The organism is Longispora fulva, assembly GCF_015751905.1.
In the GTDB taxonomy this organism is placed as follows: domain Bacteria; phylum Actinomycetota; class Actinomycetes; order Mycobacteriales; family Micromonosporaceae; genus Longispora; species Longispora fulva.
The window spans coordinates 6,216,679-6,444,986 of record NZ_JADOUF010000001.1; the positions used below are offsets into that span (position 1 = coordinate 6,216,679).

Sequence of the window (228,308 nt, forward strand, 5' to 3'; positions counted from 1 at the left end):
CAGGACCCGGGTACCCGTTGTCTGGCCGAATTCCTCTCCCACCAGTTCACCCAACATCGTGAGTCACCCCCCGCTCGTGGAGTCCACTGACCCTTCGACCGTAGGCCGATCCACGGAAAACATGAGGAAAATCCACAAAATCCATGACGGGTACGCGTGGGCCAGCCACGAGAGCGGGCGAGGCCTCGAACGGCCCCGCCCGACGCCGAGTCATGACGACGTCGGCGTAACCCCCACTCCTGGGTGGGGTTCCGGTGCTCTAGGCACCGGACATCTACTTGTCCTTGTTGCCCATCTTGTTGATGGCGTCCTTGGCGGTCTCGGCACCCTTGTTGATCTGGTCCGAGTACTTCCCACCAGTCTTCTCGTCCGCCATGTTGGCGCCCTTGTCGATCATCTCGCCAGCTTTGCCGGCCATGTTGCCCATGGCGCCACCGGCCTTGTCCTTCATGTCGCCGGTCTGGTCCTGGGCGTTGTCCGTAGCTTCGGCAGCCTTGTCCTTGGCGCCGCCCACCACGTCCTCGACCTTCTTCTTGATGTCGTCAAAGATGCCCATCTGCTACCCCCCTGATACCGGCTTCAGGCCGTATTGCCCGATTTGCCAGCACTCATGAGTATAACTCTGAATAGCCGGGCGCTACCGTGATTCCGGGGACCGTCTCGGCCGCCAGACGACCAGCGCCGTCTCGTGGCTGGGCACCACCGCCCGGCGCGCGAACCCAGGATGCAACGCCGCGAACTCCGCCGCGCGCCGCTCCGACTCGGCCAGCGCGGCCTCGGTCGCCGCCAGCCGGTGCCGCAGCTCGTCGACCAGGTTCTCCAGGTCGATGATCCGCTTGATGCCGGCGAGATTCACGCCCTCTTCCTGGCTGAGCCGCTGGACCTCGCGGAGCACGTCCACGTCCCGCGCGCTGTACCGCCGGCCACCGCCGGGCGCGCGCCCTGCCTCGACCAGCCCCAGCCGGTCGTACTGCCGGAGGGTCTGGGGGTGCATCCCCGCCAGCCGCGCCGCGACGGAGATGATCAGGATTTTCGCATGGGCGTTCATGACCGCTCCCGCCGTCGCACCTCAGCATCCACCTTGCTCCGGTCCGCCGACGGTGTGGCCGCCGCGAACTCCGCGAGTGCCTTGCGCGCCTCCTCGGAGACGTCCTTCGGCACATCGACCTCGACGGTGACCAGCAGGTCGCCCGCCGAGCCGTCCCTGCGCCGGATGCCCTTGCCGCGCACCCGCAGGGTCCGGCCGCTCCGGGTGCCCGGTGCCAGGCGCACGGTCACCCCGCCGTCCAGGGTCGGCACCCGCAACTCGGTGCCCAGGGCCGCCTCCGGGAAGGTCACCGGCACGGTCAGCAGCAGATCGTCGCCCATCCGGCCGAACACGTCGTGCGGACGGACCCGGATCAGCACATACAGGTCGCCGGGCGCGCCGCCCCGTTCGCCGGGCTCGCCGCGCTCCTTCAGTCGGATCTTCTGCCCGTCGGCCACCCCGGCCGGGATCCGGACGTTGAGCGTGCGGGCCTTCGTCACGCCGCCGGTGCCGCCGCACTCGGTGCACCGGTCCTTCTCGTCCACGATCGAACCGACGCCCTGACAGTCCCGGCAGGGCTCGCTCATGCTGAACGCGCCCTCCGCCCGGGTCACCAGGCCGCGCCCGCCGCACGTGGGGCAGGTCCGCGGGGTGGTGCCGGGCTTCGCGCCGCTGCCGTGGCAGACGTCGCACGTCCCCGGCGAGCGCAGGGTCAGTGGCAGGGTCGCGCCGAGCGCCGCGCTGTCGAAGTCCAACATCAGCTCGGCCTCGACGTCGCGGCCCCGGGCCGGGCCGGTCCGCCGCCGGGCGGCCCCGCCGCCGAACAGGTTGCCGAACAGGTCGCCGAAGCCGCTGTTGCCGCCGCCGGTGAAGTTGCCGAAGTCCTGCGGGCCGCGCGGGCCGGGCCCGCCGCCCCGGAACGCCCCGCTGCCGAACAGGGAGCGCAGCTCGTCGTACTCCTTGCGCTTGGCGTCGTCGGAGAGCACGTCATACGCCTCCGACACGGACTTGAATCGGTCCTCGGCCTCCGCGTTGCCCGGGTTGTGGTCCGGGTGCAGTGACCGGGCCAGCGTCCGGTACGCCTTCTTGATCTCGTCGGCGGAGGCGCTCTTTGACACCCCGAGTACTGCGTAGAAGTCCTTCTCCAGCCAGTCCTTCGAACTCATCGAGCGCCTCCCTCCGTCACTATTCCGCGGTGTCTTCTTCGGCGGCGGGCTCCCCGACGGCCACCATCGCCGGCCGTAGGAGCTTCTCGCCGAGCAGGTAGCCCCGGCGCATCACGTCCACACAGGTCGCTTCGGTGACGTCCGGCGAGGTGAAGTGCGCGACGGCCTCGTGCAGCTTCGGGTCGAACGGGTCGCCCTTCTCGCCGAAGCCGACCAGCCCGAACTTCGCCACCGCCTGGGCCAGCTGCTCCGACATCGTGCCGAACGGCCCGACGAGGTCGCCGTGCTCGCGCGCCCGGTCGAGGTCGTCGAGGATCGGCAACAGGGCGGCGAGCACCGCACCGGTGGCCTGCTCAGCGACGACGCCGCGGTCGCGGTCGACGCGCTTGCGGTAGTTCGCGTACTCGGCGGTGACCCGCTGGAGATCCCGGGTGAGCTCGTCGAGGGCGTCCTGCGTGGAGTCCTCCTCCACGATCTCGACGGCGGGGGCCTCCGCGGCCGGCGCCGGAGCGCCGTCCGCGGAGATCCTGCGCTTGTCGCGGATCACGACCGGCTCATCCTCCTGGCGGTCCCCGCCGGTGGGCGAGGCCGCCATCACTTCTTCTTCTCGTCGTCGATGACCTCGGCGTCGACGACGTCCTCACCCTGCGCGTTGGCGTTCGGCGCGTCGTTCGGCGCGCCCGCGCCGGGGCCGGCCTCGCCGGCGGCCTGGCTCGCCGCGTACATCGCGGAGCCGGCCTCCTGGGAGACCTTCGACAGCTTCTCGGTCGCCGCCTTGATGGCGTCGATGTCCGTGCCGCCGAGGACGCCCTTGAGCTCGCCGAGCGCGTCGTTGATCTCGGTCTTCTTGTCCTCCGGGATCTTGTCGCCGTTCTCGGCGACGAACTTCTCGGTCTGGAAGACGAGCGAGTCGGCCAGGTTGCGGCTCTCCGCGTCGTCGCGGAGCTTCTTGTCCTGGTCGGCGTGCTCCTGCGCGTCGCGCATCATCCGCTCGATGTCGTCCTTCGGCAGCGCGGAGCCGCCGGAGATCGTCATCTTCTGCTCCTTGCCGGTGCCCAGGTCCTTCGCGTGCACGTTCACGATGCCGTTGGCGTCGATGTCGAACGTGACCTCGACCTGCGGCACGCCGCGCGGGGCCGGCGGCAGACCGGTGAGCTCGAAGGTGCCCAGCGCCTTGTTGTACGCCGCGATCTCGCGCTCGCCCTGGAACACCTGGATCAGCACGGACGGCTGGTTGTCGGCGGCCGTCGTGAAGATCTCCGAGCGCTTGGTCGGGATCGTGGTGTTGCGCTCGATGAGCTTGGTGAAGATGCCGCCCTTGGTCTCGATGCCCAGCGACAGCGGGGTCACGTCGAGCAGGAGGACGTCCTTGACCTCGCCCTTGAGCACGCCGGCCTGCAGCGCGGCGCCGACGGCGACGACCTCGTCCGGGTTGACGCCCTTGTTGGGCTCCTTGCCGCCGGTCAGCTCCTTGACGAGCTCGGTGACGGCGGGCATCCGGGTCGAGCCGCCCACGAGGATCACGTGGTCGATCTTCGCCAGCGGGATGCCGGCGTCCTTGATCGCGGCCTGGAACGGGGCCTTGCACCGGTCGAGCAGGTCCTGCGTCATGCGCTGGAACTCGGCCCGGGTCAGGGTCACGTCGAGGTGCAGCGGGCCGTCGGGGCCGGCCGTGATGTACGGCAGGTTGATCCCGGTCTGCGGGGTCGCCGACAGCTCGATCTTGGCTTTCTCCGCGGCTTCCTGCAGCCGCTGGCGGGCCATCTTGTCCTTGCCCAGGTCGATGCCGTGCTGACCCTGGAAGGTCTTGATCAGGTGCGCGATGATCCGCTCGTCCCAGTCGTCGCCGCCGAGGTGGTTGTCACCGGCGGTCGACTTGACCTCGACCACGCCGTCGCCGACCTCGAGGAGGGACACGTCGAAGGTGCCGCCGCCGAGGTCGAAGACGAGGATGATCTCGTCGTGCTTGTCCATGCCGTACGCGAGCGCCGCCGCGGTGGGCTCGTTGACGATCCGCAGGACGTTGAAGCCCGCGATCTCACCGGCCTCCTTGGTGGCCTGGCGCTGGGCGTCGTTGAAGTAGGCCGGGACGGTGATGACCGCGTCCGTGACCGGCTCCCCGAGGTACGCCTCGGCGTCGCGCTTGAGCTTCATCAGCACCCGGGCGGAGATCTCCTGGGCGGTGTAGGGCTTGCCGTCGATGTCGACTTTCCAGTCCGTACCGACGTGCCGCTTGACGGAGCGGATCGTCCGGTCCGGGTTGGTGACGGCCTGACGCTTAGCTACCTCGCCGACGAGAACTTCACCGTTCTTCGCGAACGCCACGATGGACGGGGTCGTCCTCGACCCTTCAGCGTTGGCGATCACTGTGGGCTCGCCGCCCTCCAGAACGCTCATGCATGAGTTCGTCGTTCCGAGGTCGATTCCGACCGCACGTGCCATGTTGATGTGCCTCCCGAGTTGAGTGAACCGGACTCAATATTGCCAGACGATCGCCCACTGTCAAACCAGAGTTGAGTCACACCGACGCAACTTGGCAAGATCGGATACCGTGATTTCGGTGAAACAGGGTATGAACGAGGCACATCGACGCGGAAGATGAGGCTGTGACGGGCGCAGACCAGCTCGGGGCCACGCTGACAGAGCTGCGGGGCGCGGTCCGTGGTGCCCGCTTTCCCCTCCAGACTCCCGGTGCCGGCCACGCCCGCACCGTCGCGCACGACCTGTCCGAACAGCTCGACGACTACCTGCTGCCCCGGCTCGCCCGGCTCGACGCCCCGGTCCTGGTGGTGGTCGGCGGCTCGACCGGCGCCGGCAAGTCGACCCTGATCAACAGCCTGGTCCGGGCCCCGGTGAGCGCCGCGGGGGTGCTGCGCCCGACCACCCGTTCCCCGGTGCTCGTGAGCCACCCCGCCGACAGCCAGTGGTTCCGGGGCTTCCATATCCTGCCGAGGATGTCCCGGGCGACGGGGATGGACACCGGGATGTTCCGGGCGATCCGGGACGAGGACGAACGGCCCAACCCTGCGGCCAACATCCACCTGGTCACGGCCACCGGGCTCACCCCGGGGCTGGCGTTCATCGACGCGCCCGACATCGACTCGCTGGTCGCCTCCAACCGCGAACTGGCCTCGCAGCTGTTCGCCGCCGCCGACCTGTGGCTGTTCGTGACGACCGCCGCGCGGTACTCCGACGCGGTGCCCTGGGAGTTCCTGCACGCGGCGAAGGAGCGCGACGTCGCACTCGCCCTGGTGATGGACCGGGTGCCGCCCGGCGCGGAGGCCGAGGTGACCGCGCATTTCGAGGAGCTGCTCGCCGAGCACGGCCTGGACGAGGAGCAGCTGTTCACGATCTCCGAGACGACGCTGGACTCCCACGGCCTGCTGCCCGAGGCGGTGATCCGGCCACTGTCGGAGTGGTTCGCGAAGCTGGCCGGCGACGCGGTCAGCCGGGCCGAGGTGGTCCGCCGGACCCTGGACGGCGCGGTGAGGTCGGTCCCCGACCGGGTCCGGACGCTGGCCGACGCCTCCGGGGAACAGGCGGCCGAGCGGGACCGGGTCAACGACGCGGTCGACGCCGCGTACGCCGACGCGCTCGACACCGTGCGCAAGGACCTGTCCGACGGCGCGTTGCTCAAGGGCGAGGTGCTGGCCCGCTGGCAGGAACTCGTCGGCACGGGTGAGCTGCTCCGCGCGCTCCAGGCCAGGGTGGGCCGCTGGCGGGACCGGCTCGCCGCGGCCGTCACCGGCCGCCAGGTGGCCGGTGAGCCGCTCCGCGAGGCCCTGACCAGCGGGGTGGCCGCCGTGATCACGGCCGCCGGGGTGGAGGCGGAGGACCGGGCCCGCGCGGCGGTGCCCGATCCCCCCGAGCCCGATCCGGTCACGTCCGCGCAGGCCGAGCGGCTGGTCAGGGACTGGCAGGCCGGGGTGCTGGAGCTGGTCCGAGTGGAGGGGGCGAGTAAGCGTGGGATGGCGCGGGTGGCCGCGTACACGGTGAACGCCACGGGTTTGTTGGTCATGATCGCGGTGTTCACGGCGACCAGCTTCATCCCGACCGGCGCCGAGGTCGGCGTGGCCGCCGGGACCACGGTCGTCGGTCAGAAGATCCTGGAGGCCATCTTCGGCGACCAGGCGGTCCGGACGCTGGCCGCGAAGGCCCGCAAGGACCTGCTGGCCAGGGTCGAGGCGCTCTACGCCGAGGACAGGGCCCGGTTCGTGCTCGACCCGCCGCTGGCCGTCCCCGGCGACCTGCGCGCGCTGGCCGACGACATCGACCGGGCCCGCGAGGCGTGGGGGACGCTCCGGTGAGGCCCCGTCCGCGCCCGGTGGCCCTGCCGTCGCGGCTCAAGGCGCTGCACCGGTTCGTCGAGGTGGTCGCCGACCGCCTGCCGGCGGCCGAGCTGGCTCCCGCCCGGGCGGTGCTCGAACGCGCCGGCCAGCGCCTGGACATGTCCCGGGAGCACACGGTGGTGACGCTCGCCGGGGCGACCGGCAGCGGCAAGTCCAGCATGTTCAACGCCCTCGCCGGCCTGGAGCTGTCCGACGTCGGGGTGCGCCGGCCGACCACTGCCAGGACCCAGGCCTGCGTGTGGGGCCCGGCCGGCTCCGGCGAGCTGCTGGAGTGGCTGCGGCTGCCGAGCTGGCACGCCAGGGAGACGGTGCTCGACGCCGACGAGCAGGCCGCGCTGCGCGGGCTGATCCTGCTGGACCTGCCGGACTTCGACTCCACGGCCGCCGCGCACCGCGAGGAGGCCGAGCGGCTGTTGGACCTCGTCGACCTGGTCGTCTGGGTGCTGGATCCGCAGAAGTACGCGGACAACCTGGTGCACGAGCGGTACCTGAGCAGGTTCCGCCGGCACCGCGACGTCACGGTCGTGGTGCTGAACAAGGTCGACACTCTGCCGCCCGACGGGGCCCGGACCTGCCTGGAGGACCTGCGCGGGCTGCTCAAGGAGCACGGGCTCGGCGCGGTGCCGGTGCTCGGCGCCTCGACCGTCACCGGCGAGGGGGTGGCGGAGCTGCGCGCCCAGATCGAGAAGGCCGTCACCGGCAAGCGGGCGGCGACCAGCCGGCTCGGGGCCGACGTGGACACCGTCGCCGGCAGGTTGAGCGCCTTCGTGGGGCCGCCTGCGGCGGAGATCACCCCTCATCTGGTACGCCGGGCCAGCGCCGCCCTGGCCGCCACCGCCGGGGTGGACGCCGTCGCCGGGGCGGCCGGGGCCTCGTACCGGAAAAGGGGGGTCGCCGCGACCGGCTGGCCGCTCACCCGATGGTGGGGCAGGTTCCGCCGCGATCCGCTGAAGCGCCTGCACCTGGACCCGGTGGCCCGCACATCGGTGCCGCCGCCGACCCCGGCCCGGCGCGCGGCGGCGACCCTCGCCGTCCGGGACCTCGCCGACCAGGCCAGTCAGGGCCTGCCCGAGCCGTGGCCGACGAGCGTGCGCGCGGCGGCCAGGGCCGACGAGGCCGACCTGTCCGACGCGCTCGACCGGGCCGTGGGCTCGACGGCCATCACGGCGCGCGACCCCCGGTGGTGGCGGTTCGTCGGGGCTCTGCAGTGGCTGCTGGCGTTGTGCGCGCTGGCCGGGGCGCTGTGGCTGCTGGCCCGGCTGGGGCTCGGCGCGCTCGGCATCGACCTGCCACTGCCGAAGCAGGGCATCGTGCCGGTGCCTACTGTGCTGCTCGGCGCCGGGTTGCTCGCGGGCGTTCTGCTCACGGTCGTCACCCGGCCGTTGCTGGGGATCGGGGCGGCGCGTACCGAGCGCAGGGCCACGTCCGCGCTGCTCACGGCCGTGGACCTCGTCACGGAGGAGCACGTGGTGGCACCGGTTCGCGCCGAGCTGCGGTCCTACGAGGACGCGCGTAAGGCGCTGGAACTGCTCTGACCGCGTCGGCCTCGTAGACGTTGTGCTTGCCGGAGGTCCACTGCAAAGGGTCGCATCCTATGAGGACTGAGCGGGATCCAGCAGCCCCGTTAGGCTGGCCCCATGGCTGACATCTCCAGGTTCGGGTTCCTGAGACACCTGCGCGCCGCGCCCACCAGCTGGGTGCGGCAGCACTCGCGGGGCAGGGTCCGGCACGAGGGCGTGTCCCAGTCGTTCTACTTCCGCGCGCTGACCTCGGCGTTGTCGGAGGTGCCGGTCGACGACCGCGAGCTGCCCCTGCTGTTCCATGCGCGGACCAGCGACTTCGCCGACGTGACGGTGCAGGCCACGGTCACCTACCGGATCAAGGACCCGGCGCTGGCCGCCAACCGCCTGGACTTCTCCATCGACCCGGTGACCGGCGCGTGGCGGGCCCAACCGCTCGACCAGCTGGCCACGGTGCTCGCCGAGCTGGCCCAGCAGCCGGCGCTGGACCTGCTGATCGGCATGACCCTGACCGAGGCACTCAGCGGCGTCGGCCGGGTCCGCGGGATCATCTCTGCCGCGCTGGCCGACGACGCCCGGCTCGCCGAGCTGGGCGTGAGCGTGGCCAGCGCCCGGGTGGTGGCCATCCGGCCCGAGCCGGAGCTGGAGCGGGCGTTGCAGACCCCGACCCGCGAGGCGGTGCAGGGCGAGGCCGACCGCGCGACGTACGAGCGCCGGGCGACCGCGGTGGAGCGCGAACGGGCCATCGCGGAGAACGAACTGCAGAGCAAGATCGAGCTGGCCCGCCGCGAGCAGCAGCTCATCGAGCAGAAGGGCGCCAACACCCGCCGCCGCGCGGAGACCGACGCCGCGGCCGAGCTGGTCACGGTGCAGGCCAGGCTCGAGCGGGAGAAGGCAGTGGCGCTCGCCGCCGCCGACACCAGCCGGGTGACCACCGCCGCGGAGGCCGAGCGGGGCCGGCTGATCGCCGACGCCAACGCGGACGCGACCCGGGTGGTCGGGCTGGCCCAGGCGGAGGTCGAGGCGGCGAAGCTCGCGGCGTACCGGGACATGGACCCGGAGATCCTGCACGCCCTGGCCGTCCGCGAACTGGCCGGCCAGCTTCCCGAGATCGGGCAGCTCACGATCACCCCGGACCTGGTCTCGAAGTTCCTCGGCCGATGACCCGGAGCGCCACGCGCACGGACAACCGCTGGTCCCGGAGCGGGCCCGGGGCCCGGAGCGCTGCGCGCTCGGACCGCCGCTCCCCGACGGGCCTCGGGCGATGAACCCCCGGGTCGTGGTCGTATCCCGGCGCAGCGAGCTGGACGAGTTGCTCGGCCGGCACGGCACCCGAGGCGCCGCCGCCTACTTCCTGAAGCAGCGCGGCCGGGACCTGGTCGAGGTCGAGGCCCGGCACGCAGCGCTCCAGAAGGCGCTGACCAAGGTCGGGTCGGCGATCCCGGTGGACTGGCGGCGCGGCCGGGTGGTCCGCGAGGACCTGTCCCGGTTCCTGTTCGGGCCGGAGGACGTGGTGGTGGCGGTCGGGCCCGACGGCCTGGTCGCGAATGTCGCCAAGTACCTCGACGGCCAGCCCGTGATCGGCGTGAACCCGGAGCCTGACCGCAATCCGGGGGTCCTGGTCCGGCACCCGGCCGGCGCGCTGCGGGCGCTGCTCCGGGACGGGCCGCGCACCGAGGACCGGGCGATGGTCAGCGCGACCCTGGACGACGGCGAGACCCTGATCGGCCTCAACGAGGTGTACGTCGGCCACGCCACCCACCAGTCGGCCCGCTACGCGCTGCGCACCCCCGACGGCGGTACGGAACGCCAGTCGTCCTCAGGCATCGTGGTCAGCACCGGCACCGGGGCCACCGGCTGGTGCGCCTCGATCGTCGGCGACCGCTGGGCGGCCCCGGACCTGCCGGCCCCGGTCGACCCGGAGCTGGTGTGGTTCGTCCGCGAGGCGTGGCCGTCTCCGGGGACCGGGACGGAGCTGACCATGGGACTGGTGAGCGGGTCCGGGGTCCTCGAGGTCACCGGCGAGTCGGAGCGCCTGGTGGCGTTCGCCGACGGCCTCGAGGACGATCACCTCACCGTGGGGTGGGGGCAGCGGCTCACGATCGGGGTCGCGACCCGCCGGTTACGGCTCGTAGTGGGCTGAGCAGCCCGCCGCCGGCGGCCCTCCCGATGCGCGGGGCCCCGGCTGGTGGTTCGCCAGGCCCCACCCGCCAGGTCGGCGTCACCGGCCCGCAGGTCCGACGCGCCACCCGCGGACCACCTGGTGGGTGGCTGGCGGGCTGACGTGGTGCGCATCCACCGCGCCGACCCCGGTGCCGCCGCCCCGGTAGGTGGCACCGCCGGCCCGGTGGGTCACCGGCGCAAGCTGGTCCCAGGTCGGCGGCGGACTGACCTGCCGCCCGTGCTCAGGGCACAACGGGGCCCGGCTCGACTCCAGACCGAGGTGGGTGCCACCAGCGCCCAGGTGAGGGCGGCCTGAATGAGCGCCGAGGCGCAGGTGGGTGCGCCCCGGAACGACGCCGACGCCCTGGGTGCCCGGCGTGACGCCCACGCCCAGGATGCTCACCGGAGCGACGCCAACACCCGGAGCAGCCCCCAGGCCCAAGCGCCCGGTCACCCCCTCGACCAGCGTCGGCGCGCCGAACCCGATCGGCGACAGCGACCCCGGACCGAGCGGATCCACCCGCACCGGCTGCCGGACCGGCGGCGACTGGACCGGCACCGCGCCCTCCGGCAGCTGCACGACCGGCACGCTGACGACCGGCGGCACCTTCGCCGGGGGCCGCGCGCGCGACTTGGCCCCGTCGACCCGGGGCGGCACCGGCACGGTGACGGCCGGCGGCCGCTCGACGGCCACCGGCGGCTTCGGCACGGCGACCTGCGGCGGCCCGACCGTGATCACCATCGGACCGGGCGCCTCTGCGGCCAGGTACGGAGTGGTTGTGGAGTTTGTCCTGGTCTCATCGATACTCGATGCGCCGGCAGATATCACGACCGCGGTCGCCAGAGTGGCCACCGCGACGAGTCCCCCGACCGCGCGGATATTCATCCCCGTGCCTCCCTCGTGTCCTCCCTGGTACAGGATGACGTAATTGCAGGCTGTGCGCGATCCCTTACTTGACCGTTTTCTGATGTGGAGTTATCACACGTTCCACCGGATATGTTTGATTTATGGCGGCGCGGCGGACACGGAGAGCCATCCGCGAGTGTGGTCGCGCTCACCGACGTGCGATGCTTGCTCCTGACGGCACCGAGGCCCGAGGCGCACTACCGTGCGTAAACGGGCCTTTCGTGCCGGCGCTCCCGCCTCGTGTGCCCACCCGGTCTCACGCGGCAGACGTTCACGCTCCGGCGCGCCACCCCTGCGTCGGCGCACCTCGCGAGGGAGAAGGGAAAACCGTATGGCCGAGAGGGCCAACGCCAAGGCGAAAGCCGGACGCCGCAAGAGCGGCGAGCCGGAGTTCGTCCAGCTGCTCACCCCTGAGGGTGACCGCGTCGACCACCCCGACTACACGGTCGACTTCACAGACGACGAGCTCCGCGGCCTGTACCGCGACCTCGTCACCGTCCGTCGACTGGACGCCGAGGCGACCGCACTCCAGCGCCAGGGCGAGCTGGGCCTGTGGGCCGGGCTGCTCGGCCAGGAGGCAGCGCAGGTGGGAGCTGGGCGCGCGATGCGCCCGCAGGACATGGCATTCCCGACGTACCGGGAGCACGGCGTCCTGTACACCCGGGGGATCGACCCGATCATGCCGTTCGGCTTGTTCCGGGGCGTTGACCAGGGTGGCTGGGACCCGAACGAGTACAAGTTCAACATGTACACGATCGTGATCGGCGCGCAGACCCTGCACGCGGCCGGTTACGCGATGGGCATCAAGTACGACGGCAAGGTCGGCGACGACAACGGCGAGGCGGTGATCGCCTTCTTCGGCGACGGCGCGAGCAGCCAGGGCGACGTGAACGAGTCGTTCGTCTTCGCGGCGGCGTACAACGCCCCGATCGTGTTCTTCTGCCAGAACAACCAGTACGCGATCTCCGAGCCCGTCGTCCGCCAGACCCGCGTGCCGCTCTACCAGCGCGCGCAGGGCTTCGGTTTCCCGGGCATCCGGGTCGACGGCAACGACGTGCTCGCGGTGCACGCCGTCACCAAGGCTGCGATGGACAACGCCCGGCGCGGCAACGGCCCGACGATGATCGAGGCGTACACGTACCGGATGGGCGCGCACACCACCTCCGACGACCCGACCCGCTACCGCCAGGGCGCCGAGGTCGAGGAGTGGAAGGCGAAGGACCCGATCCTGCGCCTCGGCCTCTACCTCAACAAGCGCGGCCTGACCGACGACGCGTTCCTCGCGGACGTCGAGAAGGAGGCCGGCAAGGTCGCCGTGCACCTGCGCGAGCGGGTGCTGGCTCTGCCGGACCCGGCCCCGGTGAGCATGTTCGACAACGTGTACGCGGGTGGCTCCCCGCTCCTCGACGCCCAGCGCGCCGAGTTCGTCGCCTACGAGGCCTCGTTCGAGGGGGGTAACCACTGATGGCCACCGAGACCCTGACCCTGGCGAAGGCCCTCAACACCGGGCTCCGCAAGGCCATGGAGGACGACCCGAAGGTCGTGCTCATGGGCGAGGACATCGGCAAGCTCGGCGGTGTCTTCCGGATCACCGACGCGCTGCAGAAGGACTTCGGCGAGGACCGCGTCATCGACACGCCGCTGGCGGAGTCGGGCATCGTCGGTACCGCGATCGGCCTGGCCATCCGGGGTTACCGCCCCGTGGTGGAGATCCAGTTCGACGGCTTCGTGTACCCGGCGTACGACCAGATCGTCTCGCAGCTCGCCAAGATGCACTACCGGTCCAACGGCAAGCTGAAGATGCCGGTCGTCATCCGGATCCCGTTCGGTGGCGGCATCGGCGCGGTCGAGCACCACTCGGAGTCCCCGGAGGCGTACTTCGCGCACACCGCCGGCCTCAAGGTCGTCGCGTGCAGCAACCCGGCGGACGCGTACTGGATGATCCAGCAGGCGATCCAGAGCGACGACCCGATCGTGTTCATGGAGCCCAAGCGGCGCTACTACGAGAAGGCCGCCGTCGACCTGTCGGTGCAGCCCGGCCCGCTGTTCGCCTCGAAGGTGCTCCGCGAGGGCTCGGACGCGACGATCGTGGCGTACGGCCCGATGGTGAAGGTCGCCCTCGACGCGGCCACCGCCGCCGCCGAGGACGGCCGGTCGCTGGAGGTCATCGACCTGCGCAGCCTGTCCCCGCTGGACCTGGGCCCGGTGTTCGCGTCGGTCCGCAAGACCGGCCGGCTCGTCGTCGTGCACGAGGCGTCGCGCAATCTGGGCATCGGCTCCGAGGTGTCGGCCCGGGTCACCGAGGAGTGCTTCTACTCCCTGGAGGCCCCGGTGCAGCGCGTGACCGGCTACGACATCCCGTACCCGGCGTCGCGGGTCGAGGAGGAGTTCCTCCCGGACCTCGACCGGGTGCTGGACGCCGTCGACAAGTCGTTCGGGTGGTGAGCATGTCGCGGATCAAGCAGTTCAAGCTGCCGGACCTGGGCGAGGGCCTCACCGAGGGCGAGATCCTGACCTGGCTGGTCAAGGTCGGCGACACGGTCGAGCTGAACCAGCCGATCGTCGAGGTCGAGACGGCCAAGGCCGCCGTCGAGATCCCGTCGCCGTACGTCGGGGTCGTCACGCAGCTGTTCTTCGGCGAGGGCGTCACGGTCGAGGTCGGCGCGCCGATCATCGAGTACGACACCGACCCGGGTGCCGGCGCGCTCCCCGAGGCCCCGGCCGCTCCGGCCGCCGCTGCCCCGGCCGCTGGTGCCAAGCCTGAGCGTGAGGCGAACCTGGTCGGCTACGGTCCCCGGACCGGCGCGGCGACGCGGCGGGCCCGGAAGGGTGGTGCCCCGGCCCACGCCCCGGCTCCGGCCCCGGTCGCGGTTCCCGTGGCGGCGGCGCCCGTGGCTCCGGCCCCAGCTCCCGTGGCCGTTGCTCCCGTGGTCGTCACCCAGCCAGCCGCCCTCAACGGCGCCGCGCTGCACGTCCTGGCCAAGCCTCCGGTCCGCAAGCTCGCCAAGGACCTCGGCGTGCCGCTCGCCGGGATCGTCGGCACCGGTCCGCAGGGCTCGATCACCCGGGACGACGTGCAGGCCGCCCTCAGCGCGCCCGCGACAACGGCCGCCCCGGTGCGCGTGACCACCACCGGCGGCGAGACCCGGATCCCGATCAAGGGCGTCCGCAAGCTCACCGCCGAGAACATGGTCCGGTCGGCGTTCACCGCGCCGCACGTGACCGAGTTCCTCACCCTGGACGTGACCCGCGGGGTCAACGCCCTGGAGCGGCTGAAGAAGCAGCGCGAGTGGCGCGACGTGCGGATCTCCCCGCTGTTGCTCGTCATGCGCGCGGTGACGACGGCGCTCAAGCGGTACCCGATGGTGAACTCCTCATGGGACGAGGCCGCTCAGGAGATCGTGGTCAAGGACTACGTGAACCTGGGCATCGCCGCCGCCACCCCGCGCGGGCTGATCGTGCCGAACATCAAGGACGCCGGTTCGCTGTCGTTCCTGGAGCTGGCCGCAGCCCTCACCGGGCTGGTCGGCACGGCCCGGGACGGCAAGACGTCCCCGGCGGACATGTCCGGCGGCACGTTCACGATCACCAACGTCGGCGTGTACGGCGTGGACACCGGTACCCCGATCCTGCCCCCGGGCGAGTCGGCGATCCTGGCGTTCGGCGCGATCCGTGAGATGCCGTGGGTGCACAAGGGCAAGGTGAAGCCGCGTCAGGTGACGACGCTGGGCCTGTCCTTCGACCACCGGATCATCGACGGCGAGCTGGGCTCGAAGTTCCTCGCGGACATCGGCGCGTTCCTCGCCGACCCGGAGGCCGCCCTGCTGGGCTGGAGCTAGTAGTCAAGGTTGGGCCCCGGTGAGCGATCACCGGGGCCCAAACCTTTTTGACGGTTACGCCGCGTCTCTGCCCCGCCAACGACGGCACTTCTGTGGCGAGGTCCCAGGGGCACGGCCCAGCACGGCGCAGTCCCCCGGAGGTCACCGCACCGGCGGCAGGATCACCGTCACGGTCCCGTGCGTCTCGTACGACCACCCCTCCGGCCGGTAGAACCCGCACTTGTCCACCGGCACGATCGTGCACACCACAGCGTCGGTCTCCCCGGCGGGAGTCGCCGGCCGGCTGTCCACCAGGCTCTGCAACGCCCGCATGTCCCGCCCCGGCAGCAGGAACCACCACGGGTACTCCCACGAGTCGTTGTCCTCGGCGATCCCGATCACCCGCGCCCCGCCAACCCGTTCTGCCGCCCACTCGAAATCGGCCTGCCACAGTGGCCGGCGGGCGAACCGGCGCTGGCCCTCGTCGAGGGTGAGGAGTGAGTTCGCGCCGACGAGCCGGCGGGGCCAGCCGTATCCGACGGAGGCCAGGCCGAGCAGAAGCGCGAACGCCACGACGGGCGCGGCGAGGACCGCCCGGCGCCTCCAGAGCGCCGCGAGGAGCAGCCCGGCGAGCGGAGCGCCGAGCACCAGCAGATACGCCGTCAGCCGGTTCCCCCACATCTGCCACTTGATCATGGACACGTGCAGCAGGGCCGCCGCGAGGAAGCAGCACGCGTAGATCCGGGCCGGGGCGCGCCGGACGAGCGCGGCGACGACTCCGGCGAGCACCAGAAGGGCCTGGAGGGGGTAGGAGGACCTGTCCTCGTCGGGGTACCAGGTGATCTGCGGGAAGGCCGGGCCGAAGTTCGTGGCCGGGTCGTGGGGGTCGACGCCGAACCACCGGGCGAGGGTGAGGATGCCCTGGGCGAAGCCGACGGTCAACGGGTTGTCGAACAGGCTCTGCACGACCTTCAGCGCGTTGATCCCGATCGCCCCGGGGGTGTGCTTCCCCATGGTCACCGAGTCGCTCAGGTACGCGGGCCCGAGCACGTTCCCGAACTCCGCGTACGTCCGGGCGAGGAACGGTCCGACGAGCACCCCGGCGAGCGCGAGCACCCCGACCCCGGCGAGCACCGCGCGCACCGGTACCCGGCGCACCGCCACGATCCCCCAGACCAGCAGCACGGGAGCCGCCCCGAACAGCCCTGTCATCTTCGTGACCGCGACGAGCCCGGTGGCCAGCCCGAGCGGCACGACCGTGGCCAGGTCCCGACCCCGGTCGAGGGCGACGGTGACGATCGCCGCGACCCACAACGCGGTGACCAGGTCGTTCTGGGTACTGCTCGCCTCCAGGGCCACGAGCGGCGCGCTCCCCACCACGACGGCGGCGAGGACCTGGGCGAGCCGCGCGCCGCCGAGCTGGGCCGCGATCCGGCTGGCCGCGACGGCACAGCCGACCGCGGCACCCCACTGCACGAGGTTGTGCAGCCGGTCGCCGCCGGTGAGCACCCGCAGGTGCAGCATCAGGTACTCGGCCCCCGGCGGGTACGTCACCTGGCGGTGGATCCGGACCGCGAACACCTCGACGCTGTGCTGCTGGACCCAGTGTTCGATCCGGGGCAGGTGGTAGGTCATCGAGTCGAAGTTGTTCGGCGGATACGTCAGCGCGAGCACGAGCGCGCCGAGGTAGACCGCGCCCAGCCCGGCGCAGGCCAGCGTCGTCGCCCGGTCGAGTCTGGGCAGCTCAGGCCGCCGGAAGGTCCGCCGGCGAGCCCAGGCGGCCACCCCGGCGAGCACCCCGCCGACTCCCCACAACCAGACGAAACCGCGTAACTCGAGGGCCTGGTACCTCGACAGCACCTCCACGCCCACCACCGCGAACGCCCCCACCAGCACCGCCGCCCGGATCAGCGCGAGCCGGAACGGGGCGGTGACCTGCCCCTTCGACGGGTACGTCGCGACGACCGCGCCCGCGTACGCGACAGCGGGCAGCAGAGCCAGGAGACAGCGCATAGCCGAAGACGCTAGCCCCTTTCGATAACCCTCCTGTCACCCAGCCGACACAATCGATTCGTAGGTCAAGTGAGGGAGGACACCTAAGAATCGGTGGCGTGGAGGCCTCTCTACAAGCTTTAATAGACAAGACGAAGAGACGCGCTACAGGGCGAGGCGACTTAAGATGAACAAGCTGATGGACAACTTCCGCAACCGCCGGGCCGCTCACCGCCGCGCTCGTGCCATCGAGCGCGCACTGCAGAACTGCCCCTCGCAGTCGCTGCGCGACGAGCTGCTGACGATCGCGAACCGCTACTAAACACGACTCCCTCTCGACCAAGTCCCGGCCAGGCCCACGCCTGCCGGGGCTTCGGTGTATAAACCGTGGGTATCCGGTGCATGATCTCGCCGGGCCGGCACGGAGTCTCCTGGGACACCGCAGCGGCCCCGGGCTACGGTGGCTCCGGATCAACTGACCTGAGGGAGACACCATGACGTCCGAGGACCCGACCTCGGCCAACCGGCCGGCCGCGGACGACAGCGCCCGCGCGTCGGACGCCACCGCCTCGCTGCCGGCGGACGGCGGGCAGGCCCCGGCTGACGCACCGGCCGCTCCGGAGGCTCAGGCACCGACTCAGGCCGCTTCGGACGCCCAGGAATCTTCGACCACCCCGGCCGCTTCAGCCACGCAGCCTTCCTCGGCCGACCAGGCCGCGTCGGGCGCTGAGGTGTCCGCTGTCGCGGAGGTTCCCGAGGAGCCCACACAGGTCCAGCCCGCAGCCCCCACCGCCGCCCCGGCCGCCGAATCCCCGACCGTGAGCACCCCGGTCGCCGGAGTGCCCGCCACCGAGGCCTCCGACGTCACCGAGGTGCAGGCCACGGCCGCGTCGGTCGAGGCCGCCGCCGAGCCGCCCGTCACCGACGAGCCCACCGCTGTGGTCGCGACCCCGTCTCCCGCAGCGCCGGCGCCTGCCGAGAGTGCCGCTTCCCCGGTAGCCCCCGCGGCCCCCCACACGGCGGCAGAGGCCCCGACCACCGCCATGCCGGCCGCCCGCGTCGAGGAGGAGACGGTCAGCGTTCCGGCGTCCTCCTGGCCCGCCACCACCCCGGCCGAGGCCGCGCCGCCCACCGAGACCTGGGCTGCCACGGAGGCCACGACCTCCACGGAGCCCCTGGCCACCACGGAGCCCTTGCCTTCCACGGCGCCTCTGGCCACCGCAGGGGCTTCCATCCCTGCGGCCGATGAGGTCACCGCCGAGCAGGACGTGTGGACTCCGACCGCCGCGGCCCAGCCCACCGGGACCCCGGCGGCACCGGCCGACGAGCAGACCGCGTGGCTGCCCGCGACCGACGCCACCGCAGCCATCGTCGACGCCGCCCCGGTCACCGCCGAGCAGCCCACCGCGCCGCCGGCCCCGACCCCGACCACCTACGGCACCTCGGTCACCCAGGAGCAGGACGCCCAGTCGCACAGCCCGGCCCCGGTCGAGCCGGCGACGGCGGTCTTCGGCCTCCCGGACGCGCCGACGGCTCCGGGGATGCCCCCGGCGGCCATCCCCGCCGCGTACGGCACCCCGACGATCCCGCCGCCGAGCACCGCGACGTACGGCACCCCGGTGCAGCCGGCCGCGTACCCGCCCGTCGCCGTGCCGGAGCAGTACCAGCAGGCCGCGCCGGTCGTGAAGAAGCGCAAGGGGCTGAAGATCGCGGCCCTGGTCCTCGGGCTGGTGCTGCTGGCCGTCGGCGCCGCCGGCATCACGTACTGGGCGTTCGGCGGCACCGACTACTCGGTCGGCTCGTGCGTGGCCCGCAACGGCGACGAGGCCAAGCCGGCCAAGTGCGGGGCCAAGGACGCCTACAAGATCACGAAGTCGGTGAGCTCGCAGGAGCAGTGCGACTCGACCCAGCCCGTGGTCATCCTGACGAACAAGGACAAGAGCGAGAAGGTGCTCTGCCTCAAGCCGGCGAAGTAACGATTCAGCGCCCCACTGTTCCTTACCTCACAGTGGGGCGCTAAACCTCTGGCTTCTTGTCACACCCTGCGCGCAGACTGCGGGCATGTTCCGTGCGTCGCTCCCCTCCCGCCCGGAGGCCCGCCGACTGCTGCTCGGCACCCTGTTGTCCACCGTCGCCCGCGGGCTGACCCTGCCGTTCCTGTTCGTCTACCTGCACGAGGTGCGTGGTCTGTCCGCCACGACGGTCAGCTTCGCCGTCGGCTGGATGGGCGTGCTCACCCTGGTCCTGGCCCCGCTGGGCGGTTCGCTGATCGACCGGTTCGGCGCGCGTCGCGTGCTGCTGCCGGGCTTCCTGATCGAGGCGGTCGGCGTGGGCTCGATCGCGCTGGTGCACGAGCCGTGGCACGCGTACCTGTCGATGACCGGGGTCGCGCTCGGCGGCGCCGTGCTGTGGGCGGGCATGAACACCGTGATGACGAGCGTGACGAGCGAGTCGGAGCGGCAGAAGACGTTCGGGCTGAACTTCACGCTGGTCAACCTGGGCATCGGCATCGGCGGCCTGATCTCCGGCGTGATCGTCGACGTGGCGCACCCGTCGTCGTTCGAGCTGGTCTACGTGCTCAGCGGCATCGGCAACCTCATCCCGGCGATCATCCTGCTGACCATGCCGCACATCGGTCACCGGTTCGTGAAGCCCAAGGACCAGGGCGAGACCGCCCAGGGCGGCTACCTCACGGTGCTGGGGGACAAGCCGTTCCGCCGCCTGATCGCCCTGAGCCTGGTCCTCGCTATCTGCGGCTACGCGCAGATGGAGATCGGCTTCACGGCCTTCTCGAGTACGGTGGCGCACGTCTCCCCCAAGGTGATCGGCGCGGCGTTCGCGTGCAACGCGCTGACGATCGTGTCGGTGCAGCTGCTCGTGCTCCGCTGGCTCGAGGGTCGCAGCCGGGCGATGGGCCTGGCCGGCACCGGGCTGCTGTTCGCGGCCTCCTGGGCGGTGCTCGGCTTCTCCGGGCTGGTGCCCGGCACCGTCGCGGCGGCCGGCGGGGTGCTCACCTGCGCGGTCATCTTCTCGCTGGGCGAGACCATGATGTCCCCGGTGATGCCGGCGATCACGAACGCGTTGGCGAAGCCGGAGCTGCGGGGCCGGTACAACGCGATGGGTTCGATGGTCTTCGGGGTCAGCGGCGTGATCGGCCCGGTCAGCGCCGGACCACTGATCGGCGGCGGGCACGCCGCGGTGTGGGTGGGGCTGGTCGTCGGCGGGTCGCTCGTGGCGTCGGGGTTGGCCGTGTCGCTGCGCCCGCTGCTCACTGCGGCGCAGGACGGCCGTGAGCTGGCCCCGGCCGAACCGGAACTGGCTACAGTCGAGGCATGACACGACGTGAGGCCCGGGTCCGGGCGCCCCAGTTGCGTGGCCGGGGCTGGCTGAACACCGGCGGCGACGCCCTGACCCTCGCGGACCTCCGCGGCAAGATCGTGCTGCTGGACTTCTGGACGTTCTGCTGCGTGAACTGCCTGCACGTCCTCGACGAGCTGCGCCCGCTGGAGGAGAAGTTCTCCGACGTGCTGGTCGTGATCGGCGTGCACTCGCCGAAGTTCGAGCACGAGAAGGACGCGGCGGCGGTCGCGGCGGCCGTCGAGCGGTACGGCGTGGCCCACCCGGTCCTCGACGACCCCGAGCTGATCACGTGGCAGAACTACGCCGCGCGGGCGTGGCCGACCCTAGCCGTCGTCGACCCCGAGGGTTACCTCGTGGCCTCGATGGCCGGCGAGGGCCACGCCGAGGGGCTCGACCGGCTGCTGACGCAGCTCGTGGTCGAGCATGAGCGGAAGGGGACCCTGCACCGGGGCGACGGGCCGTATGTCGCGCCGCCGCCGCCGGAGACCGCGCTGCGGTTCCCGGGCAAGGCGATCGTGATCCCGGCCGCCCGCCGCGCCGGTGGGGCCGCCCCGACCACGACCGCCGTGGCCACATCCGCGCACGCCGCGCCGTCGCCGGGCCAGGGGGCGGACACCCTGCTCGTCTCCGACTCGGCCAACCACTCACTTGTCGAGCTCGCCGCCGACGGCGAGACCGTGCTCCGCCGGATCGGCGTCGGCCAGCGCGGCCGGCTGGACGAGCCGGCGCAGTTCAACGAGCCCCAGGGCCTGTGCCTCCTCCCGCAGCAGGTCGCGGCGATCGCCGGGTACGACGTCGTGGTCGCCGACACCGTCAACCACCTGCTCCGGGGAGTGAGACTCTCCGACGGCCACGTCACCACGGTCGCCGGAACGGGCCGGCAGTGGCGCGGCTCCCTCGACCACCTGGCCCACGACGCGCGGGCGGTGGACCTGTCCTCCCCGTGGGACGTCGCCTGGTTCGACGGCCGGGTCGTCATCGCCATGGCCGGCACCCACACGCTGTGGTGGTACGACCCGGTGAAGCGCACCGCCGGGCTGTACGCCGGCACGACGGTGGAGGCCCTGCGCGACGGCGCCCTCGCCGACACCTGGCTCGCCCAGCCGTCGGGCCTGTCCACCAGCGCGGACGGTCACCGGCTGTGGCTGGCGGACGCGGAGACGTCGGCCCTGCGGTACGTCGAGGACGGCGTCCTGCACACCGCCGTCGGTCAGGGGCTGTTCGACTTCGGCCACGTGGACGGGCCGGCCGCCACCGCGTTGTTCCAGCATCCGCTCGGGGTGGCGGCACTGGCCGACGGGACGGTGGCGGTCGCGGACACGTACAACGGCGCGCTCCGGCTCTATGACCCGGTGTCCGGGACCGTGAGCACCCTGGCGACGGACCTGGCCGAGCCGAGCGACGTGCTCGTGGTCGACGACGAGCTCGTGGTCGTGGAGTCCGCGGCGCACCGGCTGACCCGGCCGGTCGTCGGCGGGCTGAACGTCGCCGGCTCACGGCTCCGGGTCGAGCGCCCGGTGACCGACCTGGCCCCGGGCCCGGTCGAGTTGCGGATCGTCTTCGAACCGGCGCCCGGTCAGAAGCTGGACGAGACGTACGGTCCCTCGACCCGCCTGGACGTGTCGGCGTCCCCCGCCTCGCTGCTGGTCGACGGTGCGGGGGTCACGACGGACCTGACCCGGAAGCTGCTGCTGGCCGAGGGCGACGGGGTGTTGCAGGTGGTGGCGCAGGCCGCGACGTGCGACGCCGAGGCGGAGAACCCGGCCTGTCACCTGACCCGGCAGGACTGGGGCGTCCCGATCAGGGTGGTCGAGGGCGGCGCGACCCACCTGGCCCTGGTGCTGCGCGGCCTGGACTGATCGGAAGGTGTGCCGAGCGGCCCGCGCCACGGCGGGCCGCCGCCAGGACCCGCGCTATCGCGGGCCGCCGCCCGATCAGCCCCGCGAGACGTGTGTCGCGGTCACCGGGGCGGTCCGGGCTCCCAGATCCGCCCACGGCCCCGCCTGCGCGTGCACGCTGAACGACGCCGTCCGCATCCTGTCCCCGCCCTCCGGGTCCAGCAGCGCCGCCAACAGCTCCAGCGTCGGGTTGTGCCCGATCACCAGCACCGTCGCGACGGTCACGGTCCGCAACAGCTCCAGCAGCTCCCACGGCCCGCCGGAGTACAGCTCCTCGACGTAGGCCACCTCGGGAGCCTCGGTCAGCGCCCCGGCGACCTGGTGCCAGGTCTCCTTGGTCCGGCGCGCGGGCGAGCACAGCACGAGCTGCGGGGCGATGCCCTGCTCGGCGAGCCAGGCTCCGGCGGCGGCCGCGTCGACCAGGCCACGTTTGGTGAGGGAACGCTGCTGGTCGGGCAGAGCACCCGGGTCCTCGGCCTTGGCATGCCGCAACAGGACGAGTGTGCGTTCCGATGTGGAGGTGGACACGCGTTCAGGTTACCGGGCAGAGGCGGCGGTTAGGCGTAGAGCGCGAAGTACACCGCGATGTGGTGGCAGAGGGCCGCGACCAGGGTGCACGCGTGGAAGAACTCGTGGTGGCCGAACGTGTCGGGCCACGGATTCGGACGTTTGAGGGCGTAGAGGATGCCCCCGACGGTGTACGCCGCCCCGCCGACCGCCAGCAGCACCAGCACGGTGACGCCCCCGGTGCTCAGGAACGTCGGCAGCGCGAAAACCGCGACCCAGCCGAGGGCGAGGTAGAGCGGGACGGCGAGCCAGCGCGGCGAGTCCGGCCAGGCCATCTTGAGCGCGACGCCGAGCAGGGCCCCGCCCCAGACCACGGACAGGATGACGGTGGCGGTGCTTCTGGGGAGCAGGAGCACGCTGAACGGCGTGTACGTGCCCGCGATGAAGACGAAGATCATGGAGTGGTCGAGCCGGCGCATCATCTTGTAGCCCCGGTGGGTCCACCAGCGCCGGTGGTAGAGCGCGCTGACCCCGAAGAGGCCGCAGATCGTCAGGCAGTAGATGACGGTGGCCACGAAGGGCGCCCAGCCGGGTCGGGCGGCGGCGAGCGAGGACAGCACGATGCCGCACACGATGGCCGTGAAGAAGGCGTAGACATGCAACCAGCCCCGGGCTCGGGGCTTGTGGAAGATGAACCGCTCGGCAGGCGGGCTGACCTGAGTCGTCACCTCTCCAGGCTACGGCTCCGTAGGTTAACGACAAACGTGCGTTCTCTAACAACCTTCCGGGCACACCGGTCACCCCGGCGTGCCCGGATCCGGGTCAGCGGGTCGGCGAGGGGGTGCCGGCACGGTGCGTCGGGCTCGCGCCGCCGTGGGTCGGCAGCGGGGCGCGGGTCGACGTGGGAGCGTGGGTGGCCGGGTAGGTCCGGCTGGGCGTGCGGCTCGGCGTCGGGGACGGGTCGGTGTGGTTGGTACGGGTGCGGACCCGCGACCGCCCCTTGCAGCCCGTCAGCGTGGCGGTGCCGACCGCCGCGAGGCCGAGCGTCTGGAGGAGGTGACGACGATTCATGATGCGGTTCGTGCCTTTCACAGAGGGTTGTGCGCGCGGAGTACTGATGCGCCGCGATCAGCCTGCCAAACGCCACTTGCACCCCACTGACATCCCGCTGTACGCCGGTCAAACCCCCCAAAACCAAGATCAATATTTGATTACGCCGCGTCACCGGGCCGGCGCGCGGCGGCCGGACCGCGTCAGCGGTGGAACGCAGCCAGGTCGAGCCCGGCCAGCCGCTCGGGGTCGACCAGCACGTCGATGTTGACGATCCGTCCGTCCAGCACGGTGAACGCCATGACGGACAACGTCCGCCCCTCGGTGGCCACCACGACCCCGGCGGCTCCGTTCACCAGCGCCGGCCGCACGAACGGCACGAGCCGGCTGAACGTGACCGCCTGCGAGGCCACGGTGCGTGCCCCGGCGTAGACCACCGTGTGCTGGGCCCGCGCCGCGCCGCCGTCGGACCGCAGCACGACGTCGGGGTCCAGGACGGCGACGAGCGCCTCGAAGTCGCCGTTGCGGGCCGCGCCGAAGAACGCGTCGACGACCACGCGCTGCCGGCTGAGGTCCGGGTCGGGGGCCGGGGCCTGGCCCTGCACCCGGCGGCGGGCCCGGCTGGCGAGCTGCCGGGTCGCGGCCGGGGTCTTCTCGATCATCGTCGCGATGTCCTCGAACGGGACGGCGAACATGTCGTGCAGCACGAAGGCGAGGCGCTCGGCCGGCGCCAGCGTCTCCAGCACGACCAGGAGCGCCAACCCGACCGCGTCGGCCAGCAGCGCCTCCTGTTCCGGGTCGACTCCGTCCTCGCGGCTGATGATCGGGTCGGGCATGTGCACCTCGAGCGGGTCCTCGCGGCGCTGCTCACGGGAGCGCAGCACGTTCAGGCACACCCGGGCCACGACCGTGGTCAGCCAGCCGGCGAGGTTCTCGACGTCGCTGGTGTCGGCGCGATTGAGGCGCAGCCAGGCCTCCTGGACCGCGTCCTCGGCCTCGCTCACCGAGCCGAGCATCCGGTACGCGACCGCCCGCAACCTGGTCCGGTGCTCCTCGAACCGCTCCGTGAGCCACGCCTGCTGGTCCACCGTGTCACATTCCTTCACCGCGAGGGGTCACCGCTGTTGATCAACTAGAACCTAGCTGATCCGACCGGGAGCGGCAGCCCCCGTCCGAGGAACGCTGAGAAGGACGGGCTGGCCACGGTGGCCGGCGCGTGCCGGGCGGGGCGCGCGGCGTACCCGGAAAAGAGTCGGCCCCCGCACGGGGTCTGTGCGGGGGCCGACTCGGATTTCGGGGTCCTAGAACGCGTCCTCGGACAGGTCCATCAGGTCGCCGTTGGCGTTCTCGAGGATCTTCCGGTCCGAGGTCAGACGCGGGAGCACCTCGCGGGCGAAGAAGCGCGCGGCGGCGACCTTGCCCTGGTAGAACGGGTCGGTCGGGTCCTCGTTGAGCTTGCCCAGGGCGATCTCTGCCTGGCGCTGGAGCAGCCACGCGACGATCAGGTCGCCGACGGCGAGCAGCAGGCGGCGGGAGTGCAGGCCGACCTTGTACAGCTCGGTCGGGGTCTGCTGCGCCTCGCCCAGGAAGCCGCCGAGCACGGCGACCATGCCCTGCACGTCACCGGCCGCCTTGGCGAGCGCGGCGCGCTCCTCCTTGAGCTGGCCGTTGCCCGCGCCGGACTCCAGGAACGCCTGGATCTCGCCGGCGACCGTGGCCAGGGCGACGCCGCCGTCCTTGACGACCTTGCGGAAGATCAGGTCGAGGCTCTGGATGGCCGTGGTGCCCTCGTAGAGCGTGTCGATCTTCGAGTCGCGGACGTACTGCTCCAGCGGGTAGTCCTGCAGGAAGCCCGAGCCGCCGAAGATCTGCAGGGACTCGTGCCCGAGCAGCTCGTACGCGCGCTCGGAGCCGCAGCCCTTGACCAGCGGGAGCAGCAGGTCGTTGACCCGGGTGGCCAGCTCGGCCGCGTCGGCGTCGCCGTCGGCCTCGGCCAGCTTGACCTTGTCCTGCCACTGCGCGGTGTAGAAGACCAGGGCGCGCAGGCCCTCGGAGTAGGACTTCTGCAGCATCAGGGAGCGGCGGACGTCCGGGTGGTGGGTGATCGTGACCCGGGGAGCGGCCTGGCCGGGGTTGGTCAGGTCGGCACCCTGTACGCGCTGCTTGGCGTAGTCCAGCGCGTTGAGGTAGCCGGTCGACAGGGTCGCGATGGCCTTGGTGCCGACCATCATCCGGGCGTACTCGATGATGAGGAACATCTGGCGGATGCCGTCGTGGATGTCGCCCATCAGCCAGCCCTTGGCCGGCTCGTTCTCGCCCAGGGTCAGCTCGCACGTGGTGGAGACCTTGAGGCCCATCTTGTGCTCGACGTTGGTGACGTACGCGCCGTTGCGGCCGGTCAGCTCACCGGTCTCGGCGTCGAAGAAGTGCTTCGGAACGACGAAGAGCGACAGGCCCTTGGTACCGGGGCCACCGACGCCCTCGACGCCCACCGGGCGCGCGAGCACGTAGTGGATGATGTTGTCGCTCAGGTCGTGCTCGCCGGAGGTGATGAAACGCTTCACGCCCTCCAGGTGCCACGAGCCGTCGGGCTGCAGGTACGCCTTCGTCCGGCCGGCGCCCACGTCGGAACCCGCGTCGGGCTCGGTGAGGACCATCGTGGCGCCCCACTGCTTCTCGACGAAGAGCTTGGCCCACTCCTTCTGCTCCGGGGTGCCCTCGCGGAAGAGGGTGTGCGCGAAGCTCGGGCCGGCCGCGTACATCCAGATGGCCGGGTTCGAGCCCAGGACCATCTCGGCGATCGCCCACCACAGGGTGCGCGGCGCGTTGGTGCCGCCGAGGCCCTCGGGCAGGTCGAGCCGCCAGAACTCGGAGTCCATCATCGCCTTGAACGACTTCTTGAAGGACTCGGGCAGCAGCGCGGTGTTGGTGGCCGGGTCGAAGACCGGCGGGTTGCGGTCACCGTCGAGGAAGCTGGCGGCGAGATCCTCGCGCGCGAGCCGCTCGACTTCGGCGAGGATGCTGTGGGCGGTGTCGCGGTCCAGCTCCGAGTACGGTCCGGTGCCGAGCACATCGCCCAGGCCGAACACCTCGAACAGGTTGAACTCAAGGTCCCGCAGATTGCTCTTGTAATGCGTCATCGGTACCGCTCCCCGGTGGCCTCAGAGTCATGTTACTTCCCGGTAACTTAAGTATATTACCTGGGAGTAGCCTCATCCCGGGGAGTATTCGTGTGATGCGCATCACAGTTATTCGAGGGTGACGGCAACCCGACAGAGCGTCACCCATTGACGGGAGTGCTCGTTTCCTACTCAAACACGGTGACATGAGTCGATCGGGAGGCGAGCGAGATGCTGAAGAGAATGAAGCGCATCTTCACTGGGCGCTACCGCGGCCGCCACCGCGCATAGCGCGCTGGGGGGAAACAGAGGGGTCCGGGCTACGCCACCCGGGCCCCTTTTCCACATCGCGAGCGGGCCACCAGCACCGGCACGGCAGGTCCCGGCACCGCCCGCCCCGGGTGCCGCACGCTCTCGCGCGTGACGCCTAGTTCTCCCCGACCGCCCAGCTCGGCGTCGCGGGCTCCACCGGCGGCCGGGTCGCCGTGTACTCCAGCAGCACCATCGCGATGTCGTCGTCCAGCACCCCGTGCACCCAGTCGAGCAGCGCCGTCTCCAGCGAGGCCAGCCCGTCGGCGACCGTGCCGTGCCCGAGCAGGCCCCACGCGCGCTCCTGGATCGGGAAGAACTCCCCGGCCCGGCGCGCCTCGGTCAGGCCGTCGGTGTACAGCAGCAGCCGGTCGCCCGGCTCCAGCCGCTCGACCCGGGGCGGCGGGGCCGGCATGAAGCCCAGCGGCGGCGCGGGGGCCGGCGGGTCCAGTGAGATGACCTGGCCCCGGCGGAGCAGCAGCGGCGGCGGGTGGCCGCAGTTGACCACCGTCAGGGTGCCGCCGCGCTCCTCGATGACGGCGGCGGTGACGAAGTCCTCGTAGCCGACGGAACGGGAGACGGCGCGGTCCAGGTCGGAGACGATGGCGCGCAGGTCGGAGCGCTCGTACGCGACGTGGCGGTAGGAGCCGAGCACGCCGCTGGCCAGTCGGACGGCCTCCAGGCCCTTGCCCCGGACGTCGCCGATCAGCAGCCGGGTGCCGTACGGGGTGTCGAGGGCCTCGTACAGGTCGCCGCCGATGTCGGCCTCGGCGCTCGCGGAGACGTACCGGCCGGAGATCGCCAGGTTGCCGGACTGGGGGCCGATCGGGCGCAGGATCGCCTGCTGGGCGACCGAGGCCAGGTGGGTCAGCGTCGCGAGCTGTTCGAGCTGCCGGCCGCGGAACCGGGCGACCCCGATCCCGATCCCGGTGCTCAGGCACACCGCGAACAGCTGGATCATGACCGCGGCGTGCCACTGGTCCGGCGTCGGCGCGACGGCGAAGGCGACGCCGACCCCGACGCAGGCCGCCCCGGTGATCAGGACGGAGCGCCAGCCGGCGAACGCCGCGGCGAGGAGCGGCGGCAGGGAGAGCAGGCCGAGATAGTCCGGCCTCGGGCCGTCGGCGATCTCGATGATGATGATCAAGGCAAGCAGCACAAATGCCGCACCCAGACCGGCGCGTGCCTCCGGTCTGGGTGTGCGACGGGTCTGCTGCAGTGACATAGCCTCTCCGCGGCGAGGAACGTGGTCTCAGCATGCCTCGCTGAAGCGGGCACCAGAAGAGCTTTCTGGTCAGACCCGCCGGACGTTCAGCCCAATATTTCCCACTTGGCTGATTTCAGTACACCCTGGGACTTCGGTGCGATCGCTCCGAATGCCCCGGCGGAGAGGTCAATGCACCGATCTCCGGAGTACGGACCCCGGTCGGTGATCCGCACGATGACCGACTTGCCGTTGGCCGGATTGGTGATCCGGACCTTCGTGTTGAACGGCAGCGACCGGTGGGCCGCGGTCATCGCGTTCGGGTCGAACTTCTCGCCGTTGGCCGTGGTGCCGCCGTCGAAACCGTCGCCGTCGCCGTAGTACGACATGGCGCAGCTGCCGGAGCTCGTCACGCCCGCCGGCGGAACGGCCTTCGTGGTCTTCGGCGCCACCGGCTTCGGGGTCGGACTGGCGGAGGGCGAGGGGCTGGCCGACGGGGAGGCCGAGGGGGACGGCGAAGGCGAGGCCGACTCGCTCGGCCGCTGGGCGCGGTCGGCGCGCTCGGCGATCTCGCGGGACGAGGAGGCGTTCGTGGTGGCCGGGGAGGATGTCAACTGGACGGTGGCGAAGCCGACGCCGACCAGGATTCCCAGGACCGCCGTGCCGGTGATGATCTGCAACCGGCGCGACTGGAAGAGCGGGTTCTTAGGAGCTGGGTCTTCTTTTACGGCTTGGTGGCCGGTCAAGAGGTGAACCTTCCCTAGACGACAGGACCTGGCGACCGTAGACACACAGTCACCAGTAGCTCAACTGGACGGACCCCAATTTGGTAACCTTGTCCGGTTAAATAGCTGGTCGGGCCGGGGGTGGGGTCGGCTGATCGGCCCAGTGATTACTACCCTTAGTCGTATTTGGTGCACAATTTGCTACGTGCACTTCAGACACCTCGCGGCCGCTGCCGGCCTGCTGCTCGTCGCCCTGAGCTCGGGTTCCGCCGTGGCCGAGGGGGATTCCTGGGTGCCGATCGCGGAGTACCGGATCAATGTGGCCACCGCCGACACCGACGGTGACGGGCTGACCCTCAAGGACGCCAGCGGGCACGGCCACGACCTGTCGACGCACACCGCCAGGGGCGGTGCGATCACGCTGCTCCGCGACGGCGACCGGCCCCGGCTGCGGTTCCCCGCGCCGTGCACCGGCTCGTGCCCGCACGCGATCCTGGAGGGCGGGACCGTGGCCGAGGACCTCAACCCCGGAGCGCGTCGAATCAGGTTCGGCGCGACGTTGCGGATGTCGCCCGACGAGACGACCGAGGGTTCCAACGTCCTGCAGAAGGGGTACTCCCTGGAAGGCAGCCAGTACAAGCTGCAGGTGGACGGCTTCGAGGGCCACCCGAGTTGCGTACTCGTCGGATCGGGTCCGATCTGGCTCGTCTACTCCCGGGTCGGCGTCGCGGACAGCCGCTGGCACGACGTGCTGTGCGAGCGGGACGGCGGGGAGCTGACCATCTCGGTGGACGGCGCGGTCACCGGCCGGATCGACGTGCCGGAGCACCTGAGCGTCACGAACGACGAGCCGCTCCGGCTGGGCGGCAAGGGGACCAGCGCGAACAACGACCAGTTCTCCGGGGAACTGGCCGCGGCGTTCGTGTCGGTGGCGGACTAGCCGGTCAGCTCGTCGACCAGGTGCGCCAGTTCTTCCACGACCGGCTCGGGGTCGGGCCGCGCTGGCCCTGGTAGCGCGAGCCGTAGATCTCCGAGCCGTACGGGTGCTCCGACGGGCTGGACAGCTTGAAGATGCACAGCTGGCCGATCTTCATCCCCGGCCACAGCTTGATCGGCAGGTTGGCCACGTTGGACAGCTCCAGCGTGACGTGCCCGGAGAAGCCCGGGTCGATGAACCCGGCCGTGGAGTGGGTGAGCAGCCCCAGCCGGCCGAGGCTCGACTTGCCCTCCAGCCGCCCGGCCAGGTCGTCGGGCAGTGTGACGGCCTCCAGGGTGCTGCCGAGGACGAACTCCCCCGGGTGCAGCACGAACGGCTTGCCGTCCTCCACCTCGACCAGCTCGGTCAGCTCGTCCTGCTGGATCGCCGGGTCGATATGGGTGTACTTGTGGTTGTTGAACACCCGGAACATCCGGTCCAGGCGCACGTCGATGCTGGACGGCTGGACGAGGGCCGGCTCGAACGGCTCCAGGCCCATGCGGCCGGACTTGAGCTCGGACACCAGGTCGCGGTCGGAGAGCAGCATGAGGTCGAGGGTAGTCGGGCCGGCCGTGCCGCCGGCATCCACCCATTGGCACGAGTGGCCGGCGGCACGGGCGCGAGCAGGGTGTCGCTGTGCGCGTAGAACACATGTTCGATAGAATGTGCCCATGACCACGTGGTCCCAGTTCTCCGCGTCCGATCCCGCGCTCGCCGCCTCGATCGCCGCCCTGCTGCACCAGTACGGGCCAGGAATGGCCTACCTCGCCACCGTCCGCCCCGACGGCGGCCCCCGCCTGCACCCGGTCTCCCCCGTCATCACCGACGAAGGGCTCTACTGCTTCCTGGTCGACTCCCCGAAACGCCGCGACCTCGAGCGCGACGGCCGCTACGCCCTGCACTCCTACCCGTCCGAGGAGGTCGACGACGAGGCGTATCTGACCGGCGTGGCCACTCCGGTGCTCGACGTGCCGCTGATGCGTCGGCTGGCGTCCACGTACGACGCCGCGCCGCACGGCAACTGGAAGCTCTTCGAGTTCACGGTGGAGGTGGCGATGCTGGCGACGTACCGGAGCCGGGGCGGTTGGCCTCCGGAGTACCGGTCGTGGCGGGCCCAGGAAAGCGGAAGAGTGGCGGATCGGGTACAGTAGCTCCGCTGGCGGGTGTAGCTCAATGGCAGAGTTTCTGCTTCCCAAGCAGACGGCGCGGGTTCGATTCCCGTCACCCGCTCCACGTGAAAGGCCCCGACCAGTTGGTCGGGGCCTTTACCCGTCGGACCGGCGGCCTCGTCAGGCCCGGGTCGCATCGCAGGTCGCAGCGCCTTGGGGGGAATCCGCTGTGACCGGCCGGGCGATTACTTCTTGCGCTTCTTCGCGGAGGACTGCGACGCACCGGCCGACACGGACTCGCGTAAGGCGTGCCTGCCCGGCTTCGTGTTCAGGTCTTCGTACTCGGGGCCGTATGCCGAGCTGTCGGAGTCGGCGAACGCGTCGCCTCCCGGACCGATGTAGCTGTGCTTGCCCATCGTGACCTCCGCGGGGTTCGGAACGGAATCTCCTAGAGAGTGCCAGAGCCGGCGACTCCAGGTAACCCCCAAATTCCTTTGCGTGACAACTACCGACGAAAGTCGGAGCGGGGGTTGACTTATCTGCCGAGGAGCTCTCGGGCCCATCGGGGCAGAACGCCCTTCTTCTCCAGGCCGGCGCTGCGCACCTTCACGTCGCCCATGACCACGGTCAGGTGGATCCGGATGGTCGGCGTGCCGGGCAGCTTCGGCACCGGGGCCAGCTTGAGGCTGCGCTCGCCCATGATGACCGAGCCGTACAGCTCGACGTCGACGCCCTCGGGCACCGTGATGGTCAGCTCGCCCATCACACAGGTGCCCTTGATGTCCACGACCCCGTCGGACAGCGCCTCCTGGCTCAGCGCCACCTCGCACAGGTCGAGCTTCATGTCGCCCATCAGGACGAAGATCTTCAGGTACCGCGAGAGGTTCCACCGGCCGGACCTGTGGTTCTCGCCCATGATGGTGCGGATGTTGGTCTCGGCGACCGAGCGGGACTCCCCGACGATGGGCTGGCGCATGGCCACCACACCGTCGAGCGCCTTGACCAGCTCCTCGTGCTCGTCGGCAGCCCACACCGCGCCCACCCGGACGCTGAACTCCTCGAGACTGATCCGGCCTTCGCCGCAGGCTCGCTGCAGCGCCTCCGCCGCCGGTGCGCGTTCGAGATCAGTGATGCCCATGCGGGGAACGGTACGCACGGTGGCATCGTGACGTCAACATGATGTCAGCGATCCGCTACGCGGAGATCGTGGGGTGGGTGCCGACCACGGCGTTCAGGACGTCGTCCAGCGTCACTATGCCCAGCGGCCGGCCACCGTCGGCGACGAGCACGATGTGCCGGTGCTCGCGGCGCATCTGCAGGAGCAGCTCCGCGAGCGTGACGCCCGGGGCGACCAGGGGCAGCGGGCGCAGCATCGGCGGGCTGGACACTCCCAGCACGTCCTTGACGTGCACGAACCCGAGCACCTCGCCGGCATCGTCCACCACCGGGAACCGGGACCGGCGGGTCCTGGTGGCCAGCGGCTCCAGCTCGGCCGCCGTGATCGACGGCTCGACGGAGACCACCTGTGACCAGGTCCGCATCGCGTCGGCGGCGGTGCGCTGGTGCAGCGCGAGCGCGCCGGTGATCCTGGCATGCTCCTCGGCGTCGAGCAGGCCCTCGGTCCGCGACTCGGCGACGAGGCCCGCGAGCTCCTCGGCGGTGTAGATGGTCTTCACGGCGTCGGCGGCCTCGATCCGCCAGATCCGCAGCACCTGACGCGCCGCCCACTTCAGCGCCACCAGCAGCGGCTTGAGAGCCAGGCAGAACACCAGCATCGGCGGGCCGAGCCACATCACGGCCTGCTCGGGGCCGGCGAGCGTGATGTTCTTCGGCACCATCTCGCCGAGGATCGTGTGCAGGAAGACCACGACGACCAGAGCCAGAACGAAAGCCGTCGGGTGTACGGCGTTGTCCGGCAGCCCCACCGCGTCGAACGGCGACTCCAGCAGATGGGCCAGGGCCGGCTCGGCGACGGCGCCCAGGCCGAGCGAGCAGATCGTCACGCCCAGCTGCGCGCCGGCGATCATCAGCGGGAGCTGCCGCATGGCCGACAGCGCCCACCTGGCCACCCGGGACTTCTCCGCCATCGGTTCGAGCATCGTGCTCCGCGAGGCGATCAGCGCGAACTCCGCAGCGACGAAGAACGCGTTGCCCACCAGCAGGATCACGGTCAGCAGGAGGTTCACGCTTCCTCGCCGTCCTCGTCCTCGGAGGCCGGTGGGTGCACCTTGACCTGTTCGATGCGGTGCTTGTCCATCTCGGTGACCGTGAACTCCCAGCCCTCGTACTCGACGCGCTCGCCGACCTGGGGGAGGTGGCCGAGTTGGGCGAGGAGGAAGCCGGCCAGCGTCTCGTACGGGCCGTCGGGGAGGGTGAAACCGGTCTGCTCCTGGACCTCGTCCTCGCGGAGCACGCCGGAGACGGTCTCGGAGACCACCGGGGCGGCCAGCTCGCGCCGGTCGTGCTCGTCGACGATCTCGCCGACCAGCTCCTCGACCAGGTCCTCGATGGTGACGACGCCGTCGGTGCCGCCGTACTCGTCGACGACGATCGCGAGGTCGGAGTCGCCGCGCCGCAGCTCGTCGAGGACGGCGTCGAGGTCGAGGGACTCGGGGACGAAGACCGGCTCGCGGGCGACGTTGCGGACCCGGACGAAGGCGCGGTGTGCCGGGTCGATCGCCAGGGCGTCGGCGATGGTGGCGACACCGACGACCTGGTCGAGGGTGTCCACGTACACCGGGAATCTGCTTCTGCCCGTCTCCCGGACCCGGTTGATCATGTCGGCGACCGTGGCGTCTGCGGCCAGGGCCACGACGTCGACCCGGGGGGTCATCGCCTCGGCTGCCCGCTTGTCCCCGAACCGGATCGTCCGGCGGAGCAACGCCGCCGTCTCCGAGTCCATCGCGCCGGCTTTGGCCGACATGGCCACCAGCAGACCCAGCTCCTCGGGTGAGCGGGCGCTGGCCAGCTCCTCCTGGGGTTCGATGCCGAGCCGGCGGACCAGGAAGTTCGCCGAGCCGTTCAGGATCCGGATCAGCCAGCCGAAGACCCGCGAGAACTGCCGCTGGCCGGCGGCGGTGGCCCGGGCGATCGGCATCGGCTTGGCCAGCGCGGCGTTCTTCGGGACCAGCTCGCCGAACAGCATCGAGAACAGGGTCGCGATGCCCAGGGCGACGCCGGTGGCGACCCCGTCGTTGCTGATCACCGGGTGGATCAGGTGGGCGATGGCCGGCTTGGCGAGATACCCGCTGAGCAGCGCGGTGATCGTGATCCCGAGCTGCGCGCCCGACAACTGGAACGAGAGGTTCCGCAGCGCCTTCTGCACGGTCTTCGACTTGCGGTCGCCGGCGGCGGCCTGCTGCTCGATGAGGCCCCGGTCGACCGTCACGAGCGAGAACTCTGCGGCAACGAAGAACGCACTTCCAACCGTGAGCAGCACAAAAGCGACTAACGGCAGTAGATCGCCCACTGAATAATCACCCCTCGGAGGATGATCCTACCGGGAGCCTCAACCCGTGACCTTGAAGTCCTTGCGTGCGACCTCGGTGGCCGTCTGGCTTTCGATCCGGAACAACCGCAGCGTGTGCTCGCCGACCGGTAGCACGGCGTCCACCGAGCCGGACTTCAGACAGCCGACGAGGTCGGTGAGCCCGGCGATCGGCGGGACGTCCGAGTCCGTCTTCGTGACGCTGATCTTCTGGTTCGCGTCGACGGCCAGCTCGGCCGCCCCGACGGTCACGGCGTAGCGACCCTCGGGGCCGGTGGCGGCCCAGTACACCTTAGTGCCCTTGGCGATCTGGTCGCCGAGCGTCGTCAGGGACGGCTTGACGCAGTCGGCGGCCGGCTTCCAGGTGTCGTGCTTGCGCGGCGTCAACAGGATCGCCGCGACGAGCACGAGGAAGACGCCCAGGAAGACGGCGTACTTGGGACGCTTCAGATACTGGGGGATCATGACGTCCTGATCGACCTGAGCAGCACCGTTGCCACGTCCACGACCTCCACCGTCTCGGCGGCGTCGCCGGAGGCCTTCTTTCCGGTCACGCCGTCGCCGAGCATAGTGAAGCAGAACGGGCAACCGACGGCGATGGTCTGCGCCCCGGTGGTCAGGGCCTCCTCGACCCGTTCGATGTTGATCCGCTTGCCGATCGTCTCTTCCATGTACATCCGCGCGCCGCCGGCCCCGCAGCAGAAGGACCGCTCGGTGTTGCGCGGCATCTCGGTCAGCTCGCCGGCCCCGAGCGCCGCACCGAGGACCTCGCGCGGCGGCGAGTAGACCTTGTTGTGCCGGCCCAGGTAGCACGGGTCGTGGTAGGTCAGGCCGCCCTCGATCGGCACCACCGGCTTGAGCTTGCCGGTGGAGACGAGGTGGCTGAGCAGCTCGGTGTGGTGCACGACCTCGAACCGGCCGCCGAACTCCGGGTACTCGTTGCCGATCGTGTTGAAGCAGTGCGGGCAGGTCGCGACGATCTTCTTGACCCCGGCCTCGTTCAGCGTCTCGACGTTCTGCTGGGCGAGCATCTGGAACAGGAACTCGTTGCCGATCCGGCGCGCCGGGTCACCGGTGCAGCCCTCGCCGTTGCCGAGGATCGCGTAGGACACGCCGGCCTCGTGCAGCAGGGTCGCGACGGCCCGGGTGGTCTTCTTGGCCTTGTCCTCCAGGGCGCCGGCGCAACCGACCCAGAACAGGTACTCGAACTCGGTCTCGCCGTCGACCCGGGGCACCTCGAAGTCGAGGCCCTTGGTCCAGTCCTCCCGGGAGTTGGGGTTCGCGCCCCACGGGTTGCCCTTGCTCTCCAGGTTCTTCAGCATGACGCCGGCCTCGCTGGGGAAGCTCGACTCGATCATCACCTGGTAGCGGCGCATGTCCACGATGTGGTCCACGTGCTCGATGTCGACGGGGCACTGCTCGACGCACGCGCCGCACGTGGTGCACGACCACAGCACGTCGGGGTCGATGATGCCGCCCTCCTCCTCGGTGCCGACGAGCGGACGGCCGGCCTCCTTGAGCGAGGCGGCCAGCCCGAGGGCGTCGATCTTCGAGTGGTCGTCGGGGCTGCCGGCGAGCAGGTAGGGCGCCTTGGCGTACGCGTGGTCGCGCAGCGAGGTGATCAGCAGTTTCGGGGACAGCGGCTTACCGGTGTTCCACGCCGGACACTGCGACTGGCAGCGCCCGCACTCGGTGCAGGTGCTGAAGTCGAGCAGGCCCTTCCAGCTGAACTCCTCGATCTTGGAGACGCCGAACAGGTCCTTGTCCGGGTCGGCCTCCTCGAAGTCCAGCGCCTTGCCGTCGGACATGACGGGCTTGAGCGCGCCGAGCGCGGTGCGCCCGTCGGCCTCCCGCTTGAAGAAGATGTTGAAGAACGCCGCGAACCGGTGCCAGGCCACGCCCATCGTGAGCTTCTGCGAGATCACGATGAAGAACACCCAGGAGACAACGATCTTGATCAGGGCGACGATCGTGACGACCGTCAGGGCGCCCTTGGCGGGCAGCAGGTTGCCGATGCCGTGCGAGATCGGGGTGGCCCACACCGGGTAGTCGAAGTGGCCGGCCGCGTGCTTGAAGCCCCGGATCAGGAAGATGCAGACGCCGATCGCGGTGATGGTGAACTCGACGTAGTAAGCCTGGCCCATCGCCGAGCCCCGGAACCGCGACTGCGGCCGACGGCGGTGCACCTGGCGGATCACGATCAGGGTCACGATGCTGATGAGGAGCGCCGTCGCGATGAACTCGATGAACAGCCCGTAGGGCGCCCAGCCGCCGATCAGCGGCAGCTCGAACTTCGGCTGTACCACCTCGCCGAACGCCTCGGCCAGGGTGAGCGCCAGGGTGCCGAAGCCGATGAAGACGAACCAGTGCGCGATGCCGACGGTCGTCCACTTCAGCATCCGGGTGTGCCCGAGGGTCTCCTTCAGCATGTTGGCGAGCCGCTGCGCGAAGGGCTTCGACCGGGTCGGGTCGGGCTGCCCGAGTTTTATGATCTTCACCATCGACCCGACAGAACGGGCAAACAGAGCAATTGCCACCACGGTCACCAGGACCGCGAGGATCGTGGCCACGATCTGCGTGACTCCCATGTGCTGCTCACCCTCCGCGCGACTTATTACCCGCGAGTAATATTAGCCATCCCGGAGTCACCATAGCCGCCAGCGGGCCGGAAATTCCTCGCGACGCCCCCGTTCGGTACCGTCACCCCTGCTGAGCTGGGCCGTTGACCACCACGTGGATCAATTCTCCCGTACGGTGCTCCCCGCGGCAGCCGAGTCCGGCATCCGCAGCATCGTCCTCACCATGCACATGCCTGCCTTCCGGCGCTGCATCGACCACGACGACACGGTTTTCCTCGTCACCGGGTGCCAGCGGCCCGAGGTGTCCCTGACCCGGGAGTACCTGCTGCTCCTGACCCGCCAGCGGCTCGTCGTCACCCGGCAGTCCCGGCTGACCGGCCGGGTCCAGGTGCACCTGGACGCCCCGCTGTCGGACCTCGACGACGTGGTCTGGCGGACCAACGAGCGGGGTTCGGCGGTCGAGTTCGCCGTCACGACGGGCGACACGCGGCACAGGTTCTTCATCAACCGCGGTCGCTCCCGCCAGCTCTGGCGGGTGAATGCCCAGTTCAGCGGGCTTTTCGCTCCGGTGCCAATTACGGTTTAACCCGACTCGCACAGTGGCGTTACAGGATCTGGCTTCTGATCAGGCACGATGTGCCAATGGGTACCGACACGCCTGGAAAAGGACTCGTGCTCGTCGTAGACGACGAGCGACCGATCGCTGACCTGGTGCGGTTGTACCTGACCCGGGAGGGATTCGGCGTCCACACCGAGTACGACGGGGAGGCCGCCCTGGCCGCGGCCCGCCGGATGCGCCCGATCGCCATCGTGCTCGACATCGGCCTGCCCGGCATCGACGGCCTGGAGATCTGCCGTCGACTGCGCGAGGAGGGCGACTGGACCCCCGTCCTGTTCCTCACCGCGCGCGACGACGAGGTCGACCGCGTCGTCGGGCTCGAACTGGGCGGCGACGACTACATCACGAAGCCGTTCAGCCCCCGGGAGCTGGTCGCGCGGATCCGCACCGTGCTGCGCCGCACCGAGGGCCCGCCGAGCGCCGACAAGATCCGCCAGGTCGGCGGGGTCCGGCTCGACAACGAACAGCGCCGGGTCTACTCGGCCGGCGTCGAGATCGCGCTGACCCCCACCGAGTTCGAGTTACTGGCCCGGCTGATGAGCCGGCCCGGCCGGGTGTTCAGCCGGGAGGAGCTGTTGGCCTCCGTCTGGGGGTACGCGGCGCTGGCCGGCACCCGCACCGTCGACGTGCACGTCGCCCAGGTCCGCGGAAAGCTCGGTGACGCGAGCCCGATCCGCACGGTCCGGGGGGTGGGTTACTCGGTCGAGGGTGGCGCGGAGAGCGCCGAGTCGTGACACTCCGCAGTTCCGGACTGACCGCGCGGGCGATGCTCGTCACCTGCACGGTCGCCATCATCGCCGTGGTGGTCACGGCACTGGTGGCGCTCCCGCTCGGCCTGCGGGCCGCGCAGAGTGAGGCCCGGGGCAAGCTGGAGTCCAAGACCGAGATCGCCACGGCCATGCTCGGCACCGCGCCGGGACAGCTGCAACAGCAGAACATCGTCCGCCGGCTGCGGGCGAGCCGGATCGACATCGTGCTGATCCTCGACGGCAAGCCCGACCGGCCGGGCCTGCCGCTGGACGTGATCAGCGACGTCAGCATCGGCAAGATCGTCGACTGCGAGACGGTCGTGTTCCAGGGCCGCCGGGTGATCGCCGACGGCCGGCCGCTGAGCACGCCGGGCGACGCGATCATCCTGATGGAGCCGGCCGTCACCAGCACATCGAACGCCGTGTGGGGCCGGCTGTGGCTCGCGCTCGGCGCCGGGCTGCTCGCCGGCCTGGTCGCAGGCTTCATGCTGGCCCGCCGGCAGGCGAAACCGATCCGGGACGCCGCTTCCGCCGCCCGGCGGATGTCGGCCGGCGACCGGGGCGTGCGGCTGCCCGTCGAGCCGCCCGACGAGGTCGCCGACCTGGCCCGGGCGCTCAACGATCTCGCGGCGGCGCTGGCCACCAGCGAGGGCCGACAACGCGACTTCCTGATGTCGGTCTCGCACGAGCTGCGCACCCCGCTGACCACCATCCGGGGGTACGCGGAAGCGCTCTCCGACGGCGTGATCTCCGACGACGGCACCTTCGGGGCCGGGCGCACGATCCTCGCGGAGGCCGACCGGCTCGACCGGCTGGTGTCCGACCTGCTGTCCCTGGCCCGGCTGGAGGCGGCCGACTTCCCGGTGGAGCTGGTGGCCGTCGAGCTGGGCTCGCTGGTCCAGGCGACGGCGGAGGCGTGGCGGCCCCGATGCGTGGAGGCCGGGCTGGACCTGCGGGTGGAGCTGCCGTCGGAGCCGGTTCTGGTGAGTACAGACCCGGGGCGGTTGCGGCAGGTCGTGGACATCCTGGTGTCCAACGCCGTGCGGGCCCTGCCGACGGGCGCGCCGCTCGTCCTTGCCGCCCGGTACGACGTCGTGGAGGTGCGCGACGGCGGGCCGGGGCTCGCGGACGAGGACCTGGCGGTGGCGTTCCACCAGGGGGTGCTGCACGAGAAGTACCGGGATGTGCGGCCGGTGGGGTCGGGGCTCGGGTTGGCGCTGGCGGCCCGGCTGATCGGGCGGATGGGCGCGAAGATCGAGGCGGGGCACGCCCCCGAGGGTGGCGCGCGCTTCACGATTCGCTTCTAGCGAGGCTGCCCCGGCCTCCAGCGGGGAGGTGCCGCTGGAACCCGGGGCAGGTGTCGCCGTAACCGTCTGATCTTGGTTTAGTAGACCCGGGAACCGATGAAGTCGCTGTGGTTGTAGCCGGCCGGGGTCGGGAAGTTGCGGGACTCCAGCGACCACTTCTGGGTGCCGTTGCAGGTCGCGAGGCGGGCCCATGAGCCGTTGGCGGTGCCGTCGAACGCCGCGCACAGGTCCGACCGGCTGGCCGGGTGGATGCCGTTGGCGTCGATGGTCCACTGCTGGTTGGTTCCGAGGTGGCAGTCCCACAGGATGAGCTTGGTGCCGACGGCGAGGGTGCCGCCGGAGGCGTCGACGCACCGGTCCTGGTTGAGTTCGATGTGCAGGGCCCTGGTGGCGGTGTCGTACCAGAAGCCCTGGTTGCGGCCGCCGTGGCAGGGCCAGGACAGCAGTTGGGTGGCGTAGCGCGAGTTGTAGGCCTCGGCGTCGAGGCACTGGCCGTTGGCGACGAGCTGCCGGAACTCGAACAGGCCCGGGTAGATCGTGCCGTGGTTGGTGTTGCCCGGGTCCACACAGGTCGCCGTCTGCAGGCCGGAGTTGTAGAAGGCGCTCATGCACTCGGCGAACGCGCCGTGCCCGCTGTAGTTCGGGTGCGCGGACTGGCGGGCGGCGTTCTCGTCGAAGATGTTGCCGTTCTCGATGTAGATGCCCCGGGCCCAGGGAGCCTCGGTGCACACCTCGTGGCCGTGGAAGAGCCGGCTGGCGTCGAGGTACATGACGCCGGTGTTCTGAGCGGCCTTGCGCTCGGCGGACTCGAAGATCGGCACGGCCTTGTTCCGGCCGAACGCCGCGTCGGCGAGGTAGATGGTGCAACCGCCGGCGTACCAGCCGGGGAAGTTGGGGTTGTCCTCGACGTCGGGGCTGATCGGGGACGGGTACCCCATCAGGGAGAGCTTGTAGTCACTGGCCAGGTAGCCGGCGTTCGTCATGGTGGTCTTGATGCTGTTGACCGCCATCTCGACCTCCTGGCGGGTGTGCTCGGCCCGGGCGTTCCACGCGTCGGTGTACGTCGGCCAGCACACGCCCTGGAAGAAGATCCGCTTCTTGGCGCAGTCGGTGGCGACGGGGCCGAACTCGATGTTGCCCGAGCCGTTGGCACCGACGACCACCCAGACCAGCTTGATCTTCGTGTTGCGGGCCTTGATGGCGAGGTTGTCGCCCTGGTTGAGTTCCTGCCACTGGTGGGTGCCGCCGTAGACCAGGTCGGAGGGCTGGCCGCCAGAGCAGGCCACGTTGTAGCGCACGTCGACCGGGATGGTCAGCCGCCAGACGGCCTGGTCCACGGACCGGTCGCACCAGTTGCCGTCCTGGTGGGTGCCGGGCTCGTAGTTGCCGACTCCCTCACCCGAGATCTCGCTGTCGCCCATCGTGATCACGCCGGTCTTGCGCGAGTCGATGGGCTTGATGGCCGGGTTGCCGTAGAGGGCGGAGGCCTCGGTGGCGCGCTGCGCCTCGAGATTCGCCGGGAGGGGCTGGATGTCCGGGCGGGTGTCCACTGCGGCCTGACCGGGGGCGGCGAGGGCCGCTGCCGTCAGAAAGCCGACTGCGATCGCAGCCAGGCGGGGCTTGAGGCGCATCGACGAACTCCTCTCGAAACGTGCGTGTTACCGCACGGTAATGCCCGGGAGGATGAATGTGAATACTTCTCAATATCGATGGCATGCGATGTGTCTAAAACTAGCAATAACCCATATCGGGTACGAATGACGGGCGGTACTCGACAACAGTCCATGTCGTCCGTAAGCTGGGGTACAGAGACGCCGCACCGCCTTCTTCCCCCGTGGAAGGCGGTGCGGCGTCCCTTCTTTACGTCAGCTCTTCGGCGGGGTGACCTTCACCGTGTTGTTGGTGAAGTTGGTGTCCCGCCAGATCGAGCCATTGGCGCCACCCTTGCCGACGTTGATCCCTACCTCCGCCTCGGCGGCGGTCGTCGTCCCCGTGACCTTGAGGACCAGGGTGACCGTCGCGCCCGACGCCAACGACGTCGCGGAGCACTCCGCCGGCTGCACGTTCGTCTCCCGCACACATCCCGTCGCCGACACGATGTCCATCCCGCTCAGGTAGACGAAGAACGGCGCGGCCACCGGACCCTTGTTGTGCACCTTGACGGTGAGGGTGCCGTCGGGCGTGGTGCTCGCGGACTCGATCGCGAGATCGGTGAAGTGCGGGTTCAGCGGGAACCGGGTGGGCCCGCCCGTCTGCCGGAACGCACCGTCCTTCCAGGTGTACGTTCGCCACTGCCGCTGCGGAGTCTCCTCGTTGAACCCGCAGCAGCCGGCGGCGTCGGCCACCTCGACCCGGACCGCACCCTCCGGCGTGGCCTCGATCCCGCGGACGGCCGCGACCCGGTCATCGGTCAACCCGACCTGTGTTGTGGACGCGGCGGTCGCGACCACCAGCCCGACCGTTTCGATGGCGCCGTCGGGGTTCTTGTGCACCGCGATCACCTCAAGGTCACCCCCCTGCTGGCCACAGAAGACCGTGACCAGGGTCTCGGTCGAGCCGTCGTGGTCGACGTCGGTGTAGGCGAGCCGGTCGGTGACCAGCCTGAGCCCCGCGCTCTGCGCGCTCGAGAAGCCGACCGGTCCGTTGTAGCCGGCGGTGAACGTGACCGGGCCGGTAGCGCAGTACTTCGCCCAGTTGCCGGCGGGATTCCACGCCTGGATGTCGAGCGTGGCGTTGTCCAGATCCGCCTTGGTCAGCTGAACCCCTGCGGCCTTGCTGGCGCTCGGGGAAGGGGTCGGGGACGGGCTCAGGCTCGGGGACTCGGTCGGGGTGGCCGAAGCCGTGCCGCCCGGGATGGCCGGCGGTGGACCGTGCGGGTCGCCGGTCAGGGTCGCGTACGCCGCCACGGGCGCGGCCATCACTGTCAGCGCCAGCACCCCGAGGGCGATGTTGCGCACCTTGCGCTGGTGGCGCACGGTGGCGCGGACCGCGTCCGTACCGGCCGGGGCGACGTCGTCCATGCTCTCCGCCCGGAACGCGGCGAACGCGCCGTGCAGCCTGGCCTCCTGGTCGAAGTCGGTCATCTAGTTCTCCTGCTCTGTGAGGTGGGCGGCCAGGGCGGTACGGCCCCGGTGCAGCCAGGACTTGACCGTGCCCTCGGCGGCGCCGAGCACGACGGCGATCTCCGTGATCGGCATGTCGGCCAGGTAGTGCAGGACGACCGCGCCGCGCTGCTTCTCCGGCAGCTTGGCCAGCGCGGCGGCCAGGGCCACCCGGTCGGGGCTGGGCGCGGAGACGTGCTGCTCACGGTGCTTGCGGAGGAAGTTCGCCGCCGTGCGGGCTTTCCGCCAGCGGCTGGTGGCCAGGTTCCAGGCGACCTTGCGGACCCAGGCGACCGGGTCCTCGTACGCGGAGATCTGCTTCCACCGGCTGAACGCCCGACAGAAGGCCTCCTGGACGAGTTCCTGCGCCTGGCCCATGTCCCCGGCGTACGCGTACAACTGGACGGTCAGGCTGTGGAAGTGCGCCGCGTACAGCGCCTCGAAGTCGTTGCCGCCCACCGAGGTGGGCGGTGCGGCTCGCACCATCATCGTTCGTGTTCTCCCCGGTCAGGTCCTCGTGACGGCAGCAACACGTCCGACCCGGAGCGAAGGTTGCAGTCGACTACGGTGGCGTCATGGACGACATCGACCGCCGGATCGTACGGGCACTCAGCGAGGACGCGCGGCAGTCGTACTCGGAGGTCGGCGCGCTCGTCGCCCTGTCCGCGCCGGCGGTGAAGCGCCGGGTCGACCGGCTGCGGGCCACCGGGGTCATCAAGGGGTTCACGGCGATCGTCGACCCGGCGGCGCTGGGCTGGACCACCGAGTCGTTCGTGGAGCTGTTCTGCACCGGGCGGACCACGCCGGCGCAGCTCGCCGAGGCGGTGCGCCGGCATCCGGAGGTGGTCGAGGCCTACACGGTCTCCGGCGAGGCGGACGCGCTCGTGCACATCCGGGCCGCGGACATCGCGCACCTGGAGCAGGTGTTGGAACGGCTGCGGGGCGAGCCGTTCGTCACGTCCTCGCGGTCGATGATCGTGCTGACCCGGCTGGTGGATTCGGTCTGAGCCAGGCCGGGCGGCCGGGCCGGACGAGGGGCCGGGCCCGGCGGCTGGCCGCCGGGCGACGGCCACGCGGGCCCGGCTAGAGGTACATCCCCGTGCGCTCCTCGCCACTCGCCGGCTTGTGCGGCACGTCGCCCTCGCCGAAGAACCGCTTCCCGCCGAACTCGCCGTGCAGCCGGTCGTCCAGCTCGTCGGCCAGGCCCATCATCACCTGCACGGCCAGCATGAGGTGCGTGGGCTGGAAGTCGCGGCCGAACACCGGGACGGAGGCCCAGACGGTGTTGTCCGTGCAGTACAACCGGCCGATGGGCATCCGGCGGGTCAGCTGGGCGAGGCGCTCGTAGAGCTTCGCGTCCGGGGAGACCTCGGTGAGCACCGGCGAGTACACGTCCACGACGGCCGGGTTCTCGTGCACCTTGACGAAGACCATGGCAGAGCCGGCGCGCACCCCGATCTCGCCCTCCTCGTCGATCTCCAGCTTGTCGGGCTCCGTCTTGAGCAGGGCCGCGACGACCGTGCGCACCTTGTCGGCCAGCGGCAGCGCGGAGGCCACCTCCATCGCCTGGGACAGCACGGCGTCCTGGCCGGCGGACTCCACCTCAGGCACCGTCGGCGTGGGCCGGGCCGTGGCCAGGGTCGACGGGCCGGCCGGGGCGGCCTCGATGGCCTCGTTCAGCGGGCGGACGGTGTACGTGAGGAACGCCGGGTGCGGCGCGCCGTACACGTCGCGCATGGTGCGGCTGAGCAGGGCCGCGAGCTGTGGGCCCTCGGTGGCCGCAGCGTGCAGGCCGAAGTTGCCGTCGGAGCCGTCGATGACGCCCGGCGGCGACCAGCCCAGCTCGATCATGTGGCCGACGGCGGTGCGGTCCAGCCGGTACCCGTCGGGGAGGTTGGCGTTTCCGACCGCGTAGCCGGTCATCTGCTTGTCGGAGCCGATGACGACGTTGATGTCGTAGATCGCCTCGCCGGTGCCGGAAGCTGTCGGGTCCAGGGTGAGGTCGAGGCGCACGTCAGCCGGCAGGGTCGGCAGCGCCCGGGCCAGTGCCCTGGTGAAGTCCTGCCACGCTGCGGTGACCTTGGCCTTGAGGTCCACGGTGTCGACGTCGTCGTAGAGCATGGGCCCAACCATAACGACTAGTCTCGGGGTCATGGCCAAGAAAGCTCCCCGTGACGATGTCGGCGATCGTGACCTGCGAGTCGGCACGCCGAAACGGGTAGCCGCGGGGATACCCGCCGTGGTCGCGAGCATGAGGGCCGCGGTCGGCGAGATGGGGGTCCGGCGCACGGCGCTGACCCTGCTCAAGGTCAACCAGAAGTCCGGTTTCGACTGCCCCGGGTGCGCGTGGCCGGAATCTGCCGGGCACCGCACGCCGTTCGAGTTCTGCGAGAACGGCGCGAAGGCTGTCGCCGAGGAGGCCACCCTGCGCAGGGTGACGCCCGAGTTCTTCGCCGAGCACCCCGTGGCCGAGCTGGACGGACGCTCCGACTACTGGCTCGGCCAGCAGGGCCGGCTGACCCACCCGATGGTGCTGCGTCCCGGCGACACCCACTACCGGCCGATCTCCTGGCCGGACGCGTTCGCGTTGACCGCCTCGACCCTGCGCGGCCTGGACACCCCGGACGCTGCCGCCTTCTACACCTCGGGCCGGACCAGCAACGAGGCGGCGTTCCTCTACCAGCTGTTCGCGCGCGCCTTCGGGACGAACAACCTGCCCGACTGCTCGAACATGTGCCACGAGTCCTCCGGTACGGCGCTGAACGCGACCATCGGGATCGGCAAGGGCTCGGTGACCCTGGACGACATCCACCGGTCCTCGCTGATCGTCGTCGTCGGGCAGAACCCGGGCACGAACCATCCCCGGATGCTCACCGCGCTGGAGACCGCCAAGCGAAACGGCGCGCGGATCATCGCGGTGAACCCGCTGCCGGAGGCCGGGCTGCTGGCGTTCAAGAACCCGCAGAAGGTGTCCGGGGTGGTGGGGTCGGCGACGACGCTGGCGGACCAGTACCTGCAGATCCGGGTGGGTGGGGACCTCGCGCTGTTCCAGGCGCTCGGCACGCTGCTGCTGCCGCACGCCGACCGGGAGTTCATCGCGGCCCACACCACGGGCTTCGACAGCTACGCGGCCAATGTGGCAGAGGTCGACTGGGCGGTCACCGAGGAGGCCACCGGGCTGACCCGGGCCGAGATCGAGGAGACGGCGGCCATGTTCGCCGCCAGCGACGCGACGATCGTGTGCTGGGCGATGGGCCTCACCCAGCACCGGGACGCCGTCGCCACGATCCAGGAGGTCGTCAACGTCCAGCTGCTGCGCGGCATGATCGGCAAGCCGGGGGCGGGGCTGTGTCCGGTCCGGGGCCACTCGAACGTGCAGGGCGACCGGACGATGGGCGTGTGGGAGCGGGTGCCCGCCTGGGGTCCGGCGCTCGGGAAGGAGTTCGGTTTCCGGGTACCGGCGGAGACCGGCCACGACACCGTCGAGACCATCCGGGCGATGCGCGACGGTCAGGTGAAGGTGTTCGTGGGCATGGGCGGCAACTTCGCGGCTGCCACCCCGGATACCGTGGCCACCGAGGCGGCGCTGCGCACGTGCGAGCTGACCGTGCAGATCTCCACGAAACTCAACCGGTCGCACACGGTCACCGGGAAGACCGCGCTGATCCTGCCCTGCCTCGGGCGCACCGAGGCGGACCCGGCCGGGTTCGTCACCGTCGAGGACTCGATGAGCTGCGTGCACGCGTCCCGGGGCTCGTTGCCGCCCGCCGCGCCGACGCTGCTGTCCGAGGTGGCGATCGTCAGCCGGCTCGGGGCCGCGACCCTGGACGACACGATCCCGTGGGAGTCCTTCGAGCACGACTACGCGGCCGTCCGGGCCCGGATCGCCCGGGTGGTCCCCGGCTTCGCGGACTTCGAGAACCGGCTCGGCGGGGCCGGGTTCACCCTGCCGCACCCGCCGCGCGACTCGCGGTCGTTCGACACTCCGGACGGCCGGGCCCGGTTCACGGTCAGCCCGCTGACCTCGATCGAGGTGCCCGAGGGGCGGCTGCTGATGCAGACGTTGCGGAGTCACGACCAGTACAACACGACGATCTACGGGCTCGACGACCGTTACCGGGGCATCACGGCCGGGCGCCGGGTGGTGTTCGCGCACGCCGAGGACCTGGCCGAACACGGACTGGCCGACGGCTCCATGGTGGACATCGTCAGCGAGTGGCCGGACGGGGAGCGGCGGGCGGAGGGGTTCCGGGCCGTGGCGTACCCGACGGCCCGCGGCTGCGTCGCGACGTACTTCCCGGAGGCGAACGTGCTGGTCCCGCTCGATTCGGTCGCCGTGGGCTCGAACACCCCGACCTCCAAGGCCGTCGTGGTGCGTCTGGAGCCGGCGCATGCTCCTAGCCCGGGGCCATCGGCTTAGGCTAGCCTGGCCTTTTGGGCGATCTGGGAAGGGCTGAGTGGTGAGCACCAACCGGCAACCCGAAAGCCTCGCCACCCTGCTCGGGGGCCGGACGGCGGCGATCGACGCCACGATGCCGCCGGTCGCCTTCGGGATCGGCTGGTTCCTGGCCGACAAGTCGATCGCCGTCGGCGCGGGCGCTGCGCTGGCGGTGTCCGTGCTGATCGGCGCGTGGCGGCTGTTGCGGGGCGCGAAACCCCGGGCCGTCCTGATCGGCGCGCTGGCCGTGTGCGTGTCGGCCCTGATCGCGCTGCGTACCGGCGACGCGGAGGACTTCTTCCTGCCCCGGATCCTGACCAACCTGGTCAGCCTGTTGGGCTGGGCGATCAGCATCGTGGTGCGCTGGCCCTTCCTCGGCGTGATCGTCGGGGCGGTGCTGGGCCAGAAGACCCGGTGGCGGCGGGATCCCGCACTGCTGCGGGCTTACTCGCGGGCGAGCTGGGTCTGGGTCGGCCAGTACCTCTTCCGGCTCGTCGTGTTCATCCCGCTCTGGCTGGCAGGTCAGACCGGGGCGTTGACCGTCGCGCAGATCGTGCTGACCTGGCCGCTGGTCGCCGCGTGTCTCGCAGTGAGCTGGTGGGTGCTGCGTCGCTCGCTCCCCGCCGACCATCCCGGGCTACGACTGGAGAAGGACCGTGACGAATCCGTTCAGCCCTGACGTGGTGGCCGCCGTGGGCCGGCACATGAACGACGACCACTCGGCGGACTCGGTGGTGATCTGCCGGGCGCTCGGTGGGGTGCCCGATGCGCTGGTCGCCCGGATGACGGGGCTCGACGGGGACGGGATCGACTTCGAGGTGACCGAGCCGGTGCTGGTGGCCGTGCGGGTGCCGTGGTCGCGGGCCCTGACCGAGCGGGCCGAGATCCGGGTCGAGGTGACGCGGATGTACCACGAGGCGCGGGAGCTGTTGGGGCTCTGAGTTTCCGACACTCCGTCGGAATTTTTCCTACAAGGGGTCGGGAAACCCTTGACAGGCGACGGCTGCCGCCCAGAGACTTAGGGCACCCTCACCTGCAAGGAGTCCCATGTTCTCCGCAGACCTGCGCGCCGCCACCTGGTCCGAGCACCAGAACGCCGAGAGCACCGCGTACCTCGACGCGTTGATGCGCGGGCAGCTGACCCTGGGGCAGTACGGGGACATGGTCGCCCAGCACTACTTCGCCTACCTCGTGCTCGAGGAGGCCGCCCGGGCGATGCGGACCGACCCGGTCGGGGCAGCCTTCGCTATCCCCGAGCTGGACCGGGTGCCCGCGCTGGAGGCCGACCTGACGTACCTCTACGGGGCCACCTGGGCCGAGCGGATCGCCCCGAACCCGGCGACCGTCCGGTACTGCGCCCGGCTCCGTGAGGTCTGTTTCGACTGGCCGGGCGGGTTCGTGGCCCACCACTACACCCGCTACCTCGGCGACCTGTCCGGCGGCCAGTTCATCCGCCGGTCCGTCGCCCGGATCTACGGGCTCACCGACAACGGGGTCGCCTTCTACGACTTCCCCGAGCTGGGCGACCTGCAGGAGTTCAAGACGCGCTACCGCGAGGCGCTCGACACCGCGCCCTGGTCCGGGGAGGAGCGGGGGCGGATCGTGGCGGAGACGCTGGTCGCGTACCAGTTGAACACCGAGGTTCTGGCGGATCTCGGCGCGGCGGTCGGACCGGTGGCGGACCGCGCCGCCTAGTGCCGGGACGACCGGTGGAAACCGGGGCAGGTGTCGCCGTACCCAAAAAAGATCTAGGCCCGCAACCGACGCTCCGCCTCCGCGAGCTGCTCCGGGGTGTCGCAGTCGAACCACGGCTCGGCCGGGTCGGCCAGCTCCGCGATCCGCAGGCCGGCGACCAGTCGGCGGAGTGGCATGCCGTCCGGGTCGACGCCGGCCAGACGTTCGCGGAGCACTTCGATCCACCACATGCCGCAGAGGAGCTGGTGTCGGCCCTGGCCGTCGATGTACAGCGCGCCGTCGTGATCCGGGAGGGCTCCGGCGAGCGCGTCCAGGGCCCCGGTGGTCAGGAGTGGCAGGTCGGCGGCGAGCAGCGCGACCGCCCCGACGCCGGGGCCCGAGCCTTCCGGGTGGGTGCCGGCCTGGGCGGCGGCGGTGTGACCGGGGTCCTGGCGGGCGGCCTGGGCAGCGGCCTGGGGCTGTGGCGCGGCCGATCCGTCAGCATCCAGCAGCCGGAGCCCCGCCGCCAGCGCCGCCACCGGCCCGCCCTGCCGCTCCGGCCCCACCACGACCACCCGCGCGGCGTGGGCACAGGCCGCCCGGACCCGGTCCACGAGCGGGATCCCGCCGACCGTGATGGCCGGTTTGTCCTGTCCGCCCAGCCGCCGGGCCGACCCACCGGCCAGAATGATCGCTGCGTATAGGGTTCCCATATGGGCAGGGTGACAGATCGGCGGCCGGTGGTCCGCTTCGACGGCGACGCGGCGAGCCGACGGCCGGACACCCTGAGTGTCGAGGAGCCCCTGGAGCTGCGGGTCAACGGCTCCCCGCTGGCCGTCACGATGCGCACCCCCGGCGACGACGTGGACCTCGCGCACGGCTTCCTGCTCACCGAGGGCGTGATCACCGAGGCCGGCGACGTCCTGCTCGCCAAGCACTGCACGGACACGAACCTCAACGTGCTGGAGATCCAGCTCCGTCCCGACCTGCCGCCCCCGGTGACCGACCCGACCCGGCACTTCTACACGTCCAGCTCGTGCGGGACCTGCGGAAAGGCCAGCATCGACGCGGTCAGGGTCACCTCGGCGTTCCCGGTCGACACCGACCCCATGACGATCAGACCCAGCATCGTGTACGGCTTCCCCGACGCCCTCCGCGAGCGCCAGAAGGCCTTCGCCCGCACGGGAGGCCTGCACGCCGCCGGGCTGTTCACGGCAGACGGCGAGCTGGTGTGCGTCCGGGAGGACGTCGGCCGGCACAACGCCGTCGACAAGGTGCTCGGCTGGGCCGTGCGTTCCTCGCTGGTCCCGTTGCGCGGGCACATCCTGATGGTCAGCGGCCGGGCCAGCTTCGAGCTGACCCAGAAGGCCGCGCTGGCCGGGGTGCCGATGTTGGCGGCGGTGTCCGCCCCGAGCACCCTCGCCGTCGACCTGGCGACGGAGCTCGGCCTGACCCTGGTCGGCTTCCTGCGCGGCGAGACCATGAACGTGTACGCCGGGGCCCACCGGATCTGTGGATAACCCGGTCCCGGTCGGGCGAGGCACCGAGGTTATCCACAGGGATTAATAGGACATAGTTCGTTTTTGGCTAGGCTGCCGGCATGCCGAATTTCCGGGTCAACCAACCCGCCGAGCTGCTGGCCGCCGTGCCGTACGTGCTCGGTTTCCATCCCTCCGACAGTCTCGTGGTCGTCGGGGTCCGGGCCAGGAAGCTGCACTTCGCCGTCCGGGTCGACCTCGCCGAGTGCGCCGACGAGCCGGACACAGCAGCCCTGCACCTCGCGGAGGTCCTGCACGACCAGCGGGTCGACGCGGCCGTGGTGATCGGCTACGGGCCGCCGGGCCAGGTCACGCCCCTGGTCGACGCCGCCCGGCGCGCGCTGACCGGCCGGAGCATCCCGCTGATCGACGCGCTGCGGGTGACCGGTGACCGGTTCTTCTCGTACACGTGCGAGAGCCCCGAGTGCTGTCCGCCCGACGGCAACGCGTTCGACCCGGGCAGCACCCTGATCGCCGCCGAGGCCACGCTCGCCGGCAAGGTCGCGCTGCCGGACCGGGCGGCGTTCGCCCGGATGATCGCTCCGGTGTCCGGCCCGCCCCGGGTGGCGATGGAGGAGGCGACGGACCGCGCGGAGACCCGGTTCGTCACGGCGCTGGAGGGGCCCGGCGGCCAGGCCGCGCTGGTGGCCGAGGGGCCGGCGTTCGTCGAGGCCGCGCTGAGCCGGCACTACACCGGCGGCACGCTCACCGATGACGAGGCGGCGTGGCTGTGCGCGTTGCTGCTGCTCGTGCCCGTCCGGGACGCGGCGGCGCACCTCGTCGAGCACCGGCCGGACGACCAGCACCTGCCGTTGTGGACGGACCTGACCCGCCGGGCCCAGCCCGGGCTCGTCGCCCCGGTCGCGACCCTCCTGGCGTACACGGCGTATCTGGACGGGCAGGGCGCGCTGGCGAGCCTGGCGCTGGACCGGGCGCGGGAAGACGACCCGGACTACCCGCTCGCGGGGCTGCTGCACCGGGCGATGGTGGCGGGGATCCCGGCTCGGCGGTTGCGTCGGCGGCCGGGGCCGGGGCTCCGGCGGCGGGCCGTGCTCCGCCGCACCACCCGGCGCCCGTCCCGGAACTGACCGGACCAGCCGGCGCTCCGCGTGCCGGGCCGGACGGCAGGCCTGGCCACGCGACCGGTCCCACTGTCGGCGATCACGTTCGGGCCGGGCCCGGATGGGCGCCGGGAGCCGGCCGCGTGATGCGAGACCGGACTTCGCCGCTGGTGCCACTCTCGGTGATCGCGTCCGAAACCGCCCGGATTGCCGGATGGCTCAGGCGGCGGTGGTCTCCAGGATCACCTGGGTCACCAGGGCCGGGTCGTCGTGCATCGGCAGATGGCCGCAGCCCGGCAGCCGGACATGGCGCGCCCGGGGCAGCAGCGCCTCGGCCCGCTCCGCCTGCCGGGGCAACAGGATCCGGTCCTTCGTGCCCCACGCCACCGTCACGGGTGCCGTCGGCTGCCCGGTGTAGCGGTAGCCGCGGCTCGCCCAGGCCACCGGGTTGAAGCCCCGGCCGCCGCGCAGGCCGCGCAGGTCGTCGTAGGGCACGTCCGGGTCGAGCTGCTCCGGGCGGCCGTAGAGCATGCCGCAGCTGATCCGGCGCAGCTTGGGGGTCTTCAGAAAGGGGGTGACCAGGGGCCTCGGCAGGAAACCGAGCGCGCGGTGGGTGAGCAGGACGCTCAGCGCGTAGCCCTTCTCCGGCGTGGTCCAGAAGCCGGCCGGGGCGAGCGCCGTGGCGCTGGCGACGTGGTCGCCGGCCGCCAACTCCAGGGCCAGCGCCCCGCCGAGGGAGTTGCCGGCGACGTGCGGCCGGGTCACGCCCAGTTCGGCGAAGAAGTCCGTCAGCGCCGTCACGATCTGGGGCATGCCGTAGGTCGCCAACCGGGGCGAGCTGCCGAAGCCGGGCAGGTCCACGGCGATGACGTCATGCGCCTCCGCCAGCCGGTCGAGCACCGGCTCCCAGGCCTGCCACCGGTGACCGATGCCATGCAGCAGTACCAACGGGCTGCCGCTCCCGCGCCGCTCATAGACAATCGTCATGCCCGCAGGGTAGACCCGTTTGTTACTGGACGGTAGCCCCCATCGAGCGGACCGTGCCCATCGTCCGCCGGGCCGAGGCCGCGCACGCCTCGCCGGTCGACCCCGGGCAGTACTCGAGCCGGCCCGGGCCGCCGTCGAGGTGCATCCAGGTGGGCAGCGCCTCGGCCTTCGACACCTTCCACACCCCGGGGGCCGACTCGGTGAACGTGAACCGGGGCATCACCCCGTCCCGGGTGTCCAGCGCCTGGTTCTGCCAGGCGACCTGGTTGCCCATGCCGTACGCGACCCACTTGTCGCCGATCTTCTCGAAGGGCTGCACGACGTGCACGTGCGCGCCGAGGATCAGGTCCACGTCCGGGGAGCCCAGCAGGTCGCGGGCGATCCGCAGCTGGAAGTCGTCCGCCTCGTGCTGGTACTCCGTGCCCCAGTGCACGCTGACGATCACCACCTCCGCGCCGGCCTCCCGCGCCCGGCGCGCCTCGTCGAGCACCGCGCGCACGTCGAGGGCGTTGGCGATCCACTCCTTGCCCTCGGGGCGGACCAGTCCGTTGAAGGAGAAGGTGTACGACAGGTGCGCGACCCGGACGCCCCGCGCGTACAACAGCGTGGGAATGTCGTGTTCGGCCTGGCTGCGGTAGCTGCCGGCGTGCCGGAGCCCGGCGGCGTCCAGCGTGTCCAGGGTCCGGTAGACGCCCCGCTCCCCGACGTCCAGGGTGTGGTTGGACGCCGTGGAGCAGGAGTCGTAGCCGATGTCCTTGAGAGTCACCGCGACCTGCGGCGGCACGTTGAACAGCGGGTAGTTCGAGAACGGCCCGTCCGGCTCGCCGAGCGGCGTCTCCATGTGGCAGATGGCCAGGTCCGCCGCCGACACGGCCGGCTTCACCGACGCGAAGATCGGACCGAAGTCGTACCCGGTGCCGCCGGCGTCCTGTTTGGCCGTGTTCCACAGGCCGTCGTGCAGCAGGACGTCACCGGCTCCGAGCACCGTGAACTCGCGCGGGGTCCACGGCGAGGCCGCCGAGGCGACCACAGTGGGCGCTGGCGCGCTCCACCGGGTGCCCGGGGACGCCGAGCACCCGCCGAGGACGAGAACCACGACCACTGCGAGCACCCGGCGTATCGACACCCGTTCAGACTATTCGAGCGGCCACGTGTGCACGGGGGCATTCGCCTGTGAGTACCGGCGATACCTCGTGAGCATCTCGCGCAGCGCCGCCGGCCGGTCGAGCCCGCCCTTCTCCAGTTTGTTGACCATGGCGGTCTGCCAGGTGGCCCCCGTCCGGCGCAGTGCGCAGCGCCGTTCGATGATGCCGAGCAGCCGGTCGCGGATCCCGGGATCCACCCCGAACCGGTCGAGCCCCTCGTACGCCAGGGGCAGCAGCCGGTTCAGTAGCAGCTCGGAGAAGCGGCCCTCCCCGGCGCCCGGCCACTGGCCGACGGCCTCGATGCCGCGCCGGGCCGCCGAGTAGAAGTTCTGCTCGGCCGCGGTGAAGGGCAGTTTCGTCCAGACCGGACGGTCCTCCTCCGCCAGGGTCCGCACCAGGCCGTAGTAGAGGGCGGCGTTGGCCATCATGTCGACGACCGTCGGGCCGGCCGGGAGCACCCGGTTCTCGACCCGCAGGTGCGGGCGGCCGTCCATCACGTCGTACACGGGGCGGTTCCAGCGGTACACGGTGCCGTTGTGCAGCCGCAGCTCGCCCAGCCTCGGGATGCCGCCCGAGCGGAGCACCTCCAGCGGATCCTCGGCCTCCATCAGGGGCAGCAGCGGCGGGAAGTACCGGACGTTCTCCTCGAACAGGTCGAAGATCGAGGTGACCCAGCGCTCGCCGAACCACACCCGCGGCCGGACGCCCTGGACCCGCAGCTCCTCGGGCCGCACGTCGGTGGCCTGGGTGAACAGGGCGATCCGGGTCTCCGACCAGAGCCGGTGCCCGAACGCGTAGGGGGAGTTGGAGCCCACGGCGAGTTGGATGGCGGTGATGGCCTGTGAGGCGTTCCAGTACGCCGGAAACTGTTCGGGTGAGACCTGGAGGTGGAACTGGATGCTGGTGCAGGCGGCTTCGGGGGCGATCGAGTCCATGGTCGTGGTGAACCGCTCGACCCCCCGGATGTCGATCTCCATGTTCTCGCCGCGCTCGTTCATGATCTGGCTGTTCAGCAGCCGGTAGCGCGGGTTGGCCGACAGGTTCTCCAGCACGGTGTGCTCGGGCTGCAGGGTCGGCAGGATGCCGATCAGTGCCACCGCGGCGTCCGCCTTGGCCGCGCGTTCCTCGAGTTGGGCGAGGGTCGTGCGCAGGCCTTCTTCGTAGAGGGCGAGCCCGTCCTCGGCGATCAGCCGGGGCGGGACGTTGATCTCCAGGTTGAACTGGCCGAGCTCCGTCTGGAGCATCGGACTGGCCATGTACCTCAGGATCTCGGCGTTCTTCATCGCCGGGTTCGACTCTCCGTCCACAAGGTTGAGTTCGATCTCCAGCCCCGTCAGCGGACGGTCGGCGTCGAATCGAAGTTCGTCAAGCATGAGAGCGAACACGTCGAGGCAACGTCGGACCTTCTGTCGATATCTCTGCCGATCGTCATGTGTGAACTCACGCTGCTGGACGTCCCTGCCCATCGAATCTCCTGGATGGTCGCTCGCGGCGGTGAGCTTCCTAGGTTAGGGCGCTTGCCCACCCACGGCTAGTACCCAATCGCATAGCGTATTCACTCATGTCGCTAATCGGACAAAAACAGGGCCCCCGACGGGGGCCCTGTGTCGCCTTGCTGACCTGGAGTTACGCCCGGATCGCCTCGGCCTCGATCTCGATCTTGATTTTCTTGCTGACGAGCACGCCGCCAGTCTCCAGCGTGGCGTTGAACGTCATGCCGAACTCCTCGCGGTCGATCTCGGTCGTCGCGGAGAACCCGATGACCTCGGTGTTCCACGGGCTCTTGGCGATGCCCTCGAACTCGACCTCGAGCTCGACCTGCTTCGTCACGCCGCGGATGGTGAGGTCGCCGACCAGGACGAACTCGTTGCCGTCCACGTCCTTGACAGCGGTGGAGACGAAGGTGATCGTCGGGAAGGTGTCGATCCCGAGGAACTCGTCGGTCTTCACGTGCCCGTCACGCTGCTCGTTGTTGGTGGTGAAGCTCGCGGCCTGGATGGTGACGTTGACCGAGGACTCCAGCGGGTTCTCGGCGACGACGACCTCTCCGGCGAACTCGCCGAACGAACCGCGGACCTTGCTCACCATCATGTGACGGGCGACGAAGCCCACCCGGCTGTGCGCCACATCCAGGGCGAACGTGCCAGCGGTGGGGATGGTCAGGCCGTTGTGCTCGCGGGTGACGATCGCGGCGGCTTCGTTGCTCATTGGATGCCCTCTTCTTCGTTCCGGTGGATCGTTGCTTGAGCAATAGTACACACAGCAATCATTGACTTGTCAACTACTGATAGGCTGGGTCACATGAACGCGTACGAGGACCCCCGCATCACGGCGTTCGGCCTGCTCACTGAGGTGCATAACGGATTAATGATCCGATTGTCCCAGGATCCGACCGGTCGCGGGCTGTCGACACCCGAGGTGAGCGTGCTGATCCGGCTCGCCCGCACCCCCGGCCAGCGCCTCCGCCTCTCCGACCTCGCGACCCAGACCAGCCTGTCGACGAGCGGGGTGACCCGACTCGTGGACAGGCTCGAGACGAAGGGCCTAATCGTCCGCGAGCCGTGCCCGACCGACCGGCGAAGCGCGTACGCCGTGCTCACGCCGGGCGGCGTCGTGCTGGTGAACGAGCTGGCCGCCGAGAACGTCAAGATCATCGACCGGTGGTTCACCGGGCTGCTCGACCCGGACCAGCTGGAAACCTTTCTGGGTACGCTGCGCGTCATCCGTGACGAGGTGCACCCCGGGGCGACAGCGGGCGCGTGAACCTCGACCCGGCCGGCCGGACCCCCGCCCAGTTCAGGCGAACTCGTCGAGGAGCCGGTAGAAGGCGGTCTTCCCCGGGTCGGGCTCGGTGCCGTACCGGGTCAGGAACCGCTCGGCGGCCCACGGCCCGTACTGCGCGTTCAGCCGGCTCGTCATCGACCTGGTGGCGATCGCCAGGTCCACCCACCGGTCGGCGACGCCCATCCGCCCGGCGTCGATCACGCCCGTGACCCGGCAGGTGTCCGGCGCGAACAGGACATTCGGCATGCACAGGTCCCCGTGCGTGACGACCAGGTCCTCGCTCGCCGGCTGGGTCCGGCCCAGCTCCTCGACCAGTTGGTCCCGGGTCCAGCCCCGCCGGGCCTCGTCCAGGTCGTCGAGGTCGGGTTCGGCGCGCAACGCCTCGGGCAGGGTGACGTGCAACGACCGGTCGTACGGGCAGTCCTCCACCGGCAGGGCGTGCAGGGCGATCAGGAGGTCGGCGAGCGCGTCGATCACCCGGGGCCGCAGCTCGACCGGCCACGGGTCGGCCGCCGACCGGCCCGGCACCTCGGCCGTGATCAGGTAGCCGGGGCCGCAGTCGAGCACCTCGGCCGTCGGAATGCCGGCGTCGCGCAGCCAGCGCAGCCGCGCGCCCTCGGCCTCCAGGTCCATTCGGGGGTCGTCGCTGGTCTTGCGGAACATGCCCTCCCGCCACTCGACCACCGCGCCGGACCTGCCGATCTCCACCGGGTGCCAGGTCACCTGTGCCCACCTCTCACGTCGTCGTCCGCCACGTTGTCGGGACACCGGAATTGTCACACCCCGCCGGCGCCGTCGGGGATCCCGAAAGCCGGTCCGCGGTCGCGCGTCTGCTACGAAGAACACATGCGCGCACCTATTCCGTACGAGTTCCTGCCGGCCGTGCCGGAGTTCACCGTGAAGAGCGACGACCTGGTGCACGGCGGCCGGGTCGCCGACCCGCAGGTCTACAACCGGGGCAACGTCTCCCCGCAGCTGTCGTGGTCGGGCTTCCCCGCCGGGACCCGCAGTTTCGCGGTCACCTGCTTCGACCCGGACGCCCCGACGGGTAGCGGCTTCTGGCACTGGCTGCTGTTCGACGTGCCGGCGGACGTGACGTCCCTGGAGTCCGGAGCCGCCGGGCCGGCTGGCTCGGTGACGACGCCGAGCGACTACGGCCAGCCGGGCTACGGCGGCCCGTACCCGCCGCCCGGTCCCGCGCACCGCTACGTCTTCGCCGTGCACGCGCTCGACGTGCCGACGTTGGGTCTGGCGGAGGACACCCGCCCGCCCGGCGTCGGGTTCACGATCACGAAGCACACGATCGCGCGTGCGGTGCTGGTGGCGGAGTTCGGCTTCTAACCGCGGACGCGGCCTGACTCGGTGCCGACGCGGCTGCCGCCCCGCGTGGCGCACGGGCACAGGTAGTGACGCTCCGGTTGGCCTGGAGATGCCCCCAAGACGCCTCCAGGACCAACCGGAGCCCATTCCGAGTGGGGCGGTCCCCCCGTGATGCCCCCAGCAATCCGCCCACTCGGCCCCATGAACGTGCCCTCAGGACGGACACTAGCCGGGAGATATACCCGCTATGCCCGGTGAGATAGCTTCCAAAGATCCACCGGCGGAACTTCTGCCGCTACTTCTGCCGGTCATCCGTACTGCGCGTTTCCCCGCCGTCAGGTAGACGTCACAGCAGGCGGGTCAGGGCCTGCTGCTCACGGGGCACCAGGTTCATCGCCAACACGGTGCGTAGCCGCTCCAGTCGGGTCAGGGCGTCCGACCGCTCCGCCGCGTCGTCGGTGCTCACCGCCAGGCCGACCAGCGCCTCCAGGGCGTCGCGCGCGTCGTGCTGCTCCGTGAGCTGCTCGACGGCCGCAGCGAACCGGAGCGCGGCGAGGACCCGGTCCCCACGGTGCAGGGCCACGTAGCCCTCCACCGAGGTGCACAGTCCCCGGACGGCGCGGTTGGTCTCGTAGCCGGGGCGGGCGCGCAGGTCGGCGAGGACCGCGACCGCGTCGGCGAGCCGGCCGTCCTGGGCGTAGGCGAGCGCCGCCGTGCACAGGAGACGCAGGTGCAGGCCCGGCTCGCCGAGGTCGACGAGCAGCGGCATGGCCTGGCGGGCGATGAGGATCGCGTCCGGGTAGCGCATGTCGAGCCGGGCGACCTCCGCGAGGTTGATCCGGACGATGACGATCAGGCGGGCGTCCTCGATCTGCCGGGCGAGCCGTTCGGCGGCTTCGAGCCGGGACCGGCCGGCCGCGAGGTCCCCGGCCCGGATGTCGTGCCAGAACAGGTTGTTCTGCGCGACGACGGCGTCCCGGGGCCGGCCGGTGCGCTGGGCGACCCCGACGGCGGCGTGCGCGTGGTGGTACGCGCCGGCGTGGTCCCCGAGCGCCTGGCACACCCCGGCGGCCATCCCGTGCGCCTGGAGCTCACCGGCCGGGTCGCCGGCCTCGACGAACACGGCGATCGCCGCTTCGAGGGTGGGGAGTCCCGCGCTGGCCCGGCCCGGTTCGTGGGCGAGCATGACGACGCCGAGGGTCGCCCAGGCCCAGGTGAGCCGGTCGACGTCGGCGACCCTGGGGTCGGCGAGCAGGCCGGTGAGGACCGCCTCGCCCTCCTCGCTGCGGCCGCGGGCCCGCCAGTACCTGGGGAGGCGGGCCGCGATCCGCAGCGCGGCGCACGGGTCCTCGCCGGAGGCCCAGACCAGCGCGTACCGGATCTCGCTGTAGATGTCCGACAGCCGGGTGATGGCCGTCTTCTGCCCGGGGCCGGTGAGCCCGACGGACAGGGCGACGACCTGGTCGGCGATCAGCGCGGCGTGCCGGGCGCGCAGGACGAGCACCTCGTCGGGCGGGGTGCACTCGATCGCGTAGTCGCGGACGACGTCGAGGAGCCGGAACCGCAGGTCGGTACCCGGCAGCAGGATGACGAGGCCGAGCGAGGCGAGCCGGTCGACGGTCGGCACGATGTCGGTCTCGGCGAGCGCCTCGGCCAGCTCCATCGACCACCGGCCGGCGAACGTGGACAGCAGGCGCAGTGCGTGGCGTTCCTGCTCGTCGAGGAGCTGGTAGCTGCTGGCGACGGCCGCGCGGAGGCCGGCGCCGAGGTCGAGGACCCGGGAGCCGTACCGGGCGAGGATCTCCACGACGCTGAGCACCCGGCCGCGGGCTGCGGCGAGTTCGAGCGCGTACGGCAGGCCGCCGAGGCGTTCGACCAGTTCGGCGAGCGCGTCGCGTTCGTCGTCGGACACCTCGTGGGCGCGGACCCGGCGTAGTCGGTCGAGGAACAGGAGCGCGGCGGGCTGGGGTTCCAGGGGCTGGAGAGGGCGCTGGTACTCCCCGGTCACCCCGAGCGGGTGCCGGCCGGTGGCGAGGATGCGGATGCCGGGCACGTACCGGCGCAGGGTCCGCAGGGCCGCGACCACCGCCGCCGGCGAGCGTTCCACGGCGTCGAGCACCAGCAGCGCCGGCCGGCCGCCGAACTGTTCGGGCAGCTCCTCGATCCGGACCACCTGGTACGCGGCGGCGATTGCTGCCAGCACGTCGGCGTCCCCGGCGGCGTCGGTGACCGGCACGCAGGCGACCCCGCCCGGGTACCGGTCGGCGACTCGGTGCGCGGCGGCCAGCGCGAGGCTGCTCTTGCCGACCCCGGCGACCCCGACGAGGGTGACCATGTCGGCGACGACGAGCAGGTCGCCGAGTTCGACGATCGCGGCGTCCCGGCCGATCAGCGGCTGCACCGGCGGCAGGCTGCGGTCGGCGCCCTGCACGACGACCGCCTGGCCCCGGGCCGCCGCGTCGAACTCGACCCGTTCGACGCCTTCGAGCCCGAGCGCGTCGGCGAGGAGTTCGACCGTGGCGCGCTGCGGGCGGGCGACGTGGCCGCGTTCGATGTCGCGGAGGGTGCGGATGCCGACCCGGGCCCGGGTGGCGAGTTCCACCTGGGTCAGGCCGGCCGCGCGGCGCAGCACCTTGAGCCGCTCCGCGAAGGTCATGGCCGACTCCGCGCCGGCCACCAGTTCCACCGGTCCAGCAGCGACATGGACGCCGGGAGTAGCAGGCCGCGCACCACGGTCACGTCGAGGATGACCGCGATCAGCATGCCGACGCCGATCTCGCGCACCGCGGTGAGCTGGCCGACCGCGAATCCGGCGAACACCAGGCAGATGCACAGCGCCGCGGCCGTGACCACCGGTCCGGTGCTGGTCACGCCGGCGAGCACGGCGCGGTCGGTGTCGCCGTCGCGCCGCCACGCCTCGGTGATCCGGGACAGCAGGAACGCCTCGTAGTCGCACGACAGCCCGAAGACGAACACGAACAGCAGCACCGGGGTCGTCAGGTCCAGCCGGCCGAACAGGAGGCTGAGCAGGCCGAAGGTCGCCCCGACGCTGAGCACATTGAAGATCAACGCCTTGACGGGTACGACGAGTGAGCCCGTCAACCAGAACAGCAGGCCGAACGTGGCCACGAACACGACCACGAGCGCCCACGGCAACCGGTGCAGCACGGACGCCTTGTAGTCGACGATCTCCGCGGCCTCCCCGCCCACGAGTACCCGGAAAGGGGTCGGGATCGCGCGCACGGCCGTGACGAGGTCGCGGGCCTGGACCCCGGCGGTGTCGCCCTTCGGGGTGAGCTGGATGATCGCCGAGCCCTCGGGCGCGTCGGAGTCCAGGGCGAGCCGGTGCAGGCCGGGCAGGCGTTGCAGCTGGTTGAGGTACGCGCGCAGCTGCGGCGTCGAGTCGTCGGTCTCCGCGACGATCTCCACCGGCCGCGCCGCCGACCCGGTCAGCTTCTGGTACGCGTCGTAGGACCGCCGCGCCTCCTGGCTCTGCGGCAGCGCCCGCGCGTCGGAGTTCTCCAGGTTCACGGTCGCAAACGGCACCGCCAGCGCGACGAGCACCACCGCCGTCCATAGCGCCACGGGTCCGGGCCGCTTCTGCGCGAACGCCGCGAGCCGGGGCAACAGCGAGTCCCGGACCTTGGCGTCGGAGATCCGGTGCCCCCAGACGCCGAGCAGCGCCGGGACGAGGGTGACGGCGGTGGCCGCCGCGACCAGCACGACCACGCACCCGCCGAGCGCCATCGACACCAGCAGCGGCTCGGCGAACACCAGCAGGCCGACCAGCGCGGCCGCGACCGTCAGCGCGGAGATCACGATGGTCCGACCGGCGCGGGTGCCGGCCTCGGCCACGGCGTCGGCGACGGTGGCACCGGCGGCCCTGGCCTCACGGAACCGGGCCACGATCAGCAGTGAGTAGTCGACGGCCAGGCCCAGCCCGAGCAACGTGACGATATTGACCGTGTACTCGCTGACCGGCGCCACGTTCGCCAGCCCCGCCAGGGCGAGCAGGGTCGCACTGATCGAGGTCACCGCGACCAGCAGCGGGGTCGCGGCCCCGAGGACCCCGCCGAAGATCAGGAACAGCGCGACCACGAGCAGCGCGAACGCCACGCCCTCCCCGACCGCCAGGTCCTTGACCGACTGGTCGGCGAACGCCCGCTCGGCGAGCTCCTTGCCCCCGACGAGCACCTGCGGCGCCGGGATCGTGTGCAGCAGCGCCGTCACCTGGTCCTGGACCCCGTGCAGCTCGTCCTCCGTGAGGTTGGCGCGCAGGGTCACCCGGATCGTCGTTGTCCGGTTGTCGCCACTGACCTGACCACCCGGCGAGGAGTACAGGTCATCGACGTCCACCACGAGGTCGAGCTTCTTGATCTTGCCGTCGACGTCCTGGACCGCGCGACCCAACTGCTCGTCGTACACGTCCCGCCCGCCGACCACCGCGATGATCACCGGGCCGTCGGTGACGAGCTGTTTGAGCCGGTCAGCCGCCCTCTTCGACTCGGCGTGCGGACTCAGCGTCGGGGTCTGACCCAGTTGGTCGAAGACCCCGCCGCCGAGGATGCCACCCAGCGCGGCGACCACCATCCAGAAGGCGATGATCCCGTAGCGGAACTTGTACCCAACTCGACCCAGCACCCCGGCACTAAAACACACCGGGGCGGGGGGTGGAAGGGCCGGTCGGGTATGCGACGGAGCGTGATCCCGAGAATCGGACGACGGTCCAGCAATCGCCGCCCGGGGTTTGGGAGGTGCTGGTCGGGGGCTGGGTTTCGGTGGTGCCGGGGTTGCTGTGCGTGTGCGTGGAGTGGAGCGAGCGGCCTGGGGCTGTGCTCCCCGGCGGAGCGGCTGTCGGGCTGCGCTCCGCCGGCTGTCGTGGAGTCCGTTCCGAGGAGCTGGGCCGTCCAGGCCAGGACCGGGTCGGGCGGAGCCAGGCTGAATGGGGCCAGGCCCGGCCAGGTCGGGGCCGGGCATGGCCGGGCCCGGGGGCCCATGGTCGGATCCGTCCCCGGAGTAGCGGCGGACCCGACCCGGGGCCGCCGCACCCCCATCAGCCCAACAGATCCCGCGCGATCAGCATCCGCTGAACCTCGCTGGTCCCCTCGCCGATCTCCAGGATCTTCGAGTCCCGCCAGAACCGCGCGACCGGGAACTCGTTCATGAACCCGTACCCGCCGTGGATCTGGGTGGCCTCGCGCGCGCTGGTCACGGCCGCCTCGCTGGAGTACAGCTTCGCGATCGCCGCCTGGCGCTTGAACGGCTCACCGGCGAGCATCCGCGCCGCGGCGTCGTAGTAGGCCAGCCGGCCGGTGTGCGCCCGCAGCTCCATGTCCGCGATCTTGAACTGGATCGCCTGGAACTTCGCGATCGGCTGCCCGAACGCGTGCCGCTGCTTGGCGTACTTGATCGACTCGTCCACGCAGCCCTGAGCCAGCCCGACGGCGAGCGCCGAGATCGCGATCCGGCCCTCGTCGAGGATCCGGAGGAACTGCGCGTAGCCCCGGCCGCGCTCGCCGAGCAGGTTGGCCGCCGGCACCCGGACGTTGTCGAAGGTGAGCTCGTGGGTGTCGGAGGCGTTCCAGCCGACCTTCGAGTACGCCGGAGCCACGGTGAACCCGGGCGTCCCCGACGGCACGATGATCGAGGAGATCTCCTTCTTGCCGTTCTCGTCGACGCCGGTGACGGCCGTGACCGTGACCAGGCAGGTGATGTCGGTGCCCGAGTTGGTGATGAAGGCCTTCGAGCCGTTGATCACCCACTCGTCGCCGACCAGCTCCGCCCGGGTGGCCGTGCCGCCGGCGTCGGAGCCGAACCCGGGCTCGGTCAGCCCGAAGCCGGCGAGCTTGCGGCCGGCGAGCAGGTCGGGCAGCCACTGGGCCTTCTGCTCGGGCGTGCCGAACCGGTAGATCGGCATCGCGCCGAGGCCGATCGCGGCCTCCAGGGTGATGGCGACGCTGGAGTCGACCCGGGCCAGCTCCTCCAGGGCCAGGCACAGGGCGAGGTAGTCGCCGCCCATGCCCCCGACCTCCTCGGGGAACGGCAGCCCGAACAGCCCCATCTCGCCCATCTTGGCGATGATCTCGTACGGGAACGCGTGCCGCTCGTAGAAGTCGCCGATGACCGGGGCGATCTCCTTCTCGGCGAAGTCGCGGACGCTCTGCCGAAGGGCCTCGTGCTCGTCACTGAGCTTGAAGTCCATTGTGTACTCCTTGAAGCGCGAAGGATCGGGCGAAGCCCTATACCGGGGTGACGCCGTGGCGACGGCGGGAGAAGCTGCGGTCCTTGGTGCGGGCCGCCGCGTAGCGGCGGATGAGCTCGCTCCTGAGGTCGGCCGGCTCCACGATGGTGTCGATGACGAGCTCACTGGCGAGGCGCACGACGTCGATGTCCTCGTCGTACTCCGCGCGCCGGGCCGCCACGAACGCGTCGCGCTCGTCCTCGGGCAGCGCGGCGATCTTGTTCGCGTACACCGCGTTCACGGCCGCCTCCGCGCCCATCACCGCGATCTTGGCGGTGGGCAGCGCGATGGTCGCCTCGGGCTCGAAGCCGGGGCCGGCCATGGCGTAGAGCCCCGCCCCGTACGCCTTGCGGACGACGACGCAGATCTTCGGCACCGTGGCCTCGCTGATCGCGGTGATCATCTTGGCGCCGTGCCGGATGATGCCCTGCCGCTCGACCACGGAGCCGACCATGAAGCCGGGCACGTCGGACAGGAACAGCAGCGGCACGTTGAACGCGTCGCAGAGCTGCACGAACCGGCTGGCCTTGTCGGCCGAGTCGATGAACAGCACGCCGCCCTTGAACATCGAGTTGTTGGCGACGACGCCGATCACCTCGCCGTTGAGCCGGGCGAAGCCGATGGTCAGCTCCTTGGCCCACAGCGCGTGGATCTCGAAGAAGGAGCCCTCGTCGACGATCCCCTTCACGTACCGCCGCATGTCGAACGCCTGGCGCTCGCTCGGCGGCACCATCGCGGCGAGGTCGACGCCGTTCGCGGCGACCGGCTCGGCCACCGGCGGGGCAAGCTCCCAGTTGCTCGGCAGGTAGGACAGGTAGGTCCGGATCGTCTCGATCGCCTCTGCCTCGGACTTGCACAGGAAGTGCCCGACTCCGGACTCCTTGCAGTGCACGGCCGCGCCGCCCATGGCCTCCAGGGTGGTCTTCTCGCCGGTGACCATCTCGACCATCCGGTCGGAGCCCAGATACATCGAGGCGTTGCCGTCGACCATGGCCACGACGTCGCAGAACGCCGGAATGTACGCCCCGCCGGCGGCCGAGGGGCCGAACAGCGCGCACGCCTGCGGGATCGAGCCCGAGGCCTTGACCTGGTTGTAGAAGATCTTGCCCGCGCCGCGCCGGCCCGGGAACAGGTCCACCTGGTCGGTGATCCGCGCGCCGGCCGAGTCGACGAGATACACCATCGGGACGCCCGTCTGGTACGCCCGCTCGATGACCCGGATGATCTTCTCCACGGTCCGCGCGCCCCAGGAGCCCGCCTTGACCGTCGAGTCGTTGGCCATCAGGCACACCGGCCGGCCGTCCACCGTCGCCGCCCCGGTGATCACGCCGTCGGCTGGCAGGCCCTCGGCCAGCGCGTTGGCGTACATCCCGTCCTCGACGAAGCTGCCCTCGTCGACCAGCAGGGCGACCCGCTCCCGTGCGAAGAGCTTGCCCTTCGCCGCGTTCGCCGCGTGGTACTTCTCCGCGCCGCCCGCCTGGATCCGCTTCCGCAGATGCTCCAGACCTTCCACCGCTGCCGCCCTCCTAAACGATCGTTAGGTCAGCGTACAGCCAAACGCAAAAAAGGTGGGCCTCCGAGGAGACCCACCTTCTCCGTGCGACCGGGGCTGGTTACCCGGCAGTGAGGGACAGAAGTACCTGGATGTGAGGCCAGACTAGCCGGCGTCGACGTTGTTCCAGGCGCCGTTGCTGCAGTTCGCGGCGCCAACGCCAAGGCCGATGACAGCGCCCACGCCGATGCCACAGACGTTGATCGGGACCTGAACCACGGCGTAGATCTGGTTGCCGTTCAGGACGCCGTCGTTGTCGATCGAGACCTGGTGGACGCCAGCGCCCTCGGTCACGTGCGCCGAGGCCTGGGTCGCCCCGCCGGCCACGATGGCGGCGGACAGCATGCCCACGCTGATGCTCTTGGTGATCCACGGCTTCATGAGAGAGATGCCTTTCTCGGAGGACTGACTTGCTGAGGGACCTCGCTTACCAGGGGAACTTTACACACACATGACCTGAAAGTCTGGGATATCCGTACAAAGATAAAAAAAGGTGCAGGGCCCCAATTTGGGGCCCTGCGACCGATTTATCGATACACGTCTACCGTGCTGGCGGCGCGGCTTCGCGAGTCTGCTGTGGGTCGAGCTGAAGGTCGTTCTCACGTGCCGTACGAAGAAGTTTCTGGTTCCCGGCGGGCCGGCGCGGACCGGCCCGCCGGAAACTACGTGCTCAGATGGTGCTTATCGCTTAGAACAGCTCGCGCGTGGCGGTGACGGTCTCGCCGAGGAAGTTGCCCTCGGTCAGGCTCGCCGACTCCTGCGCGTTGTCGACCGCGCCGTTGGAGCAGCCCGCGATGCCGAGGCCGACGCCGACGACGCCGACGCCGTTGCCGCAGACGTTGACCGGGACCTGCACCGGGACGTAGATCTGGTTGCCGTTGGCAACACCGTCGTTGTCGTCCGAGAGCTGCAGGACGCCGGCGTCGCCGTGGTCGCCCATGTCACGGGAGACGGGGGCGATCTGCGGGGCAGCCTTGGGCGCGGCCGCGGGGGCCGGCTGCAGGATGCTCGACATCTGGGCGACCTTGGGGCTCATCTTCGGCGCGGCCGGGGCCTTGGCGGCCTTGTGGGCCTTGGGGGCCTTCTTGTCCTTGGCCGCCTCGGTCGGCGCGACGCTGCTGCCCGCGTTGCTCAGCAGGTTGCCGGCGTCCAGGCCGCCCACGTTCACGGCGTTGCTGCCCGGCGTCAGGTTGCCCAGGGCGCCCGCCAGCGGGAGCTTGCCGAGCATGTTGCCGTCGCCACCCGGCATCGCGAACGGCAGGGCGTCGGTCGCGCCGGCCTCCTTCTTGGCGTGCCACCCGTAGTTGCCGTGGCCGTCGCCGTGGCCGTCGCCGTCACCGTCGGTGCCGTTGTCGACGTTGTCCGCCGCACCGTTGGTGCAGGAACCGATGCCGATGCCGGCCACCAGCAGGACGCTCACGCCGTTGCCGCAGACGTTCACCGGCACCTGGACGGGCACGTAGACCTGGTTGCCGTTGAGGACACCGTCGTTGTCGTGCGAGACCTGCGCGACGCCGGCACCCTCGGTCTTACGGGCGGACTCGGTGTCGACGTTGTCCTGTGCGCCGTTCGAGCAGCCCGCGAGGCCCACGCCCACGCCAACGACACCCACGCCGTTGCCACAGACGTTCACCGGCACCTGCACCGGGATGTAGATCTGGTTGCCGTTGAGGACGCCGTCGTTGTCCGACGAGATCTGCGCGACACCAGCGCCGCCGCGGTGGCCGCCGTGGCCGTCGCCGTGGCCGTAGTCACCGTGCCGGGTGGGCTGGGCGATCGTCGCCGGCTTGGCGAAGTGGTCGCCGGCCACGGGGGCCGCCGACGCCGCGCCAGCGGTCAGCAGGATGGCGCCAGCAGCCAGAACACCAACGTTGATGGTCTTGCGGATCCAAGTCTTCATGACTGAAGTAGAACCTTTCAATAAAGGTACTGAGTAATTGGTTTGCTTTTAATTGGTGCGCAATTCATCCGGCCGCGAACAATCGCGAACAGATTTGCAATTTCTTGAAAAGAAGCCTCGCCCCGACACGCACGGTCTCCTACCGCGGAATGAAGATCCGCGCGGGCCGAATGCCAGTCAACTAGTCAGGCGAGACCATCGGGTCCGCGGCAGAGTCCCGCGAGATCCCGATGAAGGACGTCACAGGCAGCACTCCGAGAACCGGGGCACCGTGTGTGACGGAGGCAGGCGACGGGGCGAAAGAGCCACCGTCCTGCTGGGAACCGGGCAGGCTGCCCATGCTTCCCGTCGAGCCCGTACCCGGTCCGAATGGCGTCGGAGCGGGCAGGGGGCGCGGCGTCACCGGTGCGGTGGCGTCGCCGACAGCTGCGACCAGGTCGCGGTCGGTGCTGCCGTACTCGGGGAGCGTCCGCTCCCACGGGGCGGCCGGGGGGCCGCCACGGACGGCACGAGCACTCGCCTCGAACGGCGAGGGTGCCTGACCGTTTGTCGCCGGGGTGACCAGCCGCGGCTTGTCGTCGGTGACCCTGTCCAGATCCAGTCCCACGGTCCGCGTGACCGGAGCCGCCAGTGGACGAACAATGTCCACCACCGGCGCGGTGAGCGTGGAAAGTGGGGCCAGGAGAGAGGAGTCACCCGTCTCGGCGGGGGTCTCGGTGACGACCGAGACCACAGCCCGCGTGGTCTTCGCGAGGACCGTCACCACCTGGTTGGTGGTGCCGGAGGTTGCCCTGTCCGCTTCGGACCCTGCGCCCAGTAGATCGGGCACAATGCCCAGGATCGGCTTGACCTGGGACTTCGCCGGTGCCAGTCCGGCGTCCTTGGCGGTGTCGGGCGAGGCGCCGAGCGGCGCCGTGACGGTGTCCGTCATCGGCGCGACGGTCAGTGCTTCGGCCTGGACACCCGGGTCCGCCTGGGCGGCGGAACCGGAGAGCAGCCAGGCGGTCGCGGCGAACCCGGCGATGGTGAGCGCCTTCAGAGCATGTGCACGCCAGGACCGCGCTACGCGCTCGGTCTTCGGCGTGATCATCGCTGAATCGTCCCCTTCGTCAGGTCTTTCGCAACTACTGACTCAACGAAGGGGCCAACTCGGGCGTCACGGGTTATTCGGGAAAAAGATATTAGATTCTCGGGCCGGCTTTCAGGACTCCCGAGGGCAACTCACGACCCACGATCTCCTGCGCGAGTTTCGCGGATTCAATCAGCGCCGCGAGATCAATGCCGGTGTCGATTCCCATGTCCTCGAGCATGTGCACGACCTCCTCGGTCGCGACGTTGCCCGTGGCCCCCGGGGCGTACGGACAGCCGCCCAGGCCGCCGATCGCCGCGTCGAACTCTGTGACCCCCAACTGCAGGGCCATCAGGATGTTCGCCAGCGCCGTGCCCCGGGTGTTGTGGAAGTGCAGGAGGACAGGGGTGTCCGCGTGCCGCTGGAGCACCGGGTCCACGACCTCGACCACCCGGCGCGGGGTGGCCATGCCCGTGGTGTCCCCGAAGGAGATCCGGTCCGCGCCGTCGGCGAGCACCCGGTCCACGATCGCGTGCACCCGCTCGGGGTCCACGTTCCCCTCGTACGGGCAGCCGAAGGACGTCGAGATGATCACCTCGGCCGTCGCGCCCGCGCCGTGCAGCAGGTCGATCAGGCCTGCGATGTCGTCGAGCGACTCGTCGGTGCTCCGGTTCACATTGCGCAGGTTGTGGGTGTTGGACGCCGAGACCACGACCTCGATCTCAGTGAAGCCGGCGGCCAACGCCCGCTCGGCGCCCTTCGAGTTGGGCACCAGCGCGGAGTAGCGCACGCCGACGGCCTTGACCGCCGCCGCCCACACCTCGGAGGCGTCCGCCATCTGCGGGATCGCCTTCGGGTGCACGAAGCTGACGGCCTCGATCCGCTTCACCCCGGTGCCCGACAGCGAGTCGAGCAGCCGCACCTTGGCCTCGGTCGGGACGACGTCCTCGTTCTGGAGGCCGTCGCGCGGCCCCACCTCACGGATCGAGACCCGGTCTGGAAGTGTCACCGCATCCTCCCGACGATGCCCGTGTCGTAGTCGCCGCTGACGAACTCGGGGTTGTCCAGCAGCTCCGCGAAGAAGGGCAGGTTGTTCTTCGGCCCGACGATCGTGAAGCCGGCGACCGCGGCCTTGGCCTTCTCGATCGCCTCCTCGCGGGTGTCGGCGTGCACGATGACCTTGGCCATCAGCGAGTCGTAGAACGGCGTGACCGTGGTGTTCGGCCCGTAGCCGGCGTCGACGCGCACGTCGCCGGTCGGCTCGATCCACTCCTTGACCACGCCGGGACCGGGCAGGAACCGCTTCGGGTCCTCGGCGTTGACCCGCAGCTCGATCGCGTGCCCGTGCGGGGTGGTCGGCACCTCGACCGGCAGGCCCGAGGCCACCCGGAGCTGCGCCTCGACGAGGTCGATGCCGAACACCGACTCGGTGACGGGGTGCTCGACCTGCAGCCGGGTGTTCATCTCGAGGAAGTAGAAGTCGCCGGTGGTCGGGTCCAACAGACATTCCACGGTACCGGCGTTGCGGTAGTCCACCGCCTCCCCGGCCTTCACGGCGGCGGCGAGCATCCTGGCCCGGGTGTCGGCGGAGATGCCCGGCGACGGGGACTCCTCGACGAGCTTCTGGTTGCGGCGCTGCACGGAGCACTCCCGCTCGCCGAGCGCGACGACCGTGCCGTCGGCGAGGCCGAGGATCTGCACCTCGACGTGCCGGATCCGGGGGAAGTACTTCTCCACCAGCACGCTGCCGTCGCCGAACATCCGCTCGGCGAACCCGCGCACCTTGTCGTACTCCACGGCGAGCTGGGCCGGGTCGTAGGCCGGGGCCATGCCCATCCCGCCACCGCCGGCCGAAGCCTTGATCATGACCGGGTAGCCGATCTCCTCGGCGGCCGCGAGCGCGAGCTCCACGGTGTCGACCGGGTCCGGAGTACCGGGCGCGACGGGCACGCCGGCCGCCTGCATCAGGTTCCGCGCGTTGATCTTGTCGCCCATGGCGGTGATCGCCTCGCCGGGCGGGCCGACCCAGATCAGGCCGGCTTCGGCGACCTGCTTGGCGAAACCGGCGTTCTCGGACAGGAAGCCGTAACCGGGGTGAATCGCCTGGGCGCCTGTCTTGCGGGCGGCTGTGAGAATCGCCTCCCCGTTGCGGTACGACTCCGCCGGGCTCGCCGGCCCGATCAGCACCGCCTCGTCGGCCTCCAGTACGAACGGCATCTCGGCGTCCGCCTCCGAGTACACCGCGATGGCCCGGATCCCGAGCCGTTTGGCGGTGCGGATGATCCGGCGGGCGATCTCGCCCCGGTTGGCGACCAGCAGCGACTCGATCACGTTTATCCTCCGAAAACCACAGACTGAACGATCGTTAGGTTATCTCAGGGGTCTACAGACCTGCTATACCCGAAGACATGATCTCGCCCTGCCCCGAGTGCGGCGGCCCCCGGGTATCCGCGCCACTCTACGGCGACGCGGCCATCGGTCGTGGAAGCTGGCCCGTTCGGCACGTCACTGACCTGCGCTGTCTCGCCTGTCTGGAGTGCGGATACACAGCACTCTATGCCAAGGACCTCGACAAACTCCAAAGGGCCGCCCGCAGGCACCCGAAACAACTGAGCACGGGAGAAGGTCCGGCGATCCCGCAGCAGCACCGGGGGGACGACGTCGACACGTCGGCGCAGCGGACCGTCCAGACCTGGGACCCGGGGCCCGCCGGCCGGCACGCGCCGAAGCCGCACGGACCGCGACCGAACTAGAACCCCTATCCGCCCAGCGCTGCCAACGCCGAGGCTCGCAGCAACACCGACCGCCGCTCGCGGTCGACCTCCCCGCCCAGGAACGGCGTCGAGTTCATCAGGCCGAACGCCGCGTGCGCGAGCACCCTGGCCTCCGCCGGGTCCAGGTCCGGCCGCAGCTTGATCAGCGCGGCGACCCACTCCTCGACGTACAACCGCTGGAGCCGGCGGATCTCGCGGCGCGGCTCCGGCGGCAGCCGGTCCAGCTCGTGCAGGTGCAGGGCGATGACGGCCGGGTGCTCCAGCGCGAACTCCACGTGGAAGCCGACCAGCGCGGCCAGCACCTCCTCGGCGGTACCCCCGGCGGCCACCCTGTCCCGCCCACCGGCCAGCAGCTGCTCACTCACCGGGGTCAACGCGGCGGCCAGCATGGCCTCCTTGCCCGCGAAGTGGTGGTAGAGCGCCGGACCGGTCACCCCGGCGGCGCCGCCGATGTCGTCCATCGACACGCCGTGGTAGCCCCGGGTCGCGAACAGCTCCACCGCGATCTCCAGGATCTCTTCACGGCGGGTACGGCGACGGGGCAACGCCAGGCGATCAGTCACCCGGACAGGGTAACTCGCGGGTAACCTGCGCGGGAACTCCCGATGGCGCCCCACCGGCGGCGGCCGGCACCAAGATCGCCGGCGGGTGCCCCGTGCGAAGCTAGCCGCATGCGCGTCCTCGAGCTGAACATCCATCCCGTGAAGTCCACCCGACCGGTCCCGGTCGACCGGGCGGAGGTCGCGTTGTGGGGGCTGGTCGGGGACCGGCGCTGGATGCTGGTCGACGGCGACGGCCGGTCGGTCACCGCCCGGGAGGAGCACCGTCTGCTCACTGTGCGTACGGTCCCGGTTCCCGACGGTGTGCTGATCGAGGGCGGGCCTCGGTTGACCGAGCCGGCCGGCGACCCGGTCGCCGTGCGGCACTCCCGGCACGAGCTGCTCGGTGTTCCCGCTGGTCCGGAGGCCGATGACTGGTTCCGGCGACTTCTCGGCCGGTCCGACGTCCGGCTGGTGTGGTGCGGGGACCCGGCCCAGCGGGCGCTCAACCCGGACCACAGCGAGCCGGGCGACCGCACCGGGTTCACCGACGGCTACCCGGTGGTGCTGTCGACGACGGGATCACTCGGCCAACTCAACGACTGGATCGGCGGCGAGCCGCTGCCGATGGTCCGGTTCCGGCCGAATGTGGTCGTGGACAGCGCCGAGCCGTTCGCCGAGGACCACTGGAAGCGGATCCGGATCGGCGCGGTGGACTTCCGGGTGGCCAAGCTCGTCGACCGGTGCGTGATGACGACCGTGGACCCGGAGACGCTGGTCACGGGGAAGGAGCCGATCCGCACCCTGGCCCGGCACCGGCGGTGGGACGGGAAGACCTGGTTCGGGGTGCACCTGATCCCCGACGCGGTGGGCTCGGTCCACGTCGGGGATCGGGTCGAGATCCTGGCCTAGCCGCGCGCCTCCGCGAGCAGGTCCTGGACGTGTTCGCGCTGCGGCGCGTCCTCCGGCAGCGCCCCGAGGACCGCCTCCAGCACCACGACGGCCTCGGCCGGCCGGCCGACCCGGAGCAGCAACCGGCCGCGCATCGTGTCGGCGGTGATCGCCTCGTAGCCGGCGCCAATGCCGACGAGCGCCTCGGCGACCGGGGTGACCCGCTCCAACGCCTCCGCCGGCCGGTCGTTGTTGGCCAGGATCCGGGCGGCGTCGAAGCCGAGCATCGCGTGCTCCCAGATCTGCGGCGGCTCCTCGACCGGCACCTTCGCGGCCACCGCGTCGGCGTCGACCAGCCCGTCGAACGCCCGCTCCGGCTCGCCGGCCCACTGCCAGGACAGCGCGGCCCGCCGCCGGGTGCGAAGTTCGTCCAGATCAGAACCCATTTTCTGGTACGCGGCGGCAGCCGCCCCGAAACTCTCCGCCGCCGCCCCGTCCCGGTCGGCCGCGTCCAGGTGCTCGGCGGACTCCTCCAGCAGCTGGGCCTCGCCGGCCAGGTTGCCCTGGGCCCGGCAGCTGTCGATCAGCTCCGTCAGGAGGACGAGCGCCTGGTCGACCTGCCCGAGCCGCGCGTACGCCTTCGACAGGATGTAGCGCGCCCGCTCGGCCGCGTCCACGTCGCCAGCCCCGGTCAGCAGCGGCACCGCGTCCTCGGCGGCGAGCGCGGCCTCGTCGGGCCGGTCGGTGTTCAGGTAACAGCTGGCCAGCTCCACGCCGGCCGCCCCGGCCATCGGCGTGCCCGGCAGACCGGCCAGCACCGCCCGGAAGTCGGCGACGGCCGCCTCGGCGTCCCCCAGGTGCAGCAGCATGTTGCCGCGCATCAGGCGGGCACCGGCGAGCGGCTCGGGGTTGGTGGTCAGAGCGATGGCCCGGCCGGCGTGTTCGACGCCGGACCGCAGGCCCTCCTCGGTACCCAGATTGGCCTCGGTCTGCGACCAGTACATCGCGATCACGGCCGTCAGTTCGTCCTTGTCCACCTGGCTGGCCAGCTCGTGGGCGAGCGCGAACGCCGCCGAGGCCTCCCCTGGTTGTCCGGAGAACAGCAGGGCGAGCCCGAGCCGGCACTGCGCGTTGGCGGCCTGCTCGGTCGTCCCGTGCCGGGTGATGTACTCCGCCCCGCCCGACAGCTCCACGAGCTGCGCCGCCGCGTCCCCGGACCGGGCCCGGTGCAGGGCGATCCGGCCCAGCACCGACCGGTGCCGCACCTCGTCGCCGGCCGCGGCGAACAGCTCGGCGGCCTGCTGCCAGGTGGCGATGCCCGCCTCGGGGTCGGCGTCGATCAGCTCCACGCCCCGGGCGTTGAGCCGCCGGGCCCGCAGCGCGCCCTCCGGCTCGGGACACACCTCGTCGAACCGGGCCCACAGCGCCGCGGCCCGCGCAAGGTCGTAGGTGTCCTCGGCCTGCCCGACAAGCTCCTGCGGGCCCAGCGCCGGGTCCACGGCCACGGGCGCGGTACGCGCCGGCGCGGCCGCCGGGGTCACCGCCGACAGCGGCAGGTGCTCGACCAGCGGCTCGGCGGCCAGCCGGGCCCGGACCCTGTCGCCCTGGGTCGGCACGCCGTTGCGCGCGTCGAACCGGGCCGCGAGCGCCAGCGCCCGGTCGGTGAGCTCGACCCGCAGCTCCGCCACGGACTTCCCGGCCCGGCCGACGACGGTCGCGCCGTGCCCCGCCTCATCGAGCCTGCGGAGCAGCAGGCCGGCCGCGGCGCTGAACCACATGTCCGCCGACGGGGAGGTCGGGGCGTCCAGCCAGGCCAGGTGCCGTTCGAGGATCTCCAGGCCCCGGGCGTCGTTGCCGGTGCGGGCGCAGAACTCCAGGTGATCGCCGACCGACTCCAGGTCGGACCGGTTGAACTGGATCGCCCGGTACCCCCGCCGGTGCGCGTCGCGCGCCTCCTCCAGCCGTCCGGTGCGCACGTACGCCTCCAGCAGCCCGGTGAGGATCTGCTGCGGCTGTTCGCGGCATGTGAGGGTGCCGGCGAGCACCGGGGTGGCCAGGGCGACGGACTCCTCGTACCGGCCGGTGTGGTTGAGGTGGGTCATCGTCGCGGTCGGGTCGCACCCGGCGCAGTCGGAGAACTCGCCGCGCGGGGCCGCCTGCCACTGCCGGAAGTGCTCGGCCGCCGCCACGTCGTCGCCGAGGTGGTGGGCGAGGACCCAGCGGTAGTGGTACACGGGATGCAGGCTCGTCCCGGCCGCCCGGTAGCGGCGTTCCATGTCGGCGAGCACGCTGCGGGTCCGCTCCAGGTCCACCTCGGGGAACTGGGTCAGGCCCGACACCATGTCCTTCATGTGCCACAGCAGGTTGTGGGTCAGGTCGTCGTCGCCCTCGCCCCGGTCGTGGGCTGCGAGGCACCACGCGAACGACACGAAGGACTTGGCCCGCTCGCCGCCGTAGATGTACGCGCTGGTCGCCAGGATCCGGGCCGCGTACTGCACCTCCTTGAGCCCCTGCGCGTCGGCGTGCCGGACGATCTCCTCGACGGCCGCGATCTGCCCGGTGCCGTACGGCAAGGACCACGCGTCGGCCAGCATGTCGCGCAACTGCGCCTCGTTCGGACTCACGCGACCACCTCGCTGCGCTCGGCGGCCGGCGAGCCGGACGCACAGAGTTTCTGGTTCGCTCGCTGACGCTCGCTCACGGGGTCTCCTCGTCGGTCGGCACGGCCTGGTTCAGCAACCCCAGGAAGGAACGGTTCAACAGCGCGGCGTCGGCCGGCCGGATCGGGTGGTAGCCGAGCAGCAGCGCCTGCCCGTACAGCGCCTCCACGGACAGGCCGACCAGCTCGGAGTCGCCGAGGCCCGCGATCCGCCGGACGAGCGGGTTGCGGTGGTTGAGCACGAGCTGCGGCCGGTCGTCGGCCGGCTTGTCGAACGCCGCGAGCACCCCGGCCCACAGCTCGTCGGCCTTGTCCCGGGTGTGGCGCAGCTCGGCGGCGAACGCCGCGGACCGGTCCAGCAGGTACAGCGCCGGCAACGACGCCGGCTCGAACGTCCGGAGCAGCACCTCGCAGCCGAGCCGGTCCATGCTGCGCTGGGCCGCGCCGAGGAACGCGCGCACCGACAGCTCGACCCCCGGCTCCACGGCCTCGAACCGGGTGGCCAGGTCCGTCGGGTCCAGCCGCTCGATCTTCAGACCCGGTTCGAGGCCCGGCAGGCGCTCGATGAGCTGGGCGTCGTAGACGTACCCGCCGTTGACGAGGGCGATGTCCTGGGCGGCGGCCACGGCTGCGAGCTGGCGGAACTCGTCCGGGGTCGCGGTGTAGCGGACCAGGCCGTACCGGGCCCGGAAGTCGGCGAGGGTCATCCGGCCCACGTTGGTCTCCACCGGCCACCACTGGTCGACGAGCCGGAGCATCTCGTCGTCGTGCAGGGCGAGCGCCTTGACCCCGAGGTGGTGGATGTTGAGGAACTCCCCCAGCCGGTCCGGGTCCTTCTGCGCCAGGCCGACGAGCCAGCCGCGCAGCTGGTCGCCGAGCGCCTCGCGGGTCTCCTCCAGCTGTCCGTCCTGGTAGAGCGCCTCACGACTGGCCGTGGGCCGCAGCTCGCCCGCGTCGATCACGCACCGGGCGAAGAAGCCCCAGTCGGGCAGCAGGCCCTCGATGGCCTCGCCGAGCAGCATCCGCTTGAGGTAGACCCGGTGGCCGGCCTTCTCCGCCGGGTTCGCCGGGAACGGCAGCACGTAGGCCACGCCGGTCAGACCGGAGCCGGGCACCTTCAGCTCGATCGCGTCGAAGGGGGTGAAGCCGAGGATGTCCTGGGCGTAGCCGACCAGGTCCGCGCGGCGCATCGCCGGGTCGGCCGCCGACCACGGCAGGCCGTCCCCGGTGGCCGGCAGCCCGTTGACCAGCACCCGGAACGGCAGCATCGAGCCGTACAGCTTCGCCAGCTCCAGCACCGTCGGCGCGGCGAACCACTGCTCGCTGCCCGCGCGCGCGACCAGGGTCACCGTGGTGCCGGGCTCCGGGCGGGGATCACCGGCGACCGTCACCTGGTACGTGCCGTCGGAGCGCCCGAGCCACTCCACAGTGGGGGCGTCCCCGCACCGGGTCAGCACCCGCACCTCGTCGGCGACAAGGAAGGCCGACAGCAGGCCGATCCCGAACTGCCCGAGGAACTCGTGCCGGGCGAAGCCCAGCTCGTCGCGCTTGGAGCTGCGGCCGATCGTGGCCAGCAGCTCGTGCACCTGGGCCTCGGTGAGCCCGATCCCGGGGTCGGCGATCGTCAGCCGCGCGCCATCCGTGGCCACCTCAATGGTGGCGGTGGTCACCCCACACGCACTGACCGCGTCCACGGCGTTCTGGAGCAGCTCCCGGACGTAGACCCGGGGACTGGAATAGAGGTGATGGCTGAGCAGATCGACGATGCCGCGCAGGTCTACCTGGAATGTTCGCTCCACGGGCGACCACGGTACCCACCCGGTGCGACGTTCGCCGACCTGGTTTGCCACCAGCGTCGCGAACACAGCCCGGCGAGCAGCGCTCCGACCCCGTTGACCAGCACGTCGTCGACAGAGGAGTGCCGTCCGATCGACAGCGCGTACTGCAGTGCCTCCACGGTCACCGACCCCGCGACCCCGACCAGCAGGATCCGCCACCACCGGCCGAACCATGCCCAGCGCACCGGCAGGCAGAACCCGAGCGCCGCGAACACGAGGAGGTTGCCGCCGATCTGCTCGACGAGCAGGCTCGTACCCCCGAAGATCTGGTCCGGGATGTCGGTGAACGGCACCAGGGTCAGCGACCGGCCGCTCCCGTTGGGGCTGAGGATCATCCACACCCACGGCACCGTGCCGACCACCATCGCCACGTCGCACAGGGCCGTCCGCCACGAGCCCCGCCACACGGCCAGCGCCCAGGCGGCGAGCGCGGCGAACGGCAGGGCGGTGAGTGCGGGGACGATCACCGGTGCCCAGGTGTCCCATGTGTGGCGCATCCGGCAAGTGTGCCCGGAACCCTTGTCGGAACAAGCGGACGGAGGGAGGCTGATCTCATGGCCTCCCCCAAGCACGCCGACGCCTGGCGGCACACCTACGCCGCATCCCTGCAACTCGCCCACCAGTTCAGCCCGGCCGACTGGGAACGGCGCACGGAGTGCCCCGCCTGGTCGGTCCGGGACATCGTGGCGCACCTGATCGGCGCGGAGCTGTGGACGATGGGCGACCGCCCCGAGTTCGAGCTGCCGGACCTCGACCACGTGCACAAGGACTTCGACCGCTGGTCGGAGGTGCACGTGCAGCAACGCCGCGGTACGTCGACGGGCGACCTGCTGGCGGAGTTCCAGGACGTGTACGACCGTCGCTCCACCCACCTCGACACCCTGGACGGCGCGGAGGAGACCCCCACCCCGTGGGGCTTCGACGCCCCGGTCGACCAGGCCCTCGCGTACCGGGTGCTGGACTGCTGGGTGCACGAGCAGGACCTGCGGCGCGCCGTCGGCCGGCCCGGCAACCTGGACTCCCCGGCCGCCAGGGTGGTTCGCGCCCAGATCCTGCACACCCTGCCGCGGCTGGTGGCCAGGGAGGCGCGCGCCGAGCCCGGTCAGGTCGTCCGGTTCGAAGTGACCGGGCAGTTGCCGTTCGACACGGACGTCGCGGTCGACTCCGACGGGATGGGCGTGGCGCAGGCGTCGACCGGGCACGCCTCGGTGGTGCTGAACACGAGTTGGGAGACGTTCGCCCGGTTGTGCAGCGGGCGGGTGCCTGCGAACCGGGCCCCGGTCACCTACATGGGCAACGTCGAGCTGGGGCTGCGGGTGGCCCAGGCGCTGGTGCTCACGCCCTGACCCGGGCGGCGGCGCGGCGGCCCGCCCGCCGCGCCGGTGGCAGGACCACGCGTCAGTCGAACGGGAGCAGCTCCGGCCGCTTCGCCAGCCGGCCGTCCCCCGACGACCGGCCGGTCAGCCGCCGCCGCACCCACGGCGCGAGGTGCTCGCGCACCCACAACGCGTCGGCCTTCCGCCGGTCCAGCCACGGGGCCGGCACCGCCGGCGGGAGTGCCGCGCGCCAGCCCGGCTCCGGCGGTACCCCCAGAGCCTCCAGTGCGTGGGCGGCGACCCGGCGGTGGCCGGCGGCGTTGAGGTGCAGCCTGTCGATGCTCCACAGCCTGGGGTCGTCGAGCGTCCGGTCGCCGTGCATGTCGACGATGTGCGCGCCATGCCGTTTGGCCGCGGCCCGGACCGCCTCGTTCATGGTCTGGGTCCTGGCCCGCATCAGCGCCTTGCCGGGCAGCCGGGCCCCGAAGTCGGCGAACTGGAACAGCAGCACGTCGGCGCCGCTGGCCCGCAGCATCCGGACGATCTCGTCGAAACGGTCGATCAGTCGGGGCAGGTCGACCTTGCGGCGGAGCACGTCGTTGCCGCCGGCGGCGAAGCTGACCAGGTCGGGGCGCATCCGCAGCGTGGCTGGGACCTGCTCGTCGACCACCGCGTCGAACTTCTTGCCCCGCACGGCGAGGTTGGCGTAGCGCAGCGGCCCCTCCTGGGCGAGCCGGGCGGCGACGAGGTCGGCCCAGCCCCGGTAAGCCCCGCTGGGCAGGGCGTCGTCCATCCCCTCGGTGAAGCTGTCTCCCACCGCGACAAAGCTCGACCAGCGCATGAAGACAGTTGTACAACTCGCCCGGCCCCAACGCCTAACTCGCTGGTAATGACGTGCCTTACAGCGAATACTCAGCGGGCATGGTGATCAGAATGTCGACCTTGTTCCTGCGTACGCTGCGTGAGAACCCCGCCGATGCAGAGGTGCCGAGCCACCGTCTGCTGCTGCGCGCGGGCTACATCCGTCGCGTCGCCCCGGGTTCCTACACGTGGCTGCCGTTGGGTCGGCTGCTGCTCGACCAGGTGTCCCGCGTGATCCGCGAGGAGATGGCCGCGACCGGCGCCCAGGAGGTGTCGTTCCCCGCGATGCTGCCCCGCGACGTCTACGACACGTCGGGCCGCCGGGCTGAGTACGGCGAGGACATGCTCAAGCTGCGGGACCGGCGCGGCACCGAGTACGTCCTCGGCCCCACCCACGAGGAGATGTTCACGCTCCTAGTGAAGGACCTGTACGCCTCCTACCGCGACTACCCCGTCACGCTGTACCAGATCGGCACCAAGTTCCGGGACGAGAAGCGGCCCAGGGGCGGGCTGCTGCGCGGCCGGGAGTTCCTGATGAAGGACGCGTACTCCTTCGACATCTCCTCCGAGGGCCTGGAGGCGTCCTACGCCACCCAGCGGGCCGCCTACCAGCGGGTCTTCGACCGGTTCGGGCTCGACTACACCGTGGTCGACGCGATGTCCGGTCCCATGGGCGGTTCGGGCTCTGAGGAGTTCCTGGCCAGGTCCGCGGTGGGCGAGGACTCGTTCGTGGGGTGCGCGAGCTGCGGTTATGCCGCCAACGTCGAGGCGGTCGTGACCCCCGTGCCCGCCGACGTCGCCTCGGACGCGGGCGCGTCGAGGGTGATCGACACCCCCGACACCCCCACGATCGAGTCCCTGGTCGCGGTCGTGCGGGGCCTCGGCTTCGACGTCACGGCGGCTCAGACCCTGAAGAACGTGGTTCTGGCGGTACGCGCCACCGACGGCACCACCGAGCCCCTCATCATCGGCGTCCCCGGCGACCGCGAGGTCGACATGAAGCGGGTCGAGGCCGCCCTCTTCCCGGCCACGGTCACCATGTTCGAGGACTTCGCCGCGTACCCCCAGCTCGTGCCCGGCTACATCGGCCCCCAGGGCCTGGCCGGCGTCCGCTACCTGGTCGATCCCCGGGTGGTGCCCGGCAGCGCCTGGGTCACCGGGGCCAACGTCGCCGGCCGGCACGCGGTGGACGTGGTCTGTGGCCGCGACTTCACCCCGGACGGCACGATCGAGGCGGCGGCCGTCCTGGCCGGGGATCCCTGCCCCACGTGCGGCGAGGGGCTGGTCATCGAGCGCGGGATCGAGATCGGGCACATCTTCGCGCTGCGCACCCGGTTCTCCGACGACTTCGAGCTCGACGCCCTGGGCCCGGACTCGGAGCGGATCCGGATCCTGATGGGCTCGTACGGCATCGGGGTCTCCCGGGTGGTGGCCGCGATCGCCGAGCAGACCCACGACGACCAGGGCCTGTGCTGGCCCGCCGAGATCGCCCCCGTCCAGGTGCACATCGTGGCACTCGGAAAGGAGCAGACGGCCGCATCGGATGCGCTGGCCGCGTCGTTGGAGTCTGTGGGTCTGCGCGTACTCGTCGACGACCGCCAGGGAGTGTCCGCCGGGGTGAAGTTCACCGACGCGGAGCTGCTGGGCGCGCCGACGTGCGTCGTGCTCGGCCGCCGGTACGCCGAGGGCTACGTCGAGCTCCGCGACCGACGCACGGGCGCCCGCGAGGACGTGTCACTGGAGTCACTGACTGTGAGGCTTCTCTAGTTATCCACAGCGGTAGGTTTTCCACAGGCCCTGGTGTCTCCCGGACACCGGGGCCTGTACCGCACAAGGGGACGATTTCGGACCGTTGACCCCAGGAGACTCGTTGTTTCACGTGAAACGCCCACGGAGCCCGCTCAGATCCCCCTAAAGTGGGGCGTAACGAAGGGGCGGTTGTCCCCAGAAGTTGTCCACAGCCTGTGGATAAACATGTGTGCAGAAGATCGCACCCCGTGGGTTGTCCACAGGGTGCGCATGGTTATCCACAGAGTTATCCACAGCCTGTGTGGATAGCGGGATGACAGATCGTGAGCAGTGGTGACGGCGGAGCGGCAGTGCTGAAGTACCGGTGTACTGGTGGAGACGAGGGGAATCGAACCCCTAACCCCTGCCTTGCAAAGGCAGTGCTCTGCCAATTGAGCTACGTCCCCGCAGCGGCCGTCACGTACTGGCCGCCCGGGTCAACTATCGCAGGTCGGGCGAGGTGGTGGCCTCGTGCCAGAGGGCGCGCTCGTCGTTCGCGTCCTTGACCTTCTTGACGACGAACGCGGCGACCCCGAGGATTCCGGCGATGATGATGATCTTCTTCAGCATCGGGGTAGCTCCCTAGGCGTCAAGCGTTTGTTCAATCCTGGGTGGGGCTAGCTGGAATCGAACCAGCGACCTCAGAGTTATCAGCTCTGCGCTCTAACCGACTGAGCTATAGCCCCGTGACACGCGAGAGCAAACTTTACCCCACGCCTCCCCGACCCCCAAATCGGGACCCCACCCAGCGCGTCGCCCCAGGTCAGAGGGTGTTCCGCGCCGTCACAACACCTTGCCGAAACACCGGCTGGTCTCCGACCCCACGTAGTGCCCGAACAACGGGATCTCCCCGTAGCCGGCCGACGTGTACAGCCCGATCGCCTCCCCCTGCCGGGTCCCCGTCTCCAACCGGATCTCCGTGTGCCCCTCCGCCCGCGCCGCATCCTCCAGTGTGGCCAGCAGCCGCCGCGACAGCCCGCGTCCACGGTGGTCCGGGCGCACGTACATCCGCTTCACCTCGGCCACCCCCGGCTCCAGCGTCTGGATCGCACCGCAGCCGACCGGCACCCCGTCGAGGAACCCCACCAGAAACCGGGCTGTGGGGTCCATGGGGAAGCCACCGGCCTCTTCCTCGGGTGCGTACCTGGCCGCGATCTCCGCCTGCTGTGCGCCCACCAGAACGGCGACATCGGCACTGTCGCCCGCCCGCGCCTCGATCTCCACGCCCCGACGCTAGACAGCACCTGTTTCCCACCCGTTTCGCCAAGGTGACAACCCAAACCCTTCAGACGGTTACGGAGGTCCCTGGGCCGGTCCTGCCGGTAGCCCCACTCAAGCGAGGAGCCCCGGTCATCAGACAGGGGCTCCTCGGGTGGGGCTAGCGACCGACCAGCGCGGCAGTGAAGGCGCGCCAGTCGCTCGGCTCGACCCAGAGCTCGGGCCCACCGGGATCCTTGGAGTCCCGGACACCAACGGCCACCGGCCCGGCGGCCACCTCGACGCAGTTGCCGCTGTTCCCGCTCCTAGTGCTTTTGCGCCAATGGGGAGTGCGGGCGAGGGTGTGAGGCATCCCGCGTCTCCTCTCTATGTCGTTGATCCGATCTGCTCCCGAATCGTATTCAGCTTCCGCTCCGATTCGACCTTCGGCAGAGCAGCCTTCAGCAGCTCCTGCCAGATGGCTTCGTAGACACCGACCTCGTCGGCTTCCCGGTGGTAGACGGATCCGAGCACCGTGTCCTGATACGCCACCACCTCCGGCCCATCTGCGATGAACGCCGGCAGGGGCGGCATCGTGACCAGGACGAACGCGCCGTTCAGTGCGGGGTGCGCGCCAGCCTCGAACGGCAGGACCCGGATGTCGACCGTGCCGGCTCTGGCCGTCGCGATCAGGTGGTCGAGCTGCGCCGTCATCACCTCAGGCCCACCAACGATCTGGAGCAGAGCTCCTTCGGCGATGACGCACGTAACAGCCGGAGAGTTCTCCGACGCGAGGATCCTCTGCCGGCTCATCCGCAGGTCGACCAGCTTGGCGATCTCTCCCTCGGCCACCCGGCGCACACCTGCACCCACAATCCGGTGCGAGTAGTCACGGATCTGGAGTAGTGCGGGGATGACCGTGTCGCCCCACCAGCGGAGCGTCGTCGCGGCGGCCTCCAACCTCAGCAGCGGGTCGAAGTCCGCGTCGATCACGTCGGAGAACTGGCGGTACATCGCCGAGGACCGGTTCGGCCCAGCCTGAGAAGCCAGGTTTCGCATGGTGTCGATGACCTCGGAGTCCGCACCGTAGAGGCCGAGCAGGATCTCGACCTCGCCGGGCGTGATGCGCGAGTGCCCACGCTCGACCTTGGACAGCCAGCCCTCGGTGCGGGACAGACGATCGGCTGCGACGTCCAGCGTGATGTCCGCCGTGTCTCGGATCTTGCGCAGGCCAAGGCCGAGGTGTCGGCGAGCTTCCTTGGGATCGAGCCGCTGGGTCATGCCCTCAGTCTTCCCGATGCCGCGACACCCGATCTATGCACAGTCGAGCCTGGACAGCGCCGGTCGAGACACATCGAGTTGGAATCTTGCCAACTAGCTCCATCCGTGCGAATCTCAGAGTGTGGCCACGGTCACGGACTGCGATCCGCAGCGCGAGAAAGCCGTGCACTCTTCCGCAATAAGGGCACCTCGCGCACCCGACCCGCACGGAGGCACCGATGCATAGCCCCGGCAGATACGTCAGCCCAGACGATTTCCCGCCGCCGTACTCGCGCGGATGGCGGCGGCTCCCCCTCAGTGGCCTGTGATGGCCTGTCGACCCGTGCACCGGTGGATCCGGCGCGGCTGGCGGTTCTGGCTGCCCAGGGTCGACGTGTGGTGCGCCGTGCACGGCGTGCGCTGGGAACACCACCACCCGGACGACACCCCATCCGGTCGGCCGCCGTCGACCGTGCGCCTGTGAAGGACTGACGAGAGGTCAGCGCTATGTCGGAAGTACCCGTCGAGGTCGAGGTTTTGACCGCCCGCCTCGGCATCCTCGACACCACCGAGCCGGACGAGTCGGGACGGTGCGCCATCATCGGGGTCCGGATCGACGGGCCCGGGCGGATCGACGGCCTCGCCCCGGACGAGCGGGTCACCCTCGACTGGGACGGGATCTGGTGGACGCTGTCCGGCACGCCCTGGTCGCGGGTCGGCACGTGGCGGCTCGTCGACCGCAGGACCGGCCACCTGGTCAACACGTTGCCGATGGAGGACGAGACCGTGTCGGTGACCCTCGTGCCGGGGCTGCGCTACGAGCTCCGGCCGATCCGGCGGGCCGCGGACCTCGACAGGGAGGTGCCCCGGTGGGAGCTGACCCGGTGCGCCTGAGAATCCGGCTGATCGAGGGCGCGCCGCACGACCGGGGCGAGGTGATCGCCGAGTACGTGCTGGAGCTGGAAGCCGCCAAGGCCAGGTTCGTCGAGCTTCTCGACGATCCGCGCCGAGCCGGCAGGCGCACGTTCATCGAGGCCGACGTCCCCGGATGGACCTCGAATCCGACCGCGGAGGCCATCCGGCAACACATCCGCCACACGCACCGGCCCTCGATCACCTACACGTAGTTGCACATCTTGGGCCGCGGAAATCTACAACAACGTGTAGTTGATCATTGGGTGGCGTCGGCTCACCTGGGCGGGCTGGACAACGACGAAGGCCCCCGACAACGGCGGGGGCCTTCGCGACGTGCCTGGAACTCATTCCTTCTCGGAAAGAGTCAACTCCACTCCACCGACCAGGTCGGCGCACACGTTGTAGATGAACGACCCCAGCGTGGACAGGGCCGTGAACAGCACCATGTTCACCACGCCGAGCACCGCGGCCGTACCGATCACGCCGAGTGCCGTGATCTTGAAGCTGGCGCCCTTCGTGTCACCGGCGGAGCCGATCAGCGAGGCCAGCGTCTTGTTCAGGGTGTCGAAGACGCCCATGGCGTCCAGCGCCAGGTACAGCACCGCCGTGGCCACGACCATGACGATGAACAGCACCACGGACACCGCGAACGAGAACTTCATGACCGACCACGGGTCGATCCGCTTCAGGTGCAGCCGGGCCCGCCGGGGCCCACGGGAGGCCGCGGCGGACACGGTCGCCCGTGCCGCGCGGACGGCCTCGGCCACCGGCCCCTTGGCGCCTGGGGCCGGCACCGGCGAACCCGCCGGGACCGCGCTGACCGGCCGGGGCGCGGCCACGGAGGCCGCACCCGGCAGGGTGTCCGGCGGCGGGTTCATCCCGGGCGGCCGGGTGAACTTGGCCGTGGAGGGTGCCGCTTCTCCGGGGACTGTGGCGCGCCCTACCGCCGCGCGACCGGCGGCGCCGCCGGTCTCTGACGGCTCCGCCGCCAGCCGCGCTGTTCCGGGGTCCCCCGTAGACCCGGTCGACGCCGAGCTCTTCGCCTGTGTCTCCGTCATCGGCTATTCCTGTTCGTCCGGCTCGTCGGCATTGCGGGCAACAGCCACGATCGTCACACCGTCTGGAAGTTCCATCAACTTGACACCCATTGTGTTCCGATCCCGGGTTCTGCGCACAGGCTTCACCGGAGTCCGGATAACTCCACCGTTCGACGTGATGGCGAACAGCTCGTCCTCCGGCTGGACGGCGAGCGCCCCGACCAGACCACCCCTGCGAGAGGTGATCTTGGCGGTGAGCACGCCCTTTCCACCCCGACCCTGCACAGGGTATTCCTCCACGGGAGTCCGCTTCGCGAAGCCACCGTCGGTAACTACGAGAATGTCCATTCCCTCCCGAGTTACTTCCATCGACAGTAGCTCGTCACCCTCGCCGAAGCGCATACCGATGACGCCCGACGTGGCGCGTCCCATCGGGCGCAGCGCCTCGTCGGTGGCCTCGAACCGGATGGCCTGCGCCTTCTTGCTCACCAGCAGCAGGTCGTCGGTGGGCGAGATCAGCTGGGCGGCGACCAGTTCGTCGTCGTCCTTCAGGTTGATCCCGATGACCCCGCCGGACCGGTTGGAGTCGAAGTCCTCCAGCTTGGTCTTCTTCACGAGGCCGGCCTTGGTCGCCAGCACCAGGTACGGCGAGACCTGGTAGTTCGGGATCTCGATGATCTGGGCGATCTGCTCGTCCGGCTGGAAGGCCAGCAGGTTCGCGACGTGCTGACCCTTCGCGGTCCGCGACGCCTCCGGCAGCTCGTACGCCTTCGCCCGGTACACCCGGCCCTTGTTCGTGAAGAACAGCACCCAGTCGTGGGTGGAGCACACGAAGAAGTGGTTGATGATGTCGTCCTGGCGCAGCGTGGCTCCGGAGACGCCCTTGCCGCCGCGCTTCTGCGAGCGGTAGAGGTCGACCTTGGTCCGCTTGGCGTAGCCCGTGCGGGTGATCGTCACGACCACGTCCTCGCGGGCGATGAGGTCCTCCATGGAGACCTCGCCGTCGAACGGGACGATCCGGGTGCGGCGGTCGTCGCCCCACTTCTCGACGATCTCGGTGAGCTCGTCGCGCACGATCGCGCGCTGGCGCTCCGGCTTGGCCAGGATGTCGAGGTAGTCGGCGATCTCCAGCTCGATCTTGGCGAGCTCGTCGATGATCTTCTGCCGCTCCAGGGCCGCGAGGCGGCGGAGCTGCATGTCGAGGATCGCCGTCGCCTGGATCTCGTCGACGGTGAGCAGCTCCATGAGGCCGTTGCGGGCCTCCTCGGTGCTCATCGACCGGCGGATCAACGCGATGACCTCGTCGAGGGCGTCGAGCGCCTTGACGAGACCGCGCAGGATGTGGGCCCGCTCCTCGGCCTTGCGCAGCCGGTACTTGGTCCGGCGGACGATGACCTCGAGCTGGTGGGCCACGTAGTGCCGGAGGAACTGGGCCAGGTTCAGCGTGCGGGGCACGCCGTCGACCAGGGCCAGCATGTTCGCGCCGAACGTCTCCTGCAGCTGGGTGTGCTTGTACAGGTTGTTCAGCACGACCTTCGCGACCGCGTCCCGCTTGAGGACGATGACGATCCGCATGCCGGTCCGGCCGCTGGACTCGTCGCGGATGTCCGCGATGCCGGTGAGCTTGCCGTCCTTGATCAGGTCGGCGATCCGCTCGGCGAGGTTGTCCGGGTTCACCTGGTACGGCAGCTCGGTGACGACGAGCACCGCCCGGCCCCGGGCGTCCTCCTCGACCTCGACGACGGCGCGCATCCGGATCGAGCCGCGCCCCGTGCGGTACGCGTCCTCGATGGCCTGCCGGCCGACGATCAGCCCGTGGGTCGGGAAGTCCGGCCCCTGGACGATCTTGATCAGCTCGTCGAGGGTCTCGGCCTCGTCGACGTCCGGGTTGTCCAGGCACCAGTGCACGGCCTTGGCGATCTCGCGCAGGTTGTGCGGCGGGATCTTGGTGGCCATACCGACGGCGATGCCCTCGGAGCCGTTGACCAGCAGGTTCGGGATCCGGGCGGGCAGCACCTCGGGCTCGGTCGCGCGACCGTCGTAGTTCGGGCCGAAGTTGACCGTGTCCTCGTCGATGTCCCGGAGCATCTCCATGGCCAGCGGGTCGAGCTTCGCCTCGGTGTACCGCATGGCGGCCGGCGGGTCGTTACCCGGCGAGCCGAAGTTGCCGTGGCTGTCGATCAGCGGGTAGCGCAGTGACCAGGGCTGGGCCATCCGGACCAGGGCGTCGTAGATCGACGAGTCGCCGTGCGGGTGGTACTGACCCATCACGTCGCCGACGACGCGCGAGCACTTCACGAAGCCCCGGTCGGGCCGGTAGCCGCTGTCGTACATGGCGTACAGGATCTTGCGGTGCACCGGCTTGAGGCCGTCGCGGACGTCCGGCAGGGCGCGGGCCACGATCACGCTCATCGCGTAGTCGAGGAACGAGCGCTGCATCTCGACCTCGATGCCGACCAGCTCGACCCGATCGCCTTCCTCCGGCACGGCACCGCCGGCCGGCGGGGTGGTCGTCTCCGTCACAGGTAACCCTTCACTCGTATGTGCTTAGTCGACAGAGCGATCAGATGTCGAGGAACCGGACATCCTTGGCGTTGCGCTGGATGAAGTTCCGGCGCGACTCCACGTCCTCACCCATCAAGACGCTGAACAACTCGTCTGCGGTTGCGGCATCGTCCAGAGTGACCTTCAGGAACGTGCGCGTGGCCGGGTTCATCGTCGTTTCCCACAGCTCGTGGTGGTTCATCTCGCCCAGACCCTTGTTGCGCTGGATCTCGTCCGGCTTGGCGTTGGGCTTGCTCTCCTGCCGCTTCCGGATCAGGGAATCGCGCTCACGGTCGGAGAAGGCGTACTGGATGTCGTCGCCCTTCTTGTTCCACTTGATCTTGTACAGCGGCGGCTGGGCCAGGTAGACGTGCCCCAGCTCGACCAGCGGACGCATGAAGCGGAACAGCAGGGTCAGCAGCAGCGTGTTGATGTGCTGGCCGTCGACGTCGGCGTCGGCCATGAGCACGATCTTGTGGTACCGCAGCTTCTCGGCGTCGAACTCGTCGTGGATCCCGGTGCCGAGCGCGGTGACCAGCGCCTGGACCTCGTTGTTCTTCAGCGCCCGGTCGATCCGCGCCTTCTCGACGTTGAGGATCTTGCCCCGGATCGGGAGGATGGCCTGGATCTTCGGGTCACGGCCCTGCTTGGCGGAGCCACCGGCCGAGTCACCCTCGACGATGAAGATCTCCGAAAGCCGGGGGTCGGTCGACTGGCAGTCGGCGAGCTTGCCGGGCATCGAGCCGGACTCCAGCAGGCTCTTGCGCCGGGCGAGCTTGCGGGCCTGCTGGGCCGCGATCCGGGCCCGGGCCGCCTGCGAGGCCTTCACGATGATGGTCTTGGCCTCGGTCGGGTTCCGCTCGAACCAGTCGACCATCCACTCGTTGCAGGCCTTCTGCACGAAGCTCTTCATCTCGGTGTTGCCGAGCTTCGCCTTCGTCTGGCCCTCGAACTGCGGGTTCGCCAGCTTCACCGAGATGATCGCGGCGAGGCCCTCGCGGATGTCCTCGCCGGAGAGCTTCTCGTCGCTCTTGAGGAACTTCTTCTCCGCGCCGTACTTGTTGACGATGCTGGTCAGCGCCGAGCGGAACCCCTCCTCGTGCGTGCCGCCCTCGTGCGTGTTGATCAGGTTGGCGAACGTGTAGACACTCTCGCCGTACGACTCGTTCCACTGCATCGCGACCTCGAGCGACATGCCCTCGCCCTCGGCACTGAACTCGACCACCGACTTGTGGATCGCGCTCTTGCTCGCGTTGAGGTGCCGGACGAAGTCGGCGATGCCGCCCTTGTAGAGGAAGATGACCTCGCGGACCTCTTCCTCGTCCTCGGGCCGCTCGTCGCGGAGCACGATCGTCAGCCCGCGACACAGGAACGCGGTCTCCTGCAGCCGGCGGTAGATCGTCTCGAAGTTGTAGTCCGTGACCTCGAAGATCGTCGGGTCCGGGTAGAACGTGATCGTGGTGCCGTGCTCGTTGGTCGGCTCGCCCTTGGCGATGTCGGCGACGGACTTGGTGTTCCGGAAGGTCTGCCGCCAGTGGTGGCCGTTCTTCCGCACCTGGACGTCGACCTCGGTCGACAGGGCGTTGACCACCGAGATGCCGACGCCGTGCAGACCGCCGGAGACCTTGTACGCGTCGCCGTCGAACTTGCCGCCGGCGTGCAGGATGGTCAGCGCGACCTCGACGCCCGACTTCTTCAGCTTCGGGTGCAGGTCGACCGGGATACCGCGGCCGTTGTCGATGACCCGGACCCCGCCGCCCGGCAGCAGGGACACCACGATCGTGTCGCAGATGCCGGCGAGGGCCTCGTCGACCGCGTTGTCCACGACCTCCCACACGAGGTGGTGCAGACCCCGCTCACCGGTGGAACCGATGTACATACCGGGCCGCTTGCGGACGGCCTCCAGGCCCTCCAGAACGGTCAGTGAACCGGCGCTGTAGTCGTCCTGTTGTTGCTTCGGCGCTGCCACCCTTGGTCGCTTTCTCCGCCCCCGTAGAGGACGGCAGGTCGGCACGGGCACGGCGTCAAGTCAGGGCGCTGGGCACCCCCGACGCCCGTACGCGCGGATCTGATCGGCTGCTTCGCGGTAATCCTACTGCGCCCCACTGACAGAACATGCACCAGACGCCCTCAAGTCGCCGTAGGGCCCGGAACTGACCCAGGTTGGCATCCCCCCACGCGGACCGTGGTGCTCGGTCCGGAGCCTGCCCACGGGCGGATATTGACACCTACGGCACTCCCGCCGGAGGTTTTTAGTTATTAAAGAACCCTAAATCTGATTTAGCACGCGTAACCGAGAGCGGGCCGTCAGTCACTCGACGAGCTGGACGACGAGCTACCCGAGTCGGACGACGAGGACGAACCGGAGTCCGACGACGAGGAGGACGAGCCCGAGTCCGACCACGAACCGGAGTCCGAGGACGAAGAGGACGACGAGTCCGGGGACGACGACGGCCCGGCGTCCTGCCACGAGCCGATGTCCGAGGACGGCCGGTCCTGCCAGGTGCCGTAGTCGGCCGGGGCCTGCCAGGAGTCGGTCGGGGCCTGCGCGGACCCGGAGTCCTGCGGCCACGGGGTCTGCTGCGGGTAGTACGCGTTGGGGTCGTGGAACGGCGTCGGGTACTGGTCGCCGTGCTGGTAGGGCGCGTGACCCTGCCCGTAACCGCCACCCGTGCGGCCGGCGGTCGACTTCCTGGTGGTCATGACGACGGCGGCGATGGCCCCCGCGACCAACGCGACGACGGCGAGCAGGCAGGTGACCAGCATGAGAAGGACGAGGGCGCTCATGGCATCCAGGATGTGACCGGTGTCAAGCCCGTACTATTCGTACTGGTCACGGGGCCCGGGCCGGTCGCGCACCCAGCGCGGCCCCTGATAGCCCCGCCCGGTGCTCGGGCCGTGGATGTTGAGCTTCTTGACCACGTTGTGGCCGATCTCCTTGGCGATCTTGGCCAGCAGTCGGGCCGTCATCAGCCGCAGCTGGGTGGCCCAGGCGGTGGACTCCGCCTCCAGGGTCAGCTCGCCGTCGTCCAGCTTCACCGGCCGGCAGTGCGCGGCGATGTCCGGACCGACGACCTTCTCCCACGAACCGAAGACCTTGGCCTCGGCGTTGGGCTTCTGCCAGCCCCGATCCTTGATCAACTTACCGAGGAGCGAACCGATCAGCTGCGGGTCACGCGGGTCGGGACCCGGTCCGCTGTACCCGCGCTTGCGCCGCTCCAGGACGCCCGGAGGCTTGCGGCTCGCCTGCCGGGCCGCCGTGCGCTTCTGCGCGGCCTCCAGCGCCGCCCGGGCCAGGTCGGGCCCGCGCAGCGGCTCGGTCGACGGCGGCACCGCGGCCGGCTGGCCCGGGGTCACGGGATGCCGGCGCACCGGCCGGGCCTGGTCGCCCCGGCCCTGATCGGCGGAAGCGTCAGAGGACACGGTGCACCTCGCCGCCCGCCACGTCGTAGCGCGCGCCTTGCAACGCCGGGGGCACGTCGCCGGCGACCGCGCAGGTCACCAGGGTCTGGCCGGCGCCGGCGACCAGCTCGGCGAGCCGGTCGCGCCGGGAGGTGTCCAGCTCGGCGAACACGTCGTCGAGGACCAGCACCGGCTCGATGCCCTCCGAGCGGAGCAGTTCGAAACTCGCCAGCCGCATGCCGAGGGCGAAGGACCAGCACTCGCCGTGGCTCGCGTAGCCCTTCACTGGCAGGTCGCCCAGTTGCAGGCGCAGCTCGTCGCGGTGCGGGCCGACCAGGGTCACCCCGCGCTCGATCTCACTACTCCGCGCCTGGGCCAGCGCCTCCAGCAACCGGGCCGCGAGGAGCGCCCGGTCGGAACCCGGAAGATCATCACCAAGACTCGACTGGTACTCGATGAGCGCCGAGCCCTTGCCCTGGCTCACCGCGTCGTACGCGTCCTCCACCGGTTGCCGCAGAGCCGTGACCAGCTCCAACCGGCCCGCCAGCAGCTCGGCCCCATGCAGCGCGAGGTGGTTGTCCCACACGTCCAGAGTGGACAGGTCCCGGGACCCGGCCCCGGTCTTCCGCGACAGGTACGCCGTCCTGAGCAGGGCGTTGCGCTGCTTGACGACCCGGTCGTAGTCGGCGCGCACCCCCGCGTACCGGGGCTGGCGGGCCACCAGGAGCTCGTCGAGGAAGCCCCGCCGCTCGGCCGGGTCCCCTCGTACCAGGGAAAGGTCCTCCGGGGCGAAGAGCACCATCCGCAGCGCGCCGAGGATGTCGCGCGGTCTGCTGGCCGGCGCGCGGTTGAGCCGGGCCCGGTTGGCCTTGCCCGGCACGATCTCCAGCTCGACCAGCAGTTCCCGGCCGTCGTGCACGATCGCGGTCCGCACGATGGCGCGGTCGGCCCCGGCGCGGACCAGAGGGGCGTCGGTGGCCACCCGGTGGCTGCCGAGGGTCGCGACGTAGCCGAGCGCCTCGATCAGGTTGGTCTTGCCCTGGCCGTTGGGCCCCACGAAGACGCTCGGCCCGGCCTCCAGCTCGATCGACAGCTTCTCGTAGCTGCGGAAGTCGACGAGCTCGAGGTGGCGGGCGTACACGGCTAGTTCGTCTTGACGGCGTGGCCGCCGAACTGGTTGCGCAGCGCGGCGACGGCCTTCATGGCCGGCGAGTCGTCCTGGCGGGAGGCGAACCGGGCGAACAGCGAGGCGGTGATCACGTGCAGCGGCACGCCGAGCCGGATGGCCTCCTCGACCGTCCACCGGCCCTCGCCGGAGTCGGCGGCGTAGCCCTTGATCCCGGCGAGCTGCGGATCCTCGTCGAGGGCGTTGACCAGCAGGTCCAGCAGCCAGGACCGGACGACGGTGCCCTCTTTCCAGGACTTGAAGACCTCCGGCACGTTCGTGACGTGCTCGGAGGCCTCCAGCAACTCGTAGCCCTCGGCGTAGGCGTGCATCAGCCCGTACTCGATGCCGTTGTGCACCATCTTCGCGTAGTGCCCCGCGCCGACCTTGCCGGCGTGCACGAACCCGTACTCGCCCTCGGGCTTGAGCGCCTCGAAGATCGGCATCAGGCGGGCCACGTCCGCCTCGGCCCCGCCGACCATCAGCGCGTAGCCGTTCTGCAGGCCCCAGACGCCGCCGGAGACGCCCGCGTCCACGTACCCGACGCCCTTGGGGGCCAGGTGCGCGGCGTTCGCCTCGTCGTCGGTGAACCGGGAGTTGCCGCCGTCGATGACGATGTCGCCCTCGGCCAGCAGCTCGCCCAGCTCCTCGACGGTGCCCCGGGTCGGGTCACCAGCGGGAACCATGATCCACACGGCGCGGGGGGCGGCCAGCTTCTCGACCATCTCGCGCAGGCTGGCGACGTCGGAGACCTCGGGGTTGCGGTCGTAACCGACCACCTCGTGACCTGCGCGGCGCAACCGCTCGCGCATGTTGCCGCCCATTTTTCCGAGTCCGACGAGCCCGAGCTGCATGTCCGCCCCTTCCGCGTGGCCTACCCCGATGACCCTAGCTGTTCAACCTGATGGGCATCAGCAGGTACCGGTACGCCGCCTTCGCGTCAGCGTCGCCGTTGCTGTCCTCGGTGCCGGCTGACAGCACGGCCGGCTTCATCGCGTTGGTGAACGACAGCACCGCCATCGGCGCGTCGAGCACCGACAGGCCGTCGAGCAGGAACTGGTGGTTGAACGCGATCGTCATCGGCTCGCCCGTGTACTCGCAGTCCAGCGCCTCACTGGCCCGCGCGTCCTCCGTGCCGCCGGCCTCGACGACCAGCCCGTCCTCGCTGAAGCTCAGCCGCACCGGGGTGGACCGCTCGGCGACCAGGGCGACGCGCTTGACGACCTCGACGAGCGAGGACGCCTTGACCCGCGCCTGCGCGTTGTACGAGTCCGGGAACAGCGACCGCAGCTTCGGGTAGTCCCCGTCGAGCAGCCGGCTGGTGGCCCGGCGGCCCTCCCCGGCGAACCCGATCATGCCCTCGCCGACGCCGTCGGCCGCCAGGGCGATCGTGACGTTGCCGCCGAGCGGGCCGAGGGTCTTGGCCGTGTCCGCGAGGGTGCGGGCCGGGACCAGCGCCTGGAAGCTCGCACCGGGCTCGCCCGGGTTCCACGTGAGTTCGCGCAGCGCCAGCCGGAACCGGTCAGTGGTGAGCATCGTGAGCGTCTCGCCCTCGAACTCGAGCCGGACGCCCGTCATCATCGGCAGGGTGTCGTCACGGCCCGCGGCTATGGCCACCTGTGCGACGGCGGCCGCGAAGGCCGCAGCGTCGATCTGACCGGCCGTAGGGGGCATCTCAGGAAGCGTGGGGTAGTCCTCGACCGGCATTGTCGGCAGGGTGAAGCGCGCACTGCCGCACGTGAGCTCCAGGTGCGAACCGACGGCCGCGACGTCGACCGGCTTGTTCGGCAGGGACTTGGTGATCTCGGCGAGCAGACGGCCGGACACGAGTGTCACGCCGTCGGACTCCGCGTTGACGAGGACCCGCACCTGACTGGAGACCTCGTAGTCGAAGCCGGAGACCGTCAGGTGCCCCTCGAGCACGCGCAGCAGCACTCCGGCGAGCACCGGCACCGGCGGTCGGTTCGGCAGGCTCTTGGCCGTCCACGCGACCGCGTCTGCGAGCGCGTCTCGCTCTACCCGGAACTTCATGCTGCCCCCTTCATCGAGCTTTGTAGATTACTTGGCTGCGGTGTCGAGGAGAACGCTTCTCCACAGGTTTCCCCAGCCTGCTATTGATCTTTTCTTTCTTTCTAAGAACTAACAGTCGTAGTAATCGGTCCTGTGGATACTGTGGATAACCGTCGTTTCCGCAGGTGAGACCCATCGATACCCTGTGGACAACCTGTGGACGCAGCTGTGGGTAACTGCCCTAGTTTTCCACAGGCCCAAAGTTGTCCACATCCTGTCCACAGGCAGAGCCTAGTTATCCACAGGATATCCACAGGGTTTTGCACAAACTGTGGATAACCCCGTCCACAGGGATATCCACAGATCTTGGGCGGTTGTCCACAGGAACAGGACGTTATCCACAGGTCGTCCACAGGCATATCCACAGAGTTATCCACAGGCTGTGGAGGCAAGGTCCGGCCTAGATCGGTGATCGTGGATGGATTTGCAGAGTTCGGTGCCCTGCGGAGTGCCGTGGGCATCAGGGAGCCTGGAGCTTGATCCGGTTGGTCAACTCGGCGATCTGGTTGTACAGCGAACGCCGCTCGGCCATCTGCTGGCGGATCTTGCGGTCCGCGTGCATGACCGTGGTGTGGTCGCGACCGCCGAACGCCGCCCCGATCCGGGGCAGGGAGAGGTCGGTCAGCTCGCGGCACAGGTACATGGCGACCTGGCGGGCGCCGACCAGCAGCCGGGAGCGCGAGTGGCCGCGAAGGTCCTCCATCGTGACCCCGAAGTACTCGGCGGTCTCCTGCATGATCTGGTCGGCCGTCAGCTCCGGACCCTCCCCCTCGGGGATCAGGTCGCGGAGCACCTCCTGGGCCAGCGAAAGCTCCACCGACGTCCGGTTCAGGCTCGCGAAGGCCGTCACCCGGATCAGCGCGCCCTCCAGCTCCCGGATCGACGAGGAGATCTGCGAGGCGATGAACTCCAGCACCTCCGGCGGCGCGAACAGCCGCTCCTGGGCGGCCTTCTTCTGCAGGATCGCGATTCGGGTCTCCAGGTCCGGCGGCTGGATGTCGGCCAGCAGGCCCCACTCGAAGCGGGTCCGCAGCCGGTCCTCCAGGGTCGCCAGCTGGCGCGGGGACCGGTCGGAGCTGATCACGATCTGCTTGTTCGCGTTGTGCAGCGTGTTGAACGTGTGGAAGAACTCCTCCTGGGTCCGCTCCCGGTTCTCCAGGAACTGGATGTCGTCGATCAGGAGGATGTCCACGTCGCGGTACCGGCGCTGGAACGCGCTCGTCTTGTCGTCCCGCAGCGAGTTGATGAAGTCGTTGGTGAACTCCTCCGTCGACACGTACCGGACGCTGCGGGCGTTGCCGAGCGTCGTCGCGTAGTGCCCGATGGCGTGCAGGAGGTGCGTCTTGCCCAGCCCGGAGTGCCCGTAGATGAACAGCGGGTTGTACGCCTTCGCCGGCGACTCCGACACGGCCACCGACGCGGCGTGCGCGAACCGGTTGGACGAGCCGATCACGAACGTCTCGAACATGTACTTCGGGTTCAGCCTGGCCAGCCCGCTGTCGGCCTTGGCGTCCCTGCCGGCCGAGCCGCGCCGCACGTAGTCGGCCGGGTGCGGTTGCTCGCCGCGCGCCGGGTCGGTCGCGCGGGCCACGGCGGCCTGGGCGCTGCCGGGGCTGCCGTGCATGTGGGTCGGGGCCGGCGGCGGGGCCACCTCGGCGAGCGCCGCGGTGCCGCCCTTGCGTTCGGCCTCCAGCGCGTCGGCGGTCGCGTGGTTGGCGATCACCTGGTCGTACTCGGTCGGGTTGGACAGCCCCGGCAGCGTGAACGTCTGGTTGGGCGCGGGGTGCTCGGCCGGCGGGTGCTCCGTGCGGCGGGACCGGCGCGGCCGGGCCGGGGGCTGCTCCGGCTGGGCCTCGAACGGCAGCACGCCGGGCGGCGCCTCGGGCATGGGCCGTTCCATCGGCCGTTCCACCGGACGCTCGACCGGCCGCTCCACCTGCTGCGGGGCCTGGACGGGCGGGGCCGGCGGCTGGGCCTCGGCGGGCGTGGCGTCCGGGGCGCGCACGGTGACCGCGACCTGGATCGGCCGGCCGAGGCGGCGGGACAGCGCGTCGGTGATCGCCGGGCGCAGCTTCGTCTCGATGGCGTCCCGGGTGAACGTGTCCGGCACCGAGATCAGCGCCGTGTCCTCCACGAGCGCCCGCAGCCGGGTCATCCGGAGATAGGCACGCTGCTGGGGCGAGATCAGTCCGTCGGAGAGCTCTTCGGTCGCCGACGTCCAAACCTTCGCGAGGTCGACCGGATTCTCGGTCACCGCCGCGCACCCCCCTGGTTGATTGCGTGCTGTGGCGAGTTTTCCACAGGTCCTCAACCGCGCAGGACTCAGGCATGATAGTCACGCCCGTCGCGGCGTGTCCGGCGCTCGTGTGGCCGACGGCACGCGACCCCAGGTCTACCCTGAAGGGTCGGCTTCGCTGCTCTTTGCTAGTGTGTTCTCTGCGGCGTGTCCGCGTACGTGGACCACCACGAAGACTTACGAGTACCACCTGAGAGTACGGAGACCGTGACGTGAGCAAGCGCACCTTCCAGCCGAACAACCGCCGGCGCGCGAAGACCCACGGCTTCCGGCTGCGCATGAGCACCCGGGCCGGCCGTGCCATCCTCTCGGCGCGCCGTACCAAGGGTCGCAAGACTCTGTCGGCCTAAGCCGCACAGGCCCGGTCATACGGAGCCGTTGAACGTGCTGCCTGCCGCTTCGAGGCTGCGCCGCCGCATCGACTTCAGCGTGACCGTCCGCGGAGGCCGACGCGCGAGTCGCGGCGCCCTCGTGGTGCACCTGGCCAGCACCGCCACCGAGCAGTCGACAACCCGCCCGGAGGGGAATAGTCCCCGGGCGGGCTTTGTCGTATCCAAGGCGGTGGGCAACGCAGTGGTACGAAACCGGGTCAAACGACGCCTTCGGCACCTGATGCGCGACCGGCTCGGGCTCCTCGGCCCGGACGACGCGGTCGTGGTGCGGGCGCTGCCGGCCGCCGCTGCCCGCTCGTACACCCAACTGGGTCTGGACCTCGACGAAGCTCTCGCCGCGGCACGGACCCGACGCCACCGCGGCGGTGAGCGTTGACACCCGTGGCCCGTGTGCTCTCGTTTCCTATCGTCGCGTACCGTCGATGGGTGAGTCCGGCGCTGCCGGCGCGCTGTCGGTTCCACCCGTCCTGTAGCGCCTACGCTCTAGAGGCGTTGGCTACGCACGGTGCTCTTCGAGGAGCCTGGCTGACGCTCCGGCGGCTGCTGCGCTGCCAACCATTCCACCCCGGCGGTTATGACCCGGTACCCCCGGCGAACCGCCACCCAGGCGACGTGACTGGAGCCGCGACGTGAGTCTCGACTGGATCTACATTGCCATCTCGTGGCTACTTCTGCGCTGGCACGAACTCTGGGACCTGATCGTTCCCAAGACGGTCGTCCTCGGCACGAACTGGTCGTGGGTGCTCGCGATCGTCTTCCTGGTGATCACTGTCCGGATCCTGCTGTTCCCGCTCTTCGTGAAGCAGATCCGCTCCCAGCGCGCCATGCAGGCCATCCAGCCCAAGGTCAAGGAGCTGCAGGCCAAGCACAAGGGTGACAAGGAGACCCTGCAGCGCGAGATGATGGAGCTGTACCGCACGGAGAAGGCCAACCCGCTGATGGGCTGCCTCCCCCTGGTGCTCCAGATGCCGGTCTTCCTGGGCCTGCTGCACGTCCTGCGCCGCCTGGTGCCGGACGGCAAGCACAACCCGACGCTGTACGGCTGGACTGCCGAGCAGTTCGACCTCGCCTCGCACGCCAAGCTCTTCGGCGCCCCGATCGCCGGCAAGTTCGGCGCGACGGCCGGCGTCGAGGCCCTGGGTTCGACGCCGCTGAACGTGAAGATCGTCGCCGGGGTCCTGATCCTGATGATGATGGCGACCACGTTCATGACGAGCCGCCAGATGATCCTCAAGACCGGCTGGTCCGAGGACCCGCAGCAGAAGATGATCCAGCGCCTGATGCTCTACGGCATCCCGTTCACGCTGTTGATCTCCGGGTACCTGTTCCCGATCGGCGTGATCATCTACTGGGTCACCACGAACCTGTTCTCGCTGGGCCAGCAGTTCTGGGTGCTGAAGAAGTACCCGCCGCCGCCGGCCGCCGCCAAGATCGGCGAGAAGTCCAAGGACGTGGACGCCGCGGCCAAGCTCACCGTTGAGGCCCCGAAGCCCGGTGTGAAGCCCGCCAACCAGAAGAAGCGTGGCGCCCGGCGCTAAGCGCCCCGAAGACCATTGGCGCCTCGACGCCGGATCTAGGAGAGAACAAACAGTGACCGACACGAGCACCCCGCAGGCCGAGACCGACGACGTCGTGGTGGCCGAGAAGCCGGTTCGGGCTCAGGCTGACGCGGAGACCCTGTTCCGGGAGAGCGAGATCGCCGCCGACTACCTGGAGGGTCTGCTCGACATCCTCGACTACGACGGCGACATCGACGAGGTGGTCCAGAACGGCCGCCCGCTGGTCGAGATCGTCGGCGACGACCTCGACGGACTGGTCGGCCCGCGCGGCGCGACCCTGGAGGCGCTCCAGGAGCTGGCCCGCCTCGCGGTGTACGCGCAGACCGGCCACCCCAGCCGACTCCTCGTCGACGTCGGCGGCTTCCGCGACGGCCGGCGCAAGGAGCTGGGCGCGCTGGCCAAGACCGCGGCCGAGCGGGTCCTCGCCGACGGCGAGGCCGTGAAGCTGGAGCCGATGAGCGCGTTCGAGCGCAAGTGCGTGCACGACGTGATCACGGCCATGGACGGGGTCCGCAGCGAGTCCGAGGGCGCCGAGCCGGCCCGCCGCGTCGTCGTCCTGCCGGAGTGACCGCTTCGTCGCCGGACGCTGCGGGCCTGCCGGACTCCGGGGGGCTGTCGGATGCGTCAGGTGCCGAGGCTCCGTCGGGTCCCGGGGGCCCGACGGAGCCCGGCTCCTCGGCGGGTCATGGCGGTCCGGCTTCGCAGGCTTCGGGGTCCGGTTCCCGGTCCGCCTCCAGTGAGGCTGGCTCCGGTGCCTCCGACGAGGCCACGTCGGCGACCTCTCCCGGAGTTGGCTCCGGGACTTCCGACCCGGCGGGGTCCGCGACCGACCCGGCGGGGTCCGCGACGAGCTCGCCCCGGCCGGAGCCGGACGCCGCAGAGCCCGCGCCCGGTCCGCCGCCGGCCGCCGCGCTCGCGGTCTTCGGCGACCAGTTGGACGCCGCGATCGCGTACGCCGAGCTGCTCGCGACCGAGGGCGTCGTCCGGGGACTGATCGGTCCCCGCGAGGCCCCCAGGATCTGGGACCGGCACCTGCTCAACTGCGCCGTCGTCGCCGAGCTGATCCCGTTAGGCGCGTCTGTCGTGGATGTCGGTTCTGGGGCTGGATTGCCCGGTATCGTCCTAGCTGTGGCCCGACCGGATCTGCAGGTGACCCTGGTGGAGCCGCTCGCGCGTCGTACCGCGTTCCTGGACGAGGTCGTCGACCAGCTGGACCTCACCGGGGTCACGGTGGTCCGGGGCCGCGCCGAGGAGCTGGTGGGTCGCCTGGCACCCGCCGACATCGTCACCGCCAGGGCGGTCGCACCGCTCGACCGGCTCGCCGGTTGGTGTCTGCCGCTCGCCGCGGTCGGTGGTCGGATGCTGGCGATGAAGGGTTCGACCGCTGCTGAGGAGATCGCGGAGCACCGCAACGTGATCCTCAGGCTCGGTGGCGGACAGGCGCGGGTGTTGAGCTGTGGGGCCGGACTGATCGACCCGGAGACGACCGTGGTCGAGGTGGTCCGGGAGCGCGTGATCACGCAGGGAGGAAGCCGGCGCAGCCGAGGCCGGTAGCTACGCATAGGGGGGCTGATGGCGGGGGGCCGGAAGCGAGTCAGTGCGTTGGGGTGGCTGCGCAGTGCGGTCACGGGCAGGCTGAGTCAGTCCATCGATAACGCGACCACCGGCGATGCGCAGGTGCGTGCCGGACGGATGACGAAGGGCGTGGCGAGATCGCCACTCGCTGATCTGACGGGTACGCGACCGTTGACGCCAGGGGTGTTCGGGCCCCGGTTGGATCCGGATAAAGTACCCAAAATTGAGCTCCTTTCTTCGGTTGAGCCGGATTCCGTCGAGACCGCCGATGGCGACGACGGCTCTGTCCCCGTAGGCTTGCCGGGCGCCCCCCGATCGGGCGGAGACGCAGTGCCGGCACCGGTCGGCGCGGGCTCCCCCGGACACGCCGGAGATTCGGAGTCCACGGCGGCCCAGGGTGCCGAATCCAGCGGAGTGGACACGGTGCAGGACGACAGCTACGGCGATGTTTCACGTGAAACGAGCGACATCCCCCACCCCCGTCTCGGCGATGTTTCACGTGAAACAGCCGCCGGTGACGTAGACGAAGACCTTCCGCTCGCCCAGGAGGCGAAGCGGGCCGTCCAGGTGCTCAACCCCGGCGGCGGGGCCCAACTCCCCCGCCCGACCCGGCGGCGCATCATGGCTGTCGCGAACCAGAAGGGCGGGGTGGGTAAGACCACCACCACGGTGAACATCGCCGTGTCGCTCGCCCTGCATGGCAACCGGGTGCTGGTCATCGACCTCGACCCCCAGGGCAACGCCTCCACCGGGCTCGGCGTCGACCACCACGCCGGCGTGCCCAGCATCTACGAGTCACTGATCGACAACGTGCCGCTGGACGAGGTGGTCGCTCGGGTCGAGGGCATTCCGAACCTGGTCTGCGCCCCCGCCACGATCGACCTGGCCGGCGCCGAGATCGAGCTGGTCAGTGTGGTCGCCCGGGAGTCGCGGCTGAAGCGGGCGATCGAGGCGTACCCGGAAGAGCTCGATTATGTCCTGATCGACTGCCCGCCATCGCTCGGCCTGCTCACGGTCAACGCCCTCGTCGCGGCCGAGGAGGTCATGATCCCGATCCAGTGTGAGTACTACGCGCTGGAGGGCCTCGGCCAGCTCATCCGCAACATCGATCTGGTCCAGGCGCACCTGAACCCGAAGATCGAGGTCTCCACCATCCTGCTCACCATGTACGACCGCCGCACCCGGCTGGCCGACCAGGTCGAGCAGGAGGTGCGCAGCTACTTCACCGACAAGGTGCTCCAGGCGGTCATCCCCCGGAATGTCCGGGTTTCGGAGGCGCCCAGCTATGGTCAGTCGGTGATGACGTACGACCCGGGCTCCCGTGGAGCCACCAGCTACTTCGAGGCCGCCCAGGAGATCGCGCAGCGCGGCGCGAAGCTCGGAGGAAGCGCATGAAGACCAACCGACGGGGCGGGCTCGGCCGTGGGCTCGGGGCGCTGATCCCGTCGGGGCCAGCCGCCCCGGAGGCCACGCAGGAGGCTCCAGCGGCCCCGGTGGCGACCGTTCCGGCCCAGGCGGCACCTCCGGCAACTCCTGCGCCCGTTGCCGCTCCGGTTGAGGCTCCGGTGGCCCCGGCTCCCACCGCGCCGGTGTCCGTGCCGGGCGATCAGCTCGCGCCCGTGCCCGGCGCCCGGTTCCGGGAACTGCCGATCGACTCGATCGTGCCCAACAGCAAGCAGCCCCGGCAGATCTTCGACGAGGACGCCCTCGAGGAGTTGAAGGCGTCCATCCGCGAGGTCGGGTTCCTCCAGCCGATCGTGGTCCGCGAGACCGCCCCGGGCAAGTACGAGCTGATCATGGGCGAGCGCCGCTGGCGTTCCGCCCAGGCGATCGGGCTCACCGCGATCCCGGCGATCATCCGCGAGACCGCCGACGACGCGATGCTCCGCGACGCCCTCCTGGAGAACATCCACCGGGCGAACCTCAACCCGTTGGAAGAGGGCGCCGCCTACCAGCAGCTGCTGGAGGAGTTCGGCGCCACCCACGAGGAGCTGTCCCGGCGGATCGGCCGCAGCCGACCGCAGATCACCAACACGATCCGACTCCTGAACCTGCCCGCCGGGGTCCAGCGGCGGGTCGCGGCGGGGGTGTTGTCGGCGGGGCACGCGCGGGCGCTGCTCTCCCTCGACAACGCCGAGGCCCAGGAGGCGCTCGCGCTGCGGATCGTGGCCGAGGGGCTGTCTGTGCGGGTGACCGAGGAGCTGGTGTCGCTCGGTGCGCCGGAGACGCGGAAGGCTCCGGCGGCGCGGCGGCCCAAGGCGCATGCTCCGGCGTTGGGTGAGTTGGCGGAGAAGTTGTGCGATCGGTTCGATACCAAGGTTCGGGTTGATCTGGGGAAGCGTAAGGGGAAGATCACTATCGAGTTCGCTACGGTGGATGATCTGGAGCGGATCGTGGGTGTGATCGGGTTGGATCGGCCGGCGGAATAGATCCATTCTTTGGGTACTGAGCCCCGGGCGCCTGTTGGTGCTCGGGGTTTCCTGTGTTCCGGGGCGTGGGGCCCGGGGCCTGGGTTCTCGGCCTCGGGGTCTGGCGCGGGATTGGGGCGTGGGCCTGAGGCTAGGTCTGAGGATCTGGGGCGTGGACCTGGACCTGGACGTGGGGCTCGGGGCTTTGGCCTGGGCCATGGGCTTGGGTCTGAGGGATTGGGTTTGAAGGCTTGGGCTTGAGGGCGTGAGCATGGCATGGGCGTGGACCTTGGCCGCAGGCTCGGGCGTGAGGGCTTTGGGCGGCCGGCTTGCCCTGTGGATGGCGCGGACGAAGTGAGGTTCATAGCCGCGTGGCTCAGTGGCTTGGCTTTGGTGGGGTCTCCCCCGAACGTTGGTTCTGAGGGTCGCGGAGTGCTGGGTCGAGGAAGAACAGGCCGGAGCGGAATCAGCTCTGGGGTGAGCTCGGACTTTCGGCGTAGTCGAGAAGACGGACCAGCCATGCTTCGCGGATGACGTCGTGGGTTGAAAGGCGGTTCGCCGTGGGGTCGATCTCAGGCACGGGGTGCCTTGCGGAACCCGCGTCATGACGGATCATCTGGGTGAGCCGTGAGCCGTGAGCCGTGAGCCGTGAGCCGTGAGCCGTGAGCCGTGAGCCGTGAGCCGTGAGCCGTGAGCCGTGAGCCGTGAGCCGTGAGCCGTGAGCCGTGAGCCGTGAGCCGTGAGCCGGTCGGGTGGTGGGCTGAGATTTTCGGATCTTGGAAATTCAGTTCGTGCTTCCGGGGAGATCCGGGCTCGGGATCGTCGAAAGTCCCCGATGGAATCGACGAATTTCGCTGAGTTTGGATCATCGCTCAGAGTCATGACAATTATGGTCAAACTAGGGCCTATTTTAGGCCTATCCCCTAACCCTCGGGACTCACGTCACGGTGACGATACTGTTCGTCGCACCTGCGGTGTGTCCATCCTGGCGCGACTCGGATAAGGTCCGATTGTGGCCGACGACACCCCAGCTGTGCCCCACGACAGAGAACTTCCGGACTTCGTTTCCTGGCCGACGTTTCCCTTCGAGGGCGAGTTCAAGATTCGCGCCCTCGATCCGCCGGTCGAGCTTGAGCCCGATCGGGAAGGCGAGGATCCCAGTACTTGCACCGCATGCAAACGTACCGACGAGGACTACATCTGGGTCGATGAGCGGTGGCGTCTCCGGGCGCTCGGACCGACCGGCCTCCCCATGGTGCTGATGCTTGAGACCCGTTCGCACCTCGATCTCGGCGACTTGCCGAACCTGCTAGCGACCGAGATGGGCGTCCTCACCGTCCGGCTCGAACGCGCCATTCGCTGCCTGGACGGAGTCGCCCGGGTACACGTGAATCGGTGGGGCGACGGATCCGCTCACCTGCACCTCTGGTTCCTGGCCCGACCGTACGGGCAACTTCAGCTGCGGGGGACGTTCCTCTCCCTGTGGGATGACGTACTTCCCCCGGTGGAGGAACGGCCGTGGTTGGAGAACCTGGCGTTTGTCGCCGCGTACCTTGCCGAGCATGGCGGGCGGGCTGTGATGGCGCCGCCGCCGATTGACTGGGGTGCCGCGGAATAGATCGTCCGTAGTCGGGAAGCCCAATCCGGGAGCCATGTTTCACGTGAAACATGGCTCCTTTTGCATGCGCTCGATCAGTCGGACCCGGCGTGTGTGGCCATGGCTGTCGACACCAAGCGGTCAGCGATCCGGCCACCAACATGCGCGCACCGTCGAGTGGTAGCCGGCAGTCGAGCCCTGCTGGCTCGTCACGGCATCCAGACTGCGGCCCGCTCGTGCAGGCCCGCGCGGCCCGTTCGTGCCCGCCCGCAGTGAGGCGCTCTGGCTACCCGGCCATACCTCGGTCTGTCCTGGTGGGATGTCGAGGACCGGGTGAACTGCTGCCCTGCGAGCAGTCGAGGCTGAGCCAATTCTTGCCGTCCCCGTTGCGCAGATCAGCAGCCGGAACTAGATTTTCGCCGCTGGGCCGCTGGGCCGCTGGGCCGCTGGGCCGCTGGGCCGCTGGGCCGCTGGGCCGCTGGGCCGCTGGGCCGCTGGGCCGCTGGGCCGCTGGGCCGCTGGGCCGCTGGGCCGCTGGGCCGCTGGGCCGCTGGGCCGCTGGGCCGCTGGGCCGCTGGGCCGCTGGGCCGCTGGGCCGCTGGGCCGCTGGGCCGCTGGGCCGCTGGGCCGCTGGGCCGCTGGGCCGCTGGGCCGCTGGGCCGCTGGGCCGCTGGGCCGCTGGGCCGCTGGGCCGCTGGGCCGCTGGGCCGCTGGGCCGCTGGGCCGCTGGGCCGCTGGGCCGGGTGATTCCGTGCGGCATGTTTCACGTGAAACACGAGGGCCTCATCGACTCCACGTCTGTGTGCCAGCGATGTTTCACGTGAAACACCGAGACTCCAGTGGCGCTGGCCTCGACAGCGGTCGACCGCGCCTCCCCTGGGTGCCCGACTCGGCCTAGCCCTTCAACTCCTCATCGTGCGCACCATGGATTCTGCGCCGCCCGCCGCCATCCTTGTTTCACGTGAAACATCGCCCCACCCACAGCAGCCCGCCGCCGATCACCCCAGCCGGGAGACGGCTAGCCAGGCTCAGCCGCGGCAACCGCCACCGGCAGGCCACCCCAGTGCGGGGCGACGGATCCGGCCACGCCCGCCGAAGCCGTCGCCCCGGATGTCGGACGGCGCCGAACACACCACTGCCCACGCCGGCGATGAAAGACCCACCGAAGGCGCCGATGCTTCACGTGAAACACGGCCGGATTCCACATCGCCCGCCGGCCTGCGGAGTGAGCTACAGTCCGGCGCATGATCAACACTCCGCCAACTGTTCCCCCGTGGAACCTGGCGCTCAGGTTGTGCCTGGAACTCGCAGCCCTCGCCGGCTTCGCGTGGGCCGGTTGGCATCTGGCGAGTGGTGTCCTCGCCGTCCTGCTGGCCGTTCTCGGCGTACTGGCGGGAGCCACCCTCTGGGGAGTCTTCGCGGTGCCGGGCGACCCGAGCCGGAACGGCAAGGCGCCGGTCCCAGTGCCGGGTGTCGTCCGGCTCCTCATCGAGTTGCTCGTTCTGTTCGGCGGCCCGGTGGCCTTCGTGGCCTGTGGCGCGCCGGCCGTGGGGTGGGCGCTGGTCGCGCTGAACCTGCTGCACCACGCGTTCGCGACACCGAGACTCCGTTGGTTGGTGCGGCAGCACTAGCCGGATCTCTGAGAACGCATGCCGGCCTGCCCCGGATAGGGACAGGCCAGCATGCGTTCTGGACTAGAGCTTCAGTGCGAATTTGGCCTCGGATGTGGTGCTCCCCCGATAGTCGCCATCGGCCTCGGCGTGTCGCGCGATCCCGAAGACATACGAGTCGGTGTTCGTGGTGTCGATGCTCGAGTAGGGCAGCGTGAACTCCAACGTGAGCGTCCTGGTCTCGCCCGGCTGGAGTTTGCCGAGGGCGCAGTGCGCGCCGAACTTGTCCGGCTGGTTGGCGTCCCGGGTGCACCCGGTCCACCCGGTGCCGGACTGCCGGACGGCTCCGGGGGCCCAGATCGCCACCGAGGTGTTCCACGCCGCTCCCATGCCGTCGTTGTGGACGGTGACGGTCAAGGTGCCGGTCCGCTGTCCGCCGGTGAACGGGCCGAAAGTGAGGTCGGTGGAGGTGACGACGAGTTTGGCGAAGTGCGGGTTCTTCCCGACACTCGTGGGGCCGCCGGTCTGGTGGAACTTCTGTCCGTCCCAGCCGTAGGTTCGGGTCTGGTGCTGGGAGTACTGTGCCGAGTCCGCGTCGCGGAGTCCGGAGAAGTCGCCGACCTCAGCCTGCACCGCGCCCTCGGCGGTGACGGCCACGTCGAAGATGACTGCCAGCTCGTGCGGGTCGCCGTCCGGGGTGGTGTCGGCCACCACCTGTCCGATGGTGTGCACGGTGCCTGTCGCGTCCTGGTCGAACGCGACGATCTGGGTGAGCGGGTTCTGGCCGGTCCGGCACCTGATGATGGCGACGGTGTCCAGTACGTGGTCGTGGTTGACGTCTCCGGTGACCACCTTGCCCAGGACGATGTTGCGTGGGGCTCCCTGGGGGGTGCCTGGTCCGGTGCCGTCGGCCAGGGTCTGCTGGCCCCGGCACTGTGGACTCTTGTCGAACACCCAGGCGGGGATGTCGAGGGTGGCGTTCGCCAGGTCGATCGGCGTGCCGGTCATGGCGGGCTCGGGCGAGGTCGACGGGGTCGGGCTGGCGGACTGGGACACCGAGGGCCCGGGGGTGTCGGCCGGGATGATGGTGGAGCGGGGGGTCGGGGTCAGGGCCATGGCCGAGCCGGCGACCACGCCGACGACGGCCAGGGCCACGCCGCCGGCGAGGGTGCCGCGCTGCCAGGCGAGGCGGCGGGAGCTGGCGAGTACCCGGCTGTGCAGGTCCACAGGGGCGACGTCCTCCGCGAGCGCCGCGAGCTGGGTGTGCAGGTCGTTGTTCATCGGGCGTCTCCGTTGGCGAGGGCGAGCTCGGGGGCGACGGTCCGCAGCCGGGCGAGGGCCTTGGAGGTCTGGGACTTGACGGTGCCGAGCGTGACCCCGAGGAGTTCGGCGGTCTCGGACTCGGTGTGGTCCTCGAAGAAGCGCAGGACGAGGACGGCTCGCTGCTTGTCCGTGAGTTTGAGCAGCGCCTGCCGGAGCGTGATCTTGAGCGTCGTGGCCGTGGTGCCGTCCTCGCCGCCCCGGTCGGGCAGGTCGCCGGGCATCGACTCGGCGATCCGGCGCTTCCGCCACCAGCTCACCTGGAGGTGATACATGATCTTGCGGGTGTACGCCTCGGCGTTCCCCACCTCGTGCAGCTTCTTCCAGGACCGGTGGGTCCTGGCGAGTGCACTCTGGACGAGGTCCTCTGCGAGGTGCTGATCGCCGGTCAGGAGGTACGCCGAGCGCAGTAGCGCAGGGGTGCGAGTTCGAACAAAGCTGTCGAACTCATCGGCGGTGGAAACCACGTGATTGCTCCGGTGGAAGGGGTTCGGCGTCGGACAACGGGCTAGACGTCACCCTCGATTCAAAGGGTTGCCGCCCTACGAAAAAATTTCCAGGACCCCACGCGCCCAACCGCCGCGCCGCCTCGCCGGGCCCCGCCCCGCGCCCCGCCGAGCCGCGCCCTGCCGAGCCGCGCGCCTCGCGCCCCGCACCACGAACCGCCCCACACCCCGGACACGAACGAGCCCGGCCCCTCCGAAGAGGAGACCGGGCCCGGGGCCGTGCAGATCAGGACTTGCGGTCGATCGCCGCCTGGATCAGCTTGCTCAACACCTCGCCGAAGTCCAGCCCCGCCGCCTCGATGGCCATCGGCACCAACGACGTCTCGGTCAACCCCGGCGACACGTTCGCCTCCAGCACGTGCGCGTCCCCGCCCGCGTCGACGATCAGGTCCACCCGGGACAGGTCCCGCAGCCCGAGCGCCTTGTACGTCGCCACCGCGATCTCGGCCACCCTCTCGGTGACCTCCTCGGGGAGCCGGGCCGGCGCGTGCCAGGTGGTGACGCCGGCGGTGTAGCGGGCGGTGTAGTCGTACACCCCGTTGGCGGGGACGATCTCGACGGCGGGCAGGGCCACGGGGCCGTCGCCGAGGTCGAGGACGGTGACCGCGACGTCGACGCCGGTGACGAAGCGCTCGATGAGGGCCGTGCCGCCGTACGCGAAGCAGCCCACCATCGCGGCGGGCAGCTCGGAGGCCTCCCGGACCACGTGCGCGCCGAGCCCGGAGCCGCCCTGGGTGGGCTTGACCATGAGCGGCAGGCCGAGCCGGTCGATGATCTGGGTCATGAGCGCGCCGGCGCCGAGTTCGGAGAAGGTCTCCTGCGGGAGCGTGATCCAGTCGGGCGTCGGCAGGTTGTTGTCCCGGAGGACGGCCTTGGCGGTGGGCTTGTCCCAGGCGAGCCGGGCGGCCCGGGCGTCGGGGCCGACGTACGGGACGCCGGACAGCTCCAGCACCCCGCGCAGCGCGCCGTCCTCCCCCGTCGCCCCGTGCAGCGAGATCAGCACGGCGTCGGGTGGGGTGGCGGTGAGGATGGGAAGCAGGGTCACGTCGGCGTCGCGCTGTTCGGCGTCGAGGCCGGCGAGCCGGAGCGCGTCGAGCACCCGGCGGCCGGACCGCAGCGAGACGTCGCGCTCATAGGACAGGCCCCCGGCGAGGACCAGGACGTGGGCGAAACTCATGCTGTGCTCCTTCGTCGAACGACCAGCGACCGACGGTTGGTCAGTGTGAAGGGAAGAGGACGGTGACGCGCTGCCGGCCACACCCGGCAGCGACGAAACCACCACTCTATGAAGCTACTCCGAAGGTCGCCCGCAGGGCCTGCTCTTCCTCGATGGTGGCGGCGAGCCGGCGCACTCCTTCGCGGATCCGCTCGGGGGGCGGGAAGCAGTACGACAGGCGCAGGTTCTGCCGGCCGGTGCCGTCGGCGTAGAACCCGGTGCCGGGCACGTACGCGACCCGGTTGTTGATGGCGCGCGGCACCATGGCCTTGGAGTCGAGCCCGTCGGGCAGGGTGAGCCAGACGTAGAAGCCACCGGCCGGCCTGGTCCACTGGGTGCCGGCGGGCATGAAGTCGTCGAGGGCGGTGAGGACGGCGTCGCGGCGTTCCGCGTACACCCCCTGGAATTTTTTGAGTTGTTCCTGCCACGGCATGGTCGTGAAGTAGGCGGTGACGGCCGACTGGGACAGCATGCTGGGGCAGAGGATCTGGGCCTCGGACGCCATGACGAGCTTGTCGCGGACGGCGTGCGGGGCGAGGATCCAGCCGACCCGGACCCCGGAGGCGAAGGTCTTGGAGAAGGTGCCGAGGTAGATGATGCCCTCGCGCACCCGGGACCGCAGGGCCGGCAGCGGCTCGGTGTCGAAGCCGAGCAGGCCGTAAGGGTTGTCCTCGAGGATGAGCAGCCCGGCGCGCGCGCAGATCTCGATGATCTCGTCGCGGCGTTCGTTGGGCAGGGTCACACCGCCGGGGTTGTGGTAGGTCGGCACGGTGTAGAGGAACTTGACCCGCCGACCGGCCTTCGCCATGTCCTCCAGCGCCGCGGAAAGCGCCGAAGGGATCAGACCAAGATCATCCATGGGTACGTGCACCACATCCGCCTGCGCGGCCTGGAACACCCCGAGCGCCCCGACGTACGAGGGCCCCTCGGCGAGCACGACGTCGCCCGGGTCGAGGAACACCCTGGCGACCAGGTCCAGAGCCTGCTGGGCTCCGGTGGTGACCACGACGTCGTCGGGGGATGCCCCGCACCGCGCGTCGATGCCCTCGAGCGCCATGATCTCGCAGATGATCTCGCGCAGGGCGAGGTCGCCCTGCCCGATGCAGTACTGCAGGGCCGAGGCCCCGTTCTTGGCGATCAGCTCGCCCATCATCTCGCCGACGGCGTCGAGCGGGAGTGCGGAGACGAATGGCGATCCGCCGGCGAGGCTGACCACCTCCGGCCGACTTGCGACTGCGAAAAGAGCCCGGATCTCCGAGGCCGTCATGCCTCGAACCCGTTGGGCGTACCTATCGGTGTAGTCGTCAAGCGTCGTGCCGGTCACTCAGTCCTCCGAACCGTCGCGCAGGAGGGCGCCTCGGCCGGGGCGTCTGTGACCCAGCGCGGGGCGCGCGGATCGTCTGATTCTACCGGGCCGAAACGTGTCAACTCTCGGCTGTTCGGAGGAGAGGCACCTTAGACTTGTCCTTCTGGGCAATACGCAAGGTTCGCTGACCTGTGCAGACGTGGGCCCGATCGAGGTTTTTGGGGGTGCATGTGTCGCGCCGTCTGGTCAGTTTGACCTTGGACACGCTCGAGGAGCTGCCGAGGAAGTGTCGGTCCTGCGTGCACTGGGAGCTGGATCCGATCGCCGGTGAGCGCTCGTGCGCCAACGGCACGGCCGATCTGGCCAAGGAGTCCTGGGTCTCGCAGACCCTGCTGGAGTGGGGCTCGTGCGGCAAGCTCGCGTACGTGGACGGCCTGCCGGCCGGCTACGTGATGTACGCGCCGCCGGCCTACGTCCCGCGCTCGATGGCCTTCCCGACGAGTCCGGTCTCCCCCGACGCCGTGCTGCTGACGACCGCGCACGTGGTGCCGTCGTTCGCCGGAGCCGGGCTGGGGCGGATGCTCGTGCAGGGCGTGGCCCGGGAGCTGACCAAGCGGGGCGTGAAGGCGATCGAGGCGTTCGGGGACGCGAAGTGGGAGCAGCCGGAGTGCGTCGCGCCTGTCGACTTCTTCCTGTCGGTCGGGTTCAAGACGGTCCGCCCGCACCCGAGGTACCCGCGGCTGCGCCTCGAGCTGCGCACGGCGCTGGGCTGGAAGAGCGACGTGGAGTACGCGCTGGAGAAGCTCCTCGGCACGATGAGCCCGGAGCAGGCGCTGCGGCCGACCCAGTTCACCCGCACCGAGCTGGCGCCCCGACGCTAGTCGGTGACCAGGTCCCGCCCGGCCACCCGGCGCTCGAACCACAGGGTGGCCAGCGGCGGGATCGCGGCGAACAGCCCCAGGAGCACCGTCCGGGCGTCCCAGCGGTAGTTGCGGGCGCAGAGCAGGACGGACACCCCGTACAGGACGAACAGCGCGCCGTGGATCGGGCCGAACACCTTCACGCCGATCTCGTTGTGCACGACGACGTACTTGAAGAACATCCCGACCAGCAGGCCGATCCACGAGCAGGCCTCGGCGAGTGCTGCGAACCGGAAGAGTCTCAAGGGCATGAGACCCATTATTTGGTACGAGCGGAGCCCGACCCGGCACGCGTGCGGTAGATCACGCGTGCACGATCTCCACGGTCCAACGCCCGGTGGCGGTCGCCTCCAGCCCGGCGGCACGGGCGACGTCGACCAGCTCGTCGACCGTCTCGACCGGAGCCTGGGCGAGGGCCCGGGCCAGCAGCCCCTTGGTCGCCTTGTTGAAGTGCGACACGACCTTGCCCTCGGCGGTGACCACCCGGACCGCGACGGCCCCGGGCAGGGGCGCCAGAGCCCCGTACGCGCCCGAACGCAGGTCCACGACCATCCCGTCCAGCCCGCGCAGCACCGGGCCCAGCACGGGCTTCCACAGGGCCGGCAGGCCGCCGACGCCAGGGAGCCGTGACCCGCCCGACAGCCGGTACGCCGGAACCGGGTCCTCCGCGCCCAGCAGCCCGAACAGCGCCGACCCGACCATGAGCCGGGCGCGCGCCCCCGCCGGCAGCGTCGGCGCGTCGAGGGAGTCGAACAGCACCCCGGTGTAGCGGTCCAGGGCCGGCATGGTGGCCGCCTCGCGGAGCACGAGGTTGTGCTTGAGCTCCTGTTCCTGCTTCTCGCTCAGGCCCAGCGCCGCGCGACCCTCCTCCGGCGACAGTCCGGACAGGACCGTCACGAGGCGCTGGCGGACCGGGTTCAGCTCCGGGAACGACAGTGCGGACAGGGCCAGCGGCTCCCCCGTACCCGTCGGATTCTTGGTTTCGCTCGGTGGGAGCAGGACGATCATCGACCGGCCAGCATCGCCCGCAGGCTGGACACGTCGAACGTGCCGGTCGGCACGTCGGCCTCCATCGAGAAGAACATCCGCTGGATCGCGGCGAGCAGCGCGTCGACCACGGTGTCGCGGAACGCCGGGTCGGTGAGCCGGGCCCGGTCCGACGGCGAGGTCAGGTAGCCGACCTCGACCCGGACCGCCGGCATCCGGCTACGGCGGAGCAGCTCCCAGGTCTTGGCGTGCACCCGGCAGTCGATCATCCCGGTCCGGGCGACGATCTCGCGCTGCACCAGGCCGGCGAACCGCTCCCCCGCCGTGGACGTGACCGCGTTGTCGCCGCCGTAGTGGTAGGTGGCCACGCCGGCGGCCAGCGGGTTGTGGTGCCCGTCGGTGTGCAGGGAGATCAGCAGGTCGCCGCCGAGGTTGTTGGCCAGCTCGGCCCGCTCGGCGTCGGTGAACCCGTTGTCCGGGCCCCGGGTCAGGTGCACGGCCACCCCGGCGGCGGCCAGCCGGCCCTCCAGGCGGCTGGCCAGGTCGAACATCAGGCCGGACTCGGTGTGCCCGCCGTCGGTGACGCCGGGGTCGGTGCCGCCGTGCCCGGGGTCGATGATGATCCGCTTGCCGGCGAGGGCCGGGCCGGCGTGGAACAGGTTCGCCGACTCGCGGAGGAACTGCGGCCGGCCGCCGACGACCTTGCGGCCCAGCCGGCGCAGCGCGGCCATCGTCGACGGCCCGAACGAGCCGTCCGGCACCAGGCCGACCTCGCGCTGGAACTGGGCCAGGGCCCGCGCCGTGGCGGGGCCGAAGATGCCGTCGGGGCGGGACGGGTCGTAGCCCATCTCCAGCAGCCGCTCCTGCAACTGGCGCACGTCGTCGCCGACCAGCGGGTCGGGCAGGGTCTGGTAGAGCAGGCGCTCGCCGAGCTGCCACTGGGCGGCGACCAGCGCCCGCCAGGTCTCGTCGCCCACCGCGCCGTCGGCGGTCAGGCCCCTGGACTGCTGGAACGTCCGCACGGCCAGCTCGGTGGCCGCGTCGAAGACCTCGTCGCCGGAGCTCTCGCCGGAGCCGGCGGCCGGGTCGAGCACGCCCAGCTTCCGCAGGGTCGCGCGGATCTCCACGACGGCCGGGCCGGTGGCTCCTCGCCGGAATGAGCGCACGCGTTCTCCTCCTGTCGCGGTGTCCGCAGCCTAGTTGACCGCTGCCACGAGGCTAGCGGCTGTGATCCAGACAAACTTCGCAGCCCACCCCCGGTGCGCCGCGCTCACGGTCCCCTTACCCACAGCGTGCCGTCCCTCACACACAATTCTGGCGGTGACCCCCGATCTTCGAGGGTCACCGCCAGAAAGTGTGAAACTAGATCGCGTCCTCGATGAAGGCCTTGATCTTGCTCTTCGGGTGCGCGCCGATCATCGACGACACCGGCTTGCCACCCTGGAAGATGGTCAGGGTCGGCAGCGACATGACCTTGTAGTCGCGCATGACCTCGGGGTTGGCGTCACCGTCGAGCTTGACGATCTCGATCTTGTCGCCCAGCTCCTCGGCGAGCTCGGCGAGCACCGGGCTGACCTTCCTGCAGGGCGCGCACCATTCGGCCCAGAAGTCCACCAGCACCGGCTTCTTGGACTGGAGGACGTCGGAGACGAAGCTCGCGTCGGTCACTGCCTTCATGTATCTACTCTCCTGTCACGTGGGCGAGGAACCGCTCGGCGTCGAGCGCTGCGGCACAACCGGTGCCCGCGGCGGTGATGGCCTGGCGGTACGTGTGGTCCACCAGGTCACCGGCCGCGAAGACCCCGGTGAGGTTGGTACGGGTACTCGGGGCGTCGACCTTCACGTAGCCCTCGTCGTCGAGGTCCACCTGGCCGACGAACAACTCGTTGCGCGGGTCGTGGCCGATCGCGACGAACAGGCCGGTGATGTCGAGCTTGCGCTCCTCACCGGTGACGGTGTCCCGCAGGACCACGCCGGTGACCTTGTCCTCGCCGAGGATCTCCTGGACGACGCTGTTCCACTCGACCTTGATCTTCGGGTTGGACAGCGCGCGCTCCACCATCACCTTGCTGGCCCGGAACTCGTGCCGGCGGTGCACGATCGTCACGGTCTCGGCGAACTTCGTCAGGAACGTCGCCTCCTCCATCGCGGTGTCGCCACCGCCGACCACCACGATGTGCTGGCCGCGGAAGAAGAAGCCGTCACAGGTGGCGCAGCTCGACACGCCGTGGCCGAGGAGCCGGTCCTCGCCCTCCACGCCCAGGTGCCGCCAGGCGGAACCGGTGGACAGGATCACGGCGTGCGCCTGGTACTCGGTGTCGCCGATCCAGACCTTCTTCACGTCGCCCGACAGGTCCACCCGGGTCGCGTCGTCGGTGATGAACTCCGCGCCGAACCGCTCGGCCTGCGCGCGCATGTTCTCCATCAGCTCCGGGCCCATGATGCCCTCGGGGAAGCCCGGGAAGTTCTCCACCTCGGTGGTCGTCATCAGTGCGCCGCCGGACTGCGCGCCCTCGATGACGAGGGGGTTCAGGCTGGCGCGGCTCGCGTACACGGCGGCGGTGTAACCGGCCGGGCCGGAACCGACGATGATCAGCTTGCGTACGTCCACGGAAAGTCTCCTAGATCGGCGTCCAGTCGGCGCAACGCCATCGTACGGAGCACGATTCCCGCTACCGGGACGGTGTCGGGTAGATCTCGTCCGCGCCGCCGGTCCCGCACGCCGGGCCGACGATGACCGTCGCCGAGTCGCCGCCGTCCAGGGTGATCACCAGGGCAGGTGAGCCCTCGTACCGGGCGTAGTCGGCCTTGGTGGGCTTGCCGCCGTGGATCGCCTGCACGGCCTTCATGCACGCGTCGAACAGCGCACGTTCGCGTAACGGGTCGAGCTTGCGCGGCGGGTGCTGGTAGGTGGCCTGCGCGTCGACGCCCGGGGCGAGCAGGCCCTTGATCTGGCCGGCGGTGTAGTTGCGGCCGCTGGCGAGGGTCTGCACCCCGGTGCCGGGCGGGCCGTAGTCGGACTCCGCGCCCTCCGGCGACGAGGCGGCCGCCGACGGGCCGGTCGGCGAAGCAGGACCCGCCGCGCGCTGGTCGGACTGCGTGGCGGCCTTCCCCGCGGTGACCGACGTGTCGTCAGATGTCTGGTCGAGCAGCAGGCCGACGCCGCCGAGCGCGACGATGGTCACGGCGAACGCGCCACCGGCCAGCGCCCAGCGGGACCGCCTCCGGGCGGCCGGCGGCACCACGGCCGGGACCGGGCCGGACTCAGCGACCAGGGCTGCGGAGATCCTCGCCGCGACGTCGGCGGGCAGCTCCACCGGCTCAGCGGCGAAAGCCGACAGATCCGACCGGACGGCCACATCCGCGACGAGCAGCTCCTCGTACGCCGCGCGCCAGGCCGGATCCGAGGCGATCCGGGCCGCGACAGCCTGCTCCTCCGGGGTGCCGTCGAGGGCGCCACCGAGGTAGTCGGCCAGTGCGTCGTACATGTTCATGAGACGTCATCCAGGAGCGATGGGTTCCGCAGGTGGCCGAGAAGCACAGCCAGCCGGGCGCGACCCCGGGCACACCGGCTCTTGATCGTGCCCTCGGCGACCCCCAGGATCCTGGCGGCCTCGGCCACCGGATAGCCCTGGACATCGACCAGGACCAGCGCCGCCCGCTGTTCGGCCGGCAGCTCGGCCAGCGCGGCGCGGACCAGCATCGGGGTGTCGCGGTCGGTGTCCGTCGACGGCTCGTCCGGGCCCGACTCCGGCAGCGGCACCGTGGGGCGAGCCTGGCGGCGGCGAACCCGGTCCAGGCAGGCGTTGACCACGATCCGGTGCAGCCACGTGGTGACAGCCGACTCGCCCCGGAACCGCGCGGCGCTGCGGTGCGCCGACAGCAACGCGTCCTGGAGGGCGTCGGCGGCCTCCTCCCGATCGCCGAGAGTGCGCAGCGCGACGGCCCACAGCCGGCTCTGGTGCCGCCGGATCAGCTCCTCGAAGGCGCCCCGGTCACCGGCGGCGTGGGCGCTCAACAGCTCCGCATCGTCCCGCACGGCGTCACCCTACCGATCCACACGGCTTCCCGGGGTCACTGGACCCGGACCGTGACCTCCTGAATTCCGACCTGGTACCTGCCCTCACTGACGGCCGGGAGTTTGGTGATCCAGATCAGCAGGTACTGCACCTTGGCCCCCACGTTGAACACCTTGCGGGTGCCCACGTTGTCCACGGGCCCCTCGACCGTCGTGTACGACGAGAGGATCTTCGTGTCGCCCTGGCTCGTGTTGCCCGGATCCTCGGTGCCCGACTTGAGCTCCACCGTCGCGCCCGGCCGGTCGAACTGCACCTCGACGTTGACCACGTTGCTAGACGAGCCCAGGTTGATCAGGAGACCCATGCCCGGCTTGATCTTGCCGAACTCGGGGTGGTCCCAGTACTGCTGGGTCTGCCAGCCCGTGGTCAGACTGCCGTCGAGCACCTTCTCCGCGCCGGTCAGCTCGTCGTCGCGGTCACCGGACGGCGCGACGATCCGCACCTGACCGGCGGTGAGCGCCAGCGGGCTCGGCGCGGCACTCGGGCCGGGGTGGCCGGGCGAGGTGCCCGGGGTGGCCTTGTCGGTGCCCTTGCTGTCGGAGGCCGGCAGGGTGACGGCGACGAGCACGCCGGTCAGCGCCACGATCAGGAAGCCGGCGATGGCCAGCGCCCAGCGGATCCGCATCCGGCGCGAGTGCGCCGCCGCGGGGGTGGCCCGGGGCAGCCGGACCGGCGTGTCGGGGCCGAGCAGCGAGTCGAGCGGGGCCGGCCCGAACCGGCTCAGGTCGGCGGCCACCTCGGCGGCCGTCGGCGCGGTGCCCTCCGGGTCGAGGAGCAGCATGCACAGCTCGTCGAGGTCGGCGGGCACCCCGGCCCGGATCTGCCGCGGGGAGGCGATCTTGCCGCCGTCGACCCGCAGCGCGTTCGGCAGGGCCTTGGAGCCCTCGATCTCGTGCGGCCAGTGGCCGGTCAGCGCCGAGTAGAGCACGGCGCCGATCGCCCGGACGTCGGCCTCCTGGGAGGTGGCGTCGGTGACCCGGGCGTCGGCGAGCACCACCCGGCCCTCGTCGCCGATCAGCACGGTGCCGGGGTGCACGTTGCCGTGCGCCACGCCGGTCTCGTGCACGGCGGCGCAGGCGTCGGCGATCGCGTGCGTCACCAGGGCGGCCCGGCGGGGCTCCAGGGGCGATTCGAGGAGGATCTGGCGGAGCGACTGGCCCTCGACCCACTCGCGGACCACATACGCCCGGTCGCCCTCGTCGACCGCGTCGTAGACGCCGGCCAGGTTGGGGTGCACGACCCGGCTCGCCGTCACGGCGGCCTGGAGCATCTCCAGGGCGGCGTCGCCACCCGGATGCCGCAGGACCATCGCGACCGGACGGCGCAGGATCACGTCCGTGCCGCGCCAGACCTGACGGCCGGCGGGGTCGTCGTTGATGTGTTCCTCGAGCCGGTAGCGGTCGGCCAGCACCTCGCCGACCTCGCTGCCCTGCTTGCTGTGCTCCGTCGGAGCGGGCTGAGACTCGGTCGTCTCTGGATCCACCGTGAGCGCACCCGTGCTGTCGCTGGACGAGCTCTCGTGACCCTCGTCGACCTTGGTCACCCCGTGCTCCTTCCGCTTTTGGCCGTAGGGACAGCCTAGGCGTACGCCCCCAAGAGACCTTACCCGTGTGGTGCCCAGTTCCTGGAGATCAGCGTCTATGTGGCCTAACGCTCATGACATTGCGGACAAAGAACTACGATTTATGCCATGACTTCGGAGTTGGTGGACAAGGTCACGGCCGGATACACGTTCAATTCGCCCACCCTCGACCTTGGCGCGCTCGTCGTGGACGGAGTCGGGGTGCCGACAGCGCAGATCCGCATCCCGTTGGCCGTTCTCAACCGGCACGGGCTGGTGGCCGGCGCGACCGGTACCGGAAAGACGAAGACCCTCCAGGTCATGGCCGAGCAGCTGTCCACGGCCGGCGTGCCGGTCTTCCTCGCCGACATCAAGGGCGACGTCTCGGGGATGGCCGTCCCGGGCGAGTCGAACGACAAACTCGTCGCGCGCGCCGCCGAGATCGGCCAGACCTGGCAGCCGACCGCCTACCCGTGCGAGTTCTACGCGCTGGGCGGCAAGGGGACGGGCATCCCGGTCCGGGCGACGATCACCTCGTTCGGGCCGACGCTGCTGTCGAAGGTGCTGGGCCTGTCGGACGTACAGGAATCCTCGCTGAACCTGATCTTCCACTTCGCGGACAAGAACGGCCTACCGCTTCTCGACCTGAAGGACCTGCGCGCCGTCATCCAGCACTTGACCAGCGACGAGGGCGCCGAGGCGCTCAAGGAACTCGGCGGACTGTCCAAGCAGACGGCCGGCGTGCTGCTCCGCGAGCTGATCGGCTTCGCCGACAAGGGGGCCGACGAGTTCTTCGGCGAGCCGGAGTTCGTGACCACCGACCTGCTGCGCACCGCCCCAGACGGCCGGGGCCTCGTCTCGATCATGGAACTGCCCGGCGTGGTCGCCCAGCCCGCGCTGTTCTCCACGTTCCTGATGTGGCTGCTCGCCGACCTGTTCAACGACCTGCCAGAGGTCGGCGACCTGGACAAGCCCAAGCTGGTGTTCTTCTTCGACGAGGCGCACCTGCTGTTCAAGGACGCCTCGAAGGCGTTCCTGGAGTCGATCACGCAGACCGTCCGGCTGATCCGGTCCAAGGGCGTCGGCATCTTCTTCGTGACCCAGACCCCGAAGGACGTGCCCGGCGACGTGCTCGCCCAGCTCGGCAACCGGGTGCAGCACGCGCTGCGGGCGTACACGCCGGAGGACGCCAAGAACCTCAAGGCCACGGTGTCGACGTATCCGACGTCCGACTACGACCTCGCCCAGGTGCTCACCTCGCTCGGGATCGGCGAGGCCATCGTGACGGTCCTGTCCGACAAGGGCGCGCCGACGCCCGTGGCGTGGACGAAGCTGCGCGCGCCGCAGTCACTGATGGCTCCGGCGCCGGCCGAGGTGCTGGATGCGGCCGTGAAGTCGTCTCCGCTGTACCCAAAATATGCGGAAATGGTGGATCGGGAGTCGGCGTACGAGATCCTGATGGCGAAGGTCGCGGCGCAACCCGAGACGCCGGCCGCGCCCGCGCCCGCTCCGAAGCAGGCCCGGGCGCCGAAGGAGGAACCCGGCATGGTCCAGCAGGTCATGGAGTCCAGCGCCGTGAAGAGTTTCCTGCGCTCGGCGGCCACCTCGATCGGCCGCGAGATCACCAGATCTATTTTTGGTACGGCACGGAAACGGCGCTAGCTCGTTGGAGGGGATATGAACACATACGGACCCGGCGACGGGGACACCTGGGACCCGACGAGCTCCGACGACTGCCTCGGGGCCTAGGGGTGAGGTCGGAGCCCCGGCGGCGTGTGGCCGGGGCCTAGCGGCCGAGCTTGCGCTTGACCATGCCGATCGCCTCGGTGACCTCGGCGATCCGCAGCAGGTGCGCGACGCCGAGGTAGACCAGCCCGATCACGGCCGAGCCGAGCACCAGCACCAGGGCGTTGTAGACCTTGCCCCCGGTCTCCGGGTCGAACGGCAGCGTCACCGCGTACCCGGCGGCCGTGGCCACCAGCGCGGCCCCCGCCACCTTCGCCACCGTGATCCCGATCGCGCGCAGCCCCAGCGGGCCCAGCCGCCGGCGCAGCAGCAGGCCGGACAACCCGACCGCGGCCAGGAACGACAGCGCGTTGCCGAACATCAGGCCGGCAGCCAGGGAGCTGAGGGAGAACAGGAGCCACCAGAGGACGTCCACGCCGATCCGGACCGCGACCACCGGAATGTTGATCAGGGCCGGGGTGCGGGTGTCAGGCAGGGAGTAGAACGCGAAGGTCTGCAGCTGGCTCACCGCGAACGGGATCAGCGCGAACGCCGCGGCCGCCGTCACGATGCCCGTCGACAGCGCGTCGGCCTGCTCGAAGTTGCCGGCCTTGAACAGGGTGACGCCGATCGGCACGTTGAGCACCATGTAGATCACGGAGATCGGGGCCAGCAGCACCACCACGAGCCGGGTGCCCTTCGCCAGGTAGTCGACCACCTCGTGGTTGCGCCCGGCTGCGGCGGCAGCGCTCAGCCGGGGCATCAGCGCGGTCAGGATCGACACCGCCACGATCCCGTGCGCCATCATCATCAGCAGGTACACGTTGTTGTAGATCAGGATGCCGGGCTCATGCTTGTCCGAGGCGTAGCTGGCGAGCTTGGCGATCGCGAACACCGCGACCTGGCTGACCGCCACGTAGCAGACCATCCAGCCGCCGAGCCGGGCGATCTCCCGCAGCCGCAGCGCCCGGAAGTCGAACCGCCAGGCCCACCGGAAGCCGACCTTGCGCAGGGCCGGGATGAGCGAGACCGCCTGGAGCACGATGCCGGAGGCCGTGCCGAGGCCGATGATCCACACGGTGCCGGTCGGGGTGTCGGCGAGGGTGGGCTTGGCGGTCGTCATCACCAGCACCAGACCGGCCGCGCCGCACAGCACCAGGTTGTTGAGGATCGGGGCCCACATCGGGGCCGCGAAGTGCCCCCGGGTGTTCAGGACGGCCGCGAACAGCGCCGCCAGGCCGTAGAAGAAGATCGTGGGCAGCACCATGTACGCCCAGGTGGTGGTGAGGTCCAGCTGTGCGCCGTTGGCCACGATCCGGGCGAGCAGGGGCGCCGCTGCCACCGCCAGCAGCGTCGCCAGGCCCAGGAACAGCACCGCCGCCGTCAGTAACCTCTGGGTGTACTTCTCCCCCCGGTCGTCGTCGGAGTCCCGGGCGCGCACCAGCAGGGGCACCAGCACGCTGGAGAGCACCCCGCCGAGCAGCAGCTCGTAGACCATGCCGGGGAACAGGGTCGCGTTCGTGTACGCGTCCCCGACCGCCGAGCCGAGGGCGGCCGTGACGAGCAGGGTGCGCAGGAAGCCCGTACCCCGGCTGACCAGGCTGCCCAGAGCCATGCCGGCGCTGCTCCGGCCGATGCTCTTCTCCTCGGCGGCTGGTGCGCCCGAACGGGCCGGCTGTGGGGCCTCCGCCGGCACGACCGCGAGCAGCTGGGTGGCGTCCGGGTCGGCCTCGGGCACGATGGGCAGGATCACTGTCGCGTCGGGGTCCGGCTGCCTCATACGGCTGACAGTAGCCGCCCGGAACGCGGAGAACCGCGCCGACTACCCTGGATCAACCATGTCTGAGAACGATCACCGAGCGTTGACGGCCGCCCAGCAGCGGGGCGTCGCCGAGCTGCTGCGCATCTCCCCCGTCGCCGACGAGTTGGGCAAGCGCTTCGCGGCCGCCGGGCACGAGCTGCATCTCGTCGGGGGTTCCGTCCGTGACGCCCTGCTGGGCAGGCTCGGCGACGACCTCGACTTCGCCACCGACGCGCACCCCGAGCAGACCCTCGACCTGTTGAAGAACTGGGCCGAGGCGATATGGGAGACCGGTCGGGAGTTCGGGACGATCGGGGCCACCAAACACGGCTTCCGCGTCGAGATCACGACATACCGTGCTGAAGCGTACGACGGGCTGTCGCGCAACCCGGTCGTGCAGTACGGCACCTCGCTCGCCGACGACCTGGTCCGCCGCGACTTCACGATCAACGCGATGGCCGTCTCGCTGCCCGGGCACGAGTTCACCGACCTGTTCGACGGGCTCGGCGACCTGGCCCGGAAGGTGATCCGGACCCCGGGCGCGCCCCAGGACTCGTTCGGCGACGACCCGCTCCGGATGCTGCGGGCGGCCCGGTTCGCCGCGCAGTTGGAGTTCGCCGTGGCCCCCGAGGTCCGGCAGGCGATGACGGACATGGCCGCCGACCTGGACCGGATCACGGCCGAGCGGATCCGCGACGAGTTCAACAAGCTGCTCTGCGGCGCCGACCCGCTCGCCGGGCTCCGGCTGCTCGTGGACAGCGGGCTGGCCGAGCGGTTCCTGCCCGAGCTGCCGGACCTGCGGATGTCCATCGACGAGCACGCCCAGCACAAGGACGTCTACGAGCACACCCTGACCGTGGTCAGCAACGCCGTGTCCCTGGAGGAGAACGGCGCGGACCTGGTGCTGCGGCTCGCCGCCCTGCTGCACGACATCGGCAAGCCCGAGACCAAGGCCATCGAGGGGGACGGCCGGGTGTCGTTCCACCACCACGAGGTGGTCGGCGCGCGGATGACCCGGGCGCGGCTGAAGGCGATGAAGTACCCGAAGGATGTGATCAACGCCGTCAACCAGCTGGTGTTCCTGCACCTGCGGTTCTACGGCTACGGCCGCGGCGAGTGGACCGACTCGGCCGTGCGGCGCTACGTCACCGACGCCGGCGAGCTGCTCCCCCAGCTGCACAAGCTGGTCCGCTCCGACTGCACCACCCGGAACAAGCGCAAGGCCGCGGCCCTGTCCAGCACGTACGACATGCTGGAGGAGCGGATCGCCCGGATCGCCGCCGCCGAGGACCTGGCCAGGGTGCGGCCGGACCTCGACGGCAACGCGATCATGGAGCTGCTCGGGTTGCCGCCGGGTCCGCTGGTCGGTCAGGCCTGGCGGTTCCTCAAGGAGCTGCGCCTGGAGCGCGGGCCGCTGGAGCACGACGACGCCGTGGCGGCGCTGAGGGACTGGGCCCGCGAACAGGGTCTGACTAGCTGACGGTCACCTTGGTCATGGTCACCGGGATCTTGGGCCGTTCGTTGGTGGTGTCGTGCCCGCCGGCGACGACCTGGTCGACGATCTCCATCCCGTGCGTCACGGTGCCGACCACGGAGTAGTCCGCCGGCAGCTGCGCGTCGGCGCCCACGATGAAGAACTGGCTGCCGTTCGTGCCCGGCATCATCGTCCGCGCCATGGCCAGGGTGCCGCGCGGGTAGGGGTTCGCCTGGCCGACCGGCAGGTTTTCCTCGGCGTACTGGTAGCCGGGTCCTCCGGTGCCCTTCCCCGACGGATCGCCGCACTGGAGCACCACGAGACCGTCGGCGGGCGTGGTGACGCGGTGGCACGTCACATTGTCGTAGTAGCCCTGGCCGGCGAGGCTGCGCAGGGCCGCGACCGAGCAGGGCGCCTTGTCCCCGTACAGGTCGATGGTGATCGTGCCGAGGTTCGTGACGATCGTGCCCGTCATCCTCCGGCGCTCGACGGTCGTCGGCTGGGCGGGTCTGAGGGTCGAGTCCATGGTGCTCGCCGGGGTCCAGACGCAGCCGTCGACGGTGCCCGGGGCCGAGGTGCCGCCCGGCCTCGCCGTGGTGCCCGGGGCCGAGGTGCCGCCCGGCCTCGCCGTGGTGCCCGGGGCCGACGGGACGGGCTCGGCCGGCGCGGCGGAATCGGAGGATGTGTGGCGCAGTGTGATCCAGGCGGCGATCCCGCCGGCGGTCAGACCGCCACAGGCCAACACCGCGCACACGATGACCAGCGCGATCAGCCATCTGGCGCGGGAGGCGGGGCGGTCGGGCGGAGCGGTCGGCATCGTCATGGCCCGATTCTGTCCGACCAGCGCCACCCGACGGAACACGTTCCCGACCGGCGTCGCTTCCGACCGGCGGCCCCGGACGGAACACGCTCCCGACCGGTGCGGCTACGCGCGGATCAGGGTCCCCCGGCGCAGCACCGAGAAATACCAGGTGGCGAGGGTCGCGTACCCGGCGGCGATGCACACCATCGCGAGCACCGACCTGCCGTCGACCGGCAGCAGATACGCCCCGATGAACAGCCCCACCACGTTCAGCGAGTTGAAGGCGGTGTCGTTCACGCTGAACACCCGACCCTGGTACTCGTCATCGCACTCGTGCTGGATCGACGTGTCCACCACGATCTTCATGCCCCCGGAGGCGATGTTCAGCACGAACACCCCGCCGAGCAGCATCCACGGCTTGAAGCTCAGGGTCAGCGCGGCGATCGCCCCGGCGTCGACGGCGAGCAGCGCGAGCAGCCACAGCTGACCGCCCCACTTCCGGGTCGCCGCCGGGGTGACCAGGGCCGCGACCAGCGCGCCGACCGCGCCGAACGCGAAGACCAGCCCGAGGAACTCCTTGCCGTGCCCCATCGTCTTCGCGAACAGCAGGGTGGCGATGGTCAGCAGGCCGTACAGGCCCCGCGCGCCGCCCTGGGCGAGCAGCGCGTAGTAGGCCACCTTGCGCGACCTCAGGTGCCGGGCGCCGTCGACCATGCCCCGGGCCGCGACGGCGAGGGCCTGCGGCACGGACAGGTGGCTGTGCCGCTGCCGGTCGGCCGCGTCGGGGCCGAGGGCCTCCCAGTGGAAGAGGACCTTCGCCAGCAGGGAGGACGCGGCGTAGCCGAGGAGGGCGGTGAGCACGATGATGGCGTACCCGTGGAATTTCGCCCCGACCACCGACAGCAGCCCGACCGCGGTGGCCAGCCCGGCAGTGAACGCGATCGTGCCCAGCGTGTTCGCCACGGCGTTGGCGGTGGCCAGCCGTTCGTCCTCCACCACGTGCCGCAGCGACGCGGACAGGCAGGCCAGGAAGAACCGGTTCACCGCGATGATCACGAGCGCGATCAGGGCGAACGGCAGATCCGCGTGCCCGAACCACAGCAGCGCCGCCGACGGCACGATCAGGAGCGCGCGGGTCAGGTTCGCCATCACCAGGATGTTGCGCCGGCTCCACCGGTCGAGGAAGACCCCGACATAAGGGCCGATCATCGAGTACGGCAGCAGGAGGATCGCGAATCCCGCCGCGATCGACACCGGGCTGCTGTGCATCTGGGGGTTGAACAGGACGCTGCCGCCGATGCCCGCCTGGAACAGCCCGTCGGCGAACTGGCTCGACAGCCGGACGCCCAGCATCCGGCGGAACCCTCGCCGGGACAGCACAGCGCGCAACTCCCGAGTGGCAACCACCGACCGAGTGTACGGCTTCGGTCAGATCATGCGGTTCCAACAAAAAGGGCCCCGGTCATCCCGGGGCCCTTTCCGCGCGTGTCGCGCCGATCACTCCACGTCCGCATCGGGACGCGCCGCGCTATCGCGGGGCTACTCCGCGTCGAGAACCTTCGTGTCGGCCGCGGCCCCGCCGAGCTTGGCCAGCAGGCCGGCGAGGTCGATCCCGGTCAGGTCGGTGCCGAGCTGCAGCCCCTGAGCCACGTTCGACGCGACCGACTTGGTGAGCGACGACGCGCCGTCCGTGGAGATCACGGTCAGCTTGTCGATCGAGGCCATCGGCGCGGACGCCTCCTTGACGACCTGCGGCAGCACCTTGACGAGGAGGTCGAGGATGGCGGCCTCGCCGTACCGGGCGAACGCCTCGGCCTTCTTCTCCATCGCCTCGGCCTCGGCCTGACCCTTGGCGAGAATCGCGGAGGCCTCGGCGGCACCCTCGCGCTCGACGGCGTCGGCGATGGCCTGCCGGCGGAGCTTCTCGGCCTCACCCTCCTTGGCGCCCTCGATCGCGTTGGCCTCCGCCAGCGCCGTACGCCGGGACTTCTCACCCTCACCGTTCAGCCGGGCCGTCTCCGCCTCGGCCTGGGCGCGCGCGACGGCGGCCTGGCGCTGGGCGTCGGCCTGGAACACCGCGGCGTTGCGGGCGGCCTCGGCCTCCTGCTCCAGCTTGTACCGCGCCGCGTCGGCCGGCTTGCGCACCTCGGTGTTGAGCTCGCGCTCCTTGAGCTCCGCGTTGCGCTCGGCGACCTTCTGCTGCTCCATGAGGATGGCCTGCTGGCGCTCGGCCTCGGCCAGCGGACCGGCGGCGGCCGACCGGGCCTTGGCCGCGTCGATCTCGGACTGCACCTCGGCCTGCTTGAGCGCCAGGTTCCGGTTCGCCTCGGCGATCAGCTCCTCGGCGCGCATCCGGGCCTGCTCGGCGGCCTGCCGGGCCTGTGCCTCGGCGATCGCCGCGGTCTGCAGCACCCGGGCGGCCTCGGGCCGACCGAGGTCCTGCAGGTACGACCCGGCGGTGCGGATGTCCTCCAACTGGAAGGCGTCGAGCACCAGCCCCTGGTGGGACAGCGTGTTCTCGACCTCCTCGGCGACCTCGGCCGCGAACGCCGCCCGGTCCCGGATGATCTCCTCGACGGTGAGCCGGCCGACGATGGAGCGCAGCGCGCCAGCGAGCACCTGGGCCGTGAAGGCGGCGATCTTGTCCTGCTGGTGCAGGAACCGCTGGGCGGCTGGCCGGATGGCCTCGGCGGTGCCGCCGACCTTGACGATGGCCACGGCGTCGGCGTCGCAGCGGATGCCCTGCTTGCTGACCGCGCCCGTGATCGACACCGGGATCTCCCGGCTGGACAGGTCGAGGATGTAGAGCCGCTGGACGACCGGCATGACGAACACCGAGGCGCCCATGACGACCTTCTGGCCGGACATGTCCGTCACGACCGTACCGTCGGCGGCTGTGGTCGCCTTGCCCTTGCGACCGGTGACGATGAACGCCTCATTCGGCCCGGCGACCTTGATCCGGGACAGGACGAACAACACGATCAGGAGAAGTAGGAGGGCGCCGCCGATGATGGCGAACAGGATCGAGCTCATTGACCGTCCTTCTGGAAGAACTGGGGAGTGGGCTGGACGAGCACGCAGCTCGGGCTGACGGTGTCGATGACCAGCACCGACGTCCCGACCGCCAGGGGCTCCTCCGACTGCGCGTTGAACTTCATCGACTGGCCGGCCACCGTCAGCCGGACCTCGCCGTACCTCCCTGGCCGGGTCGCGGTGAGGACTACTCCCACGGACCCGACCAGGGCACTCGAGGTCGGGGTGGGGTCAGTGCCCATCCGCTGGGCGGCGCGGGTCAACCGGGCGGCCAGGTAGCCGACCGGCACCGCGGCGAGGACGCCGGCGCCCGAGCCGACCAGACCGTCGAGCGACCGCCCAGGGGTCAACTCCGCGGCGATCGCCCCGGCGAATCCGAATGCGCCGACGAAACCGGACACCGCCGGCAGCGTGAGGGAGCTGCCGATGTCCCCGTGCCCGAGGTGCAGGTGGCTGCCGAGGAACGACAGCGCGAGCACGACCAGGCTGAAGCCACCGATACTCAGGAAGATCAGCGTCGCCAGTCCCACGCCATCACGGTAGGGCACCCCTGCCACCCGCGTCGGCCCATAACCTGTGTGTTCGACGACAGACGCAACGGGCCCGGGCGTGCCGGCCACTAAACGGGTGTGATGACGGGAACGACCACTGACCGCGAGCTGTGGGACGAGGCGCTGGCCGGGAGCCCTGCCGCGTTCGGGCTGCTGTTCGACCGGCACGCCCGGGCGGTGTACAACCACTGCTTCCGGTTGACCGCCTCCTGGTCGGAGGCGGAGGACCTCACCCAGGTGACGTTCCTCACCGCGTGGCGGCGGCGCGCCCAGATCAGGCTGGAGCGCGACTCGGCGCTGCCCTGGTTGCTCACGGTCGCCACGAACGTCGCGCGCACCCACGCCCGCTCGCTGCGCCGCCGGTTCGCGCTGCTGACCCGGGCGACCGGCCGCCACGACGACCTGCGCGCGGCCGACCACGCCGAGGAGGTGGCCGAACGCGTGGACGCCGAACGCCGGATGGCCGCCCTGCTCGGGGACGTCGGTCGGCTGCCGCGCGCCGAGCGGGAGGCGTTCGCGCTGGTGGTGCTCTCCCAGGTCTCTTATGCCGACGCTGCTGGCGCTCTGGGGATCGCCGAGGCCAGCGTCCGGTCGCGGGTCAGCCGGGCTCGGGGCCGGCTGACCCGCCTGACCGTTCCGACCGATGCTTCGAGGGAACAGTGATGTCCGATCTTCTCGACCTGCCCCCGGACCGGGACCTGCCGCCCGCGGCCCACGACCGGATCAGATCCGAGCTGCTCCGGGCTGTCGCCGGCCCCGGGCCCGCGCGATCGGTTCGGTGGTACGCCCCGGCAGCCGTCGCCCTGGCCACCCTCACCGTGCTGGCCGTGGCCATGTCGAGCACCTGGCTGCCCAGTGCCGCCGAGTCCGGCCACCCGGCGGAGGGTGTCCGGCCGAGGGTCGCCCCGGTGTACTCCACGGGCGGGGGACCCGCGGTGTACACCGCCCGCCCGGAGCCGGCCCTCACGGCGATCCCGGGGCTGGACCCCGCCGACGCCGCGCGGATCGAGGAGGAGTGCCGGCAGACACTGCGGATGCGGACCTCGACAGGGAGGTTGCGGCTCTACAACGCGCTCCTGACCCCGGGTGGCTACGTGGCGATCCTGTTCGACGGCCACCATCCGGTGAGCTGCCAGAGCCCGGGGGTCGACGGCGCGGTTGCCCAGACCGACTCGTTCGGGCGCGCTCAACAGCACTTCGGTTGGCTGGTGTCGAAGATGGACGAGGGCGGGTGGCCGTTCACGCCCAGGGACGGGGCCTCGTACGTGCTGGTGGCCGAGGTCCGGCGCGACATTGTCCGGGTCAGGGTGCACGGCCTCACCAGGGACGTCGACGTCCCTGTCGTGAACGGGACGATCCTGTCCACGGCGGTCGGCGCTCCCGGCTTCTCCACTACTCCCTGGAAGAACCTGACCGGCTACGACCAGCAGGGCCGCGTGGTCGCGACGGACAAGGACGGGTCGCGCTACCCGTGCGTGGCGACACCGGACGGCCGGATCATCTCCGGTGACTTCAGTGGAAGGCCCGAGTGGTGCGACGAGGCGTACCCGTGGTGGTGAAGAGCTCGAGGCGACAACCGGTGTTGTCGCCTCGAGGGCGTCAGCCCTGAACTCCCAGCTGGGTCAGCATCTCGCCGATGTTCGGGTGGGAGTGGAACTCCACGATCTTCCCGTTCTTGGTCCGCACGAAGTACGTGCCGTGCGCGTTGACGGACTTGTTCGTCGCCGGCATCTGCTTGTCGCCCATGACCATAGGACCGGTGTTCGTCCCGGTGAACTCCAGCTCGACCCCGACGGAGTCGTCGTTGGCGACCCGGTTGGTGCGCTTCACGTGCATGTCCGGGAACGCCGTGAACCAGCCGTTCATGAACTGGCGCACCTCTTCCCTGGTGCGCATGGGCTCCGGCAGCCCGTCGTCGTGCCACTCGAACTTGTCGGCGAACAACGCCAGGAGCGCGTTGGCGTCGTGGTCGTCCCACGCCTTCAGGCCTGTGTCGTCCAGCTTCTCCATCTCGCGTACCGTCATTGCTGACACCTCCCAAAGTCCACTAAACGGACTTATCGCCCCTGATTCTATCGAAGACTATCGGAGCCGTTCGAGAGTTACCGGGTACAGGGTGCCGAAAGGCTCGGGCACCAGGGTCGATCCACCTGGTCGGCCGTCGATCCCGTAACCGGTGAAGTGGCCCCTGCCGTCCGCCCCCTCGGCCCAGGTCAGGATGCCGCCCGGCCCGGTCCAGTACGTGGTGAGCGACGAGCGCCCCGGCACCGTGAACACCACCCGCCCGGTGGCCGCCTCGAAGACCTGGGGATCCCCGGTCGCCGTGGTGTCCGCGACGACGAACCGCCCGTCCGGCGACCACGCCGTGTACGCGCCCACGAATCCCCTGACCGGCAGCGTCTCCGGCGCGACGGTCACCCCCTCGGCGCCGACCGGCGCGGGATAGACGTTGAGACCGGTCAGCGTGCCGGATTCGTCCGTCGTCGTGAGCACGACGCGCCGCCCGTCCGGGTGCCAGGTGAACGCGCAGAACCTGCCGCAGGCCTGCTCGACGACGCGGATGTTCCTCGTCCGGGCCGACTCCGGGTCCGTGATCGTGAACCCGAGCACCGAACCGTCCCCGTCGATCGTCGACAGGATCCGACTGCCGTCGGGCGACCACTCCGCGTGGTCGAACCGCACGTTGTCCAGCCACGTCACCGCGTCCTTGCCGGTCTTCGCCGGATCGAGGATGCCCGACTGCGCGCCGGGGGAGTTGCGCTCCACGAGAATCCGGGTGCCGGTCGGCGAGCGCCGGGCGCTCATGTAGGGCACGGGGCGGTAGGCGTTGTCGGCGGCCGAGTACACGATCGACGGGACCTCCCAGTCCCCGCTGCGCCACCCGGCGATCCGCCACTCGCCGAGGACGTGGGCGCTGGTCGCCGGAATCAGGTTCGGGCGCGCGGTAGGCGTCGGCGTCGGCGTCGGGGCCGGTTCCGAGGCCTTCGGGGAATCCGCCGGCGTCTCCGCAGGATGAGGGACCTTCAACCCTTCGATGATCTGGTACGGAACCACCGTCACCGCCACAGCGGCCACCACAGCGACCCCCGCCGACAGCCACCGGTTCCGCCGGATCCGGCGCCCCCGCGCCAGCGACAGGGCGGCCAACTCGACCGGCGGCGGCCCCACGGGCAACTCGTCGAGCGCCTCGCGCAGCACGAACTCGACGTCGCGGTTCATCGGTACTCCTCCAGGGTCGCGCGAAGCTTGCGCAGGGCCCGGGAGGCCTGACTGGCCACGGTCCCCGGGGAACAGCCGAGCCGCTGCGCCACCTGATACTCGGTGAGATCCTCCAGATACCGCAGCACCAGCACCGCCCGCTGCCGGGGCGGGAGCCGACGCAACGCGTCCCGGAGCAGCAGCTTCAGAGCCGTCTCCTCCGAACTGTCCGGCAGCGGGGTCTCCGGCAGGCTCGCCATCGACGTCTCCTGACGGTTGCGCCGCCGACGCCACCAGGAGACATGGTCGTTGTACATGACCTGCTTCACATAGGACTCGACTCCCCGCCGGTCGAGCGAACGCCACTTCAGCGCCGTCTTGGCCAGCGCGGTCTGCAACAGGTCCTCGGCGGCGGCCTGGTTGCCGGCCAGGGCGTAGGCGATCCGGAGCAGGGCGGGGCCCCGTTCGGCGACGAAGTCCGTGAACTCCGCCTCTGCTGCTGGCTCCACGGCCACCTCCCTCCCCCATGAGTACGCAGCCGCGCACCGAAACCTTGCCTCGCTGAACTCGGTAAGATTCCCAACTCTTCTGAAGAGTGTGGTGGAGGATGGTCGGGTGACAGAACGACAGCTTCCCGGGTACCGGCGGATCGCCAACGAGGTGCGCGCGGCGATCGCGGCCGGCGAGTTCGCGGAGGGTGACCGGCTGCCGTCCGTCAGCGCGCTCGCCGAGCGGTTCGCCGTGACGACGGGTGTCGTGGTGCGGGCGTTGGAGGTACTGAAGGCTGAGGGACTGGTGATCGCCCGGCACGGGTCCGGCGTTTTCGTCCGTCGGTTCGCGGCCATCCGGCGCAGCTCGCCGGCCCGGCTGTCCCGCGCACGCTGGGGCACAGGCCAGATGATCCAGGACGCGGACACCGAGGTCAGGCCGCGCGTGGTGGACGTGGTGGTGGCGGAGTCTCCCGCACCAGCCTGGGTCGCCGAACCGCTCGGTCTGACCTCCGGCTCCGACGTGCTGTCCAGGTCGAGGCGCTTTCTTGTGGAGGATCGGCCCGTCCAACTCGCGGTCTCCTACTACCCCGCCGACCTCGTCCGCGGCACGCGCATCGCCCTGACGGACACCGGACCGGGCGGCGCGTACGCCCGGCTCGCCGAGCAGGGCCACGCTCCGGCCCACTTCACCGAGTACGTGCGTGGCCGCTTCCCGTCACCTGTCGAGGCCGGGGGGCTGGAGCTCCAGGCGGGCACGTTCGTCCTGGAGATCACGAGGCACGCGTTCACGGCCGCCGGACTATGTGTCGAGGTGAACCGCATGATCCTCGACGCCACCGCCTACATCCTGGACTACACCTTCGACGCATGACTCTTCGTATGAATACTTGACTCTTACGAAGACTTTGGGTCTACTGGAAGGGCGTGAAAGCCCTGCCCAGAGAAGAGGCCGACATGGACTTCGCAGACGAGCCCGACCTGCCCCGCGACCCGACCGGACTGCCGCCGACGTGTGATGAGGAGACGTTCGCCCGGCTCCTCGCCGAGATGGCCGCTTACGAGGCCCCGCGCCGGTTCGCCGTCGCGCAGGAGTGGGGCACCAGGGTCGACGCCCGGATCGCAGGCTGGGGCCTGGCGTTCGAGGACCGTGCCGAGGTGTTCTCTGTCGACTCCTCGGCGCGGATGTGTCTGAAGGCACCGGAGAGCGCGCTGCGTATGTTCGCGCGGGGTGAACACATCTCGGCCAGGATCATCTGGCTCGACCCGGAACCCGAGGAGCCGGAGCCCGAGGAATAGGGGACCGAGGCGACGGAGTCGCCAGGTGGGCGGGGACGGCGAAGGGGCCGCCCCTGCCGGGTGCGGCCCCACTCGTACCAAGAGAAATCAGCTCTTGATCTCGCCCTTGATGAAGTTCTCCACGGCCTGGTGCGCGTCGTGGTCGTTGTACTGCACCGGCGGCGACTTCATGAAGTAGCTCGACGCGGACAGGATCGGACCACCGATGCCCCGGTCCTTGGCGATCTTCGCGGCCCGCAGCGCGTCGATGATGACGCCGGCCGAGTTGGGGGAGTCCCACACCTCGAGCTTGAGCTCAGCGTTCAGCGGGGTGTCGCCGAACGAGCGGCCCTCGAGCCGGATGTAGGCCCACTTGCGGTCGTCGAGCCACGGCACGTAGTCCGACGGGCCGATGTGCACGTCGGAGCCGCGCATCTCGTGCGGGATCTGCGAGGTGACCGACTGGGTCTTGGAGATCTTCTTGGACACGAGGCGCTTGCGCTCCAGCATGTTCATGAAGTCCATGTTGCCGCCGAAGTTGAGCTGGTACGTGCGCAGCAGCTCCACGCCCCGGTCCTCGAACAGCTTCGCCAGGGCGCGGTGCACGATCGTGGCACCGACCTGGGACTTGATGTCGTCGCCGACGATCGGCAGCCCGGCGGCCTCGAACTTCGCGGCCCACTCCGGGTCGGACGCGATGAACACCGGCAGCGCGTTGACGAAGGCGCAGCCCGCGTCGATGGCGGCCTGGGCGTAGAACTTCGCGGCGACCTCGGAACCGACCGGGAGGTACGCGACGACGACGTCGACCCGGGCCTCACGCAGCGCGGCGGCCACGTCGACCGGCGTCTCGTCGGACTCGTCGACCATCTCGGTGTAGTACTCACCGAGGCCGTCGTGGGTCGGGCCACGCTGCACGGTGACGCCGGTCGGCGGCACGTCGCACAACTTGATGGTGTTGTTCTCGCTGGCGACGATGGCCTCGGAAAGGTCGCGGCCGACCTTCTTGGCGTCGACGTCGAATGCCGCGACGAACTCCACATCATTCACGTGGTAGTCGCCGAACTTGACGTGCATCAAGCCCGGTACTCGCTCAGCGGGGTCGGCGTTGCGGTAGTACTCGACGCCCTGGACCAGGGACGACGCGCAGTTGCCGACACCGACGATGGCTACCCGTACGGAACCCATCGCGCTGCCTCCTTCACTCATACTTTTCATCGGTCTGTCGCCGCCTCAGGTGGCGGGGTGGCCTCGGTGGCCTGAGCGGACTCTGTGGCGACCGTCACAGACGGTCCACTGCCTGCCCGCTCGTGGGCGATGAGCTCTTCGAGCCACCGCACCTCGCGCTCGGCCCCCTCGAGGCCGTGGCGCTGCAGCTCCTGCGTGTAGGCGTCGAGCCGCTCCGCGGCCCGGTGCAGGGTCTCCCGCAGCCCCTCGCGTCTCTCCTCCACCCGGCGGCGGCGTCCCTCGAGGATGCGGAGCCGGGTGGCAGGATCGGTGCGCGCGAAGAACGCGAAGTGCACGCCGAAGCCCTCGTCGTCATACGTCTCGGGCCCCGCCGCGACCAGGAGCTCCTGAAAACGCTCCTTGCCCTCTGCGGTGATCTTGTAGACGACCTTGCTGCGACGCCCGACCAGGGTCGGGGTCTCGTTCGGGTCGTTCTCCTCGGTGATCCAGCCGCCTGCCTGGAGCCGGCGTAGCGTCGGGTACAGCGAGCCGTAGCTGATCGCCGCACGGAACGCTCCGACCTTCACCGCGAGCTGTTTGCGCAGCTCATAGCCGTGCATCGGCGCCTCATGCAGCAGACCCAGGATCGCGAGTTCCAGCACCTGGACCCCCTCTGCTGCGGCTCGATGTATCGGCTCGATACATCGTAACGGTATCCCCTCGCCACGGGTGTCGACAAGCGGGCCCTCGCTCCTCCCAGAAACGGCCGTTACCCTCGAAGCCATGCGTACCCAGCGGCAGGTGGTGGATTACTCGCTTCAACGGCGAGCGCTGCTGCGTGACGTCTACGCCGCCCGCGTGGGCACGTACGAGGTGTGCGACGCGTCGCCCTACCTGAGAACGGCCGCCCGCTTCCACGGCGAACAGACGGAGGTGTTGTGCCCGGTATGCCGGCGCGAACACCTGACAAACGTTCACTACATCTATGGTGACGAGTTGAAGCAGTCCGCCGGCCAGGCCCGGCGACTGAAGGAACTGGACATGCTCGCGACGATGTACAAGGAGTTCACGGTGTACGTGGTCGAGGTGTGCCAGTCCTGCGGATGGAATCACCTGGTGGAGCAGTACCTGCTCGGTAGGTCCGAGCTCGAGACTGAATTGGTGCCCAATGTCTGACTATCCCCCGGAGCGTCCCACCGGTCGCGCCTCTGTGCCCGGGCTCACCCCGGCCAGCCCGCACGACCAGCCGGCCCACGGCGGGTACGACGGGCCCGCCGGCGGCTACCGGGAGCCCGAAAGTGGCTACCGCGAGCACGGCAGCGGCTACGACGAGCCCTACCAGGCGCCGGTGTCCGGCCGCGCGACGGTCGGGCGGGCGTCCGTGGGCGCGCCCCCGCCACCGCCGGCACCCGGGGTCGCGGGGCGGGCCTCCGTGGCCGGTGCCGCGCCGGTCGGGCTCGACGAGGTCGCGGCGGTCCGGGGCAAGGGACCGGTCGACCCGAAGAAGCGCAAGAAGCGCAAGCGGCGTAACCGGATCGTGGCGCTGATCGCCGTGGTCCTGATGCTGACGGGTCTCGCCTTCATCGGCGGGACCTACTACTTCACCAGCGTGCCGCTGCCCAACGAGCTGCCGCTGAACCAGATCTCGAAGGTGTACGCGAGCGACGGCACCACGCTGATCGACACGATCGGCGAGGAGAACCGCTCGATCGTCGCGTTCGACAAGATCTCCAAGCCCATGAAGCAGGCCATGGTGGCCGCCGAGGACCGCTCGTTCTACCAGAACTCCGGCGTCGACTTCAAGGGCATGGTCCGGGCACTGTGGAACAACCTCATGGGCGGGTCCCAGCAGGGCGCGTCGACGATCACCCAGCAGTACGCGCGACTGGCGGCCGACCTGAACCAGGACAGCTCGTACATGCGCAAGGCCAAAGAGGCCGTGATCGCGATGAAGCTCGACAAGGAGTACACGAAAGACGAGATCCTGAACTTCTACCTCAACACCGTGGACTTCGGCCGCACCGCCAGCGGCGTGCAGGCCGCGGCCCAGGCCTACTTCGGGGTGGACGCCGACAAGCTCACCTATGAGCAGGCGGCGGTGATCGCCCTCATGGTGAAGAGCCCTGGCGGCTTCTTCGAGCCGACGGAGAAGCTGAAGCCGACGGACAAGTGGAACCAGAACACCGTCGACCGGTGGGGCTACGTGATGGACTCGCTGGTCGCGACCGGCGCGATCACGAAGGAACAGCGCGACGCCGCGAAGTTCCCCGACGTGAAGCCACTGCCGCAGAAGGGCGAGACCGAGCTCGGCAAGCGGCCGGTCGCCCAGGTCGTCAAGTACGTGATCGAGGAGATGGCCGCCCGGAAGATCCCGTACTCGGAACTCGAGCGCGGCGGGTACTCGATCGTGACGTCGATCGACCCGCGGCTGCAGGCCGAGGCCGTCAACGCCGCGAGCAAGACCGACAAGGGCTGGCCGATGGCCGGCCAGGACCCGAAGGTCCAACCGGCCCTGGTCGCCACCGACCCCAAGACCGGCCGGGTGCTCGCCTACTACGGCGGCCCGGACGGTGTCGGCTCCGACTTCGCCGGCTACAAGAAGGACTCCAAGACCGGCAAGATCACCGGCTACGGCTTCCACCCGCCGGGCTCGACCGCCAAGGTCTACGTGCTCGCCGCGGCCCTGGAGAAGGGCTACTCCGTCAGCTCCGTGTGGGACGGCAGCTCCCCCAAGGAGTTCCCGACCAGCGGCCGCGTCAAGGGCAGCGCCGCCGGCCCGGTCACCAACTCCGACGGCCACGGCAGCTGCAACGACCACTGCACGCTGCGCCAGGCCACCGTGGAGTCCCTCAACACGCCGTTCTTCGCCCTGACCGAGGCGCTCCAGCCGGAGACGGTCGTCGGCATGATGCGCAAGACCGGCGTGCAGTACATGCGGCCTGACGGCACGTTCGAGGCCACCGACATCACGGCCGGCCAGCTGAACTCGTTCGGGGACAAGTTCAACGCGCAGGTCGGCATCGGGCAGTACCCGATCACGGTCCTGCAGCAGTCCGCCGGCTTCGCGACCTTCGCCAACGACGGCGTGGCCATGAAGCAGCACTTCATCGTCAAGGCCACCCAGCGGGTGAACTCCGGCGGCAGCGTCACCGAGAAGCTCGTCTTCGACGACAAGGGCAACCAGGGCACCCGGGTCATGGAGGCCAGCCTCGTGCACGCCCTCGACGACGTGCTCAAGGACATCCACGCCTACGACCCCAAGTGGAAGGCCGGCCTCGACGGCGGTAAGCGGATGGCCGCAGCCAAGACCGGCACCTGGCAGTTCAGTGACTCCAACAACGTGGGTAACGCGCACGCCTCGATCGCCGGGTACACGCCACAACTGGCGACAGCGGTGTGGGTCGGGTCCAACGACAAGGAGTTCGCGCTCAAGGTCAAGAACTCCAACGGCTCCGTCGTCGGCGACATGTACGGCGGTAACCTGCCCGGCTCCATCTGGGCCACGTTCATGGAGAACGCCCACAAGGTGATGGACTGGAAGCCGGTCGCCTTCCCGAAGGCCACCCCGGTCGGCAACCCGGAGCTGCTGGGCAACGGCAAGACCGCGCCGCCCACCCCGCCGGCCACCGGCGCGAGCGGCTCCCCGTGCCCGTGGGGTCCGATCTTCTGCGGTGGTGGCGGCGGCGGCACCCCGGGCGGCGGGGCCCCGTCCCCGCACGCGAACGACGCCGCGGTTCCCCCGACGAACACCATTCCGGCCGGTAGACGGGGCAGATAGCTCCAGCGGTGCCCAGGTGGCGGCGTCCTCCCCGTGAGGACGCCGCCACCTTCGCGTGGAGCACGCCAATGCTTCCGTGCTGACCGCTGGCCCGTCCGGTACGGCAAGATATGCACATGCGAGATGACGATCACACCACCGTCAGCCCGGCCAGGACCGACTGGTTCGTCCGCGGGCTGAGCCAGGTCATCGGCGGACCGCGCGGCGGGCACGCCACGGCCAGGCCCGGCAGGTTCTGGACCCCGGTCCGGGTGGTGCTGGCGCTGGCCTGCCTGGTCATCGCACTGAACTGGCTGCAGAAGTCCCCGTGCATGGATGGCGCGTGGGCCGACAACGTGCAGTACAAGAAGGGCTGTTACACCGACGTCCTCGCGCTGTACTACGCCGAGCACCTCAGCGACGGGATGATCCCGTACGTGGACTTCCCGGTCGAGTACCCGGTGCTCACCGGCGCCTTCATGGGCGTGCTCGGCCTGCCCGTGCACGCGCTCGGCGTGAAGAACCCGGCACTCAACCAGGCGATGCTGTTCTACAACGTCAACGCGGTGGTGCTCGGCATCCTCGGCGTCGCCACGGTCGGCATCCTGCTGGCGTTGCGCCGCCGCCGGCCGTGGGACGCCGCCCTGCTGGCCTGCGCCCCGGCGATGCTGGTGACGGCGACCGTCAACTGGGACCTACTGGTGCTGTGCCTGGCCGCGGCGTCGATGCTGTTCTGGGCCCGGCGGAAACCGGTGTGGGCCGGGGTGTTCCTCGGTCTGGCGGTCGCGGCCAAGTTCTATCCACTGTTGATGGTGGGGCCGCTGCTGCTCCTCGTGCTCCGGACGCTGCGGACGCCACCGAAGGCCGACTCCGACGGGCCCGGTGGCGGCAGCCGGCTCGCCGCCTTCTGGGCGCACAACCCGCCCCTCCGGCACGCCCTGACCACGATCTCGGTCGCCCTGCTCACCTGGGCGGCCATCAACGGCCCGGTCTGGCTGTTCTGGCGCGAGTCATGGAACAGGTTCTGGGACCTCAACAGCACCCGGGGCGTCGACTGGGGCACCCTCTGGTACATCGGGGCGCACTTCCCGCTCGGCGGCGACCGGTACGGCATCCCGTTCTTCCAGAACATCGCAGGCAACGTCGACACCCTCAACACCGCCTACCTGCTGCTGTTCGTGATCTGCTGCGGCGGGGTCGCGGTGCTGACGTTCATGGCCCCGCGCCGGCCCCGGCTCGCGGCGCTCGCGTTCCTGGTGCTCGCGGCGTTCCTGCTCACCGGCAAGGTGTGGTCGCAGCAGTACGTGCTGTGGCTGATCCCGCTGGCCGTGCTCGCCCGGCCCCGGTGGGGCGCGTTCCTCGCCTGGCAGGCCGCGGAGATCGGCTACTTTATCGCCTTCTACGGCGAGCTGCTCGGCGCGAGCGGCGGCAAGCAGGCGTTCCCCGAGTGGGTTTTCGTCACGGCCTCCGGGCTGCGGCTGGGCACCCTGGCCGTGCTGTGCGGCTTCGTGGTCCGCGACATCCTCAAGCCCCGCGAGGACATCGTCCGCGACACGTACGCCGACGATCCCGACGGCGGCGTCCTCGACGGAGCGGAGGACGCCACCTGGGTGACCCGGCTGGCCGGGCCCGGCGGGCTACAGCGTGAAGACGATCGTGTTGCCGTCTTCGCGCCGGTCGATCCCGAGCTCGTCGCTCGGAGTGCTGGCGGCGCGCTCCCAGGGGGTGCCGGGAATCCGGTCGCGTAGCACCACGACGGTCTTCACCCCGAGATCACGCAGGTACTGCACGCTCTCCGGGCTCGGGAAGCTCGTCGACATGTTCCGGATCTCGTCCTGCCGGGCGGGGTAGAACGCACTGCCCCCGTTGACCATGGTCGGGAAGCCGTCGGTGGACCACAGCATCGCGGCCTCGTCGGTGAACTGGTCACTCGGCAGGATCATCAGCGGCGCCTTCAGCGTGCTGAACGCCACCGGCGGGGTCGGCACCACCGGGTGAGGGGTGTTGTTCCAGCCCTCGACGCCCACGAGCAGCACGGGCAGGACCATGGCCAGTCGGAGTGGGATGCCGATCTGGCTCAGTGGCCGGTGCCGGGCCACCTCGTACGCCTGCTGGGCGAACGCGCTGACCACGCCGGCCGCGAGCACCGCGAGGAGCAGCGTGACCCACAGGATCAACCTGCCCGGGGTGCGCAGCGCCTCCATGCCCGGCAGATGCCGGTAGACGAGCAGGTAGCCGTACTCGCCGCCGTTCGCCGACTGGGTGCCCAGCGTCAGCCAGACCATCACGAGCGTGGTGCCGCCGAGCCACAGCCGGGTGGACAGCTTCCAGGTCGAGAAGAACAGCCCGGCGATGGCCAGCCCGATCAGGAAGAAGCCGGGCAGTAGCGGCTGCTCCGCCAGGTACGGCAGCGTCGTGCGGGCCTGGGCGTGCGCGGCGCCCCACAGCCAGTTCTCCGAGGGGGCGGTGAGCAGGCCGTGCGGCGGGGGAGAGAACAGGGCCAGGTCGGCCTCTGTGCGCTCGGCGTTCGGGTGCGTCTCGCGGACCTTCAGGTACACCGAGGCGATCGCGAGCGTGACGGTGGCGAACACCGCGCCGCCGGCCAGGTCGGCGATGACGATCCGCCACGGCACGACGGGACGCCGCTTCACGAACCAGCTGATCAGCACGACCAGGCCGATGGTCAGCAGCACCCAGCCGAACGGGATGCCGATCGCGAAGCCGAGGGTCATCTGCCAGGCCGCGACCAGCCAGCCGCCGATCACCCAGCCGGTCCGGGTCCGGTCCGACCGGTAGCCGGTCCGCAGCGAGAAGCCGTGCCCCCTGGCCAGCATGGCCAGCGCCAGGGCGATGCCGCCGACCGAGATGACGTTCATGTGGCCGCCGTGCGCCAGCTTCCACGGCGCGTACGCGAACGCCATGCCGGCCACCGCGGCCCCGGGCCGCCGCGCGCCCAACTGGCGGAGCAGCACGTAGGCGCCGAAGAACGCCAGGGCGTGCAACAGCACGAACACGATGTTGTACCGGACGACCGCCGCCGTGAAGCCCTCGCCAATCATGCCGAACGGCGCGTACCCGGGAATGGCGTCCGTGAAGGCCAGGCTTCCCGACTCGGGGAAGAACGGGTTGGCGTTCCACAGATTCATCGGGTCGGTGACCAGGGCGTGTCCGGCCCACGCGATCTGCCAGGCCTGGAGCAGCGGATCGTAGATGTCCTCGGGGATGGTCCTCGTGATGTCCTTGACCGTCGGCCAGGTCATCAGCACGGCGAGCAGCACGCTGCCGACCGCCGCGAGGGTCCACTCGTGGCCGAGGAACCGGCGGAGCCGGCCGCGCCGGGCCTGGGGGGCGTCCGGCGCGAAGGCGTCCCACTTGTCCGAGGCCTCGTCGGATGTGTCCGACGCGTCGACGGCGTCTGAGTTGTCAGGAATCGGATCCTTGGCGGCCTCCGGCCTGGTTTCGTCCCCGCCCGGCGACTCCTCCGTCCGGTCCTCAGAAGTCGACGTGGGCTGCTTGGGGCTGGACGTCACGGCAGGCGCTCCCGCAGGTAGGCGATATCCGCGGCCTGGTCCTCCGCGCTGCCCGGGGTCTCGCAGACCGCTGGCGCGCCGGAGGAACTGACCACCTCGCTGATGAGTTCGGGGTCGATCTCGCCCCGGAGGAAGTTCTCGTGCCGGTCCTGGCCGGAGTCGAATCCGCCCTTGGAACCGTTGGCGTGGATCAGGTCGATCCGGCCGGTGATGCCCTTGACCCGGTCGACGATCCCGACCAGGTCCTCGCCGCCGGCGAACGCGTGGCACGTGTCCAGGCACAGCCCGACCTCGTACCCGTCGAGGGCTGCCCACAGCCGGGCGAGCATGTCGAAGCGGCGGGCGCACGCGTTGTCCCCGCCGGCGGTGTTCTCGATCAGCACGGGGACCGGGAAGCCGCCCTCAGCCTCCGCGTACGCGAACGCCTTGCGCCAGTTGTCGAAACCCGACTCGATGTCGTCGCCGGCGTTGACGTGCCCGCCGTGCACGATCAGCCCCTTGGCGCCGACCTCCGCCGCGGCGCGCGCGTGGGCGAGTAACAGTTTTCTGCTCGGGATCCGGATCCGGTTGTTTCCGGTCGCCACGTTGATCACGTACGGCGAATGGATGTAGATGTCGACGTCGCTGTCCCGCAGCGCGCCCGCGTCCTCCCGGGGCTTCGGGGCTTTCCACCCCTGGGGATCGGCCAGGAAGAACTGGATGACGTCAGCACCTCGCGCCTTCGCTTCGGCGAGTGGATCTGTGGCGTCGACATGGGCACCGATTCGCATACGGCGAGTCTAGGACGCTGTTGCGTTACTTGGACTCGCGCGCGTCGTTGACTTCGATAGAAAAACTCTGACCGACAGGGGGTAGTGTGCGTCGCCTGCAAGCTCTCGCCACCGCTGGCCTCCTCGGGGCGGCGTGCGCCGTGCTCGGAGCCGGCACTGCGTTCGCGGACTCGCCCACTGTCACGTTCTCCGGCGGGTGCGGCCTGCTGGGCGTCGGAGCACACTCCCGCCCCAGCGTCCCCGAACTCACGGTCACCGAGATGACCTCGGTCCGTTTCATCAACGCGCTGCGGATCAGAGCCGACCTGGTCCTGCCGGGTGGCGCCCGCTACACCCTCAATCCGGGTACGTACCTGGAGCTCCAGATCGCCAGCGGCCCCGCAGAGGCGCTGATGGAGCCGGCGTGCGGTCTCGGGCTGCTCCCGTCGTACGAGAAGGTCACCATCCAGGTGGAGCCGACCCCGTCGCCCGAGGGCGGCCCGGAGGCCCCCGCCCAGACTTCGGCCCCCGCCGCACCTGCGCCCCCCGCGCCCCACAGCGGCCCGAGCCGACCGAACCCGCGTCCCCCGGCCCCCGAGCCGGTCCCGTCGGCCGCCGTCGAGGCTCCCGGCGCCGCCGTCTCGCCGACGCTGGTCGAGCCGACCCCGAGCACGGCGACCTCCTCGGCCTCCGGGCCGATCGAGCAGCCGGCGATCGAGCCCGTCGCGGCCGGTCAGGTGCCGGGACGGGCGTCGAGCCTGCTGGCCATGGTGGCCACCGTGTGCGTGATCGGAGTCTCAGCCGCGGCTGTCCGCGCGATCGGCGCGCAGCGCACGGTACGGACGACTGTCACGTAACAGGTAGGAAAAGGCCCCGCGGGGCGCTCGAAACCCACCTCGTAGGTGTGGTCGTTCCTCCCCAGGTCCCACCCCGGAAGTGGATTGGGCGCCCCGCGGCTGTATCGTTACCGAGTTCACCTGTCAATACCGGGCACCTGCCCGTGTGCTCGCAACGTGAACCACGCAAAGACCCCTGTCGCAGAGAGTCTGCGACCGCCTAGTCCATAGGGGGTGAGTACGTCTTGCGTCACTACGAGATCATGGTAATTCTTGACTCGGAGCTCGAGGAGCGCACCGTTGCTCCGTCGCTCGACACCTACCTGAACGTGATCCGCACTTCTGGCGGATCCGTTGAGAAGGTCGACGTCTGGGGCCGCCGTCGCCTCGCGTACGAGATGAACAAGAAGACCGAAGGCATCTACGCCGTCATCGACGTGCAGGCCGAGCCCGCCGCTGTCGTTGAGCTGGACCGTCAGCTCAGCCTCAACGAGGCCATCCTCCGTACCAAGGTGATCCGGCCGGAGACCCGCTAGGTAGTTCTGTCGCGCGGTCGGTCGACCGCGTGGCGCCCGGTCCTGTCGTACCCAGGTGCGACTCTGGTCTCCACACACAAGGAGTAGCCGTGGCAGGAGAGACCATCATCACGGTCGTCGGCAACATGGTCGACGACCCGGAGCTTCGATTCACCCCGTCGGGCGCAGCGGTCGCGAAATTCCGCATCGCCTCGACACCCCGGGTGATGGATCGTGAGACGAACCAGTGGAAGGACGGCGAAGCGCTGTTCCTCTCCTGCGTGATCTGGCGTCAGGCGGCCGAAAACGTCGCCGAGACGCTGACCCGTGGCACACGGGTGATCGTGCAGGGTCGTCTCAAGCAGCGCTCGTACGAGACCCGTGAGGGCGAAAAGCGCACGGTGTACGAGCTGGACGTCGAGGAAGTCGGACCCTCGCTGAAGTACGCGACAGCGAAGATTCAGAAGATGTCCCGCGGCTCAGGCGGTGGTGGTGGCGGCTTCGGCGCCTCCGGTGGCAACTCGGGCGGCGGTGGCGGTTTCGCCAACGACGACCCGTGGGCCTCCGCGGCTCCGGCCGGCGGCTCCAGCAGTGGCGGTCAGGGATCGGGCTCATCTTCGTTCAGCGACGAGCCCCCGTTCTAAGCCAGCACCGGCTCCGACGTCCGACGTCGGTCCCAGTGCGGCAGCGACGAGCCGAGTTCTAAAAGGAGTTATGGACCATGGCTAAGCCTCCGTCCACCCGCAAGCCGAAGAAGAAGGTGAACCCTCTCGACAAGGAGGGCATCACCTACATCGATTACAAGGACACGGCGCTCCTGCGCAAGTTCATCTCCGACCGGGGCAAGATCCGTGCCCGCCGGGTCACCGGGGTGAGCAGCCAGCAGCAGCGGCAGGTCGCCCGCGCTATCAAGAACGCGCGGGAGATGGCCCTGCTGCCGTACACCGCGCAGTCCCGCTAAGGAGGGCCGACATGAAGATCATCCTGACTCAGGAAGTTTCGAACCTCGGTGCTCCCGGCGACGTCCTCGAGGTGAAGGACGGCTACGGCCGTAACTACCTTCTCCCCCAGGGCCTCGCCATCGGCTGGACCAAGGGTGCCGAGAAGCAGGTCGTCACGATCAAGCGGGCCCGCGCGGCTCGCGAGGTCCGCGACCTCGGGCACGCCAACGAGATCAAGGCCGCCCTCGAGTCGCGCACGTACGGCCTCGCGGCCCGTGCCGGCAACGGTGGCCGGCTGTTCGGCTCGATCACGGCCGCCGAGATCGTCGACGCGGTCAAGGCCGCCGGCGGTCCGATCCTGGACCGTCGTCGCGTCGAGCTGAAGAACGCCATCAAGGCGCTCGGTGACCACCAGGTGCAGGTCAAGCTGCACCCGGAGGTCACGGCCAAGTTCACCGTCAAGGTGGCTGTCGCCAAGTAGTTCCACGCGAAGCGGCGGCTCATCCCTCAGGGGTGGGCCGCCGCTCCGCGTTGTGCGCCCGGGAGTGGCCACGCTGGGCTGGGCCGCGAGAACAGGGTCGGGGACCGCCGTAACCGGATGGTGTTCGTGGTGTTGAGCTGGCGTTTCGGGACCCAGGTGGTGCCGGTCCCGAGCCGGGGCAGGATGCCGCGCCGGGGCTCAGGTCGTGCCGGGCTCTGATCGTGCCGGGCTCAGGTGGTGCCGACGCCCGTGAACAGGATCGTGGTGAGGCCCGCGCTGATCACCGAGGCCGCGAAGCCCACCGTCATCGCCTGCCAGCCCCGGGTCATCATCCGCAGCGGGACCGCGAGGACCAGCCCCAGGCCGACGGCTGTGAGGACCACGGCCGGCTTGAGGTGAATGCCGGCGCCGGTCGACGTCCGGGAGAAGAACAGGAACCACAGCACGAAGAGGAAGGCCGGCACCAGATACCATCCGGCCGTGGCCATCATGGCTGGTAGCACCCTGCGTTCGGCGGAGGCGGGGTCCCGGTGTCGAGGGCCGTCCCAGGTTCCGATGCCTTTGTCCACGTCCGGCATTATTCCTCATTCCGTGACCTGTATCCATCCGCCGTTCGGGCGGTTCTGCGCCGAGTTCCGACACGCCGTAGATCGCGACACGCCGGACTATCTTTCGTCCACAGGCTGTGGGGATTGTTTTCCCAGTTCAGAGGCCTGTGGACAAGTTATCCACAGAAGTTGTGCACAGGCTGTCCACAGGTTATGCACCGCCAGAGGCCACTTATCCACAGGTTATCCACAGAGTTATCCACAGGCAGATTTGGCTGTGGGGCTGCGGGTTCCTAGTGTCAGACGAATGCTCCCGGCGCGTCGGCGCCCATCGGGGGGCGCAGCGGCGAACACTCGTGCATAGCCGCAGGTGAGGGGGACGGTGTGGCCATATCGGACAACGTGAAGCCCATCGACGCACCACCGATGAACACCTACGACGGCGCCGGCTACGACCGCACCCCGCCGCAGGACGTGGCCGCCGAGCAGTGCGTCCTGGGCGGCATGCTGCTGAGCAAGGACGCCATCGCCGACGTCGTCGAGATCCTCCGCCTGCCCGACTTCTACAAGCCGGTCCACGCGACCATCTTCGACACGATCCTCGACCTGTACGGCCGGGGCGAGCCCGCCGACCCGATCACGGTGGCCGCCGCGCTCACCGACGCCGGCGAGATCGGCAGGGTCGGCGGCGTGCCGTACCTGCACACGCTCGTCAACATGGTCCCGACGGCCGCCAACGCCTCCTACTACGCGCGGATCGTCGCCGAGCGCGCCATCCTCCGCCGCCTGGTCGAGGCCGGCACCCGCGTGGTCCAACTCGGGTACGGCGCCGGGGCCGGTGCCGGCCGGGACGTCGACGACGTGGTGGACCTCGCCCAGCAGGCGATCTACGACGTGACGGAGAAGCGGGTCAGCGAGGACTACTCGGTCCTCAGCGATCTGCTCCAGCCGACGTTGGACGAGATCGAGGCGATCGGGGCCGCCGGTGGGGCGATGACGGGGGTGCCGACGGGTTTCACGGATCTCGACCGGCTCCTCGGCGGGCTGCACCCGGGCCAACTGGTCATTGTGGCCGGTAGGCCCGGTTTGGGTAAATCGACCATTGCAATGGATTTCGCCCGATCTGCGTCATTGAAGCACGGGCTGGCCAGTGCGTTGTTCAGCCTGGAAATGAGCAAGATCGAGATCGTGATGCGTCTGTTGTCGGCCGAGGCGCGGGTGCCGTTGCACGTGCTGCGGTCCGGGCAGCTGTCCGACGACGACTGGACGAAGCTGGCCCGCCGGATGGGCGAGATCAGCGAGGCCCCGCTGTTCGTGGACGACACGCCCAACATGACGCTGATGGAGATCCGGGCCAAGGCCCGCCGGTTGAAGCAGCGCAACGACCTCAAGCTGGTCTGCGTCGACTACCTGCAGCTGATGAGCTCGCCGAAGAAGACCGAGAGCCGCCAGCAGGAGGTCGCGGAGATCTCCCGTGGGCTGAAGCTGCTGGCCAAGGAGATCCAGTGCCCGGTGATCGCGGCCTGTCAGCTGAACCGTGGTCCCGAGCAGCGGACGGACAAGCGACCGCAGCTGTCCGACCTGCGTGAGTCCGGCTCGATCGAGCAGGACGCCGACGTCGTGATCCTGTTGCACCGTGACGACTACTACGACAAGGAGTCGCCGCGCGCGGGCGAGGCGGACTTCATCGTGGCGAAGCACCGTAACGGGCCGACGGACACGATCACCGTGGCGGCGCAGCTGCACCTGTCGCAGTTCGTGGACATGGCGATCGTCTAGCCGAACCCGCGCCGTCTACGTCGCCGAGCCCGTGCCCGAGGTGCTGCGCCGCTCCCCGGCGTCGATCTCAGGATCCCTTTTCCGGTACCGGGACCTCGCCGTCGCCCCGCACGGCCCCGGCGGCACGCGAGCGAGGGGGCTCCTGGGAGCCCCCTCGACGACTCTCGGTAACCGTTAGTCGAACAGGTCGTGCAGGAAACCCTTGCGGCGGTAGTGCCCGTGCCGGTAGCCGTGGTGGCCGTGCCGGTACCCGTGGCTCACGTGGCCGTGGCCGTGGCTGACGTGCCCGTGGCCGTAGGCGGGCTGTCCGTAGACCGGGGGCGGGGGCGGGGGCGGGGGCGGCGGGTAGCCGTAGCCGGGCTGCGGCTGGTGCGGCTGGGCCGGGTACGCGGCCGGTGGCGGCGGGGGCGGCGGCGGGGCGTGCGAGCCCTGGGGCTGGGAGCTGCGGCTGCTGGACGCGCCCTCGCCCTGGATGATTTTCTCCAGCTCACCACGGTCGAGGAACACGCCGCGGCACTCGGTGCACTGGTCGATGACGATGCCACTGCGCTCGTACTGACGCATCTCGGCGTGGCACTTCGGACAGGTGATCTGCATCAGGCAACGGTACCTGTTGGGGGTGGCACGAACCCGGGAGCTAAAACTTGTTCCGCTTTCGTATCGTGGTGACACACAGCCACCCCGCAAGGAGCGAAAAATGAGCGAGTTCGACTTCGACCACGACGGCTCGGCCGACAACGGCATCACCGCCGACTACAGCGACGGTCACACCGAGACGGTCGTGGACACCGACCACGACGGATTCGCCAACTACGCGGGCACCGACCTGGACGGCGACGGCAACGACGAGGTCGGCTACACCCACCAGTACGGCGCCGGCCACGACCTCGACACCGCGACGATCGACCGCGACGACGACGGCGACGCCGACCAGCAGCTGGGTGACCGCAACCACGACGGCCGCTTCGACACCAACTCGCTGGACCGCAACGACGACCAGCGCGTCGACGCCGTCTACGCCGACGACAACTACGACGGCGTCGTGGACCACAGCACCCTGGACACCAACTACGACGGCAACGCCGACTTCGACGCGAAGGACTACGACCAGGACGGTCAGGCCAACGTAACGACGACGGACACGAACTTCGATGGCACCTACGACACGGTGCACTACGGTGACGTGGAGACCAACCCGCTCGCCGGTCACTCGCCGAACCCCTTCGCCAACAACTAGTTAGGACTACTCACCATGAGCGACGGCTACGACACCACTGTTGACGCTGACGGCGACGGCACCTGGGATGCACACACCATCGAGTCGGACGGCTCTGGTGGGTACAACATCCTGGTCGACCAGAACCACGATGGGCACACCGACTTCGTGGGTCACGACCACGACGGCGACGGGCTGATCGAGTCGGCGGAGTACGACAACAACTTCGACGGTTCGTTCGAGACGCACACCGGGGACACCAACCACAACGGTTGGCAGGACCACGAGGTGGCCGACCGCAACCACGACGGGAACACCGACCTCGCGGGCGTCGACACCAATGAGGACGGCACGTTCGACCACGTGGTGGCCGATAACAACTACAACGGCCGGGTCGACACCGTCTACGACGACAACAACCTGGACGAGAAGTACGACTCGGTGAAGACGGACTCCGACGAGGACGGTCAGTGGAACACCACCACCGACTCGAACTACGACGGCAACTTCGACACCGTGCACTACGGGGACGCGAACCAGAACCCGTACAACGCCGTCTAACTAGACGGGGTCGGGCTCCCTCACAGGACCGAGGGAGCCCAGGAACGGGATCCACAGCGCGTACGCGGCCGGGTAGAGCAAGTAGCCGAACCGGGTCGCGGGCATCAGCATCATGGCGGTCAGCAGTCCGGTGGCGCACACCGCGGCTGCGGCCGCCGCCGTGCGTGGTGGCCGGCGGAGCAGCCACCAGCCGAGCGCGAGGGCCGCGAGCCCGAGCAGGCCGAGGGCGATGTACCGGCCACCGGGCACGTTCTCAGTGATCAGGTGTCCCGGCAGCGGGCTCGCCGCCGGGCTCTTGACCAGGCCGTGGCCCAGGGGGAACTTCAGCACGTTCTCGACGAAGGCCGCCGGGTTGACGAGCAGCGCCGGGAGCGCGGTCACGACCGGGATGGCGAGCATCGGGACGGCGAGCCGCACGAGGCCACGGCCGGCGTCCGAGCCGCCCATGTCGGTGTCCGCGCCGCCCGTCGGAGTGCTCCGGCCGGTGCCCGGCGCATCGGACCGCAGGGTGAGCAGCCGGGCGATCAGGACGACGGCCGCGACCGGCCAGGCGAAGAGTTTGAGGGACGCCGCGATGCCGAGGGTGACGCCGGTGGCGGTGTCCCGGCCCCGGGCGAGGTAGGCGAGCCCGAGCAGCGTCAACGCGAGCACCGGCAGGTCGTCGCCGCCGGTCGCGAGAGTCAACGCGGCGACGGGCAGCACGGTGAGCGCCTGCAGCGCACGCACCCGCCCGATCACCGCTCCCGTGCGCGGCACCGCAGCGGGCGGGTCGGTCCGGAGCGCCAGATACAGGCACAGCCCTGTGACCAGAGCGAAGAACACCCGCGCATCGGTGTACCAGTGCGTGCCCAGCACCGCTCGCGGCAGCCCGAACACCGCCATCGCCGGCTGGTACGGCGTGTAGCCCAGCAGGGGCTCGGGGAGGGCCGCGATGTCCGCCCGGCTCAGGAACGGGCTGCCGGTCTCCAGCATCCGGATGCCGGAGGTCTCGACGACCAGCACCTCCTCCTGGGCCCGGTCGACGTGCCCGCCGGCCCGCTGGGCGGCCTCGTACAGCAGCGGGAGCAGGCACACCGCGCCCCAGGTGCCGAGGACGACGGCTCCCCGCCCGCCCCGGCTCCGGGTGATCAACTGGACGAGGGCCGCGAGCGCGGCGACGGCGTACCCGATGGCGGCGATCGCCCCCCACGGTCTGTGCGCCGGCAGGTTCGAGCTGGCGGTGAGCCAGGCGAAACCCGCCGACAGCACGTAGAGCCCGAGGTCGACGGCGACGCCGCCACCTGCCCGGTTCGCCCGTCTCATCCAGTGCGCAGCCACGGGCCCAACCTATCCGCTCGATCACGAACGGGCAGAATGGGCGGCATGAGCGCGAGCAGCGAACGAGGGTTGACGCACGTCGACGCCGCCGGGGCCGCCCGGATGGTGGACGTCTCGGCGAAGGACGTGACCGCGCGCAGCGCCACCGCCGTCGGCGCCGTGGTGACGACGACCGAGGTGATCGGCCTGCTCCAGTCGGGCGGGCTGCCGAAGGGCGACGCGCTGGCCGTGGCCCGGTTGGCGGGCATCATGGGCGCGAAGAAGACGCCGGACATCATTCCGCTCTGCCATCCGATCGCGCTGCACGGCGTCACGGTCGACCTGACGCCGGGCGTGGACCGGGTGGAGATCTCGGTGACCACCAGGACCGCCGACCGGACCGGGGTCGAGATGGAGGCCCTGACGGCCGTGGCCGCCGCCGGGCTCGCCCTGATCGACATGATCAAGGCCGTGGACCCGGCGGCCTCTCTTGACGGGGTACGGGTGACCCGCAAGCTGGGCGGCAAGACCGGCGAGTGGGTGCGCTCGTGAGAGCCGTCGTGATCGTCGCGTCCAACCGGGCCGCCGCCGGGGTCTACGAGGACACCTCCGGCCCCATCCTGGTCACCGGCCTGCGCGCGCTCGGCTTCGAGGTCGACGTCCCGGTCGTGGTCCCCGACGGCGCCGCGGTCGGCGAGGCGATCCGCGCCGCGGTGTTCGACCACGCGGACGTGATCCTGACCAGCGGCGGCACGGGTATCACCCCCACCGACCGCACCCCGGACGAGACCCGCCCCCTGCTGGACTACCAGGTGCCGGGGATCGCCGAGGCCATCCGGGCGTACGCGAAGGTGCCCACGGCCGCGCTGTCGAGGGGCCTGGCCGGGGTGGCCGGTCGTACGCTGGTGGTGAACCTGCCCGGCTCGACCGGGGGCGCCCGCGACGGCCTGGCGGTGCTGGGTCCGCTGCTGGCGCACGCGGTGTCGCAGTTGAGCGGAGGCGACCACTGATGTTGACCTGGGCCGAGGCGCGTGCCGCCTGCCACGCCGCCGGGGCGGCCGTCCCGCCGGTGACCGAGACCGTGCCGCTGGGGCTGGCCGACGGTCGTACCCTGGCCGAGCCCCTCGTGACGTTGACGGACCTGCCGGCGTTCCCGACGTCCAGTGTGGACGGATGGGCCGGGCGGGGCGCGCAGCCGTGGCGGGTCGTGGGCCGGGTGCTGGCCGGGGACGACCCGGGGCCGCTGGACGAGGACGGCACGTGCGTCGAGATCGCGACCGGGGCCTCGGTGCCGGGCGGGGTGACGGCGATCGTCCGGATCGAGGAGTCGAGCACCGGTCCGGACGGGGTCCGGGGCGAGGCGCGGGCCATGCGCGACTGGCGGGACGTCGGCGAGGAGGCGGCGCGGGGCGAGGAGTTGCTGTCGGCCGGTACCCCGGTGACGCCCGGCGTGATCGGGCTCGCGGCGTCCTGCGGGTACCACGCGCTCGCCGTCCGCCGTCCGTTGCGCGCCGAGCTGCTGGTCTTCGGCGACGAGCTGCTCACCGAGGGGCTGCCGGGCGCCGGCCGGGTCCGCGACGCGCTGGGGCCGCAGCTGCCGGCGTGGCTCGCGCGGTACGGCTGCGAGGTCGCCCCGGTCGAGCCCCCGGTCAAGGACACCCTGGAGGCGCACATCGCCGCGATCGAGGCGGCCCTGACCAGGGCTGACCTGGTGTGCACGACGGGCGGCACGATGCACGGGCCGGTGGACCACCTGCACCCGGCGCTGGCGGCGCTCGGCGCGGAGTACGTGGTGAACACCGCCAAGGTGCGGCCGGGGTTCCCGATGCTGCTGGCCAGGCTGCCCGGGGGGAAGTTCCTCGGCGGCCTGCCCGGCAATCCGCAGTCGGCGGTCGTCGCGCTGGTCTCGCTCGTCGCCCCGCTGCTCGCCGGGCTGACCGGCCGGCGCGCGGACCTGCCCAGGGTCACCCTCGGATCGGACATTCCGGGGCGGGGCGACTACACGCACCTGGCCCTGGTCCGGCTCGACGCCGACGGGCTGGCGCACGCGCTGCCGCACGCCGGCTCGTCGATGCTGCGCGGGCTGGCCCGGGCCGTCGGTTTCGCCGTGATCCCGCCGGGCGCGCACGGCACGGCGGGTACGGTCGTGGAGCTGGCACCCCTGCCGCTGTACCCGGGAGAGCTCGCATGATCCACACCGAGGTCACCTCTGAGCCGCTGGACGTCGCCGCGCACGAGAAGTTCGTGGCCGACTCCCGGGGCGGGGCCGTCGTGACCTTCCGCGGCGTGGTGCGCGACCACGACCACGGCCGCCAGGTGACGTCCCTGGAGTACGAGGGCCACCCGACCGCCGCCGCGATCCTCGCCGAGGTCGCCGCCGAACTGGCCGCCGACCCGGCCGTGTACGCGGTCGCGGTCAGCCACCGGATCGGTCCGCTGGAGATCGGCGACGTGGCCCTGGTGGCCGCCGTGTGCACCGCGCACCGGGGCGCGGCGTTCGAGGCGTGCGCGCGGCTGGTGGACGAGGTCAAGGCGCGGTTGCCGATCTGGAAGCGGCAGACGTTCACCGACGGTACCGAAGAATGGGTTAATTGCCCTTAAAGGCAAAATAGATGGCGGTCATCCACTGAAGCGTGCGAATGTCCGGCCCATGGAAAAAACCCAGCAGGAGAGCTTCCGCAACCGGCGCGCCAACTTCGCCCGCCGCACCGCCGACACGCACGCCGCGTTCCTCCTCCCGCACCTGCGGCCCGGGATGGCGCTGCTCGACCTGGGCTGCGGCCCCGGCTCGATCACCGTCGGCCTCGCCGCGGCCGTCGCCCCCGGCCCGACAACCGGGATCGATCTGGACCCCGGCCTGCCCGACGGCGAACACGACATCACCCTGGTCACCGGCGACGTGCACGACCTGCCGTTCCCGGACGCCAGCTTCGACGCGATCTTCGCCAGCGCGCTGCTGCAACACGTCCCGGACCCCCTCGCCGTGCTCCGCGAGGCCCGCAGGGTGGCCCGGCCCGGCGCGGTGATCGGGGTGATCGACGCGGACTGGGACGGCGAGCTGCTGTACCCGAAAGGTCCCGTGATCGAGCGCTCCTACGACGTCATGCGCAAGTTGCGCGCCAACAGCGACCCGTATGTGGGCAAGCGACTGCGGTCGTTGCTGGCCGAAGCCGGCTTCGAACGCTGCGAGGGGTACGCGCGGGTCACGCACCACGGCACGGCCGAGGAGGTCGCGGGCATCGGCACGTTCACGGCCTCGACGCTGGGCTATCCGACGGCGGTGGAGAAGGCCGTGGCCGGGGGCTGGGCCACGGCGGCGGAGATGGCGGAGTTCCAGGACGCGTGGCGGGCGTGGGGCGAGGATCCGGGGGCGTTCGTCGCCCGGTTCTGGTGCGAGGCCGTCGGCTGGGCCGTGTGACATCTTCTAGCGGGTTCTACCCCTGTCGCTAGACAGCTGGATACTCTCCGAGGATGGAGCCGATCCGGAATCCGTACGCGCCCGGCGCCGGCCAGCGCCCCCCGGAGCTGGCCGGCCGGGACCGCGAACTCGACGCCTTCGAGATCGTCCTCGAACGGGTCGCCAGGGGCCGGCCGGAACGCAGCCTGATCCTCACCGGCCTGCGCGGCGTCGGCAAGACCGTGCTGCTGAACACCCTGCGCAGCCAGGCGATCGCCGCCCACTGGGGCACGGGCAAGTTGGAGGCCCGCCCCGACCAGTCCCTCCGCCGGCCACTGACCGCCGCCCTGCACATGGCCGTCCGCGAACTCGCGCCCCGGCACCCGTCACCGGCCCGGATCGACGAGTTCCTCGGGGTGCTGAAATCCTTCGCGCTGAAGGTCAACGCCGCCGACACCAAGCTCAAGGACCGCTGGTCCCCGGGCATCGACGTGCCGCACACCCCGGGCCGGGCCGACTCCGGGGACATCGAGATCGACCTGGTCGAACTGTTCACCGCCGCGGCCGGGGTCGCCACGGAGGTGGGCACCGGAATCGCCGTCTTCATCGACGAACTCCAGGACCTGCCGGCCGTGGACGTGTCGGCGCTGTGCGCGGCGTGCCACGAGCTGTCCCAGACCGGCGCGCCCCTGATCGTCGTCGGCGCCGGCCTGCCGCACCTGCCGGCGGTGCTGTCGGCGAGCAAGTCCTACTCGGAGCGGCTGTTCCGGTACCTGCGGATCGACCGGCTCGGGCGCGAGTCCGCCGACCTGGCGCTGACGCTGCCGGCGCGCCGGGAGAACGTGGAGTTCGACGAGAAAGCCCTGATCGAGTTGTACGAACGCTCGGGTGGCTACCCCTACTTCATCCAGGCGTACGGCAAGTCGGTGTGGGACCACGCCCCGCGCAGCCCGATCACGGCCGACGACGTGCGGATGGCCGGCCCGGAGGCGGAGGCGGAACTGGCCGTGGGGTTCTTCGGGTCGAGGTATGACCGGGCGACGCCGGCCGAGCGGGAGTACATGCGCACGATGGCGGAGCTGGGGGACGTCGAGGCGGTGCCGACGGCGGAGATCGCGCGGAGCCTCGGGCGGAAGCCGGCGAGCCTGTCCCCGGCGCGGGACGCCCTGATCAAGAAGGGGTTGATCTATTCGGGCGAACGCGGCACGGTGGCGTTCACGGTTCCCCACTTCGGCCGCTACCTCCGCCAGACCCCGGCCTGACCATCAGGTGGTGGGGTTTCGGCGGGCGAAGATGGTTGCTCCGGCGGATCTGCCTTCGACGCGGTGGAGTTCGGTCACGACCGTGAAGCCGGCCGCTTCGAGCCAGGACGCCACGACGGCAGCGCGGCGGCGGTGGACGTGCACCTTCATCGGGTGGCCGCCGTAGCCCTCCGTCTTCAGCCGGGTCTCGTCGCCGGTGAAGAAGCCCAGCATGAGGACGCCGTCGGGGCGCAGGGCCCGGTGGAAGTGTGCGAAGACCGTCGGGACCTCGGCGTCGGGGACGTGGATGAGCGAGAACCAGGCGAGGATGCCGGCGACGGAGGAGTCGGGGAGGTCGAGGTCCGTCATGGAGCCCACCTCGAACCGGATGCCCGGATGTTCGCGCCGGGCCACCTCGATCATGCCGGGTGACAGGTCGATCCCTGAGGCGTCGAGGCCCAGGTCGCGCAGGTGGCGGGTGAACCGGCCGGGACCGCAGCCGATGTCGGCCACCGGGCCGCCGCCTGCGGCGAGCACCATGTCGGCGAACCGGGCCAGTTCCGCCTGGTCGTCGGGGGCGGTCGCGAGGGCGTCGCGCAGCAGGTCGGCGTAGCTGGTGGCCACGGTGTCGTAGGAGGTGCGGGTGTCGGCCAGCCAGTCGTCGGTGCGCATGCCGGCCACGTTAGCCGGCGCGGAGGTGCCGCGCCGGCCCGCGCGGCGGTGCCGCCTTGGCCCGCGCGGACAGGCCACGTTGGATCGCGCGGACGGGCCGCGTTCTACCGGGCGGACGGGCCGTGTTCGGCCGTGGGCTCGGGCTCGCTACTCCGTGATGTAGCGCTGGAAGGTCGGGCCGAGCCAGGTGACGGCAGCCTCGCGTGTGAGGGCGACGACCGGCGGGAGTTTCAGCACGTACCGGCACAGGGCCAGGCCCAGGGCCTGGGTGGCGACGAGGCCGGCCCGGGTCGGGGCGTCGTCGGGGCACACGGCCGCGACGGCCGAGCCGACCTGGCTGGCGAAGATCTCACGGAGCCGGTCGAGGACCTCGGGGTTGGTGACCCCGGCGCGGAGCATCGCGACCAGGGCGTCGTCGTGCTCCCAGCGGTCGAAGAGGTGGCCGGCGAGGGTCGCGCCGATCTCGGGCCGGTCGAGGGCGCGCAGGTCGGGGAGGCGGAGGTCGAGTTGGGCCGCCGCGGCGAACAGGCCCTCCTTGTTGCCGTAGTAGCGCATCACCATGGCCGGGTCGATGTCGGCGTCGGCGGCGATGGACCGGATGGTGGCCTTCTCGTAGCCGTCGGCCGCGAAGCGTTCCCGGGCCGCGGTGAGGATCGCGGCCCGGGTGCGGTCGGAGCGGCGGGCGGGCTGGTCCGGGCCGGTGTCAGTCATGGCGTCCACCATAGGTCAACATCCGTAGGCCAACAAGCGTTGACAACCTCGACGGGTACGCCTACCTTTCAAGTCAACAGCCGTTGACTTTCCAGGGAGCCCCCGATGCTCAGCACAGACGTACTCGTGGTCGGCGCAGGACCGACCGGCCTCACCCTCGCCGGCATGCTCGCCCAGCGCGGCGTCGACGTCACCGTCATCGACCGGCTGGCCGAGGGCGCCAACACCTCCCGGGCTGGTGTCGTGCACTCCCGCACCCTGGAGGTCCTCGACGAGCTCGGGGTCGCCGAGGAGATCGTCGCCGCCGGGCTGCACTCCGACCGGTTCGTGCTGCGGGACCGCGACACCGTGCTGGTGGAGGTGCGGTTCGGTGGGCTGCCGACGAAGTACCCGCAGATGGTGTTCATTCCGCAGTTCCAGACCGAGGAGATCCTGTTGGCGCGGTTCACGGCGCTCGGCGGGACCGTGCTGCGGCCCAGGGCGCTGGTCACCCTCGACGCGGAGACCGGCGCGGCCACCCTCGACGACGGGACGGAGATCCGGGCGCGTTACATCGTCGGGGCCGACGGGATGCACAGCACGGTCCGCGAGCAGGCGGGGATCGGGTTCACCGGCGGCACGTACGCCGACTCGTTCTCGCTCGCCGACGTGCGGCTGCGGGGCGAGATGCCGGCTGCCGAGGCCGGGCTCTACTTCTCCCGGGACGGCATTCTCGTGACCGCGCCGCTGCCCAACGGCACGGTGCGGGTGGTGGCCACGGTGGACGACGCGCCGGAGCACCCGGACGTGGCCTACATCCAGGGGCTCCTCGACGCGCGGGGGCGGCGCGACCACCGGATGGTCGTGGAGGAGATCGCCTGGGGCTCGCGGTTCCGGGTGCACCACCGGGTCGCCGACAGCTACCGGTCGGGCCGGGTGCTGCTCGCCGGGGACGCCGCGCACGTGCACAGCCCGGCCGGCGGGCAGGGCATGAACACCGGCATCCAGGACGCGGTGCGGCTGGCCGGGGCGCTGGTGGCCGTGCTGGGCGGGGCCCCGGAGTCGGTGCTCGACGGGTACACGGCGAGTCGCCGACCGGTCGCCGAGCAGGTCGTGGCCTTCACCGACCGGATGACCCGGGTGGCCACGGTGCCGCGCGCGCTCCGGCCGCTGCGGAACCTGCTGATCAGGGGGCTGGCCACGATCCCGGCCTTCCGGCGGATGCTGGCGTGGCGGCTGTCGGGCCTGGTCTACCGCTAGGCCGCTCTAAAGGCATCTAGCAAAAACCCTAGATATCGCCACGCACAAAGAAGCGGGTCCGCTGGAGCGGACCCGCTTCTCCGTGGCTACGACGTGCGGGACTTCAGGCAGAGGGTGAAGCTCAGCGACTCGTACACCGTGTTCTTGCTGGTGTAGCTCGTCGTGTAGCCGGCCACCCCGTCACACGCCTTGGCGTCGGCCTTGCCGGGGACGTTCTTCAGCACCTCGTACGTGCCCGCGCCGCAGGTCACGATCGAGATGTCCGGGGAGTCGTCGGTGCCGGCGTTCTTGATGCACTTGCCCGGCGTGATCGCCCGCAGCGCCGTCGTCTTGTCCGGGGTCTTCGACACGGTCGGGGACGGCGAGGGCGACGGGGAGTAGGAACTCGCCGACGGGGTGGGCGTCGGGGTCGGGTCCTTCTTCTTGTCGTTGTTCTTCAGCACGAGGTACCCACCGAGGCCGCAGGCCAGGAGCAGCACGAACACCAGCACGATGATGCCGACGACCAGGCCGGTCCTGCTCTTCTTCGGCGGGGCGGCCTGGGTCCACGGCTGCGGGTCGCTCCAGCCCGGCTGCTGCATGGGCGGACCGGACATCGGCGGACCCGACATCGGTGGACCGGACATGGGCGGACCGGACATCGGCTGGCCGGCGTACGGCTGGGTCGGCTCGTACTGCGGCTGGCCGTAGGGCTGGCCGTAGCTCGGCTGCTGGGGCTGCTGGCCGTAGTTCGGCGGCGGCTGCGGGGCGGCGTAGGGGTCGTTCTGCTGCGGTGGCTGGCGGTACGGGTCCTGCGACGGCTGGCCGTACGGGTCGTTCTGCGGCGGCTGCGGCGGGCCGTACGGGTCGCTCGGCGGGGGCGGGCCGTAGCCGCCCTGCGCGCCGGGGCCGTACGTCGGCGGCTGCTGGGGGGCACCCGGGCCGTACGGCGACGTGGGAGGCGCGGCGTACGGGTCGTTCGGCGGGGGCGGCGGACCGTACGGCTGCTGATGCCCGGGATCCCCGGGCGGCGGCCCGTAGTTCGACATGGTTCTCCTTGAGGGGTCTAGAGCAGCCGCAACTGCTGGTCGCGGGGTTTTCGGCGGGAAACTCCGGCTCCCCGTCGGGCCAGGAGTGACGCATCGATCGCTGACAGGAACGGACTGGGCGGCAGCTCCCGTTCAGCCCCGTGCCGAAACCGCCGGGCCGCATGTGACAGATACAGGCGGTCCTGTGCCCTGGTCAATCCTACGAAGAAGAGCCGTCGCTCCTCGGCCTCGTCGGATTCCTGACCCGGGAACCGCAGCGGGAGCAGGCCGTTCTCGCAGCCGACCATGAACACGACCGGGAATTCCAGGCCCTTCGCCGCGTGCAGGGTGAGCAGCGTCACCTGATCGGCGCGGGGGTCGAGGGCGTCGACCTCCGCCCCGGTCCGCAGCTCGGTGAGCAGTTGGTCCAGATCGTCCCCGCAGCGCCGGGCCAGCGGGGCCAGCAGCTCGACGGCCGTGTGCACGTCGGCGGCCTCCAGCCCGGCCCCGGCGAGGGTGCCGGAGGTGAGCCCCGCGGCGGCGGCCCGGATCCTGGCGGCCACGGTGCCGGTCAGGAACGGCAGCTCGCGGGCGATGGCCCGGACGCCGGCCCGGTCCGTGAGCCGGTTGTGCGAGCGCTTCTGCACCGGGATGCCGGCACGCTCCAAGGCCGCGAGCAGGGGCTTGGCCTGTGCGTCCGTGCGGTAGAGGACGGCGATGTCGGCGAAACCGACCTCCAGCGTGGTGTTCCCCGATGCCCGGCCCGAGTCGATCGCGTGGTGCGAGGACCCGCCGACCAGCTCCTCGATCGTGCGGACCACGTGGTCGGCCTCGTCGGCCTCGCTCGACGCCGAGTAGAGCCCGACCAGCGTCGGGTCCGGGTCGCGGCGGGCCGGCTCCAGGATCCGGCCCTGCACGAGCGAGCCGGGCGCGATGGCCTGCACGGCCGCCGCCAGGATCGGGGCGGCCGAGCGGTAGTTGCGGGTCAGGCGGACCGTGCGGGCCTGGGGGAAGTCCTCGGCGAACCGGAGGAAGTACTTCACGTCCGCGCCCCGGAAGGCGTAGATGGCCTGGTCGGGGTCGCCGATCGCGTACAGGTTGCCGTCGGGCGGGCACAGCAGCGTCAACAGCTTGTACTGCGCCTCGTCCACGTCCTGGTACTCGTCCACGAAGATCCACGGCCAGCGCGCCTGGTATCTGTCCGCCAGCACCGGGTCCGCCGACAGCAGCTGGACCGGCAGGTTGATCAGGTCGTCCATGCTGACGAAGCCGTCGGGCACGTCCTCCTCGGAGGTGACCTGGAAGTCGGCCGGCAGCCCGAACCGGTCGTGGTGCTCGCGGAGGATGCCCATCCCGAGGCTGTGGAACGTGCCGACGTCGAGCTCGGCGGCCCGGTCGGGGAGCAGCGCGTGCAGCCGCTCGGCCAGCTCGCCGGCCGCCCGCCGGGTGAACGTGATCGCCAGGCAGGACGAGGGGGCCACGCCCAGCTCCGCCACCAGATACGCGATCCGGTGGGTCAGGGTGCGGGTCTTGCCGGTGCCCGGCCCGGCCACGATCAGCATCGCCCCGGAGGACGCCGAGGCGGCCACCCGCTGCATCGCGTCGAGCCGGTCGAGCAGCCCGGTGCCGACCTCCTCCATGCCGAGCAGGACGGGCTCCATCGGCTCGTGGGGGGAGGGCGCCGGCAGGTCGCGGGGCTCGGGGCGCGGCTCCAGGTCGTAGTCGAACTCCGGCTCGACGACGACCTTGGGCTTCTTCGGCTTCTTCGGGGCCGGGACCTTCTCGAACAGGCCGTCGAACAGGGTCGCCTCGGCGCGCAGCTCCGCGGGGTCGAAGAGCCGGATCGCGCCGTACTCCCCGTCGTAGCCGGACTCGCGGCGCACGTCGCCGCGCCGCAGCCGGTCGATGGCCTCGCCGAGCAGCTCGCCGCCGACCTTCGCGACATCCTCGATCGGGGTGCCGGTCAGGATCTCGAACTCGGGGCCCAGCTCGTTGACCAGCGCGTCGATCTTCGTGGCGACGGTCTTCGTCTTCGGGCCGACCCCGTTGAGCTCGCCGAGGATCTCCGGCAGCGGGATGATGCTGGTCGCGGCGGGGGACGGGGTCGCCGGCCGGTCGGCGAGCGCCTCGATTCGGCTCAGCACGCCCACGGTCACCGGTTTGCCGCACACCGGGCACTTCCCGCCGAGCTTGATGGTCTCGCTGGGGCTGAGCACCACGTCGCAGTTGCGGTGGCCGTCGGCGTGGTATTTCCCCTCCTCGGGGAAGAACTCCAGCGTGCCCTCGTAGCCCGACCTGGTGCGCAGGGCGTCGCGAATGGCGAAATAGTCGAAAGGAGTGGAGAAGGCCGTCGCCTCGCGGCCGAGCATCGGCGGGGAATGCGCGTCGGAATTGCTCATCATCGTGTACCGGTCCAGCGAAGACACGCGAGAGTTCATCTCGGGGTCGCTGGAGAGGCCGGTTTCCACGGCGAAAATATAGTCCGCGAGGTCAAGATAACAGTCAGCGATCGCGTCGAAACCGGACTTGGAACCCAGCGCCGAGAACCACGGCGTCCAGATGTGCGCGGGGACGAGATAGCCGTCCGGGCTGGCCTGGAGCACGATCTCCAACAGGTCGCGGGAGTCCAGTCCGATGATCGGCCGGCCGTCGGAACCGAGATTGCCGATCCGGCCCAGCGCGGTGTTGAACCGCGCGACGGCATCAAGATCGGGAAGATAAATAAGATGGTGTACTTTGCGAGTCTTGTCGCCTCGCTTGTAGATCGTCGAGATCTCCACGGACAACATGAACCGGGTCTGTCCGCGGAGAATCCTCGGCAGTCTCTGGTTGACCCCGCTCGCGACGTCGGCCCGCAGGACATAGAGCCCGGGCTCGGCTTCGACCAGATTCTCCCGCAGATGCGCGTACCACGCCGGGTGGGTGAAATCTCCGGTGCCGACGAGGCCGATGCCCTTCCTGCGCGCGTACCACGACAGGTTCTCGAGGTCGCAGTCCTTGCTGCAGGCACGGGAGTACTTCGAATGGATATGCAGGTCGGCGTAGAACCGGCCAGCCACTGTCGAGTCTCCCACGGCAACCCATCCTGGCATGCCGGCCGCGACGTTCCGCAGCCGGCACGCCCGGAGTTATAGCGCCAGAACTTCGATCTTGGCGCCGGTGGGGATGGTCGGGGCGTAGAACGCCGTCGTGGTGGTCCGGCCCAGCCAGGTGCGCGCGCCGTGCCGGTCCACGGCCAGCACGTCGTAGGCGCCCGCGCCGCCGGACCAGGTGATCCGGTTGCCGTCGACCCGGACGCCGCGCACCGGGCGGGGCTCGCAGTCGCCGGCCTCCTCCAGGGCCAACCGGCCGATGTGGATGGCGGTGTCGCCCTGGGTGCCGCTGATCCGCAACCCGATCCGGATCAGGGTACGGCCGTGGAAGCGGGACAAACCGGCCTCCCGGGTGGTCCACCGGTCACCGAACTGGCCCAGGGGGACCTCGACGTCGGTGTCGGGGGCGTCGAGGAACCGGACCAACGCGCTGATCCGGACCCCGCCGCGAGCCGCCGCGGCGTCGGCCGCGTCACCCGGGGCCGCGCCGCTGCCCGCCGTGCCGCCCGCAGCCTGGCCGCCGGCCGCCGGGGCCGATGTCGCCGTCAGCGAGATCCGGTTGCCGGCGGTGAGGCGGACCCGGGTCGCGTACAGGTCCACCCGGGTCGGGGCGCCCAGGACGCCGGCCAGTCGGAGGGAGGAACCGCCCTCCCACACCTTCTCGTAGTCGTACCCGGCGGTCAGCGCCGAGCCGGTCACCAGCCAGCGCCAGGTTGGCAGCACGTCCTGGGCCGTCAGGTTGTTCCACTCGCCCCGCTGCCACACCCGGCCGTCCGACGCCCACAGCCGGCCGTGCCCGGTGTTGAACGTCGTCGAGAACGGGGCCCGGGTCACCACCGCCGCCTCCGCCACCTTCGAGGAGACCCCCCTCCAGCCGTCGGCGTCGGCGGTCGACGTCGACGGGTCGCCGTCCGCGCCGACCCAGAACCGCTGCTCGCGGGCCTCGTACGCCGACTTGTCGTCGGTGCTGGTCAGGGTGAAGTCCGGCCGGTACAGCCCGATGGACAGGCCGTTGGGGTCGTCGGCGGGGAACACCGCGTCGAAGTCGAGCTGCACCTTGAACTGCCGCCAGCCGGTGTCCACCCCGCAGAACAGCTGGCCGGGGTCGCGGCCCATGCCCCGCGCGTAGGTCGCCGACGAGGGCAGGTCCGGGTAGTCCCAGCGGAAGTCGACGAACATGGTGTCGGCCGTGGCGAAGTACGGGGCGTTCAGCTCGTCGAGCCGGCCCCGCCAGCCGACGGCGCCGGTGGTGTCCATGGCGTCGTACCAGATGACCGAGGTCTTGGCCTTCAATGCCACGACGAAGAGGCGCATCTCCTCGGCGAGCGCCGGGTCGGCCCCGGTGGTCTCCTGGTTGATGAACCAGCCCTCGAAGCCGAAGTACCTGCTGATCCGCGCGAGCCCGTCGGCGACCGGGAACCTGCCGAGCGCGTCCCGGCGGAGGAACTGCCGGACCCAGTCGAGGTTGCCGCCGTAGACGTTCGGAGGGAAGAAGACGGTGCCGTGCACGGGCACGCCGTTGCGGTGCGCAGCGTCGGTGACGGTCGGGTTCGGGGCGAGGATCAGGCCCTCGCTGGCCGAGCCGCCCCAGAACACCAGGCTGTCGATGTACTGCCAGAACTCGCTCGTGTAGTAGTCGAACTGCGCGCCGCCCTGCGAGGGGTTGCCGTCGGTGTTGGCGAACACCGACAGCGCGAGGATCCGGCGCTTGCGGGCCTCGGCGTTGGCCGTGGTGTGCCGGTCGACGATCCGGCTGGTCAGCGGGGTGGTGCTCCGGTTGAACCGGGCGTCGGTGTCGGTTTCGGGCGACCAGACCGCGACGTCGTCGGGGAACCAGTTCGGGGCGAAGGGCTGGCCGGCCGCCGGGGGCGCCTGGTTCGTCGGGGGTACGGCGGCGATGCCCGGGGCCCGTCCGGGGGCCGCGGCGGCCGGGACGGCTCCCACCGTGGCGCCCGCGGCTCCGACCGCGCCGGCGATGAGCAGGTTGCGACGACTGAGCGATGCCACTTTCGACCTCCGTGTGGGGATGAGTCCGGTGTGGACGCCATCATGACAACGTTGCCATGTCGTGGCAAGGGTTGGGCGGGATCGATATGGCCGGGGATACCAATGTCCCGATGACAACGTTGCCATCCAGGTATCCCGGACCATAGAGTGGCTGGCATGCAGATCATCGCCGCCGAGTCGACCGACCTGTTCGTCGGGACCGAGGAGGCTCCCCGCCAGGTCCTGCGCGTGACGGTCGTCCGGGACGCGACGGCGGCCACGACACTGACCGTGACCGGCGAGGCGACCGGGAGCGGGGAGATTCCGGCCGGGGCGGGCGAGGCGGTCGTCGAGATCGGCCTGGACGTCGGTTCCGGGCCCGGCCCCACAGGCGCGGCGTCCGGCCTGGCCGGCCAGGGCCACCCCAGCCACCCCCGGCCCACCCGCCACATCACCATCACTGCGGGTGATGCCCGCCTCGACGCGGAGTTCGCGGTCGAGGAGCCCGGCTACACCGTGCACCTCGTGTCCCACTTCCACTACGACCCGGTCTGGTGGAACACCCAGGCGGCCTACACCTCCCCCTGGGAGTGGCTGTCCGGCGACGCGAGCACCCGCCCGCGCTGGGAACGCAACAGCTTCCGCCTGGTCGACACGCACATCGACCTCGCGCTGCGGGACCCCGACTACAGGTTCGTCCTCGCCGAGGTCGACTACCTGAAGCCGTACTTCGACGTGTACCCCGAACGCAAGAAGGACCTGCGCGGACTCCTCGAAGAGGGCCGGGTCGAACTGATGGGCGGCACCTACAACGAGCCGAGCACGAACCTCACCTCCGCGGAGACCACGATCCGCAACATCGTCTACGGCATCGGCTACCAGCGCGACATCCTGCACGGCGACCCTCAGACGGCCTGGCAACTCGACGTGTTCGGCCACGACCCGCAGTTCCCCGGCTACCTGGCCGACGCCGGCCTGACCGGCAGCGCCTGGGCGCGCGGCCCGTTCCACCAGTGGGGGCCGATCCAGAAGAACTTCCGCGCGGCCAAGGGCGACGCGACGGTGATGCAGTTCCCCAGCGAGTTCGAGTGGATCTCGCCGAGCGGGCTGGGCGTGCTCACCCACTACATGCCCAACCACTACTCGGCGGGCTGGTGGATGGACTCGTCGGCGACCCTGGAGGAGGCGGAGCAGGCGGTCTACCAGCTCTACCGCAACCTCAAGCCGGTCGCGGCCACGAAGCACATCCTGCTGCCGGTCGGCACGGACTACACCCCGCCGAACAGGTGGGTGACGGCGATCCACCGCGGCTGGGCGCAGAAGTACGTCTGGCCGAGGTTCCGGTGCGCCATCCCCCGCGACTTCCTCGACGGGGTGCGCGCGCAGATCGGCCGGCCCGCGCCGCAGACCAGGGACATGAACCCGGTCTACACGGGCAAGGACGTGTCGTACATCGACACGAAGCAGGCGCAGCGGGCCGGCGAGGTCGCGGTCACCGACGCCGAGAAGCTGGCCACGATCGCCAGCCTGCACGGCCTCGGCCGCTACCCGGACGCGGCGATCGACAAGGTCTGGCGGCAGCTGGCCTACGGCGCGCACCACGACGCGATCACCGGCTCCGAGTCCGACCAGGTCTACATCGACCTGCTGGCGGGCTGGCGGGAGGCGTTCGACCTGGCCACCGACGTGCGGGACCGGGCGCTCGACGCGCTGACCGGCCAGATCGCGCTCGACGGCGACTCGGTCGTGGTCGCCAACACCCTCGGCTTCGACCGCTCCGGCCTGGTGAGGATCACAACCGACAAAACCATCAGAGGATTACGAGTGGTCCGTGACCGGGGGACGTTGGTGTTCCGCGCCGCCGACGTGCCCGCCATGGGCTGGACGACATATCCGCTGGTCGACGGCCCGGCCGGCGGCTGGTCCCCGGCCGGGGGCCACACGATCGGCAACGAGGCGCTCACCGTCACCGCCGACCCGGCCCGAGGCGGCGCGCTGTCGAGCATCCTCGCCGGTGGGCGGGAGCTGCTCCAGGCAGGGGAGGTGGGCAACGAGCTGCGGTTGTACGCCGAGTACGCGCAGCATCCGGACTTCGGCGAGGGGCCGTGGCACCTCGTACCCACAGGTGAGGTTGTCTCTTCCGCGGCCTCGAAGGGGACCGTGCGGCGGGAGACCAGCGACCTCGGGGAGCGGTTGATCTCCACCGGCGTCGTCGACGGGCTGGCCTACGAGCAGACCGTCACCCTCTGGCGCGGCTCCGACCAGCTGGAATGCTCCACCCGGGTCCTCGACCACGCCGGCGTCGACAAGCTGCTGCGGGTCAAGTTCCCGATCGACCTGCCAGGGGCGCTACCGATCTCCGAGGTGGCCTCCGCCGTCGTCGGCCGCGGCTACGCGCTGCCGGACGTGGACGTCGCCGAGGCCCCGTGGACCCTGGACAACCCGGCGAACACGTGGTTCGGCCTGGGCTCCACCGCCAGGATCGCCCTCAGCGACGGGACGTCGCGGGCCCTGGGCGTCGCCGAGGTCGTCGTGCCGACCCTCGACGAGGCTCCCGGAGCCCGCGACCTGGTCGTCGCCCTGGCCAGGGTCGGCGTCACGGCCACCACCTCCAGCGCCGACTGGTCCCGGTACGGCTGGCTCGATGTCGACTCCAACCTCCCCGACTTCCGGATCGTCCTCGGCGGCCCGGACACCAACCCGCTGGCCGCCGAGATCCTCGGCGACACCGACCCGGGCGACCACGCGCACGTCTGGGTGCCGGCGGCCAAGCCACTCACCGAGGTCTGGCAGCCCAACGCCGACCTGCGCGACGCCCGGGCCCTTCCGGCCCTGATCGTGCTCCGCGACTCCGACGCCCTGGTGGCGGACCTCGCCGACGCCACGATCACGGCCCATACTCTCGGCGCGAACACCGAACCGCTCACCGACGGCACGGTCGCGCTGCTCACCTACGGCCTGCCCGGTTTCGCCGTCGACCCGACCGGCGCGCTGCACCTGTCCCTGATGCGGTCCTGCACCGGCTGGCCGTCCGGGGTGTGGATCGACCCGCCGCGCCGCACGGCTCCCGACGGGCTCAGCTTCTCGACCCAGCACTGGACCCACGAGTTCTCCTACGCGCTCGTGGCCGGCGACGGCGACTGGCGGGCCTCGGCCCTGCCCTCGCGGGGCCAGGAACACTCGACGCCCCTCCTCCCGCGCGTCCTGGGCGCACAACCCGGCACGTTCCCCGGCCAGCACTCCTTCCTCCGGGTCGAGCCGCAGCGCGAGGTGCTGCTCAGCGCCCTCAAACCGGCCGGGAACCCGATCGCCGCCGGCTCCGGGGCGCACGCCGATCCGGCGCGGGGCGTGACGGTCCGGCTCGCGGAGAGCACCGGGTTCGGCCGGACGGCTCTCGTGCAGGGGCTCGCGCTCGAGGACCTGCACGTCGCCGACCTGCTGGAACGCCCCTGCCATGTCGCCGGGAGCCTGGAGCTGGCAGGCTCGACAGTCGTGACGTACGTGGGCACGCCGGTCGGGGCCGTCTCGGGCGGCGAACCGCTCGGAGCCGTGGGCGAGACCGCCACCCCGGTGTTCTCGCGGTACTGGCTGCACAACCGGGGGCCGGCCCCGATCGGGTACGCGCCGGTCACGGTCACCGTGTCCCCCGGCATCCTGCGCACCGCCGGGGAACCGTTCGACGTCGAGGTGGTGCTCGCCAACCAGCTCCAGGACACGGCGGTGGACGGGGTGACCGTCCTGCGGGTGCCCGAGGGCTGGTCCGTGTCCCCCGAGCGGCGCGTGCACCGGCTGCCGGCCGACGGGTACACCCGGTTCACGGCCACCGTGACCCCGGCGGCATGCCCCGACGGCCTGTACTTCGTCGCCGCCGGCACGGACGGCACCGAGGACGTCGTCACCGTCGCCATCGGTGACCTGCCGGGCGTCCTGCCGACCCCGGCGGAGGTCCCGGTCGAGGACTGGACGGCGGCCCAGGGCACGAAGGCCGCCACGTCCCGGGACACCGGGCTGGCCGTGTCCGCCCCCTCCTCGCACCTCGTGCTCCGCCCCGGCGGGACCGGCACGCTCGCGGTCACCCTCACCAACACGACCCGCGACGAGATCCACGGCGAGGCGCAGCTCGTGTCGCCGTGGGGTACGTGGGAGCTGTTCCCTGCCGTCGTGACCGGATTCGGCGTGGCCGCGGGGGAGACCCGGGTGGTGGAGTTCCCGGTGGCAGTGCCCAGGGACTTCGAGCCGGGGCACGCGTGGGCGATGGTGAAGGTGATGTGGTTCGGCCGGTGCCAGTACGCGCCGACGGTGAAGGTGGAGGTGCTGCCGTGACGGTGAGAGCAGCGGAGATGACCGAAGTACTCGCCCTCGACATCGGCGGCACCAAGCTCGCCGCCGGCCTCGTCGGACCGGATGGCACAGTGCTCGCGCACCGGGTCGTCCCCACCCCGGTCACCGACGACCCCGAGGTGGTGTTCGGGGCGGTGCTGGACCTGCTCGCCCCGTTCGACGCGCCGGTGATCGGGGTCGGCTCGGCAGGACCCCTGGACCCGTTCGGGGGTACCGTCAGCCCGCTGAACACCCCGGCGTGGCGCGGATTCCCCCTGGTCAAGCGGCTGACTGAGGCCTACGGTCGCCCCGTGGTCCTCGCAGGGGACGGGCACTGCTTCGCGCTCGCCGAGCACTGGCTGGGCGCGGGCCGGGGCAGTGCCGCGCTGCTCGGCATGGTGGTGTCCACCGGCGTCGGCGGCGGACTGATCCTCGCCGACCAGCTGATCCTCGGCCCGTCCGGCAACGCCGGGCACATCGGGCACGCGATCGTCGACCCGGCGGGGCCGGCGTGCGCGTGCGGGAGCAGGGGCTGTGTGGAGGCGTACTCCTCCGGCCCGTCCCTGGTCCGCTGGGCCCTGTCCCAGGGCTGGGTCGTGGCGGCACCCGTCCCCACCGCCCGCGATCTGGCCGCCTCGGCCGCCGCCGGTGACCCGATCGCCCTCGCGGCCTTCGACCGCGGCGCGCGCGCCCTGGCCGCCGGCATCCTCAGCGCCGCGGCGATCGTCGACCTGGACACCGTCGTGATCGGCGGCGGCGTCGCGGCGAGCGGCCCGATCCTCTTCGACCCGCTGCACAGGTGGATCGCCGAGCTGGCCGGCCTGGACTTCCTCCAGGGCCTGCGGGTGCTTCCGGCGCGGCTGACGGAGGCTGGCGTGATCGGAGCCGCGGCACTCGCGTTCCGGCGCTGAAACCCGACAGCAACCTCAAACCCTCCCCAGGTGTGTCTGTACCTGAGTGGGCCGGAGGTGCTGGCCATTTCGGGGGAGGAAGCGCTGTGGAGACACAGGAACACAGGGGATCGCCGAGCTGGGTCCGCGCGGTCGCGGCGGTGGCGACCGTGCTGGGCGTCGGGATCTCGGCGGCGGCGTGCGCGGCGAAGCACACGCCCGACGGTCAGGCGTCGACGCCGGGCATGGTGGCGCACACCGCCGCGCCGTCGGGAGCGCCCGTCGCCCGGCGGGCCGTGTCCAACGGGGTCGACCAGGAACTGGCCAACGCCACGGTTGATATTCCGGGCCGGGGCCCGACCTCGCTCTGCAAGGGCGGTCGGCTCACGTTCACGAACGCCGTGAGCGTCATCGACGGCGAGCTGAACTACACGATCCTCAAGACCGTGGAGTCCGACCTGGACGGCGACGGCACGACCGAGGTGACGGCTCTGCTCACCTGCGCGGTCAGGGACCCGAGTCTGCAGGTGGTCACGTTCAGCCCGACGGGCCAGGGCGGGTTCACGACCGTGGGCACGGTGCTCCAGAACGAGGGGCCCGTGGCGACGATCTACGACCTCCGGCTGGCCGACGGCGGCGCGGTGTCCGCGCAGGTGTCCGACCACCAGGTGTCCAGGGCGACCGACGCCGAGCACCGCACCGAGCCGCAGTGGCGCACGTACGCCCGGCGGGACGGGACGTTCGCGCAGGTCGCGGGCCCGACGACCTTCCCGGCCGACCAGAGGTACGTCGATCTGGACGTCTCCACCGGGAATCTGGTCCTCGAACCCGCCGGAAGCGGACGGCGGCACGGCGTCCTCAAGGTCACGGTGAGGAACAACGGCACCCTGGCGGCCCCGTCCCTGCGCGTCGACCTGCGGGTGCCGGTGGGACTGACGCGGGCCGGCGACGGCTGGGCCGGGTGCGACCCCGAGCAGCCGGAGCCGCCGTCGCGGGCCACGGTGTGTCACTACGGCGAGCTGGCGCCTGGGGCTTCGCGGGTGCTGAGCCTGGAGTTCACCGCGAACGAGGGCGCGGACCTCCTTCAGGGCGGGAGCAGCGTGCATGCCGCGTCGCAGATGCCGTCCGGCGAGTCCCTGGCCGACTCCGACCAGTCGAACAACTCGGAGTCGATCCGGATCAGCCGACGCTAGATCGATCAACACATAGGAATAGTTAAGAGTATTGACAGTGAGCAGGGTGGCTCGCCAGGGTGGTCCTCAACGGACACCTGGAGGAACGCCATGCCACCAGCCAGACGCTGGGCCGCCGCCCTGATCGGCGCCGCCCTGCTCGCACCCCTCGCCACCGCGCCACCGGCCCAGGCCGCACCGGACGACAACGCCCCGGCCAAGGTCGTCACCGCGTACTTCGCGGACTGGGACGTCTACGGCCGGCAGTACTTCGTCAAGGACATCCCGGCCACGAAGCTCAACGTGATCCAGTACGCGTTCGGCTACCCGACGTTCGACGCGGCCACCGGCAAGGTCGGCTGCGCCCCGGTGGACGCCTGGGCCGACTACCAGCAGGTCTACTGGGGTGGCGAGAACACTGTCGACGGCGTCGCCGACAACTACCCCGACCAGCGGCTCTACGGCAACTTCAACCAGATCCGCAAGCTCAAGGCGAAGTACCCCCATCTCAAGGTCGAGATCTCGCTCGGCGGCTGGACCAAGTCGACCTGGTTCTCCACCGTCGCCCGGACGCCCGAACGCCGCGCCGCCTTCGTGAAATCCTGTGTCGACACCTTCATCAAGGGTGACCTGCCCTCGGGCGGCTGGCCGGAGAACGCCGGCGGGCCGGGTGCCGCCGCAGGGGTGTTCGACGGGATCGACATCGACTGGGAGTACCCGACGCAGGCGGCCGGCGGCAATGTCGACCCGAGGCCGGAGGACCGGAAGAACGCCACGGCGCTGTTCCAGGAGTTCCGGACCCAGCTCGACACTGTCGGAAAGTCGACTGGAAAACACTATCTACTGACCGCCGCGCTGCCCGCCACGACGAAGAGCACGAAGTATTTCGAGCTGTCGAAGGTCGCGAGGATCCTCGACTGGGTCAATGTCATGACCTACGACTACACGGTCGGCGGGGACGTCAGAACCGGACCGTCGTCGCCGTTCGGATGGGATCCCAGGGACGCGAACTCCTCCGACCCGACATGGAACACCGTGGGCACTGTCGTGCACTATCTGCAAAACGGCGTACCGGCGAACAAAATCGTGGTCGGCGTTCCGTTCTACGGAATCCAGTACCTGCGCACCGAGGGGCTCTACAGGACGCATGACAGCCACGGGCTGGACGCGAACACATTGCGCTGGGACTCCACGCCCAATCCGACCTATCGTGACGTGCGCGACGTCGCGGGCCTGCAGTTCAGCCGCAATCCCCTCACTGGCGAACCTTCCCTGTACGGGACCGCAACCCACCAGCTGTGCGGGGCGTTTAACCCGGATGGGAGCTGCTCGGCTCCGTACCAGGAAACAGCGTCGACCCTGATCACCTACACGGATCCGACATCGATCGCGTTACGAGTCGCGTTGGTGAAGACCGTGCAGTTGCGTGGGCTGATGGCGTGGGAGTTGAGCCAGGACTCCGACGATCACGCACTGCTCACCGAGATGGCACGTGTTCTGCCCCACTGAATCATGTTGTGTCCGGCAGATCGGCATGATCTGCCGGACACGCCTATGCCCATCGTGGTGACACGGCCTAGGCTGGTGGCGGACTGTGTCGGTGAGGGGCAGGGAGGCGACGTGGCCAAGGCGTTCCGGGTGGATCTGCCGACCCTGCTCAAGCTGCGCTATCCCGACCCGCAGCGTTATCTCGCCGAGTTGATTCGTCATTCGGTGACGAGAAACGCCAAGCGGATCCGGATTGTCCCGGCCGATGTGAACAGGGGCCAGTTCCAGATCAGCGACGACGGCGACATGACCGTGCCCGACGGCCGGTTACCCGGAGAGGACGGTCTGGTCGCCGGCCTCCTGGTCAGCGACTCCGTCACCCTGACCAGCGCCGGCACCAAATGGGTCGGCCGGATCAGCGGCACGCACACGACCACCGCCGTGGACGACGACCTCACTGGGACGACCGTCACACTCCGTCGCCGGCGGGGCGAGACCCTGCTGAACACGTCGAAGGTCGTCGAGCTGGCCCGGCGGTACGCGGAGATGTCGCCGATCCCCGTCGACGTGTCCATGCCCGGTGGCGCCACCCAGACCGTGAACCGCCAGCCCCCGTGGCTGTGCGAGAAGCCGCTGGAGATCGCGGAGTACGGCGCGGAGCTGCTCGACGCCGACCCGCTCGACCTCGTGGCCCTCAAGAAGCCGACCGGCGAGACCTTCGGCGTGGCCTACATCCTGCCCACGTCCCCGGCCCCCCGCGCGGTCCAGAAGCACTCGTTGTACCGGGACGGCCTGCTCCTCGAGGACGAGGGCGCCGACCTGCTCCCCGAGTGGGCGTTCTTCGCCCGGTGCGTGCTCGACGCCGGCGCGCTCCCCGACGACCGCGACGAGGCGCGCGCCCAGCTCGGCCAGTCGCTGCGCAGCTGGCTGCTCCTGCTGTCCGCCCGGCAGCCGCGCCGGCTGACCCAGTTCGTGAACACCCACCACCTGTCGCTGAAGATCCACGCTGCGCAGGACCCTGAGCTGGCCCGGATCATCACCCGCTGGCTGCCGTTCGAGACCAGCGCCGGGCGGCTCACGCTCACCGAGCTGCTGGGCCGGACCCGGCACGTGCGGTACGCGACGACGCGGGACGTCTTCCGCCAGCTCGCCCCGATCGCCGGCCGCAACACGCCCTTCGTGAACGCCGGCCACCTGCACGACGTGAAGCTCCTCGAGCAGCTTCCCGACCTCTACGACGACGTCACCGTCGAGCGGGTCGAGGTCGCCGACATCGTGGCAGACCTCGACGACCCGCCGCTGTCGGACCGGGTCGCCCAGCTCCGGCTGCGCAAGGTCGCCGACTCGGCGCTGGCGGCCACGGGCTGCGCGACCGTGGTGAAGTCCTTCGAGCCGGCCAGTCTGCCGGTGCTGTATCTGGGCGATCCCGCCACACTCTGCCTCAATCACCGCAGCCCGATCATTCAGCATCTGGCGCGACTATCCGATCAGACCGTACTGTCACGTACTGTGCAGCTCCTTCACGCCCAGGCCCGTCTCCACGGCCACCTGCCGCTGCGCGGCGTCGACACCGAACTTCTGAGTGGGGCGTTGCTCGACCTGGTACAGCTCGCGGCACTCGAAGAAGACCTGAGTGGGCTGGACCATGGCTGACTGCCCCCGCTGCGCCGCGTCCGTCGACCTCGACGACGCGCAGCTCCTGGAGAACTACCTCGGCCAGGACGACGAGCACGCCCTGGCGTTGCTGCTCCTGCCGTTCCTGCACGCCGGGCAGTTCGGCGAGGCGCGGCGCGCGCACCTGCGCGGCTACCGCGCGTTGAAGGACCCGGCGGGGCACCCGGCGCTGGTCGCCCAGCACCTGCTGTTCTGCGCGCTGACCGGCAACCTCGACCGGGCTGTCGCGCTCGCCGAGAAGCACATCGCCGACCTGATGGGCGAGCTGGCGGCCCTCAACGTCGTCCTCGGCCGGGCCGTGGACGCCGGGCACGGAGCCGCCCCGCTGCGGATCCCGATCGACGTCGCGTTCACCCTCGGCCTGACCGGCCCGCCGACCATCGCCAGCGTGTCGGCCGCCATCGGCGTGACCCGCAGCGAGCTGCGCGCCGAGCACTACGACGTCGCGCTGTCCACTCTGCCCAGTGCCCGGCTGTCCGCCCCGCCGATGGACTTCGGCCTGCCGGCGACGGCCGAAGGCTGGCTCGACCGGTGCGACGAGCTGGCTGAGCTGCACGAATACGAGTCGGCGTACCACGCTGCCGGTAACGCGCTCGCCCTGGATCCCGAGCCGGAGGTGCGCGCGGAGGTCCTCGGCTACCGGGTCCGGCTGCTGTCCGAGCTGGAGCGCCGCGAGGAGATCCCGCCGATCATCGCCGAGCGGGCGGCCTTGCTGCGCGGGCTCGGCGAGGACGCGCACGCCGGCTGGCTGGAGCGCTCCGCCGAGCTGGCCGTGCAACCGCTGACCGGCGACGAGGTGGCCCTGGCCGAAACTCTCGTTTCCGAGTACGACCGGCCTGAGCTGCCGTTACGGGTCCGCGCCATGCCGCGCCTGCTCCTCGGCCACGTGCTGCTGTACGCGCTGCGCGCCGAGGAGGCCGTCTCCGAACTCCAGACCGGGGTCGAGCACGCCCGGGCCGGCGGGGCGCACCGGATGGCCGACAGCGCCGTCTACGCCCTGGCGCACGCCCTGACCATCACCGGGGAGTACGCGGCGGCGGAGCACGTGCTGCGCGCCACCCTGTCCCGCCCCGAGCTGCGCCCGGCCACCCGGCCCCGCCTGCAGCTGCTGCTCTCCCAGATCCTCGCGGTGTCCGGACAGCTCGCCACGGCGGCCGAGACCGCCGCCGAGGCCACCGAGCACTTCGCCACCCTGCCCGGCTCGTCCGGCTGGGTGGGGCACGCGTCCACGCTGGAGGTCACGTACCTCGCGGAGATGGGTGACCCGGTCGCCGCCGCCGAGCGGCTGCGCTGGACGATCGAGCGCACACAGCACGCCGAGTGGGACGCGACGGCCCGCTGGTCGCTGCGCTGCAAGCTCGGTTCGCTGCTGATCGCCGGGCACCGGATCGACGAGGCCGTCGAGGTGCTCCGCCGGATCACGGAGGAGCTGGACGTCGCGGCCGACGGGGTCGCCGGCTCCGAGGACGACGTCGCCGACCTGGCCGAACTCGCCGGCGAGGTGTGGTACTGGCTGGGGGTCGCCATCCGGCAGCGCGGCGACAAGCGCGGCGCGCTGGCCTGCTGGAACAAGGCACTGGACGTGCTGAAGGACTCGCCGAACTCGCAGGCCGAGCCGGCCCGGATCCACTTCACGATCGCCGAGCTGTGGCACCAGGACGAGAAGTTCCAGCCGGCGATCGCCGCGTACCTGGAGTCGCTCGTGCACATCGAGCAGACCCGGGACCCGATCGCGGTCGCCCAGGTCCGCCGGTCGCTCGGGCTCGCCCGGTGCGAGAGCGGCGACCCGCTGGGGCTCAACGACCTGGCCGAGGCGCGCGAGGAGGCCGAGCGGCTGGGCGAGCCCATGCTGCTCGCCGAGCTGGCCGACGTGACCGCCCGGTCCCTGGCGGTCCTGAAGCGGTACTCCGAGGCGGTGGCGCCCGCGTTGCAGGCCGCCGACGCCTACCGGGAGGCCGGGGACGACGTGCGCGCCGGGCTGGCCGAGCTGATGGCCGCACGGATCGTGGCGAAGCAGGGGCAGACGGTCGAGGCGATCGCGCTGCTCCGGGCGGCGATCGAGGCGACGATCGCGTCGGGGGCCGGGGCGCACACCGTGGACTCGTTCCTGCTGCTCGCCGAGCTGTTGGACTCGCAGGGCAACCATGCGGAAGCGGCCGAGGTGCGGCTCGAGGCCGAGGTGCGCGGTCTTTAGGTCCGTTGGACCGCGGAAGTGCCGACGCGCGGCGGAGCAGTGACGCGGGCGGCGACGATGTGCCGAAGACTGTCGCCACCCGCGTGCGTCCAGGTCACGCGCCCGTGAAGTCCAGCGCGCCGGCAACCCCGGCCGCGTAGGCCTGCTCCGCCGTGTAGCCCAGCGTCGCCGCGGCCTCGTAGTCGCGGCCCAGGTCCGTGTCGAACATCGCCGGGTCGTCGGTGCTGATCGAACACTGGATGCCGGCCGCGACGAGCTGCGGCAACGGGTGCTCCTCAAGGGTCGGCACGACGCGGGTGCGCAGGTTCGACACGGGGCACACGTCGAGCACGATGCCCCGGTCGGCGATCTCCTTGAGAACGGCGGGGTCCTCCACGGCGCGGATGCCGTGCCGGATCCGGTGCGGGTCCAGCGCCAGCGCCTCGATGATCGACTCGGGCCCCGCGCTCTCGCCGGCGTGCGGCACGAAGCCCAGCCCGGCCTCCTGGACGATCTGGGCGGCCCGGCGGAACGGCAGCAGCGACAGGCCCTGCTCCTTGCCGCCGACGCCCATGCCGACGATGCCGTCGTCGGCGTACCGGACGCACTGGCGGGCGCACTCCTCGGCCAGCTCGAAGTCGGTCATGCTCCGGTACAGGTCCGGCGTGAACCTGATCTCCACCCCGTAGCGCTCGCGGGCCTCGACGGCGCCCTCGGTGTACCCGATGAACATCTCCGACCAGCGGATACCGTTCTGGACCCGCTCGGCGGGGGAGAAGATGCCCTCCATGTAGACGACGCCGAAGGACGCGGCCTCCCGGGCGTAGTCCACGACGATCTGGCGGAAGTCCTCCGCGCGGCGCAGGCAGTTCGTGGTCAGGATCCAGGTGCGGATGAAGTGCTCGAAGTCGGTGAACTGGTACAGCGAGGCCAGGCCCTCGACCGTGTCGGCCGGCAGCGGCATGTCGTTGCGGCGGGCGATGTCCAGGAGCGTCTGCGCGCGGACGGTGCCCTCGAGGTGGACGTGCAGTTCGATCTTCGGGGTCGTCATGTCCCTATCTTGTATGACCCCTGGCTGTACAACAGGTCCAGGATCGAGCGCGTCGCCTCGAACCACCGGTCCAGCCACTCGACGCTCGGCGGCTTGCCCCCGCGGGGCGGGAGTTCCTGCAGGAGTCCGCGCAGCAGCGGGTGGTCGCCGAGGGCGTCGGTGCCGAAGTGCAGTTCGGGGTCGAACATGGGCTCGGCGTACACCGGCTCGACCAGGGGCGGCAGGTCCGCGCCGTTGCGGAGCAGGTTCTGCTGGGCGAGTTCGTCGCGCAGGCCGAGGGTGCGGTCGGATTCGGGCGGGCCGGGTTGCGGAACCTGGCCTTGGCGGAGGGGACCCCGGAACTGAGGCGGGTGATCCTCGACAGTCCCGCGCGCGTTACCGAAGCTATCCGTGGGATGATTCATTATATTTAGCCTTACTTGTACGAATAGTTGGCGTCTGGTCTCCCGGGGTTCACCGGTACAACGAATGGCGCCCCCACCGGCGACGCCCATGAGAGGCCACCGTGCTCGAGTTCGGAAACGCGACAGCCCCGCAGCTGACCCTGCTTCCGGGTGGGGCGGAGCCCGCGCCGCCGCCAGCGTCCGGCGCCGGATCCGGCGGGGACGAGCGGCTGCTGTGGCGGCAGGTCGCCACCGGTGAGAGCACCCGGGCCCTCGCGCCGCCGGCACCCGACGCCGACCTGCTCGCCCGGTCCCGGGCCGCAGCCACCGAGGCCGTCGCCGTCGAGGAACGGCTCGCCCGGCACATCGAGTCCGTCACCGACCAGCTCGACTCGGCGTTCAGCTGGCTGCAGCCGGCGCGCCGGCACGCGCTGGCCCGCCAGCTCCGGGTCGACCGGGGGCACCACGCGATCCTGCGGGCCAGGGCCGGCAAGGCCGTCGCGGCGCGCGACGTGCTGGAGGACCAGCTCAGCCGGCACCGGACGTACCTGGACGACCACCGGCCGGCGTTGGAGACGGCGAAGGCCGCGAGCGCGGAACTCGACCGGCGGATCGACGAACTGATCGGGTGGTACGCGGCCCAGCCGACCCAACCGCCGTGGTTCAAGTACGGCCTGGGCTTCCCGCCGGAGGCCTCGAGCTACCCGGTCTGGCTGCGCCGGGCGCGGGCGGCCGTCGGCTACCGGTTGCGGTTCCGGGTCGAGCACCCGTTGGAGCCGTTGGGGGCCGAGCCGGCTGAGCGCAGCCGCCAGTATCAGCACTGGGTAAGGGCCAGAAACGCCTGAAATACCAGTCTCTGTGGACGTACATTGAGATCTGAGCTGAAGCCCGGTGACATCGCCCCATGGAGGGGTCCAGATGGTGGCTGGAAGGTACTCGGGTCGACTGGCGGTCAGCGTCGGAGTAGCCGGCGCGTTTCTCCTCCTCGCCGCACCAGTCGCGGCGCAGCCTCAGCCCTCACCCGGTGCGGTCAGCCCCTCCCCGACCCACTCCGCCGTCCCGATGGTCCAGCCCAGCCCGAGCCCCAGCCTGGTGCCCCCGGTGCCCGCGGTGGTCGCCACCGTCGCGCCAGCGGCACCCTCGCAGCTCCCGGCCATGATCGGCCAGCCGGCGTACGTCCAGCCGGAGCCGGCCCCCGACGACCAGGACGCCCGGGTATACGGCGCGGAGCCTGAGGCGCTCCCCGACCCGGCCCAGGAGCCGGAGCCCGACGGCGTGCCGGTGTCCGCCCAGCGCGACGCCCGGCTCCCCGACCCGAAGCTGCTGATCGTGGCCGGGGCGGCCGGGCTGGCGTTCTCGACGGTGGGCGTCGCCGTGGTCTGGTACCGCCGGAGAAGCTTCTAGGCGCTCTTCTTGCCCCCGCTGGCGGAGACCAGGCCGACGCCGATGATGCCGAGCACGATCTGGATCGCCCACTGCCACCAGTCGATGCCGCTGGTCGAGTCCACCTTGAAGAGCAGGGCGATCACGCCGCCGATGAACGCCGCGGCGATGCCGACCCCGATCGTCTTCATGACCGTGATGTTCTGTTTGCCGGGGAGAATCAGCCGGGCGATCACCCCGATGATCGGCCCAATGATGATCGACGCCAGCAGCATCTCGAGGATTCGTCCCATCGTGTTCTCCTTTTCATGCACGACCGGCCGGGTCGTTGTCCCGGATGGGCCACAGCCTGTACGGGCATCATCACCGATCTCTGCCCCTGAAAGTCCCGTTTAGGAAGATCAACGGAAAAAGCCTGTCGGATACCTACCGCAACCATGGACGAGAGCCGACAGCGAGCACAGGATCTTCTGGTACCAACGACGGAACGGGAGGACTGCGTTGCCCGATCTGGCGCCCGACAGGGAGCGCACCGTCTCGCTCACCCACACGGAAGCCTGTTCGCTCCTGGAGCTGGGCAGGATCTCCGAGGCCGTGGCGATCGGCCGACAGCTGCGGGACTGGGGCTGGCGCAGCCGCTACCCGGCAGGCCGCGGTTACGGCCTGCACATCGAGGCACTCGCCGCCGCCGCCCAGGGCAGGACCCGCCGCGCCGCGGAGCTGCTGGAGGCCGCCGTGGCGCTGACCAGGGGGCAGGACCCGTGCGGGATGCTCCCGTGGCAGCTCGCCGAGCTGGCCGCGGCGAAGGCCACCATGGGCGCGCACTCCGTCGACCGGCTCCTCGCCGAGGCCGAGCACGCCGAGGACCCGGTCCGGCACCCGCGCCGCGCGTCGCGGCTGCTCGCCGAGGCCTACGCGCTGGCGTGCCTCGGCCAGGTCGAGGAGGCCAGGATCCGGCTCGTGGCCCTCGCGGACGAATGTCTCGCCAACGACGCCCCCGCCCGCAGGATCGACGCGCTGACCCTGCTCGCCCGCCTCGGCGTGTGCCACGACGTGACGGGGCACGGTTGGGACTCGCCGGTCACCGCCGTCCGGGTCGCGCACATCCGGGCCCTCGTGGAGCCCGACCCGACGGAGCTGCTGGTCGTCAGCGACGGGTATGCGCAGCTCCAGCACTGGCACCTGGCGGCGGAGCTGGCCGACGCCGCGGTGCAGGCCAGCTTCCGGCGGGGCGACACCGGGGGGCAGCGGGCCACGGCGCGGCGCGACGAGCTGCTGGTGGAGTGCGAGGCCGGCCCGTTGCCGTGGTGGTCGGGCTGAGCCGGAGAGCGGGCCGGCCAGGGGGTCGAAAAATGAGTGGCGCCGGCTGCTAGACAGAACGCATGTCAGCAGAAGTGATCATCCGACCGACCACGATCGAGGACCTCCCCACGATCGCGGCCATCCGCCTCGCCACGTACCCGTATCTGGTGCGCAGCCTGGAGGCGTACCAGCAGCGGTTCCCGATCGTGCCCGAGCGGGCCAGGAAGCTCGACGTGGTCGCCGTCGCCGACGGGCTCGTCGTGGGTCGGGCGACCGCCGAGCTGGACATCTTCACCACGGAGCAGGGCGCGGCGGGGGTGGATGTTCTCGTCGCGGCCGAGCACCGGCGCCAGGGCATCGGTACGGCGCTGTTCGCGCAGGCCGAACTGCACCTGGGCGAGATCGGGGCCCGCCGGGTGCGGGCGTGGGTCCCCGGCGAGCCGGACCTGCTGAACTGGGCCCGCGGCCTGGACTTCGAACCGAGCCGCCCGGTGTCCTACTCGAAGGCCGACCCGACGGCCCTGCCGGCGATGCCGGACCTCCCGCCCGGGGTCACCCTCGTCTCGACGGCGGACCTCGGCCCGGAGGCGACCTACGAACTCGACCGGGTGACCGTCACCGACGAACCCGGCGACGTGGAGATCGAGATGATCCCGTACGAGGAGTGGCTGGCCCTCGAGTGGGACGACGTGGACCGCAGGCACGACCTGAGCGTCGTGGCGCTGGTCGACGGCGTGCCGGCGGCGTACACCGTCGTGCAGGCCGACCAGGAGACCGGTCGGAGCTGGTCGGGCGGCACGGGGGTGCTCCGGGACTTCCGGGGCCGTGGGCTGGCGAAGCTCGTCAAGTCCGACTCGTTGCGCCGGGTGGCGGCTGCCGGGATCACGGCGGCGTACACCGCGAACGACGACCAGAACGCGCCGATGCTGGCGGTCAACAACTGGCTCGGCTACCGGGTCACGGCGACCCAGTGGTCCTGTTTGAGGACCCTGTGATGACGGAATTCACCATTCGTGAGTCCACTGTCGAGGATGTGCCGGAGTTCGCCCGGGTCCGGGCCATCGTGACCCCGTGGCAGGGCGCGAGCGTCGCGACCCAGGTCAACTGGTTCCGCAACGCCTCGCCGGCGGCGAAGGCACTGCGGCTGTGCGCCGAGGTCGACGGCCGGATCGCCGGCTTCGGCAACTGCGGGCTGAACGTGACGACCAGCCAGGTCGGGGCGTGCGACGTGGGCGTCATGGTCGTGCCGGAGTTCCGGGGGCGCGGGATCGGCGGCGCTCTCCTGGACCGGTTCGAGGCGCATCTGCGCTCGGTCGGTGGCCTGCGGGCCCGGGGCGGGGTCGCGGAGGGCCCCGGCCTCGACTGGGTCAAGGCGCGCGGCTACGAGCTCGGCGCGTCCGAGCGTTTCTCGGTGGTCGATCCCCAGGTGCTCCCACCGCTGCCCGCGACCCCGGACGGCGTCACGGTGGTCTCCCTGGCGGAGATCACCCCGGAGGCCGCACACGAGCTCGACACGGCGGCGTTCGCTGACGAGCCGGGCGACGTGCCCTATGACGGGATGTCGTTCACGGACTTCATGACCCGGGTGTGGAACGGGCCCGATCTGGACAAGTACGTCAGCGTCGTGGCTATCGTGGACGGCATGGCTGTCTCATCAGTACTCCTCGATGTGAACCGCGAGACCGGCTGGTCGATGTCCGGCGGCACGGGCACCCTGCCGGCGTACCGGGGGCGGGGAATCGCCAAGCTGCTCAAGTCGGTGTCGCTGCGCCGGGCCGCCGAGGTGGGCGTGACGGCCGCGTACACCAGCAACGACTACTCCAACGCGCCGATGCTCGCGATCAACGACTGGCTCGGCTACCGGGTCACCGACACCCAGTGGGCCTGCCTGAAGGACCTGGCGTGATCCGGGAGGCGCGCGACGCGGACCTGGTGGAGATCACCGCGCTGCGCAACGAGGTGATGCCGTACCTGGTGTCGAGCGTCGAGGGCACCCGCGCGGCCGTGAACGCCATGCCCGAATGGGCGAAGCTGCGCTGGCTGGTCGCCGAGGTCGACGGCCGGCTGGTGGGCTGGGCGCGGGCGGGCCTGAGCCTGTTCACGCCCGAGCCGGGCGCGGCGGATGTCGGCGCGGCGGTGCTGCCGGAGTACCGGGGACGCGGGATCGGCTCGGCCCTGCTGGTCGAGGGCGTGGCGCACGTGAAGCAGATCGGCGCGGTGACGGCCCGGGGCCGGGCGTTCGACGAGCCCGGGATTCTCCGCTGGGCGGAGCGACACGGGTTCGCGGCCGGCGCGGGCCACGCGGCCCAGATCTCCGTGGTCGACCCGCGCGCGATCCCCGGGGCCCCGGCCTGCCCGGGGCACATCCGGCTCGTGTCGTTCGACGAGGTCGACCCGCGCGTCGTGTACGACCTGGAGGCCGCGACCGGCCCGGACATCCCCGCGGGCGTCCCGCTCGCCCCGATCCCGTACGAGGACTGGTTGGGCATGACGTGGGGCAACCCGGACCTGTTCCGGGGCGGGAGCGTGGTGGCGCTCGACGGGGACGTGCCGGTGGCGTACACGCTGACGGTCGCGGATCTGTCGACCGGACGGTCGTGGACGAACATGACCGGCACGCTGCGCTCGCACCGGGGCCTGGGCCTGGCGAAGATCGTGAAGGTGGAGGCGCTGCACCGCTCGGCGCGGGCCGGCATCACCCGCGCCTACACCGGCAACGACGCCACCAACGCCCCGATGCTCGCGGTGAACGACTGGCTGGGCTACCAGCGGGCGGCGACCCAGGTCACGGTGGCTAGGAAGCTCTGAGCCGGTAGCGCTGCACCTTCCCCGTGGAGGTGCGCGGCAGGGCGGCGAGGAACTCGACGACCCGGGGCATCTTGTACGGCGCGATCTCCCGCCGGCAGTGTTCCCGCAGCTCGTCGGCCTTCGCCTCGTCGCCCACCACGCCGGGGGCCAGCACCACGTAGGCGGCGACGACCATGGTGCGCTCCTCGTCGGGCAGGCCGACCACGGCGCACTCGAGCACGTCGGGGTGGCTGAGCAGCGCCCATTCCACCTCGGGCGGGGCGATGTTGATCCCCGCCGAGATGATCATGTCGTCGCTGCGCGCCTGGTACCAGAAATAGCCGTGCTCGTCGCGCAGGTAGGTGTCGCCGGTGAGGTTCCAGCCGTTCTGCACGTAGACCGCCTGCCGGTCGTCGGCCAGGTAGCGGCACCCGGTCGGGCCCTTCACCGCGAGCCGGCCGACCACGTCCGGCCCGACCTCGTTGCCGTCGTCGTCGAGCACGGTCGCGAGGAAGCCGGGCACGGGCTTGCCGGTCGAGCCGGGGCGGATGTCGTCGCCGGCCGCCGAGATGAAGATGTGCAGCAGTTCGGTGGCCCCGATCCCGTCGATCATCCGGATCCCGGTCGCGGCGTGCCAGGCCTCCCACGTCGCCTTGGGCAGCGGCTCACCAGCGGAAACACACTTCTTCAGGTACGGAAGCTCCGGCAGCTGACCGAGCATCACCCGGTACGCCGTCGGCGCCGTGCACAGGATCGTCACCTTGTGCTCGACGACGGCCGGCAGCAGCACGTCGGGCGTGCCCTTCTCCAGCAGCACCGTCGAGGCCCCGGCCCGCATCGGGAACACCACGAGCGCCCCGAGCCCGAAGGTGAACCCGAGCGGCGGCGAGCCGGCGAACACGTCGTCGGCGTCCGGCCGCAGCACGTGGGCCGAGAACGTGTCGGCGATCGCGAGCACGTCGCGGTGGAAGTGCATGGTGGCCTTGGGCCGCCCGGTCGTCCCCGAGGTGAACGCGAGCAGCGCCACGTCGTCGGCCGCCGTGGCTACGTTCGCGAACTGTTCGGGCTTCTTCGTCGCGGCGGCGATCAGGTCGCCGAACAGCACCACGTTGTCCAGCGCGCACGGGAACCGGTCGTCCACGAGGGACAGGTCGACCCGCGCGATCTCGCTGATCACCTCCAGCTCGTGGTCGCGGAGCAGCGCCATCGTGGTGACCGCGACCCCGCCGGCCTTGAGCACGGCGAACCAGCAGGCCACCAGCCACGCGTTGTTCGGCGCCCGGAGCAGCACCCGGTTGCCGGGCACCAGGCCGAAGTCGTCGACCAGCACGTTCGCGATCTGGTTGGCACGGGCCAGCAGGTCGGCGTACGTCCAGGTCTCCGACGGCGTGATCAGGCACGGCCGGCTGAGGTCCGGTGCCCCGTCGAGCAGCTCGACGGCGCAGTTGAGTCGGTCCGGGTAGTCGAGGAGTAGAAGTTCGGGCCACTGTTCCACCGGCGGGAGGTGGTCGCGGGCGAACGTGTCGACGTGGGCGGTCGGCGACAGATCCATATCTCGAAGTATTCCGTTCTTGTGACGGGAGTCAAGGCCACACGACATATATCGTGGGTCCGTGAGTCCCCGCGCTTTGATCGTGACCGTCTATGGCCTCTACGCCCGGGAAACCGGCGGTTGGCTGTCGATTGCCGCCCTGATCCGGATCCTCGCCGAACTGGGGGTGGACGAGCCTGCCGTGCGTTCGGCGATCTCCCGGCTCAAACGGCGCGGCCTACTGGAGCCCCGCAAGGTCGCCGGCGCCGCCGGGTACGCGCTGACGTCCGAGGCCGGCCAGCTCCTCCGCGAGGGCGACGAGCGGATCTTCCACCCGCGCCCGGCGAAGCTCGACGACGGCTGGGTGCTGGTCATCTTCTCCGTGCCCGAGTCCGAGCGGCAGCGCCGGCATACTCTGCGCTCCCAGCTCACCCGCCTCGGCTTCGGCACGGCGGCGCCGGGGGTGTGGGTGGCGCCGGCGCACCGGTACGCGATCGTCCGCGAGATGCTCGACCGGATGGATCTGTCACAGTATGTAACGCTCTTCGTGGGGACGACTCCCATGAAACCGGATATCGAGACCTGGTGGGACCTCCCAGAACTCCGCGCGCTCTACGAGGACTTCCTGGCCGTCTACGGCGTGGTCGGCGGCGAGAACCCCCTCGCGGACTGGGTCCGGGCCCTGACGGCGTGGCGCAGACTGCCCTACCTCGACCCCGGGCTCCCCGTGGAGCTGCTCCCCGCCGATTGGCCGGGCACGGCGGCCGCTGAGCTGCTGCACGGCCTGGAGGCCAAGCTGGCCCGCCCCGCGCATGAGCAGGCATCACGGCTGGTGAGCTAGTTTTAGGGCATGCTCCAGGACCAGTACGGTCGGGTCGCCACGGACCTGCGCGTCTCCCTCACGGACCGCTGCAGCCTGCGGTGCACCTACTGCATGCCCCCCGAGGGCCTGCCCTGGCTGCCGTCCGCGGACATCCTGACCGACGCCGAGATCATCCGACTGGTCGGCATCGCGACGTCGCTACTCGGCGTGACCGAGGTGCGCTACACCGGCGGCGAGCCCCTGCTGCGCCCCGGCCTCGTGGAGATCGTCCGCAACACCCCGGCGCACACCTCGCTGACCACGAACGCGCTCGGCCTGACCCGGCTGGCCGCCCCGCTCGCCGAGGCCGGACTGAACCGGGTGAACATCTCGCTCGACACCCTCGACCGGGACACCTTCATCGCCCTCGCGCACCGCGACCGGCTCGCCGACACCCTCGACGGGATCGCCGCAGCCGCAGCCGCCGGCCTGACCCCGGTGAAGATCAATACTGTGCTGCTCCGCGAGCACAACGCCCACGAGGCCCCCTCGCTGCTGGCGTTCGCCATCGAGCACGGCTACGAGCTGCGGTTCATCGAGCAGATGCCGCTCGACGCCCAGCACGGCTGGCACCGGGAGAACATGGTCACGGGCGAAGAGATCCTGGCCTCGTTGGCCACCCGGTTCACGTTGACCCCCGACCTGGGCACGGTACGGGGCTCCAACCCGGCCGAAACCTGGCTCGTCGACGGCGGGCCGGCGAAGGTCGGCGTCATCGCGAGCGTCACCCGCCCGTTCTGCGGCGACTGCGACCGGACCCGGCTCACGGCCGACGGGCAGGTGCGCAACTGCCTGTTCGCCCGAGGCGAGACGGACCTGCGCGGGCCGCTGCGCGAAGGGGCCAGTGACGAGGACATCGCCGAGCTGTGGCGGAAGGCCATGTGGGGGAAGCTGCCGGGGCACGGGATCGACGATCCGACGTTCCTGCAGCCGGACCGGCCGATGTCGGCGATCGGGGGCTGAGGGTGTCTTCGCGCTTCGAGGCGCCGCCGCTGCCGGGGGCTCCGGTCAGCCCGGGTGCTCCGGTCGATGCGCTGCCGGGGACGGTCGGCCTCGCGTCCGTTGCGGTCGGGGTCACCGTGACCGTGCGGTATTTCGCCGGTGCCCGGGCGGCGTCCGGGCTGTCGAGCGAGGTGGTCGACGCGGGCACACTCGGCGAGTTGCTGGAGCTGCTGGGTCGGCGGCACGGCGAGCCGCTGGCCAGGGTGCTGACCTCGGCGTCCTACCTGGTCAACGAGGTGTCGTGTCGGGACCGGGCGGCCGCGCTCCCGGCCGGCTCGACGGTCGACGTCCTGCCCCCGTTCGCGGGCGGCTGACCAAGAGTTCAATCCTGGTAAGTCGATGGTCGGCACTTTCCAGAAATCGCGGGAGCCGGGACATCCCAGTCCTCTGGGTGGCGGTCCACAGCTTCGGAGTAGGTGATCTCACCGGTGGCGATGGCCTCGAAGATGCGCCGGGTCTTGTTCCTGCCGGCGATGATCCGCAGCGCCTCGTTCACCGTGTCGGCGACCGTTCTGGTACCGAGTTCAACCATCGCTCTGCGGAACAGCTCGTCGTCCACGTCGATGCTGGTTCTCGCCATGTCGACCCCTTCCCAAGACGCCGTCGGTTCACTTCACGCGACTGACCAGCGGTCGATCCCACCTTAGGTTGTACGGTAGTAAGATCGCCGATCTGGTCGAGGAGCAGCCGTGGCCGAATCATCTCGATGGTCGAACCCGTCGCGGCCCTATCTCCTACCTCGTTCGAGCGGCCAACCCGATGCCTGGGCCGAGGAGTTGGCGAATGCGGGACTGGTCGGATCCCAGCGCCTCGCCGAGGTCGCGGAGATCGATGCGCCGACAGATGTGGCGCAGGCGCTGGGCCTTGACCCGACCGGCCGTGTGGTCGTTCGCCGCAGAGTCATGTATGTGGGCGACAAGCCGGTCGAACTCACTGACTCCTACTATCCGGCGAGCCTGGCTCTTGGCACGAGGCTGGCCGAGGCCCGCAAGATTCCTGGCGGGGCGGTGACGCTGCTCGGCGAGATCGGCTACCCACCCGTCGAGGCCCGTGAGGACATCATGGCGCGGATGCCCACAGCGGAGGAGCGCGCCACGTTGGGACTTGACATGGACGAGCCGGTGCTCGTGCTCTGCCGCCGGGTGCTGGCGGGCGGCGGCCTGCCGGTCGAGTTGAGCGTCATGGTGATGCCCGCTCGTGGTCGTCACCTGAGCTACGAGACCACGATCGGGTAGGGAACTCGATGGTTGACAGAGGAGATCCGCGCCCGCCACACCAGCAGATCGCCGCCGAGATCCGGGCTCGGATCATGTCCGGCGACCTCTTGCCGGGTGCCAAGCTCCCGACCACCCAGGCGCTCATGGCCAACTACGGGGTGACCAACCAAACCGTGCAGCGGTCGCTAGCAGTGCTCAAGCAGGAGGGCTTCCTGATCGGTCGCGCCGGCAGCGGTGTCTACGTTCGGGAGAACCCGCAGCAGGCGGTGGAACCTGCCTCGTACATGCCTCCGTCTTCCCCGGGTGAACCGCACAGTTGGGTGACCGAGGCGGCGAAGCGCAACCTACGAGGCGAGGCGCGGATCCTTGAGGTGGGTGAAGCCCGGCCGCCGGCTCAGGTGCGCGACGCTCTGGGGTTGCCCGAGAACGGTGTCGCGGTGATGCGGCACCGGCTCATGCTGCTCAACGGCCAGCCCGCGGAACTGATCAGGTCGTACTACCCGGTGGAGATCGCGCGCGGCACGCGGCTCGCTGACCGGCGCAGGATTCCCGGCGGCTCGCCGACTCTGCTCACCGAGATGGGCATGCCGCCTGTCGAGTTCGTGGACCGGATCTCCGTCAGGCTGCCGACGTCGGAGGAGTTCGTCGCCCTGGAGTTGCCCGACGACGTGCCCGTGCTGCGGACATTCCGGATCGTGTTCACAGTAGAGCGGCGGCCGATCGAGGCTTCAGTGCTGGTCAAGGCAGGGCACGTCTTCGAATTGGAATACCGACTGCCCGCCCGCTGACCTTTCCAAGGTTGCACAGGTCCGCCTTCGCACGCACAGAAAAGCTTGCTACCTTAACGGGTAAGCAACTATGCTTTTCTGTAGTTGGTCGGCGAAGGGAGACGGCGCGGTGAGACACCCCAGCGAAGCCGAGGTAGCCAAGTGGGAACGGGAGACCGTGTCGCTGACGAGCGAGCTCCGGCGGCACATGGCTGTGGACGGGTTCTGCCCGATCTGCCGGTGGCCAGATGGAAATGCGTTTCCGGATCCTTGTGACGTCACCGTCGAGACACGCCTCGCGCTTCAAGAGCTGTGTGGCGCGAAGTGATGGCGCCCGGTGGCGGATTCGGGGAGCCGGGGATCTCTTCCCTGGAGCAGGCCGAGCGCATCATGGTCGAGCATGTCGAGAACCTGATCGGCTCCTGTGGCAGGTGCTATGCGAACACAGGAGTGGTGACTCCCGCGCCGTGTCCATCGCGTCGAGCAGCGTGGCGGTATCTGGACACGCTGGGGTTGACGCCGTGACGGTCTACTACAGCGTGTTCGCTACTGCGGGAGCCGAGCTGCTGCAGCGGTGCAGGTATGAGGGGCAGGGCCTTGCTGTCCTCGCCGATGCTGAGGCGTTGCAGACGCTTCGGCTCGCAGGGGGCCGCGACGGAAGGCTGATCGCGGTGCGCTGCGAGCCCTGCGGGGGCTGGCACATGCGGCCCCGCGTCGGGCACGAGAAGTGAAGCCGTGGACCCCGTTCTGCGGTGCGCCCGGCCGGAGTGCTTCGACGGGTACGGCATCGAACGGACCCGGTTCACCCAACAGCAGGTGGAAGCGTTCGATCGGGTGCAGCTCTCGCGGGTGAGGGTGTTCCCGTGCGCCACGTTCCCGGGCGTGTTCCACACGAGAGCCAGGCCGGGTTGGCGCATCTGAGGCGTGCCCTGCGGTCGACGGTCGGGGCGGGTCCTCGCAGAGGTGCCGATGGGGCAGGGGCAGGGACGCGGCGTAACAGATGATGCTGTTGATCTGGGTTGTCGGGTTGACGCGGCTTCGGGCGAGGCGACGCGAGGCGACGCGACGCGGTACCCGGCCCGAAGCCGCGTGCCGGGCTATGTCCCCCAGGCCTCGAACTCGTAGATCCGGGCCGCCGGATCGGAGTTCTGCGTCGGGGTGGTCACGGTGAGCCGGACATAGCGGGCCGTCACCGTCGCCGGGTGGGTAGAGATGTTGGCCGTGTTCGCCGTGACCGTCACGGCCGTCGACCACGGATCACTCGTCGAGGCGCGGGTCTGGATCGTGAACGCCTTCGTGTTCCAGGATGTCGACTCCCCGCCGGCCCCGGCGTGCTTCACCACGAACTGGGTCAGGGAACGCGAGGAGCCGAGGTCCACCTCCAACCACTTCGTGCTGGTCAGCGCGCACCACTTGTCCGAATTACCGCCGTTGACGGTCCCGTTCACCGCCTTGGGAGCCCCCTCGTTGGCGTTGCAGGAACTGGACGCGGTGGCTGGACGGTTCAGCGCCAGGTTCGACGCGGTGGGGGTACCGGTCCAGGACACGGTGGTGGTCGCGGCCGGGGAGCGGTCGAGGGTCGTGGACACCGCCTCGACCTCGATGGTCGTGGTCGTCTCGGTGCCGACCCGGTCGAGGCGGGGGACGTAGTACACGTCGTTGCCGGTGCCGCCCAGGTAGGTGCGGGTGCTGTCCGGGTTGCGGCGGTAGACGTTGTAGCGGGCGGCGGTGCCAGACCAGGACAGCCGGAGGGCCTTGCTGGCGGAGGACACGTCGGTCACGCCGGTCACCGTGACGGCGGACGGCGCGGCGGGGGCGGCCGTGGTGTCGTACACGGAGAGTTGGCCGACCCGGATCGAGTAGCTGGTCGCCGCGCCGGCCACGGAGAGGCCGATCTGGGCGACGGTCTTGCCGGCGTAGCCCGACAGGTCCAACGTCTTGGTCTCCCAGCCCGTGCCGGACGTCGAGCCGAGCGGCAGGGTCACGAAGCTCGTCGGAGCGTCGGTGAACGCCACGGCCGCTGACAGGTTCGTCGCCCCGGCCGCCGGGGTCTTCACCGTCAGGGCCAGCTGCGTCGTCGCCGACACGGGCAGCTGCGACTCGTAGAGCCGGATCGTGTTGGTGGCGTTCAGCGTGCCGGAGATCAGGAGCGAGGATCCTCCGTTGTACGCGTCCGCGAAGTCCAGGTTCGGCGTCAGCTTCGCCCCGCTGGACGACACCAGCCACCGGTACGTCGGCAGCACGTCCTGCAACGCCAGGTTGTTCCAACCCCCGGTCGCCAGGCGCGCCCCGTCGACGCTGTAGGACGTGCCCTGCCCGGTGTTGAAGCTCGTCGTGAACGGGAGCTTCGTGACGGGCGTGGACTCGGCGACATAGGTGGCCAGTCCCTTCCACGAGGAGCTGGTCGTCGTGTTGGAGGGGTCGTTGTTGGCCCCGACCCAGTACCGGGCGTCGCGGGTCATGAAGTCCGCCCGGCCGGTGGAGGACTTCCAGGTCCACTCGGGACGGTAGATGCCCAGCGAGGTGGTGTGCGCCGTCCCGGCGGGGAACAGGTTCCCCCAGGACACGGAGCTGTCGTAGCCGTTGGACTCGGTGTCGATGCCGGCGTAGAGATCGTAGGGGCTGCGGCCCAGGGTGCCGGCGTACGAGGCCGAGGACGACAGCGAGGAGCCCCAGTTGAAGTTGAGGAACATCGAGTCGGAGACCCTGGTCGAGCCCTCCTGGAGGAAGGAGTCGTTGCTGCTGTTCAGCGCGTCCTGCCAGGAGACCGAGCCCGACTCGACCATGGAGTCGTACCACATGAACTGGGTTGGGAACGGCCGCGCGTACTTCATGAACGACCGGATCGACGTCGCCAGCGCGGTGTCGCCCCCGCCGGTCTCCTGGTTGATGAACCAGCCGTCGAAGCCGTAGTACTGCGCGACCTGGTTCATCTTGTCCGCGACCGGGTAGGTCGACCCCGACTTGACCACGAAGTCGCGCACCCACTGCAACTGGCCGCCGTACGCCGTCGGCGGGAAGAAGACCGTGCCGTACACCTTCACCCCGTTGCGGTGCGCCGCGTCGATCACGGTCGGGTTCGGGGCGAGGATCAGGCCCTCGCTCGCCGAGCCGCCCCAGAAGACCAGGGTGTCGATGTACTGCCAGTACCCGAACGCGTAGTAGTTCTCGTCCGGCGCGCCGGCCGACGGGTTGCCGGAGGTCGGTGCGAACGCCGCCAGGGAGGCGATCCGGCCCTCGCCGGCGCGCGCGTTGGCGTTCGCCTTCAGCGCCGGGTTCTGCGTCCTGGGCTGGAGCGCGACCTTGGAACGGTTGAACCTGGCGTCCGGGTCGGTGGCCGGGTCCCAGTTGAGGATGGTGCTGGGGTGCCAGTAGGAGGCGTACGGCTGGGTGGCGGCCCCGGCCGAGGCCGCGACGGATCCCGGCTGTCCGGCTCCGGTCTGCCCGGCCGTGACAGCGTCGGTCGGGCGCGGTTCGGCCGATGCCGGTGGGGCGGCCCCGGCCACGGTGGCCCCGGCCAGGGTGACGACGACCGCCACCAGTGTTGACAGTTTCATCCTGCGGACTCCTATTCCTTGGGTGCGCCCTCCCCGAGGCGGTGTTCTTCTGGAACGAGAAGCCGGGCGATGCCGGGGTGGCCGGTCGGTCGGCCCGGGTGGCGCACGGGGTGGTCTCCCCACTCTGGACGGCGGTGGTGGGCGGAACCGTATTCCCGGTATGACAACGATGTCAAGGTCTGGGTGGGAGGTTGTCACGCCGATGGGACATCGAAGAATGTGGACGCGATGTGGGACTGTGGCTGGGGCTTACCCGGAGTGGAAGCCCGTGAGCGACCGCATCTCTGCGCGGAGGGCCCGGACGTTGCGACGCTCGGTCCCGGCGGCTTCGGTGGCTCAGCGACCCCGATGGTTCCGGCGAGCCTGGGTCCAACAACCCGTGGTGCCAGCGAACCCGAGGTTGAACCACTCGGGGCTCCGCCGCGTGGAGCGCAGCACTCCGGCGCGCCCCGGCGTGGAATACGCGCCCCTCCGGCGTGGAAAAAGTGCTGGCCCGGCCCCGTGGTAGACACCGCTACCACCGGACCGGGCCACATATCCCCCTCGGAAATCTCCACAGCCCCGCCGCCGTGAAGACCCCTCCGTGGACCCAGAGCCTGACCACTCCGACTCCACATGAAGGAAGAGTCACTTCGCGCCCGATGGGTTCCCCACCGAGAGTGACGCTGGACACAGGTCCGGTAAAAAGGGCGGTAACGGACTTCGCCCAGATGTCGCCCCGCCCTCGCCACCCGGCCGTCGTAACGATCATCTGAGCACTCTGTGACCAGACAACGTTGTCGAGCCCGTTGTCAACTACGCTTAGCACTCATGACAGCCGTCACTCCTCCCCGGCGCCCCACCATGAAAGACGTGGCGGCCCAGGCCGGCGTCGCCCTCAAGACCGTCTCCCGCGTCGTCAACGGCGAACCGGGCGTCGGCCCCGGCACCCTGGCCCGCGTCGAGCAGGCGATCATCGAGCTCGGCTACCGCCGCAACGAGAGCGCCCGCCAGCTCCGCAGCGGCCGGGCCGGCACCCTCGCGATGGTCGTCCGCGACATCGCGGACCCCTTCTTCGCCGCGATCGGCCGTGCCGTGGAGATGACGGCGCACCGCGACGGCCAGGTCGTCATGATCGGCTCGACGCACGAGGACCCGAAGCGCGAACGCGAGGTGGCGCTGGCTTTCTGCGCCCGCCGCCCGGACGCCCTGATCCTCGCCCCGATCGCCGACTCCCAGGACTACCTGCACCCGGAGGTCGAGGCCGGCCTGCCGGTGGTCGCCATCGACCGGCCAGCGCACGGCATCCTGGCCGACACCGTGCTGTCCGACAACGTGGGCGGCATCCGCGCGGCGGTCGCGCACCTGGTCAGCCACGGCCACCGCCGGATCGGCTACCTGGGCGACGACCAGATGGTCTACACCGCCCGCGAACGCGTCGTCGCCTACCGCGCGGCCCTCGCCGAACACGGCATCGCCGGGGACGAGGCCCTGGTCCGGCTCGCCGCGCCCACCCCGGAGGGCATCGCGCACTCCCTCGGCGACCTGCTCGGCCTCGGCCCGGTGCCCGGCGGGCTCGCCGGCGCCGGCCCGGTCACCGCCCTGATCACGGCCAACAACCGGATCACGGCGGAGGTGCTCCGCCAGCTGCCGAACCTGCCGCGGCGGACCGCCCTGATCGGCTTCGACGACCTGGAGCTCGCGGACCTGCTCGTCCCGGGGCTGACCGTGATCGCACAGGACGCCGAGGGGATCGGGCGCGCGGCGATGGAGCTCCTCGACACCCGGCTGACCGACCCGCGGCTGCCGGCCCGCGAGGTGCGCATCCCGACCACCCTGATCATCCGCGGCTCCGCCGAGTAACCCCAAATCAAGATCATTTCTCGGTTACGCCGCGTCCCTGGACCGACGTGCGTCGGCACCATGGCTCGGACGCGTCGGCGAGCCCGACGATCGGCCGGTCGAAGTGGCCGCCTGAAGGCCTGCGGAGCGGGTCGGGCCTAGAATTCGGCAAATGGAGCAGAACGAGTGGGTCTTTGGTGACGGCGGGAAGATCGTTTCCAAGGAGGAGATGATCGCGGCGCTCGGGCCGGGCGCGCAGCCCCCGACGTTCACGGCGTTCGGCGGCCCGCAGGCAGAGTGGTGCGCGGAGACCTGGCAGAGCGCGAAGGAGCCGTACCGGTACGGCGTCTACGCCGAGGGCCCCGTCCCCTTCGCCGTGCTCCTCGAGGACTGCCCCGACCTGGAGTCCGCCCAGATCGCGAGCAGCGAGGTGCTCGCCAGGATCATCCTGACGTGCGTCGGTGAGGGCAAGGCCTCGCCGGCGCTGCACTGGCGGCGCGACACCGGCGACGAGGTGGCGGTCGTGGCCACGGCGGACACGGAGAACGGCGAGATCGAGTGGTACGGCGTGACGTGCCTCGGCGGCCAGCACTGGCAGTACAACAGCCTCGGTGACCTCGACGGCGCCCGGCGCACGGTTGCCGAGGCCGTGCTGTCCTACGGCCTGATCGACGAGGAGGACGAGGACATGCTCCCGGCGGACCGGCGCGACCTGGCGAGCATCCTGGCCCTGGAGGCGTGGGCCACCCATGTGCTCGCCGAGGCGGCCCGGCACCGCGCCCAGGGCGTGCACGGCTTCCTGGTCGGGGCCGAGGAGGTCCGCGAGATCCTGAAATAGCCGCTTGACCCTCACGTAACGGCAGGCCCCACGCTGGATCTCGACAGAGGGGGAACGATGGGTTACTCGGTGGGTCAGGTGGCGAAGTACGCCGACGTGACGGTGCGCACGCTGCACCACTACGACGAGATCGGACTGCTGTCCCCGAGCGGGCGCAGCTCGGCCGGCTACCGCCGGTACGACGACTCCGACCTCGAACGGCTGCAGAGTCTGCTGTTCTACCGGGAACTCGGGTTCCCCCTGGAAGAGATCGCCGCCATCCTCGGTGATCCGGACGCCGACGCGACCGCGCACCTGCGGCGTCAGCGGGAGCTGCTGCTCAGCCGGATCGGCCGGCTGCAGGACATGGTGGCGGCGGTCGAGTTCGCGATGGAGGCGAGACAGGTGGGGATCACATTGACGCCGGAGGAGCGGTTCGAGGTGTTCGGGAACCACGACCCGGCCGAGCACGAGGTCGAGGCCGAGCGGCGGTGGGGCGGCACGGACGCGTTCCGGGAGAGCGCGCGGCGGACGAGGTCGTACACCAAGGAGGACTGGCTGGTCATCAAGGGCCAGGCCGCCAGCATCAACCAGCGGCTGGCCCTGGCGATGACCAGCGGGATCCCGGCCGACGACCCGCAGGCGACGGACCTCGCCGAGGAGCACCGCCAGCACATCACGCGCTGGTACTACGACTGCACGTACGAGATCCACCGTGGACTGGCAGAGATGTACGTCGCGGACCCCCGGTTCACGGCGACCATCGACGCGGACGGCGAGGGCCTCGCCGTGTACGTCCGCGCGGCGATCCTGGCGAACGCCGACCGCGCGGAGGGCTAGTACCGCACGGGTTGTACACCTCGGGTGAGCTACCGCCCGGGGTGTACCGCTTTTTCAACTCACGACGGGATGCCCTGGCTCCCCGACATCCGTAACCTTCGACGCGCCCCGGACTGATCCGGGCGCGAAGGGAGCCCCGATGTCGGACGATGGCCGGCCGTGCCCGGACAGCACGGGTACACCGGAGGAGTTCGTCCGCGCGCTGCGCCGCCTCAAGGAATGGCACGGCCGGTCGTTCCGCGAGTTGGAGAAGCGGGCGGCGGTCAGCGGCGACATCCTGCCCCGGGCGACCCTGACCACGGCGCTGGGCCGCAGCACGCTGCCCCGCGAGGAGATCGTCGCGGCGTTCGTGCGGGCGTGCTCGGAGGACGAGGAGGACGTGCGGAGGTGGGCGGGGGCGCGGCGCAGGCTCGCGGCCGGCGGCCCGATCGCCGACACCACCCCTTGGGGGGTACTGGTACCGCACAGCCCCACCGGCCCGGATGCCGACACCGTGCCTCTCGGTGGAGCGCTTCAGCACGAGACCGCCGCGGCACGGGGCGGGCCGGAAGTGGGGGAGGTCGCCGGTTCCGTGGATCCGGCTGATCCCGCGACCCCGGTCATCCCGCCGGAGCTGGCCGCCGGTGTCCTCACCGTCGCCTGGCGTCGCACCAGTTTCCCCGTCCGCGTGATGACGGCGCTCATGCTGGTCCTCGTGATGACCGTCACTGTCGGCGCGGTGGTGCGGGCGGTGCGGGACCTGGGCGGCCCCAGCCAGGCCATGTCCCAGGAGGGCGGCGGCGCCGATACCCCGGCGTACGAGCCGTCCCCGGAGGGTTCTGCCCCGCCGGGCGGAGCCGGCGGTTCCGGCAGCACGGACGGCGGGGGTACTGGCGGTGACCCTGGCGGTTCCCCGGGCTCCGGCCCCTCCGATTCCTCCGGCGACGGCACATCCGGGACTGGTGGCCCGGGCACAGGCACGTCCGGCACAGGCACCTCCGACACGGGCACGCCGGGACCGCCGGCCACCCCGGGCCGGTCCCCCGCCGACCAGGCGGTGACCGCCACCTACGCCGCCACCGACGACACCACGATCTGGCGCGGCTTCCCGGACTCGACCCAGTTCGGCGGCCAGGACGACGCGTCCACCTGCGGCGACCCGTGCGTGCAGACGTCGAACCCCGCCCTGCAACGCCAGGTCCTGGTCCGGTTCGAGGTGGCCGGGGTGCCGGCCGGCCGGTGCGCGTCCTCGGTCGAGCTCCGGCTGTGGGCGAAGCACGTGTCCGGCGGGCTGCGGGTGCACCGTCTGGCGGCCGCCTGGTCGGAGGGCTCCGCGACGTGGAACAACCGGCCGGCGCGCGGGGCGGAACTGACCCGTTCGTGGACCGGCGGCGGCTCGGGCTGGATCGTCTTCACGCTGCCCGCCGGCCCGGTGTCCAACGGCGGCCACGCCTACGAGCTGGAGGGGCTGAGTTCCCAGACGGCCGGTTTCGGCACCCGGGAGAGCGGCCAGGCGGCCCAGTTGATGATCACACACGGAAGGTGCGGGTAGAACTCGCCGAAAATGTCGCGGGGATCAGGATTGTGGTGTCCGTCATCCGTCACCTGTGCGACCGGACAGGGACTTTCCCCACAAACGAGGAGAGGCCCGGTCAACCGACCGGACCTCATCACGTTACCGCTGGTGGGGATGGAGGGAGTTGAACCCTCACACCCTTTCGAGTACACGGACCTGAACCGTGCGCGTCTGCCATTCCGCCACATCCCCGGTGCGCGCTGTACACCTTACTTGAAGGCCTCAGACGTGCGACACTTCGGCGGCAAACTCCGAAGCGACCTGAGAAGACTACCCCATACCGGGGTTTCTCCTGCATGCGGTGGGAACTCTAGCATGTCTCTGGGAGACGACCCGTCCTCAGGTAGCCCCGTCCGGATACCATCATCACGTCGGGACCCAAGGAGGAGCCGGTGAGCGTTCTGCAACGCTTCGAGAAGAGGTTGGAAGGCCTGGTGGAAGGGGCCTTCGCGAAGGTCTTCAAGGGGGTAGTACACCCTGTGGAGATCCTCAACGCCATGCAACGCGAGGCGGAGGCACACAAGGCCATATTGGCGGGAGGACGCACTCTCGTACCGAACAGGTATGTGATCGATCTCTCCCAGTACGACCACGGGCGACTCGCCCCCTACGCGGCCGCGCTGGCCCAGGAGCTGGCCCAGTCCCAGGCCGAGTTCATCGGCGAGCAGGGCTGGACGGTGTACGGGGACGTGATCGTCGAGGTCGAGCGTGGTGAAGGGCTGGACACGGGCATGTTCCGGGTCACGGCCGAGGTCTACACGGGTGGTGAGGTCGCGCCGCAGCCGGCGTACAGCGCCCCGCAGCCCTCGTACGACCAGGGTGGTGGCTACCCGCCGCCCCCGTCGCCCGGTGGTTTCGACCAGGGCGGTGGCTACCAGCCCCCGCCGCCGGCGGGTGGAGGGGCGCGCACGCCGCGCCTGATCTCCAACGACGGCCGGCAGTACTCGGTGGCGATCGGTTCCACGATCATCGGCCGTGGCGAGCAGGCGCAGCTCCGGCTGCCCGACGTCGGGATCTCCCGCCGGCACGCCCGGCTGGACTTCGACGGCGCCCAGGTGGTGCTCACCGATCTGGGGTCCACGAACGGCACGCTGGTCAACAGCCAGCGGGTGTCGGCGGTGGCCCTCAACCCCGGTGACGTCATCCAGATCGGCACGACCTCGTTGACGCTCCGCGTGGACGGCTAACCCCGTTGCCGGACCTCGTCCTCGCCGTCGCACGTTTCGGCTTCCTCGTCCTGCTGTGGATCTTCGTGTTCGCCGTGGTCGGGGTCGTCCGGCGTGACCTGTTCATCGGGGCACGCGCCGGCCGGCTCGTGGCCGCACCGCGGGGGGTGGGCGCGGGTGCCGTGGGCACTCCGCGTCCGCCGAAGGGCAAGAAGGGCCGGGCGGCGCACCTGCTGGTGGTGACCGAGGGCTCGCTCGCCGGCACCAGGATCACGTTGGCCGAGGCGCCGATCACGATCGGCCGGGCGGAGGACTCGACGTTGGTCATCACCGATGACTTCGCGTCGGCCCGGCACGCCCGGCTCGTGCCCCGCGGCGGCCAGTGGTACGTGGAGGATCTCGGTTCCACTAACGGGACGTACCTCGATCGCGCTAAAGTCTCCGGACTGACCCCCGTCCCCCTGGGCGTGCCGATTCGCATCGGCCGCACGTCACTAGAGCTACGGCCATGACATTGACATTGCGCTTCGCGGCTCGCAGTGACCGCGGTCTGATTCGCAGCGGGAACGAAGACTCCGTCTACGCTGGACCGCGCCTGCTGGCTGTCTCCGACGGCATGGGCGGCATGGCCGCCGGTGACGTGGCGAGCAACATCGTGATCGGCACCCTGGCACCGCTCGACGAGGACGTGCCCGGCATCGACGTGGTCGAGCCGTTACGCCGTGCCGTGGATCTGGCCAACCAGCGGCTGCGCGGCATCGTGGACGCCAATCCCCAGTTCGAGGGGATGGGCGCGACCCTGACGGGGATGCTGTTCTCCGGCAGTCGGTTCGGCATGGTCCACGTCGGCGACTCGCGGGCCTATCTCCTGCGCGGCGGCGAGTTCGCCCAGATCACCAAGGACGACACGTACGTCCAGATGCTGGTGGACGAGGGGCGGATCACGCTCGAGGAGGCCAGCAGCCACCCGCAGCGGTCCCTGATCACCCAGGCGATGGGCACCCTCGACGTCCACCCGGAGTACTCGATTCTGGAGGCCCGCTCCGGCGACCGTCTCCTGCTGTGCAGCGACGGCCTGTCCGCCGTGGTCAGCTTCGAGACCATCGGGGAGACCCTGCGGACGATCGCCGATCCGGGGCAGTGTGTGGAGCGGCTGATCCAGCTCGCCCTGCGCGGCGGTGGCCCGGACAACATCACGGTCATCATCGCGGACGTCACCGACGGCGACATCGTCGAGGGCACCCCGATCGTGGACGGCGCCGCGGCCCAGAACCGGGACACCAACCGGCCCGTCGACCTGACCAGCTCCGCCGGCCGGGCGGCGGCCCTCCAGCCGCCGCGCCCCGCCGCGCCCGAGGGCCCGGTCGTCAGCCTGGAGGACGAGGTCGGGCCCAAGGGGCACCCGGTCCGCAACACGCTGCTGGTGGTCGTGATCCTGCTCGTGCTCGCCGGTACCGGCGCGGGCGCGTGGTTCTACACCCAGTCGCAGTACTACGTGGGTGCCACCGCCAGTGGCCAGGTGGCCATCTTCAAGGGCGTGCCGGGTTCGGTCGCCGGCCTCAACCTGTCCAAGGTGGACGTGGTGAGCGCCCGGCAGGTCGGGGACCTGACCCCGGTGGCCCAGGAGAAGGTGCGCAAGGGCATCCAGGTCGGTGACCTGACCAAGGCGCAGGCGCTGCTGGCGTCGCTGACGGACGAGCGTTCCGACAACGACAACCTGCTCCCGCTGTGCGCCACCCCGAGCTCCGCGCCGTCGCCGACCCCGCAGGGCAGCCTGCAGGCCAGCCCGACCCCGTCGGCCACGGTCACGGCGACCCCCACGCCCACCCCGGCGGCCACGGCCGGTGCCAGCGCGTCAGCGAGCGCCAGCCCGTCCCCCGCCCCCGAGCCCTCGACGGCCTGTCGAACCCGAAAGTAGTCGGCCCCTTGACCGCGCCCGTCGCAGCACCAGTCCCCTCCTCCTCGGCGGGGACCGCCACGCGTACTCCGACCCGGCGTAACGCCGAGCTGATGCTCCTGCTCGCGGTGATCGGGATCCTGTTCGCGTTCAGTGCCGCGACCGAGGCCGGTGCGATCCAGAAGATCACGGGCGATTTCTGGGTACTGCCGGCGATGATCAGCGCCGTGCTGCTCCTCGCGCACATCGTGGTCCGCTTCGTCGCGCCGTACGCCGACCCGGCGATCCTGCCGTGCGTCGCCCTGCTCAACGGGCTCGGAGTCGTCTTCATCCGGCGACTGGACCTGGGCGAGGTCAAGCTCCGCCAGCGCGCGAACCTCCCGGTCTTCTCCTCGGACGGGCAGGCCGTCAAGCAGGTCATCTGGACACTGGTCGCGGTCGGGCTGTTCACGGGGCTGCTGATCCTGGTGCGCGACCACAAGTCGATCTCGCGGTACGCGTACACCCTGGGGCTCGCGGGTCTTGTGCTCGTCGCTCTTCCCGCGGTGCTGCCGGCCAGCGTCTCCGAGGTCAACGGCGCGAAGCTGTGGATCAAGTTGGGGCCGCTGTCGTTCCAGCCGGGCGAGTTCGCCAAGGTCGCCCTGCTGGCCTTCTTCGCCTACTACCTGGTCCGCAAGCGCGAGGTGCTGTCCCTGGCCAGCCGCCGGATCATGGGCATCGACTTCCCCCGGGGCCGCGACCTGGGGCCGGTGCTCACGGTCTGGCTGTTCAGCATGCTGGTCCTCGTCTTCGAGCAGGACCTCGGCACCGCCCTGATGTACTTCGGCATGTTCGTGGTGATGCTCTACGTCGCCACCGAGCGGGTCAGCTGGATCCTGATCGGGCTGGGCACGTTCATCGGCGGCGCGGTCCTGGCGCACACGTTCATCAGCCGCCTGCAGTTGCGGGTGGAGATCTGGCTCGACCCGTTCTCCGACGCGCGCGGCAAGGGCTACCAGCTCGTGCAGTCGCTGCTCGGCTTCGGCACCGGCGGCCTGTTCGGCACCGGGCCGGGCGGCGGCCAGCCGGGCATCATCCCCGAGGCGCACAACGACTTCATCACCGCCGGTTTCGGCGAGGAGATCGGGCTGTTCGGCGTGACGGCCATGCTCTGCCTGTACCTGACGATCGTGATCCGGGGGCTGCGCACGGCGGTCGGCGTGCGCGACTCGTTCGGCAAGCTCCTCGCCGGTGGGCTGTCCTTCACCCTGGGCTTGCAGGTGTTCGTCATTGTGGGTGGCGTGACGAAGCTGATCCCGCTGACCGGGCAGACCACGCCGTTCCTGTCGGCGGGTGGCTCGTCGCTGATGGCCAACTGGATCCTGATCGCCCTGCTCATCCGGATCTCGGACGCGGCCCGCCGCCCCGAGACCGGCCAGCCGTCGAAGCAGCCGGCCATGCTGCACGACGCGCACACCGAGATCATCCGACCCGGGAGCAAGCCGTGAACGCGCCACTGAGCCGGGTGGGGATCGTCGTTCTGGTCCTGTTCGGGCTGATCTTCGTGAACCTCAACTACATCCAGGTGTTCAAGGCCGACGACTACCGCAACAGCCCGTACAACGGCCGGGTGCAGCTGGACGAGTACAACAAGGAGCGCGGGCAGATCACGCTCGCCGGCGGGGTGAGCATCGCCAAGAGCGTGGACACCGGCGGCGACCTGCGCTACCAGCGCACCTACCCCTTCGGTCCGGCGTACGCGTTCGTGTCCGGCTACAAGGCCGTCTACCTGGGCAGCGACGGCATCGAGCACTCGGAGAACGACATCCTCTCCGGCAAGTCCAGCGAGCTGTTCGTCAACCGGCTGACCGGCATGCTGACCGGGCGCAACACCGGCGGCGGCAGCGTGCAGCTGACGATCAACCAGAAGGCGCAGGAGGCGGCGTTCGCCGGGCTGGGCAACCGCAAGGGTGCCGTCGTGGCGATCGACGCGACCACGGGGGCGCTGCTCACCGTGGTGTCGACCCCGAGTTTCGACCCGTCCCCGCTGAGCGGCAACGACACGGCGGCGGCGAACACGGCGTTCCAGCAGTACAACAAGGATCCGGCGCAGCCCATGCTGAACCGGGCGTTCATGAACAACTACCCGCCGGGCTCGACGTTCAAGGTGGTCGTGTCGGCCGCGGCGCTGGCCAAGGGGCTGACCCCGGACACGAACATCACGGCCGGCCCCGGGTACCAGCCGCCGCAGACCGAGCACGTGATCAAGAACGACAACCCCTCGATCTGCCCGCAGGACCAGGTCACGATGAAGTCGGCGCTGACCCAGTCGTGCAACACCGGTTTCGCCCGGCTGGCCGTCGAGCAGATCGGCGCGGAGAAGCTCAGGGAGCAGGCCCAGGCGTTCGGGTTCGAGACGGAGTACACGACGCCCCTGAAGTCCGCGAAGAGCGAGACCGGTCCGATGGGGGATCCCGCGGTGCTCGCCGGTTCCGCGATCGGCCAGCAGTCGGTGAAGATGACCCCGCTGCAGGGCGCGATGATCGCGGCAGGGGTGATCAACGGCGGGACGCAGATGCGGCCGTACCTGGTGGCGCAGACCCAGGCCCCGGACCTCAGCGTGCTCGACAAGGCCGACCCCAGCGTGCTGAACCGGCCGATGACCCCGGCGAACGCCAAGGGGCTCGAGGACATGATGGTCAGCGTCGTCGAGAACGGCACGGGCGGCAAAGCCAAGATCAAGAACATCCGGGTGGGCGGGAAGACCGGTACGGCGGAGGCCGGCACGGGAAACCCCGAGCACGGCTGGTTCATCGGATTCGCGACGCAGGGCAACCAGAAGATCGCTGTGGCCGTCTTTCTGGAGAACGCCGGCGAGGGTGGGAGCGGCGAGGCCACCAAGCTCGCCGGCAATGTGCTGGCGGCTGCGCTCGGCGTAGGACGATAAGGGAGTATCAAGGACATGTTGACGCCAGGCAGCACGCTGGGCGGCCGCTACCAGCTGACGGAGCGGATCGCCAGCGGCGGCATGGGTGACGTCTGGAAGGCCGAGGACGGCGTTCTGGGCCGCGTCGTCGCGGTCAAGGTGCTCCTGCCGGCGCTGCTCGAGGAGCCCGGCTTCGTCGAGCGGTTCCGCGACGAGGCCCGCACGATGGCCACCATCAACCACCCCGGGGTCGTGAAGGTCTACGACTTCGGCGAGAGCGACCTGCCCGGCGGCGGCAAGGCGTCCTTCCTCGTGATGGAGTACGTGGAGAGCGAGCCGCTCAACCAGGTGCTCTCCCGGGTCGGCCGGCTCACCCCGCCCCGCGCCATGGACCTGATCGCCCAGGGCGCCGACGCGTTGCAGGCCGCCCACGAGAAGGGCATCATCCACCGGGACGTGAAGCCGGGCAACCTGCTGATCCGCCCGAACGGCACCCTGGTCCTCACCGACTTCGGGATCTCCCGCTCGGGTGCCGGCAGCAACCTGACGGCGGTCGGCTCGACGCTGGGCACCGCGGCGTACATGTCGCCGGAGCAGGCTTCCGGCCAGGTCGCCGGCCCGCTCTCCGACGTCTACTCGCTGGGCATCGTCGCCTACCAGGCCGTCGCCGGGCACCGCCCGTTCGAGAACGAGAACCCGCTCGCCGTCGCGATGATGCACATCCGGGACACCCCGCCGCCGATCCCGGCCGACGTGCCGGCCCCGATCCGGCAGTTCATCGAGGTCTCGATGGCCAAGGACGCCGCGACCCGGTGGCCGAGCGCCTCGGCGATGGCGCACGCGGCGCGGACCGTCGGCGCGGGTGGCCCGATGCCCCCGCCGCCCGGCCGGCCCGGCTACCAGAGCAGCCCGATGCCGCCCGCCACGACCCGTACCAGCGTCATGCCGCCGGTGGTGCCCCCGGTGATCCCGCCGGGCAACACCGGTGAGCTGCGCCAGGGCGGGTACCCGAAGGGCACCGCCCCCGTGCCGGTCTCCGGCCCGCCCCGCCCGCAGGCGTACTACCCGCCGGAGCCGCCGAAGAAGGGCAAGGGCCTCATCGTCGCCATGATCGCCGGCGGCGTCGTCCTGCTCCTGCTCCTCGCCGGGATCGCCTACGCCGTCGCACGCGGCGGCGCGAACAACAAGAACAAGAAGAACCCGGTGACGGTCACGACCTCGGAGGCGGTGCCGCCGCCCGCGCCGAGGACCTCCGCTGCGGCGGTCAAGGTGGACATCCCGTGCGAGGAGCTGAAGGGCAAGCAGTTCGAGGTGGCCGACAAGCGGCTGCGTGAGCTGGGCCTGAAGGTGAACGTGAACCCGGTGGAGTCCGACACCGTCAAGGAGGGCCGCGTCGTCGACGTGCCCTGCGAGGCCAACAAGGGCGACGCGGTCACCGTCCAGGTGTCCAAGGGTGGCAACACCTTCCCGACCGGCTTCCCGACCTTCCCGGGCGGCAGCACGAGCCCGTCGCCGAAGCCGCCGAAGTCCCCGACCGCGACGCCCACAACCCATACGAACGGGGTATCGCAATGACCTCCCGCCTCCTCGGCGGCCGGTACCAGGTCGGCGAGCTGCTCGGCTACGGCGGCATGGCCGAGGTGCACCGCGGTCGCGACCTGCGGCTCGGCCGTGACGTCGCGATCAAGATGCTCCGGACGGACCTGGCCAGGGACGAGACGTTCCAGGCCCGGTTCCGTCGGGAGGCGCAGAACGCCGCCTCGCTGAACCACCCGGCGATCGTCGCCGTGTACGACACGGGCGACGAGCGCGGCGTCAACGGCGAGAGCCAGCCGTTCATCGTGATGGAGTTCGTCAACGGCCGCACCCTCAAGGAGCTGCTGAACGCCGAGGGCCGGCTGCAGCCGCGCCGGGCGCTGGAGATCACGGCCGACATCTGCGCCGCGCTGGAGTTCAGCCACCGGCACCAGATCATCCACCGCGACATCAAGCCCGGCAACGTGATGCTGACCCAGGCCGGCCAGGTCAAGGTGATGGACTTCGGCATCGCCCGTGCGATGTCGGGGCACACGTCCACGATGACGCAGACGAGCGCCGTGATCGGCACCGCGCAGTACCTGTCGCCGGAGCAGGCCCGCGGCGAGACCGTCGACGCCCGCTCCGACGTGTACGCGACCGGTTGCGTGCTGTACGAGCTGATCACCGGGCACCCGCCGTTCACGGGGGACAACCCGGTCAGCGTGGCGTACCAGCATGTCCGGGAGGCGCCGAAGCCACCGAGCACGCTGTGCCCCGACGTGCCCCCGGATGTGGACGCCGTGGTGCTCAAGGCTCTGGCCAAGAACGCGGCGAACCGCTACCAGTCGGCCGGCGAGATGCGCGCGGACCTGCTCCGGGCCGCGTCCGGCCGCGCGGTGCTGGCGACCCCGGTGCTGGCGGAGGACGAGCGCACGGCGGTGTTCTCACCGGTCGGCGGCCGGGGCGTGCCGGCGACCGTGGCCGACCCGGGCAAGCGCAAGGCGTCCACCTGGATGATCGTGCTGCTCATCGTGCTCGGCCTCGTGGCGGCCGGCGCGCTCGGCACCGGGGTGTGGCTGGCCAACCGCAAGACCACCATCGCGGTACCGAACCTGGTCGGCAAGAAGGAACAGGACGCCCGCACCGAGCTGGAGAAACAGGGCCTGCGGATGGAGCTGGGCGCTCCCGTGCAGGACGAGACCTGCACGGTCGGCGACGTCGTGTCCCAGGCCCCGGCCCCGCCCGGCAAGGTCGACAAGGTCGGCGGCGTCGTCCGGGTGCAGATCTGCAGCGGCCGCAACCAGGTCGAGGTGCCCCCGCTGCTCAACCTGAGCCGGGACGACGCGGTCAAGGCCCTCGCGGGCAAGAAGCTGGTCGCCAAGATCGTGGACCAGGACAGCGACAAGCCGAAGGACCTGGTCTACGACTCGGACCCCAAGCCGGGCGCGTCCGTGGAGTCGGGCAGCACGGTCACGGTGTACGTGTCCCGGGGCAACAAGGGCCCGGTGCCGGAGCTCGGCGGCCTGACCGAGGCGCAGGCCAGGGCGCAGTTGGAGGGCCTGGGCTTCACGAACGTCGAGTTCGTGCCGGGCAACCCCGTGCCGGGCCGGCTTCCCGGCCAGGTCACGGGCACGAACCCGAAGGCACTGTCGGTCGTGAAGAAGTCCGACAACCTGCGGGTGTTCCTGCAGCCGACGACGGCTCCGACGGCCACGGCGACCCCCACTCCGACGGCCACGCCGACCTGAAGGTTTCCACCGCTTCCGGGGCTCGGGTGACCGGGTCCCGGAAGCGTCAGCTCCGCGCCGACGGTGCGCCTGGCGGGCAGGCGTAGCGAAGCGAGGCGTCGGCCGGGCTCTGGGCAACCAGGCACGCCAGTCTCAGCAGGCTCCGGCGGACGGAGCGGGCCTCGGCGACGTCAGACGAACGCGGCGAGCCGGCGTTCCTCCACCTCGGCGGCCAGCTCCGGCACGAGCGCGAGCGCATCCGTGTACCCGCAGGTCACAAGCCAGTTGGCCAGCATCCGGTGCCCGCCCTGGGTGAGCACCGACTCCGGGTGGAACTGCACGCCCTCGATCGGGAGCTCCCGGTGCCGCAGCGCCATGATGACCCCGGAGTCGGTCCGGCCGGTCACCTCGACCTCTGCGGGTAGGGTCCCCTCCCGGACGGCCAGCGAGTGGTACCGCGTCGCCGTGAACGGATCCGGCAGCCCGGCGAGCACCCCGGTGTCGGAGTGGTGCACCAGGCTCGTCTTGCCGTGCAGCAGCTCGGGAGCCCGCTCGACGATCCCGCCGAAGGCCTCCGCGATGGCCTGGTGCCCGAGGCAGACCCCGAGGATCGGGATCTTCCCCCCGTACCCCTTGATCAGGGGGATGCAGATCCCGGCCCGGTCCGGGGTCCCCGGCCCGGGGGACAGCAGGACGCCCCCGATGTCCAGCGCGCCGACCTCGTCGAGGGTGATTTCGTCGTTGCGCCGCACGACGCACTCGACGCCCAACTGCCCCAGGTACTGGACGATGTTGTAGACGAACGAGTCGTAGTTGTCGACGACCAGGATCTTCACTCGGTAATCTGCCCGTCGTTGAAGGGGAGCAGGGGATCGATCGCGGGATAGATCACATACCACAGTAGTGCGGCGATCCCCGCGATGAGCAGCGCCGACCCGATCAGCTTTCCGGCCAGCCCGAACGGGAGCTTCCGCCAGATCCACGCGTACATCGCTACTCCAGCTCCGCCGGTTTGCCGGCTGTCTTCGGCTGGGTGCGGGTGAGTTCGGCGTGCACGACCATCCGCTCGTAGTTGTCCAGCTTCGGGTTACAGGTGGTCAGGGTCAGCAGGGTCCGCGTCGGGGCGGTGCCGGGCTGGCCGGGAACCGGGGCGACGACCTCGACGGCGTTCGGCTTGACGATGACGTTCTGGTAGACCTTGTAGATGTACCAGGTGTCCTTGGTCTCGACCACGACGGTGTCCCCGGGCTGCACCTTCTCCATGTCCCAGAAGATGCCGGGGCTGCGGTGGCCCGCGACGGAGAAGTTGCCGACCTTGCCGGGGTCGGCCGACGTCGGGTAGTGCCCGGGGGCGTACGCGATGTCCTTCGGCGTCACGCCCTCGACCACGACCCACGGGTCCCTGCGCATCTTCTGCACATACAACCGGGCGAGAGCACTTCCCGGGTACGGCGCCGCCGACGGGCTCGCCGACGGGGTCGGCCCCCCGGGCACAGGTGCTCCCCAGGCCTGGTCGATGCCCTGGTTCAGGGTGTTCTGCCGGTCGTTGATCGCCGCCGTCTTGCCCCACACCTCGTACGCCGCGAAGAACAGCACCACGAGGCCGGCCGTGATCAGCACCTCGCCGAACGTACGGACGATCGCGCGGATCACGCTGCCGACGGTGGGGCGGGTCAGTTCGGCGTACACGCTGCGGTAGCCGTCGTCGGTGCGCACGGCCCGCAGCTTGACGACCTGGGCGCCGGCCTTGTGCCGGGGTTGGACCCGGGTGCCTTCGGGGGCGGTGTCCACGATCGGCAGCATCGCGGTCAGATCCGCGGACCTGACCGGTGGAACGGGTGGTCGGCTCTGGGGAACACCGGACGTCGAAGCTGAAGCGTCCGCAGCGGGAGACGACCCCGCCGGTGAGCCCTGAGCTGCGGAACCGATGGTCGCGGAGGCCGATCTGACCGGTGGCACGACCGGGCCGCCCGACGCGGACGACGCGCTCGCGGAGGCCGGTGAAGCGGTCGATCCGCCTGGCGTGTGTGGCCCGCTCGAGGGGGCCGATCTGTCTGACGTCGCGACCGGCTCACCCGAAGAGGATGCCCCGCCAACCGATGTCGTCCTGACCGGCGGCTGCACCGGACCAGGCTGGGTTCCCGAGCCACTCGCGGCAGACGTCGACCTGACTGGCGGCACAACCGCAGCGCCCACCGCCGGGGCCGATCCGCCCGACGTGTCCGCCGCCGGAGCTGATCCGCCCGTCCCGCCCGAGGTGTCCACCACCTGGGCCGACCCGGCCATCGCGGCCGTCCCGCCCGAGGCGTCCGCCCCGCCCGAGCTGTTCGACCCGGCCGACCTGTCCGACCCGTCCGGGCCCCGGTCGGTGTCCAAGTCCGCCCCGGACAACGCCGCCCCGTCCACGATCGGCAGCATCGTGGTCAGCTCGTTGGAGTTCTCCGGCCGCTCCGACGTCACTGGATGACCTTGGCCTGGGTGAGCCCCGTCGAACCCGTGAATGCCGGCACGCTCAGCTCCCCGCTGGTCTTCACGTCGTATCCGAGGCCGAAGGACCGCACCGCGCTCCGGAACACCTGCACCCCCGGGGCGGCGTCGAGGGCCGCGAGCATCCGCGCCTGGTCACCGATCGCCACGATCTTGAACGGCGGGGAGTAGACCCGGCCGTGCAACAGGAGAGTGTTGCCCACGCAGCGTACAGCGCTGGTGGAGATCACCCGGACATCCATGATGCTCATCGCCTCGGCCCCGCCGGCCCACAGCGCGTTGACGACGGCCTGGACGTCGCCCTGGTGCACCACGACCTCGTCTGGGCGCGCGCCGTTGGGCAGGACGCCGTCGGGGTGCCGGGGCGCGTCGTCGAGCCGCACGGTGAGCCCGGGGCCCTTCAACGGGGTCATCGCCGCGGCCTCGCGGAGCCCGTTGGCCCGGGCCTGCTGCTCGGCGATCCGGCTGTCGGAGCCGGAGAAGGCCTCGGTGTCGCTGTCGACCTCGCGCCGGAGCCGGCTGGCTTCCTTCTCGGCCTCGTCGACGGATTTGCGTCGTTGATCCAACAGTTGGGTGAGTTCGACGGACCGATCGTTACGAAGGTCGGTGCCGTTGGCCGTCGTGGCACTCGCCGCGAACATGACGCCGGCGCCCAGCATGATGACCGGCACCAGGTACGACCAGGGGCCACGCCACTTGCCGGGCCGGCGCCGGAGGGCGACTCTGACCCGGTGGAGCGTCCGCCGCCACGGCAGCGCCCGGGCCGGGCTGATGCTCTGGGGCGGACGTTCTGTGGACTTGGACACTCCCACTCCTTGTGCTGCGCGTCTTCTTGACTACGCTAACTGGTGACGTCCGGATCAGGAGAGCACCGTGCCCAAGTCACAGATTCGCAAGAAGAAGGTCTACACCGCCCCGGCAGACCTGAACCCGGCCCAAATCGCCGCGGCGAAGGCCAGCCGGCCGAGCGCTCCATGGGTGCCGGCTCTCGCCGTAGCGCTCATTGTGCTCGGAATCGCCTGGTTGGTGGTGTTCTACCTGACCGCAGGGGAATACCCTGTCGCCTCGCTTCGCTACTGGAACCTCGGTATCGGCTTCGGGGCGCTGGTCGGATCGCTGCTGGTGTTCTCACGCTGGCGGTAGTTCCGATGGCCCGCCCTGGGGATCACAGCGGTGTAGTTTTCCCCAGGGGTTATCCACAGGCTGTGGATAACTATGGCACTCTGGGTCGGTGACTGACTCCCCCGAGCTGCGGCCCGCCACTCCAGGCGCGCAGGCCCCTCAGCAGCTCTCTCGGCGCGAATGGACCGTTCGGCCTGCCCTGTTCGCGGGCAAGGCCGCGCTGGCCGTCCTGTTCCTGCTGGTGGCGCTGGTCAACACCTCGGATCCGACCCGGCTGGCCGTGTCGGTGCTGGCGGCTGTCCTGGTGGCGTTGTGGGCCGCCCGGGACGCGATCCTGAAGGTCCGGGTCGCCGCCGACGCCTCGGGCGTCACCGTGGTGTCCGGCCTGTCGCGGCGGCAGTTGCCGTGGGCGGACATCGAGCGGATCAAGCTGGACGTCCGCAGCCGGCTGGGTCTGCGCTCGGAGCTGTTGGAGATCGACACGGGCGAGCACCTGTACCTGTTCAGCCAGAACGAGCTGGGCGTCCCGGTGGCCGAGGTCGTGGAGGACCTGCGCCGGATCAGGACCGGCCGCTAGCCGTCACGACCACGATCAAAACCATGATCACCGTGTACGCGGTGAGCGCCGCTGCCTGGATGACATTGCGGTTCTTGGCCGGCGCGTAGGCGAGCGCCCCGGCGATCAGGCCCCCGGCGATGAAGCCACCCACGTGTCCGGCGATCGAGATGTTCGCGACGGTGAACGTGAAGATCGCGTTGATGACAAGGACCGGGAGAATCGGGGCAAGGCTCCGGCCGAGTTTGCGGAGCACGACGACGAGCGCGGCGAAAAGGCCGAAGATGGCAGTCGACGCGCCGGCCGACAGCCCGTTGGGCGAGAAGAGGTAGACGGCCACGTTGCCGCCGAGGCCGGCGAGCAGATAGAGCGCGGCGAACCGGACCGGGCCGAACGCGGTCTCCAGGTTGCGGCCGAGCACCCACAGCGCCCACATGTTCATCAGCAGGTGGATCGGGCCGAAGTGTAGGAACATGGCGGTGACCAGGCGGTAGTACGCCCCGCTGTCGATGCCGGGGGCGCTGGTGTTGGTGCTGCTGCAGATGTATCCGGGCTGGTCCGGACAGGGGATGGAGTGCAGCGGGTAGTCCGGGCCGGAGACGCCGAACAGTTCGTGCAGGATGGTCGAGCCGCCGAAGATGCTGCCGCCACCCAGGGCGCCGCCCTTGCTGATCACCAGGCTGGCGACGAACACCAGCACGTTGAGGGCGATCAGGGAGATCGTGACGTAGCCGAACTGGCCGGCCTGGGTGCCGCCGAACCAGGTCCGGGCGGCCGGCTGGCTGGCCCGGCCCTCCGCGACGCACGACGGGCACTGGAAGCCCACCGAGGCCTCGGTCATGCAGTCGGGGCAGATGGGGCGCTCACAGCGGGTGCACCGCACGTACGTCTCCCGCCCCGGGTGCCGGTAGCAGGTCGGGGCGGGAGACACGTGAGTCATGCCAGAAACTGTATCCGGCTCTAGCGCTCGATCGTGACGCTGTCGATCCGCAGCTCGCTCTTCGGCTTGTCGCCCGCGCCGGTCTCGGCGGTGGCGATCGCGTCGACGACCTTCTTCGAGGCGTCGTCTGCGACCTTGCCGAAGATGGTGTGCTTGCCGTTCAGCCAGTTCGGGGCGCTGACGGTGATGAAGAACTGCGAGCCGTTGGTGCCCGGGCCGGCGTTGGCCATCGCGAGCTGGTAGGACTCCGTGAACTGCAGGTCCGGGTGGATCTCGTCCTTGAAGTTGTAGCCCGGCCCGCCCCGGCCGGTACCCGTCGGGTCGCCGGTCTGGATCATGAAGCCGGAGATGACACGGTGGAAGATGGTGCCGTTGTAGTACGGGCCGCTGCCGGGCTTCCCGGTGTTCGGGTCCGTGTACTCCTTGGTGCCCTCGGCCAGCTCGACGAAGTTGGCGACCGTCTTCGGCGCGTGGTTCGGGAAGAGCTCGAGCCGGATGTCGCCGGCGTTCGTGTGCAGGGTCGCGAACACGAGAATCTCCTAGATCGTCGGGCCAATTCACCTCCCATCCTGTCATGTGGGCCCGCGCCGCCGTTTGCGACCGTGACGAACCGGGTACCTCCGGGTACGCCGTTTCGCTGGCAGCAGCTGTGCGGAGAGGGCAGGATAAAGACAAATTCACATCGAAGGAGGCGGGCAGGTGCTGGGACTACGACGGAAGACTCTGAGCCGTGGGGAGCAGATCTCCAACGAGCTCGGGGAGTGCCGTGACCACCTGCGCGGGGTGGCCTCCCTGATCGCCGGAGGCGCCGCTGAGAAGCTGGCCCCCCGGGTCGACCAGGCCAGGGATCTGGTCAGTCCCCGGGTCGAGCGGGCCCGCGAGGCGGCGCTGCATGGCCTCGAGTCGGCCACGGCGCGCCTGGGCGGAAAGCCGCGTTCCCGGTGGCCGATGCTCGTCGGGGTGCTCGGGGTCGGCGTCCTCGCCGGTGCCGCCGCCGCCCTGGTCATGTCGCGCCGCAACGCCCGCTGGGACGAGTACGAGCCGGTGCACGTGCTGGAGTTCGACGACGAGTCGCCGGCCGAGAAGGTGCGCACCGTGGCCGACAACCTGCGCGACACCGCCGGTGACGTCCGGGACAAGGCCAAGGAGTCGCTGAACCATGTCGCCGACTCGGTCGAGTCGGGCGCGAAGAAGCTCAAGGACTAGTCAGCCGCAGGGGCCGGCGGCCACGCCGGCCCGGGCGGCGTCGTGTGCCGGACCGAGGCCAAGCCGGACGTCGGCGACGGCTACAGCCAGCCCGACCGGCGGAAGAACCGGTACAGCCCCGCACAGGCGACCACGATGAGCGTCAGGATGAACGGATAGCCGAACTTCCACTTGAGTTCCGGCATGACGTCGAAGTTCATCCCGTAGATCCCGGCGATCGCGGTCGGGACGGCTGCGATGGCGGCCCAGGCCGCGATCTTGCGCATGTCGTTGTTCTGGTCGACGGTCACCTGGGCCAGCCGGGCCTGGAGCACCGAGTTGATCAGGTCGTCGTACGCCGCGATCTGCTCCACGACCCGCTGCAGATGGTCGTTCACGTCGCGGATGTAGCGCCGGGGCTCCTTCGGCAGGCTGGAGATCTGCCCGGACACCAGCACCTGGAGCGGGCGCTGCAACGGGAAGACGGCCCGCTTGAACTCCACCAACTCCCGCTTGAGCTGGTAGATCTCCTGGATGTTGGACTTGCGGTCCCGGCTGAAGACGCTGGCCTCCAGCTCGTCGAGGTCGGTCTCGACGGCGGCGGACACGTCGAGGTAGACGTCCACGACCCGGTCGACCACGGCGTGGAACACCGCCCATGGGCCCTGGGCCAGCAGCTCGCGGCGGCTCTCCAGCTCCTCGCGGACCGGCTTGAGCCGGACGGCCGCGCCGTGCCGCACCGTGATCACGAAGTGTTCGCCGATGAAGAGCATCACGGCGCCGGTCTCGATGACCTCACTGGTCTCGGTGAGCTCGTCGTGCGGCATGTACCGGGCGGTGCGCACCACAGCGAACGTCATGTCCTCGTACTGCTCCAACTTGGGGCGCTGGAACGACTTCACCGCGTCCTCGACCGCCAGCTCGTGCAGGTCGAACGCCTCGGCGATGTCGGCGAACTCGTCGGGGGTCGGCTCGTGCAGCCCGATCCACACGAAGGCCTTGCCCTGCCGCTGGGCCGCCTCGTGCGCCTCCTTGAACGTCCACTCGCCCTCCTGGCGCACGCCGTCCACGTACAGCGCGAAGTCGACGAGGCCTGGGCCGTTCGGGGTCGGACTGGAGGGCGGGTTGGTGGTGGGTCGGAGAATCTGGCTGACCGCGCGCACGGGCGCGCTCAGCGCCCGGCTCAAACCCCGCTCCTGCTCTGCCATACCTGAGAGTGTTCCACGATCAAGTACCCCGGGAAAAACAACACCGGGCAGGTTCGGCCGCTACGGGGGGATGCGGCCGAACCTGCCCGGTGCCCTTGGGGGCATGGTGCCCTTGCGCACCGCACTGTCCTGGGGAGGGCTTTTTTGCGGTGCTGGGAGGCATTGTTTCCCGGCTCGATGCGGAAAAGAAACACCCTCGTGATGGCGACATTGCGCCATCACGATATGACGTAATTACGCCACGGTGCGGATCGCCTCGGCGAGCCTGCGCACACCCTCGTCGATCTGGTCGTCGGTGACGGCCGAGAACGCCAGGCGGAGCGAGCTCTTGCCGCCCTCGAGCAGGAAGTCGCTGCCCTTGACGATGGCCACGCCGAGCGCGGTGGCGGCCGGCAGCAGCTTGTCCACGTTGACGGAGGTGGGCAGCTCGACCCAGAGGAAGTAGCCGCCGTCCGGGGCGACGAAGGTGGCGTCCGGGATGTGCTTGTTCAGCGCCTCGCCGAGCAGCCGGGCGCGCTCGCCGAGCGCGGTGCACACCGTGGCGATCGACTTCTCGATGTCGCCGGAGACGCAGAACTGGTACACCGTCGCCTGCGACAGCATGCTCGGCGAGATGTAGAGGTTCGTCGCCGTGGCCGCGATCGCCGAGATCACCGCGGTCGGGCCGACGAGGTAGCCGACCCGGACGCCGGGGCAGACCGTCTTCGTGAACGAGGAGGCGTGCACGACGACGTCGTCGGTGTCCAGGGACAGCATCGAGGGCAGCGCCTCGCCGCGGAACCGGATGTCGACGTACGGGTCGTCCTCGAAGATCGTGAAGCCGTACTCGGCCGCGAGCGCGAGCAGCGCGCGCCGCCGGGCGAGGGACAGCGTGACGCCGGCCGGGTTCTGGTAGTTCGGAATGATGTGCGCGAGCTTGGGCCGCACCCCGGACTCCAGCAGGGCGCGCAGCTCGTCGGTGTCGATGCCGTCGGCGTCGACCGTGATCGCCCGGACGTCCGCGCCCCGGTTCTTCAGGTTCAGCAGCGTGCGGTCGTACGTCGGCTTCTCGACGATGATCACGTCGCCCGGCTTCACGAACTGCTCGAAGAGGAACGCGTCGGCCTGCAGCGAACCGTTGGTCACCAGGACGTGGTCCGGCGTCACGGCGTGCTTGTCCGCGATCCACTTGCGCAGGGGCAGGTAGCCGACGGACGTGCCGTAGGCGGTCACCCCGGCCGGGTCCGCGTCGAACGCGCGGACGGCGGCGGCCTTGAGGCCCTCGATGTCGATGATGTCCAGGGACGGCGCGCCCCGGGCGAAGGAGATGAGCTGCTCGGCGGTCATGCACCGCAGTTTAGGCTCCGCGTAATGGATCTTTACAGCGTGTTGACCGGTGCGGTGCCCCACACCGTTCCCGGGGCTGCGGCGATCATCACCTGGGACGGCGTCGTGGTCGACCGGGCCGCCGTGGGCGAGATGGTCAGGTATGCCGACCCGGGCGGGACCCTGGCTGCCGAGCGCCCGCGTGTCACGGCCGACACGCTGTGGGATCTGGCGTCGGTGACGAAGCTCTACACGACGGTGCTGGTGCTCCGGCTCGGGCTTGCCCTGGATGAGCCCGCGCACGGCCGGTACACGATGCGGCAGTTGTTGACGCACACGGCCGGGTTGCCGGCGACGGTGCCGGAGGAGGCCCGGACCTGGCCCGGGGTGCTGGCGCTGCCCGGCGGTGGGCCGGACGTCTACTCCGACGTCGGGCCGCTGCTCGCCGGGCGGATCGTCGAGGAGCGCACCGGCACGCCGCTGGACCGGCTGCTCCGCGAGCTGGTCACCGGGCCGCTCGGGCTCACGGAGACGACCTACGCGCCCGATCCGGCCCGTGCCGCCGCGACCGAGTTCAAGCCCGGCCGCGGCCTGGTGCGCGGGGTGGTGCACGACGGGACGGCGTTCGCCCTGGGCGGGCCGTGCGGGCACGCGGGGCTGTTCGCCCCGGTCGGGGAGGTCGCGGCGTTCGGGGAGGCGTTGCGAACCGGGTTCTGTCCCGGGGTCGCCGATCTGCCCAACCTGCGCGACGGAGCGGGATTCGGACACACCGGCTTCACGGGTACGTCCGTGCGCGTCACCGACCGGTCGGTCGCCGTGCTGCTGACCAACCGGGTGCACCCGCGCCGGGAGCTGTCCTCCGTCGCGGGGCTGCGCGCCACCGTCAGGCGTCTACAGGGTGCTCCACCCGCGCCCTGACGATGTCCCGTACGGAGATCATCCCGACCACCTGGTCGCGCTCGATGACGATCAGGTGCCGGAAACCGCCCCGGATCATGATCCGGGAGGCCTCGGTGAGTTCCATGTCCGGACCGGCGCAGATCGCGTCCGGGGTGTAGTGCTCGCCGGCCTCGGCGACGTCGGGGTCGAGCCCCGATGCGATCGCGTTGAGGATGTCCCGTTCGGTGATGATGCCGAAACCGGACGCGTCGGCATCATCGACGATCGCGGCACCGAACCGGCGGGCCGACATCTGCTGGGCCACTTGGCGGAGTTTGTGGGCGGGGCCGACGGAGAGGATCTCGGTACTCATAGCTTCGCGTACACGCATGACTACCTCCTGTGTTCACTTTACGGATATCTTGGCCTACGGTGCGCCAGCGACCAAAGAAAATGGCGCGTTCCCCCGCCGCGCTCGGCACCTCGGCCTCCGGCCGGCTCGGGTTATCCTTCGGCGGTGCGCAACGTCGTGATCCTGGCCGCTGGCATGGGGACCAGACTCGGTCGTCCCCACCCCAAGCCCCTGACCCTCCTCGCCGACGGTCGCAGCATCCTGCGGCAGCAGCTCGACCACCTGCGCGCGGCGTACGGGCCCTCCGCCCACATCGCGATCGTGGTCGGCTTCAAGAAGGACCTGGTCATGGAGGCCGCCGCCGAGGACGCGGCCTTCGTCTACAACGAGTTCTACGACCAGACCAACACCTCCAAGAGCCTGCTCAAGGCGCTGAAGCTCGGCCCGCCCGGCGGGGTGCTGTGGCTCAACGGCGACGTGGTGTTCGAGCCCGGCCTGCTGGAGCTGTTCACCGAGGCCCTCGCCGCCGAGCAGAGCTTCGTCGCGGTGAACACGGCGAGCGTGGCCGACGAGGAGGTCAAGTACACCCTCGACGACGCCGGATTCATCAGGGAGCTGTCGAAGAAGGTGGTCGGCGGGCTCGGCGAGGCCGTCGGGATCAACTACGTGTCCGCGGCCGACCGCGCGGCCCTGGTCGAGCACCTGAGCCGGGTTGACGAGCAGGAGTACTTCGAGGGCGGCATCGAGAGCGCGATCTCCGCCGAGGGGCTGCGGTTTCGGGCGATCGACATCTCGACGTTCGGCTGCGTCGAGGTCGACTTCGACGAGGACCTGGCGAGGGCGAACAAGCTGTGAGACTGCGGGAGTACTACGCGCTGAACCGGGGCGGCGGCCTGGCCACGGAGAGCTTCAGCCAGTGGATCGGGGCCGTCAGCGCCCAGCTCTTCCACCGGCTCGGGCTGTCCCCGACCGCGATGAGCGCGCTCAACCTGTTCCTCGGGCTCGTCGCCTCCGTCGGGGTCCTCGTCGCGGCGCGCACCGGCGACTACCACGGCTGGATCGGCCTGGCCGCGCTCGTGCTCTGGCACGTCGCGTACGGCGTCGACTGCGGGGACGGGCAGCTCGCCCGGGCCACGAGGACCGGCAGCACGGCTGGGGCGCGGATCGACGTGCTGTGCGACATCGCGCTGCAGATCGCCCTGGTGGCGGCCGTGAGCGCCGTGGCGGCCGAGTACACCCCGGACGCGCCGGCGTGGATCTACGCCCTGTTCGCCGGCACCTGGATGGTCAACCTGGTCACCTCCGTGATGCAGCAGGGCGACACCGGCGGCAGCATGGTCACCTCGACGTCGCTGCCGGTCCGGCTCGTGAAGCTGATCCGTGACTACGCGTTCGTGATCACGGTGCTCGGGGTCGCGATCTGGCTCGTGCCGAAGTGGACCATCTGGGTGATCGTCGCGTTCACCGCCGTCAACGGGCTGTTCCTGCTGGCCAGCATCGCGTTCACCGGCCGGGCCGCGCAGCGGGCGTGGGCCGAGAAGACGGCGGCGCGGAACTCATGACGTCCCGACCGGGGAACGGCACGGCCGCGGCCTCAGACGGCGCGCAGGCCGTGCCTTCGACCGGCGCGGAGGCCGCGCCCGGGGCCCAGGAGGACGTCGCCGAGGCCGTCAGCGTCGACGACCAGGCCGACGAGCCGCTGCCCGCCATCGCGCCCGGCTCCGGTCGACGCCGGATCCTGCTCGGCCTCACCGACCAGGTCGTCATCGCCCTCGCCAGCGCCGGCAACGCGCTGCTGGCCACCGTGGTGCTGGAGCGGTCCAGGGCCGGCTCGGTGCTGATCGCGATCACGACGCTGTACTTCGCGATGGGCGTCAGCCGGGCCTTCATCGGCGAGGCGGTGCTCGCGCACGTCTCCCGGTTCGACGGCGCGGACCGTCGGCGCCGGGAGGAGGACGCGCTCGCCTCGGCCCTGATCATCGGTTCCGGGTGCGCCGTCGTGCTCTTCGGGCTGTGGCTGTTCGGCCCGGCCGACTGGTTCGGCGACCTGATCTGGGCGGTGCCGTTCCTGCCGCTGCTGCTGCTGCACGACACCGGCCGGCACACCTATCTCGCGGCGCGTGAGCAGCTCAACGCGCTGACCATCGACCTGACCTGGGTGGGCACCCAGGCCCTGGCCGTGGCCGTCGCGCTGCTCGCCGGCTGGCGGACCGGCGGGGCGCTGCTGCTCGCCTGGGGGATCGGCGCGTCGGCCGGCGCGGTGCTGTACCTGGTCCGGACCCGGCTGAACCCGTTGCGGGGGCGGTTGGCCGCGTGGTTCCACGAGACCCGGCACCTGTCCGGGTGGTTCAGCGCGAGCGCGCTGGTCGGGCAGAGCCAGACGATGTTGGTGGCCACACTCGTGGCCCGCTTCCTGAGTATCGCCGACTACGCGGGCCTGCGGCTCGCCCAGCTGACCGTGCTCCAGCCGGTGCAGAACCTGGTCACGGCCATGAACGCCCTGATGGTCCCCCGGTTCTCCCGGCTCGCCGCCACGGGAGACCTGCCGGCGCTGCGCCGGTTGACCCTCAAGGTGTCGCTGCTCGGGCTGGGGATCGGCGCGGCGGCGATCGCGGTCGTGGTGCCGCTCGCCGAACCGGTGCTGCACTGGTACAAGCACGGCGAATACCTGAACGTCGCCCCGATCGCGCTGCCCGTGGCGTTGCAGGCCGCCATCTACCTGCTCCAGATCCCGTTCACGGCGGCGCTGCGCGGACTGCAGCGGGCGAAGCTGCTGTTCGGGCAGTACGTGGTGTTCACGGCCACGAGCCTCACCGGGGTACTGCTCGGCGCGCTCGACGGCTCGCTCCTCCGCACGGCCTGGGGGCTGACCACGGGCGCGGCGGTCGGCCTGATCGCCATGATCACCGTGTACCTCGTGGCGCTGCGCCGCCCCGTAGGCTGATCGGATGCCTCTGCTGACCCCGCCGCGCTTCCGGCAGTTCGCGCTCCTCGGCCTCGTCGTCGCCGGAGTCGCCGGTCTCGTGGAGGCCACCCAGGTGAACTCGGCGAACGGGCTGCGCGCCTTCCTCGCCGCCGCGCTGGGCTGGGCTGTCGTCGGGCTCGCCCTGAGCCTGCCGGGCCTGACCGTGCGCGGCCTGCTGCTGGGCGGGTTCTTCGTCGGGGCCGGCATCCTGAGCTGGTCGTTCAGCGAGCAGCCGGGCGTGGTGTGGGCGTTCCTGGCCGTCGAGGGCGCGGTGTTCGCGACGTGGACCTTCCCGTGGCTGAGGGACCTGGCGAAACTGCCGAAGCTGGGCGCGGCGTGGCTCGGCCTGGCGTACTGGCTGCTCGGCACCCTCGGAGCCCTGCTCAACCACCCGCTGGTGAGCGTCCAGCGCGCGGTCTACGGCGGGCTGTTCACCCTCGGCGCGCTGGCCGTGTTGGCCGTGGTGCGGCGCACCAAAAAAGACCCCACCCCGGCCATCGCCGCGGCGTTCCTGCTCGCGCTCGGGGTGCTGCTCCTGGTCGGCTCGGGGAACGCGCTCGACGACGTGCACGCCGTGCCGGACACCGCCTGGGGCAACAACATGGCCCAGCGGTTCTGGGGTGGGCCGTTCTTCCTCTACCACCCGAACTCGATCGCGCTGATCTCCGTGCTCGTCGCGTTGCGGATCGCCCCGGACAAGGCCTTCGCGCTGTGGCAGCGGGTCGGCGTACTCGGAACATCGTTCCTGATGTTGCTTCTGGTCACCTCGCGGACGGCCTGGGGCTTCGCCGTCGCCGCCGCCCTGGTGCACGCGTGGCTGGTCTACCGGAAGAAGTTGGACTACAAGCGGGCCGTCGCGATGGCCGTGTTGCCGTTCGTGCTGCTCGTGGCGTTGATGGTCGGCTCGGGCGGCCCGCAGTGGCTGGTCTACAACCGGTACCCGAACTCCCACGCCGGCTCGGACCTGACCTCGGGGCGGACCCAGACCTGGAAGAAGGTCATCTCCGACTTCCGCAGCGACACGCTCGCCGAGCAGCTGTTCGGCAACGGCGACGACGCGCGGGGCACGGTGACCCGGGCCGACTCGGTCGAGGACCCGAACACGAAGCTGCCGAAGCTGACCACGGACAACGCGTTCTTCGGCGCGCTGCGCCGGGGCGGGATCACCGGGGTGGCGGCGTTCCTGTTGGGGCTGGTGCTGCTGATCCGCCGGGCGCTGGCCCGGGACGCCGCGCCGTGGTTCACGATCACGGTCGTCGCGGTGCTGCCCACGATCGCGACCTCTGACTGGGTACTGGGCGGCACCGGCGGGACCCTGTGGATCCTGCTGCTGGCCGCCGAGGCCTGGCAGGTGTACCGGCCCGCCGCCGACTGACGGCGGGCCGGCTGCGGGCTACTTGCTGGACGGGACGAGCTCCCAGTGGGTGCTGTCGGCGTTGCTGCAGCTGGTCGCGATGAGCGAGCCGCCGTTGTTGCTGAGGCACGAGCCGGTCTTCGTGTTGGTGAAGGTGCTGAAGCCGTCGCTGTCCGCGGCCTGCCACACCTGGCTGGTGCGGCTGTCGTCGCACTTGCGCAGCACGACGGCGTCCTCGTCGCTCATCGTGGTCAGACACTTCTGGCCCCGGGCGATGGCCATCGTGCCGTTGTCGCTGCGGGCCGGGAACTGCCACAGCTGGCGGCGGTTGCCGGTGTCGCACTGCACGAAGGTCGTGATCCGCTGACCCTTGGGCTGCTCGAGGCACTGGCTCTGGTCGAGGCTGCGCATGGTGAACGACTTCTCGGGGGTGGCAGCCTGGCTGACGCCCGGGATCAGGACAAAAAGTGCACCAGTAGCAGCAATGGTGAAAATACGGCGAATGATCATGCGGCAGAACATAGCAAAACGGATAAAGGTTATGTATGAGGGGTAGGTTTTACGTGCCTATGGCGTGTCGTCAGCCTCGCCGGACCTTCTCGTACACCCCGATCAGGCGGTCGAGGACCACCGCCGGGGTGAAGTTCTCCAGGTAACGCCGACGGGCCTCCTGGCGCAGCCCGCCGGCCGCCGCGCGCGGGATCGCCGCGGCCATCGCCTCGACCGTCGGCTCGACCAGCCAGCCGGCGTCGCCGACCAGGTACGGGATCCCGCCCAGATTGGTGCCGAGCACCGGACGGCCGTTGGACAGCGCCTCGATGATCACCGTGGGCAGCGGCTCGAGCCAGGTGGACGCGACGACGAGGGCGTTGGCGGCGCGGGTCGCGGCGCGTACCCCGTCGGCGTCCTGTTTTCCCAGGTAGGTGATGTCGTCGCGGTCCGAGGCGGCCTTCTCGACCAGGTCGCGCAGCGGGCCGTCGCCGATGATCTGCAGCTGGCCGAGCCCCGCCCCGGCCGCGTCAGCCGCCCGGGACCAGGCCTCCAGCAGCAGCCGGATCCCCTTCTCCTCCGACAGCCGGCCGATGAACAGCAGGCCCTGGCCCGGCGCGTCGGAGAACCCGTGGTCGGGGATCGAGTTGGGCTTGACCGTGATCTGGTTCTCGGTGATCCCCAACGTGAGCAGGTGCTCGGCGATCGCCGGCGTCAGCGCGATGAACTGGTCGAGCGAGCGCCACGTGCCCCGGTGCGCGGCGAGCGTCGACGCCATGATCAGGCTCTGCGCCTTCGAGCCCCGGTAGCAGGAGTGCTGCACCGCCGGGTAGGGGAAAGCCTTGCCCAGGCAGTCCCTGCAGATGTGGCCGTCGCGGAAGTACAGGCCGTTGGCGCAGCTCTGCCGGTAGTTGTGCACCGTCTGCACCACCGGCACGTCCAGCTTGTGCGCGGTCTTCACCACCCAGGGCGACAGCAACGGGTACGGGTTGTGCAGGTGCACCACGTCCGGCCGCTCCCGGGTGATCAGCTCGGCCAGCTCCCGCTGGGCGCGCGGCGCGTAGATCGGGGACACGGGCAGCAGCAGCTTCTCCGACGTCGGGAGGTCACCGATCTCGTCGGAGCTGCGCTGGAAGGGGACCACCTCGACGCCGGCCTCGGTGAGCTGGCGGATCTCCGTGTCGACGATCGTGTTCTCGCCGGACGGCTGGGCGGACGAGTACCGGTTGTGCGCGATGACGACCTTCACGCGCCCTAGCGTACGAGCTTGGACAACCGGCGGTCGGCGAGCGGCTTCCCCTTCGTCTGGCATGTCGGGCAGTACTGCAGGTTCGAGGTCGCGAACGACACCTCACGGATCGTGTCCCCGCACACCGGACAGGGCAGCCCGGTCCGGCCGTGCACCCGCAGCCCGGCCCGCTTCTCCGACTTCAGGGTGGCGGCCCGCTGGCCCTCGGTGTGCGCGATGGCCTGGTCGAGGATCTCGTGCACCGCGTCGTAGAGGGCGCTGACCTGGCCGGCCGTCAGCTTCGACCCCATCGCGAACGGGGACAGCTTGGCCGCGTGCAGGATCTCGTCGGAGTAGGCGTTGCCGATGCCTGCGAGGGTGCGCTGGTCGGTGAGTACCCCCTTGATCTGGGCGTTCTTCGAGATCTGGACCGTGAACTCCTCCAGGGTCACCGTCAGCGCCGACGGGCCGAGGGTCGCGACCCGCTCGATCAGCCTCGGGTCCGTCACGATGTGCACGGCCAGCCGCTTCTGGGTGCCGGCCTCGGTCAGGTCGAAGCCCGAGCCGTCGTCGAACCGGACCCGGACGCTGATCGGCCCCTTGCCCGGCCGGAGCGGGCCCGGCGTGATCTTCTCGCGGTAGTGCAGCCAGCCGGCCCGGGACAGGTGCGTGACCAGGTGTAACTCCCCGAACTCGATGTCGAGGTACTTCCCGATGTACCCGGCCGTCGTCAGCCGCCGGCCCACGAGCGCCGACACCGGCGGGTCGTACGTCTTCAGCGCGCTCAGCGCCACGACGTCGACCCCGGTGACCGTCAGCCCGACGGCGCGCTCGCGCAGGTAGGCGGCGAGCGCCGCCACCTCTGGCAACTCCGGCACACTCCCACCCTAGGCTGTGGGCATGCGTCGGGTCTGGTTGCTGGCATTCATCGGGTACCTCCTCCTCGGTGCCGGCTGGGCGCTCGGCGTCCCGGTCAACGGCACGTACGACGAGGTGCAGCACATCCCGCGCGCGTACGGCGTCGTCACCGGGCAGGTCTACGCCCAGGGCTACTACTTCGACGGCCCGGCCAGCCTGCTCCCCGGCGACCTGACGTGCTTCGAGAAGGAGAAGCTCGCCGCCGGCTGCCAGACCCCGGCCCCCGCGGCGGGCACGCCCGAAGGGGACCGCACGGTGCGCTGGCCGAGCGCCGCAGCCCGCTACAGCCCGCTCTACTACGGCCTGGTCGGCGCTCCCCTGGCGATCAGCCCGGACCTGTCCGGGATCATCGGGGCCCGGGTGCTGTCGGCGTTGCTGTCCGCGCTGCTGCTCGCCGCGGCGGTGGCCGTCGCGTACGGGCTGCGGAACAGGATGCTGGTCGGGGCGGTGCTGCTGGTCAGTACCCCGATGGCGATGAATCTGAACGGGTCGGTGAACCCGAACGGGATGGAGATCAGTGCCGCCATCCTGGCCTGGGTGGCGCTGTTGGCCCTGGTCAGGAACGAGGGCAACGAACGGCGGCACCTGGTGGCGTTCGCCGTCGGCGGCGCGCTGCTGCTCACCCTGCGGCACATGGGACCGGTGCTGCTCGCGATCGTCGTGCTCGCCGCCCTGGTCTTCGCCCGGCGCGGCCGGATCCGCGCACTGCTCCGCAGGGCCGACACCCGGTGGGCGCTCGGCGCGATCGTCGCCGCCGGCCTCCTCGGTCTCGGGTGGATCCTCACGTCGGCCGTGAACGACATTCCGGAGATCCCCGGCCGCGCCGTACATATCAGTTTCGCAAAGACTGTGGAGGAGATCGTCCGGATCCGGACGCCGTTCTACCTGAACCAGGTCGTCGGTCAGTTCAGCTACGGCGAGCTGACGATGCCCGGCTGGGTCATCCTCGGCTGGTACGCGCTCGTGGCCGGTTTCGCCGTGCCCGCCTGGCTGTTCGCCGGCCGCAGTTACCGGATCGCCGTCCTCGGCACGGCCCTGGCCAGCTACGGAACGCTCGTCGCCCTCGAACTGTGGTTCGTGCCCAAGTTGGGCTGGTACTCCCACGGCCGGTACGCGATGCCGGCCGGGGTCGGAATCGTGCTCCTCGCGGCCTTCGTACGGGGCTTCGATGACGATTTCGCGCGCAAGTTTGTCAGGCTCGTGGTCGTTGTCACAGGGGGCCTACACGTCTACGCTCTTGCGGAAGTGACCCTCCGTTATCGGGACCAGGTTACGTCGATGCCTGCACCGGCGTACGCTTTGTCAGCCGGACTAGCGGGAGTGGCGCTACTCGGCGTAATGGGCTGGAATTTCCGAAGTACGCAACCGCCCCTGACTCGACACGACCCGGACACACCGAATAATGTCGGCCGGTCGTCAGAGGACGAGGCGGGGGCCGTGGCACACTAGGGGAGCCGTGAGCAGCACACTGCCGGAGGGCCTGTTGAGGTGACGACCAGCCTCCAGCGTCCGGCCCCGAAGAAGAGCCGGCCGGCCGGCACAGCCGGCGACAGACAGGCGGTAGGCCATGAGTCCGAGGCGGCGCCGGTGACCAACGGTGTGCCCCGCTCGGCCTTCTTCCGCAGTGACCGTACGTCGACCTGGGCCTGGTGGTATTCGGCCAGTCTCGTCGCCCTCGACTTCCTCTCCGTTGCACTAGCGAGCTTTGTCGTCATCTCCTGGTTCCCGAAAGCCGTCGCCGGATTCGTCGAGCGCAGCGGCCAGCCGGTGCCCCTCTGGTTCTACATCGTCGCGTACGCGATCCTGCCCTTCGGCTGGGTGCTCGTCCTCTGGGGCCACGGCGCCTACGACCGCCGCTACCTGGGCGTCGGCTCCGACGAGAGCAAGCGGGTGCTCCGCGCCTTCTGGACGGCCGTCGCCGTCGTCTCCTTCACCGTGATGAGCACCAAGACCGACGCCTCCCGCATGTCCGTCGGCGCGGTGCTGATCCTCGCGCTCCTGCTGCTCCTGATCAGCCGCGGTCTGGTCCGCCGGGTGCTCTACACCCTGCGCAAGCGCGGCCGGTGCGTGCAGCGGATGCTCCTGGTCGGCGCGCTGCCCGAGACCCTCGAGGTGCACACCGTCGTCACCCGCAACCCGGAGGCCGGCCTGTCGCCGGTCGGGCTGTACCTGACGGAGGGCTACGGCGCGGCCCGCGGCGTGGAGACCCCGGTCCCGGTGTACGCGAACCGCGACCTCGTCGAGCTCGTCCGCGAACTCGGGGCCGACACCATCGCCGTCTGCGGCTCCGCCGGTTCGGACTCCGCCGACCTGCGCCGGCTCGCCTGGCAGCTGGAGGGCACCGGCATCGACCTGGTGGTGGCCCCGCAGCTCACCGACATCGCCGGCCCCCGGGTGCACATCCGCCCGGTCGAGGGCCTGCCGCTCCTGCACGTCGAGGAGCCGACGCTGTCCGGCGTCGGCTGGGTCGCCAAGAACCTGATGGACCGGATCGCCGCGTTCCTCGGCCTGCTGATCCTGTCGCCGCTGTTCGGGTTCATCGCACTGTGCATCAAGATCAAAGAGCCCAGCGGGCCGGTCTTCTTCCGACAGCGCCGCCTCGGTCACCAGTCGCGGATGTTCGGGATGTGGAAGTTCCGCACGATGTACGTGGACGCCGAGAACCGCCTCGCGACCCTGGTCGACCAGAACGAGACCGACGGCCTCCTGTTCAAGATCAAGGACGACCCCCGGGTGACCCCGGTCGGCCGGTGGCTGCGCAAGACGTCCATGGACGAGCTGCCCCAGCTGATCAACATCCTGGTCGGCGAGATGTCCCTGGTGGGGCCGCGGCCGCTCCCGGCTGAGGACGGCGACTTCCTCGGGGACGTCCGACGGAGGTTGCTGGTCCGGCCGGGGCTGACCGGGCTGTGGCAGGTGTCGGGCCGGTCGGACATGTCGTGGGACGACGCGGTGCGGCTGGATCTGTACTACGTCGACAACTGGTCGTTGCTGCTGGATCTGCGGACGTTGTGGCGCACGATCGGCGTGGTCCTGGCCCGCCGGGGTGCCTACTAGCCTGTCTTCGCGAAAGTGGCCGTCACCCTGGTGACGGCCACTTTTTTGGTACTACGCTGGCAGGTCCTTCAACCAGCGCTTCACGCCCCCATGGCTGGAGCAGGTGCCCCTGCGGTGGGCGCTGAAGCTGTAGGTGCCGTCATTGCACTCCGCGCTCGCACCGGCGGGCGGCTGCGGGGCCTGGACGGGGCGCTGGACGCACTTGCCGTCCGAGTTCAGGTAGTAGCCCTCCCCGCAGGTCACCGGCTTCGGTGGGGCCGGGGCGTTCGCGGGTGGCGCGACCTTGGCTTCGGGGGCCTTCGACGTCGGGGCGGCCGGGGTCGTCGGGGCCGGAGCGGGTGCTGACGTGGTCGGTGCGACGTACGGGACGGCTTCCTGGGTGGTGGCGGCCGGCTGGGGGGACTGCTCCGGCGCGCTCGCGGCCGGCTGGCAGGCGGTGAGTACCGCGAGCAGCAGGGCTGGGACGGCCACTTTCCAGAGGTTTCGTTGGCGCATCGACCGTGGGCTCCTCGGTTGGACGTGGGGTGACAACCCGCTCACTCTTTACGTACCGCAGTGGGAGGTCAACGGATCGTGGCCGAATATGTCGGTTCGATGGTCCAGAAAGGATGATCGGCGCGCGCGGCGACCGGATGGCCAGGTGGGTCCTGGGTGGATGGTGGCCGGCGATCGGGCTACAGGCGGAGGGCGTCCGGGGCGTGCAGGCGGAGGAGGGTGCGCCCGACCGTGGGTGGCACCCGGCGTCGGGTCGCCAGGGACACCGTGATCATCACGAGGAACGCGAGCGGCACCGTCCACGCCGCCGGCTGCGTGATCAGCACCGCCAGCCAGCCGTGCCCCGCGTACCCGAGGACGGTCAGGATCACCGCGCCGGCGGCCGAACCGCCCCCGCACAGCATCCCCGCAGCCGCCCCGACATCGGTCAGCCCCCGCCACCAGATCCCGAGCAGCAGCAGCGGGCAGAAGGTGGCCGCCGCGACCGCGAAGGCCAGCCCCACCACCCGGGACACGTCGAGGTCTGCCACCGCGAGGGCCATCCCGCACGGCAACAGGCCCCCGACGAGCGCCGACAGCCGGAAGTCCCGCACGGAGCCCCGGCCGAGCACGTCGGTGGACAGCACCCCGGCCACGGAGGTCAGCAGGCCGGACGAGGTGGACAGGAACGCGGCGAACGCGCCGGCCGCGACCAGGGCACCGAGGAACTGGCCGAGTGCGCCGTTCCCGACCACGGCCCCGGGCAGGACCAGGACGACGCTGTCGGGCTTGGAGAGGCCGGGGGTGTAGATCCGGCCGAGGAGGCCGTACACGGTGGGGAACAGGTAGAAGAAGCCGACCAGGGCGAGGACGCCGAGAGTGGTGCGCCGGGCGGCCCGGCCGTCGGGGTTCGTGTAGAACCGGACGAGGACGTGCGGGAGGCCCATGGTGCCGAGGAACGTGGCGATCAGCAGCGAGTACGTGCCGAACAGGCCCTGGCCCGAGTGGTCGGCCCCGCCGGGCAGCAGCCAGTCGGCGCCGACCGGGGACTTGGGGCTCACCAGGGCCGGGGCGCCGTCGGCCTTCCAGTGCAGGAGCAGGAACGCGACGGGCAGGGCGAGGGCTGTGAGCTTCAGCCAGTACTGGAACGCCTGCACGAACGTGATCGACCGCATCCCGCCGAGCGCCACCCCGCCGGTCACGACGCCGCTGACCAGGAGGACGCCGACCCAGTAGGGCGCGCCGGTGACCGTGCGCAGGGTGAGGCCGGCGCCCTGGAGCTGGGGGAGCAGGTACAGCCAGCCGATGAACACCACGAACGTCGTCACCAGTCTGCGCAGCCGCCGGGAGCCGAGCCGCAGCTCGCAGAAGTCGGGCAGGGTGAACGCTCCCGAGCGGCGCAGGGGGCCGGCGACGAAGAGCAGGAGCGCGAGGTAGCCGGCGGCGAATCCGATCGGGTACCACAGGACGTCGAGGCCGAAGCTCAGCACGAGGCCCGCGACGCCGAGGAAGGAGGCAGCGGAGAGGTATTCGCCGCCGATCGCCGCGGCGTTCCAGGTCGGGCTGACGGAGCGGGAGGCCACGAGGAAGTCGCTGGTGGTGCGGGCGAAGCGCAGACCGTACACCCCGATCACGAGCGTGACCAGGGTGACGAGCACGATCGCCGGCAGGGCCCAGGGATTGGACACTACTTCTCGACCAGTTCCGTGAACTCGCGCTCGTTGCGCTCACTCATCCGGACGTAGATCCACCCCACGGCCACCAGGAACGGGTACGGCAGCACCCCGAGCAGCACCCACGGCAGCGAGACGCCCAGAACCCGGACCCCGCCGAGCGCCGGCGCGACCGTGAACAGCAGCGGCAGCGTCCCCAGGCCCAGCCCGACCAGCAGCGCCAACCGCAGCGCCAACGCCAACTGCGCCCGTACCAGGCCCTTGATCAGCGCGTCGCCGATCTCGGTCTGTTCGGCCAGCTCGCGCCGGGTCCGGTTCACCCGGCGGGCCCTGGCCACCTCGCCGAGGACGATCCGGGTACGGCGGCCCCGGGCCGGGGTCATCACCGGATCCCGTCCTGCTTGGCGGCCCGCAGCAGCATGTCCTTCAGCTCGCGGGTGTGCCGGCGGGCCACGGGCAGCGTGCGGCCGTCGATGACGACGACGTAGCCGGAGCTGGTGAGGCGCAGTTCGGAGATCTGGCTGAGGCGTACCAGATAGGACCTGTGGATTCTCGCGAAGCCGGCATCCGACCAGCGCTCGGCCAGCGTGGCCAGCGCCACCCTGACCAGGTGCGAGCCGTCGGCGGTGTGCAGCCGGGCATAGTCGCCCTGGGCCTCGACGTAGTGCACGGCGGCGCGGGGCAGCAGCTTGATCGTGCCGGCCAGCTCGACCGGGATCACGGCCGTCTCGGGGCCGGAGGTCTTGATGCCGAGCGCGGACACGATCCGGCGCAGGGACTCCGACAGCCGCTCGGGCTCGACCGGCTTGCGGATGTAGTCGAGGACGCCCAGGTCGAAGGCGTCGGCGGCCCGGTCGTCGTAGGCGGTCACGAATACCACCGCCGGCGGCTTGGCGAACCGG

Annotated in this window: 219 protein-coding genes, 4 tRNA genes and 1 pseudogene (2 of these 224 only partly in view); 108 read left to right on the forward strand and 116 right to left on the reverse strand. The window is 70.4% G+C overall.

From position 1 onward, the window contains the following. The 6 genes and pseudogenes from IW245_RS28210 to dnaK form a co-directional block, all read right to left on the reverse strand. A protein-coding gene (locus IW245_RS28210) for a hypothetical protein (RefSeq protein WP_197006176.1) crosses the window boundary here: on the reverse strand, positions 1-57 show its 5' portion. The gene continues 348 nt to the left of window position 1, outside the view; the window shows 57 of its 405 coding nt (coding positions 1-57); it begins with the start codon at positions 55-57; its stop codon lies beyond the left edge, outside the window. 217 nt (positions 58-274) lie between these two features. Continuing rightward, positions 275-556 carry an antitoxin gene (locus IW245_RS28215; RefSeq protein ID WP_197006177.1) on the reverse strand — a complete coding sequence of 94 codons (282 nt, stop codon included), beginning with the start codon at positions 554-556 and terminating at the stop codon, positions 275-277. A gap of 81 nt (positions 557-637) precedes the next feature. Beyond that, a complete protein-coding gene (locus tag IW245_RS28220; protein WP_197006178.1) occupies positions 638-1,048 on the reverse strand; it encodes a heat shock protein transcriptional repressor HspR in 411 nt (136 codons plus the stop codon). Then, a complete protein-coding gene (gene dnaJ, locus IW245_RS28225; RefSeq protein WP_197006179.1) occupies positions 1,045-2,193 on the reverse strand; it encodes a molecular chaperone DnaJ in 1,149 nt (382 codons plus the stop codon). The genes IW245_RS28220 and dnaJ overlap by 4 nt, the downstream gene beginning before the upstream one ends. Positions 2,194-2,212: 19 nt before the next feature. Beyond that, positions 2,213-2,779: pseudogene (grpE, locus tag IW245_RS28230) on the reverse strand (nucleotide exchange factor GrpE); the annotation flags it as partial. Between the two features lie 8 nt (positions 2,780-2,787). After that, a complete protein-coding gene (dnaK, locus tag IW245_RS28235) occupies positions 2,788-4,635 on the reverse strand; it encodes a molecular chaperone DnaK (RefSeq protein ID WP_197006181.1) in 1,848 nt (615 codons plus the stop codon). Positions 4,636-4,799: 164 nt separating this feature from the next. On the opposite strand from dnaK, the gene IW245_RS28240 reads away from it, so the two are divergent. From IW245_RS28240 to IW245_RS28255, 4 genes are all read left to right on the forward strand, one after another. Then, positions 4,800-6,500 carry a dynamin family protein gene (locus IW245_RS28240; RefSeq protein WP_233472898.1) on the forward strand — a complete coding sequence of 567 codons (1,701 nt, stop codon included), beginning with the start codon at positions 4,800-4,802 and terminating at the stop codon, positions 6,498-6,500. Beyond that, on the forward strand, positions 6,497-8,077 hold the full coding sequence (locus IW245_RS28245) for a GTPase (RefSeq protein WP_197006182.1): 1,581 nt from the start codon (positions 6,497-6,499) through the stop codon (positions 8,075-8,077). The genes IW245_RS28240 and IW245_RS28245 overlap by 4 nt, the downstream gene beginning before the upstream one ends. Positions 8,078-8,179: 102 nt before the next feature. Continuing rightward, positions 8,180-9,226, forward strand: coding sequence for an SPFH domain-containing protein (locus tag IW245_RS28250; protein WP_197006183.1), 1,047 nt, complete (start codon positions 8,180-8,182; stop codon positions 9,224-9,226). Between the two features lie 100 nt (positions 9,227-9,326). Further along, a complete protein-coding gene (locus IW245_RS28255) occupies positions 9,327-10,205 on the forward strand; it encodes a diacylglycerol kinase catalytic domain-containing protein (RefSeq protein ID WP_197006184.1) in 879 nt (292 codons plus the stop codon). A 78-nt stretch (positions 10,206-10,283) separates the two neighbouring features. On the opposite strand, the gene IW245_RS28260 is transcribed toward IW245_RS28255, so the two are convergent. Next, positions 10,284-11,111, reverse strand: a complete 828-nt coding sequence (locus tag IW245_RS28260) for a hypothetical protein (RefSeq protein ID WP_197006185.1) — start codon at positions 11,109-11,111, stop codon at positions 10,284-10,286. A gap of 352 nt (positions 11,112-11,463) precedes the next feature. Here IW245_RS28260 and pdhA point away from each other — a divergent pair, with 352 nt between their 5' ends. From pdhA to IW245_RS28275, 3 genes are read left to right on the forward strand one after another with little or no spacing between them, the layout of a single operon-like run. Next, positions 11,464-12,597, forward strand: a complete 1,134-nt coding sequence (gene pdhA, locus IW245_RS28265; protein WP_197006186.1) for a pyruvate dehydrogenase (acetyl-transferring) E1 component subunit alpha — start codon at positions 11,464-11,466, stop codon at positions 12,595-12,597. Then, positions 12,597-13,577 (forward strand): alpha-ketoacid dehydrogenase subunit beta, encoded by a 981-nt coding sequence (locus IW245_RS28270; protein WP_197006187.1) that lies wholly within the window; start codon positions 12,597-12,599, stop codon positions 13,575-13,577. The genes pdhA and IW245_RS28270 overlap by 1 nt, the downstream gene beginning before the upstream one ends. A gap of 2 nt (positions 13,578-13,579) precedes the next feature. Beyond that, positions 13,580-14,971 (forward strand): dihydrolipoamide acetyltransferase family protein, encoded by a 1,392-nt coding sequence (locus IW245_RS28275; protein ID WP_197006188.1) that lies wholly within the window; start codon positions 13,580-13,582, stop codon positions 14,969-14,971. 141 nt (positions 14,972-15,112) lie between these two features. Here the strand turns inward: IW245_RS28275 and IW245_RS28280 are convergent, their stop codons facing one another. After that, the gene (locus tag IW245_RS28280; RefSeq protein ID WP_197006189.1) at positions 15,113-16,963 is read right to left on the reverse strand and encodes a hypothetical protein; all 1,851 of its coding nucleotides are present in this window, start codon (positions 16,961-16,963) and stop codon (positions 15,113-15,115) included. A 166-nt stretch (positions 16,964-17,129) separates the two neighbouring features. On the opposite strand from IW245_RS28280, the gene IW245_RS41815 reads away from it, so the two are divergent. The 4 genes from IW245_RS41815 (at position 17,130) to IW245_RS28295 (ending at position 22,161) form a co-directional block, all read left to right on the forward strand. Further along, complete coding sequence (locus tag IW245_RS41815; RefSeq protein ID WP_267919994.1) at positions 17,130-17,264, forward strand: hypothetical protein; 135 nt, start codon at positions 17,130-17,132, stop codon at positions 17,262-17,264. A 172-nt stretch (positions 17,265-17,436) separates the two neighbouring features. Beyond that, positions 17,437-18,918 (forward strand): LppU/SCO3897 family protein, encoded by a 1,482-nt coding sequence (locus tag IW245_RS28285; RefSeq protein ID WP_197006190.1) that lies wholly within the window; start codon positions 17,437-17,439, stop codon positions 18,916-18,918. Between the two features lie 85 nt (positions 18,919-19,003). Next, positions 19,004-20,278, forward strand: coding sequence for an MFS transporter (locus IW245_RS28290; protein ID WP_197006191.1), 1,275 nt, complete (start codon positions 19,004-19,006; stop codon positions 20,276-20,278). Further along, positions 20,275-22,161 carry an NHL domain-containing thioredoxin family protein gene (locus IW245_RS28295; RefSeq protein ID WP_197006192.1) on the forward strand — a complete coding sequence of 629 codons (1,887 nt, stop codon included), beginning with the start codon at positions 20,275-20,277 and terminating at the stop codon, positions 22,159-22,161. Before IW245_RS28290 ends, IW245_RS28295 begins: the two co-directional genes overlap by 4 nt. A 75-nt stretch (positions 22,162-22,236) precedes the next feature. Here the strand turns inward: IW245_RS28295 and IW245_RS28300 are convergent, their stop codons facing one another. The 7 genes from IW245_RS28300 to IW245_RS42400 all read right to left on the reverse strand — a co-directional run bounded on the left by IW245_RS28300 (position 22,237) and on the right by IW245_RS42400 (position 28,778). Beyond that, positions 22,237-22,728 (reverse strand): SixA phosphatase family protein, encoded by a 492-nt coding sequence (locus IW245_RS28300; protein WP_197006193.1) that lies wholly within the window; start codon positions 22,726-22,728, stop codon positions 22,237-22,239. 29 nt (positions 22,729-22,757) lie between these two features. Further along, on the reverse strand, positions 22,758-23,435 hold the full coding sequence (gene trhA, locus IW245_RS28305) for a PAQR family membrane homeostasis protein TrhA (RefSeq protein ID WP_197006194.1): 678 nt from the start codon (positions 23,433-23,435) through the stop codon (positions 22,758-22,760). Positions 23,436-23,529: 94 nt separating this feature from the next. Beyond that, on the reverse strand, positions 23,530-23,778 hold the full coding sequence (locus IW245_RS28310) for a hypothetical protein (protein WP_197006195.1): 249 nt from the start codon (positions 23,776-23,778) through the stop codon (positions 23,530-23,532). Between the two features lie 182 nt (positions 23,779-23,960). Beyond that, positions 23,961-24,845 (reverse strand): RNA polymerase sigma factor SigJ, encoded by an 885-nt coding sequence (gene sigJ / locus IW245_RS28315; RefSeq protein ID WP_197006196.1) that lies wholly within the window; start codon positions 24,843-24,845, stop codon positions 23,961-23,963. Between the two features lie 213 nt (positions 24,846-25,058). Further along, positions 25,059-26,897, reverse strand: coding sequence for an acyl-CoA dehydrogenase (locus tag IW245_RS28320; RefSeq protein ID WP_197006197.1), 1,839 nt, complete (start codon positions 26,895-26,897; stop codon positions 25,059-25,061). A 406-nt stretch (positions 26,898-27,303) separates the two neighbouring features. Beyond that, positions 27,304-28,410 carry a PP2C family protein-serine/threonine phosphatase gene (locus IW245_RS28325; RefSeq protein WP_197006198.1) on the reverse strand — a complete coding sequence of 369 codons (1,107 nt, stop codon included), beginning with the start codon at positions 28,408-28,410 and terminating at the stop codon, positions 27,304-27,306. A gap of 86 nt (positions 28,411-28,496) precedes the next feature. Beyond that, positions 28,497-28,778, reverse strand: a complete 282-nt coding sequence (locus IW245_RS42400; RefSeq protein WP_231398959.1) for a septal ring lytic transglycosylase RlpA family protein — start codon at positions 28,776-28,778, stop codon at positions 28,497-28,499. On the opposite strand from IW245_RS42400, the gene IW245_RS42405 reads away from it, so the two are divergent. Both IW245_RS42405 and IW245_RS28335 read left to right on the forward strand, forming a co-directional pair. Further along, on the forward strand, positions 28,777-29,142 hold the full coding sequence (locus tag IW245_RS42405) for a hypothetical protein (protein ID WP_231398961.1): 366 nt from the start codon (positions 28,777-28,779) through the stop codon (positions 29,140-29,142). The genes IW245_RS42400 and IW245_RS42405 overlap by 2 nt on opposite strands. Before the next feature lie 177 nt (positions 29,143-29,319). Next, positions 29,320-30,054, forward strand: a complete 735-nt coding sequence (locus tag IW245_RS28335; RefSeq protein WP_233472895.1) for a laminin G domain-containing protein — start codon at positions 29,320-29,322, stop codon at positions 30,052-30,054. A gap of 4 nt (positions 30,055-30,058) precedes the next feature. Here the strand turns inward: IW245_RS28335 and dcd are convergent, their stop codons facing one another. Continuing rightward, entirely contained in the window at positions 30,059-30,637 is a 579-nt protein-coding gene (gene dcd, locus IW245_RS28340; RefSeq protein WP_197006200.1) for a dCTP deaminase, read from the reverse strand. Positions 30,638-30,761: 124 nt separating this feature from the next. Between dcd and IW245_RS28345 the strand changes: the two genes are divergently transcribed. After that, entirely contained in the window at positions 30,762-31,241 is a 480-nt protein-coding gene (locus IW245_RS28345) for a pyridoxamine 5'-phosphate oxidase family protein (RefSeq protein ID WP_197006201.1), read from the forward strand. An 8-nt stretch (positions 31,242-31,249) separates the two neighbouring features. Then, positions 31,250-31,323: transfer RNA gene (locus IW245_RS28350), tRNA-Gly, on the forward strand. Positions 31,324-31,444: 121 nt separating this feature from the next. Here IW245_RS28350 and IW245_RS28355 read toward each other — a convergent pair. The 6 genes from IW245_RS28355 to IW245_RS28380 form a co-directional block, all read right to left on the reverse strand. After that, complete coding sequence (locus IW245_RS28355) at positions 31,445-31,615, reverse strand: hypothetical protein (protein ID WP_197006202.1); 171 nt, start codon at positions 31,613-31,615, stop codon at positions 31,445-31,447. 119 nt (positions 31,616-31,734) lie between these two features. Beyond that, the gene (locus tag IW245_RS28360; RefSeq protein ID WP_197006203.1) at positions 31,735-32,337 is read right to left on the reverse strand and encodes a DUF1707 SHOCT-like domain-containing protein; all 603 of its coding nucleotides are present in this window, start codon (positions 32,335-32,337) and stop codon (positions 31,735-31,737) included. Between the two features lie 55 nt (positions 32,338-32,392). Further along, positions 32,393-33,385 carry a hemolysin family protein gene (locus tag IW245_RS28365; protein WP_197006204.1) on the reverse strand — a complete coding sequence of 331 codons (993 nt, stop codon included), beginning with the start codon at positions 33,383-33,385 and terminating at the stop codon, positions 32,393-32,395. Then, the gene (locus tag IW245_RS28370; RefSeq protein WP_197008721.1) at positions 33,382-34,656 is read right to left on the reverse strand and encodes a hemolysin family protein; all 1,275 of its coding nucleotides are present in this window, start codon (positions 34,654-34,656) and stop codon (positions 33,382-33,384) included. The genes IW245_RS28365 and IW245_RS28370 overlap by 4 nt, the downstream gene beginning before the upstream one ends. A gap of 51 nt (positions 34,657-34,707) precedes the next feature. After that, the gene (locus IW245_RS28375; protein ID WP_197006205.1) at positions 34,708-35,151 is read right to left on the reverse strand and encodes a hypothetical protein; all 444 of its coding nucleotides are present in this window, start codon (positions 35,149-35,151) and stop codon (positions 34,708-34,710) included. Beyond that, positions 35,148-37,274 (reverse strand): (Fe-S)-binding protein, encoded by a 2,127-nt coding sequence (locus IW245_RS28380; protein WP_197006206.1) that lies wholly within the window; start codon positions 37,272-37,274, stop codon positions 35,148-35,150. Before IW245_RS28380 ends, IW245_RS28375 begins: the two co-directional genes overlap by 4 nt. Before the next feature lie 166 nt (positions 37,275-37,440). Between IW245_RS28380 and IW245_RS28385 the strand changes: the two genes are divergently transcribed. Genes IW245_RS28385 through IW245_RS28395 form a run of 3 tightly spaced genes read left to right on the forward strand, consistent with a single transcriptional unit; the run spans position 37,441 to position 39,940 of the window. Continuing rightward, positions 37,441-37,851, forward strand: coding sequence for a hypothetical protein (locus tag IW245_RS28385; RefSeq protein ID WP_233472893.1), 411 nt, complete (start codon positions 37,441-37,443; stop codon positions 37,849-37,851). Positions 37,852-37,907: 56 nt separating this feature from the next. Next, entirely contained in the window at positions 37,908-38,618 is a 711-nt protein-coding gene (locus tag IW245_RS28390) for a response regulator transcription factor (protein ID WP_197006208.1), read from the forward strand. Further along, on the forward strand, positions 38,615-39,940 hold the full coding sequence (locus IW245_RS28395; protein WP_233472892.1) for a sensor histidine kinase: 1,326 nt from the start codon (positions 38,615-38,617) through the stop codon (positions 39,938-39,940). The genes IW245_RS28390 and IW245_RS28395 overlap by 4 nt, the downstream gene beginning before the upstream one ends. Before the next feature lie 77 nt (positions 39,941-40,017). Here the strand turns inward: IW245_RS28395 and IW245_RS28400 are convergent, their stop codons facing one another. From IW245_RS28400 to IW245_RS28410, 3 genes are all read right to left on the reverse strand, one after another. After that, positions 40,018-41,571: a ricin-type beta-trefoil lectin domain protein gene (locus IW245_RS28400; protein WP_197006209.1), complete on the reverse strand. Its 1,554-nt coding sequence runs from the start codon at positions 41,569-41,571 to the stop codon at positions 40,018-40,020. A 234-nt stretch (positions 41,572-41,805) separates the two neighbouring features. Further along, a complete protein-coding gene (locus IW245_RS28405; RefSeq protein WP_197006210.1) occupies positions 41,806-43,023 on the reverse strand; it encodes a hypothetical protein in 1,218 nt (405 codons plus the stop codon). After that, entirely contained in the window at positions 43,024-43,530 is a 507-nt protein-coding gene (locus IW245_RS28410; protein ID WP_197006211.1) for a SigE family RNA polymerase sigma factor, read from the reverse strand. An 86-nt stretch (positions 43,531-43,616) separates the two neighbouring features. Between IW245_RS28410 and IW245_RS28415 the strand changes: the two genes are divergently transcribed. After that, positions 43,617-44,048 carry an Lrp/AsnC family transcriptional regulator gene (locus IW245_RS28415; protein WP_197006212.1) on the forward strand — a complete coding sequence of 144 codons (432 nt, stop codon included), beginning with the start codon at positions 43,617-43,619 and terminating at the stop codon, positions 44,046-44,048. Between the two features lie 76 nt (positions 44,049-44,124). Here the strand turns inward: IW245_RS28415 and IW245_RS28420 are convergent, their stop codons facing one another. Then, positions 44,125-45,162, reverse strand: a complete 1,038-nt coding sequence (locus IW245_RS28420) for a T3SS (YopN, CesT) and YbjN peptide-binding chaperone 1 (protein ID WP_197006213.1) — start codon at positions 45,160-45,162, stop codon at positions 44,125-44,127. Positions 45,163-45,193: 31 nt separating this feature from the next. Here IW245_RS28420 and IW245_RS28425 point away from each other — a divergent pair, with 31 nt between their 5' ends. The 4 genes from IW245_RS28425 (at position 45,194) to IW245_RS28440 (ending at position 49,174) form a co-directional block, all read left to right on the forward strand. Further along, positions 45,194-47,461 (forward strand): FdhF/YdeP family oxidoreductase, encoded by a 2,268-nt coding sequence (locus IW245_RS28425; protein WP_197006214.1) that lies wholly within the window; start codon positions 45,194-45,196, stop codon positions 47,459-47,461. 40 nt (positions 47,462-47,501) lie between these two features. Continuing rightward, positions 47,502-48,158 (forward strand): DUF3159 domain-containing protein, encoded by a 657-nt coding sequence (locus IW245_RS28430; RefSeq protein WP_233472890.1) that lies wholly within the window; start codon positions 47,502-47,504, stop codon positions 48,156-48,158. Beyond that, complete coding sequence (locus IW245_RS28435) at positions 48,136-48,420, forward strand: DUF2470 domain-containing protein (RefSeq protein ID WP_197006215.1); 285 nt, start codon at positions 48,136-48,138, stop codon at positions 48,418-48,420. The genes IW245_RS28430 and IW245_RS28435 overlap by 23 nt, the downstream gene beginning before the upstream one ends. A 106-nt stretch (positions 48,421-48,526) precedes the next feature. After that, positions 48,527-49,174, forward strand: coding sequence for a biliverdin-producing heme oxygenase (locus IW245_RS28440; protein WP_197006216.1), 648 nt, complete (start codon positions 48,527-48,529; stop codon positions 49,172-49,174). A 53-nt stretch (positions 49,175-49,227) separates the two neighbouring features. Here IW245_RS28440 and mobA read toward each other — a convergent pair whose 3' ends face one another. After that, a complete protein-coding gene (gene mobA / locus IW245_RS28445) occupies positions 49,228-49,866 on the reverse strand; it encodes a molybdenum cofactor guanylyltransferase (protein ID WP_197006217.1) in 639 nt (212 codons plus the stop codon). On the opposite strand from mobA, the gene fdhD reads away from it, so the two are divergent. Continuing rightward, positions 49,867-50,673 (forward strand): formate dehydrogenase accessory sulfurtransferase FdhD, encoded by an 807-nt coding sequence (fdhD, locus tag IW245_RS28450; protein WP_197006218.1) that lies wholly within the window; start codon positions 49,867-49,869, stop codon positions 50,671-50,673. A gap of 80 nt (positions 50,674-50,753) precedes the next feature. Next, entirely contained in the window at positions 50,754-51,779 is a 1,026-nt protein-coding gene (locus tag IW245_RS28455) for a DUF4192 domain-containing protein (protein WP_197006219.1), read from the forward strand. A 192-nt stretch (positions 51,780-51,971) separates the two neighbouring features. On the opposite strand, the gene IW245_RS28460 is transcribed toward IW245_RS28455, so the two are convergent. From IW245_RS28460 to IW245_RS28475, 4 genes are all read right to left on the reverse strand, one after another. Then, a complete protein-coding gene (locus tag IW245_RS28460) occupies positions 51,972-52,739 on the reverse strand; it encodes an alpha/beta fold hydrolase (RefSeq protein ID WP_197006220.1) in 768 nt (255 codons plus the stop codon). A 22-nt stretch (positions 52,740-52,761) separates the two neighbouring features. Then, positions 52,762-53,865 carry a CapA family protein gene (locus IW245_RS28465; protein WP_233472888.1) on the reverse strand — a complete coding sequence of 368 codons (1,104 nt, stop codon included), beginning with the start codon at positions 53,863-53,865 and terminating at the stop codon, positions 52,762-52,764. Between the two features lie 9 nt (positions 53,866-53,874). After that, positions 53,875-55,350 carry a glutamate-cysteine ligase family protein gene (locus IW245_RS28470; protein WP_197006221.1) on the reverse strand — a complete coding sequence of 492 codons (1,476 nt, stop codon included), beginning with the start codon at positions 55,348-55,350 and terminating at the stop codon, positions 53,875-53,877. Between the two features lie 160 nt (positions 55,351-55,510). Next, positions 55,511-56,092 carry a YceI family protein gene (locus IW245_RS28475; protein ID WP_197006222.1) on the reverse strand — a complete coding sequence of 194 codons (582 nt, stop codon included), beginning with the start codon at positions 56,090-56,092 and terminating at the stop codon, positions 55,511-55,513. A gap of 93 nt (positions 56,093-56,185) precedes the next feature. Between IW245_RS28475 and IW245_RS28480 the strand changes: the two genes are divergently transcribed. Beyond that, on the forward strand, positions 56,186-56,647 hold the full coding sequence (locus IW245_RS28480) for a MarR family winged helix-turn-helix transcriptional regulator (RefSeq protein ID WP_197006223.1): 462 nt from the start codon (positions 56,186-56,188) through the stop codon (positions 56,645-56,647). Positions 56,648-56,680: 33 nt separating this feature from the next. Here the strand turns inward: IW245_RS28480 and IW245_RS28485 are convergent, their stop codons facing one another. After that, a complete protein-coding gene (locus IW245_RS28485; protein ID WP_197006224.1) occupies positions 56,681-57,436 on the reverse strand; it encodes an APH(3') family aminoglycoside O-phosphotransferase in 756 nt (251 codons plus the stop codon). A gap of 78 nt (positions 57,437-57,514) precedes the next feature. On the opposite strand from IW245_RS28485, the gene IW245_RS28490 reads away from it, so the two are divergent. Then, positions 57,515-58,009, forward strand: a complete 495-nt coding sequence (locus IW245_RS28490; RefSeq protein ID WP_197006225.1) for a YbhB/YbcL family Raf kinase inhibitor-like protein — start codon at positions 57,515-57,517, stop codon at positions 58,007-58,009. 325 nt (positions 58,010-58,334) lie between these two features. Here the strand turns inward: IW245_RS28490 and IW245_RS28495 are convergent, their stop codons facing one another. The 10 genes from IW245_RS28495 to IW245_RS28540 all read right to left on the reverse strand — a co-directional run bounded on the left by IW245_RS28495 (position 58,335) and on the right by IW245_RS28540 (position 72,087). Further along, entirely contained in the window at positions 58,335-60,674 is a 2,340-nt protein-coding gene (locus IW245_RS28495) for an ATP-binding protein (protein ID WP_197006226.1), read from the reverse strand. Beyond that, positions 60,641-62,629 (reverse strand): MMPL family transporter, encoded by a 1,989-nt coding sequence (locus IW245_RS28500; protein WP_197006227.1) that lies wholly within the window; start codon positions 62,627-62,629, stop codon positions 60,641-60,643. The genes IW245_RS28495 and IW245_RS28500 overlap by 34 nt, the downstream gene beginning before the upstream one ends. A 412-nt stretch (positions 62,630-63,041) precedes the next feature. Next, on the reverse strand, positions 63,042-64,190 hold the full coding sequence (locus tag IW245_RS28505) for an acyl-CoA dehydrogenase family protein (RefSeq protein WP_197006228.1): 1,149 nt from the start codon (positions 64,188-64,190) through the stop codon (positions 63,042-63,044). A 37-nt stretch (positions 64,191-64,227) separates the two neighbouring features. Next, positions 64,228-65,742 (reverse strand): acyl-CoA carboxylase subunit beta, encoded by a 1,515-nt coding sequence (locus IW245_RS28510; RefSeq protein ID WP_197006229.1) that lies wholly within the window; start codon positions 65,740-65,742, stop codon positions 64,228-64,230. A gap of 144 nt (positions 65,743-65,886) precedes the next feature. Next, positions 65,887-66,162, reverse strand: a complete 276-nt coding sequence (locus IW245_RS28515; RefSeq protein ID WP_197006230.1) for a chaplin family protein — start codon at positions 66,160-66,162, stop codon at positions 65,887-65,889. Positions 66,163-66,469: 307 nt separating this feature from the next. Next, the gene (locus IW245_RS42730; protein ID WP_197006231.1) at positions 66,470-67,681 is read right to left on the reverse strand and encodes a chaplin family protein; all 1,212 of its coding nucleotides are present in this window, start codon (positions 67,679-67,681) and stop codon (positions 66,470-66,472) included. Between the two features lie 181 nt (positions 67,682-67,862). Next, positions 67,863-68,771, reverse strand: coding sequence for a hypothetical protein (locus IW245_RS28525; RefSeq protein ID WP_197006232.1), 909 nt, complete (start codon positions 68,769-68,771; stop codon positions 67,863-67,865). 91 nt (positions 68,772-68,862) lie between these two features. After that, the gene (locus tag IW245_RS28530; RefSeq protein ID WP_197006233.1) at positions 68,863-69,759 is read right to left on the reverse strand and encodes a hydroxymethylglutaryl-CoA lyase; all 897 of its coding nucleotides are present in this window, start codon (positions 69,757-69,759) and stop codon (positions 68,863-68,865) included. Then, a complete protein-coding gene (locus IW245_RS28535) occupies positions 69,756-71,081 on the reverse strand; it encodes an acetyl-CoA carboxylase biotin carboxylase subunit (protein ID WP_197006234.1) in 1,326 nt (441 codons plus the stop codon). Before IW245_RS28535 ends, IW245_RS28530 begins: the two co-directional genes overlap by 4 nt. Before the next feature lie 427 nt (positions 71,082-71,508). Next, positions 71,509-72,087 carry a TetR/AcrR family transcriptional regulator gene (locus IW245_RS28540; protein WP_233472885.1) on the reverse strand — a complete coding sequence of 193 codons (579 nt, stop codon included), beginning with the start codon at positions 72,085-72,087 and terminating at the stop codon, positions 71,509-71,511. A 108-nt stretch (positions 72,088-72,195) separates the two neighbouring features. On the opposite strand from IW245_RS28540, the gene IW245_RS28545 reads away from it, so the two are divergent. Then, complete coding sequence (locus IW245_RS28545) at positions 72,196-72,975, forward strand: MOSC domain-containing protein (RefSeq protein WP_197006236.1); 780 nt, start codon at positions 72,196-72,198, stop codon at positions 72,973-72,975. On the opposite strand, the gene IW245_RS28550 is transcribed toward IW245_RS28545, so the two are convergent. The 3 genes from IW245_RS28550 to IW245_RS28560 all read right to left on the reverse strand — a co-directional run bounded on the left by IW245_RS28550 (position 72,972) and on the right by IW245_RS28560 (position 77,948). Then, complete coding sequence (locus tag IW245_RS28550) at positions 72,972-75,578, reverse strand: hypothetical protein (protein WP_197006237.1); 2,607 nt, start codon at positions 75,576-75,578, stop codon at positions 72,972-72,974. The two genes, IW245_RS28545 and IW245_RS28550, sit on opposite strands and share 4 nt — an antisense overlap. Positions 75,579-75,651: 73 nt before the next feature. Continuing rightward, positions 75,652-77,412, reverse strand: a complete 1,761-nt coding sequence (locus IW245_RS28555; protein ID WP_197006238.1) for an HSP90 family protein — start codon at positions 77,410-77,412, stop codon at positions 75,652-75,654. Continuing rightward, a complete protein-coding gene (locus IW245_RS28560; protein WP_197006239.1) occupies positions 77,391-77,948 on the reverse strand; it encodes a VanZ family protein in 558 nt (185 codons plus the stop codon). The genes IW245_RS28555 and IW245_RS28560 overlap by 22 nt, the downstream gene beginning before the upstream one ends. Before the next feature lie 57 nt (positions 77,949-78,005). Here IW245_RS28560 and IW245_RS28565 point away from each other — a divergent pair, with 57 nt between their 5' ends. After that, on the forward strand, positions 78,006-78,797 hold the full coding sequence (locus IW245_RS28565; protein ID WP_197006240.1) for a maleylpyruvate isomerase family mycothiol-dependent enzyme: 792 nt from the start codon (positions 78,006-78,008) through the stop codon (positions 78,795-78,797). A gap of 52 nt (positions 78,798-78,849) precedes the next feature. Here the strand turns inward: IW245_RS28565 and IW245_RS28570 are convergent, their stop codons facing one another. Further along, entirely contained in the window at positions 78,850-79,608 is a 759-nt protein-coding gene (locus tag IW245_RS28570; protein ID WP_197006241.1) for an SGNH/GDSL hydrolase family protein, read from the reverse strand. Positions 79,609-79,688: 80 nt separating this feature from the next. Between IW245_RS28570 and IW245_RS28575 the strand changes: the two genes are divergently transcribed. Beyond that, positions 79,689-81,395, forward strand: coding sequence for a proline--tRNA ligase (locus IW245_RS28575; protein WP_197006242.1), 1,707 nt, complete (start codon positions 79,689-79,691; stop codon positions 81,393-81,395). A gap of 352 nt (positions 81,396-81,747) precedes the next feature. Here IW245_RS28575 and IW245_RS28580 read toward each other — a convergent pair. From IW245_RS28580 to IW245_RS28600, 6 genes are all read right to left on the reverse strand, one after another. After that, positions 81,748-81,823: transfer RNA gene (locus IW245_RS28580), tRNA-Ala, on the reverse strand. A 34-nt stretch (positions 81,824-81,857) separates the two neighbouring features. After that, positions 81,858-81,986: a DLW-39 family protein gene (locus tag IW245_RS41035; protein ID WP_231398964.1), complete on the reverse strand. Its 129-nt coding sequence runs from the start codon at positions 81,984-81,986 to the stop codon at positions 81,858-81,860. A gap of 42 nt (positions 81,987-82,028) precedes the next feature. Further along, positions 82,029-82,102: transfer RNA gene (locus IW245_RS28585), tRNA-Ile, on the reverse strand. Between the two features lie 97 nt (positions 82,103-82,199). Continuing rightward, the gene (locus IW245_RS28590) at positions 82,200-82,640 is read right to left on the reverse strand and encodes a GNAT family N-acetyltransferase (protein WP_197006243.1); all 441 of its coding nucleotides are present in this window, start codon (positions 82,638-82,640) and stop codon (positions 82,200-82,202) included. 154 nt (positions 82,641-82,794) lie between these two features. Then, positions 82,795-82,986 carry a DUF397 domain-containing protein gene (locus tag IW245_RS28595; protein WP_197006244.1) on the reverse strand — a complete coding sequence of 64 codons (192 nt, stop codon included), beginning with the start codon at positions 82,984-82,986 and terminating at the stop codon, positions 82,795-82,797. A 14-nt stretch (positions 82,987-83,000) separates the two neighbouring features. Further along, a complete protein-coding gene (locus tag IW245_RS28600) occupies positions 83,001-83,894 on the reverse strand; it encodes a helix-turn-helix domain-containing protein (RefSeq protein WP_197006245.1) in 894 nt (297 codons plus the stop codon). A gap of 322 nt (positions 83,895-84,216) precedes the next feature. Between IW245_RS28600 and IW245_RS28605 the strand changes: the two genes are divergently transcribed. Genes IW245_RS28605 through IW245_RS28615 form a run of 3 tightly spaced genes read left to right on the forward strand, consistent with a single transcriptional unit; the run spans position 84,217 to position 85,000 of the window. Continuing rightward, positions 84,217-84,357 carry a hypothetical protein gene (locus IW245_RS28605; protein WP_197006246.1) on the forward strand — a complete coding sequence of 47 codons (141 nt, stop codon included), beginning with the start codon at positions 84,217-84,219 and terminating at the stop codon, positions 84,355-84,357. 23 nt (positions 84,358-84,380) lie between these two features. Beyond that, the gene (locus tag IW245_RS28610; RefSeq protein WP_197006247.1) at positions 84,381-84,767 is read left to right on the forward strand and encodes a hypothetical protein; all 387 of its coding nucleotides are present in this window, start codon (positions 84,381-84,383) and stop codon (positions 84,765-84,767) included. Beyond that, a complete protein-coding gene (locus IW245_RS28615) occupies positions 84,758-85,000 on the forward strand; it encodes a hypothetical protein (RefSeq protein WP_197006248.1) in 243 nt (80 codons plus the stop codon). Before IW245_RS28610 ends, IW245_RS28615 begins: the two co-directional genes overlap by 10 nt. 132 nt (positions 85,001-85,132) lie before the next feature. Here the strand turns inward: IW245_RS28615 and IW245_RS28620 are convergent, their stop codons facing one another. From IW245_RS28620 to dnaA, 9 genes are all read right to left on the reverse strand, one after another. Then, positions 85,133-85,846 (reverse strand): DUF3566 domain-containing protein, encoded by a 714-nt coding sequence (locus IW245_RS28620; protein WP_197006249.1) that lies wholly within the window; start codon positions 85,844-85,846, stop codon positions 85,133-85,135. A gap of 3 nt (positions 85,847-85,849) precedes the next feature. Next, complete coding sequence (gene gyrA, locus IW245_RS28625; RefSeq protein ID WP_197006250.1) at positions 85,850-88,348, reverse strand: DNA gyrase subunit A; 2,499 nt, start codon at positions 88,346-88,348, stop codon at positions 85,850-85,852. Positions 88,349-88,388: 40 nt separating this feature from the next. After that, positions 88,389-90,338 carry a DNA topoisomerase (ATP-hydrolyzing) subunit B gene (gene gyrB / locus IW245_RS28630; RefSeq protein ID WP_197006251.1) on the reverse strand — a complete coding sequence of 650 codons (1,950 nt, stop codon included), beginning with the start codon at positions 90,336-90,338 and terminating at the stop codon, positions 88,389-88,391. A 338-nt stretch (positions 90,339-90,676) separates the two neighbouring features. After that, positions 90,677-91,156, reverse strand: coding sequence for a hypothetical protein (locus IW245_RS28635; RefSeq protein WP_197006252.1), 480 nt, complete (start codon positions 91,154-91,156; stop codon positions 90,677-90,679). A 33-nt stretch (positions 91,157-91,189) separates the two neighbouring features. Beyond that, positions 91,190-91,792 carry a DciA family protein gene (locus tag IW245_RS28640; protein ID WP_372445260.1) on the reverse strand — a complete coding sequence of 201 codons (603 nt, stop codon included), beginning with the start codon at positions 91,790-91,792 and terminating at the stop codon, positions 91,190-91,192. After that, entirely contained in the window at positions 91,782-92,912 is a 1,131-nt protein-coding gene (gene recF, locus IW245_RS28645; RefSeq protein WP_197006253.1) for a DNA replication/repair protein RecF, read from the reverse strand. The genes IW245_RS28640 and recF overlap by 11 nt, the downstream gene beginning before the upstream one ends. A 2-nt stretch (positions 92,913-92,914) precedes the next feature. Continuing rightward, a complete protein-coding gene (gene gnd / locus IW245_RS28650) occupies positions 92,915-93,790 on the reverse strand; it encodes a phosphogluconate dehydrogenase (NAD(+)-dependent, decarboxylating) (RefSeq protein WP_197006254.1) in 876 nt (291 codons plus the stop codon). A gap of 34 nt (positions 93,791-93,824) precedes the next feature. Beyond that, complete coding sequence (gene dnaN / locus IW245_RS28655) at positions 93,825-94,967, reverse strand: DNA polymerase III subunit beta (protein WP_197006255.1); 1,143 nt, start codon at positions 94,965-94,967, stop codon at positions 93,825-93,827. A gap of 499 nt (positions 94,968-95,466) precedes the next feature. Then, positions 95,467-97,260, reverse strand: a complete 1,794-nt coding sequence (dnaA, locus tag IW245_RS28660; protein ID WP_233472883.1) for a chromosomal replication initiator protein DnaA — start codon at positions 97,258-97,260, stop codon at positions 95,467-95,469. 254 nt (positions 97,261-97,514) lie between these two features. Here dnaA and rpmH point away from each other — a divergent pair, with 254 nt between their 5' ends. The 10 genes from rpmH (at position 97,515) to IW245_RS28710 (ending at position 106,464) form a co-directional block, all read left to right on the forward strand. After that, entirely contained in the window at positions 97,515-97,652 is a 138-nt protein-coding gene (rpmH, locus tag IW245_RS28665; RefSeq protein ID WP_197006256.1) for a 50S ribosomal protein L34, read from the forward strand. Positions 97,653-97,686: 34 nt separating this feature from the next. Then, positions 97,687-98,070: a ribonuclease P protein component gene (rnpA, locus tag IW245_RS28670; protein ID WP_197008727.1), complete on the forward strand. Its 384-nt coding sequence runs from the start codon at positions 97,687-97,689 to the stop codon at positions 98,068-98,070. After that, positions 98,067-98,327, forward strand: a complete 261-nt coding sequence (gene yidD, locus IW245_RS28675) for a membrane protein insertion efficiency factor YidD (RefSeq protein ID WP_197006257.1) — start codon at positions 98,067-98,069, stop codon at positions 98,325-98,327. The genes rnpA and yidD overlap by 4 nt, the downstream gene beginning before the upstream one ends. Continuing rightward, positions 98,324-99,232 carry a membrane protein insertase YidC gene (gene yidC, locus IW245_RS28680; RefSeq protein ID WP_197006258.1) on the forward strand — a complete coding sequence of 303 codons (909 nt, stop codon included), beginning with the start codon at positions 98,324-98,326 and terminating at the stop codon, positions 99,230-99,232. The genes yidD and yidC overlap by 4 nt, the downstream gene beginning before the upstream one ends. 94 nt (positions 99,233-99,326) lie before the next feature. Beyond that, positions 99,327-99,821, forward strand: a complete 495-nt coding sequence (locus IW245_RS28685) for a Jag family protein (RefSeq protein ID WP_372445314.1) — start codon at positions 99,327-99,329, stop codon at positions 99,819-99,821. A gap of 365 nt (positions 99,822-100,186) precedes the next feature. Further along, positions 100,187-100,807 (forward strand): 16S rRNA (guanine(527)-N(7))-methyltransferase RsmG, encoded by a 621-nt coding sequence (rsmG, locus tag IW245_RS28690; protein WP_231398967.1) that lies wholly within the window; start codon positions 100,187-100,189, stop codon positions 100,805-100,807. Positions 100,808-100,855: 48 nt separating this feature from the next. Next, the gene (locus IW245_RS41040; protein WP_307788923.1) at positions 100,856-102,223 is read left to right on the forward strand and encodes a ParA family protein; all 1,368 of its coding nucleotides are present in this window, start codon (positions 100,856-100,858) and stop codon (positions 102,221-102,223) included. After that, positions 102,220-103,257 (forward strand): ParB/RepB/Spo0J family partition protein, encoded by a 1,038-nt coding sequence (locus tag IW245_RS28700; protein WP_197006260.1) that lies wholly within the window; start codon positions 102,220-102,222, stop codon positions 103,255-103,257. The genes IW245_RS41040 and IW245_RS28700 overlap by 4 nt, the downstream gene beginning before the upstream one ends. Positions 103,258-104,248: 991 nt before the next feature. After that, complete coding sequence (locus tag IW245_RS28705) at positions 104,249-104,854, forward strand: hypothetical protein (protein ID WP_197006261.1); 606 nt, start codon at positions 104,249-104,251, stop codon at positions 104,852-104,854. A 1,223-nt stretch (positions 104,855-106,077) separates the two neighbouring features. Next, positions 106,078-106,464: a YrdB family protein gene (locus IW245_RS28710; RefSeq protein WP_197006262.1), complete on the forward strand. Its 387-nt coding sequence runs from the start codon at positions 106,078-106,080 to the stop codon at positions 106,462-106,464. A gap of 63 nt (positions 106,465-106,527) precedes the next feature. Here IW245_RS28710 and IW245_RS28715 read toward each other — a convergent pair whose 3' ends face one another. The 4 genes from IW245_RS28715 to IW245_RS28730 form a co-directional block, all read right to left on the reverse strand. Further along, positions 106,528-107,724, reverse strand: coding sequence for a hypothetical protein (locus tag IW245_RS28715; RefSeq protein ID WP_197006263.1), 1,197 nt, complete (start codon positions 107,722-107,724; stop codon positions 106,528-106,530). After that, positions 107,721-108,230 carry a SigE family RNA polymerase sigma factor gene (locus IW245_RS28720; protein WP_197006264.1) on the reverse strand — a complete coding sequence of 170 codons (510 nt, stop codon included), beginning with the start codon at positions 108,228-108,230 and terminating at the stop codon, positions 107,721-107,723. Before IW245_RS28720 ends, IW245_RS28715 begins: the two co-directional genes overlap by 4 nt. Before the next feature lie 265 nt (positions 108,231-108,495). Further along, complete coding sequence (locus IW245_RS28725; RefSeq protein ID WP_197006265.1) at positions 108,496-109,446, reverse strand: D-alanine--D-alanine ligase family protein; 951 nt, start codon at positions 109,444-109,446, stop codon at positions 108,496-108,498. A 106-nt stretch (positions 109,447-109,552) separates the two neighbouring features. Next, positions 109,553-110,809, reverse strand: coding sequence for an aminotransferase-like domain-containing protein (locus IW245_RS28730; protein ID WP_197006266.1), 1,257 nt, complete (start codon positions 110,807-110,809; stop codon positions 109,553-109,555). Between the two features lie 212 nt (positions 110,810-111,021). Between IW245_RS28730 and IW245_RS28735 the strand changes: the two genes are divergently transcribed. Next, the gene (locus IW245_RS28735) at positions 111,022-111,672 is read left to right on the forward strand and encodes a GNAT family N-acetyltransferase (protein WP_197006267.1); all 651 of its coding nucleotides are present in this window, start codon (positions 111,022-111,024) and stop codon (positions 111,670-111,672) included. Here the strand turns inward: IW245_RS28735 and IW245_RS28740 are convergent. From IW245_RS28740 to IW245_RS28775, 8 genes are all read right to left on the reverse strand, one after another. Beyond that, a complete protein-coding gene (locus tag IW245_RS28740) occupies positions 111,669-111,962 on the reverse strand; it encodes a DUF3817 domain-containing protein (RefSeq protein ID WP_231398970.1) in 294 nt (97 codons plus the stop codon). The two genes, IW245_RS28735 and IW245_RS28740, sit on opposite strands and share 4 nt — an antisense overlap. A 52-nt stretch (positions 111,963-112,014) precedes the next feature. Beyond that, complete coding sequence (locus IW245_RS28745; protein WP_197006269.1) at positions 112,015-112,719, reverse strand: YaaA family protein; 705 nt, start codon at positions 112,717-112,719, stop codon at positions 112,015-112,017. Continuing rightward, on the reverse strand, positions 112,716-113,864 hold the full coding sequence (locus tag IW245_RS28750) for an N-acetylmuramoyl-L-alanine amidase (RefSeq protein WP_197006270.1): 1,149 nt from the start codon (positions 113,862-113,864) through the stop codon (positions 112,716-112,718). Before IW245_RS28750 ends, IW245_RS28745 begins: the two co-directional genes overlap by 4 nt. A 196-nt stretch (positions 113,865-114,060) precedes the next feature. Further along, a complete protein-coding gene (gene trxA / locus IW245_RS28755; RefSeq protein ID WP_197006271.1) occupies positions 114,061-114,375 on the reverse strand; it encodes a thioredoxin in 315 nt (104 codons plus the stop codon). A gap of 4 nt (positions 114,376-114,379) precedes the next feature. After that, a complete protein-coding gene (gene trxB, locus IW245_RS28760; protein WP_197006272.1) occupies positions 114,380-115,309 on the reverse strand; it encodes a thioredoxin-disulfide reductase in 930 nt (309 codons plus the stop codon). A gap of 61 nt (positions 115,310-115,370) precedes the next feature. Then, a complete protein-coding gene (locus tag IW245_RS28765) occupies positions 115,371-116,192 on the reverse strand; it encodes an RsmA family anti-sigma factor (protein ID WP_197006273.1) in 822 nt (273 codons plus the stop codon). After that, a complete protein-coding gene (gene sigM, locus IW245_RS28770) occupies positions 116,189-116,737 on the reverse strand; it encodes an RNA polymerase sigma factor SigM (protein ID WP_197006274.1) in 549 nt (182 codons plus the stop codon). Before sigM ends, IW245_RS28765 begins: the two co-directional genes overlap by 4 nt. Before the next feature lie 35 nt (positions 116,738-116,772). Continuing rightward, positions 116,773-118,320 carry a protein kinase family protein gene (locus IW245_RS28775; RefSeq protein ID WP_233472849.1) on the reverse strand — a complete coding sequence of 516 codons (1,548 nt, stop codon included), beginning with the start codon at positions 118,318-118,320 and terminating at the stop codon, positions 116,773-116,775. 147 nt (positions 118,321-118,467) lie between these two features. Here IW245_RS28775 and IW245_RS28780 point away from each other — a divergent pair, with 147 nt between their 5' ends. Further along, the gene (locus IW245_RS28780) at positions 118,468-120,000 is read left to right on the forward strand and encodes a helicase HerA-like domain-containing protein (protein WP_197006275.1); all 1,533 of its coding nucleotides are present in this window, start codon (positions 118,468-118,470) and stop codon (positions 119,998-120,000) included. 124 nt (positions 120,001-120,124) lie between these two features. On the opposite strand, the gene murJ is transcribed toward IW245_RS28780, so the two are convergent. Then, positions 120,125-121,843 (reverse strand): murein biosynthesis integral membrane protein MurJ, encoded by a 1,719-nt coding sequence (gene murJ, locus IW245_RS28785; protein ID WP_231398971.1) that lies wholly within the window; start codon positions 121,841-121,843, stop codon positions 120,125-120,127. A 58-nt stretch (positions 121,844-121,901) separates the two neighbouring features. On the opposite strand from murJ, the gene IW245_RS28790 reads away from it, so the two are divergent. Continuing rightward, entirely contained in the window at positions 121,902-123,344 is a 1,443-nt protein-coding gene (locus tag IW245_RS28790) for a CCA tRNA nucleotidyltransferase (RefSeq protein ID WP_197006276.1), read from the forward strand. Here IW245_RS28790 and IW245_RS28795 read toward each other — a convergent pair. The 4 genes from IW245_RS28795 to IW245_RS28810 form a co-directional block, all read right to left on the reverse strand. Further along, the gene (locus tag IW245_RS28795; RefSeq protein ID WP_197006277.1) at positions 123,337-124,161 is read right to left on the reverse strand and encodes a peptidylprolyl isomerase; all 825 of its coding nucleotides are present in this window, start codon (positions 124,159-124,161) and stop codon (positions 123,337-123,339) included. The genes IW245_RS28790 and IW245_RS28795 overlap by 8 nt on opposite strands. Before the next feature lie 102 nt (positions 124,162-124,263). Beyond that, on the reverse strand, positions 124,264-125,547 hold the full coding sequence (locus IW245_RS28800; RefSeq protein ID WP_197006278.1) for an MFS transporter: 1,284 nt from the start codon (positions 125,545-125,547) through the stop codon (positions 124,264-124,266). A 132-nt stretch (positions 125,548-125,679) separates the two neighbouring features. Beyond that, positions 125,680-127,173, reverse strand: a complete 1,494-nt coding sequence (locus IW245_RS28805) for a flotillin family protein (RefSeq protein WP_197006279.1) — start codon at positions 127,171-127,173, stop codon at positions 125,680-125,682. Beyond that, on the reverse strand, positions 127,170-127,703 hold the full coding sequence (locus IW245_RS28810) for an NfeD C-terminal domain-containing protein (RefSeq protein WP_233472847.1): 534 nt from the start codon (positions 127,701-127,703) through the stop codon (positions 127,170-127,172). The genes IW245_RS28805 and IW245_RS28810 overlap by 4 nt, the downstream gene beginning before the upstream one ends. Positions 127,704-127,805: 102 nt before the next feature. On the opposite strand from IW245_RS28810, the gene IW245_RS28815 reads away from it, so the two are divergent. Both IW245_RS28815 and IW245_RS28820 read left to right on the forward strand, forming a co-directional pair. Further along, a complete protein-coding gene (locus IW245_RS28815; protein WP_197006281.1) occupies positions 127,806-128,387 on the forward strand; it encodes an RNA polymerase sigma factor in 582 nt (193 codons plus the stop codon). After that, positions 128,387-129,283 (forward strand): hypothetical protein, encoded by an 897-nt coding sequence (locus IW245_RS28820; RefSeq protein ID WP_197006282.1) that lies wholly within the window; start codon positions 128,387-128,389, stop codon positions 129,281-129,283. Before IW245_RS28815 ends, IW245_RS28820 begins: the two co-directional genes overlap by 1 nt. A 40-nt stretch (positions 129,284-129,323) precedes the next feature. Here the strand turns inward: IW245_RS28820 and IW245_RS28825 are convergent, their stop codons facing one another. Genes IW245_RS28825 through IW245_RS28835 form a run of 3 tightly spaced genes read right to left on the reverse strand, consistent with a single transcriptional unit; the run spans position 129,324 to position 131,431 of the window. Continuing rightward, on the reverse strand, positions 129,324-129,749 hold the full coding sequence (locus IW245_RS28825) for an ester cyclase (protein ID WP_197006283.1): 426 nt from the start codon (positions 129,747-129,749) through the stop codon (positions 129,324-129,326). Positions 129,750-129,806: 57 nt separating this feature from the next. After that, entirely contained in the window at positions 129,807-130,943 is a 1,137-nt protein-coding gene (locus IW245_RS28830; protein ID WP_197006284.1) for a TolB family protein, read from the reverse strand. Then, positions 130,940-131,431, reverse strand: a complete 492-nt coding sequence (locus IW245_RS28835; protein ID WP_197006285.1) for a SigE family RNA polymerase sigma factor — start codon at positions 131,429-131,431, stop codon at positions 130,940-130,942. Before IW245_RS28835 ends, IW245_RS28830 begins: the two co-directional genes overlap by 4 nt. 106 nt (positions 131,432-131,537) lie before the next feature. On the opposite strand from IW245_RS28835, the gene IW245_RS28840 reads away from it, so the two are divergent. Next, positions 131,538-132,284 (forward strand): GntR family transcriptional regulator, encoded by a 747-nt coding sequence (locus IW245_RS28840; RefSeq protein ID WP_197006286.1) that lies wholly within the window; start codon positions 131,538-131,540, stop codon positions 132,282-132,284. Between the two features lie 83 nt (positions 132,285-132,367). After that, positions 132,368-132,709, forward strand: coding sequence for a hypothetical protein (locus IW245_RS28845; RefSeq protein ID WP_197006287.1), 342 nt, complete (start codon positions 132,368-132,370; stop codon positions 132,707-132,709). 87 nt (positions 132,710-132,796) lie between these two features. Here IW245_RS28845 and IW245_RS28850 read toward each other — a convergent pair whose 3' ends face one another. Next, positions 132,797-133,876 carry an inositol-3-phosphate synthase gene (locus IW245_RS28850; RefSeq protein WP_197006288.1) on the reverse strand — a complete coding sequence of 360 codons (1,080 nt, stop codon included), beginning with the start codon at positions 133,874-133,876 and terminating at the stop codon, positions 132,797-132,799. Between the two features lie 26 nt (positions 133,877-133,902). Further along, positions 133,903-134,517, reverse strand: a complete 615-nt coding sequence (locus IW245_RS28855; RefSeq protein ID WP_197006289.1) for a PadR family transcriptional regulator — start codon at positions 134,515-134,517, stop codon at positions 133,903-133,905. A 121-nt stretch (positions 134,518-134,638) separates the two neighbouring features. On the opposite strand from IW245_RS28855, the gene IW245_RS28860 reads away from it, so the two are divergent. The 3 genes from IW245_RS28860 to IW245_RS28870 all read left to right on the forward strand — a co-directional run bounded on the left by IW245_RS28860 (position 134,639) and on the right by IW245_RS28870 (position 139,360). After that, positions 134,639-135,031, forward strand: coding sequence for a DUF5318 family protein (locus IW245_RS28860; RefSeq protein WP_197006290.1), 393 nt, complete (start codon positions 134,639-134,641; stop codon positions 135,029-135,031). After that, positions 135,024-137,633: a transglycosylase domain-containing protein gene (locus IW245_RS28865; protein ID WP_197006291.1), complete on the forward strand. Its 2,610-nt coding sequence runs from the start codon at positions 135,024-135,026 to the stop codon at positions 137,631-137,633. Before IW245_RS28860 ends, IW245_RS28865 begins: the two co-directional genes overlap by 8 nt. 116 nt (positions 137,634-137,749) lie before the next feature. Continuing rightward, positions 137,750-139,360, forward strand: a complete 1,611-nt coding sequence (locus IW245_RS28870) for a glycosyltransferase family 87 protein (protein WP_197006292.1) — start codon at positions 137,750-137,752, stop codon at positions 139,358-139,360. Here the strand turns inward: IW245_RS28870 and IW245_RS28875 are convergent. Both IW245_RS28875 and IW245_RS28880 read right to left on the reverse strand, forming a co-directional pair. Beyond that, positions 139,250-141,142, reverse strand: a complete 1,893-nt coding sequence (locus tag IW245_RS28875) for a hypothetical protein (RefSeq protein WP_233472845.1) — start codon at positions 141,140-141,142, stop codon at positions 139,250-139,252. The genes IW245_RS28870 and IW245_RS28875 overlap by 111 nt on opposite strands. Next, a complete protein-coding gene (locus IW245_RS28880; RefSeq protein ID WP_197006293.1) occupies positions 141,139-141,912 on the reverse strand; it encodes a deoxyribonuclease IV in 774 nt (257 codons plus the stop codon). The genes IW245_RS28875 and IW245_RS28880 overlap by 4 nt, the downstream gene beginning before the upstream one ends. An 86-nt stretch (positions 141,913-141,998) precedes the next feature. Between IW245_RS28880 and IW245_RS28885 the strand changes: the two genes are divergently transcribed. The 5 genes from IW245_RS28885 to rplI all read left to right on the forward strand — a co-directional run bounded on the left by IW245_RS28885 (position 141,999) and on the right by rplI (position 144,664). Continuing rightward, positions 141,999-142,748 (forward strand): hypothetical protein, encoded by a 750-nt coding sequence (locus IW245_RS28885; protein WP_197006294.1) that lies wholly within the window; start codon positions 141,999-142,001, stop codon positions 142,746-142,748. 224 nt (positions 142,749-142,972) lie between these two features. Continuing rightward, on the forward strand, positions 142,973-143,263 hold the full coding sequence (gene rpsF / locus IW245_RS28890) for a 30S ribosomal protein S6 (protein WP_197006295.1): 291 nt from the start codon (positions 142,973-142,975) through the stop codon (positions 143,261-143,263). 89 nt (positions 143,264-143,352) lie between these two features. Continuing rightward, positions 143,353-143,886: a single-stranded DNA-binding protein gene (locus tag IW245_RS28895; RefSeq protein WP_197006296.1), complete on the forward strand. Its 534-nt coding sequence runs from the start codon at positions 143,353-143,355 to the stop codon at positions 143,884-143,886. A gap of 77 nt (positions 143,887-143,963) precedes the next feature. Beyond that, entirely contained in the window at positions 143,964-144,203 is a 240-nt protein-coding gene (rpsR, locus tag IW245_RS28900; protein WP_197006297.1) for a 30S ribosomal protein S18, read from the forward strand. 11 nt (positions 144,204-144,214) lie between these two features. Continuing rightward, a complete protein-coding gene (gene rplI, locus IW245_RS28905) occupies positions 144,215-144,664 on the forward strand; it encodes a 50S ribosomal protein L9 (RefSeq protein ID WP_197006298.1) in 450 nt (149 codons plus the stop codon). A gap of 230 nt (positions 144,665-144,894) precedes the next feature. Here the strand turns inward: rplI and IW245_RS28910 are convergent, their stop codons facing one another. Further along, positions 144,895-145,233 carry a hypothetical protein gene (locus IW245_RS28910; protein WP_197006299.1) on the reverse strand — a complete coding sequence of 113 codons (339 nt, stop codon included), beginning with the start codon at positions 145,231-145,233 and terminating at the stop codon, positions 144,895-144,897. Between the two features lie 405 nt (positions 145,234-145,638). Here IW245_RS28910 and dnaB point away from each other — a divergent pair, with 405 nt between their 5' ends. Then, positions 145,639-146,991, forward strand: a complete 1,353-nt coding sequence (gene dnaB, locus IW245_RS28915; RefSeq protein WP_197008733.1) for a replicative DNA helicase — start codon at positions 145,639-145,641, stop codon at positions 146,989-146,991. A 174-nt stretch (positions 146,992-147,165) separates the two neighbouring features. On the opposite strand, the gene IW245_RS28920 is transcribed toward dnaB, so the two are convergent. Beyond that, positions 147,166-147,591, reverse strand: coding sequence for a TFIIB-type zinc ribbon-containing protein (locus IW245_RS28920; protein ID WP_197008734.1), 426 nt, complete (start codon positions 147,589-147,591; stop codon positions 147,166-147,168). Positions 147,592-147,688: 97 nt separating this feature from the next. On the opposite strand from IW245_RS28920, the gene IW245_RS28925 reads away from it, so the two are divergent. Both IW245_RS28925 and IW245_RS28930 read left to right on the forward strand, forming a co-directional pair. After that, entirely contained in the window at positions 147,689-148,228 is a 540-nt protein-coding gene (locus IW245_RS28925; RefSeq protein WP_197006300.1) for a hypothetical protein, read from the forward strand. 15 nt (positions 148,229-148,243) lie between these two features. Continuing rightward, positions 148,244-148,768, forward strand: a complete 525-nt coding sequence (locus IW245_RS28930) for a hypothetical protein (RefSeq protein ID WP_197006301.1) — start codon at positions 148,244-148,246, stop codon at positions 148,766-148,768. Here IW245_RS28930 and IW245_RS28935 read toward each other — a convergent pair whose 3' ends face one another. Continuing rightward, positions 148,769-150,070: a glycosyltransferase family 87 protein gene (locus IW245_RS28935; RefSeq protein WP_197006302.1), complete on the reverse strand. Its 1,302-nt coding sequence runs from the start codon at positions 150,068-150,070 to the stop codon at positions 148,769-148,771. It lies immediately after the preceding gene. 60 nt (positions 150,071-150,130) lie between these two features. Here IW245_RS28935 and moaC point away from each other — a divergent pair, with 60 nt between their 5' ends. From moaC to IW245_RS28965, 6 genes are read left to right on the forward strand one after another with little or no spacing between them, the layout of a single operon-like run. After that, positions 150,131-150,616: a cyclic pyranopterin monophosphate synthase MoaC gene (gene moaC / locus IW245_RS28940; protein WP_197006303.1), complete on the forward strand. Its 486-nt coding sequence runs from the start codon at positions 150,131-150,133 to the stop codon at positions 150,614-150,616. Beyond that, positions 150,601-151,074 (forward strand): MogA/MoaB family molybdenum cofactor biosynthesis protein, encoded by a 474-nt coding sequence (locus IW245_RS28945; RefSeq protein WP_197006304.1) that lies wholly within the window; start codon positions 150,601-150,603, stop codon positions 151,072-151,074. Before moaC ends, IW245_RS28945 begins: the two co-directional genes overlap by 16 nt. Next, positions 151,074-152,255: a molybdopterin molybdotransferase MoeA gene (locus IW245_RS28950; RefSeq protein WP_197006305.1), complete on the forward strand. Its 1,182-nt coding sequence runs from the start codon at positions 151,074-151,076 to the stop codon at positions 152,253-152,255. Before IW245_RS28945 ends, IW245_RS28950 begins: the two co-directional genes overlap by 1 nt. Beyond that, positions 152,252-152,665: a molybdenum cofactor biosynthesis protein MoaE gene (locus IW245_RS28955; RefSeq protein ID WP_197006306.1), complete on the forward strand. Its 414-nt coding sequence runs from the start codon at positions 152,252-152,254 to the stop codon at positions 152,663-152,665. Before IW245_RS28950 ends, IW245_RS28955 begins: the two co-directional genes overlap by 4 nt. A 49-nt stretch (positions 152,666-152,714) precedes the next feature. Further along, on the forward strand, positions 152,715-153,482 hold the full coding sequence (locus IW245_RS28960; protein WP_197006307.1) for a methyltransferase domain-containing protein: 768 nt from the start codon (positions 152,715-152,717) through the stop codon (positions 153,480-153,482). Between the two features lie 53 nt (positions 153,483-153,535). Continuing rightward, on the forward strand, positions 153,536-154,723 hold the full coding sequence (locus tag IW245_RS28965) for an ATP-binding protein (protein ID WP_197006308.1): 1,188 nt from the start codon (positions 153,536-153,538) through the stop codon (positions 154,721-154,723). A gap of 3 nt (positions 154,724-154,726) precedes the next feature. On the opposite strand, the gene IW245_RS28970 is transcribed toward IW245_RS28965, so the two are convergent. Both IW245_RS28970 and IW245_RS28975 read right to left on the reverse strand, forming a co-directional pair. Further along, on the reverse strand, positions 154,727-155,374 hold the full coding sequence (locus IW245_RS28970) for a class I SAM-dependent DNA methyltransferase (RefSeq protein WP_197006309.1): 648 nt from the start codon (positions 155,372-155,374) through the stop codon (positions 154,727-154,729). Between the two features lie 147 nt (positions 155,375-155,521). Beyond that, positions 155,522-156,085 (reverse strand): TetR/AcrR family transcriptional regulator, encoded by a 564-nt coding sequence (locus IW245_RS28975; protein ID WP_197006310.1) that lies wholly within the window; start codon positions 156,083-156,085, stop codon positions 155,522-155,524. 105 nt (positions 156,086-156,190) lie between these two features. Here IW245_RS28975 and IW245_RS28980 point away from each other — a divergent pair, with 105 nt between their 5' ends. Further along, positions 156,191-157,324: an FAD-dependent oxidoreductase gene (locus IW245_RS28980; RefSeq protein WP_197006311.1), complete on the forward strand. Its 1,134-nt coding sequence runs from the start codon at positions 156,191-156,193 to the stop codon at positions 157,322-157,324. 86 nt (positions 157,325-157,410) lie between these two features. Here IW245_RS28980 and IW245_RS41825 read toward each other — a convergent pair whose 3' ends face one another. Genes IW245_RS41825 through IW245_RS28995 form a run of 3 tightly spaced genes read right to left on the reverse strand, consistent with a single transcriptional unit; the run spans position 157,411 to position 163,430 of the window. Continuing rightward, positions 157,411-158,352, reverse strand: coding sequence for an LppU/SCO3897 family protein (locus IW245_RS41825; RefSeq protein WP_197006312.1), 942 nt, complete (start codon positions 158,350-158,352; stop codon positions 157,411-157,413). Between the two features lie 17 nt (positions 158,353-158,369). Continuing rightward, a complete protein-coding gene (locus IW245_RS28990; protein WP_197006313.1) occupies positions 158,370-161,423 on the reverse strand; it encodes a UvrD-helicase domain-containing protein in 3,054 nt (1,017 codons plus the stop codon). A gap of 36 nt (positions 161,424-161,459) precedes the next feature. Next, entirely contained in the window at positions 161,460-163,430 is a 1,971-nt protein-coding gene (locus tag IW245_RS28995) for an endo-beta-N-acetylglucosaminidase (RefSeq protein ID WP_197006314.1), read from the reverse strand. A 156-nt stretch (positions 163,431-163,586) separates the two neighbouring features. Between IW245_RS28995 and IW245_RS29000 the strand changes: the two genes are divergently transcribed. The 6 genes from IW245_RS29000 to IW245_RS29025 all read left to right on the forward strand — a co-directional run bounded on the left by IW245_RS29000 (position 163,587) and on the right by IW245_RS29025 (position 175,147). Beyond that, entirely contained in the window at positions 163,587-167,732 is a 4,146-nt protein-coding gene (locus IW245_RS29000) for a glycoside hydrolase family 38 N-terminal domain-containing protein (protein WP_197006315.1), read from the forward strand. A gap of 17 nt (positions 167,733-167,749) precedes the next feature. Continuing rightward, positions 167,750-168,640: an ROK family protein gene (locus IW245_RS29005; protein WP_197006316.1), complete on the forward strand. Its 891-nt coding sequence runs from the start codon at positions 167,750-167,752 to the stop codon at positions 168,638-168,640. Between the two features lie 86 nt (positions 168,641-168,726). Beyond that, positions 168,727-169,812: a DUF11 domain-containing protein gene (locus tag IW245_RS29010; protein ID WP_197006317.1), complete on the forward strand. Its 1,086-nt coding sequence runs from the start codon at positions 168,727-168,729 to the stop codon at positions 169,810-169,812. Positions 169,813-169,902: 90 nt separating this feature from the next. Next, positions 169,903-171,300, forward strand: a complete 1,398-nt coding sequence (locus IW245_RS29015) for a glycoside hydrolase family 18 protein (protein ID WP_197006318.1) — start codon at positions 169,903-169,905, stop codon at positions 171,298-171,300. Positions 171,301-171,411: 111 nt separating this feature from the next. Next, complete coding sequence (locus tag IW245_RS29020) at positions 171,412-172,932, forward strand: HSP90 family protein (RefSeq protein WP_197006319.1); 1,521 nt, start codon at positions 171,412-171,414, stop codon at positions 172,930-172,932. Continuing rightward, a complete protein-coding gene (locus IW245_RS29025) occupies positions 172,913-175,147 on the forward strand; it encodes a tetratricopeptide repeat protein (protein ID WP_197006320.1) in 2,235 nt (744 codons plus the stop codon). The genes IW245_RS29020 and IW245_RS29025 overlap by 20 nt, the downstream gene beginning before the upstream one ends. Before the next feature lie 94 nt (positions 175,148-175,241). Here the strand turns inward: IW245_RS29025 and add are convergent, their stop codons facing one another. Both add and IW245_RS29035 read right to left on the reverse strand, forming a co-directional pair. Further along, on the reverse strand, positions 175,242-176,177 hold the full coding sequence (gene add / locus IW245_RS29030; protein ID WP_197006321.1) for an adenosine deaminase: 936 nt from the start codon (positions 176,175-176,177) through the stop codon (positions 175,242-175,244). Next, positions 176,174-176,581, reverse strand: a complete 408-nt coding sequence (locus IW245_RS29035; protein WP_197008954.1) for a hypothetical protein — start codon at positions 176,579-176,581, stop codon at positions 176,174-176,176. The genes add and IW245_RS29035 overlap by 4 nt, the downstream gene beginning before the upstream one ends. Before the next feature lie 101 nt (positions 176,582-176,682). Here IW245_RS29035 and IW245_RS29040 point away from each other — a divergent pair, with 101 nt between their 5' ends. Next, positions 176,683-177,405: a hypothetical protein gene (locus IW245_RS29040; protein ID WP_197006322.1), complete on the forward strand. Its 723-nt coding sequence runs from the start codon at positions 176,683-176,685 to the stop codon at positions 177,403-177,405. A gap of 73 nt (positions 177,406-177,478) precedes the next feature. Next, the gene (locus IW245_RS29045; RefSeq protein WP_197006323.1) at positions 177,479-177,964 is read left to right on the forward strand and encodes a hypothetical protein; all 486 of its coding nucleotides are present in this window, start codon (positions 177,479-177,481) and stop codon (positions 177,962-177,964) included. Here IW245_RS29045 and IW245_RS29050 read toward each other — a convergent pair. Then, entirely contained in the window at positions 177,961-178,236 is a 276-nt protein-coding gene (locus IW245_RS29050; protein WP_197006324.1) for a GlsB/YeaQ/YmgE family stress response membrane protein, read from the reverse strand. The genes IW245_RS29045 and IW245_RS29050 overlap by 4 nt on opposite strands. 208 nt (positions 178,237-178,444) lie before the next feature. Between IW245_RS29050 and IW245_RS29055 the strand changes: the two genes are divergently transcribed. From IW245_RS29055 to IW245_RS29070, 4 genes are all read left to right on the forward strand, one after another. Continuing rightward, positions 178,445-179,263, forward strand: a complete 819-nt coding sequence (locus tag IW245_RS29055) for a hypothetical protein (RefSeq protein ID WP_197006325.1) — start codon at positions 178,445-178,447, stop codon at positions 179,261-179,263. A gap of 62 nt (positions 179,264-179,325) precedes the next feature. Next, positions 179,326-180,240 (forward strand): GNAT family N-acetyltransferase, encoded by a 915-nt coding sequence (locus IW245_RS29060; protein WP_197006326.1) that lies wholly within the window; start codon positions 179,326-179,328, stop codon positions 180,238-180,240. After that, the gene (locus IW245_RS29065) at positions 180,240-181,151 is read left to right on the forward strand and encodes a GNAT family N-acetyltransferase (protein ID WP_197006327.1); all 912 of its coding nucleotides are present in this window, start codon (positions 180,240-180,242) and stop codon (positions 181,149-181,151) included. Before IW245_RS29060 ends, IW245_RS29065 begins: the two co-directional genes overlap by 1 nt. Continuing rightward, on the forward strand, positions 181,148-182,053 hold the full coding sequence (locus IW245_RS29070; RefSeq protein ID WP_197006328.1) for a GNAT family N-acetyltransferase: 906 nt from the start codon (positions 181,148-181,150) through the stop codon (positions 182,051-182,053). Before IW245_RS29065 ends, IW245_RS29070 begins: the two co-directional genes overlap by 4 nt. Here IW245_RS29070 and IW245_RS29075 read toward each other — a convergent pair. Then, positions 182,040-183,584, reverse strand: a complete 1,545-nt coding sequence (locus tag IW245_RS29075; protein ID WP_197006329.1) for an AMP-binding protein — start codon at positions 183,582-183,584, stop codon at positions 182,040-182,042. The genes IW245_RS29070 and IW245_RS29075 overlap by 14 nt on opposite strands. Before the next feature lie 61 nt (positions 183,585-183,645). Here IW245_RS29075 and IW245_RS29080 point away from each other — a divergent pair, with 61 nt between their 5' ends. The 3 genes from IW245_RS29080 (at position 183,646) to IW245_RS29090 (ending at position 185,741) form a co-directional block, all read left to right on the forward strand. After that, positions 183,646-184,404, forward strand: coding sequence for a PaaX family transcriptional regulator (locus IW245_RS29080; RefSeq protein ID WP_197006330.1), 759 nt, complete (start codon positions 183,646-183,648; stop codon positions 184,402-184,404). Between the two features lie 9 nt (positions 184,405-184,413). Further along, positions 184,414-185,388, forward strand: a complete 975-nt coding sequence (gene moaA / locus IW245_RS29085; protein ID WP_197006331.1) for a GTP 3',8-cyclase MoaA — start codon at positions 184,414-184,416, stop codon at positions 185,386-185,388. Positions 185,389-185,459: 71 nt separating this feature from the next. Then, a complete protein-coding gene (locus IW245_RS29090; protein WP_197008735.1) occupies positions 185,460-185,741 on the forward strand; it encodes a MoaD/ThiS family protein in 282 nt (93 codons plus the stop codon). An 8-nt stretch (positions 185,742-185,749) separates the two neighbouring features. On the opposite strand, the gene IW245_RS29095 is transcribed toward IW245_RS29090, so the two are convergent. Continuing rightward, positions 185,750-186,007 carry a type II toxin-antitoxin system VapB family antitoxin gene (locus IW245_RS29095; protein WP_197006332.1) on the reverse strand — a complete coding sequence of 86 codons (258 nt, stop codon included), beginning with the start codon at positions 186,005-186,007 and terminating at the stop codon, positions 185,750-185,752. A gap of 109 nt (positions 186,008-186,116) precedes the next feature. Here IW245_RS29095 and IW245_RS29100 point away from each other — a divergent pair, with 109 nt between their 5' ends. The 3 genes from IW245_RS29100 (at position 186,117) to IW245_RS29110 (ending at position 188,332) form a co-directional block, all read left to right on the forward strand. Next, positions 186,117-186,662 carry a UTRA domain-containing protein gene (locus IW245_RS29100; protein WP_233472843.1) on the forward strand — a complete coding sequence of 182 codons (546 nt, stop codon included), beginning with the start codon at positions 186,117-186,119 and terminating at the stop codon, positions 186,660-186,662. 8 nt (positions 186,663-186,670) lie between these two features. Further along, positions 186,671-187,432, forward strand: coding sequence for a GntR family transcriptional regulator (locus IW245_RS29105; protein WP_197006333.1), 762 nt, complete (start codon positions 186,671-186,673; stop codon positions 187,430-187,432). Between the two features lie 714 nt (positions 187,433-188,146). Further along, positions 188,147-188,332, forward strand: coding sequence for a hypothetical protein (locus IW245_RS29110; protein ID WP_197006334.1), 186 nt, complete (start codon positions 188,147-188,149; stop codon positions 188,330-188,332). A gap of 176 nt (positions 188,333-188,508) precedes the next feature. On the opposite strand, the gene IW245_RS29115 is transcribed toward IW245_RS29110, so the two are convergent. Continuing rightward, complete coding sequence (locus IW245_RS29115) at positions 188,509-190,968, reverse strand: endo-beta-N-acetylglucosaminidase (RefSeq protein ID WP_197006335.1); 2,460 nt, start codon at positions 190,966-190,968, stop codon at positions 188,509-188,511. Between the two features lie 843 nt (positions 190,969-191,811). On the opposite strand from IW245_RS29115, the gene IW245_RS29120 reads away from it, so the two are divergent. The 4 genes from IW245_RS29120 (at position 191,812) to IW245_RS29135 (ending at position 195,977) form a co-directional block, all read left to right on the forward strand. Then, positions 191,812-192,810 (forward strand): LacI family DNA-binding transcriptional regulator, encoded by a 999-nt coding sequence (locus IW245_RS29120; RefSeq protein ID WP_197008737.1) that lies wholly within the window; start codon positions 191,812-191,814, stop codon positions 192,808-192,810. 151 nt (positions 192,811-192,961) lie between these two features. Next, positions 192,962-193,627, forward strand: a complete 666-nt coding sequence (locus IW245_RS29125) for a hypothetical protein (protein ID WP_197006336.1) — start codon at positions 192,962-192,964, stop codon at positions 193,625-193,627. Positions 193,628-193,684: 57 nt separating this feature from the next. Further along, positions 193,685-194,446: a MerR family transcriptional regulator gene (locus IW245_RS29130; RefSeq protein WP_197006337.1), complete on the forward strand. Its 762-nt coding sequence runs from the start codon at positions 193,685-193,687 to the stop codon at positions 194,444-194,446. A 139-nt stretch (positions 194,447-194,585) separates the two neighbouring features. Then, positions 194,586-195,977, forward strand: coding sequence for a DNRLRE domain-containing protein (locus IW245_RS29135; RefSeq protein WP_197006338.1), 1,392 nt, complete (start codon positions 194,586-194,588; stop codon positions 195,975-195,977). A gap of 130 nt (positions 195,978-196,107) precedes the next feature. Here IW245_RS29135 and IW245_RS29140 read toward each other — a convergent pair. Then, positions 196,108-196,193: transfer RNA gene (locus IW245_RS29140), tRNA-Leu, on the reverse strand. A 173-nt stretch (positions 196,194-196,366) separates the two neighbouring features. Between IW245_RS29140 and IW245_RS29145 the strand changes: the two genes are divergently transcribed. The 7 genes from IW245_RS29145 (at position 196,367) to pknB (ending at position 205,235) form a co-directional block, all read left to right on the forward strand. After that, positions 196,367-197,188: an FHA domain-containing protein gene (locus tag IW245_RS29145; RefSeq protein ID WP_197008738.1), complete on the forward strand. Its 822-nt coding sequence runs from the start codon at positions 196,367-196,369 to the stop codon at positions 197,186-197,188. Between the two features lie 5 nt (positions 197,189-197,193). Continuing rightward, positions 197,194-197,679 (forward strand): FHA domain-containing protein FhaB/FipA, encoded by a 486-nt coding sequence (locus tag IW245_RS29150; protein WP_197006339.1) that lies wholly within the window; start codon positions 197,194-197,196, stop codon positions 197,677-197,679. Next, positions 197,676-199,085, forward strand: coding sequence for a PP2C family protein-serine/threonine phosphatase (locus tag IW245_RS29155; RefSeq protein WP_197006340.1), 1,410 nt, complete (start codon positions 197,676-197,678; stop codon positions 199,083-199,085). The genes IW245_RS29150 and IW245_RS29155 overlap by 4 nt, the downstream gene beginning before the upstream one ends. A gap of 92 nt (positions 199,086-199,177) precedes the next feature. Continuing rightward, on the forward strand, positions 199,178-200,551 hold the full coding sequence (locus IW245_RS29160) for an FtsW/RodA/SpoVE family cell cycle protein (protein ID WP_197008739.1): 1,374 nt from the start codon (positions 199,178-199,180) through the stop codon (positions 200,549-200,551). Then, on the forward strand, positions 200,548-201,990 hold the full coding sequence (locus IW245_RS29165) for a penicillin-binding transpeptidase domain-containing protein (protein ID WP_197006341.1): 1,443 nt from the start codon (positions 200,548-200,550) through the stop codon (positions 201,988-201,990). Before IW245_RS29160 ends, IW245_RS29165 begins: the two co-directional genes overlap by 4 nt. A gap of 15 nt (positions 201,991-202,005) precedes the next feature. Further along, positions 202,006-203,544, forward strand: a complete 1,539-nt coding sequence (locus IW245_RS29170; RefSeq protein ID WP_197006342.1) for a serine/threonine-protein kinase — start codon at positions 202,006-202,008, stop codon at positions 203,542-203,544. Then, positions 203,541-205,235 (forward strand): Stk1 family PASTA domain-containing Ser/Thr kinase, encoded by a 1,695-nt coding sequence (gene pknB, locus IW245_RS29175; protein WP_231398974.1) that lies wholly within the window; start codon positions 203,541-203,543, stop codon positions 205,233-205,235. The genes IW245_RS29170 and pknB overlap by 4 nt, the downstream gene beginning before the upstream one ends. A gap of 170 nt (positions 205,236-205,405) precedes the next feature. Here the strand turns inward: pknB and IW245_RS29180 are convergent, their stop codons facing one another. The 3 genes from IW245_RS29180 to IW245_RS29190 are packed head-to-tail and all read right to left on the reverse strand — an operon-like array spanning position 205,406 to position 207,005. Next, positions 205,406-206,050, reverse strand: a complete 645-nt coding sequence (locus tag IW245_RS29180) for an aminodeoxychorismate/anthranilate synthase component II (protein WP_197006343.1) — start codon at positions 206,048-206,050, stop codon at positions 205,406-205,408. Then, positions 206,047-206,205, reverse strand: coding sequence for a hypothetical protein (locus tag IW245_RS29185; protein ID WP_197006344.1), 159 nt, complete (start codon positions 206,203-206,205; stop codon positions 206,047-206,049). Before IW245_RS29185 ends, IW245_RS29180 begins: the two co-directional genes overlap by 4 nt. A gap of 2 nt (positions 206,206-206,207) precedes the next feature. Next, a complete protein-coding gene (locus tag IW245_RS29190; protein ID WP_233472841.1) occupies positions 206,208-207,005 on the reverse strand; it encodes a class E sortase in 798 nt (265 codons plus the stop codon). 136 nt (positions 207,006-207,141) lie between these two features. Here IW245_RS29190 and IW245_RS29195 point away from each other — a divergent pair, with 136 nt between their 5' ends. Then, positions 207,142-207,681: a hypothetical protein gene (locus tag IW245_RS29195; RefSeq protein WP_197006346.1), complete on the forward strand. Its 540-nt coding sequence runs from the start codon at positions 207,142-207,144 to the stop codon at positions 207,679-207,681. Here the strand turns inward: IW245_RS29195 and IW245_RS29200 are convergent. Continuing rightward, complete coding sequence (locus tag IW245_RS29200; RefSeq protein ID WP_233472839.1) at positions 207,671-208,507, reverse strand: DUF881 domain-containing protein; 837 nt, start codon at positions 208,505-208,507, stop codon at positions 207,671-207,673. The two genes, IW245_RS29195 and IW245_RS29200, sit on opposite strands and share 11 nt — an antisense overlap. A gap of 67 nt (positions 208,508-208,574) precedes the next feature. On the opposite strand from IW245_RS29200, the gene IW245_RS29205 reads away from it, so the two are divergent. Then, on the forward strand, positions 208,575-208,844 hold the full coding sequence (locus IW245_RS29205; protein ID WP_197006347.1) for a cell division protein CrgA: 270 nt from the start codon (positions 208,575-208,577) through the stop codon (positions 208,842-208,844). Between the two features lie 88 nt (positions 208,845-208,932). Continuing rightward, positions 208,933-209,400: a PH domain-containing protein gene (locus IW245_RS29210; RefSeq protein WP_233472837.1), complete on the forward strand. Its 468-nt coding sequence runs from the start codon at positions 208,933-208,935 to the stop codon at positions 209,398-209,400. On the opposite strand, the gene IW245_RS29215 is transcribed toward IW245_RS29210, so the two are convergent. Together IW245_RS29215 and IW245_RS29220 are read right to left on the reverse strand one after the other, a co-directional pair. Beyond that, positions 209,384-210,319: a rhomboid family intramembrane serine protease gene (locus IW245_RS29215; RefSeq protein WP_197006348.1), complete on the reverse strand. Its 936-nt coding sequence runs from the start codon at positions 210,317-210,319 to the stop codon at positions 209,384-209,386. The genes IW245_RS29210 and IW245_RS29215 overlap by 17 nt on opposite strands. 20 nt (positions 210,320-210,339) lie before the next feature. Next, entirely contained in the window at positions 210,340-210,849 is a 510-nt protein-coding gene (locus IW245_RS29220) for a peptidylprolyl isomerase (RefSeq protein WP_197006349.1), read from the reverse strand. A gap of 169 nt (positions 210,850-211,018) precedes the next feature. Here IW245_RS29220 and IW245_RS29225 point away from each other — a divergent pair, with 169 nt between their 5' ends. Further along, on the forward strand, positions 211,019-211,525 hold the full coding sequence (locus IW245_RS29225) for a YtxH domain-containing protein (RefSeq protein ID WP_197006350.1): 507 nt from the start codon (positions 211,019-211,021) through the stop codon (positions 211,523-211,525). A gap of 80 nt (positions 211,526-211,605) precedes the next feature. Here the strand turns inward: IW245_RS29225 and corA are convergent, their stop codons facing one another. Both corA and IW245_RS29235 read right to left on the reverse strand, forming a co-directional pair. Further along, positions 211,606-212,712: a magnesium/cobalt transporter CorA gene (corA, locus tag IW245_RS29230; RefSeq protein ID WP_197006351.1), complete on the reverse strand. Its 1,107-nt coding sequence runs from the start codon at positions 212,710-212,712 to the stop codon at positions 211,606-211,608. A gap of 234 nt (positions 212,713-212,946) precedes the next feature. Continuing rightward, positions 212,947-214,038: an aminotransferase-like domain-containing protein gene (locus IW245_RS29235; protein WP_197006352.1), complete on the reverse strand. Its 1,092-nt coding sequence runs from the start codon at positions 214,036-214,038 to the stop codon at positions 212,947-212,949. A gap of 24 nt (positions 214,039-214,062) precedes the next feature. Between IW245_RS29235 and IW245_RS29240 the strand changes: the two genes are divergently transcribed. After that, entirely contained in the window at positions 214,063-214,935 is an 873-nt protein-coding gene (locus IW245_RS29240; protein WP_197006353.1) for a serine hydrolase domain-containing protein, read from the forward strand. Here the strand turns inward: IW245_RS29240 and IW245_RS29245 are convergent. After that, the gene (locus tag IW245_RS29245) at positions 214,901-215,287 is read right to left on the reverse strand and encodes a CBS domain-containing protein (protein ID WP_197006354.1); all 387 of its coding nucleotides are present in this window, start codon (positions 215,285-215,287) and stop codon (positions 214,901-214,903) included. The two genes, IW245_RS29240 and IW245_RS29245, sit on opposite strands and share 35 nt — an antisense overlap. Before the next feature lie 126 nt (positions 215,288-215,413). Between IW245_RS29245 and IW245_RS29250 the strand changes: the two genes are divergently transcribed. Genes IW245_RS29250 through IW245_RS29265 form a run of 4 tightly spaced genes read left to right on the forward strand, consistent with a single transcriptional unit; the run spans position 215,414 to position 219,588 of the window. After that, on the forward strand, positions 215,414-216,103 hold the full coding sequence (locus IW245_RS29250) for a phosphocholine cytidylyltransferase family protein (protein WP_197006355.1): 690 nt from the start codon (positions 215,414-215,416) through the stop codon (positions 216,101-216,103). Next, a complete protein-coding gene (locus IW245_RS29255; RefSeq protein WP_197006356.1) occupies positions 216,100-216,810 on the forward strand; it encodes a CDP-alcohol phosphatidyltransferase family protein in 711 nt (236 codons plus the stop codon). Before IW245_RS29250 ends, IW245_RS29255 begins: the two co-directional genes overlap by 4 nt. Further along, on the forward strand, positions 216,777-218,192 hold the full coding sequence (locus IW245_RS29260; protein ID WP_197006357.1) for an MATE family efflux transporter: 1,416 nt from the start codon (positions 216,777-216,779) through the stop codon (positions 218,190-218,192). Before IW245_RS29255 ends, IW245_RS29260 begins: the two co-directional genes overlap by 34 nt. Before the next feature lie 4 nt (positions 218,193-218,196). Beyond that, positions 218,197-219,588 (forward strand): O-antigen ligase family protein, encoded by a 1,392-nt coding sequence (locus IW245_RS29265; RefSeq protein ID WP_197006358.1) that lies wholly within the window; start codon positions 218,197-218,199, stop codon positions 219,586-219,588. Between the two features lie 18 nt (positions 219,589-219,606). Here IW245_RS29265 and IW245_RS29270 read toward each other — a convergent pair whose 3' ends face one another. The 3 genes from IW245_RS29270 to IW245_RS29280 form a co-directional block, all read right to left on the reverse strand. Further along, positions 219,607-220,077, reverse strand: coding sequence for an RICIN domain-containing protein (locus tag IW245_RS29270; RefSeq protein ID WP_197006359.1), 471 nt, complete (start codon positions 220,075-220,077; stop codon positions 219,607-219,609). A 70-nt stretch (positions 220,078-220,147) separates the two neighbouring features. Further along, entirely contained in the window at positions 220,148-221,305 is a 1,158-nt protein-coding gene (locus IW245_RS29275) for a glycosyltransferase family 4 protein (RefSeq protein ID WP_197006360.1), read from the reverse strand. 5 nt (positions 221,306-221,310) lie between these two features. After that, entirely contained in the window at positions 221,311-222,162 is an 852-nt protein-coding gene (locus IW245_RS29280; protein WP_197006361.1) for a DNA-formamidopyrimidine glycosylase family protein, read from the reverse strand. Between the two features lie 22 nt (positions 222,163-222,184). Here IW245_RS29280 and IW245_RS29285 point away from each other — a divergent pair, with 22 nt between their 5' ends. Further along, positions 222,185-223,651, forward strand: a complete 1,467-nt coding sequence (locus tag IW245_RS29285) for a DUF2142 domain-containing protein (protein ID WP_197006362.1) — start codon at positions 222,185-222,187, stop codon at positions 223,649-223,651. 138 nt (positions 223,652-223,789) lie between these two features. Next, the gene (locus tag IW245_RS29290) at positions 223,790-225,259 is read left to right on the forward strand and encodes a sugar transferase (protein ID WP_233472835.1); all 1,470 of its coding nucleotides are present in this window, start codon (positions 223,790-223,792) and stop codon (positions 225,257-225,259) included. 51 nt (positions 225,260-225,310) lie between these two features. Here the strand turns inward: IW245_RS29290 and IW245_RS29295 are convergent, their stop codons facing one another. The 4 genes from IW245_RS29295 to IW245_RS29310 form a co-directional block, all read right to left on the reverse strand. Next, on the reverse strand, positions 225,311-225,730 hold the full coding sequence (locus tag IW245_RS29295) for a DUF3761 domain-containing protein (protein WP_197006364.1): 420 nt from the start codon (positions 225,728-225,730) through the stop codon (positions 225,311-225,313). Between the two features lie 203 nt (positions 225,731-225,933). Next, positions 225,934-227,421: a sodium/solute symporter gene (locus tag IW245_RS29300; RefSeq protein WP_197006365.1), complete on the reverse strand. Its 1,488-nt coding sequence runs from the start codon at positions 227,419-227,421 to the stop codon at positions 225,934-225,936. After that, positions 227,421-227,789, reverse strand: a complete 369-nt coding sequence (locus IW245_RS29305) for a hypothetical protein (protein ID WP_197006366.1) — start codon at positions 227,787-227,789, stop codon at positions 227,421-227,423. The genes IW245_RS29300 and IW245_RS29305 overlap by 1 nt, the downstream gene beginning before the upstream one ends. Beyond that, positions 227,789-228,308, reverse strand: partial view of a LytR/AlgR family response regulator transcription factor gene (locus tag IW245_RS29310; RefSeq protein ID WP_197006367.1) — the 3' portion only. The gene runs 215 nt beyond the window's last position; 520 of the gene's 735 nt are visible here — the last part of the coding sequence; the start codon falls outside the window, past its right edge; its stop codon occupies positions 227,789-227,791. Before IW245_RS29310 ends, IW245_RS29305 begins: the two co-directional genes overlap by 1 nt.

Bases quoted from the DNA above. Each gene is read 5' to 3' on its own strand.
- IW245_RS28215 (WP_197006177.1), bottom strand. From the start codon at position 556: ATGGGCATCTTTGACGACATCAAGAAGAAGGTCGAGGACGTGGTGGGC.
- IW245_RS28220 (WP_197006178.1), bottom strand. From the start codon at position 1,048: ATGAACGCCCATGCGAAAATCCTGATCATCTCCGTCGCGGCGCGGCTG.
- dnaJ (WP_197006179.1), bottom strand. From the start codon at position 2,193: ATGAGTTCGAAGGACTGGCTGGAGAAGGACTTCTACGCAGTACTCGGG.
- dnaK (WP_197006181.1), bottom strand. From the start codon at position 4,635: ATGGCACGTGCGGTCGGAATCGACCTCGGAACGACGAACTCATGCATG.
- IW245_RS28250 (WP_197006183.1), top strand. From the start codon at position 8,180: ATGGCTGACATCTCCAGGTTCGGGTTCCTGAGACACCTGCGCGCCGCG.
- IW245_RS28255 (WP_197006184.1), top strand. From the start codon at position 9,327: ATGAACCCCCGGGTCGTGGTCGTATCCCGGCGCAGCGAGCTGGACGAG.
- IW245_RS28260 (WP_197006185.1), bottom strand. From the start codon at position 11,111: ATGAATATCCGCGCGGTCGGGGGACTCGTCGCGGTGGCCACTCTGGCG.
- pdhA (WP_197006186.1), top strand. From the start codon at position 11,464: ATGGCCGAGAGGGCCAACGCCAAGGCGAAAGCCGGACGCCGCAAGAGC.
- IW245_RS28270 (WP_197006187.1), top strand. From the start codon at position 12,597: ATGGCCACCGAGACCCTGACCCTGGCGAAGGCCCTCAACACCGGGCTC.
- IW245_RS28275 (WP_197006188.1), top strand. From the start codon at position 13,580: ATGTCGCGGATCAAGCAGTTCAAGCTGCCGGACCTGGGCGAGGGCCTC.
- IW245_RS28280 (WP_197006189.1), bottom strand. From the start codon at position 16,963: ATGCGCTGTCTCCTGGCTCTGCTGCCCGCTGTCGCGTACGCGGGCGCG.
- IW245_RS41815 (WP_267919994.1), top strand. From the start codon at position 17,130: ATGAACAAGCTGATGGACAACTTCCGCAACCGCCGGGCCGCTCACCGC.
- IW245_RS28285 (WP_197006190.1), top strand. From the start codon at position 17,437: ATGACGTCCGAGGACCCGACCTCGGCCAACCGGCCGGCCGCGGACGAC.
- IW245_RS28290 (WP_197006191.1), top strand. From the start codon at position 19,004: ATGTTCCGTGCGTCGCTCCCCTCCCGCCCGGAGGCCCGCCGACTGCTG.
- IW245_RS28295 (WP_197006192.1), top strand. From the start codon at position 20,275: ATGACACGACGTGAGGCCCGGGTCCGGGCGCCCCAGTTGCGTGGCCGG.
- IW245_RS28310 (WP_197006195.1), bottom strand. From the start codon at position 23,778: ATGAATCGTCGTCACCTCCTCCAGACGCTCGGCCTCGCGGCGGTCGGC.
- IW245_RS28320 (WP_197006197.1), bottom strand. From the start codon at position 26,897: ATGACGCATTACAAGAGCAATCTGCGGGACCTTGAGTTCAACCTGTTC.
- IW245_RS28325 (WP_197006198.1), bottom strand. From the start codon at position 28,410: ATGTCACTGCAGCAGACCCGTCGCACACCCAGACCGGAGGCACGCGCC.
- IW245_RS42405 (WP_231398961.1), top strand. From the start codon at position 28,777: ATGGCGCAGCTGCCGGAGCTCGTCACGCCCGCCGGCGGAACGGCCTTC.
- IW245_RS42400 (WP_231398959.1), bottom strand. From the start codon at position 28,778: ATGTCGTACTACGGCGACGGCGACGGTTTCGACGGCGGCACCACGGCC.
- dcd (WP_197006200.1), bottom strand. From the start codon at position 30,637: ATGCTGCTCTCCGACCGCGACCTGGTGTCCGAGCTCAAGTCCGGCCGC.
- IW245_RS28345 (WP_197006201.1), top strand. From the start codon at position 30,762: ATGACCACGTGGTCCCAGTTCTCCGCGTCCGATCCCGCGCTCGCCGCC.
- IW245_RS28355 (WP_197006202.1), bottom strand. From the start codon at position 31,615: ATGGGCAAGCACAGCTACATCGGTCCGGGAGGCGACGCGTTCGCCGAC.
- IW245_RS28360 (WP_197006203.1), bottom strand. From the start codon at position 32,337: ATGGGCATCACTGATCTCGAACGCGCACCGGCGGCGGAGGCGCTGCAG.
- IW245_RS28375 (WP_197006205.1), bottom strand. From the start codon at position 35,151: ATGATCCCCCAGTATCTGAAGCGTCCCAAGTACGCCGTCTTCCTGGGC.
- IW245_RS28380 (WP_197006206.1), bottom strand. From the start codon at position 37,274: ATGGGAGTCACGCAGATCGTGGCCACGATCCTCGCGGTCCTGGTGACC.
- IW245_RS28390 (WP_197006208.1), top strand. From the start codon at position 37,908: ATGGGTACCGACACGCCTGGAAAAGGACTCGTGCTCGTCGTAGACGAC.
- IW245_RS28400 (WP_197006209.1), bottom strand. From the start codon at position 41,571: ATGCGCCTCAAGCCCCGCCTGGCTGCGATCGCAGTCGGCTTTCTGACG.
- IW245_RS28405 (WP_197006210.1), bottom strand. From the start codon at position 43,023: ATGACCGACTTCGACCAGGAGGCCAGGCTGCACGGCGCGTTCGCCGCG.
- IW245_RS28410 (WP_197006211.1), bottom strand. From the start codon at position 43,530: ATGATGGTGCGAGCCGCACCGCCCACCTCGGTGGGCGGCAACGACTTC.
- IW245_RS28415 (WP_197006212.1), top strand. From the start codon at position 43,617: ATGGACGACATCGACCGCCGGATCGTACGGGCACTCAGCGAGGACGCG.
- IW245_RS28420 (WP_197006213.1), bottom strand. From the start codon at position 45,162: ATGCTCTACGACGACGTCGACACCGTGGACCTCAAGGCCAAGGTCACC.
- IW245_RS28425 (WP_197006214.1), top strand. From the start codon at position 45,194: ATGGCCAAGAAAGCTCCCCGTGACGATGTCGGCGATCGTGACCTGCGA.
- IW245_RS28440 (WP_197006216.1), top strand. From the start codon at position 48,527: ATGTTCTCCGCAGACCTGCGCGCCGCCACCTGGTCCGAGCACCAGAAC.
- mobA (WP_197006217.1), bottom strand. From the start codon at position 49,866: ATGGGAACCCTATACGCAGCGATCATTCTGGCCGGTGGGTCGGCCCGG.
- fdhD (WP_197006218.1), top strand. From the start codon at position 49,867: ATGGGCAGGGTGACAGATCGGCGGCCGGTGGTCCGCTTCGACGGCGAC.
- IW245_RS28455 (WP_197006219.1), top strand. From the start codon at position 50,754: ATGCCGAATTTCCGGGTCAACCAACCCGCCGAGCTGCTGGCCGCCGTG.
- IW245_RS28460 (WP_197006220.1), bottom strand. From the start codon at position 52,739: ATGACGATTGTCTATGAGCGGCGCGGGAGCGGCAGCCCGTTGGTACTG.
- IW245_RS28470 (WP_197006221.1), bottom strand. From the start codon at position 55,350: ATGGGCAGGGACGTCCAGCAGCGTGAGTTCACACATGACGATCGGCAG.
- IW245_RS28475 (WP_197006222.1), bottom strand. From the start codon at position 56,092: ATGAGCAACGAAGCCGCCGCGATCGTCACCCGCGAGCACAACGGCCTG.
- IW245_RS28480 (WP_197006223.1), top strand. From the start codon at position 56,186: ATGAACGCGTACGAGGACCCCCGCATCACGGCGTTCGGCCTGCTCACT.
- IW245_RS28490 (WP_197006225.1), top strand. From the start codon at position 57,515: ATGCGCGCACCTATTCCGTACGAGTTCCTGCCGGCCGTGCCGGAGTTC.
- IW245_RS28505 (WP_197006228.1), bottom strand. From the start codon at position 64,190: ATGGACTTCAAGCTCAGTGACGAGCACGAGGCCCTTCGGCAGAGCGTC.
- IW245_RS28515 (WP_197006230.1), bottom strand. From the start codon at position 66,162: ATGAAGCCGTGGATCACCAAGAGCATCAGCGTGGGCATGCTGTCCGCC.
- IW245_RS42730 (WP_197006231.1), bottom strand. From the start codon at position 67,681: ATGAAGACTTGGATCCGCAAGACCATCAACGTTGGTGTTCTGGCTGCT.
- IW245_RS28525 (WP_197006232.1), bottom strand. From the start codon at position 68,771: ATGATCACGCCGAAGACCGAGCGCGTAGCGCGGTCCTGGCGTGCACAT.
- IW245_RS28545 (WP_197006236.1), top strand. From the start codon at position 72,196: ATGCGCGTCCTCGAGCTGAACATCCATCCCGTGAAGTCCACCCGACCG.
- IW245_RS28560 (WP_197006239.1), bottom strand. From the start codon at position 77,948: ATGCGCCACACATGGGACACCTGGGCACCGGTGATCGTCCCCGCACTC.
- IW245_RS28565 (WP_197006240.1), top strand. From the start codon at position 78,006: ATGGCCTCCCCCAAGCACGCCGACGCCTGGCGGCACACCTACGCCGCA.
- IW245_RS28570 (WP_197006241.1), bottom strand. From the start codon at position 79,608: ATGCGCTGGTCGAGCTTTGTCGCGGTGGGAGACAGCTTCACCGAGGGG.
- IW245_RS28575 (WP_197006242.1), top strand. From the start codon at position 79,689: ATGGTGATCAGAATGTCGACCTTGTTCCTGCGTACGCTGCGTGAGAAC.
- IW245_RS41035 (WP_231398964.1), bottom strand. From the start codon at position 81,986: ATGCTGAAGAAGATCATCATCATCGCCGGAATCCTCGGGGTCGCCGCG.
- IW245_RS28595 (WP_197006244.1), bottom strand. From the start codon at position 82,986: ATGCCTCACACCCTCGCCCGCACTCCCCATTGGCGCAAAAGCACTAGG.
- IW245_RS28600 (WP_197006245.1), bottom strand. From the start codon at position 83,894: ATGACCCAGCGGCTCGATCCCAAGGAAGCTCGCCGACACCTCGGCCTT.
- IW245_RS28610 (WP_197006247.1), top strand. From the start codon at position 84,381: ATGTCGGAAGTACCCGTCGAGGTCGAGGTTTTGACCGCCCGCCTCGGC.
- IW245_RS28620 (WP_197006249.1), bottom strand. From the start codon at position 85,846: ATGACGGAGACACAGGCGAAGAGCTCGGCGTCGACCGGGTCTACGGGG.
- IW245_RS28635 (WP_197006252.1), bottom strand. From the start codon at position 91,156: ATGAGCGCCCTCGTCCTTCTCATGCTGGTCACCTGCCTGCTCGCCGTC.
- gnd (WP_197006254.1), bottom strand. From the start codon at position 93,790: ATGCAGCTCGGGCTCGTCGGACTCGGAAAAATGGGCGGCAACATGCGC.
- dnaN (WP_197006255.1), bottom strand. From the start codon at position 94,967: ATGAAGTTCCGGGTAGAGCGAGACGCGCTCGCAGACGCGGTCGCGTGG.
- IW245_RS28700 (WP_197006260.1), top strand. From the start codon at position 102,220: ATGAAGACCAACCGACGGGGCGGGCTCGGCCGTGGGCTCGGGGCGCTG.
- IW245_RS28710 (WP_197006262.1), top strand. From the start codon at position 106,078: ATGATCAACACTCCGCCAACTGTTCCCCCGTGGAACCTGGCGCTCAGG.
- IW245_RS28715 (WP_197006263.1), bottom strand. From the start codon at position 107,724: ATGAACAACGACCTGCACACCCAGCTCGCGGCGCTCGCGGAGGACGTC.
- IW245_RS28725 (WP_197006265.1), bottom strand. From the start codon at position 109,446: ATGAGTTTCGCCCACGTCCTGGTCCTCGCCGGGGGCCTGTCCTATGAG.
- IW245_RS28740 (WP_231398970.1), bottom strand. From the start codon at position 111,962: ATGCCCTTGAGACTCTTCCGGTTCGCAGCACTCGCCGAGGCCTGCTCG.
- IW245_RS28745 (WP_197006269.1), bottom strand. From the start codon at position 112,719: ATGATCGTCCTGCTCCCACCGAGCGAAACCAAGAATCCGACGGGTACG.
- trxA (WP_197006271.1), bottom strand. From the start codon at position 114,375: ATGAAGGCAGTGACCGACGCGAGCTTCGTCTCCGACGTCCTCCAGTCC.
- IW245_RS28765 (WP_197006273.1), bottom strand. From the start codon at position 116,192: ATGAACATGTACGACGCACTGGCCGACTACCTCGGTGGCGCCCTCGAC.
- IW245_RS28780 (WP_197006275.1), top strand. From the start codon at position 118,468: ATGACTTCGGAGTTGGTGGACAAGGTCACGGCCGGATACACGTTCAAT.
- murJ (WP_231398971.1), bottom strand. From the start codon at position 121,843: ATGAGGCAGCCGGACCCCGACGCGACAGTGATCCTGCCCATCGTGCCC.
- IW245_RS28790 (WP_197006276.1), top strand. From the start codon at position 121,902: ATGTCTGAGAACGATCACCGAGCGTTGACGGCCGCCCAGCAGCGGGGC.
- IW245_RS28795 (WP_197006277.1), bottom strand. From the start codon at position 124,161: ATGACGATGCCGACCGCTCCGCCCGACCGCCCCGCCTCCCGCGCCAGA.
- IW245_RS28805 (WP_197006279.1), bottom strand. From the start codon at position 127,173: ATGAGCTCGATCCTGTTCGCCATCATCGGCGGCGCCCTCCTACTTCTC.
- IW245_RS28815 (WP_197006281.1), top strand. From the start codon at position 127,806: ATGACGGGAACGACCACTGACCGCGAGCTGTGGGACGAGGCGCTGGCC.
- IW245_RS28820 (WP_197006282.1), top strand. From the start codon at position 128,387: ATGTCCGATCTTCTCGACCTGCCCCCGGACCGGGACCTGCCGCCCGCG.
- IW245_RS28825 (WP_197006283.1), bottom strand. From the start codon at position 129,749: ATGACGGTACGCGAGATGGAGAAGCTGGACGACACAGGCCTGAAGGCG.
- IW245_RS28830 (WP_197006284.1), bottom strand. From the start codon at position 130,943: ATGAACCGCGACGTCGAGTTCGTGCTGCGCGAGGCGCTCGACGAGTTG.
- IW245_RS28845 (WP_197006287.1), top strand. From the start codon at position 132,368: ATGGACTTCGCAGACGAGCCCGACCTGCCCCGCGACCCGACCGGACTG.
- IW245_RS28850 (WP_197006288.1), bottom strand. From the start codon at position 133,876: ATGGGTTCCGTACGGGTAGCCATCGTCGGTGTCGGCAACTGCGCGTCG.
- IW245_RS28860 (WP_197006290.1), top strand. From the start codon at position 134,639: ATGCGTACCCAGCGGCAGGTGGTGGATTACTCGCTTCAACGGCGAGCG.
- IW245_RS28865 (WP_197006291.1), top strand. From the start codon at position 135,024: ATGTCTGACTATCCCCCGGAGCGTCCCACCGGTCGCGCCTCTGTGCCC.
- IW245_RS28870 (WP_197006292.1), top strand. From the start codon at position 137,750: ATGCGAGATGACGATCACACCACCGTCAGCCCGGCCAGGACCGACTGG.
- IW245_RS28880 (WP_197006293.1), bottom strand. From the start codon at position 141,912: ATGCGAATCGGTGCCCATGTCGACGCCACAGATCCACTCGCCGAAGCG.
- rpsR (WP_197006297.1), top strand. From the start codon at position 143,964: ATGGCTAAGCCTCCGTCCACCCGCAAGCCGAAGAAGAAGGTGAACCCT.
- rplI (WP_197006298.1), top strand. From the start codon at position 144,215: ATGAAGATCATCCTGACTCAGGAAGTTTCGAACCTCGGTGCTCCCGGC.
- dnaB (WP_197008733.1), top strand. From the start codon at position 145,639: ATGAACACCTACGACGGCGCCGGCTACGACCGCACCCCGCCGCAGGAC.
- IW245_RS28925 (WP_197006300.1), top strand. From the start codon at position 147,689: ATGAGCGAGTTCGACTTCGACCACGACGGCTCGGCCGACAACGGCATC.
- IW245_RS28930 (WP_197006301.1), top strand. From the start codon at position 148,244: ATGAGCGACGGCTACGACACCACTGTTGACGCTGACGGCGACGGCACC.
- IW245_RS28935 (WP_197006302.1), bottom strand. From the start codon at position 150,070: ATGAGACGGGCGAACCGGGCAGGTGGCGGCGTCGCCGTCGACCTCGGG.
- moaC (WP_197006303.1), top strand. From the start codon at position 150,131: ATGAGCGCGAGCAGCGAACGAGGGTTGACGCACGTCGACGCCGCCGGG.
- IW245_RS28950 (WP_197006305.1), top strand. From the start codon at position 151,074: ATGTTGACCTGGGCCGAGGCGCGTGCCGCCTGCCACGCCGCCGGGGCG.
- IW245_RS28955 (WP_197006306.1), top strand. From the start codon at position 152,252: ATGATCCACACCGAGGTCACCTCTGAGCCGCTGGACGTCGCCGCGCAC.
- IW245_RS28960 (WP_197006307.1), top strand. From the start codon at position 152,715: ATGGAAAAAACCCAGCAGGAGAGCTTCCGCAACCGGCGCGCCAACTTC.
- IW245_RS28965 (WP_197006308.1), top strand. From the start codon at position 153,536: ATGGAGCCGATCCGGAATCCGTACGCGCCCGGCGCCGGCCAGCGCCCC.
- IW245_RS28970 (WP_197006309.1), bottom strand. From the start codon at position 155,374: ATGCGCACCGACGACTGGCTGGCCGACACCCGCACCTCCTACGACACC.
- IW245_RS28975 (WP_197006310.1), bottom strand. From the start codon at position 156,085: ATGACTGACACCGGCCCGGACCAGCCCGCCCGCCGCTCCGACCGCACC.
- IW245_RS28980 (WP_197006311.1), top strand. From the start codon at position 156,191: ATGCTCAGCACAGACGTACTCGTGGTCGGCGCAGGACCGACCGGCCTC.
- IW245_RS41825 (WP_197006312.1), bottom strand. From the start codon at position 158,352: ATGTCGAACTACGGGCCGCCGCCCGGGGATCCCGGGCATCAGCAGCCG.
- IW245_RS28990 (WP_197006313.1), bottom strand. From the start codon at position 161,423: ATGCCAGGATGGGTTGCCGTGGGAGACTCGACAGTGGCTGGCCGGTTC.
- IW245_RS29000 (WP_197006315.1), top strand. From the start codon at position 163,587: ATGCAGATCATCGCCGCCGAGTCGACCGACCTGTTCGTCGGGACCGAG.
- IW245_RS29005 (WP_197006316.1), top strand. From the start codon at position 167,750: ATGACCGAAGTACTCGCCCTCGACATCGGCGGCACCAAGCTCGCCGCC.
- IW245_RS29015 (WP_197006318.1), top strand. From the start codon at position 169,903: ATGCCACCAGCCAGACGCTGGGCCGCCGCCCTGATCGGCGCCGCCCTG.
- add (WP_197006321.1), bottom strand. From the start codon at position 176,177: ATGACGACCCCGAAGATCGAACTGCACGTCCACCTCGAGGGCACCGTC.
- IW245_RS29035 (WP_197008954.1), bottom strand. From the start codon at position 176,581: ATGAATCATCCCACGGATAGCTTCGGTAACGCGCGCGGGACTGTCGAG.
- IW245_RS29045 (WP_197006323.1), top strand. From the start codon at position 177,479: ATGGTGGCTGGAAGGTACTCGGGTCGACTGGCGGTCAGCGTCGGAGTA.
- IW245_RS29050 (WP_197006324.1), bottom strand. From the start codon at position 178,236: ATGGGACGAATCCTCGAGATGCTGCTGGCGTCGATCATCATTGGGCCG.
- IW245_RS29060 (WP_197006326.1), top strand. From the start codon at position 179,326: ATGTCAGCAGAAGTGATCATCCGACCGACCACGATCGAGGACCTCCCC.
- IW245_RS29065 (WP_197006327.1), top strand. From the start codon at position 180,240: ATGACGGAATTCACCATTCGTGAGTCCACTGTCGAGGATGTGCCGGAG.
- IW245_RS29075 (WP_197006329.1), bottom strand. From the start codon at position 183,584: ATGGATCTGTCGCCGACCGCCCACGTCGACACGTTCGCCCGCGACCAC.
- moaA (WP_197006331.1), top strand. From the start codon at position 184,414: ATGCTCCAGGACCAGTACGGTCGGGTCGCCACGGACCTGCGCGTCTCC.
- IW245_RS29095 (WP_197006332.1), bottom strand. From the start codon at position 186,007: ATGGCGAGAACCAGCATCGACGTGGACGACGAGCTGTTCCGCAGAGCG.
- IW245_RS29105 (WP_197006333.1), top strand. From the start codon at position 186,671: ATGGTTGACAGAGGAGATCCGCGCCCGCCACACCAGCAGATCGCCGCC.
- IW245_RS29115 (WP_197006335.1), bottom strand. From the start codon at position 190,968: ATGAAACTGTCAACACTGGTGGCGGTCGTCGTCACCCTGGCCGGGGCC.
- IW245_RS29120 (WP_197008737.1), top strand. From the start codon at position 191,812: ATGAAAGACGTGGCGGCCCAGGCCGGCGTCGCCCTCAAGACCGTCTCC.
- IW245_RS29125 (WP_197006336.1), top strand. From the start codon at position 192,962: ATGGAGCAGAACGAGTGGGTCTTTGGTGACGGCGGGAAGATCGTTTCC.
- IW245_RS29130 (WP_197006337.1), top strand. From the start codon at position 193,685: ATGGGTTACTCGGTGGGTCAGGTGGCGAAGTACGCCGACGTGACGGTG.
- IW245_RS29135 (WP_197006338.1), top strand. From the start codon at position 194,586: ATGTCGGACGATGGCCGGCCGTGCCCGGACAGCACGGGTACACCGGAG.
- IW245_RS29155 (WP_197006340.1), top strand. From the start codon at position 197,676: ATGACATTGACATTGCGCTTCGCGGCTCGCAGTGACCGCGGTCTGATT.
- IW245_RS29160 (WP_197008739.1), top strand. From the start codon at position 199,178: ATGCTCCTGCTCGCGGTGATCGGGATCCTGTTCGCGTTCAGTGCCGCG.
- IW245_RS29170 (WP_197006342.1), top strand. From the start codon at position 202,006: ATGTTGACGCCAGGCAGCACGCTGGGCGGCCGCTACCAGCTGACGGAG.
- pknB (WP_231398974.1), top strand. From the start codon at position 203,541: ATGACCTCCCGCCTCCTCGGCGGCCGGTACCAGGTCGGCGAGCTGCTC.
- IW245_RS29185 (WP_197006344.1), bottom strand. From the start codon at position 206,205: ATGTACGCGTGGATCTGGCGGAAGCTCCCGTTCGGGCTGGCCGGAAAG.
- IW245_RS29195 (WP_197006346.1), top strand. From the start codon at position 207,142: ATGGTCGCGGAGGCCGATCTGACCGGTGGCACGACCGGGCCGCCCGAC.
- IW245_RS29215 (WP_197006348.1), bottom strand. From the start codon at position 210,319: ATGACTCACGTGTCTCCCGCCCCGACCTGCTACCGGCACCCGGGGCGG.
- corA (WP_197006351.1), bottom strand. From the start codon at position 212,712: ATGGCAGAGCAGGAGCGGGGTTTGAGCCGGGCGCTGAGCGCGCCCGTG.
- IW245_RS29235 (WP_197006352.1), bottom strand. From the start codon at position 214,038: ATGACCGCCGAGCAGCTCATCTCCTTCGCCCGGGGCGCGCCGTCCCTG.
- IW245_RS29240 (WP_197006353.1), top strand. From the start codon at position 214,063: ATGGATCTTTACAGCGTGTTGACCGGTGCGGTGCCCCACACCGTTCCC.
- IW245_RS29245 (WP_197006354.1), bottom strand. From the start codon at position 215,287: ATGCGTGTACGCGAAGCTATGAGTACCGAGATCCTCTCCGTCGGCCCC.
- IW245_RS29265 (WP_197006358.1), top strand. From the start codon at position 218,197: ATGCCTCTGCTGACCCCGCCGCGCTTCCGGCAGTTCGCGCTCCTCGGC.
- IW245_RS29270 (WP_197006359.1), bottom strand. From the start codon at position 220,077: ATGATCATTCGCCGTATTTTCACCATTGCTGCTACTGGTGCACTTTTT.
- IW245_RS29285 (WP_197006362.1), top strand. From the start codon at position 222,185: ATGCGTCGGGTCTGGTTGCTGGCATTCATCGGGTACCTCCTCCTCGGT.
- IW245_RS29305 (WP_197006366.1), bottom strand. From the start codon at position 227,789: ATGACCCCGGCCCGGGGCCGCCGTACCCGGATCGTCCTCGGCGAGGTG.